The sequence below is a fragment of the Microlunatus capsulatus genome (assembly GCF_017876495.1).
Taxonomy (GTDB): domain Bacteria; phylum Actinomycetota; class Actinomycetes; order Propionibacteriales; family Propionibacteriaceae; genus Microlunatus; species Microlunatus capsulatus.
This window is the reverse complement of record NZ_JAGIOB010000001.1, coordinates 743,703-968,036: the sequence shown is the minus strand read 5'-3', so window position 1 is coordinate 968,036 and position 224,334 is coordinate 743,703. Positions and strand designations below refer to the sequence as shown.

Here is a 224,334-nt window from a genome sequence, read left to right as displayed (position 1 = left end):
GGGCCGCCTCGATGTCGCGCACCAGGTCGGCGTCGAACACCTCCCGCTCCCAGGTGAGGTCACCCATGGGGGCGTCGTTGATCGACTCCGCGACGGTGGCGATCTCGGCCAGCATCGCCTCCGGCAGCGGCGGGGTGAGCCGGACCAGCGCGTAGTCCGACGCCGCGGCCTCGGCCGCGGCCCGCAGCCGGGCGACCTCGGCCCGGTCGACGTCGGCCAGCTGCTGGCGCCGGCGCGCGTCGTGGCTGGCGTAGCGGAAGCCCGCCCGGCCCAGGAACGCCGCGGCGCCCGGGTCGTCGCCGGGGCAGCCCATCCAGACGGTGGTCCGGCCGGCCTCGTGCGTGCGCCGCAGGACCTCGGCCAGCATGGCGCTGCCGTGGCCGCGACGGCGCCGGTCCGGGTGCACGGTGACGTCGGCCCAGACCAGGTGCCGGTTGTCGCGGAACGGCAGGTCGACGGCGAGCACGCCGACGGGGTCGGCGCCGTCCTCCGGGAGGTAGAGGTGCTGCTCGTCGGGGTGCAGGTCCCAGCCGTACCGCAGCCAGCGCCGGTAGGTCTCCAGGAGCTTCGCCGGGGCGGTCGGGTCGTCGACCCGGCGGGAGGCTTCGAGGATCTCCACCGCCGCGCCGACCGCCTCCGGGTCGTCGGGCTGCACGCGTACGAAAGGCATGGGCCCAGGGTGGCCCCGGCCCCGACGGCCCGGCCACCGGTTTTCCGCCCCCTGCTTGGTGCTCGCGGCCGGGGGCGTTACTGTGACGGCATGGCTGGCACCGGGCGTCTCGTCGCGCTCCTCCTTCGTCGCCGCAGCGAGGCCCGCTAAGGGCTGGCACCCTCGCTGCGGAGTCCGAGCGCGCCTGGCCTGCTCCCGATCCTGACCCAGCGAGGAACGCATGACCACCACCCCTGACCCCACGTCCTTCGGCACCCGCACGCAGTCGGTGCCGGTGCAGCAGCCCAGCCCGATGCCGTACGGGCGCTACCGCGCCTTCCCGCCGGTCGACCTGCCGGACCGCACCTGGCCCGCGCAGCAGATCACCGCCGCACCCCGGTGGCTCTCCACCGACCTGCGGGACGGCAACCAGGCCCTGATCGACCCGATGACCCCCGCCCGCAAGCACAAGATGTTCGAGCTGCTGGTGCGGATGGGCTACAAGGAGATCGAGGTCGGGTTCCCCTCGGCCAGCCAGTTCGACTTCGACTTCGTGCGCCAGCTCGTCGAGCGGGACCTCATCCCCGACGACGTGACCATCTCGGTGCTGACCCAGGCCCGCGAGGACCTGATCGAGCGCACGGCCGAGTCCCTGGTCGGCACCCGGGCCGCGACGATCCACCTCTACAACGCCACCGCGCCGCTGTTCCGCCGGGTCGTGTTCGGGGTCGACAAGCCCGAGTGCATCGCCCTGGCCACCCGCGGGACCGAGCTGGTCATGAAGTACGCCGAGCAGCACCTGGGCGACGTCGAGTTCGGCTACCAGTACAGCCCGGAGATCTTCACCGGCACCGAGCTGGACTTCGCCGTCGAGGTCTGCGACGCCGTGATGGACGTCTGGCAGCCCTCCGCCGGCCGCGAGATCATCCTCAACCTGCCGGCCACGGTGGAGATGGCGACGCCGAACGTCTACGCCGACCAGATCGAGTGGTTCAGCCGGCACGTCCGCGACCGGGAGCACGTGGCGATCTCGCTGCACCCGCACAACGACCGCGGCACCGCGACCGCGGCCACCGAGCTGGCCCTGATGGCCGGCGCCGACCGCGTCGAGGGGTGCCTGTTCGGCCACGGCGAGCGGACCGGCAACGTCGACCTCGTCACGCTGGGCATGAACCTGTTCAGCCAGGGCGTCGACCCGATGATCGACTTCTCCGACATCGACGAGATCCGTCGCACCGTCGAGTACTGCACCAACCTGCCGGTCCACCCGCGCCACCCCTACGCGGGCGACCTGGTCTACACCGCCTTCTCCGGCTCCCACCAGGACGCCATCAAGAAGGGCCTGGAGGCGCTCGACAAGCAGGCCGCCGCCGAGGGCGTGCCGGTGTCGGAGCTGATGTGGGAGGCTCCGTACCTGCCGATCGACCCGCACGACGTCGGCCGCTCCTACGAGGCCGTCATCCGGGTCAACAGCCAGTCCGGCAAGGGCGGCGTCGCCTACATCATGAAGTCCGAGCACAACCTGGACCTGCCGCGGCGGCTGCAGATCGAGTTCAGCCGCGTCGTGCAGTCCCACACCGACAGCGACGGCGGCGAGGTCGGGGCCGCGCGGCTCTGGGAGATCTTCACCGCCGAGTACCTGGCGCCGACGGTGCCGCTGGAGCTCGTGCACGTCACCTCGGCCTCGGCCAGCGGCCGGCACGACTCGGTGGAGGCCGTCGTCGTCGACTGCGGCCGCGAGCGCCAGATCAGCGGCGAGGGCAACGGGCCCGTCTCGGCCTTCGTCGACGCGCTGTCCTCGCTGGGCTACCACGTCCGTGTCCTCGACTACGCCGAGCACGCGCTCTCCTCGGGCGGCGACGCGCTGGCCGCGGCCTACGTGGAGTGCGAGATCGGCGAGGGCGAGAACAGCGTCGTCGCCTGGGGGGTGGGCATGGACGCCAACATCGTGACCGCCTCCCTCCGGGCCGTCACCTCAGCGGTCAACCGCACCACCGCCTGAACCGATCTGACCCCGTTCGACATCGTGGTGGGTCGTGCCGCGACTACGCGGCACGACCCACCACGCTCTTCTCGTCGTCCCCAGATGTGGGGACGGGAGGGGGTGAGGGGTCAGATCTGGCCGAGGCTGGGGCGGTGCTGCCGCGCGTCGACCCCTCCGCCGAGCTCCTGGGGCTCGCGCGCGCCCAGGGCGGTGTGGTCAGCGCCGAGCAGGCCGACCTCCTGGGTCTGGGCCGGCACAGCAAGCAGCGTCTGCTCCGCACGGGGCAGTGGCAGCGCGTGGAGGGGCCGGTCTACGCGGTCCACGTCCTGCCGCTCGACTTCACCGCACGGGCCTGGACGGGCGTGCTCCTCGGCGGACCGGGCCCCCGGCTGGGTGGGGAGTCCGCCGGCTTCCTGCACGGCCTGACCACCGAGGAGCCCCGCTCCGTCGACGTCCTCGTCCCGCTGAGATCACGGCTGCAGGACCGTCCCCTGTGGACCTTCACCCGGGAGACTCCGGGCGCGCGCGACGCACGTTCTCCCGGCGACCCGCCCCGCCTGGCACTGGAGGACACCGTCCTCGACCTGTGCGAGGGAGCGGACGCGCGCGCCGTGGTCGACTGGGTCACCCGCGCCGTCCAGACCCGGCGCACGAGCGCGGTCCGCTTGCGACGGGCCCTGGACGAGCGGAGCCGTCACAGCCGCCGCCGCCTGCTGACCGAGCTGCTCGACGACGTCGGCGAGGGCGCCGACTCCCCGCTCGAGCTGCGTTACCTCCGCGACGTGGAGCGCCCGCACGGCCTTCCGCGTGGCGTCCGCCAGCACCGGTCCCGCCACCGCTACCGGCGCGACGTCGTCTACCCGGAGTACGGCGTCGTGGTCGAGCTGGACGGCAGGCTCGGCCACGAGGGCGTCGGGCGCTTCCGCGACATGGAGCGCGACAACCTGTCCGCGCTCGACGGGGAGACGACGTTCCGCTACGGCCACGCCGACGTCTCGGGAGAGGCGTGCGGAGTGGCTCGTCAGGTGGCTGGTGTGCTGACGGTGCGGGGCTGGACCGGCGTGCTCCGTCCCTGTCCCCGTTGCCTCCGGTGATCGTGGCGGTTCGTGCCGCGACTACGCGGCACGAACCGCCACGATCCTCAGCCGACGGCGGTGGGGAGGTCGGCGAGGGCGGTGAGGTGGTGGGTGGGGCGGCGGAAGACCGGGGGCCAGGGGGCGCCGGTCCGGTCGAGGTGGGCGGTCCGCCAGCCGGCGCGGGAGGCGCCGTCGAGGTCCCAGGGGTGGACGGCGACGAGCAGCAGGTCGGCGCCCGAGCGGCCGGTCGCCGCCTCGGCGTGCGAGTAGGCGGCGCGGGCCGGCTTCCAGGCGCCGGCGTCCTCGACGCTGAGCACCTGGCTCACCCGGTCGCGGACGCCGGCCTGCTCCAGCAGCGCCTCGGCGACGGAGGTGGCCCCGTTCGACAGCGTCACCACGGGGAAGCCGGCGTCGGCGAGCGCCCGCAGCCCGTCGGGCACGTCGGGGTGGACCGGCAGCGTCCGGAAGGCGTCCAGCACGGCATCGGCCGCCGCGTCGACGTCGTCGACCCGGTCCGGGTGCTGGGCCAGCAGGCCGACGAGGACGGCGCGGGCGACGTCGGCGAACGCAGCGGGCTCGCCCTGGAGGGTCAGCGCGAAGCCGTCGCGCAGGGTGCCGGCGAACCAGGTGCCCAGCAGGCTCTCCGGCGCCCCGACCTCGCGCAGGACGGGCGCCAGCGCGCCGAGGTCGGAGAGGGTCTCGTTGACGTCGAGGACGACGGTGGGCAGCGGCACCCCACCGACGCTAGGCGAAGCCCGGGAGAGAGTGCGCGGGGGGCACTCAGCGCTCGACGTGGACCAGCGAGCGGAGGTTGCGGTCCAGGTGCCAGGTCGCGAAGGCCGAGGTGATGCCGCTGGCCTCGCGCGCGGTGCTGGTGGGGACGTCGCGGGTGTCGACCCAGCGGCCCTCGAGGAGGGCGCCCAGCAGCTCCAGGGTGTCCGGCGACGGGCGGGAGGCACCGGCCGGGCGGCAGCGCTCGCAGACCACGCCGCCGGCGACGGGGGAGAAGGCGGTGTGCGGCCCGACGACGCCGCAGCGGGCGCAGTCGTGGAACGACGGCGCGTAGCCCGCGACCGCCAGGGCCCGCAGCAGGTAGGAGTCCAGCACCATCGACGCCGGCCGCGGCCCGTCGGCCGTGCCGCGGTTGAGCACCCGGAGCGCCCCGACCAGCAGCAGGTACTGCTGCAGCGACGGCTCGCCCTCCTCGACCACCAGCCGGTCGGCGGTCTCCAGCATCACCTGGCCGGCGGTGTAGGTGGGGTAGTCCTCCGTCAGCGCCGGCCCGAAGGCGTCCAGCGACTCGACCTGGGTGACGACGTCCAGCGAGCGGCCCTCCGCGAACTGCAGGTCGACGTGGGAGAAGGGCTCCAGCCGCGCGCCGAACTTCGACGACGTCCGCCGGACCCCCTTGGCGACGGCGCGGATCTTCCCGCGGCGCCGGCTCAGCAGGGTGATGATGCGGTCGGCCTCGCCGAGCTTGTGCGTGCGCAGCACCAGCGCTTCGTCACGGTAGGTCGGCACCTCGATAGTGTCCCGCACATGGCCAAGACCCCGCGGCGGACGCGCGACACCCCGCGCCCGCCGGCCCGGACGCCCGAGCCGCACCCCAGCGGGGCCCGGCCCCCGGCGCTGCCCCCGGCGAAGGTGCCCGCCCACGTCGCGGTGGTGATGGACGGCAACGGCCGCTGGGCGAAGGCCCGCGGGCTGCCCCGCACCGAGGGCCACGCGCGCGGGGAGGACGCGCTCTTCGACGTCGTCGAGGGCGCCATCGAGGCCGGCGTCCGCTACCTCTCGGCCTACGCGTTCTCGACCGAGAACTGGAACCGCTCCCCGGACGAGGTCCGCTGGCTGATGGGCTTCAACCGCGACGTCATCCGCCGTCGTCGCGACCAGATGGACGCCCTCGGCGTCCGGGTCCGCTGGGCCGGCCGGCGGCCGAGGCTGTGGCGCAGCGTCATCGCCGAGCTGGAGGAGGCCGAGCGCCGCACCGTCGACAACGACGTGCTGACCCTGCAGTTCTGCGTCAACTACGGCGGCCGGGCCGAGATCGTCGACGCCGCCCGCCGGGTGGCCGAGCTGGCGGCGCAGGGCCGGCTCGACCCGGCCAAGCTCACCGAGGAGCGCTTCCGGCGCTACCTCGACGAGCCGGAGATCCCCGACGTCGACCTGTTCGTCCGCTCCTCCGGCGAGCAGCGGACGTCGAACTTCCTGGTCTGGCAGTCCGCCTACGCCGAGATGGTCTTCCTCGACCGGCTGTGGCCGGACTTCGACCGGCGCGACCTCTGGCACGCGATCGAGCTGTACGCCGACCGCGACCGGCGCTACGGCGGGGCCGTCCCCAACGCCGTCCGCCCCGCTGACCCGGACGTCGGCCCCGACCACCCGTGAGATGATCGTCTGATTCTGGAAGGGACGATCCGCACCGACGAGCACCTCGGGGTGGCGCGGCGGCACGCGGGGTGAGGGTACGCAGATGAGCGGGAACGCAACCTATCGGCTGAGCGGCACGAGCATCCTGGCGGTGTGCGGGGTCGAGGCGCCGGTCGTGGCCACGTCGGACTCCTTCGACGAGCGGCTGGCCGCCACCTACGAGCGCGTGGGCCTGCTGCCCGGCATGCAGGAGCAGCTCGCCGGGGTCCGGGAGCGCCGCTGGTGGCCCGAGGACGTCACCTTCGCCGACGCGGCCGCGATGGCCGGCGCGAAGGCCCTCGCGGAGTCCGGCGTCGACCCGTCCCAGGTCGGCCTGGTCATCAACAGCTCCGTCTGCCGCTCCCACCTCGAGCCCTCCATCGCCGTCGAGGTGCACCACCAGCTGGGCCTGCCCACCAGCTGCCTCAACTTCGACATCGCCAACGCCTGCCTCGGCTTCGTCAACGCCATCCAGCTGGCCGGGACCATGATCGACGCCGGCCAGGTCGACTACGCGCTGGTCGTCGACGCCGAGGGCTCGCGCGAGCTGCACAACAACACCATCGCCCACCTCCAGCGCGACGACGCCACCGCCGAGGAGGTCAAGGAGGCGTTCGCCAGCCTGACCATCGGCTCCGGCGCCGCCGCCATGGTGCTGGGCCGCACCGACCGGCACCCGGAGGGCCACCGCGTCGTCGGCGGGGCCACCCGCGCCGGCAGCGAGCACCACGAGCTCTGCGTCGGCGACCTCAGCGGCATGCGCACCGACAGCCGTGCCCTGTTCCAGGCCGGCATCGCGCTGGCCGTCGACACCTGGCGCGACGCGCAGGGCGACTTCGACTGGTCCGAGGTCGACTACTACATGTGCCACCAGACGTCGGTGAAGCACATCGCCGCCATGGCGAAGGCCGTCGGCGCGACGCCGGAGCAGTTCCCCATGACCGTCACCACCTACGGCAACCTCGGCCCGGCCGCCGTGCCGTTCACGCTGGCGCAGAACGTCGACAAGCTCCAGGCCGGCATGCGCGTCATGCTGCTGGGGATCGGCTCGGGGCTGAACACCTCCTTCGCCGAGATCATCTGGTGACCTCGACGGTCCCCGGGCCCGCCCCGGCCGTCCCCGCCGACGTCCTGGCCACGCTGCCCGACGTCGACCCCCGCTGGTCGCGCACCGTCGACGTCCCCGACGCCGACGGCGCCGTCCACCGCTGGCACGTCCTTGACACCCACGCCCCCGGCGGGGCCCCCGCCGAGCCGGTCCGGGCCACCCTGCTCTGCGTGCACGGCAACCCCACCTGGTCGTTCCTGTGGCGCCGCTTCCTGGCCGCCGCCCCGGCCGGCTGGCGGGTCGTCGCCGTCGACCAGCTGGGCATGGGCTACTCCGAGCGCCCCGCCGGGCCGCGCCGGTTCGCGACCCGCGTCGCCGACCTCGGCGACCTGACCGCGGCCCTGGGCGTCGACGGCCCCGTCGTCACCCTGGCCCACGACTGGGGCGGCCCGATCTCGCTGGGCTGGGCCCAGGCGCACCGCGACCAGCTGGCCGGCGTGGTGCTCACCAACACCGGCGTCGACCTGCCCGTCGGCGACGAGCTGCCCGCGCTGATCCGGCTGGCCCGCAACCCGGCGCTGCGCCGGTGGGCCTGCCAGACCACGCCCGTCTTCGTCCGCGGCGGCGCCGTGCTGTCCCGCCCGGCCCTGGCCGCCGACGCCGTCCACGGGCTCGTCGTGCCCTACGACCACCCGGGCCGTCGCCGCGCCGTCGCCGACTTCGTCGCCGACATCCCGCTGGAGGCCGACCACCCGAGCCGGCCGGCCTGGGACGCGATGGCCGCCGGCGTCCGCAGCCTGGCCGACGTCCCCGTGCTGCTGGCCTGGGGCCCGCGCGACCCGGTGTTCAGCGAGCGGTTCCTCGAGGACCTGCTGGAGCGGCTGCCGCAGGCCGACGTCCAGCGCTACCCCCGGGCGTCGCACCTGGTCACCGAGGACGCGCCGCAGACCGCCGTCGACGTCTGGCGCTGGGTGCAGGAGCGGGTGGTCCCGACCCTGGCCGGTTCCACCCCCGCCGAGCCCGTCCCGCCGCGGCCCCCGCTGGCGCCGGAGGACCTGCCCTGGTCGGCCCTGCTGCGCCGGGCCGACGACGAGGCGACGGCCGTCGCCGAGGTGCACGACGGCGTCACCAGCCGCACGTCCTTCGCCGCGCTGAACCAGCGGATCCGCGACGTCGCCGCCGGGCTGGCGGCCTCCGGCGTCCGGCCGGGGGAGCGGGTCGCCCTGCTCGTGCCGCCCGGCCTGGAGCTCACCGTCGCCGTCTACGCCTGCTGGCGGGTGGGCGCGGCCATCGTCGTCGCCGACGCAGGGCTGGGCCTGCGCGGGATGGCGCACGCGCTGCGCAGCGCCGCCCCGGACCACGTCATCGGCATCCCCAAGGCGCTCGTCGCCCTGGCCGCGCTGGGCGTACCCGGCCGGCGGATCGCCGTGGGCGGCTCGCCGCTGGCCGCCCGCACCTTCGGCTGGGCCGGCGAGCTGGCGGCCCTCGAGGCGCTCGGCCGGGACCGCGAGCTCCCCGATCCGGGGCTGGAGGACGTCGAGGGCGCGGTGCTCTTCACCTCCGGCGCCACCGGGCCGGCCAAGGGCGTCGTCTACCGGATGTCGCAGCTGCGCGAGCAGATCCGGCAGGTCGCGACGGTGCTGCGGCTGGGCCCCGACGACCGGCTGGTCGCCGCCTTCGCCCCGTTCGCGCTCTACGGGCCGGCCATCGGGATCGGCGCGGCCGCCCCCGACATGGACGTCACCGCCCCCGGCACCCTGACCGCGACGGCGCTCGCCGACGCGGTGCTGGCCATCGACGCCACCTCGGTGTTCGCCTCGCCGGCGGCGCTGCGCAACGTCGTCGCCACGGCCGGCGCCCTGGACGACCGCCGCCGCGCCGCGCTCCGCGGGGTCCGCACCGTGCTGTCGGCCGGGGCGCCGGTCCCGCTGCCGCTGCTGCGCGAGGTGCAGGCGCTGCTGCCCGACGCCGAGCTGCACACCCCGTACGGGATGACCGAGGTGCTGCCCGCCACCGACATCTCGCTGCCCCAGATCGAGGCGGCCGGCTCCGGCGACGGCGTCTGCGTCGGCCTGCCGCTGCCCGGCGTCACCCTGCGGGTCAGCCCGCTCGACGCGCTGGGCCGGGCGGACGGCCCGCTGACCGACGAGCCGGGTGTGCGCGGGGAGATCTGCATCGGCGCCGCCCACCGCAAGGACCGCTACGACCGGCTGTGGGCGACCGAGCAGCAGAGCTCGCGCGACCCCGGCTACCACCGCAGCGGCGACGTCGGCCACCTCGACGAGCAGGGCCGGCTCTGGGTGGAGGGGCGGCTGGTGCACGTCGTCACCACCGCCGACGGCCCGGTCACGCCCGTCGGGGTCGAGCAGCAGATCGAGGCCCTGGACGTCGTCCGGGCGGCCGCGGTCGCGGGCGTCGGCCCGGTCGGCACGCAGCAGGTCGTCGCCGTCGTCGTGCCCGCGGACGGCCGCCGCCGTCGACGGCCGCTGGCCGAGCCCGCGCTGGCCGACGCGGTCCGCGCCGCCTCGCCGGTCCCGCTGGCCGCGGTGCTGGTCGTCGACGCCCTGCCGGTCGACATCCGGCATGCCTCCAAGGTCGACCGCGCCCGGCTCTCGCGCTGGGCCGGCCGGCTGCTCGCCGGCGAGCGCCCCGGGAAGGTCTGACGTGCGGGTCCTGGTGACGGGGGCCAGCGGCATGCTGGGCGGCGCGACCGCCCGGGCGCTGGCCGCTCGCGGGGACGACGTCACCGTCCTCCAGCGTCGCCCCTCGGGGCTGGGCCTGCGCGAGGTGCAGGCCGACGTCTCCGACCCCCACGCCGTCCGCGCGGCGGCCGACGGCCACGACGCCGTCGTCCACCTGGCCGCGAAGGTGAACATCACCGGGGCCTGGGCCGACTACCAGCGGATCAACGTCGAGGGCACCCGCGCCGTCGTCGAGGCCTGCCGGGCGACCGGGGTGGCCCGGCTGGTCGACGTCTCCTCGCCCTCGGTCGCCCACGCGGGGTCCTCGCTGGTGGGCGCCAGCGCCGGACCGGCCGACCCGGACGCCGCCCGCGGTCCCTACGCCCGGAGCAAGGCGGCCGCCGAGCTGCTCGCGCTGGCCGCCGACGGGCCGGAGCTGGCCGTGGTCGCGGTCCGGCCGCACCTGGTCTGGGGCCCGGGGGACACCCAGCTGGTGGCCCGCATCGTCCGGCGGGCCCGGCAGGGCCGGCTGCCGCTGATGGGCCAGGGGGCCGTCCTCGTCGACACCACCTACGTGGACAACGCGGTCGACGCCCTGGTCGCCGCGCTGGACCGCTGCACCCCCGACGGCGTGCACGGCGAGGCGCTCGTGGTCAGCAACGGCGAGCCGCGGCCCATCGCGGAGGTCCTGGGCGCTTGGGCGCAGGCGGGGGGCGCGCCGCGCCCCACCCGGCACCTGCCCGTGCCGCTGGCCCTGGCCGCCGGAGCGGTGGCCGAGGGGCTGTGGGCGCTGCGGCCGGGGGACGACGCCGACCCGCCGCTCAACCGCTTCCTCGTCGAGCAGCTGTCCACCGCGCACTGGTTCGACCAGCGGCGCACCCGCGAGGCGCTGGGCTGGCGGCCCGCCGTCAGCCTGGACGAGGGGTTCGCCCGGCTCGCCCGCTGGTACGCCGAGGGCGGGCCCGGCCGGGACTGAGCACCACCCGGCCGGCAGCCGGGCTCCGTCGGCTCAGCAGGAGCCGCAGGTCCCGAAGATCTCCAGGTCGTGGCTCACGTCGCGGAAGCCGTGCTCGTCGGCGACGGCGCTGGCCCAGGTCTCCACCGCCGGCCCCGACACCTCGACGGTGCGCCCGCAGCTGCGGCACACGAGGTGGTGGTGGTGCCCCGAGGAGCAGCGGCGGTAGGCGGTCTCGCCGTCGTCGGTGCGGAGGGCGTCCAGCTCGCCCGACTCGACCATGGCCTGCAGGGTCCGGTAGACCGTCGTCAGGCCGACGCTGTCGCCCTGGTGGCGCAGCACGTCGTGGATCTGCTGCGCGGTCTGGAACTCCTCCAGGTGGGACAGGATCTGGTCGACGGCGGCGCGCTGCCGGGTCCGGCGCGGCGCCGCCGCCGGGGTGGTGACGGTCTTCTCGTCCATGCTCACATCGCTCAGTGCTCGTCGTAGTGGTCGGCGTGGGGCGCGTGCCGGTGGCCCTCGTGCACGTAGTCGGTGTGGTCGCCGTGCCGCAGGGCCCGGTGGCCGCAGTCCTCGGCGTGCCGGTGGGGGTGCGCGTCCTCGGCCACCTGGTGCGGGGCCGTCCCCAGGGCGGCGGCCGGGTCGAGCGGCAGCTCCGGCGTCGCCCGGCGGCGGCGGACCAGCACCGAGACCGGCCAGCTCAGCGCGAACACCGCGATGGCCAGCACGACGATCAGCGCGCCCGGGGCGGCGTCGGCGTAGTAGGAGCCCGTGGCCCCGCCCACGGCGACGACGACCCCGACCGCCATCGCGCAGACCAGCGTGGCGTAGAACCCGCGGACGAGGTTCTGCGCCGCGGCCACCGGGATGACCATCAGCGCGCTCACCAGCAGCAGCCCGACGGTCCGCATGGCCATGCTGACGGTGACGGCGGCGAGCACGACGATGAGCACGTTGTAGGAGCGGACGGGCAGGCCCAGGGTGCGGGCGTGCTGCTCGTCGGTGCAGACGGCGAACAGCTGCGGCGCCAGGCCCAGGGCGGGCACCAGGACGAGGACGGCCAGCACGGCCACCAGCCGCAGGTCGGCGGCGGTCACCGTGGTCAGGGACCCGAAGAGGTACTGCGAGAGGGCGCCGGCGCCGGCGCCGGCGATGCCCGACATCAGCACGCCGGCGGCCAGGCCGCCGTAGAAGAGGATGGCCAGCCCGACGTCGCCGGTGGCCTTGCCGAGCTGGCGGAGCAGCTCGACGACGACGGCGCCGACGATGCACACCACCACCGCGATCGGGATCGGGGCGCTGCCGGTCAGCAGGGCCAGACCGACGCCGGCGATGGCCACGTGGCCCAGGCCGTCGCCCAGCAGGCTGAGCCGGCGCTGGACGACGTAGGTGCCGATGGCCGGCGCGATCAGGCCGGTGAGCAGCGCCGCCAGCAGGGCGCGCTGCATGAAGGGGAACGAGAGCAGCTCGGTCACCGGATGACCGTCCCGTCCAGCCAGTGCGGGTCGACGGGCTCCGGCTCGTGGTGCTCGTGCCCCGGCGGGTGCAGCCGCGCCTCCAGCGAGGCCAGCGGCCCGTCGAGGGCCACCCGCCCCTCCCGCAGGACGACGCCGCGGTCCACCAGGGCGCCGAGGCTGCCGACGTCGTGCAGCACGACGAGGACGGCGGTGCCGGCGGCGACGAGGTCGGCCAGCACCTGCGTCAGGACCTCCTGGTGCGCCAGGTCGACGCCGGCGGTCGGCTCGTCGAGGACCAGCAGCCGCGGCTCGGTGGCCAGCGCCCGGGCGATCAGCACCCGCTGCTGCTGGCCGCCGGACAGCACGCCGAGGTCGTCGCCGGCCCGCTCGGTGAGGTCGACGGCGGCGAGCGCGGCGGCGACGGCCGCCCGGTCGGCCGCCCGGGGCGGGACGAACGGCCGGCGGTGGGCCAGCCGGCCCGACGCGACGACCTCGCGGACCTTGGCGCCGGCGGGGGCGGCCGCAGAGCGCTGGGGCACGTAGCCCACGTCGCCCCAGGAGCGGAAGCGGCGCAGCGGGGTGCCGAACAGCTCGACCGACCCGCGGGTCAGCGGCACCAGGCCGAGCAGCGCCCGAACCAGCGTCGACTTGCCCGAGCCGTTGCCGCCGAGCAGGGCGACCACCTCGCCGGGCCGGACCGCGAGGTCGACGCCGCGCAGCACCGGCAGCCCGCCCAGCTCGACCGAGACGTCGGAGGCCCGCAGCACCGGCGCGCTCGCGTCGCCCGTCACGGGGGCGCCGTCACCTAGGAGCATCCGCCGGCCTTCTGCAGGGCGGTGAGGTTGGAACGCATGACGGCAACGTAGTCCTGCCCGCGGGAGGACTCGGTGATCCCCTCGAGCGGGTCGAGCACGTCGGTGGCCAGCCCCAGGTCGCCGGCGATGGCCTGGGCGATGGCGGGGGAGATCAGCGTCTCGTAGAAGATCGTCGTCACCCCGTGCTCGGTGGCCTCCTGCTGCACCTCGGCGATGCGGGCGGGGGAGGGCTCGGCGTCCGGGCTCAGGCCGGTGATGCCGATCTGGCTCAGCCCGTAGCGCTTCGCCAGGTACCCGAAGGCGGTGTGGGTGGTGATGAACTCCGTGCGCCGGCAGCTGGCGAGGCCGGTCCGGAAGTCCTGGTCGAGGCCACCCAGCTCGGCCTCGAGGGCGGCCGCGTTGGCCTGGTAGTCGGCGGCGTGGTCGGGGTCGAGGGTGGAGAGCTGGTCGCGGACGGCGGTGGTGATGGTGACCATCTGCGTCGGGTCGAGCCAGACGTGCGGGTCCAGCCCGCCGTGGTCGTGCTCCTCCTCGCCCTCCTCCGCGTGCTCCTCGCCCGCGTGCTCCTCGTGCTCGCCCGCCGCCAGCGGCTGCAGCGGCACGACGGCGGCGACGTCGAGCACGTGCTCGTTGCCGCTCTGGTCGACCGCCTCGTCGACGGCGGCCTGGAAGGTCCGCTCGTAGACGACGAGGTCCGCCGTCGAGACCGAGGCCACCTGGCGGGGCGTCAGCTCGAGGTCGTGCGGCTCCGCGCCCGGCTGGGTCAGGCTGGTCACGGTGGCGTGCGGACCGGCGACGCGCTCGGCGACGAACTGGAAGGGGTAGAACGCCGTCACGACGTCCAGCTGACCAGGCTGGTCCGCGGCGGCCCCCGTCCCAGCCGTCCCTCCGCCGCAGCCGGCCGCCAGGAGAAGGGCGGAGGCGGCGGCGAGGGCGCCGAGCGGTCGCACGTTCTTGTTCATGACAACCATTTTCAACAATGCGCCCGACGCGGTCAAGTCGGGCGCCGCTCCTCAGGCCGGGCCGGTCCGCCTCGGAGCCGTGTCGGGCTGCTCGGCGCCCAGCTGGAAGATGGAGTCGCGCAGCCGGCGCAGGGTGACGTCGATGTCCCCGACGACCTCGTGCAGCAGCCGCCGGACGGTCAGCTCCCGGCTCGCGCCCGCCGCGCGCTGCACGGTGAGGCTGGTGGCCAGCAGCCAGGACGCGACGTGCTCGTGCAGGTCGCGGGCGATCCGCTCGCGGTCCTCCAGCTGCGCGACCCGCTCGTGCGCCGCACGGGCCCGGATGAGCTCCAGCGCCATCGCCACGTGGCCGACGAACGTCTCGGCCATGTCGAGGTCGACGTCGCCGAACGGCGGGCGCCCCGCGTGCCGTCCCGCGACCAGCAGGCCCGTCAGCCCGGACCCGCCCGTGACCGGCAGCACCAGCACCGGTCCGACGTCGAGCCCGGCCAGCGCGGCGAGACCGGCCGAGGCCGGCTGGTCGACGGCGTCGCGTCGCGCGCCGCGGCCGGCGGCGAGGGCGTCGGCCACCAGCGGGTCGTCCCGGTGCAGCACGGCGGCCCCGAGCGCCTCCGCCCGGTCCCCGAGGGTGGCGGCCGGGACCAGCGCGCCGTCCGGGCCGCCGGGCACCCAGGCCGCGACCAGCTCGGCGTCGGCGAGCTTCTGGACGCTCCGGGCCACCAGGACGACGGCCTCGGCCTCGCTGACCACGGCGAGCGTGCCGCTGCTCAGCTCGGCGGCCTCCTGCAGCCACTCCTGCCGGCGGCGGGCCTCCTCGTACAGCCGGGCGTTCTCGAGCGCCGTGCCCGCGCTGGCGGCCAGGACCAGCAGCAGGTCCTCGTCGTCGGCGGCCAGCCCGCCGTCGGGCTCGGCCACCAGCAGGACAGCCAGCACGTCGCGGCGGTGGTGGACGGCGATCGCCGTCCCGCCGTCGGACCAGGGCGCGGGCAGGGTGCCGGCGGCCAGCCGGGCGGGGTGCCCGGGCGCGGCCGCTCCGAGCCCGGGGGCCAGCCCGGCCGCCACGGCCGGGTCGAGGGGCAGGCAGCCGACGACCTCGTCGGCGTCGCGCTGCACGAGCTGCACCACGGCGCCGTCGCCGTCGAGGACGGCGAGGGTCGCGGCCGGCAGGGCGACCAGCTGGTGGGCGGCCTCGACCACCCGGCGGTGCAGCGAGGGGAGGGAGAGCTCCTCGACGACCGCGGCGCTCTCCCGCAGCAGCAGGCGCAGGCGGCTGGTCGTGGCGGAGGCCTCGGCGTACCGGTCGACGATCTGGCCGACGACCTGCGCGTAGGCCGGGGCGGGTGCTGCGGTGGCGGCAGGGGCGGCGGGGACGGGGCCGGTCGGGCTGCTGGGGGGTGCCGTCATGGGGAGGCCTCTCGCGTGCGGTGCGGTCCCCGGGCTGATGCCAGCCTAGGCCACCGAGGACGCGCGCGCAGCGGGAGCAGGTGGGCCGGCCGCCGTGCCGGCCGTCACAGCCGGGTGAGGGCCAGCGCGACCACGAGCAGGACCATGACGACCCGCACCACCCGGCCCGTGGTGGGCACCACCGGCCAGGAGAGGTAGGAGATCCACAGCACGAACAGGGCGACGCCGGCCAGCGCCACCAGCCCGACGGCCAGCGGGGCCAGCACCCCGATCGCGACGAGGGCGACGGTCGCGAGCGGGACCAGCGGCCGGGGCAGGGCGTGCAGCCGGAGCAGCAGCGGGCGCGTCGTGCGCTCCACGGAGCTGCGCAGGGTCGGGGTGGCGGGACCGGCGGGCATGGCGACCAGTGTGCCCTGTCCCGGCCGCGGTCAGCCGCCCGCGAGAGCCGCGACGCGGGCCGGGGCCACCCGGGCCAGCAGCAGGTCGAAGACCCGCAGCCGGTCGAACTGCAGCGCGTGGTCGCGGGCCCGCAGCTCCAGCGCCTCGCGCTCGTGCTCGGGCAGCCCGAGGGCCTCGTCCAGGGCGGCGGCGATGGCCGCCGGGTCCTCGACGGGGACGACCAGCGCGTGCTCGCCGACGGCCTCGCCGATGCCGCCGGTGTCGGTGGTGATCACCGGGCCGCCGCCGGCCAGCATCTTCTCCACCAGGGCGATGCCGAAGGTCTCGACGAACTCGGGCCGCGGCTTGCTGGGCAGCACGAAGGCGGCGCAGCCCGCCATCAGGTCGGGCTTCTCGTCGTCGTCCACGTCGTCGAGGAAGCGGATCCGGTCCGCCGCCGGGCTGGCCGCCGCGACGCGGTGCAGGTGCTCGGCCTCCGGCCCGTTCCCGGCCACGACCAGGGTGAGCCCGCGGCAGCGCTCGCTGGCCGCGAACCCGGCGATGAGCTCGTCGACGCCCTTGGCGTGCGCCAGCCGGGACAGGAACAGCACGTAGCCGTTGCGGTGCAGGCCGCGCCGCTGCAGGGTCGCGGCGAACCGGTCGAGGTCGGGGTCGAGGTAGTCGGCGGTGTTGACCGCCGGGTAGGAGATCGCCACCCGTTCGCGGCACTGCGGGGCGAACCGGGTGCCGTGCGCGGCGTCGACGGCCTCGGCCGAGGCGATGACGAGGTCGCGGGTGTACGCCGAGACCGCGACCGGCACGTCGGCGGAGAGGTAGGCGGTCAGCACGTGCGCGGCCGCGCCGAAGCGGCCCTCGGCCACGCAGGAGCGGACGACGTTGGTGACGTCGGAGCCCACGGCCTCGGCGACCGTCGTCACGTCCACCGGCAGCCCGGTGGCCCGGGCCACCCGGACGGCGTCGCTGACGGCGACGGTGTGCGGGCTCAGGTACAGCGACATGGCGACGGTGGGCACCCCGTCGGTGAACAGCTCGACCAGCCGGCCGACCAGCCCGGCCAGGTAGCGGCCGTCCGGCACCTTGTAGTCCCCGACGGGCGCGGGCCGCTCCACCTCGATGCCGACGCTGTAGGGGCTGACGCCGTCCAGCGGCTTCAGCGGCAGCCCGGTCTCCACCAGCCGGTCCAGCGGCCAGGTGATGATCCGAACCTCGGTGAAGCCGCGCAGCAGGGCGGCCTCGGCGAGGTTGCGGGCCTCGCCGGAGTGCCCGCAGATCACCGGGTCGGCACGGACGACGAGCACGAGGCGGCGGCGCGGGGGGAGGTCGCGACGGGGTCGACGGTTCATGCGACGGCCTTTCTGGACGGGGGGCCGGGGACCGGGGGTGGTCAGCCGGCGGGGTCGCGCGGGACGGCGGGTCCGGCGCCGGGGGCGGAGGCGCCGGGTCCCGACACCGAGGGCGGCCGGGTGGTGGTGCCCCAGGTCGACGGCTCGGGGCCCAGCGCGACGACCAGCCGGCCGCCGCGGTGCAGCTCGCGGGCGGTCAGCCAGGTCTGCTCGACGGGGCGGCCGTCGAAGGTGACGGACTGGACGTACTGCACCGGGCCGCCGGCGACGGGCTCGACGAAGCCCGTCGTCTCGACGGCGAGCTCCTCGGCGCCCAGCTGGATCCGCGACCGGGCGAACGACGGCGGCCCCAGCAGGTACAGCGACTGGCCGGCCACGGGGAACAGCCCCAGGCTGGCCCAGACGTACCAGGAGCTGAGCCCGCCGGAGTCGTCGTTGCCGGGCAGCCCGCCCCGGCCGACGCCGAACATCTGGTGGACGGCGGCGTGCACCACCTCGGCGGTGCGGTCCGGGCGGCCGACGTAGTGGTAGGCCCAGGGCACCTCCATGTCCGGCTCGTTGTTGAGGCCCTCGAAGCGGTCGAGCGCGTAGCCGGCCAGCAGCTCCTCGACGCCCGGCCGCTCGCCGACCTGGCGGACGGGCTCGGCGCCGTAGCCGAAGAAGGCGTCGAGCAGGGCGGTGAAGGCCTCCTCGCCGCCGGCCAGCGCGACCCGGGCCGCCATGTCGTGCAGCACCCGGAAGGAGTAGTTCCAGCGGCCGCCCTCGTAGTAGGAGGAGTCGACGAGCAGCCCGGTCGCGGGGTCGAAGGCGTTGACCCACTGGCCGGCCAGCGCCTCGCACTGCTCGGCGAGGGCCATGTCGCCGACGTGGCGGGCGACCCGCGCGGTGCAGTGGTAGCCGAAGGCCAGGTCGAGGGTGTGGGTGACGGGGTGGGCCACGCCGCGGAGCAGGAACTCCTCGCCGTAGCCGCGGCGCAGGTCGGTGTCCATGTGCACCAGCGCCCAGTCCCAGTCGACGCCCTCGAGCCCCAGCTGGCTGAGGTCGGCCAGGAAGGTCTGGGCCAGCGCGCTGCCCTGCCGGGAGAACCGGTCGGTGCCCTTGGCCATCCGGTAGCCGATGGGCAGGTTCCCCTCCTCCTCGCACACGTAGAGGAGGGCGTTGGCCAGCTCGACGGCGCGCTCGGGGAACAGCGCCGTGATCAGCGGCAGCTGCGTGCGGTACATGTCCCAGAGGGTGCAGAGGTCGAAGACGAAGGGTCCGTCCGTCGGCCAGAACGGGCTCTCGTCCGGCGCGAAGCAGGGCTTGACGAGCGCGTGGTAGAGCGCTGTAGAGAAGATCCGCTGGCGGTCCGCCGACGGCGTCTCGATGCGGATCCGGCCGAGGTCGTGGCGCCAGCGGGCCGAGGTGGCGGCGTGCCGGTCGTCGAAGCTGGTGGTCGTCGCGCAGGCCGAGGGCGCGCTCGCCGGGGCGGGCGTGGTGTCGGCCAGCAGGTTCGCCTGGGCCTGCTCGACGCCCCGGAGGGAGAAGCCGAAGCGCAGCTCCAGGACCTGGCCGGGTTCGGTGTCGCCGCGCCACATCAGCCCGAACGGGCGCAGCGTCGTCGGCCGGATCCGGTCGAAGTCCAGCCGGGTGCCGCCCGGCATCAGCCGGCGGTCGTACCAGAGCAGCTGGCGCCAGTCGCCGACGTCGGCCTCCAGGTGCACGGCCAGCGGGGCGCCCTCGACGACGATCTCGGCCTGCGCGACGCCGGGGCCGAGGGCCTCCAGGTGCGCGCGGAGCGGGACGGTCGCGCCGTAGGGGATGGCCAACCCGCCGGCGGAGAGGTCGACGACGAGCCGGGCGTCCTGGTGGGCCGGGAACGTGTAGCGGTGGACGGCGCTCTTCGGCCCGACGGTGAGCTCGGCGCGGATGCCCGAGGACAGGGTCGCCGCGTAGTAGCCGGGCTCGGCCCGCTCCTCGCGCAGCTCCCACGCGGTGCCCAGCGCGTCGAGCGGCTCCAGCATCGGGGTCACCCGGAGGTAGTTGTAGTACTTGCGGATGGCGCCCGTGCCGGACTGCTGGAAGTGGGTGAAGCCCGAGGCCTGCAGACGGTCGAAGAGCTGCGGCGGCACGCCCTCGGTGTTCAGCTCGTACTGCCCGTAGCCGGTCGGGTAGGCGCCGGAGTAGGCGCACGCGGACACCATCCCGAACGGGTGCACCGCGCCCGGGTGGGTGTTGCCCACCTGCGGCTTGGGCCACCACCAGGTCGCGGCCAGGCCCGTGGGCGGGGGGAGCGCGGTCGCGGCGGAGCCCAGGAACGGGTCGACGTGCTCGATCACCTGGACCTCCTGCTGACGTGTCGCGCTGCGCCGGTGCCCAGCACCGACCACGTGGTCCACGTCGGCCGGGACTGCGACAGTAGGGACGCCAGGTTTCGCGCCCGTGTCGGTCAGGTGATAACTGGGTGAGAACTGCCGGTGTCCGTGCGGCCGGGCCGCGACGGGGCATGATCGGGCGGTGCCCCCCGCTCCCGTGCTGCCCGACCTCGCCGACCGCACCGTCCTCGTCACCGGCGCCAACGCCGGTCTCGGCTACTTCGCCACCGAGCAGCTGGCCGCCGCCGGCGCCCGCGTGCTGATGGCCTGCCGCTCCGCCGAGCGCGCGGACCGCGCCGTCGCCGCGGTCCGGGCCCGGGTGCCGGACGCCCGGCTCGACGTGCTGAGCCTCGACCTCGCCGACCTGGACAGCGTGGCCGCCTGCGCCCGCTCCGTCGACGTCGGGCTGGACGCCGTGCTGTGCAACGCCGGCCTCACCAGCACCGACGGGCGGGCGACGACGGCGCAGGGGCTGGAGCTGATGATGGGCGGCAACGCCTTCGCCCACCTGGCGCTGGTGGCGGGGCTCGCCGACCGGCTGCGGTCCGGGGCCCGGGTGGTGAGCGTCGGCTCGATCGCCTCCCGCTGGTCACCGGTGGACCTCGACGACCTGCAGGCCGAGCGCGACTTCCGCTCGTTCCGCCAGTACGGCCGCTCCAAGACCGCGACCACGGCGCTGGCCTTCACCCTGGACCGGCGGTGGCGGGCCGCCGGCCGCGACGCCGTGGCCCTGGCCGCGCACCCGGGCTTCGCCGTCGACGTCCTGACGCCCGCGCGGCCCGGCGTGGTGGAGCCCTCCCCGCGCGCGCGTTCCCTGGCCCGGCCGGCCCGGCTGCTGGTGCAGGGCAAGGACGCCGGGGCCTGGCCGCTCGTGCACGCGTGCGTGGGGGCGGGCGTCCACGGGGGCGAGTACTGGGGGCCGGGCGGGGTGCAGGAGCTGGTCGGCCCGCCCGCGCCGGCCCGCGCGCGCGACCACGTCCGCGACGTCGCCACGGGCGAGCGGCTCTGGGCGGCGGTCGAGCGCGCCACCGGGGTCTCCCTCGACGCGCTGGCCTGAGCTCAGCGCCGGTCGGCGACCAGGGCCCGGCCCAGGTCGCGCCAGCTGACCTCGGCGCCGGTCTCCACCCGGACCCCGCCCAGCTCGGCCAGGAGCGCGGCCAGCTCGTCGTCGGCCAGCCGGGTGGCGACGGTCACCCGTCGGGCCACGCCCAGCGGGGTGCCGGAGCGCCGCGCGAAGTCGACGCCGCGCCGGGTGACGACCTCGACGACCGGCACCCGCAGGGCCGCCGGCATCCAGCGGGGCGGGCGGTCGCCGACCCGGAGCGCGGCGACGTCGGACCAGGCCAGCACCTCCGTCCCGTCGGGCCCGAGCACCCGGCGACGGTCGACGCGGAGGACGGGTCGCTCGCGCACCCGGACCGCCGCGTGCGCCCGGCGGGCGCCGGGGACCAGCAGCAGCAGGCTGACCAGGGCCACCGGGGCCGGCAGGTCGGCATCAGCCAGCAGCAGCGCGGCGACCAGCAGGCCCAGCGCCAGCCGCCACAGCGCCGGCCGGAGCAGGCGGACCAGCGACGCCGGGACGTCGACGGCCTCCGGGCGGGGGATGGTGGGATCGGCGGCGAGCCGGCGGCTGAGGGTCGTCAGCGGGACCTCGGACGCGGTCAGCACCGGCGCGGACGTGCACCGTCGCACGACGGCCGCGAGCTCGTCGGCCTCCAGGCTGGTCGGGACGGCCAACGTCAGCGCCCGCGCGGCGCCGGTGCCGGCACGCCGGCCGAACTCGAGCCCGCTGCGGGTCCAGACCACCAGGGACGGCACCCGGAACACCGAAGGAGCCCGGGATCCGGCCGCCGGCCCCACCCAGACCTGGGCCGTGCCCGCCCACCGGTGCAGCAGGAGGCCGTCGCGGTCCCGGACACCGGTCTCGTCCAGGACGAGCACCGGGCGGCGCCGTTGGGAGAACCTGACGACACAGAGGACCACGCCGCCGACGAGCCAGAGCATCCCGGGCACGGCCTCGGCCCAGCCCTCGCCGGCGGTCTCCACGCCGCTCCACAGCAGGCCCCAGCCGACGACGAGGCCCGGCACCAGCAGCAGGCGGGGGAGCGACGGCGGGATGTCCACGGCACCAGGTCCCGGGGCGGGGGTGCGGGCGGGGACGACCATGGTCCGGCCATCCTCGGGCACGCGGGGATCGCCCGCTGCCGATCCGGCGCACCGGCCGTAACCTGGCGGCCATGATCGTGCTCAGCCGCTTCCGCGTCGACGCCGCCGCCGAGGCCACCTTCCTCCCGCAGGCCGAGGCGGCCATCGCCGTGCTGAGCCGTCGCGACGGCCTGCTGTCGCTGGACTTCGGCCGCAACCTCGACGAGCCGGAGCTGTGGACCATCACCACCCGCTGGGCCGACGTCGGCTCCTACCGCCGCGCCCTCAGCGGGATCGAGTCCAAGAGCGTCGTGGTGCCGCTGCTCTCGCTCGCCGTCGACGAGCCGTCGGCCTACGAGAGCCCCGAGCTGGTGGGGGAGAACTGGGCCCGCGGCGCGTCCCGGCCCGGCTGAGGCCGGGTCCCGGGGCGGCCGTTCGGTAGGCTGGGCGGTCGGTCTGCGTCTGCGGACGCGGCCGTCCACGCCATCCCAGCCGGGGGTGGTGTCCCGCACCGCACGCTTGGAGCAACGCCGTGGCCCCGTCCAGCCGTCTCGACAACGTCATCAGCCTGTGCAAGCGACGGGGGTTCGTCTTCCCGTCCGGCGAGATCTACGGCGGCACCCGCTCCGCCTGGGACTACGGGCCCCTGGGCGTCGAGCTCAAGGAGAACATCAAGAAGCAGTGGTGGCGCACCGTGGTCACCAGCCGCGACGACGTCGTCGGCCTCGACTCCTCGGTCATCCTGCCCAAGAAGGTCTGGGTCGCCTCGGGCCACGTCGGCGTCTTCACCGACCCGCTGGTGGAGTGCCTGCACTGCCACAAGCGCTTCCGCGAGGACCACCTGCAGGAGGACTTCGCCGAGCGCAAGGGCCTCGGCGACCCCGACGCCGTCGCCCTCACCGAGGTGCCGTGCCCCAACTGCGGCACCCGCGGCCAGTGGACCGAGCCGCGCGACTTCAACATGATGCTCAAGACCCACCTCGGCGTCATCGAGGACGAGTCCGGGCTGCACTACCTGCGGCCCGAGACGGCGCAGGGCATCTTCGTCAACTTCGCCAACGTCGTGCAGGTGACCCGGAAGAAGCCGCCGTTCGGCATCGGCCAGGTGGGCAAGTCGTTCCGCAACGAGATCACGCCGGGCAACTTCATCTTCCGCACCCGCGAGTTCGAGCAGATGGAGATGGAGTTCTTCGTCGCCCCGGGCAGCGATGAGGAGTGGCACCAGTACTGGATCGACGAGCGGACCCGCTGGTACACCGACCTGGGCATCGCCGCCGAGAACCTGCGGCACTTCGAGCACCCGCAGGAGAAGCTGTCGCACTACTCCAAGCGGACCGTGGACATCGAGTACAAGTTCGGCTTCACCGGCAGCGAGTGGGGCGAGCTCGAGGGCATCGCCAACCGCACCGACTTCGACCTCAGGACCCACAGCGAGCACTCCGGCACCGACCTGTCCTACTTCGACCAGGCCTCCGGCGAGCGCTACCTGCCCTACGTCATCGAGCCGGCGGCCGGCCTGACGCGCTCCCTGATGGCCTTCCTCGTCGAGGCCTACACCGAGGACGAGGCGCCCAACACCAAGGGCGGCGTCGACAAGCGGACCGTGCTCCGGCTCGACCCGCGGCTCTCCCCGGTCAAGGTCGCGGTGCTGCCGCTGTCCCGGAACGAGGCCCTCTCGCCCAAGGCGCGCGGCCTGGCCACCGCCCTGCGCAAGCACTGGAATGTCGACTTCGACGACGCCCAGGCGATCGGGCGGCGCTACCGCCGCCAGGACGAGATCGGCACGCCGTTCTGCATCACCGTCGACTTCGACACCCTCGAGGACGACGCCGTCACCATCCGCGAGCGGGACACCATGGCGCAGGAGCGCGTGGCGCTGTCCCAGGTCGAGTCCTACCTCGGGGCCCGGCTCCTCGGATGCTGACCGAGGTCCGGGACCGCTCGTCGCTGCCTGAGCCCGTCGAAGGCCCTTCGACGGGCTCAGGGCACGGCCGCTCGACGGGCTCAGGGCGCGGGGGGCTGACGATCGGCTCGATCACCGTCCCGACGCCGGTGGTGCTGGCGCCGATGGCGGGGGTCACCAACGCCGCCTACCGCCAGCTCTGCCGCGAGCAGGGTGCGGGGCTGTACGTGTGCGAGATGATCACCAGCCGCGGCGTCGTCGCGCGGGACCGGAAAACCCTGCAGATGCTGCAGTTCGACCCGGGTGAGACGGTGCGCTCGGTCCAGCTCTACGGCGTCGACCCGGTGATCATGGCCCGGGCGACGGAGATCTTGATCACCGAGCACGGCGTCGGCCACGTCGACCTCAACTTCGGCTGCCCGGTGCCCAAGGTGACCCGCAAGGGCGGCGGCGCCGCCCTGCCCTGGAAGCGGGACCGGCTGCGGATGATCTTGGACGCCACCGTCGCGGCCGCGGGGCGGCACGGGGTTCCCGTGACGATCAAGACCCGGATCGGCATCGACCGGGACCACCAGACCTACCTCGACGCCGGCCGGATCGCGGAGGAGAGCGGCGTCGCCGCCATCGCCCTGCACGGCCGCACCGCCCAGCAGGCCTACGCAGGGGAGGCGGACTGGTCGACGATCGCCGCCCTCAAGGAGCACGTCTCCATCCCGGTGCTGGGCAACGGCGACATCTGGGAGGCCTCCGACGCGCTCGCCATGGTGGAGCGCACCGGTGCCGACGGCGTCGTCATCGGCCGCGGCTGCCTCGGCCGCCCCTGGCTGTTCCGCGACCTCGCCGACGCCTTCGCCGGCCGCGCCACCCGCACCCTGCCCTCGCTCGGCGAGGTGGCGGCGATGGTCCGCCGGCACGCCGAGCTGCTGGTCGGGCTCAGCGACGAGCGCTACGGGCTGACCGAGCTGCGCAAGCACATGGCCTGGTACCTCAAGGGGTTCCCGGTGGGCAGCGACACCCGGCGCGCCCTCGGCCTGGTCAGCTCCTTCGCCGACCTCGACGACGCCCTCGCCCGCCTCGACCCCGACGCGCCCTTCCCGGTCACCGAGCTCGGCAGCCCCCGCGGCCGCCAGGGCAGCCCCCGGGACAAGGTGGCGCTGCCCGAGCACTGGCTGGACGACACCTCCGGCGTCGACCTGGACATGGCCGACGCGGAGCAGGGCGTCTCGGGTGGCTGACCCGGCCGAGCCGTCGGCCCGGGCGCAGGCCTGGGCCGAGACGATGGCCGGCCAGCGCGACGGCGACCTCGTCCGCGCGCACGCCGGCTCGCGGGCCGAGGTGGGCCCCGGGCCCGTCGTCCACCGCGAGCTGCGGGAGCAGCGCGAGCGCGAGCTGCTGCGGCCGGGGGCGACGCTCGCCGTCGGCGCGGGGCACCGGGCGGTGCCCGAGGCGCCCGACCCGGAGCGGACCTGCTTTGAGCGCGACCGCGACCGGATCGTCCACTCGGCGGCGTTCCGCCGGCTGGCCGGCAAGACCCAGGTCGTCGTGCACCCCAGCGACCACCAGCGCACCCGGCTCACGCACGCCCTGGAGGTCGCCCAGGTCGCCACCTCCATCGCCCGCGGCGCCGGGGTCAACGTCACCCTGGCCGACGCCATCGCCCTCGGCCACGACTGCGGCCACGGGCCCGGTGGGCACGCCAGCGAGGACGCCTTCGACACGTTCCTCGCCGAGGGCTACGACCACGGGCCCTGGGGCGCCGACGTCGTGCTCGCCGGCCAGAACCTCTGCGCCGAGACCCTCGACGGGATCCGGAACCACTCGTGGTCGCGGCCGGCGCCCCGCACCGTCGAGGGCGAGATCGTCAGCTGGGCCGACCGGATCGCCTACTGCGCCCACGACCTCGAGGACGCCGTGCACGCCGGCATCGTCGACCTCGCGGACCTGCCGGCGGCCGTCGCCGACGTGGCCGGGCGGACCCGTCGCGAGCAGCTCAGCACCTTCGTCCGGGCCGTCGTCCGCGGGGTCGCCGAGCACGGCGAGGTCGGGATGCCGGCGGCGGAGGCCGAGGCGCTGGCCGCGCTGCGCGCCTTCAACTACGAGCGGATCTACGTCCGGCCCGAGTCGCTGGCCCAGTCCCGCGCCGTCGTCGACGTGCTCCGGGCCCTCGTCGAGTTCTACGTCGAGCAGCCGGCGGCGCTGCCCGACACCGTCGTCCCGGTGCCGGGACCGGCGGGCGACGACGCCCTGCGGACGGCGCTCACCTACGTGGCCGGGATGACCGACCGCTACGCCTTCGCCATGGCCGAGCACCACCTGGGCTGGCCGCCCGAGCGGCTGCCGCGGGGCATCGACGACCCGCGCTGACCCGCCCGCCCCGGGTCCCGGGACGGCGGTGGCGCGCTCGGTAGCGTGTCCGTCTCCACCTCCACCGGAAGGGGCACCGTGGCCCAGCCGCACGCCTTCGTCGTCCTCCGCCGTGACGGCGCCGCCGCCGTCCTCGACGTCACCGCCGGCCGGCTGCCGGCCCTGGTCCACTGGGGCGCCGACCTCGGCCCGCTGAGCGGCGCCGACGCCGCCGCGCTGGCCCTGGGCGGGCACCAGCAGGTCGACAACAACCTCGTCGACAGACCGCTGCGGGTCTCCCTGCTGCCCGAGCACTGGACCGGCTGGACCGGTCGGCCGGGCATCAGCGGCTCCCGGGCGGGCACGGACTGGTCGCCCCGCTTCACCGTGGTGGCCCTGGCCGTCGACGGCGCCGAGGTCGTCGGGACCGCGCAGGAGCCCGCCCTGGCGGAGACCTCCTCCGGGGTCGTCGAGGTCCGGGCCGAGGACGCCGCCGCGGGGCTCGGCGTCGTCCTCCAGGTGGAGCTGACCGCGGGCGGGCTGCTCCGCAGCCGGGCGTCGCTCACCAACACCGGGGAGGGCGTCTACCAGCTCGACGACCTCGTGCTGGCCTACCCGCTGCCCGCCGTCGCGCGCGAGGTGCTCGACCTGGCCGGCCGCTGGGGCAAGGAGCGTACGGCGCAGCGCACGGCGCTGCAGGTCGGCACCCACCTCCGCGAGGGGCGCAAGGGACGCACCGGACCGGACGCGGCCACGGTCCTGCACGTCGGCACCCCCGGGTTCGGCTTCGCCGAGGGCGAGGTCTGGGGCGTGCACACGGCCTGGTCGGGCAACCACGTCCACTACGCCGAGCGGGTCTTCACCGGCCACCAGGTGGTGGGCGGCGGCGAGCTGCTGCTGCCCGGGGAGGTCCGGCTGGCCACCGGGGAGACCTACACCTCGCCCTGGGTCTACGGCTCGCACGGCACCGGGCTGGACGCCGTCGCCCGGCGCTTCCACCGCTACCTGCGCTCCCGTCCGCAGCACCCGGGGCCCGAGCGCCCCGTCACGCTCAACGTCTGGGAGGCCGTCTACTTCGACCACGACCTCGAGCGGCTGCTGGACCTGGCCGAGCGGGCGGCGGCCCTCGGCGTCGAGCGCTACGTCCTCGACGACGGCTGGTTCGGCTCGCGCCGCGACGACACCTCGGGCCTCGGCGACTGGGTCGTCTCCGCCGACGTCTGGCCGGACGGGCTGCACCCGCTGGTGGACCGGGTGCGCGAGCTCGGGATGGAGTTCGGCCTGTGGTTCGAGCCCGAGATGGTCAACCTCGACTCCGACGTCGCCCGGGCCCACCCGGAGTGGGTGCTGGCCACCGGGGACCGCACCCCGGTGCCGTCGCGGAACCAGCAGGTCCTGAACCTCGGCATCCCCGAGGCCTACGCCCACGTCCGCGACCAGATGTCGGCGCTCCTCGACGAGTACGCGATCGGCTACATCAAGTGGGACCACAACCGCGACCTCGTCGACGCCGGCACCTCGCCGAGCGGCCGGGCCGGGGTGCACGAGCAGACGCTGGCCTTCTACCGGCTGGTCGACGAGCTCAAGGCCGCGCACCCGGGCCTGGAGGTCGAGTCCTGCTCCTCCGGTGGCGCGCGGGTCGACCTCGGCGTGCTGGAGCGCACCGAGCGCGTCTGGGTCTCGGACTGCATCGACCCCCTGGAGCGGCAGGAGATGCACCGCTGGACCACGCAGCTGGTCCCGCCGGAGATGATGGGCGCCCACATCGCCTCGGGCGGCAGCCACACGACCGGCCGGGTGCACGACCTGTCGTTCCGGGCCGCGACCGCCGTCTTCGGCCACCTCGGCATCGAGTGGGACCTGGCCCGCGCCAGCGAGCAGGAGCTCGCCGAGCTGGGCGGCTGGGTGGCGTTCTTCAAGGAGCACCGCCGGCTGCTGCTGGGCGGTGACCTGGTCCGCGTCGACCACCCGGACACGAGCGTGGTCCTGCACGGCGTCGTCAGCCCCGACCGGGACGCGGCGATCTTCGGCGTGCACGCCGTCGGCCGCTCCGAGGTCGTCTCGCTGGGCCGGCTCCGCTTCCCGGGGCTGGACCCCGCCCGCCGCTACCGGGTGGTCCCGGTCGGGGTCGGCGAGCCCGGCGGGCTCGTCGCGCCGGCCTGGTGGGACGCCGACGGCCCCCGCGCGGGCACGGTGCTCAGCGGCGCCGCCCTCGGCGCGGCCGGGCTGATGGCGGCCTCGGTGCACCCCGACCACAGCGTCCTGTACCGCCTCGACGCCGTCGGCTGAGCGACGTCGGCCGGGGTGTGGAGAACTGCCCTCCGCACCCCGCCCGGCGGAGGATCCTGCACCTCTGCGCCGACCTGGCGTGTCGCCGACCGGTCGCCCGAGACTGGTCGGCACACGACCCCGGACGGCTGGAGGAGACATGCGGGCCCTGGCAGCAGCAGCAGCAGGCGTGACGGTGGCGGTGGGGGTGCTGGTGGCGACCACCGCGGTGGCAGCGCCCGGACCCTCGCCGGCCCCGCCGCCCCCGGCGCCCACCCCGGGGCCGGTGGTCACCGGCACCCTGGACGGCGGCACCCGGGCGCGGCAGGACGGCATCGCCCTGCGCACGCGCGAGGACGCCACCGTCCGCACCTTCACGCTGACCTACCCGGCGCTCGCGGAGTCGGGCTGGCACCAGCACCCGGGCGTCGTCCTGGCCACGGTGGAGAGCGGTACCGTCGTCCAGCGGGTCGGCTGCCGGTCGAACACCTGGCGGGCCGGCCAGTCCTTCACGGAGGTGGCCCCGCACCTCGTCGTGAACCCCTCGGCCACCGAGCCCGCGGTGCTGCGGATCACCCAGGTCGTGCCCGTCGGCGCGCCCCTGCGCGAGAACGTCGACCCGCCGCGTTGCCGCCGCAGCTAGCCGACGCGCCCTGAGCACACGACTCCGCTCCATGAGCTTGTCGAAGGGCCCCCGACCCCGCCCCATGAGCCCGTCGACGGGCCTCTCGGACCCCGCTCCCTGAGCCTGTCGAAGGGCGCTGAGCCCGGCCACGGGTCCTCAGGGGACCAGCCGCTCCGCGAGGTCGGGCGGCAGGAGCCGTGCGGCGCGGACCAGCTGGTGCGCGACGACGACGGTGACCGTCTGCGCGGCGAGGAGGCCGACCAGCACGAGCAGCTGGGCCGCGCCGGCCTGCAGCGGGGTGCCGCCGCCGAGCAGCACGCCGACGAAGGCGCCGGGCAGGGTGACCAGGCCGACGGTCCGGGTCTGGTCGAGGCCGGGCACCAGGGCCTCGGGCAGCCGCCGCTCGACGACCTCGCTGATCGCCTGCGGCCGACGGAGCCCGATGGACAGCCCGGCCTCGTAGGTGCCGATCTCGTCGCGCAGCGCCGCGAAGGCCCGGCGCCCGGCCAGGGAGTGCGCCGACATGGTGCCGCCGATGATGATCCCGGCCACCGGGACCAGCGAGGCGCCGTCCCAGGGCACCGCGCCCGAGGCGAACACCACGGCGAGCACCGGCACCACCCCGGCCGCGAGGGCCAGCGCCACCCACGGCCAGCAGCGGGGTGCCTCGACCCGACGGGCCGAGGTGGCCGTGGCCACGGCGAACATGGCCAGCGCGAACAGCGCCGACCAGGCCAGGTGGCTCAGCACCGCGGTGATGACCAGCGCGACCAGCCCCAGCTGCACGACGGCGCGCAGGGCGGCGGTGGCGATGGAGCGACCCGTCCGCAGGCCGCCGACGGTCGACGCGCCGACGGCCACGAGGACGAGGACGACGAGCGCCACCAGCAGCGGCGCGCCGGGCTGGGCGGGCACACCTCATCCTCCCAGCCCTGCGCAGCGGGCCCGTACGATGACCGGGTCGCGGGCCCGCCCGCGCGAGCGTCTGAGGAGTTCCCTGGTGACCAGCACCCTGGCCGGCGACGTGCGCGAGGTCGCCCTCGCCTACGGCCGCGGCCGGCTCGACGTGGCGCTGCCGCCCGTCTGCGAGCCGACCGTCGTCCGGCAGCGGCCGCTGCCCCCGCTGCCCGACCCGGCCGCCGCCGTCGCCGACGCGCTCGCCCACCCCGTCGGCTCGCCGCCGCTGGCCGAGCTGGCCCGGGACCGGCGGAGCGCCTGCATCCTCATCTGCGACATCACCCGGCCGGTGCCCAACGGGCTGTTCCTGCGGCCGCTCGTCGAGCAGGTCACCGCAGCCGGGGTGCCGCTGGAGGCCGTCACGATCCTGGTCGCCACCGGCCTGCACCGGCCCAACCTCGGCGACGAGCTGGCCGAGCTGGTCGGCGATCCGTGGGTGCTCGAGCACGTGCGGGTGGAGAACCACGACGCCCGCGACGACGCCGCCCACCGCTCCCTGGGCGTGACGGCGACGCGGGGCACGCCGGTCTCCCTGGACCGCCGCTTCACCGACGCCGACCTCAAGATCGTCACCGGCCTCGTGGAGCCGCACTTCATGGCCGGCTGGTCGGGCGGTCGCAAGGTGATCGCGCCCGGCGTGGCCCACCACACGACCATCCGCACCTTCCACTCCGCGCGGTTCATGGAGGACCCCCGGGCCGTCCAGTGCACGCTCGAGGGCAACCCGCTGCACGAGGAGCAGCTGGAGATCGTGCGCCTGCTGGGCGACGTCTACGGCCTCAGCACCGTGGTCGACGAGGAGCGCCGGCTGGTGCACGTCGGCTTCGGCGAGGTGGTCGCCAGCCACCAGGCCGTCGTCGACGTGGTCGCTGCCGCGGTCCGGGTGCCGCTGGGCCGGCGGTTCGGCACGGTGCTCACCTCCGCCGCCGGCTACCCGCTGGACAAGACCTACTACCAGACCGTCAAGGGCATGGTCACCCCGCTGGACGTGCTCGCCCCGGGCGGCACGCTGATCATCGCCTCGGAGTGCTCGGAGGGGTTCGGCTCGCCGGAGTTCCGGGCGGCCCAGCAGCGGCTGGCCACCCTCGGCCCCGACGCCTTCCTGGCCACCCTCGTCGGCAAGGAGTTCGCCGACGTCGACGAGTGGCAGAGCGAGATGCAGCTCAAGGCCGTCCGGCACGGCCGCGTCGAGCTCTACAGCACCGGGCTCGCGGCGCAGGACCACCCGCTGACGGCTGTCCGGGTCGTCGACGACCTCACCGCCGCCGTGCAGGCCAGCATGGACCGCACCGGCGACCGGGGCGTCGCCGTCATCCCCGACGGCCCCTACGTCGTCCCGGTGGTCGGGTGAGCGCGTCGGCCGTCCGTCCGATCGGCCGGACCGGCCTCGCCTGGCGGGTGGTCGTCGCGCTGCTGGGCATCGGGCTGCTCGTCAACGGCTCGCTGCGGATGAGCGACGACGTCTGGCCGTTCGGGCCGATGTCGCAGTACGCGTTCTCCCCGCCGGCCGACGACACCATCCTCATCACCCGCGTCGAGGGGCGGCTGGCCGACGGCCGCCGCGTCGAGCTGCCGCTCCGGGTCAGCACCGCCGGCATCAGCCGCGCCGAGGTGGAGGCGCGGATCCCGGCCATCACCGAGGACCCGTCGCTGCTCCGCGGCGTCGTCGAGGGCTGGAGCAGCCGGCACCCCGAGGAGCCCGCCGTCCTGCAGGTGTGGCTGGTCCAGGACGTCACCGAGCTGTCCCGCGGACGGCCGACGGGGGAGTCCCGCCGCGAGCTGGCCACCTGGACGGTGCCGCGGTGACCGGCCCGGGTCGCGTCGTCGGCTGGTTCGCCCCCGTCCTGCCCGACGCCCGGGTCGCGGTCCTCCGGACCGTCGTCTACCTCTTCGTCCTCGTCGACATCCACCTCTTCGTCGCCGACCCCGTCCCGCTCAGCCGGCAGCCCGACCTCTACGCCCCGCTGATGGTCGAGCGGCTCTTCCTGCTGCCGCCGCCCACGCCGGTGATCACGACCACGCTCTACGTCGTCCTCGTCGTCGGCTCGCTGGTGGCGGCCGCGAACCGGCTGCCCCGGCTCGCGGGCGTCGTGGTCGCCGCCGCCTTCACCTGGTGGACCGCGATCGGGATGAGCTACGGCAAGGTCGACCACGACCACCTGGCCTTCGTGGTCGCGCTCTGGCTGCTGCCCACGGCCGGGGTCGTCCGGGACCGCTGGCGGTGCTCCACGTCGTCCCGGCAGGCGGGCTGGGTGCTCAAGACCGTGCAGGTCGCGGTGATCGCGACCTACTTCCTCTCGGCGCTGACCAAGATCCGCAGCGGCGACTGGAGCCTGACCTCGTGGCCGAACAGCTTCATCCTGACCTGGGCGATCGTCCGCCGGCCGCACGGGCTGGGCCAGTTCCTGCTGCCCTTCCCGGACCTGCTGCGCGGGATGCAGTGGTTCGCCTTCCTCGCCGAGCTCACCTCGCTCGTCGTGCTCTGGCTGCGGGGACGGGCGCTGCTGGCCGCCGCGGTCTTCTGGATGGGCTTCCACGTCTTCACGGCCGCGATCCTCTACATCCACTTCGCGCCGACGCTGGTCTGCTGGCTCGCCTTCGCCCCGCTGGAGCGGCTGCCGGCGTGGTGGGACCGGCGGCGCGCCGCCCGGGCGGCCCGGACCGGGCGGGTGGTCGACGCAGCGGACGTCCGCGCGTCCTGAGGGCTCCCGGCCGGCTCAGCGCGGGGCGGGGGCGCTGCCCGGCGGGGGCAGCGCGCAGGCGGGCGTGCCGCCCGGCATCCGGCTCCGGTTCCGGGCGACCAGCCGGTAGACGGCGGCGGCCACCGGCCGGACGAGCGGGAGGCCCATCGCCCGGCCCAGCAGGGCGTAGGCACCGCCGCGGAACCGCAGCCAGGCCGCGAAGGCGGCCGCACCGCCGGCGACGGCGCCGTCGGGCTCCACCCAGAGCACCTCGGTCTGCGCGCGCTCGGCCGTCGTGCCCAGCGCGTCGAGGTCGGTGAACTGCCAGGGCACCAGGAGGGCGTCGGGCCCCGAGGGGCGGTGCAGCCGCTCCGCCACCCAGGTGGCGCTCGTCGTGCAGAACGCGCAGTCCCCGTCGAACACCAGCCACGGGCGGTCCCGCGGGGCGGTCGGGGCGGGGGATCCGGGGGCGGCGGGCACGGGCCGAGCCTACGCGGGCCGCAGCCGCGGCCCCGGCGCGTAAACTCGGGCGCGTGGCGGGCCGGATCAACGACGAGGACGTCGTCACCGTCCGGGAACGCGCCCGGATCGACGAGGTCATCGGGTCCTACGTGGCCCTGCGGAACGCGGGCGGCGGGTCCCTCAAGGGCCTGTGCCCCTTCCACGACGAGAAGACGCCCAGCTTCCAGGTCACCCCCTCCCGCGGCTTCTACTACTGCTTCGGCTGCGGCGAGGGCGGCGACGTCATCACCTTCATGCAGAAGATCGACAACCTCAGCTTCGCCGAGGCGATCGAGCGGCTGGCCGACCGCGTCGGCATCCAGCTGCGCTACACCGAGGACTCCGGCCCCCGGCCCGAGCCCGGCCTGCGCTCGCGGCTGATGGACGCCCACCGCGCGGCCGCCGAGTTCTACTCCGAGCAGCTCGCCAGCCCCGACGCCCTGGCCGGACGGCAGTTCCTGGCCCAGCGCGGCTTCGACCGCGCCGCCGCCGAGCTGTTCGGCGTCGGCTTCGCCCCGCGCGGCGGCCGGGTGCTGGCCCAGCACCTGCGCGGCCGCGGGTTCAGCGACAAGGAGCTGGTCGCCGGCGGGCTGGTGCGGGAGTCGGGCTACGACTTCTTCCAGAGCCGGCTGCTGTGGCCCATCCGCGACTCCGGCCAGCAGGTCATCGGCTTCGGGGCGCGCAAGCTGTTCGACGACGACCGGATGCCGGCCAAGTACCTCAACACGCCCGAGACCCCGCTCTACAAGAAGTCGCACGTCCTCTACGGCCTGGACCTGGCCCGCAAGCCGATCGGGCACAAGAGCCAGGCGGTCGTCGTCGAGGGCTACACCGACGTGATGGCGGCGCACCTCTCCGGCGTCGACACCGCCATCGCCTCCTGCGGGACCGCCTTCGGCGACGACCACGCGCGGCTGCTGCGCCGGCTGATGGGCGACCACGACGCCTTCCACGGCGAGGTCATCTTCACCTTCGACGGCGACGCGGCCGGCCAGGCGGCGGCGCTCAAGGTGTTCGGCGGCGACCAGAACTTCCTGGCCCAGACCTACGTGGCCATCGAGCCGACCGGCCTCGACCCCTGCGACCTGCGCCTGCAGCACGGCGAGGCCGCCGTCCGCGAGCTGGTGGCGCGGCGGGTGCCGCTGTACCGCTTCGTGATGACCAACGTGCTGTCCCGGCACGACCTCGACCGCGCCGACGGCCGGCTGTCGGCCCTGCGGGAGGCCGCGCCGCTGGTGGCGAGCATCCGCGACGCCTCCCTGGTCACCGGCTACGCCCGCGAGCTGGCCGGGCTGCTGGGGATGGATGTCGAGGAGGTCCGCGGCGAGGTGGTCCGGGCGGCCAACCGCTCCAGCCGCCGCACTTCCGAGCCGTCCCCGGCGCCCGCCCCGACGCCGGACGGGGAGCGGGCGGAGCGCCGGCCCGCCCCCGAGGCGCGGCTGCCCGACCCGCACGACCGGCTGCTGGCGCTGGAGCGGGCGACGACGAAGCTCCTCATCCAGGTGCCCGGGCTGTTCCCCGGTGTCTGGGACGGCCTCACCGTCACCGACTTCACCCACCCGGCCTACGCCGCCGTCTTCACCGCCGTCGAGGAGGCCGCGGCCGAGGGCGAGGCCGGCGGGGACTGGGTGCACCGGATGACGGCGGCCGCCGAGCACGAGCAGCTCCGCTCGCTCATCGTCTCCCTCGCCGTCGAGCCGCTGCCGGTCCAGGGCGAGGTGACGTCCCGCTTCGTCGTCGCGCACAGCGCCGGGCTGCAGCTGCTGACGGTGATGCGCGCCATCGCCGACCTCAAGTCGAAGCTGCAGCGCACCAACCCGGTCGAGGCGCAGCAGCGCTACAACCAGATGTTCTCCGAGCTCGTGGTGCTGGAGGCCCGGCGCAAGCAGCTCCAGGTCCGCAGCATCGGCGCGCTGGAGTAGCCCCGGCGTCCGCCGCCGGGAGGCTGTGGACGACCGTCCCGGGGGCGGCCCACCAGCCCAGGCTGGGGTGGTGACGAGGGGCCGGGCTGCGCTGGACGAACCGCTGCTGAGCGGCGAGGAGGTGCCGGTGCTCGCCCGCGCGATCGAGGCCGGCGTGCTGGCCGCCGAGGCGCGCCGCGGCGGGGGTTTCGCCGACGCCACCGAGGAGGAGCTCCGCGCGGTGGAGGAGCAGGGCCGCCGGGCCTGGCACCGCTTCGTCCGCGCCAACCTCCGCCTGGTGGCGCTGGTCGCGGGCCAGACCGCCGCCCGCAGCCGGCTGCCCGAGGCCGACCTGTTCCAGGAGGGCTGCCTGGGTCTGATGGCGGCCGTCCAGCGCTACGACCACACCCGCGGCACCACCTTCTCGACCTACGCGCTGTTCTGGGTCCGTTCGGCCGTCGGGGCGCTCAGCGCCGGCCACCTGGGCGCCCTGAACCTGCCCACCAGCCGGGCCGAGCAGCTCCGGGCCGCCCGGGGCGTCGAGGCCGGCCTCACCCAGGAGCTCGGCCGGCCGCCGACGGCCGACGAGCTCGCCGGCGCCCTGGGTCGCTCCGCGGGCTGGACGCGGGCGCTGCTGGCGCACGCCGTCCCGACCCCGATCGAGGAGGTCGCCGCCGTGCTGGCCGCGCCGGCGCCGACGGAGCCCGCCGACCCCCGGTCGGAGGTGCACGCCCTGCTCGCCGCCCTCGACCCGCTGACCCGGCGGGTGCTCGAGCTGCGCTGCGGGTTCGGCGGTGGCGAGCCCCTCAGCCTGGCCGCGACCGGGCGGGAGCTGGGGCTGTCGGCCGGCCGCGTCCGCCGGCTCGAGCAGCAGGGGATCGAGGCGCTGCGGGACGTCTGCCCGCAGGCGGCGGTCTGGTACCTGAGCGGCTGAGCCCTGGGCCGGCGGGGGAGGATGGGCTCCATGGCCACCTCGACGAGAACCCGCTGGTGGTCGCGCTCGCGCGGGCTGCCGGCCGACGCGCACGCCGGCTGGCTGACGTCGCTGCGCGAGGAGCCGGGCCGGCCCGCCCGCATCCTGGCCTGGGCGGGGGAGGACGACCGGTTCGTCGTCGGCAGCCCGGCCGTGCTCTCCACCGGCGGCGGCGCCGGGTGGCAGCACGTCGGCTGGCACGAGATCGAGCGGGGCGGCTGGAACGACGAGCTGCGCCGGCTCAGCTGGGTGCGGCTGGACGGCCGCCGCGGCGAGGTCGAGCTGGCCGAGCCCGGCCGGCTGCCCGAGCTGTTCCGCGAGCGGGTGGAGGCCACCATCGTCGTCCGCCAGTTCGTCGCCCTGGCCGGCGACCGCGGCGTCACCGTCAGCGCGCGGCGCCCGCTCGCCGGGGGCGGACCGCTGGTCTGGCACACCAGCCTCACCCGCGGGCTGAGCTGGCAGACGCCCGGCGTCCGGGAGGCCGTCGACGACGCGCTGGCCCAGACCCGGGCCGAGTTCGACATGCGCTGAGAGGCTGGTAATGTTCTGACTCGCGCCAGCGCGATCCCCTGTAGCTCAATTGGCAGAGCAGCCGGCTGTTAACCGGCAGGTTACTGGTTCGAGTCCAGTCGGGGGAGCTCCTCCTCCACCACGGCCGAGACCCCTCCGGGTCCCGGCCGTCGGCGTCCCCGGGGTCTTCTCCGGGCCACGGCGGCGGTCCGCCCGGGTCGGCGCGCGAGCACCGACCCGGCCGTCCCCGTCAGGCCTTCGGGCCGGTCTTGCCCAGGTCGTCGAGGAAGGCGCTGGCCCAGTGGTCGATGTCGTGCTCGGCCACCTGGCGGCGCATGACCTTCATCCGCCGCGCCTTGTTGCGCGGGGAGTCCTGCATCGCCTCGATCAGCTTGTCCTTCATCCCGTTCACGTCGTACGGGTTGACCAGGTAGGCCTGCCGCAGCTCGCGGGCGGCACCGGCGAACTCGCTGAGCACCAGGGCGCCGTCGTCGGCCTGCCGGCAGGCGACGTACTCCTTGGCCACCAGGTTCATGCCGTCGCGCAGCGGGGTGACCACCATGACGTCGGCGGCCCGGTACAGCGCGGCCATCTCGTCGCGGGGGTAGGAGGCGTGCAGGTAGGTGATGGGCGGGCGGCCGATCCGGCCGATGTCGCCGTTGATCCGGCCGACCAGCCGGTCCATCTCGTCGCGCAGCTGGCGGTACTCCTCGACGCGCTCGCGCGAGGGCGTCGCGACCTGGACGAAGGCGACCTTGTCGACGTCGAGGGTGCCGTCCTCGATGAGCTCGCCGAAGGCCTGCAGGCGCGCGAGCAGGCCCTTGGTGTAGTCGAGCCGGTCGACGCCGAGGAACAGCACGTCCGGGTCGCCGAGGTCGTGCCGGATCTCCGCCGCCCGGGCCGCCACCGGCTCCGAGGCCGAGAGCTCGTGCAGCTCGCTGGCGTCGATGGCGATGGGGTAGGAGCGGGCCAGCACGGTCCGGCCCTCGGCGGTGCGGATCTCGTCGCGGTGGGTCTCCTGGCGCAGCCGCGCCCGGACCAGGCGCAGGAAGTTCTGCGCGCCGCCGGAGACCTGGAAGCCGACGAGGTCGGCGCCCAGCAGGCCCTCGAGGATCTGGTCGCGCCACGGCAGCTGCTGGAACAGCTCGGTGGGCGGGAAGGGGATGTGCAGGAAGAAGCCGATCCGCAGGTCCGGGCGCAGCGCCCGCAGCATCGCCGGCACCAGCTGGAGCTGGTAGTCCTGCACCCAGACGACGGCGCCCTGCTCGGCGACCGCTGCCGTCCGCTCGGCGAAGCGCTGGTTGACCTTGCGGTAGGCGTCCCACCACTCGCGGTGGAACCCGGGCGTCGCGATCACGTCGTGGTAGAGCGGCCAGAGGGTGCCGTTGGAGAAGCCCTCGTAGTAGTCCTCGACCTCGGCCGCGGTCAGGTCCACGGGCACGAGCTGGATGCCGTCGTTCTCGAACGGCTCCAGCGCCTCGTCGGGGGCCCCGTGCCACCCCACCCAGGCGCCGTCCTGGCGCCGCATGACGGGCTCGAGGGCGGTGACCAGGCCGCCGGGGGAGGTGCGCCAGTCGACGCTGCCGTCCGCGTGCTCGACGCGGTCGACCGGGAGGCGGTTGGCGACGACCACGAAGGACGCGGTCGCCTTGGACTCGGCGGGCTCGGGGGTGCTCATGTCCTCAGTTCCATCGGTTCGGGCGTGCCCCGACCCTAGCGGGTGGGCCCGGGCCGACGGCTCCCGCCCGCGCGCGGGGACCAGCGGGCGGAGTGGTCCGGGGAGGGGGGTCGCGCGTCTGTCAGGCTGCACCCATGGACCTCGTCGAGCCGCTGACCGAGGCGGGCGCTGCCGCGCTGCAGGCCGTCACCACCGCGCCCCGGGGCACGCTCGTCGCCCTCGACTTCGACGGCACGCTGGCCCCGATCATCGACGACCCCGACCGGGCCGCCGCCCACCCCGCGGCCGTCGACGCCCTCGAGGAGCTGGCGACGCTGGTGGGGACGGTGGCCGTGGTCACCGGCCGGCCGGCCCGGACCGCCGTCCGGCTCGGCGGCTTCGCCGGGCGCCCGGGCCTGGGCTCGATGGTCGTGCTGGGCCAGTACGGCGTCGAGCGCTGGGACGCCGCGACGGGGGAGTTCGACCTGCCGCCCGAGCCCGCGGCCGTCACCGCCGCCGGCGAGGAGCTGCCCGGGCTGCTGGAGGACCTCGGCCTCGGCGCCGCCCGGATCGAGCACAAGGGCCGTGCCCTCGGCGTGCACACCCGCGAGCTGGATCAGCCCCAGCAGGCCTACCGGACGCTGCTCGAGCCCGTCCGCGCCCTGGCCGCCCGGCACGGCCTCACCGTCGAGCCCGGCCGCAACGTCCTCGAGATCCGCGCACCCGGCACCGACAAGGGCGACGCCGTGCGCCGGCTCGTCGCCGAGACCGGGGCGACGGCGGTCGTCTTCGGCGGGGACGACCTGGGCGACCTGCCGGCCTTCGAGGCCGTCGCGGCCCTGCGCGCGGAGGGCCTGCCGGGGCTGCTGCTGGCGTCCGCCTCGCACGAGGAGGACGCGCTCAGCCGGCTGGCCGACGTCGTGGTCGACGGCCCCGCGGGGGTCGCGGCCTGGCTCCGCGACCTGACGGCCCGGATCCGCGCCGCCCAGCAGGGCTAGCGGCTGTTCCCGGCGTCGCTCTCGTAGGCCTGCGGCAACACCTGCTGGGTGCCCTCGGGGTCGTCGGTGCGCTCGTCGGACTCGCTGAGGATCTGCTGGGCCTGGGCGGTCGGGTCGTCGCTGCCGGCCGCGATCTCCTCGGGCAGCAGGTGCGCCCGCTCGGCCACCCGCTCGTCGTCCTGGACGTCGTCGCGGGCGGGTCCGGAGGTGTCGGTCATGGCCGTCACGCTACCGGCCCGCCCCCGTCCAACGGGTGGCGACCGGGCGGCCCGCGGGCCGGTAGGCTCCGCGCGTGCTCGACGTCGTCCTGACCCGCCGGTGACGGCGGACGCGCGCCCCGACGAGGGCGAGATCCTGCAGGAGCGGGCGGACCGGCCGGTGCTGCGCATCGGCGACGTCGTCCGCCACCCCCGCCAGCCGTGGTCCGGCTCGGTGCACGCGCTGCTCGCGCACCTGGCCGAGGTCGGCTTCGCCGAGGCGCCGCGGCCCGGCCCCGTCGCCGAGGACCACGACGACGTCGGCTACATCGAGGGCGTGTCCGGCGACGCCGCCTGCCGGCTGGTGGCCGGCGACGAGGCCGTCGCCCAGGTCGCGCAGCTGCTGCGCCGCTACCACGACGCGGTCGCCGGCTGGCGCCCCGCGACGCCGCCCACCTGGTTCGACGGCCAGACCGGCACCGGCGACGGCGGGGAGCACCTGGTCTGCCACGGCGACGTGGGGCCCTGGAACCTCGTCTGGCGCGACGACCGGCTGGTCGGGCTGATCGACTGGGAGTACGCCACCATCGGCACCCGGCGCACCGACATCGCCTACGCGTTGCACTACCTGGTGCCGTTCCGGGACCGGGCGTACTGGCAGAACGTGCTCGGGATGGCGCGCAAGCCGCGCCGCCGGCACCGGATGGCGGTGTTCGCCGAGGCCTACGGGATCCCCGTCGACGACCAGCTGGTCGACGACGTGCTGGCCTCCCAGCAGGCGGGCGTCGACCTCATGCGGACGTTGGCCGAGCAGGGCCGGCCCCGCCAGCAGCAGCTGGTGGCCGACGGCGAGCTGGACCGCGAGCACCGGGCGGTGCTCTGGGGCCAGGGCCACCGGCACAAGTTCCAGGCCAAGCGGGCCCGCGAGGGACGTCGTCTGCGGACGGACGGCGACGTGCACCCCGGCGGGCTCCGCTAGGACCTCAGCGGATCCCGGTGGTGGCCAGGCCCTGCACGAAGAACCGCTGGAAGGCCAGGAACAGCACCACGAGCGGGGCGACGGCGATCAGCGTCATCGCCATCAGGGCGCCGTAGTCGGTCTGGTACTGGCCCTGCAGGAACTGCAGGCCGATCGGCAGCGTGTAGAGGTCCGGGTCCTTGAGCGCGATCAGCGGCCAGAGGAAGTCGTTCCACTGGTACATCAGCGCCAGCAGGGTGAGCACGGCCAGCAGCGGCTTGCACAGCGGCAGCACGATGCTCCAGAAGATCCGCAGGCTGCCCGCGCCGTCGAGCTTGGCGGCCTCCATCAGCTCGTTCGGGATGGCCAGCATGAACTGCCGGGCCAGGAAGATCCCGAAGGTCGCGGCCGCGCCCGGGATGATCACCGCCCAGAAGGTGCCGATCAGCCCCAGGCCGTTGACTATGCGGAACTGCGGCACGAGGATCGCCTGCGTCGGGATCATCATCGTGGCCAGCATGACCAGGAACAGCACGTTCTTGGCCGGGAAGACCAGCTTCGCGAACGCGTAGCCGGCCAGCACGCTGACGACCACGGTGAGCACCGTGGTGATGACGGTGATCACCACCGAGTTGCCGAACCAGAGCCCCACGGGCCAGGCGTCGAGCACCCGCGAGAAGTTGTCCAGCGAGAACTCCCGGGGGACGACGCTGACGGTCGCGTCGAAGGTCTGCTGGCCCGAGAAGGCCGTCGTCAGCATGATCCACAGGGGGAAGGCCATGACGACGGCGGTGACCGCGGCGAGAACGATCCGGACCACCAGCCCGACCTTCGAGCGACGACGACGGGTCGGCGGGGCGGGGCTCCGGTCGGCGTCCACGCGGGTGGGCGCCAGGGCGCGGGGTGCGGTGATGGCCATCAGGCGGTCTCGTCCCGGTTGCGGTTCGTGCGCCACTGCACGATCGTGAAGATGAGCGTGAGGAAGAAGATGACGACGCCGATCGCGGCTCCGTAGCCCTGGTCGCGGGCCGGGCCGAAGGCCGTCTTGTAGGCGTAGGTGCCGAGCACCTCGGTGGCCACGCCGGGTCCGCCGTTGGTCAGCACGAACACGGTGTCGAACACCTGGAACGAGTAGATGACGTTCATGATCAGCAGGAAGAACGTCGACGGCCCGAGCAGCGGGAAGGTGATGAACCGGAAGCTCTGCCAGCCCGAGGCGCCCTCCACCGAGGCCGACTCGTACAGCTCCTGCGGCACGGCCTGCAGCCCGGCCAGGTAGATGATCATGGTGAAGCCGACCCGGATCCACAGCGTGATCAGCACGAGCGACGCGAACGCCGGGATGCCGCTGGACTGCCAGGAGGCGTTGGGCAGGCCGAGCGAGGTGGCCAGGCCGTTGAAGACGCCGATCGTCTCGTTGAAGAGGAACGTGCCGATGAGGCCCACGGCCACGCCGGAGATGACCAGCGGCAGGTAGATGATCGTCCGGACCACCTTGCGGCCGGGCAGCACCGAGTTCATCAGCACCGCCAGCGCCAGGCCGACGGCCATGCTCAGCGGGACCGTGATCACCATGAACAGGGCCGTGTTCAGCAGCGAGCGGTAGAACACCGGGTCGTCGAACATCGTGGCGTAGTTCTCGAGGCCCAGCCAGGTGATCTTCCCGCTCAGCGGGGCGATCTTGGCCGTGGAGTACACGAAGGCCGCGACCATCGGGATGATCAGGAACCCGATGGAGAGCACCAGGGCCGGGGCCAGGAAGGCGATGGCGGACCGGTCCCAGCGCGGCCGCCGGCGCCGCGACCCGCCACCGGCGGGGGACGACGTCGCCGGCAGCGCCGAGACCGCTGTCACGGGGCGGCCTTCTCGATGGCGGCCGCGAGAGCCGCCGTGGTGTCGGCGGGGGAGGCGCCGCCGAGGAACGCCTTCTCCAGCTCGGCCTGCAGGGCGGTGTTGATCTGGGCGAACTGGGGCACCGTCACCTGACGGACCTGCTCCGGGGTGATGGTGGTGGCCTGCTCGACGAAGGTCTTCATCAGCTCGGGCTGGACGGCGAAGTCGAGCTCGGCCGTCGTCAGCGCGTTGAGCGTCGGCAGCTGGCCCGTCGCCTCGCAGAAGGTGCGCTGCTGCTCCTCGGTGACGATGAACTCCAGGAAGCGGGCGGCCGCCTCGGTGTTCTTGCCGTCCTTGGCCGCGACGATCGCGTTGCCGCCCAGGTCGCTGGCCGCGTTGACGTCGCGCGGCATCGGCATGGCGCCGTACTCGAACTTGCCCTTGACGCCGTCCTCGATGCCCGGGATGAGGAAGTCGCCGGCGAAGGCCATCGCCACGGTGCCGGCGATGAACACCGAGTCGGGGTAGGTCGCCGACTTCACCGAGCTGTTGCGCGGCACCCACTCGTTGGTGAAGAAGCTCTGGGTGAACTCGACGGCCTTGCGGCCCGCGTCGGAGTCGATGGCCGGGGTGCGCAGGTCCTCGCCGAGGGCGTTGCCGCCGGCCTGGAAGAGCCAGGACAGCCAGCGGTAGGCGCCGGCGCTCTGCCAGTCGTAGATGAACGGGCTCTGCTTGCCCTTGACGATGCCCTCGAGCTTGCGGTTCGCGTCGGCGAACTCCTCCCAGCTCCAGGCGTCGTCCAGGCCGGTCGGGATGTTGGTGATGCCGGCGGCCTCGAAGGAGTCCTTGCGGTAGAGGATCGCGGTCGTGTCGATCTGGTGCGGGACGCCGTAGGGCTTGCCGTCGTAGACGACGCCCTGCCACAGGCCGGGCACGAAGGCGTCGATCTTGGCCTGGTCGAAGGTGCCGGAGACGTCGAGCAGCACGTCCTGGCTCGTGTACTGGCCGATGTCGATGTAGGAGACGCGGAAGAGGTCCGGCGGGTTGCCCGCCTGGAAGCGGGAGTCCAGGTTGGTCTGGACGCTCGCGTAGGGGACCGTCTCGGTCTTGACGGTGATGCCGGGGTTGGCCGCCTCGAACGCCTTGATGACGGCGTCGAAGGCCTTCTTCTCGGTGTCGCCCGACCAGTTGACGAAGGTCAGCTCGGCCTGGAGGTCGCCTCCCGAGCCCGAGCTGGAGGTGCTGGGGGCGTCGCTGGACGACTTCCCGGTCAGCCCGGCGCAGGAGCTGAGCCCCGCCGCCGCGCCGAGGCCGAGGCCGCTCGTCAAGATCTGCCGACGGTTCAACGCCATGTCTGTTCCTCACTCCAGGTGCCCGAGGGGTCACCCCGCGCACGGTTCTCGCCGCTCAGCCCCGATCTCGACGCTCGCCGCTCCGTGGGTCTTCCGTGCGGGGTCCGCAGACGGATGCAGCAGCACCCCGGTGCGGGTCGACGGTCCTCGGCGACGCGCGCGAGCCCTGACGTCTCGCGTTCTGCTCGTAGTGTCGCCGACCGCACCCCTGCGCGGAAGGAGGCCCGGCTGACCGCGCGTCGGCAGGGGTGGCGCGGCCGCCGCCCGGCGCGCCGGCCGTACAGTGAGGCCCCGTGCGGCACCCGGACGGCCGGGTGCGGTGAGGACGAGGAGGACCGATGTTCGACGTGGACGACATCCGTGACTGGCGGGGCCAGAGCGTGGTGGACCAGGAGGGCTCGAAGATCGGCAACCTGGAGGCCGTCTACTTCGACACCTCCACCGACGAGGCCGTCTTCGCCACCGTCAAGGTGGGGCTCGTCGGCGGCGGCCGCCTGATCTTCGTGCCGCTGATCGGTGCGCGCGTGGCGCCCAAGCACATCCGCGTGATGACGGACAAGAAGGTCGCGAAGGACGCCCCGTCGATCGAGACCGACGGCGAGCTGGACTCAGCGGCCGAGCCGGGCATCTACGCCCACTACGGCCTGCCCTACGAGCGGGGCGCCGGCGGCGAGCGCCGCCTCGGCCGCCGCTGACTCAGGTCCGCGTCGCGGGCCCGTCCCAGCCCCAGCGGGGCATGGGCAGGTGGGCCGGGACGTCCTCGGGCCGCTCGTGCTCGAGGACGTCGGCGACCGCCCACTCCATGTAGGCGCGCAGGGTCGCCCGCAGCGCGGGGTCCTCGGGCAGCCCGGCGTCGTCCGCGGCCTCGACGAAGCAGCGGACGAAGCGCCGGCCGAGGTCGCTGACGTCGCCGTTGCCGGAGTGCATCCGCAGCACGGCGGCGTGGTCGCCGAGGTCCTCCGAGAAGGTGGGCGGTCCGCCGAGCACCTCGGCCCAGTAGGCGCCCAGCCGCTCGACGTGCTGCGGGTCCAGTCCGTCGTGGCTGAAGGGGTGGTTGAGCTCCGGGTCGGCCAGGCAGCGCGCGTGGTGCGCCCTCGCCAGGGCCAGGAAGGCCGGCATGCCGCCGGCGCGCTCGTAGATGGACGTGCTCATCTCGTCACTGTGGCACCGCAGGACCGGCGCCGCCAGGGTCGGGTCGGCGCGGTCCGGTCCGATCCGGTCAGCGCGGCTCGGCGGGCGGGTCGTCCCCGACGGCGAGGTCGCGCTGCACCCAGGTGACGTCGTGCCAGCCGCCGAGCTTCCAGCCGACCCGGCGGAAGGTGCCGACCTCGGTGAACCCCAGCGCGCGGTGCAGCGCGGCGCTGGGCTCGTTGGGCTGGGTCATCCCGGCCGCGGCCGTCCGGTACCCGCGGGCGGCCAGTCGGTCGAGCAGGGCGGTGTAGAGGACCCGGCCGCTACCGGCGCTGCGCCGGTCCTGGGCCAGGTAGACGCTCACCTCGCAGGTCCACCGGTAGGCGGGCCGGGCCTTGAACGGTCCGCCGTAGGCGTACCCGACGAGCACCCCGTCGTCCTCGAGGACGAGCCAGGCGTGCCGCTCCTGCGCGGCGGCGATCCGGTCGGCCATCTCGGCCGTCGACGGCGGCTCCAGCTCGAAGGTGGCCGTCGAGCCCAGCACGTACGGGGCGTAGACGGCCGCGCAGGCGGCGGCGTCGTCGGGGCTCGCGTCCCGGATCCTCCTGCTGTCCACGGCCGCAGCCTAGGACCCGCGGCTGGCTCCGGCCGGACGTCAGGAGGGGGCGCGAGCGGCGAGTAGGGTGGGCGGTCGCGAGGGGCGGTAGCTCAGCCGGTCAGAGCAGGGGACTCATAATCCCTGGGTCGCGGGTTCGAGCCCCGCCCGCCCCACATCACACCCTCCGCGACCGGCCGCCCGCGAGCCTTGGCTGCTCAGGCCGGCGTCGGCGCGACACCGTGTGACTTCGCGTGGTGAGTACGCCTCGCGAAGTCACACGCTGATGCGAGGTGCGCCTCCACGCCCATCGACGCGTTCCGAGAGCGGCTCGGCGCACAGAGATAGATTTCAGTCCAAGGGGTGCAACAGCCCACCGCCGACGAGGGGTCGCCCACGGCTCAGCCGGTGGGGGTGGCGAGCACGGTCCCGTAGCGCTGCCGGGTGGTAGCCCCTCCGCTGAACCCGACGGACGGCTGACGCCGCCCCGCCACCTGCAGGTCGTAGGCCCCGGCCCCCGTCCCGCTGGCCGTGGCGACCACCAGGCCGGCGTCGACGACGGCTCCGCGGTCCTCCCCGGGCACGGCGACGTAGGCGCGGTCGCCGGTCTCGTCGTCGTGGTCGTCGCGGACCCGGCCCAGGCCCAGGACGGCGCCCAACCGGTCGCCGGCCTCGACCGAGCCCTCGAGCCGGCCGGCCTGGTCGTCGTAGCGCGCCTGGCACTCCCGCTGCGCGGTGAGCGGCACGACCAGGATGGTCCCGGCGTCGGCCCGTGTCCGGCCCCCGACGCGGATGTCCTCGCCCGGCGCGCCCACCACCGCCTGGATGACGCCCTCCCCGCAGCCCACGTTGGCGCCGACGAGGACGGCGGCACCGAGCTGGTCGCCGGCTTCGGCGGTGCCGGGGATGCCCGCGGCGTCCTGCGTCAGGCCCCGGCGGGGGACGAGCGCACCGCGGTCGGAGGCGTCGAACACCTGCACCATGCCCGCGTCCTGCCGGGTGCCGACGTCCTCGCCCGGGACCCCGACGACGACGTGCCCGGGACGCGCTGCGAGCGCGGCGCCGAAACGGTCCCCGGCCTCCGCGGTGCCCGCCACCCCGGGGCTGTCCTGCGTCCAGCCGACGGCCCGGTCGACGCCGGCCCCGAGCCCGCCGAGCCGCAGGACCGTGACCGCACCCGCGTCGCGGCGAGCGCCGACGTCCTCGCCGGGCACCCCGACCAGGACGCCGTAGCGGGTGGCCGCGAGCACGGACCCGAACCGGTCGTCGACCTCGCCGGCCCCGGGCACGCCCGGGCTCGCCTGGCTCAGCTTCTCGACCAGCACCGGGCGGGTCCCGCCGGCGGGGACGGCGAAGTGCGCCACCGAGCCGGTGCGGCGGACGGCCGAGGGGCTGTCGTCGGGGGAGCCCACCCACAGGTCGGCGCCCGCGGTCAGCTCGGTGGGGCCCGGCCGCTCGGCCACCGCGAGCGAGGCACCGAACCGGTCCGCCGGCGAGGCGTCGGCGTCGAGGGTGACCCGGCCGGAGGCCCGGACGCCGCTGGGGGAGCCGGGGACGACGTGGACCCGACCGGCGCCGTCGAGCGTGCCCGGGGCGCCGACGACGAGCTCGTCGCAGCCGTCGGCGTCGAGGTCGCCCAGCGCGACGGCCGCGCCGAAGGCGTCCCCGGCGTCGGGCTGCAGCCCGAGGTCGGCGGGGAGCAGCAGGCGGCTCGGCGCCGACGTCAGCCTGAGGTCGACCGCGCCGGTGCCGTCCCACCCGGGGAGCCCGACCACCAGGTCGGCCAGGCCGTCGCCGTCCAGGTCGCCGGAGACGGGAACCTCGGTCTGGCACCCCGGCGGCGCGGCGTGAGCTCCCGGGAGCGGGACCAGCACCGAGGTGAGGGTCATCGTCACGATCAGGACCAGGTGCCGCTTCGCCATGCCGGTGCTCCTCGTCGTCGAGGTGGGTGCAGGCGGGCTCGCGGGCTCGGTCACGGCCCTGCGGGGCGCCAGCACCTCGACCCTACGACCGGGCGGCCGGGACGGCGCCGTTCCAGGGTAACGATCACGACGGACGTCCCGGGGCCGGACGAGGAGCAGGGGGTGGGCCCCACCCGGTCTGATGACCGGGGGTCCTGTCATCCCGGCCCCTCCTGGTCAGGAAGGTCTCGTGGGCAGCGACCGGCGTGCCCCGGGGCCGTGGGCACCGAGCGCGTCGTCGCCGCGAGCGGCGGGCCCGGGTCGGCGCCGTCATCGACCAGGTCGCCGCCGGTCCGGACCGGTGAGGTGGGGAGCATCACCTAGTCCTCGATGACGTCGCGCCCCTCCGCCCGCAGCCGGGCCAGCGCGTCGAGCATCGCCTGCAGGGTGGCGGGGTCGTGCCCCTCCCAGTCCTCGACCTCGCCGACGACCCGCAGAGGAGCGCGGGAGCGGTAGGAGTGCGTCGGGTTGCCCGGGAATCGCTTGTCGGTGACGTTCGGGTCGTCCTCGAACGGGCCCGAGGGCTCGACGACGTAGATCCGTCCCCGGTCACCCGTCCCGGCCAGTGCGGCCGCCAGCTCGGCTCCCCACGCGGCGGTCTCGAGGAGCGCGCTGAAGTAGATGTTGTTCGACACCCGGCCCTGCTGGTAGTTCGAGCCGTACCCCGCCCGCAGCTCGTCGCCGACCTGCAGAGCCGCCACCGTGCCGTGGTAGAACGGCCCGCTCACCGCCGGGGAGCCCGCGGGGGCTGCCGGTGCTGCTGCGTCCTCGACCACCTCGTCGCCCTCCACCGGCCGGAGCCTAGTCCCGGCGCTCCTCCGTGGCGAGGGTCGGACGGTCTGTCGGCTCCGTGGCACGCACCGGTGGGTCCTCGGCCCGACCGGCCGGCGTTCCGGGTGCGGCTGCAGGCCCCGCTCGCCGTCGTCGAAGCCCGCGCGGCCGGTCGGGCGCGCGGCCAGCACCTGAGCAACGCCCGCGAGCACCTGCACGCCGGGGCGGACGCGGCGGACGACCTCCGCCTCGAGGTCGCGACGGCGACGCCCGCGGAGGTGGCCCGGGCCGCCCTCCCCTCCTGACCGCAGACCACCGGCTAGCCCCGCGGCAGCCCGCTCCGGCAGAAGGCGGCGATCTCGGCCAGCCCCGGCCGCCACCCGTCGGAGGTGTCGACGTCGAGGGTGGGAACGTCGAGGTGGAGGGGGTCGAAGGGCGCGGCGTCCGCCAGGTGCTGGGCGTCGGCGTGCGCCGCCCGCGTGGCCTGGGTCGCCAGCCGGTGCTCCTGGCGCTGCCGGGCCACGGCGTCGGGGACGACGCAGCGGACCACGCTCAGCGCGGCCAGCCCGTCCAAGGGCGGCAGCCCCTGCACCCAGAGGCGGTGCTGGAACGCCGCCTCCGCCACGACGGTGACCTCCGACCGGAGGAACGCCGTGATCGTCGCGAAGAACAGCGCGTAGGTGCGCAGCGTGAGCGGGTCGCTGGTGGCGGGCACGAAGCCCGGCGTGGAGAGCACCATGCCCTCCTTGATGGCGTCCCGGCTCAGCACGGGGCAGCCGAGCGCGCCGCCCAGCTGGTGCGCGAGCGTCGTCTTGCCCGACCCCGCGGGTCCGCTGACCACGATCAGCCCTGGTCGTCCCACCCGGTGAACCTACGACGCCGGACCACGCTGCGCCCGGCGGCACCCCGGCGGCGTGCCCCGCCCCGAGACCGGGTCAGCCGACCAGCAGGACGACGAGCAGCACCATCACCGCGGCCGAGACCAGGCACAGGAGCAGGCCGAGCCAGCGCAGGTCGGCACCGCCCGGGGCTGGCCGGCCGGTGGCCGGCTGCGGCTGCGTCCGGTCGCCGGTCGTCAGCCCCCCGGCCGCCGGGCGCCGCGGCCGGCTCACCCCTGCCACGTCCGGAGCACCCGCAGCCGGTGCCAGGGCACGGCGTCCATCCCGTCGTAGTCCCAGCCGAAGCCGGCCGCGCGGTAGACCGCGCCCGGGGAGCTCGCGGTCGCGTCCGGCGCCCGCTCGAAGCTCGCGCTGAGCGGGGTGCCGGCCCGGTCGATGACGTAGCCGCCGTAGACCTGCAGCGCGCGGGCCACCGTGCGCTCACCCGGGGTGAGCCCGGGGACCTCCGCCAGGTCCAGCGCGGGGTCCAGCTGCAGCCGCGCACCCTCGGGCAGGCAGTCCGTCCGGCGCGACGTGCCGTCGGTCTTGAGGGCGGGCGGCCGGACGGTGCCCGCGCAGACGTTGTCGCTCTGCAGGACGAGCGCGTGCGGGATCAGCCCGGCGCGGATCTCCCGCACCCGGACCACCCCCGCCAGCCGCGAGGCCCCGGCGCCGGTGCTCGAGCCGCCCCAGCCCGAACCCGCGAGGTCGTTGACCGCGCCGTACGAGGCGGTCCAGCCGGAGCCGCTGCGCCGGGCCTGCCAGTACTCCCCGATCGTGCCGGTGGCCGGGTCGACGACGACGAGGGCGCCGTCGTCGCCCGTGCTCGGGCGGGCGTCGAGGGGGATCGGCAGGGCCTGGCGGGTGAGCGGGCAGGGACCCCAGGCCGCCGCCATGGAGCAGGTGACGCGGTGCCGCGGCGTCGACGGGGTGGCGGTGAGGACGGGGATGCCGTAGGCGACGAGGTTGGCGTGCAGCTGCCGGGTGCGGGTGGCGCGGGCGACCATCGCGGCACTGGCGGGGTCCGTCCGGGTCCCGGCCGGGACCGCGGTGTTGAAGGGGCTGGAGGTGGCGAAGGGCCGGTCGACCGTCGCGGCTGACGGCGTCAGCGGGGGCGACGCCAGAAGCAGCCCCAGGCAGGCCAGGGCGACTCCGGCGGCACGGCGCACGGTCCTCCTCCGGGGGCGGCTGCGGGGACCGACCGGTCGCGGGACCGGCGGGACGGCGTGGGTGCTGTCCATGGGGGTTCCTCCGCGTGGTCGCCCCCGAGACCTGTGTCAGGAGCTCCGACGCCCCTGGGGGACGAGCGTACCGGTGACCGGCTCGGGCCGGTCGTCGCGGCGGCGGCCGGTCCGCACCGCCAGCGCGGCGGCCGCCACCGCCAGCAGCCCCAGCGGCGCGGCCAGCCACCGGGCCACCGGGGTGCGGGCCTCGGCCGGGGCGGGCTCCCCGCGGAGCACGTAGTCCTCCTGCAGGGCGCTGACGCGCTGGGTCGCGAGCCGGACCGCCGCGGCGGCAGCACCGTCAGCAGCCTCCGCGGAGGCGGCGCTGACCCGCACGACGACGGCCCCGCCCAGCCGCGACTGGTCGGCGTCCACGGTCAGCACGTCCGCCGGTGCGCCGGCGGCAGCGAGGTCGTCCAGGCTCGAGGAGCGCTGCACGACGGCGGTGAGGGTGGGCACGATCTGCCCCCGGGTCACCACGTCCAGCTGGTAGGAGGTGCTGGGGTCCCCGCTCCGGGCCGTCACCACGGCGAGGGCGCTCGTGCTGGTCCACACGGTGCTGCTGGCGGAGGCGGCGGTGACGCAGCCCACGGCGGCCGCCACGGCGAGGGCCGCCCAGCCGGCGACCGCGAGCCGGCGGTGCGGGACCGGGGCCACCGGCGCGGCCACGGCGGCGGCCGGCTGCTCCGCCGCCCGCAGGTCGAGCGCGGCGGCCAGCGCGGCCACGACCAGGACGGCGCGGAAGTCGGACAGGTGGAGGAAGACGCTCGCCACCGCCCAGCCGATGACGCCGGCCACCACGCCGACGGCGAGGAGGGCTTCCGCGGTCCGGCCGGCCCGCAGGGCGACGGCGCGGCTGCGCAGCGCCGCGAACAGCACCGTCCCGGCGAAGACCAGCCAGGCCAGCAGCAGCACGACCCCGCCGTCGGCGGCCTGCTCCAGGTAGAAGTTGTGCGCCGCGACGACGATGTCGACGGGGGTGTAGTAGTCGGCCAGCCGGTCGTAGCGCGGGAAGAGGGTGCCGTAGCTGCCGATGCCGTGCCCGGTGAGCGGCCGGTCGAGGAACATGTGCCAGGCGTCGATCTGCAGCCGCTGCCGGGTGACCACCGAGGGGTCGGCCGTCGCCGTCGAGCTGGAGGTCACCGCGGTCAGGGTCAGCAGCCGGCTGCCGATGCCCGACAGGGGGACCAGCACCACGAGCAGCACCGGCAGCAGCAGGACCGAGCGGCGGTAGCGCCCGCCCGCCAGCAGCAGCCAGGTCACCAGGCCCACGAAGAGCGCGATGAAGCCGCCGCGGGACTGGGTCAGGTAGACCCCGAGGAGGAGCGCGAGCACGCAGCCGGCCCACACCACCCGGGGACGCCAGCGCCCGGCGCCGGCCCACAGCGAGAGCGCCAGCGGGGTGACGAGGATGAGCAGCCGGGCCCAGAAGTTGACGTCGGAGGAGGTGCCCGCGTGCCGCGGGGTGGAGGCGCCGCCCTCCTGCACCAGCGGCACCCGGCTGAGCCCGAACAGGTCGCCGCTGTTGCCCAGCAGGTACTCGTGGACGACCGTCAGACCCGCCAGGCCGGCGAGGACGAGCACCACGACCTGGGCCAGCGTCACGACCCGGCGCAGCGACACGACCAGGCCGAGCACCACGAGGTAGTAGAGGAGGTCCCGCGCGCGGCTGACGAGCAGCTCCTGGCTGGCCGCCGGGTCGGCCGCGCCGAAGAGGCTCGCGCAGAACCCGGCGAAGAGCACCAGCAGGCCCAGGGTGACGGGCGACCAGCGCAGCACCAGCCGTCGTCGCCGCAGCAGGACGAACAGCGCGACCAGGGCCAGCAGGAGCAGCGGGCGGTACGGGCTGACGCCCACCTGGTCGGCGACCACCTGGTTGAGGTTGGAGACGTCCAGCCCCACCAGCGCCAGCAGCGCCACCTCGGGCCGGACGAGGGCCAGGACCAGCAGCGCGACCAGCACCAGCCCGCCGCCGAGGGCGACGACCGCCGTCACCGTGGCGTCCCGGGCCGGTCCGCGTCCACCGACGGCAGACCCAGCACCTCGTCGTAGGCCCGGGCGGCCACGTCGGGGGCGAAGCGCCGCCGCCAGGCCGCGCGGGCCGCGGAGGAGAGCCGGGCGTTCTCCCCGGTGGTCCGGGCGCGGGCCAGCAGCGCCGCGAGGGCGGCGGGGCCGTCGCCGACGAGGCACCCGTCGTCGGGACCGACGTCGAGGCCCAGCACGCCGTGCGGGGTGGCCACCACCGGGAGCCCTCGGGACAGGGCCTCCAGCACCTTGATCTTGATGCCGCTGCCGATCCGGAGCGGGGAGAGCAGGCCCGCGGCCCCGGCGAGGACGGCGTCGAGGTCGTCGACCCAGCCGAGGGGCTGCACCCGGTCGCCCCAGGCGGCCGCCTCCTCCGGCAGCTGCTCGGACCCCCGCCCGACCACCAGCAGCCGGAAGTCGGGGACCTGCGCCAGCACCGACTCCCGGCAGGTGCCGAGGAACCAGCGCAGGCCGTCGCGGTTGGGCGGGAAGTCCAGCCCGCCGAGGAAGACGAACGTCGCGGTGCCGTCGTGGTGGCGCTCGGCGGCCCGCGGCTCGCGCAGCAGGGGGAGCAGCGTGCGCACGTGCGGGTCGCCGCTGCGCCGGGTCAGCTCCTCGGCCTCGGCGGCGTTGACCAGGACCGTGGCGTCGAAGTGACCCGGGGCCGCGGCCTCGGAGCGGGCGGTGAGCCGGCGCTCGAGGCGCAGCAGGGGGACGTGGACGGCCTGGTGGGCGGCCAGCCGCCCGGCCACGCCCGGCAGCACCTTGGCGAACTCCCCGAGCGGGTTGTCCAGCCGCGAGGAGTCGGCCCGGATCCGGCGCAGCATGGTGGCGTAGCGCTCGGAGAAGAGGTCGTCGGCGTAGAGCACCCGGCGTCGGCGGGGCAGCCGGCGCGCGTACTGCCCGGTGCGCATGGTGTCCCACACCTCCAGGTCGGCGTCGACCCGGGCGAGGGCCTCCCGGAGCTGGCGCAGCACCCGGGGCGACCAGAGCGCGGCCTCCTGCAGCGAGGAGTGCGGGGGCGGGACCACCCGGGTGGCGCCCGCCAGCAGCTGCTCGCGGGCACGAGGGCGGGGGACCACCTCGAGGCGGTAGGGCGTGGCGGGGCGCGGCACGTCGGGCCGGCCCACCAGCAGCACGTGCACCCGGTCCGGGCCCAGCCGGGCGCAGAGGTGGTCGAGCAGCCCCCCGAGCACCACCTGCTTGCCGAAGCTGCGCGGCTCGGGCTCGCTGGCCGTGACCACGACGGCCGAGCGGGCCGCGGCAGCCGGTGACGAGCTGGTCACGACGTCGCCTCCGGGCTCGGCCCGGCGGGCGCGGCGCGGGCCGGCAGCACCGCGTGCAGGGCCTCGAGCACCGAGCTCCGCGCGACCAGCCAGGACACGGAGACCACCACCACCGCGCAGACGAGGCCCAGCACCACGAGGGAGAGCAGCTCGCCGGCCGGCAGCAGGTGCTGGATGCCGAAGCCGACCGCCGCCGTGGGCACGGCGACCGCGAAGCCGGGGGCCACGGCGCCGAGCAGACGCCGCCCGCCGACGCGCGTGACGCGTTGCAGCAGGACCAGCCGGGCGAGGCAGTAGACCGCGTTGAAGACCAGGTGGACGGCGGCCACGCCAACCAGGCCGTACCGCGGGGCCAGCAGGAACAGCCCCGCCATCAGCGCGGTGGCCGGCAGGTCCAGCAGGACCAGCGTGCCCGGCCGGCCGAGCGCGGTGAACACGTCGCCGCTGGCCCAGCCGACCGACATCAGGCCGAGGCTGAGGGAGATGAGCACCATCGGCAGCACGGCCGGCTCCCACGTGGGCGAGAACAGGACGGGGACCGCGTCGCGGGCCAGCACGGCGAGGGTGACCCCGACGGCGAGCCCGTACAGCGAGAGCAGCCGGGTGGCGCGCAGCATCGCCGAGAAGAGGGCCTCCTCGCCCTCGAGCCGCGCCCGGGCGTAGGCCGACAGGGCCACGGCCGAGAAGATCCAGAGGACGTTCTCGATCCCCAGCTCCGGCAGCTTGTAGGCCATCCCGTAGTAGCCGAGCGCGGTGGCGCTGATCGCCGCGCCGACGACCAGGTAGTCGAAGGTGCTGCGGAACGAGCCCAGCACCCGGATGACCGTCACCTGGCCGCCGAAGCCGAGCAGCTCGCGGACGTCGGCGCGGGTCATGGAGCGGACGGGCCGGATGGGCACCAGCGACCAGAGCAGGACCATGGCCACCAGCTCGCTGGCCACGATGCCGGCGGCGATGCTGACCGGGCCGCCGACGGTCAGCGCCAGGCTGAGGGAGACCACGACGCGGACGCCGGCGCGGGTGAGGTCGACGACCGTGCGGCGCCGGAAGAGCAGGTCGCGCTTCAGCACCGCGTCGTTGACCTGTCCCGCACCCCGGAACAGCGGGTACAGGAAGATCAGGGCGAAGAGCCAGGTGTGGTCGCGGGCGTCGAAGAGCGCGGCGACCAGGGGGGACAGGGCGGCGCCGACGCCGGCGATCAGCGCCGACAGCCCGATGTTGAGGGTCAGGGCGGTGCGGGTCCGCCGCGAGACGCCGCGCTCCTGGGCGGCGACGACGGCCGCGCCGACGCCGAGGTCGAGGGCCGCGTCGAACATCGCGATGATGGTGAGCGCGGCCGTCACCAGCCCGAAGTCCTCGGGCGTGAGCAGCCGGGCCAGCAGCAGCGTCAGGGCCAGGACGACGACGCGGTTGCTGCCCCAGGCCAGCGTCGTCCACAAGAACCCGCGCGCCGAGCTGCGCCCGACGCTCTCCGTCGGCGTCCCCGTGACCGGGGGGAGGGGCGGGACCGGCGGCTCGGAGGCCGGCTCGAGGTCGGGATGTCGGGCGGGTTGGATCGCGGGCTCCTCGCCTGGAAGTCGTGACGGCGCGCCGACGAGACGGCGCCGAACCCCCCGGGGCACCACATGCTAACGCCGGGCCGCCCCCCGCTGCGTCCGCCGACGCGCCCGCCGGACGCGGACGCTCGCGTGACCTCGACCCGTCCTCGGAGTGGTTACGATGCGCCTGCACTGTCCGGGGTTGTCGCCGCACGGGGGAGGCCTGCCCGACACGAGAACCGGAGTCCCACTCTTGCGCGTGCTCACCGTCCTCGACGCCTTCCGCCTGGGAGGCGCCGAGACCCTCATCGCCCAGCTCGGGCGGGTCGCCCCCGAGATGGGGCTGGAGCTCGACGTCCTCAGCCTGCACGGCCCCTCGGAGGAGCGCTCCAAGCTGGCCCCGCTGCTCGAGGAGGCGGGCCTGCGCCCCCGCTACCTCGGCGTGGACCGGACGCTGGACCCGCGCTCCTTCGTCCGGCTCGTCCAGGACGTCCGCCGGCGCCGGCCCGACGTCGTGCACGCCCACCTCGAGATGGCCATGACCCTCGCGCTGCCCGCCGCGCGGCTGGCCGGCGTGCCGGCGGTGGGGACGTTCCACCACGTGCACCGGCCGCTGACCGGCCGCGCCTCCGCCCGCGAGCGGCTCGCGCTGGAGGTCGCGACCCGCAGCCAGGCGGCGGTGTTCGTCTCCCAGGCCTCGCTGGTCTCGTTCCGCGACCGCTACCGTGCCGGCCGCGCCGTGCCGCGCAGCTGGCAGGTGGTGCACAACGGCGTCGACCTGGCCTACTTCAGCCCGCCGCCCGACGACGTCGCCGCCCTGCCCGCCGACCTCGGGCTGGCCGGGCGCCGGGTGGTGACGGTGCTGGCGGCGCTCCGCGACTTCAAGGGCATCGTGCACGTCGTGCGGGCCTGGCCGCGCGTCGTCGAGCGGCACCCCGAGGTCCGGCTGCTGCTGGTCGGCTCCGGGACCGAGGAGGCCTCCCTGCGGGCGGAGGTCGACCGGCTGGGGCTGGCGGGCTCCGTCGTCTTCGCGGGCATGCGCAGCGACGTCCCCGACGTCCTGCGCGGCTCCGAGCTCGTCGTGCTCCCCTCGATCTACGGCGAGAACCTGCCGACGGTGCTGATGGAGGCGGGCGGCTGCGCCCGGCCCGTCGTCGCCAGCGACGTCGGCGGCATCAGCGACATCGTGGCCGACGGGGAGACCGGGCTGCTGGTCCCGCCTGGCCAGCCCGACGCGCTCGGCGCCGCGGTCCTGCGGGTGCTGGACGACCCGGCCCTCGGCCGCCGCCTCGGCGAGGCGGGCCGGCTGCGGATGGAGGAGCGCTTCGACGCCCACCTGTGGGCGCGCAACCTCTGCGGGCTCTACGCGCGGGCCGCTGCGGCGGGCCCGCGGGGGACCGCCGCGTGACCGCCCGACCGCGGGTGGTCGTGGTGGCCGAGGCCGCCCCGATGCGTGGCGGCATCGCCACCTTCGCCGAGACCATCACCGCCGACCCGGGCCTGCGCGCCGAGTTCGACGTCGAGCTGCTGAACACCGCCCGGAGCGCGACCCGGGAGGGCGGCCGGGTCAGCCTGGAGAACGCCCGGGCCGCCCTCGTCGACGCCTGGCGCACCTACCGGGCCGCGCGGCACGCCGACGTCGTCCACCTCCAGCTGGTGGCCGACCCGGGTGCGCCGTCCCTCCGCGCCGCCGCCCTCCTCCTGGCCGGCTCCGCGGGCCGTGCGCGGCTGGTGGCGCACGTGCACTCGGCGGTCGGCAATGCCGGACGGCCCGAGCACGCCGCCTACGGGCGCCTCGACCGGTGGGCGCTGAGCGCGCTGCGCCGCGCCCAGCTGGTCTGCACCGTCTCCGACGTCGGCACCGCCCGGATGCGGCAGCTGGCCGGTCGGACCCCGGTGGTCACGGTCGACAACGCCGTGGCCGTGGACACCTTCGTCCCCACGCGGCCGGACCGGGTGCCGGCCACCGTGCTGTTCGTGGGGGTGGTCTGCCGGCGCAAGGGCACCCTCGAGCTCGCCCGGGCGTGCCGCGCGCTGCGCGAGCGGGGCGTGGAGGGCTGGCGCCTCGTCGTCGTCGGCGGGCAGGGCCCCACCCCCGAGCCCGAGTACCGCGAGATCGTCGAGGAGTTCGCCGCCGCCGGCCTGGCGGAGTCCCTGGTCGGCCCCGAGCACGGCGAGCAGGTGAAGCGGCGGCTGCAGGAGGCCGACGTGTTCGTGCTCCCCTCCTACCTGGAAGGACAACCCATCGCCATCATCGAGGCCATGGCCACCGGCGTGCCGGTGGTGGGCACCACCATCGGGGCCGTCCCCGACCTCATCCGGGACGGCGTCGACGGCCTCGTCGTCGAGCCGGGGGACGTGGACGCGCTGAGCGCCGCCCTCGAGTCCCTGGTCACCGACCCGGGGCGCCGCGTCGCGATGGGCGCCTCCGTGCGCCGGCGCGCCGAGGAGCGGCACGACCTCACCCAGCTGTCCGCCCGTCTCGCCGGCCTCTACCGGCAGGTGCTGGAGGACGGGCCGCGACCGGTCGGGGCCGGGACGGGGGCCGCCGCGTGAGCGCGACCGCGCGCCCGGGCTCGGCGCTGCGTCCCAGCGTCGTCGCCGGAGCGGTCCTCGCCCTGCTCGCCCTGGTGGTCGGCGTGCTGCTGGCGCTCGCCCAGGAGCGGGTCTGGACGGCGGAGTCGGTGGTGGTCGTGCTGCCGGCGGCCAGCCTGGACGACGCCACCTCGGCCGCCTACTACGAGACGATGAGCCGGGGCCAGATCGTGGCCACCTTCGCCGAGGTCGCCGACAACCTCCGCTTCGAGCAGCAGGCCGAGGACCGGCTGCAGCTCTCCGCCGCGCAGCGCGAGGCCGTCAGCACCGAGGTCACGGTGGTGCCCGACACGTCGGTGCTGCTGGTGCGGACCACCGCCGACGACGCCGGCACCGCCGAGCAGGTCGCCGACGCCACCACCACCCTGGCCTCGGAGTACCTCGCCGGTCTGTCGCGGCCCTACCGGACCGCGGTCGTGCACACGGCCGACGGCTCGGCCTACGCCTCGGGCACCTCGCCCCTCGTGCTCGTCGGCGCCGCCGTCGTGGTGGCCCTGGTCGGCGGGCTCGCCGTGCAGCAGGCGCTGTACCACCTGCTGGTGGCCGTCCGGGGACCCGGCGCGGCGGTCCGCCGTCGCGGCGCGGCGGCCACCGCCGTCGGCGACGGGACCGACCCGGACCCCGGTGACGCCGCGGCCCGGCGCCAGGCGTGAGCGCCCCGGACGCGGGGACCGGCGCCGGTGAGCCGCTGGTGGTCACCGTGGTGGAGTTCCTGCCCAGCGGCGGCATGTTCCAGTTCTCCTTCCAGTTCGCCGAGGCGCTGGCGAGGGCCGGTCACCGGGTCACGCTGCTGACCGGGCCCGACCCCGAGCTGCGCTCCGACCAGCCGGGGCTCACGGTGCGGGAGCTGCTGCCCACCTGGCACCCCAACGCCGTCGTCCCCGGCCCGCGCTGGCGGTCCCGGCTGCGCCGGGTCTGGCGGGCGGTGCTGCTGCTGGAGTCCTGGCGACGCGTGCTCGTCCACCTCCGGCGGGAGCGCCCGGACGTCGTCCAGTTCGGCGAGCTGCGCTACGCCCTGGACACCGCGGCCCTGCTGGTGGTCGCCCGCCTCGGCCGGGCCCGGGCCGTCGTCGACGTCGCCCACAACCCGCTGCCCTACGACGTGACCAGCGCCGACCAGGCCGTCGAGAAGCGCGGGCGGCTGACCGGGGCGCTGCTGGGCCGCGCGTACCGGGCCTGCGACCTGGTGCTGGTGCTGGGCGAGGGCCCGCGCAGCACCCTGCTGGAGCACTTCCCGGGCGTCCGCCGGACCGCGGTCTGCGGGCACGGCGACTACTCGTCGGTGATGACGGGCACCGACGACGTGCCGGCCCCCTCGACGGCGGGCCCGCGCGCCCTCTTCTTCGGCGCCTGGACCCGGTACAAGGACCTCCCGCTGCTGCTCGAGGCGTTCGGCCTGGTCCGGCGGGAGCTCCCCGCGGCCCGGCTCACGCTGGCCGGACCGGTGATGCCCGACGTCGACCTGGAGGCGGTGCGGTCGCAGGCCGAGCGGATCGGCCACGTCGACCTGCGGCCCGGCTACGTGCCCGTGGCCGACGTGCCCGGGCTCTTCGCCGAGCACCGGGTGGTGCTGTTCACCTACGCCACGGTCAACATCAGCGGCAGCATCCACATGGCCTACACCTTCGGCCGCCCCGTGGTCGCCACGGCCGTCGGCTCGATGGCCGACGCCGTCGAGGACGGCGTCACCGGTCTGCTGGCGGCGCCCGACGCGCCGTCGGTGGCCCGGGCGGTCGCGGCGGTGCTGGGCGACGACGAGCTCGCCGACCGGCTGGGCGCCGCCGCCGCGCGGCGCGGGGCCACCGGCGCGTCGTGGGACGCGGTGGTGGAGCGGGCGGAGGCCGGCTACCGGGCGGCCCTGGCCGCTCCGTAGGGACCGTGCCGCACGTCACCACCGTTCGCACGAGGTTCATCTCCGTTTCCTAGTTGAGCCGTCAACTGACTGATACCGTTGTCAGCGCTCGGGTGAGGGGACGACGGGGAGTCGTGCAGCCGGGCGAGAACGTGAGCCTTCGGGGGATGGCAGACATGGTTCGTGTGCTGGACGACGTCCGCACGTCGGGGACGACCTGGCGGTCGGCGGCCCTGGTGGCCGCCGACGTGGTCGCGCTGTACGCCGCCTCGGTGGCCGCGTACGAGCTGCGCGCGCTCGAGGACAAGCCGCTGCTGGAGTACGCGAGCATCGGCTCCTTCGCGGAGACGATGCTCGCGCTCGTCCCGGCCTGGGTGGTGCTGTTCGCCGCCTGCGGCCTCTACACCACGCGGCAGAGCTACGGCCGGGCCAGCGAGGTCGGGCGGCTGCTCGTCGCCGTCGGCCTCGGGGTCACCTCGCTGGTGCTCGTCGACTACTTCACCCTGGGCGCCCCGCTGTTCCCGGGCCGGAAGGTGCCGGTCTACGCGTTCCTGCTCGGCGTGGCCGCGGTGCTGCTGGGCCGCAGCCTGGTGCGGCTGGTCCTGCAGCAGGTCTACGCCCGCGACCGGGGGCTGCACAACGTCGCGGTCGTCGGCAGCGGACCGCTGGCCGAGCGGATCGTCGCCGAGCTGGGTCGGCCGGGCCGCGGGACCCGGGTGATCGCCGCCGTGTCGGTGCGCGACGCCGGCTCCCTGCTCCTCGGCCGGGTCCCGGTCTACTCCACCGTCGAGCAGGTGCTGCAGAGCCACCGGGTGCCCGTGCACGAGATCGTGCACGTGGACCCCGACGCCAGCCGGGACGAGGCCGCCCGGCTGATGGCGCTGGCCACCGCCCGGGGCATGGGGTACCGCTTCGTCCCGGACATGTACGGCGTCTTCGCCGCCGGCTCGGTGATGTCGACCGTCGCCGGGATCCCGCTGATGGAGGTGCGGCTCACGACCCTCGACGGCTGGGGTGCCGTGGGCAAGCGGCTGGTCGACGCGGTGGGCGCGGCCGTGGGGCTGTTCCTGCTCGCCCCCCTGTTCCTGGCCGTCGGGCTGGCGGTCAAGCTGACCGACCCGACCGGGCCGGTGTTCTACCGCCAGGAGCGGCTCGGCCGCGGCGGCCGGCCCATCGGGGTCCTCAAGTTCCGCACCATGCGCTGGGAGTACTCGACCGGCCCGGACCGGCCCTACCGGACCGCGGTCGAGGCCTTCGAGGCCATGGGCCGCGCGGACCTGGTCCCGGAGTTCCTCGTGGCGCAGAAGGTGGCCGACGACCCCCGGGTCTCCGGGCTCGGCGCCTTCCTGCGCCGCACCAGCCTCGACGAGCTGCCGCAGCTGGTGAACGCGCTCCGCGGCGACCTGAGCCTGGTGGGGCCGCGACCGATCACGGTCGGGGAGCTGGAGCGGTACGGCCCGCGGCGCGACAGCTTCCTCGCCCTGAAGCCCGGCATCACCGGCCTGTGGCAGGTGTCGGGCCGCAGCGACACCGGCTACGACGAGCGGGTGGCGCTCGACGTCTTCTACGTCGAGAACTGGAGCCACTGGCTCGACCTGTCGATCCTGGCCCGGACCGTGGTCACCGTCGCCGCGCGCCGCGGCGCCTACTGACCCGGCCGCGCGCCGCGGCGCCTACTGACCCGGCCGCGCGCCGCGGCGCCTACTGACCCGGCCGCGCGCCGCGGCGCCTACTGACCCGGCCGCGCGCCGCGGCGTTTACTGACCCGGGCGCGCGCCGCGGCGCCTACTGACCCGGGCGCGCGCCGCGGCGCCTACTGACCCGGGCGCGCGCCGCGGCGCCTACTGACCCGGCCGCCCGCCTGAGCCCGACCTCCGCGGGGACCCCGTCCGGAGGGGTGCGACGGGGGTGATCCTGAGCGCCCGCGAAGGCTCAGGGCGGGCTCAGGCCCGGGCGGGCCCAGCCTGGGCGAAGGCTTGGACGGCCCTGCTCGCGCGCCCAGGTGGCCCCGAGGTCGTCCGCCGAGGCTGATCGAGCCGGTCCGGAGGGACCGGCTCGATCCCCCTGGAGCAGACCATGAGCCTCGTCACCGCCCCGTCGGTCGTCACCGCCGTCGCCGCCCTCCCGTCCGTCCCCGGCCCGTCCGCCGTCCCCGCCCCGTCCGTCGCCGCCGGCCGGCGCGGGCTGGCCGCGCCGGCGCACCGCGTCCTCAAGCGCACGGTCGACCTGCTCGGCGCGGCGGCCGCGCTGCTCGTGCTGGGGCCCGTGCTGCTGGTCGTCGCCCTCGCGGTGAAGCTGGGCGACCCGGCCGGCCCCGTGCTCTACCGCCAGGCCCGCGTGGGCCGGGGCGGTCGTGCGGTCGGGGTGTGGAAGTTCCGCTCCATGACGTGGGCCTACTCGACCGGGCCCGACCGTCCCCACCAGACCGCCGCCGCCGCCTTCACGGCGATGGGCCGGGCGGACCTGGTCGAGGAGTTCGAGCGCGAGCAGAAGGTGGCCGACGACCCCCGCATCTCCCGGCTGGGCCGCGCCCTGCGCGCGAGCAGCCTGGACGAGCTGCCGCAGCTGGTGAACGTGCTGGTCGGCCAGCTGAGCCTGGTGGGTCCCCGGCCGGTCGTGCCGGCCGAGCTCGAGCGCTACGGCGACGCGGCCCGCCACTACCTCGCCGTCAAGCCCGGCATCACGGGGCTGTGGCAGGTCTCGGGTCGCAGCAACACCGGCTACGAGGAGCGCGTCCAGCTCGACGTCCGCTACGTGACGCAGTGGAACCCGCTGCTCGACCTCGTCATCGCGCTGCGGACGGTCCGGACGGTCCTCGCCCGCGAGGGGGCCGTCTGACCGGGCGGTCCCGCTGCGGGCGGCGAGGAGCGACGAGGGGTGCTCGTCGACCGGTGACGGACCGGTCGCGACCTGCGAGCATGACGTCGTCGGCACGACCCCGCGGGCTGCGGCCCCCAGCGCGAAGGACACCGTCATGACCACGAAGATCACCCTCGTCGTCGACAACCCGGCCGACCCCGACGCCTTCGAGCGGGCCTGGCCGGAGCTGGTCGCGGTCGCCCGCACCCTCCCCGCGCTGCAGCGCCTCGAGTCGGCGAAGGTGTGGCCGAAGGAGGACGGCACCCCGACCCCGGCGCACCGGACGCTGGACCTGTACTTCGACTCCTACGACGACGCCTCGGCGGCCGTCGCGACCGCCGCCGCCGGGGACTTCTTCGGCCGGCTCGGCGCCACCCGCACAGGCTTCACCGGGCTGTTCTCCGACGTCGAGGCCTAGCGGCCGCTCCTGACGGGCCGGAGACCCCGCGCGCGCGGCCGGGCCCGCCGGACGCCGTCGACCACGACGAGGACGACCGCGCTCAGCACCGCCCCGAGGAGGGCGCCGAGGCTGTTGGCCACGACGTCGGCGAAGGCACCCACCCGGGTGCCCGTGGCCGCCTGGTAGGACTCGACCAGCACCGTCAGGGCCACTCCGGCCAGGAACGCCGCGGACGGCCGGCGCAGCAGCAGCCCGAGGCACAGCCCGAACGGGACGAAGAGGGCCACGTTCGCCGGGCCGTCGGCCACCGCCCACGCGCCGAGGTCGGCGAGCGAGGGCGCGAGCGCCGTCCGCACCGCCGCCAGCGGGTCCGGCAGCAGGGTCAGCGTCGTCCAGCCCCGGGCCGGGGCCAGGGTCAGCCCGCCGATGCCGGCCACGGCGAGACCGGTCGCGAGCACCAGCAGCCGGCGTCGCGGCGCCGCGAGCGCGACGACGACGGCCAGCAGGCCGAGCGCGGCGACGGTCGCGACCGTTGAGGGGCTGGCCAGGAAGTGCTGCAGGTATCGATCGGGCAGCAGGTCGTCGAGGAGCACGCGCGGTTCCTTCGGGGAGGGTCGGTCGGGGTGGTGGGTCGTCCTCCACCGTGCCAGGCGGGGTGTGAAGGCGGCGTCAGGACGCCGGACCGGCCTCCGGCCGGTGCACGGGGAACGTCACCCGGATGCGGAGCCCGCCGTCGAGGCCGCGGCCCGCGCTGGTGGTCGCGTGGTGGGCGGCGGCGATCGCCCGGGTGATGGTGAGGCCCAGCCCGGCGCCGTCGGACTGGTCCAGCCGCTGCCCGCGCCCGCGCCGGAACGGCTCGAACAGCGCGTCGACGTCCTCGGCGGGCACCTGGGGACCGGTGTTGGCCACCGTCACCGCCCCGTCGCCGACGTGCACCTCCACCCGGCCGTCCTGCGGCAGGTTGTAGAGGACGGCGTTCTGGACGAGGTTGGTGACGAGCCGCTCGACGAGCACCCGCTCGCCGTCGACGGTGGTCGGCGCCGCGCTCAGCGTCAGCGTCACGCCGTGGGCGGCCGCCCGCTCGCCGAAGGCCTCGACGACCGAGGCCGCGACCTCGTCCAGCCGCAGCGGGGCGTGGCCGATCGGCACCTGCTCGGCCTCGGCGAGCACCAGCAGGCCCTCGACGAGGCGCTCGTTGCGCTCGTTGGTGGCGAGCAGCTGGCGGGTGAGGAGGTCGAGCTGGTCGCCGGTCAGCGGCTCGGCCAGGCTGACCTCGATGAGGGTGCGCTGGACGGCCAGCGGCGTCCGCAGCTCGTGCGAGGCGTTCGCGGCGAAGCGGCGCTGGTTGTCGTAGCCGGTGCTGATCCGGTCCATCAGCGCGTCCAGGGCCCGGCCCAGCCGGCCGAGGCTGTCGCGCCGACGTCCCCAGTCCAGCCGGTGCCCGAGGTTGGCCGGCCCCAGCCGCTGGACGACGCCGACCAGCTCCCCGACGGGGCGCAGGCACCAGCGGGCGACCAGCAGGCCCAGCGCGGCGACGGCGGCGAGCACGGCCAGCAGCACGAGGACGGGCAGCCGGTTCGGGTAGCGCACCAGCGTCGAGCACCAGCCGCCCGGCACCCCGCCGCCGGCGTCGGCCAGGCACGCCTCCCGCAGCTGCCCGAGCGTCGCGTCCAGTGGTCCGTACCCGGCCGCCACCAGGGCGCCGACCAGCACGGCGCCGGCCAGGCTCGCGCTGACCCGGGTCGTCGGGTTCACGTCGCCGGGCCGGCGGGGGAGCCGGCGGTCGTCGCGTCGACCACCGGCCCCAGCCGGTAGCCGCGGCGCAGCACGGTGTGCAGGACCGGGGGCTCGCCCAGCTTGCGGCGCAGCGTCATCACCGTGACCCGGACGGTGCCGGTGAAGGGGTCGGCGTTCTCGTCCCACGCCTTCTCGAGCAGCTCCTCGGTGCTGACGACCGCGCCGCGGGCGCGCAGCAGCACGTGCAGCACCTGGTACTCCTTCGGCGTCAGGCTCAGCAGCCGGCCGTCGCGCTGCACCGACGCCCGGCCGGGGTCCAGCACGATCCCGTCCTGGTCGAGCACGGCGGGACGGCCGCCGTCGACCGGCGGCCCAGGGCCTGCACCCGGGCGACCAGCTCGGCGAACGCGAACGGCTTGGTGAGGTAGTCGTCGGCGCCCAGGCTCAGCCCGTCCACCCGGTCGCGGATGCTCGCCGCCGCGGTGAGCATGAGCACCCGTGTCGGCAGCCCGTGCGCGTGCACGGCCCGGCACACCTCGTCCCCGCCGAGGCCGGGCAGGTCGCGGTCCAGGACGGCGACGTCGTAGGCGTTGACCGTCAGCCGCTCGAGCGCGTCGGTGCCGTCGTAGCAGACGTCGACCGCCATCTCGCGGCGGCGCAGCCCGACGGCGACGGTGTCGGCGAGCAGCCGCTCGTCGTCGACCACCAGGACCCGCACGGCGCTCCTCCCGTTCCCCGGCCCGCGACCCGGCAGCACGCGGGACGTCTCGGCAGGCTCTGAGTATCGCCGCCCGGACGTGAAGGCCACGTCAAGGACCGCGAGACGTCCGCCCGACACCGGTCACCCGACGGTGGTGCCGTGCCCCTCTCCCGTCGTGCCCGCCGGCTGCTGCCGGTCGCCTTCCTCCTCGCCGTCCTCCTGCTCTGCGCCGCCGCCCTCGTGGTGGGGACGCGGGCGCGGCTGCCCGTCCCCGGCACCGCCGACGACCCCGCCGCAGGCGCCCGCTGGCCGGCCGAGGGCCAGGCCGCCGTCGTGGTCGGCGACGGCCTGGTGCACGGGTCCGGGCACCAGCGGCCGGTCCCCGTGGCCAGCGTCACCAAGGTGATGACGGCCCTCGTCGTGCTGGAGCGGGAGCCGCTCGCCGTCGGCGAGGAGGGCCCGGTCCTCACGGTGACCGCCGCCGACGTGGCCGACGCCGACCGCCGCCGCGCGCGCTCGGAGTCGGTCGTCGGCCTCGGGGCCGGGGACCGGCTGACGCTGCGGAAGGCGCTGCTCGCCCTGCTGCTGCCCTCGGCCGGCGACGTCGCCCACCTGCTGGCCGTCCGCACTGCGGGCAGCGAGGAGGCGTTCGTCGAGCTGATGAACGCCCGCGCCCGCGAGCTGGGGCTGGGCTCGACCCGCTACGTCGACGCCAGCGGCTACGACCCGGGCTCGCGCAGCACGGCCCGCGACCAGGCGGTGCTGGCCCGGACCGCGCTGCAGGACCCGGCCTTCGCCTGGCTGGTGCGGCAGCGGGCGGTCACCCTGCCCACCGTCGGCCGGGTGGTGACGACCAACCGGCTGCTGGGCCGGTCCGGCTTCGTCGGGGTCAAGACGGGGTCGACGACGCCCGCCGGGGGCTGCGTCGTCGTCGCCGCGCACCGGCGGGTCGACGGCCGCGAGGTGCTGGTCGTCGGCGCGGTGCTGGGCCAGCGCGGCCCGGACCCGCTGGGCGTCGCCTTCGGCGAGGCCGAGCGGCTGGTCGACGCCGTCGCCGGTCCGGGGTCGTGAGCCCGGTGCCGGTCAGCGGCCGGTCGGGAAGGCGGTCCGCCGGGCGCCGGCGGCCACCGCGAGCGCGACGAGCGGCAGCGCGACCATGACCAGCGGCAGGGTGACGCCCGGGTCGCCGGTGATGAGCAGCGCGCCCAGCACCCCGCCGCCGAAGATGGCGAGGTTGAAGGCCACGCCGAGCATCGAGTTCGCGACGTCGGCGTTCTCCCCGCTCGCCTCGCTGACGGCCGTCTGCAGCTGGGTGGCGGCCCCGCCGTAGCCCAGCCCCCAGCAGACGAGGGCGGCCACGACGGCCGCCGTCGAGTGCTGGCCGACCAGCAGCACCACGCCGGCGGCGGTGAACAGGGCGATGCTGGCCAGCACGAGACGGCGGAGGACCCGGTCGACCAGCGCGGCCGTCACCGCGATCCCGCCCAGCGCGGCCACCCCGAAGACGACGAGGGCGACGTCGACGGGCAGCCCGACGTCGGCGGCGCGGAGGTAGGCCGACACGTAGGTGTAGACGGTGTTGTGGGCGACCATCCAGGTGAGGATCACGACGAGCACCAGCGCGACGCCGGGCAGCAGCAGCACCCGCCCGACGGGCAGGTGGGAGGCGGCCGGCTGGCCCGGGGCGTCGGGGACGAGGGTGACGGCCAGCACCAGGGTGAGCGCCATCAGCACCGAGAGCGTGCCGAACGACCAGCGCCAGTCGACGGTGCGGCCCAGCCAGGAGCCGAACGGGGTGCCGACGGCGAGGCCGACCGGGGTGCCGAGCGAGGCGACCGCCAGCGCCCGGCCGGCCAGCGTCGGCGGGGTGATCCGGCGCGCGTAGCCGGCGAGCATCCCCCAGAGCAGCCCGGAGAAGGCGCCGGCGAGGAGCCGCACGACCAGGGCGGAGCCGATGCCGCCCGCCAGGGCGGTGGCCGTGTTCACCACGAGGAAGCCGGCGATGCCGACCAGCAGCACCGGCTTGCGGCGGAGTCCCCGGGTGGCGGCGACCAGCGGGATCGTCGCGACGACGGTGCCGAGCGCGTAGGCGCTGACGAGCTGCCCCGCGGCGCCCTCGGTGGTGCCCAGCCCGGCCGCGACCTGCGGCAGGAGCCCGGCGGGCATCGTCTCGGTGGTGATGAGCAGGAACCCCATCAGCGCCATCACCAGCAGCGCGGCCCAGGGGAGCCGCTCGGTGCTGGCGGGCGCGTGGCCGGGTGACGGGCTGGTGGTGCTGCTCACGGGGGGTCCTCAGGTCGTCGGCTAGGTGGGCGCCCGGTCAGGGGGACGGGTCAGGGGTGCGCCCCGGACGCCCGGTGTCCACCTCACCCCGTCGGACGCCGTCGGGGAAGGCCCTGCCGTGAGGTGTCCTGGCAGGGCGTCCCCGGGAACCCAGCGCTCGATCCCCGTTCGGGGCCCGGGGAGGCGCTGCCGGGTCATCGAGCGCTGGTTTCCCGGGGCGCGACCACCGTGCCGCCTCCCGGGGTCGCCGCCGACGAGGGCGTGTGAGGAGATGGACCCCCGACCCGCAGCCCGCGGTGGCCGCCGGACGCCGACCGGACGGACCGCGGACGCCCTGAGCCCGAGACGACGGAGACCCCATGCAGCCCGTGCCGCACCTCGACCACCTCGACCACGCAACGGCCTGGCGGCTCGGCTCGGCCCTCGTCGAGCGCGCCCAGCAGGAGCGGCTCGGCGTCACCGTCGCGATCTGGCTGGGGGAGCAGCGGGTCTTCCACGCGGCCCTGCCCGGCACCAGCGCCGACAACGACCGGTGGGTCGAGCGCAAGGCCCGCGTCGTCCGGCACTTCGGCGTCTCCTCGGCCGAGGTGCACGCCACCTACGCCGGTGACGACCCGGAGCGCTTCCTCCGCCTGTTCGCCCTGCCCGTCGAGCTGTACTTCCCGGCCGCGGGAGCGGTCCCGCTGGTCGTGGGCGGCGCGGTGGCGGGGGTCCTGGCGGTCTCCGGCCTGTCGGGGGAGGAGGACCACGACCTGGCCGTCGACGCTCTCCGCGGGCTCGGCGCCACCGATCGTGGTGCTCCGGAAGGTCATTCCGCGGAATGAAGTTCGTCCGGTGCTCCTTGGGACGGGCATGGAGTTCTTCGACGCGCTGGTGCGCTACGAGGTCGGGCTGTGGGACGCGGTGGACCGCGACCTGGCCCGGCACGGACAGGTGGGTCTCGCGACGTTGCACGCGTTGCGCGTCGTGGGCCGCTACGACGGGCGGGCGCGGGTCCAGGACCTGAGCGACGACATCGGGATCACCGTCGGGGCGGCGAGCAAGTTCGTCGACCGGCTGGAGCGCGACGGGCTGGTCGCCCGCAGCGCCAACCCGGCCAACCGGCGCTCCTCCCTCGTCGGGCTCACCCCGCAGGGCCGGGCGGCGCTGGGCTCGGCGGCCGAGGTCGCCCGCACGGCGGTGGACCGGGCGCTCGGCGACGAGGACGTCGAACCGCTGACCCGGGCGCTGCACCGCTTGCAGGTACGGCTGAGCCCGGCGGGGGTGACCGCGTGAGCGCGACCATGCGGGCCGTCGTGGTGGACCGGCCCGGCCCGCCGGAGGTGCTGCAGCTCCGCGACCTGCCGGTCCCGGTCGCCGCGCCCGGGCAGGTCCTCGTCCGGGTCCGGGCCGCGGGCCTCAACCGCTCGGAGCTGCACTTCCGGCAGGGCCTGGGCAGCAGCGGCAGCTTTCCCCGGGTCCCCGGCCTCGAGGCCGTCGGCGAGGTCGTCGCGGCACCGGGCGGCGAGCTGGTGCCGGGCACCCGGGTCGCCGCCCTGATGGGCGGGATGGGCCGGGACCTCGACGGCGGCTACGCCGAGCACCTGCTGGTCCCGGTCTCCCAGGTCGTGCCCTTCACCAGCGACCTGCCGTGGGAGCAGCTGGGGGCGGTGCCCGAGATGCTGCAGACCGCCCACGGGTCGCTCGCCGTCGGCGTCCGGCCCGCGCCGGGCGACGCGCTGCTGGTCCGCGGCGCCACCTCCTCCGTCGGGCGGGCGCTGGTGGTGCTGGCGAAGCGGCAGGGCCTGACGGTCCACGCCACCACCCGGCGCCCGCAGGCCGCGGCGGAGCTGGAGGCGCTCGGGGCCGACCACGTCCTGGTCGACGACGGGGCCGTGGCGGAGCGGGTGCGCGAGCTCAGCGGCGGCGGCGTCGACGGGGCCGTCGAGCTGGTGGGCACCGACGTCCTGCGCGACACGCTCCGGGCGGTGCGGCCCGGGGGGACGGTCTGCTTCACCGGCATGCTCTCCGACCGGTGGACGATCGACCGCTTCTACCCGATGGACTGGCTGCCCAACGGGGTCCGGCTGACCGCCTACTCCGGTGAGGCGTCCGACCTGCCCGCCGCGGTCCTCCAGGAGTTCCTCGACGCGGTCGCGGCCGGCCGGGCGGCGATCCCGCTGGGGCGGGTCTACGGCCTGGACGACGTCGTGCAGGCGCACCGCGACATGGAGGCGGGCGGGGTCGGCGGCAAGGGCGTCCTGCTGACTTGAGACGGACGGCGGGCCGGGCGCTCAGGCCCGCTCGACGGTGACCTCGGTGCCGTCCGGGAGGTCGCCGACGGCGGTGATGTCGGTGGTGAAGCGGCCGAGGACGACGATGCCCGGGTGGTACCCGACGTCGCCGTGGTAGAGCACGAGGTCCTCGCCCGGCGCGTAGTAGCCCAGGGCGCCGACGTCGGGGTCGGAGCCGCGGGGAGCCCCCGCGGTCGTCAGCGCGAAGGGCAGCCGGCCGGTCTTCTCCACCCCGCCGAGGTCGTCGACGCGCAGCGTGACCGGGAGCCGCCCCGCCAGGTCCCGGGCCGTCGGGGTGTCGTCGAGCTCGGCGGCGAAGGCCGTCCCGCCGACGACCACCCGCACCGCCGTGACGCCCGGGGACCGGACCGACCCGGAGGGTGGTGGGCTCGTCGGCGCTGAGCTCGTGGATCCGGCGCTGCCGGGGGCGGGGCTGCTGGGGGTCGGGCTGCCGGGTGCGGCGCCGTCGGCGGGCGCGCCGCCGTCCGGGCCGGCCGCCGCGGAGCACGCCGCCGCGGCCACGAGCACCAGGAGGGCCAGCGGCGCCAGGATCGACGAGGCGAGGTGGGGGCGGCGGAGGGGCGGGCGTCCGGGGAGGGTCACGTCCCGACGCTAGGCCGGGCGGGACCGGGGAGGAACACCCTGCCGGGGCACGCCCCGGCAGGGTGCGGGCCCGCCGGCGCCGCTCAGAGGTCGGTCTGGGCCTCCAGCGCGTCGGGGTAGCGGGCGCCCTGGATCTCGATCCGGTCCGACGCGCCGGTGAGCCGCTCCAGCTCGTCGGCCTCGAGGACGAGGTCGGCCGCCGCGAGGTTCTCCTCGAGCCGGTGCCGCTTGGTCGTCCCGGGGATCGGGACCACCCACGGCGCCCGCGCGAGCAGCCAGGCCAGGGCGACCTGGCCGGGCGTGGCGCCCCGGTCCCCGGCGACGGCGCGGACCTCGTCGACGAGCGCGGTGTTGTGCTGCATCGCGGCGGGCGCGAACCGGGGGATGGTCGAGCGGATGTCGGCCCCGGGCTCGAAGGAGGTGCCCGGGTCGACGGTGCCGGTGAGAAATCCCTTGCCCAGCGGGCTGTAGGGGACGAAGCCGATGCCCAGCTCGGCGCAGACCTCCAGCACGCCCTCCTCGGGCCGGCGCCACCACAGCGAGTACTCGCTCTGCACGGCGGTCACGGGGTGCACGGCGTGCGCCCGGCGGATCGTCGCGGTGGCGGCCTCGGACAGCCCGAAGTGCTTCACCTTCCCGGCGGCGACGAGGTCGCCCACCGCCCCGGCGTACTCCTCGACCGGCACGTCGGGGTTGACGCGGTGCTGGTAGTAGAGGTCGACGACGTCGACCCCGAGCCGCCGGAGCGAGCCGTCCAGCGCCTGCGGCAGCTCGTCGGGGAGCAGCATCCGGCCGCGCGGGCGTCGCTCGACGGGGTCGACGTCCTGGGCGAACTTGGTCGCGATGGCGACCCGGCCGCGGAACGGCGCCAGGGCGGCGCCCACCAGCTCCTCGTTCGCGTGCGGGCCGTAGATCTCGGCCGTGTCGAAGAAGGTCACCCCGCGCTCGACGGCGGCGTGCAGCAGGTCGGTCATCGCCGCCGGGTCGGGGTGGACGCCGTAGGCGCCGGTGACCCCCATGCAGCCCAGCCCGAGGGCCGAGACCTCCAGACCGCTGGTTCCCAGGGCGCGCTGCTGCATCGGATCTCCTCCACGACGGGTCGGGCAGGGCCGGACGGCCGTCCCCGGGCCGGGCCGGGACGCACCCGGCCGGCCACCCGCGACCCTAGGACGGCCGCGGCCCGGGGTGGGATGCCCTGCGAGGGCGCCTCTCGCCCACGACCCGCGCCCGGTGGCGAACCCGGGTGGAGACACCCGGCGCCCTGTGTGGGCCGGCCCTCAGACCGCGAGGTAGTCCTCCTGCCGCTCCCGCACCAGCGAGACCACGCCCTCGTCGCAGGCGCCGTGGACCCTCAGCGCCACCTGCCACCGGGCGTTGAAGGCGAGGATCCACGCAGCGGCGCCGGCCGCGGCGCGCCGCTGGCGCCCCGACAGGACCTGCCCGCGCGCCTGCTCGTGGTCGGCCAGGAACGCCGCGACCTCCTCGGGGGTCGAGAGCCCGCCCCCGCCGGTCGCGCTGGAGGCGAAGCACGAGGCGGCGAAGCCGGCGACGACCGGCTCGGTGTCGGCGACCAGCTCCCAGTCGAACACCCCCACCAGCACGCCGTCGACGACGGCGGTGTTGCCGGCGTACCAGTCCGCGTGCCCGACGACGACGGCGTCGTCCCCGCGGTGGTCGAGCACCTGCTGCGCGGCCCGCCGTCCGAAGGCGTCCAGCCAGGCCTCGCCGGGCTCGGTGGTGCGGAGGTCGACCAGCGTGTCGTGCGGGACCGGCCACGGCCCTCCCCGGTAGCGGCACCAGGAGGGGCCGTCGCCGGCCGGTGCGACGAGGTCGGGCCGGGACCGCAGGACCGCGACGTGCCGGGCCAGGCCCTCGGCGAGCAGCCGGCGGACGACGGGGTCCCGGCCATCCGGCCGCGGCCCGACGACGAGGGTCTCGGCGGTCAGCACCCGGCCCTCCACCGTCTCGGGTCCCGCGAGCGGCCGGGGGCACGGGAAGCCGGCGGCGGCGAGCACCCGCTGCGCCTCGACCGCAGCGCCGACGGCCGCGAGGTCGACCGGGGGCCGGTGGGCCTTGACGACCACGGCCCGCCCGTCGGCCAGCTCCAGACCCCGGACCGCGTCGATGCGCCCCGCGCGGAAGCGGACCGCGGCGATGCCGCTCCCCAGCCTGGCCCGCAGCCACCGGTCCAGCGTCGCGTGCAGCGCGGCGGGGGTGACGTCGCCGTGCACCGCGCGCTCGGTGGCCGTCAGCGGGTCCGCCGCACCGGTCGGGTCGTCGGTCTGCACGGCCTCAGCATGGACCTCGCCCCGGTTCCCTACCCTGGGCCGGTGCCGCCGCCGACCTTCGTCCTCGTCCTCAACGGCTCCTACGGCGTCGGGAAGTCGGCCGTGCTGGACCACGTCGGCGACCTGTTGGTCGAGCAGGGCCGGCCCTTCAGCCTGATGGACGTCGACTGGTTCCACCGGTCGTGGCCGCCGGCGGCGGACGACCCCGACAACGTGCGCACCGAGGCCGAGGCGCTGGCGGCGGTCTGGCAGCAGCACCGCAGGGTCGGGCCCCGTCAGCCGGTGCTGGCCGGGGTGCTCGCCTCGAGCGCCGACCGCGAGCGCTACGCGAGGGTCTTCGGGCTGCCGGTGCGCTCGGTGCGGCTGGTCGCGAGCGGCGCGGTGACGGAGGGCCGGCTCCGCGGCCGGTACCCGCCGGAGCGGGCGCGGGCGCTGGAGTGGCACCTGGAGCGGCACGCCGAGCTCACGGCGCGGCTGGCCCGGGCCGACGGCGACGAGCTGGTCCTCGTGACGGACGCCCTGACCGCCGGGCAGGTCGCCGCGGCGACGCTGGCCCACGTCGGCCTGCTGCCCGCGGGTGCCACGACGGGCGGGCCGCTCAGCGGCGGCCCTCCGCGATGAGAGCGGCGAGCTCGTAGGCCTGCCGCTCCCGCGACGTCGTCATCGGGTCGGCCCGGCCGGCCGCCCGGATCCGGGCGGCGACGCCGGCGCGGACCTCCTGCTCGGCGCGTCGACGGTCGTCGCCGACGCCGTAGTCGAAGTCGCGGGCGGCCGCTCCGGCGGCGGTGCTCCACAGGGCGGTGCTCGGTCGGGACTCCACGGCTGCTCCTCGGGGACGGTGCCGGGCTCCCCGCCCGGACCTCCTCAGGCTCGGCCGGGCCGCTCTGGCGACGCTCCGGGTCGGCGCAGCGAGGCCCGAGGACTTCCTCAGGACGCCGGGACGGCCTGCGTCGCGGCCCAGGAGGCCAGCAGCAGCAGGGCCTCCGCGGTGGCGCTGGCCGGCTCGGCCGCGTAGATCGTCAGCGTCAGGCCCGGCTCGGAGACCATGTCGACGCTCTCGTAGGCGAGGTCCAGGGTGCCCACCACTGGGTGGTGGAAGCTCTTGCTCCCCGCGCCGTGGAGCCGCACGTCGTGCCGTCCCCAGCGGCGGCGGAAGTCCTCGGACCGGGTGGAGAGCTCCCCGACCAGGTCGTGCAGGGCGCCGTCGTGCGGGTCGCGGCCCGCCTCGGTGCGCAGGATGGCCACGGCCGTGTCCGCGGCGGTGTCCCAGTCCGGGTAGAAGAGCCGCGCGTCCTCGTCGAGGAAGGTGAAGCGGGCGAAGTTCGGCGGTCCCGCGGGCGTCCGCTCGTAGAGCGGCGCGTGCATGGCACGGCCGAGGTGGTTGGTGGCGAGCAGGTCCATCCGGCCGTTGCGGACGAGGGCGGGCCCGGAGGTGATGGTGTCGAGGACCCACTGCAGGCTCGGCCGGGGCGTCCAGCGACGGGTCGGCCGTCGGCGCCGGCGCAGCGCGCTGCTGCCGTCGGCGGCATGGGCCAGGTCGAAGAGGTGGGTGCGCTCCGCGTCGTCCAGCTGCAGCGCGCGGGCGACGGCGTCCAGGACCGAGGTGGAGGCCCCCGCGAGGGCGCCGCGCTCCAGCCGGGCGTAGTACTCGACGCTGACCCCGGCCAGCGCGGCCACCTCGCCGCGACGGAGCCCGGGGACGCGGCGGGTGCCGACGTCGGGCACGCCCGCCTGCTGCGGGGAGATCTTGGCCCGGCGGGTGGTGAGGAACTCGCGGACCTCGGCGCGGTTGTCCATGCCGTCGACCCTAGGGCGGCGCGACCGGGGGTGGGAGGCCCTGCTGGTGCACCTCAGCGGGGCCGGCGCGGGGGCCGGACCGGGCCCGGACGCGACAGAAGTCCGTGACCACCTGCTCGGGGGTTCAGGTGGTCACGGACTTCAGATCGAGGTGTCGGGGACCAAGCTCGGGGGTTCATGGCCCCCGACACGTGGACAACACTAGAGGCCCCGGAGAGGCGGGGGGAGGGGTTCTGCTGTCCTCTTGCGGACATGTCCACAAGAGGACAGAACACGCCTCCCGCACGGGGTGTCCCAGCCCCCGGGGGTGGCTCTACGCTTCAGTTGAAGGTCCGACGAACAGCGGAGACAGCATGACCCAGCACACCGGTCCGGGCGATCACCTGGGCGGCGAGATGCGCGCCGCCGCCGTCGCCGGGCTCGCGCAACGCGTCGCGGAGGTCTACGGGCGGGCCGACGAGGACCTCCGCCACGCCGTCCACGACTCCCTGATGGCCGGCCTCCCCGCGTCGGTGCTCGTCGAGGCCACCGCCGCGGTGCCGGGAGACCCGGGCGCCGGCGACGACCGCCGCGACTGAGCCACCCGTCGGTCGCGGACGGAGACCAGGCTCACACCGGTGCGTGGGTGAAACCGCGCCCACAGGGTACCGGGACGCTTCCAGACAGGTGTCGAGGGGCTTCGAGGTGACCGCATGACCACGGTGCAGCGCACGGCGACGGTGCGGCCGGTCGCGGCTCCCACCCGTCAGCTGGGGACGGTGTCGTGGAAGTGGATCACGACGACTGATCACAAGGTGATCGGGAACCTGTACTTCATCACCTCGATGGCGTTCTTCTTGTTGGGTGGTGTGCTGGCGCTCGGCATTCGTGCCGAGTTGGCGTTCCCGGGGTTGCAGTACCTGTCGCGGGAGACGTACAACCAGTTCTTCACGATGCACGGCACGATCATGTTGTTGTTGTTCGCGACGCCGTTGTTCGCGGGGTTCGCGAACGCGATCATGCCGTTGCAGATCGGTGCCCCGGATGTGGCGTTCCCGCGGTTGAACATGCTGTCGTACTGGCTGTACCTGTTCGGCGGTCTGGTGACCGTCTCCGGGTTCTTGTCGCCGTCGGGTGCGGCCAGCTTCGGCTGGTTCGCCTACACCCCGCTCAGCGACTCGGTGAACTCTCCGGGTGTGGGTGGTGACCTGTGGATCATGGGCCTCTACATGGCCGGTCTGGGGACGATTCTGGGTGCGGTGAACTTCATCACGACGATCCTGTGCATGCGGGCGCCGGGGATGACGATGTTCAGGATGCCGATCTTCACCTGGAACATCCTGGTCACCTCGATCCTGGTGCTGATCGCGTTCCCGATCCTCGCGGCGGCGTTGTTGGTGCTGGAGGCGGACCGGACGTTGGGTGCGCATGTGTTCGATGCCGCGAACGGTGGCCCGATCCTGTGGCAGCACCTGTTCTGGTTCTTCGGGCACCCGGAGGTGTACATCATCGCGTTGCCGTTCTTCGGGATCATCACCGAGATCTTGCCGGTGTTCTCCCGGAAGCCGATCTTCGGTTATGTGGGTCTGGTCGGTGCGACGTTGATGATCGCCGCCCTGTCGGTGGCGGTGTGGGCGCACCACATGTATGTGACGGGTGCGGTGAACCTGCCGTTCTTCTCGTTCATGACGTTCTTGATCGCGGTGCCGACGGGGGTGAAGTTCTTCAACTGGATCGGCACCATGTGGGGTGGCAACATCGCGATGCGGACCCCGATGCTGTGGGCGATCGGGTTCTTGACCACGTTCTTGTTCGGTGGTCTGACGGGTGTGATCCTGGGTTCCCCGCCGTTGGACTTCCAGCTGTCGGACTCCTACTTCGTGGTGGCGCACTTCCACTACGTGGTGTTCGGGACGGTGGTGTTCGCGATGTTCGCCGGGTTCTACTTCTGGTGGCCGAAGTTCACCGGCCGGATGCTCGACGAGACCCTGGGCAAGGTCCACTTCTGGTTGTTGTTCATCGGCTTCCACGTCACCTTCTTGGTGCAGCACTGGCTGGGGGTGGAGGGGATGCCCCGCCGTTACGCCGACTACCTCCCCAACGAGGGGTTCACGGTGCTCAACCAGGTGTCCTCGGCGGGCGCGTTCCTGCTGGGGGCGTCGATGATCCCGTTCTTCTGGAACGTGTGGAAGTCGCGGAACGCCCCGTTGGTGAACAACGACGACCCGTGGGGTTGGGGCCGGTCGCTGGAGTGGGCCACCTCGTCGCCGCCGCCGCGGCACAACTTCACCTCGATCCCGCGGATCCGTTCGGAGTCCCCGGCCTTCGACCTGCACCACCCCGAGGTCGCCCTGTCGGAGTACGAGGGCACCGATGGCGACAAGATGTTCGACGACAGCATGGTCGACTCACCCGACGACAGCGGTCGCCGCGAGGAGCTGCAGCGGCGGACCGAGGGTCGCACCGACGACCCGACCGCCCACCACGAGGAGGGGCACCCGAGCCGCTCGCCGGAGCCGGGCGTCGGCAACTAGACGCCGCCCCGCCGTCCGCCGTCACCCCGGCGTGGCGGCGTTGCGCAGCCGGATGCCGCTGAAGCCCGCCGTGCTGGCCGTGACCGTGCGCCACCAGGGCCACAGGTCGCGGACCAGGCGCACCTCGACGCCGGCCTCGGCGTGCAGGCCGAGCAGGTCCGCGACCGGCTCCGGCGGTCCCAGCGGCACCACCGCGCGGTCGGCCACGAAGGCGTGCGGCTCGGGCTCGCCCAGCGGGCGGAACGCCGCGGCGTCGAAGCGGTAGGCGTAGAGCCGGACGGCGAGGATCCGCCGCAGCCAGCCGTGCTCGACGACGTGCACCCGGTCGGCGGCCGGTCCGAGGACGGCCAGCCGGTCCTCCGCGGTGGTGCCCGGCCGGACCCACGCCATCGCCCGCGGGCACTCCCGGGGGAACCAGTAGCTCGGCGCGTTGGCGGCGTCGACGGCCCAGACCAGCGGCTCTCGTTCTGCCGAGGTCGGCGCGACCCGGGGCTCGAAGCGCCGCAGGTGCGGGTCCTCCGAGAAGTGCAGGACCTGCCCGGGCTCAGGCCGCACGACGTCCCCGGGCGGCCACCCCGCCACCCTCGCACGCGCCGGCCGTCGAGCTCTACCCTGCTGCCGTGCACACCTGGGAGGACGAGCGCCGCGCCTTCTCCGACGCGGCCGACTGGTTCGCGGGGCTGACCGCGCGGGTCGGCGACCGGTGGGAGGAGCCCGGGCTGGGGGAGTGGGACGTGCGCTCGCTGGTCGGCCACACCGGCCGCGCGCTGCTCACCGTCGAGACCTACCTCGCCCGGCCGGCCCCGCCGGCGCTGGAGGTGCCGTCGGCGCCCGCCTACTACGCGGCGGCCCGGCGGCTGGTGGGCGGACCGGAGGTGACCGAGCGCGGGCGCGCCGCGGGCCGCGACCTGGGCGAGGACCCGGTCGCCGCAGTGGCCGCGCTCGTCGCCCGCGTGCCCGCCCTGCTGAAGGACCGCGACGGGTCCGAGCTGGTACCCACCGTCGTCGGCGCGATGCGGCTGCGCGACTACCTGCCCACCCGGGTCCTCGAGCTCGCCGTCCACGGGTCCGACCTCGCGGCCGCCCTCGGGGTGCCCGCGGAGGTCCCGCCGCGGGCGGCTGCGAGCAGCCTGCACCTCCTCGCCGACCTCGCCGTGGCCGACGGCCGGAGCGCCACCCTGCTGCGCTCGCTCACGGGGCGGACCGCGCTGCCGGCGGGCACCACGCTCCTCTGAGGGAGCCGGGGCCCACCCGTGCACTGCTCCCTGCACCCTGACGCCGACCTGCGCTTCTGAAGCCGGGTCAGGGGCAGAGCTGGCCGGCGTGGTCGCCCTCCGTGCTCCTGCGGGACGCCACCGGCGGGGTCCAGCTGGACTCCTGCGGTGGCGCGGAGACATCCTCACCCAGGTTTTCTCGGCTCGTCAAGTTCCTCGGCGCTCATGTTGCTCGACGATCAAGTGGTTGTCTGCTCAAGGGGTGTGGGAGCCGACGGGAGCGATCACGCACCTCGGCGCTCCGACGCCGGCTCCACGGGGTGCTCCCCGCATCCAGAGGGCCACCGGCCGCCGAACCCTGGTCAGCCCTGCCCGGTCCAACAGCGTGGCCTCGCAGCCAGGCGAGCCCAGCCCCCGTCAGCGCTGGCGGGGGCTGGGTACCGCCCGGCGGACCGTCTCAGGTCCCGCAGAAAGTGCGGTAGCGGCCGAACCCCTCCGGCGCCGGCTCGGCGTAGCGCTCCCGGCCCGGTCGCTCGACGAACGGGTCGGTGACGACCTCCAGCAGCCGGTGCAGCGGGTCCAGGTCGCCCAGGGTGGCCGCCGTCAGCGCCTCCTCGACGAGGTGGTTGCGCGGGACGTAGCAGGGGTTCACCCGGTCCATCGCGGCTGCGTCGGGGGCCAGGGCGCGCCAGCGCCCGAGCCAGCCGTCGAGGGCCGACGGGTCCTCCACCAGCGCCCGCACCGGCTCCTCGTCCCCGCGCGCCGCGTCGGCGAGCCGGCGGAAGAAGCCGGTGTGGTCGGCCCGGGTGGCGGCCAGCAGCGGCAGCGCCTCGGCGACCACCGCGGCGACAGCCGGCCCGTCGCCGGCCGCCTCGAGCCCCAGCTTCGCGCGGAGGCCCGCGGTCAGCTCCTCCTCGTACCGGGGCGCGAACTGCCCCAGCGACTCCACCGCCAGCGCGACCGCCTGCTCCTGGTCGTCGTCGAGGAGCGGCAGCAGGGACTCCGCGAGCCGGGCGAGGTCCCACTCCGCGACGGCGGGCTGGTTGCCGTAGGCGTAGCGGCCCCGCTCGTCGATGCTGCTGAAGACCGTCGCCGGGTCGTGGGCGTCGAGGAAGGCGCAGGGGCCGTAGTCGATGGTCTCGCCCGAGATCGTCATGTTGTCGGTGTTCATCACCCCGTGCACGAACCCGACGAGCATCCACCGCGCGACCAGGGACGCCTGCGCCGCGATGACGGCCTCCAGCAGGGCCCGGTAGCGGTCCTCCCGCTCCGCGGCGGCCGGGTGGTGCCGCGCGATCGCGTGGTCGGCCAGCCGCCGCGTCAGGTCGACGTCGCCGCTCGCCGCCGCGTACTGGAAGGTCCCGACGCGGAGGTGGCTGCTGGCCACCCGGGCCAGCACGGCCCCGCGCTGCACCGTCTCCCGCTGCACCGGGCGGCCGGTGGCGGTGACCGCCAGGGCCCGCGTCGTCGGGATGCCGAGCGCGTGCACCGCGGCGCTCACCAGGAGCTCGCGCAGCATCGGGCCGACGGCGGCCAGCCCGTCCCCGCCGCGGGAGAAGGGGGTGCGGCCCGACCCCTTGAGGTGCAGGTCGTGCAGCCCGCCCGCCGGGTCCTCGACCTCTCCGAGCAGCAGGGCCCGGCCGTCGCCGAGCCGGGGCGACCAGCCGCCGAACTGGTGGCCGGCGTAGGCCTGGGCGACCGGCGTCGCGCCCTCGGGCACCAGGGCGCCCACCAGCAGGCGGACGCCGTCCTCCCCGCGCAGCCAGTCCGGGTCCAGGCCCAGCTCCCGGGCCAGGGCGTCGTCCAGCACGAGGAGCCGCGGCTCGGGGGCCTCGGCGGCCCGCCAGGGGACGGCCAGGGCCCCCAGCTCGGAGGCGAACCGGTGCTGCAGGGTCAGGACGGGCGAGGGGCGACGCTCACCGCTCGAGCCTACGACCCGCGGCTCCGGCCGTCGGGCCGGTCGCGGCCCGCCCTACGATGAGCGCGCCGCCACCGCGGGCGGCCGTGGTCCCGCCGCGCACGCGCTCCGCGCCGCCGTCCGGGGCGCGGAGGTGATCGGCGAGGAGAACCGCGTGCACGTCCTGGTCCTGGGTGCCGCCGGCATGATCGGCCGCAAGCTCACCGCCCGGCTGGTGGCCGACGGCCACGTCGGCGGCCGTGCGCTCGACCGGCTGACCCTGGCCGACGTCGTCGCGCCCGAGCGGCCGGCGGGGACGGACGGCGACGTCGCGCTGGTGGCCGCCGACCTCGCGGCCCCGGGGGAGGCCGGGCGCCTGCTCGCCGGCCGGCCGGACGTGGTCTTCCACCTGGCCGCGGTGGTCTCGGGCGAGGCGGAGGCCGACGTCGACAAGGGGTACCGGGTCAACCTCGACGGCACCCGCGAGCTGCTCGACGCCGTCCGGGCCGCGCACGAGGCCGACGGCTACCGGCCCCGGCTGGTCTTCACCTCCTCCATCGCGGTCTACGGCGCACCGCTGCCGGACCCGATCCCCGAGGAGTTCCACGCCACCCCGCTGACCAGCTACGGGACCCAGAAGGCGATCGGCGAGCTGCTGCTCGCCGACCACACCCGGCGGGGATGGGTCGACGGGATCGGCGTCCGGCTGCCGACCATCTGCATCCGCCCCGGCCGGCCCAACCAGGCGGCGTCGGGCTTCTTCTCGAGCATCCTGCGCGAGCCGCTGGTGGGCGAGGAGGCCGTGCTGCCGGTGCCCGAGAGCGTCCGGCACTGGCACGCGTCGCCGCGCTCGGCCGTCGCGTTCCTCGTCCGGGCCGCCGCGCTGGACGGCGAGCAGGTCGGACCGCGGCGGACGCTCTCGATGCCGGGCCTCAGCGCGACCGTCGGGGAGCAGATCGAGGCGCTGCGCCGGGTGGCGGGGGAGCGGGCAGTCCGGCTGATCCGCCACGAGCCGGACCCCGCGGTGATGCGGATCGTCGAGACCTGGGCGCCGGCGCTGGAGGCGACGCGGGCCCTCGCCCTCGGCTTCACCGCCGAGGCCTCGTTCGACGAGATCATCCGGGTGCACGTCGAGGACGAGCTCGGCGGCTCGCTGCCGGCCTGAGCCGCGCGGTCCCGAGCCCCCACGCGGCCGGGCGTCGACCACCCTGGACGTCACCCGCGACCGGCTGGTAGGCATGCCGCCATGGCAGTCAGAGACGACGCTCCCGGCCGCGGTTCCGCCGCCGACAGCTTCCCCACCACGACGCTCCCGCGCCCCGAGGTGCGCGACCTGCCCGACGCCCCGGTCGCCTACCGCAAGCTGATCGGGCCGGGCATCGTCGCCGCCGGCGTCGGCCTCGCGTCGGGTGAGTTCATCCTCTTCCCCTTCATCGCCAGCCAGGTCGGCCTGATCTTCGTCTGGGCCGCGCTGGTCGGCCTGTTCACCCAGTACTTCATCAACCTGGAGATCGAGCGCTACACCCTGGCCACCGGGGAGACGGCGCTGACCGGCTTCAGCCGCTACTGGCGGCACTGGGGCCTGGTCTTCGCGATCCTCGCCTACTTCGCCAACCTCTGGCCGGGCTGGGCGACCAGCAGCGCGACGCTGGCCTCCTACGTCTTCGGCGGGACGCCGACCTACATCGCCATCGGGATGCTGCTCGCCATCGGCCTCATCCTCACCCTCGCCCCCGTCGTCTACGTGGCGCTGGAGCGCGCGCAGATGCTCAAGGTCGCCGCGGTGGTGCTGCTCTTCGTCGTCGGCGCCATCGTCGCCGTGGGGGCCGAGGCCTGGGCGGACGTGCCGCAGATCGTCACCCGGCCCGGCATCCCCGTCGAGCAGCTGGGCATCGCCACCCTGCTGGGCGCGCTCGCCTTCGCCGGGGCCGGCGGCGGGCAGAACCTCGTGCAGTCCAACTGGATGCGGGACAAGGGCTTCGGGATGGGGGAGTACGTGCCCCGGCTGGTCAGCCCGATCACCGGGCAGCCCGAGGCGAAGCCGTCCACCGGCTACATCTTCGAGCCCACGAAGGCCAACCTCGCCCGCTGGAAGGGCTGGTGGAAGTTCGCCAACGTCGAGCAGCTCTGCACCTTCGTGCTGATCACCTTCTTCACCATCCTGTTCACCTCGCTGCTGGCCTACTCCACCGTCTTCGGCCGGGAGGGCCTGGCCAACAACATCGGGTTCATCAGGACCGAGGGCGAGGTGCTGGCCGAGCGGGTCGGGTCCTGGTTCAAGTACTTCTTCTGGATCATCGGCTCGTTCTCGCTGTTCGCGGCCGCGCTGGGCATCGTCGACTACACGAGCCGGCTGGCCGCGGACGTCCTCAAGACCAGCTACGCGCGGAAGGCGAACGAGTCGAAGATGTACGCCGCCCTGGTCTGGGGCCTGGTGGGCGTCGGCATCGTCGTGCTGCTGGCGGGCTTCGACCAGCCCATCGTCCTGCTGGTCATCGCCGCCGTCGTCGGCGGCTTCATGATGTTCATCTACTCCGGGCTGCTGATCCTCATCAACCGGAAGATCCTGCCGGCGCCGATCCGGATCCGGGGCGTGCGGCTGGGCGCGATGATCTGGTCGATCCTGCTGTTCGGGACGCTCTCGTTCCTGACCTTCCGCGACCAGCTGGGCAAGCTCTTCGGCTGAGCCGGGCCGTGCCGTGCCGTGCCGGGCCGGCGGGGCTCCCGCGCCCCGTCGGCACGGCCGCGCCCGGTGCACCGGGCGCGGGAGCAGCAGCGGGGCGCGGAGAGCACCGGCGGGGCGCGGGATCAGGCCTCAGGCGGGCTTCGGGCCCCGGTGCGCGCGGTGGATGACCACCAGCAGGGCGGCGAAGCTGCCGCCGCCGACGACGAGGTGCACCCAGAGGTTGTCCAGCCCGTCCCAGGCGGCGTGCAGGAGCACGGCGGCGACGAAGACCCCGACCAGCCGGGCGACGGCGCGGCCCTTGCGCGGGTCGGACGCGACGGCCCACAGGGCGGCGACGGTGAGCCCGGTCCAGGCGACGTGGCCCGCCGGGGAGAGCAGGGCCCGCAGCAGCAGCGTCTGCTCGACGCTGACCAGGCTGCCGCTGCGCAGCAGGGCGTTGAAGCCGTAGCCCATCGTCTCCAGGGTGGCGAAGCCCATCCCGCTGGCGACGCCCACGATCACCCCGGCGCGGGGGTCGCGGTAGCGGGTGACCAGCAGCACGACGAGCGGCACCACCAGCTTGGCGCTCTCCTCGATCAGCCCGACCATGATCATCGGCAGCGCGCCCAGCCGGTGCAGGGCGTCGTACTCCAGCGTGCCGGCGGCGACCGTGCCGACGACGCCGCCGAGCACCGCCACCAGCGCGATCAGCCCCGGCGGCACCAGCACCTGGCGTCCGCTGGAGGCGGCGAAGACCAGGACCGAGGCGGGCACGACGATCGAGCCCAGAAGGATGAGCGAGGGCACGAAGTTGAGGTTCTCGGTGGCCACGAGGGTGCGCAGCACGAGCAGGTAGGCCAGGGCGCCGGCGAGCAGCACCCACAGCCAGCCGAGGCGGCGGAGGCGGCCCGGCCGGGGGGCGGCGGGCGAGGGCGCGGGCAGGGACGCGGTCGTCATGGCGGTATCTTCGCGCTCCGGCGCCACGACGTGCGCCACCGACCACGAGGAGTGCTGTGCCCGCGATGATCCCCGCCCGTTTCGAGGTCCTGGACGAGCGCTTCGCCGGCACGGGGGGCGACCGCTTCCTGGAGCAGGTCTTCGACCGCGGCCGCTGGCTGGAGGGCCCGGCCTACGCCCCGGCCGCCCGGGTGCTGCTGTTCAGCGACATCCCCAACGACCGGGTGCTGCGCTACGACGAGGTGAGCGGGCGCACCGACGTCTTCGCCACGCCCGCCGACTTCCCGAACGGCCGCACCCTCGACCCCCAGGGCCGCTTCGTCAGCTGCGAGCACGGCGCGCGCCGGGTGACCCGGGTGGAGCACGACGGCAGCACCACCGTGCTCGCCGACTCCTGGCAGGGCCGCCGGCTCAACAGCCCCAACGACGTCGTCGTCCGCTCCGACGGCTCGATCTGGTTCACCGACCCCAGCTACGGCATCCACACCGACTACGAGGGCCACCGCGGCACCTCCGAGATCGGCGCCCGGCACGTCTTCCGGCTGGGCCCCGACGGCGGCGAGCCCGAGGTGGTGGCCGACGACTTCGTGCAGCCGAACGGGCTGGCGTTCTCCCCCGACGAGCGGCACCTCTACGTCGTGGACAGCGACCAGCACACCATCCGGCTCTTCGACGTCGACGGCGCCCGGCTCCGCGGCGGGGCCGTCTGGGCGGCCGACGACCTCGGCTACGACGGGCTGCGCTTCGACGACGGCGGCCGGCTGTGGGCCGCGGCGCAGGACGGGGTGCACTGCTACCACCCCGACGGCACCCTGCTGGGCAAGCTGCTGGTGCCCGAGATCGTGGCCAACCTGGAGTTCGGCGGGCCGCAGCGCAACCAGCTCTACCTGACGGCGACGACCTCGCTCTACACCCTGCGGGTCAACTTCCGGGGCGCGCGGCCGCGCTGACCCCGGCGGGGGTGCCGGCCGGGTCCGGCGGGACCGTGCGGCCGGCGACCACGACGGCGCCGGCCAGCAGGGCGACGCCGAGCACCGCCGTCGTGGAGGCCAGGGCGTGCTGGCCCGCGCTCCACTGCAGCTCGACGTCGGCGCCGTTGGGCAGCCGGCGGAAGGGCGAGGCCACGACCCAGCCGACGAAGATCCAGCCGAGCGCGGTGAACCAGCCCGGCAGGGGGGCCAGCGGGCGGTCGGCGGCGTCGCGGCCCCGGCTGTGCTGGATCAGGCACAGGGCCAGCGGGACCACCCAGACGAAGTGGTGCAGCCACGAGACCGGGGAGGCCAGCAGGCTGGCGACGCCGCAGAGGGTGACGGCCAGGGCCACGTCGCGGCGGTACCAGCGCCAGCCGGCCCAGACGCCGAGCGCGGCGACCAGGGCGGACAGGGCCAGGCCGAGCGCGGCGGCCCCGCCGCCCAGCCCGAGGACCCGGACGACGTCGGCCATCACGGACTGGTTCGTGTAGTAGATGATGCTGCCGCCCAGGCCGGTGTCGCCGTGCGCCAGCCGGCCCCAGAAGCCCAGGGAGGCGCGTGGGGCGACGACGGCGCTGGCCAGCGTGACGACCAGGCCGGTGACGACGGCGGTCACGAAGGCCCGGGTGCGGCGGACCACCAGGAGCTGGACGACGAAGATCGCCGGCGTGAGCTTGACGGCCGCGGCGAGCGCGGTGAGGGCGCCCTCGGGGAGCAGCCGGCGCGCGGCGACCCGGGGCCCGGGGACGAGGTCCAGGACGACGAGGGCGACCAGGAAGATGCCCAGCTGGCCGAAGGCCAGCGTCTGGGTGACCGGCTCCACGAACCAGACGCAGGCCGTGCCCACCAGGCTCAGCACCCAGCCGTGCAGCCCGAAGCGGTGCAGCACGGCCAGCAGCGCGAGGACGCCTGCGACCGTCCAGCCGATCTGCACCAGGGCCGTCGGCAGCAGCGCGAGCGGCACGGCCAGCACCGCGGCGAAGGGCGGGTACAGGAACTGCAGGGAGCCGGGCAGGGTGTAGAAGTCGCCGCCCTGGAGCAGCACGAGGCCCGCGCGGCGGTAGACGTCGAGGTCGACCATCACCGGCCGCCAGGGCACGAAGCGGCCGCCGCCGAAGGTGGTGGCGGCCACGTAGAGCCCGACGAGCACGGGCAGCAGGCAGACGGCGACGCCGCGGAGCGCCCGGGTCACGACGTCAGCGTGGGCTCGGCGCCGGCGGTCGCGGCCGTCCGGGCGACCCAGTCCTGGATCGTGCGCCCGACGCCGGACTCGGCGTTGGCCGGCACGACCCGGTACGGGCCCTCGAGCAGCAGCGGGTGCGCGTTGGCGACGACGTGCGGCAGCCCGGCCCAGCTGAGCATGGCGACGTCGTTCGGCATGTCCCCGAAGGCGGCCACGTCGGCGGGGTCGACGCCCAGGCGGGCGCAGCAGCGCGCCAGCATCGACGCCTTGCTGACCCCGGGGCCGCTGACCTCCACCAGCCCGACGCCGTGGGCGGCGGAGTGGGTGACGGTCAGCCGGTCGCCGACGACGGCGAGCACGTCGGCCAGCAGCCGGTCGGCGTCCAGGGCCTGGCTCTGCACCAGCATCTTGACGAACGGCTCGGTGTGGGCGATCTGCTCCGCCGGCCCGGTGAACAGGGCCGGGTCGACGGCCGGGTCGGACCGCCACAGCCGGTAGCCGTCCTCGTGCCCGAAGCGGGTGCCGGACTCGAAGGCGAAGGCGGCGTCGGGCACGGCCGCCCGGACGGCCCGGACCGCCTCCAGAGCCACCAGCGGGTCCACGCAGACCCGGTCGAGCAGCTCACCGGAGCCGAGGTCGTACAGCACGGCCCCGTTGCTGGCGATCACCGTCGGGTGGGCGCCGGGCAGGTCGCGGATGACGTCGAGCCAGCGCACCGGCCGCCCGGTGGCGAACAGCACGAGGATGCCCGCCTCTTGCGCGGCGAGGACCGCGGCCCGGTTCTCCGCGCTGACGGTGCCGTCGGGGGAGAGGAAGGTGCCGTCCATGTCGGTGACGACGACCCGGGGCACCCGGTCGTCGAGGTCCCGGGCGCGGGGCGCGACGGGGCTCACAGCCGCGACCTCGGCGACGGGCTGCCGGGCTCGCCGGAGGGCGAGGGCCCGCCGCCACCGCCGCCGGACTCGGTGGCCGAGGGCGCCGGGGAGGGCGACTCGGCGGACTCGCTGCCCGAGGGCGACGGGCCGCCGGACTCCGAGCCGCTGGGCGAGGGGGAGCCGGAGCCCGACTCCGAGCTGGACGGCGAGGGCGAGCCGGACTGCGGCGACGGGGACCCCGACTGCGGCGACGGCGAGCCGGACTGCGGGGACGGGGAGCTGCTCGCGGGCGGCGGGCTGCCGGACTGCCCGGTGGGCGGCGGCGGAGCCTGCGGCGGCTGGTTGCGGAAGACGAGGATGGCGATGAGCACCGCGAGCGCGGCGAGCAGCAGCATGAGCAGCCAGGAGACGAGGATCGTCCGCCAGCCGGCCCGGTCGTAGCGACCCGGCCAGGGCAGCGGCCACAGCCGGGCGAGCCCGGGCCGGACGCGGTCCACCCAGTAGTGCTGGTAGTCCGGTCCCGAGGCCGCGCCCTGCGGCGGCAGGTCGGCGATCTCGACGTCGTCGAGCACGCGGCGGGCCCGCTCGGCGGCGGCGGGGGAGCCGTCGTAGGCCAGCGCGACCCACGGCGCGACGAGGGCGGCGTCGGGCGGGACCGGTCCGTCGGCGTCGGGCCGGTAGCGGCGACCCAGCCGCCCGGAGTCCTGACCGTGGCCGCCGCGGGCGAGCACGTCGTCGATGTGCAGGTGGTTGACCGCGCCGGAGAGCCGCTCGCGGGCCGCCGCGTCGGCGGTCGCTCCCTCCGACAGCAGGACGACGAGCGCCGGGGTGTCGGCGCCGTCGTGGGCGGTGTAGACGACGCCGGCCGGGGTGGCGTGCAGCCGGGCGTCGAGCCAGTACTCGCCGACGCGGGGCGGGTCCTGCTCGCGGACCGGGCTCAGCGGCACGTAGCCGTCGTCGTCGAGGGGCGCGGTGGGCCAGGGGTCGTCGTCCGGCGGGGGCGGCGGGACGGGCGGGCCGTACCCGCCGGCGGGGTCCCCCCCGGGGCCGGGCGCCGCGGCGCTGGACGAGCCGGGTGGGGGGCCGCCTGGACCGGGGCCGGGGGGCCCGGGCTGCTGCTCGGGGCCGTCGGGGGACGGCGCGGGCGGCTCGGGCGTCGACATCGGTCCCCATCAGATCACACGGGACGGTCCCGTCCGGGCCGTCGCGCCACGGGCCGTGGCGTCGCCCGAGTCTATTCGCCGCGCGGGACCGCCCCGGCGGACCGCGGACGTGGCAGCCTGGGGCCCGGCCGCACCGTCGGCGGCCGCCAGGGCCCGCCACCGCGCGGCCCGGTCGGGCCCCGGGGGCGGTTGGGCCGGTCTGAGAGGATGTCCGGGTCGTCGTCCGCGGTGCGCGCGCACCACCGGGCCCGAGATCCCCACAGGAGCAGTGAGTGAGCAGTCCGTCCTACGGCCAGCAAGGACAGGTGTCCGAGCGCCAGAACGGCCAGAGCCACCCGGCGCCGTTGGCCAACCAGCAGGCGTCGCGCCTCCTCCAGGACGCGATCGCCGGCGTCCAGCGCGTGATCGTCGGCCAGGAGTCGATGGTCGAGCAGCTGATGGTCGGGCTGCTGGCGAAGGGCCACTGCCTCCTCGAGGGCGTGCCCGGCGTGGCCAAGACGCTGGCGGTGCGCAGCTTCGCCACCGTCGTCGGCGGCGACTTCGCCCGCATCCAGTTCACCCCGGACCTGGTGCCCTCCGACATCGTCGGCACCCGGATCTACAAGGCCAGCCAGGAGACGTTCGACGTCGAGCTGGGCCCGGTCTTCGTGAACTTCGTGCTGGCCGACGAGATCAACCGCGCGCCCGCCAAGGTGCAGGCCGCGATGCTCGAGCTGATGGCCGAGAAGCAGGTCTCGATCGGCGGCACCACCTACCCGGTCCCGCAGCCGTTCATCGTCATCGCCACCCAGAACCCCGTCGAGTCCGAGGGCGTCTACCCGCTCCCGGAGGCGCAGCGCGACCGGTTCCTGCTGAAGATCGACGTGCCCTACCCGCGCGGCAACGAGGAGTTCGAGATCCTCCGCCGGATGAGCGTCGACCCGCCCAGCGCGCGGCCGGTGCTGAACCCGGAGATGATCCTCGACCTGCAGCGCCAGGCCGGCGAGGTCTTCGTGCACAACCTCGTGGCCGAGTACATCGTCCGCCTGGTGCTGGCCACCCGGACGCCCGCCGAGTTCGGCATCCCCGACCTCGAGCAGGTCATCCAGATCGGCTGCAGCCCGCGCGCCACGCTGGGCCTGGTCGCGGCCAGCCGCGCCCTGGCCCTCATCCACGGCCGCGACTACGTGCTCCCCACCGACGTCCAGGCCGTGGCCAAGAACGTCATGGCCCACCGCATCGTCCTCGGCTTCGACGCCGTCGCCGACAACATCTCCGCCGCGCAGGTGGTCGAGCGGATCGTCGCCATGGTCCCGCCGCCCACCCCGGTCTGGAACGGCCAGCAGCAGCAAGCCCCGCGCGGTGGACAGCCGCAGCAGCCCCAGCAGCCCCAGCCGCAGCAGCCCCAGGCCCAGCAGCCCCAGCCGGGCCAGCCGTACCCGCAGGGCCAGCCCTACCCGCCCCCCGCCTACCCGCCGCCCCCGGGCGACGGCCGCTGAGCGAGCGCGTGGCGACCCCCGCCCCCGGACCGGCCTACCCGCCGCCCAGCGGCCGGCCGGCCGGCGTGCCCGCGCCCGGTGGTGGACCGGCGTCCGCGCTGGAGCAGCAGCACGGGGCCGTGGCGTCGGTGCTGGGCGAGCCGACCCGGGCGACCATCCCGCTGAACAAGCTCGCGCCCGAGGCGGCGCTGCGCCGGCTGGAGCTGACGATCGTCCGGCGCCTGGAGGGCTACCTGCACGGCGACCACCTGGGCCTGCTGCCCGGGCCGGGCTCGGAGACCAACGACGCCCGCGCCTACATCGCCGGCGAGGACGACGTCCGCAAGATCGACTGGGCCGTCACCGCCCGGACGACGGTGCCCTACGTCCGCGACACCATGTCCGACCGCGAGCTCGAGGTCTGGGCGCTGCTGGACGTGACGCCGTCGATGAACTGGGGGACCGAGGGCGTCACCAAGCGCGATCTCGGCATCGCCGCCATCGCCACCATCGGCTTCCTCAGCCAGAAGATGGGTGACCGCTTCGGCGGCTACGTGATGCGCCCGGACTCGCTGCGCCGGCTGCCCGCGCGCTCGGGCCGCTCCGCGCTCTACGCCCTGCTGCGCTCGATGCTCACCGAGCCGTTCGTGCCCGACCACGCGACCGGCTCGATGTCGCTCGCCGCCGGCATCGAGCAGCTGTCGCGCACCCAGCGGCGCCGCGGCCTGCGCGTCGTCGTCTCGGACTTCCTGACCCCGGGAGACCACGAGCTCGACCCGAACGTCGAGCCCGAGTGGGAGCGCTCGATGCGCCGGCTGGGGGTGCGGAACCAGGTGCTGGCCGTCGAGGTGGTCGACCGGCGCGAGGTCGAGTTCCCCGACGTCGGCGACATGCTGATCCGCGACCCCGAGACCGACTTCGAGCGCTACGTGAACACCGCCGACCCCGACGCCCGGGCCCGGATGGACGCGGCCAGCGCCGCCCAGCGGGAACGGATCCGGATCGCCCTTCGTCGTGCTGGTGTCGGGCACATCCAGCTGCGCACCGACCAGGACTGGGTGGCCGACATCGCCCGGTTCGTGCTGGCCTACCGCCGGGTGGCCAGCATGCTGCACGCACCGCCCCAGGGAGTGACCAAGTGAACCGCCGGAGCACGACGTGACCACGACCGCCGTCGGCCTGGTGCCGCAGCTGGCGTTCCTGGACCCGGAGCGCCTGCTGATCCTGCTCGTCATCCCCCTGATGGTGGCGGCCTACGTCTTCGCCACCCGCCGCAAGAACCGGCGCGGGATGCGGTTCACCAACACCTCGATGCTCGAGGTCGTGGTGCCCAAGCAGTCCCAGTGGCGCCGCCACCTCGCCGTCGCGCTGTCCCTGCTGAGCCTCATCACCCTGACGGCGGCGTTCGCGCGGCCCAAGACCGAGGTCCAGGTCCCGCGGGAGCGGGCCACCGTCGTGCTGGTCATCGACGCGTCGCTGTCGATGCAGGCCACCGACGTGCAGCCCAGCCGGCTCGACGCGGCCAAGCAGGCGGCGACGGAGTTCGTCGCCGAGCTGCCCGAGAAGTACAACGTCGCCGTGGTCTCGATGGCCGGGGCGTCGTCGGTGCTCGTGCCGCCGACCACGGCGCACAACACCGTCGAGAACGCCATCAACAGCATCCAGCTGCAGGACTCCACCGCCATCGGCGAGGGCATCGCCACCGCGATGCGCGCGCTGTCCCAGGCGCCGAAGGACCCGGACGACCCGGAGTCGGTGGCGCCGGGCGCGATCGTCCTGCTCAGCGACGGCTCGAACACCGTCGGCCGGTCCCCGCAGCAGGCGGCGGCCGAGGCCGGCGCGGCCGAGGTGCCCGTCTACACGATCGCCTACGGCACCGAGAACGGCTACGTCGACCTGGACGGGAAGCGCGAGCCGGTGCCCGTCGACCACGAGGAGATGCAGCAGGTGGCCGACCTCAGCGGCGGCGAGTACTTCTCCGCCGCCACCGCCGACCAGCTCCGCTCGGTGTACGAGAACATCGGCTCCGAGGTGGGGTACGAGAAGGCCGACCGCGAGGTGACCGCGCGGTTCGCCGGCTACGGCCTCGCCCTCGCCGTGCTGGCCGCCCTGGGCGCCATCTCGCTGGGCGCGCGGTGGCCGTGATGACGACGACGCTGCTCGCGGCACCCGCCCTGGTGCCGATGCTGTCCTTCCTGGCGCCCGGCCGGCTCTGGCTGCTGCTGCTGATCCCCGCCCTGGTGGGGCTGTACCTCGCGCTGGTGCGCCGGGCCGGCCGGCGCCGCGCCGCGGTGGGCCGGACGATGTTCGACCTCGTCATACCCCGGGACCGGACGTGGCTGCGGCACGTCGCCGTCGGGCTCTCGATCCTCAGCCTGGCCACGCTGACGATGGCGTTCGCCAAGCCCAAGGACGAGGTGTCGGTGCCGCGCGAGCGGGCCACGGTCGTCGTGACGATCGACGTCTCGCTCTCGATGGAGGCCACCGACGTCGAGCCCAACCGGATCGAGGCGGCCAAGGCTGCGGCCGAGGACTTCGTCACCAGCCTGCCGCCCAAGTTCAACGTCTCGGTGGTGTCCTTCGCGGGGACGGCGACGACGCTGGTCCCGCCCACGCTGGACCGCGGCGCGGCCACGGCGGCGATCCAGGCCCTCCAGCCGCAGCCGTCGACGGCCATCGGCGAGGGCATCTACACCTCGCTGGCCGCCCTGGCCCAGGTGCCGCCGGACCCCGACGACCCCGAGGCCGTGGTGCCCGCCCGGATCGTGCTGCTGAGCGACGGCAAGACCCAGGTGGGCCGTTCCTCCGCCGAGGCGGCCGAGGCCTCCAAGGCCCAGGACGTGCCGATCTACACGATCGCCTACGGCACCGCCGACGGCTACATCGAGGTCAGCGGGCGCCGCGAGCCGGTGCCGGTCGACCGCTCCGAGCTGGCCCGGGTCTCCCGGGTGTCCGGCGGCGAGGCCTACACCGCGACGTCGGCCGGCCAGCTCAAGGAGGTCTACGAGGACATCGGCAGCTCGGTCGGCACCGAGAAGGTCGACCAGGAGGTCACCTCGCGCTACGCCGGCTTCGGGCTGGGTTTCGCGATCCTCGCCGCCTTCGGGATGATCTCGCTGGGCGCCCGCTGGCCCTGACGGCCCCGTCGCCCCTCCCTGCTCCTCCCGCCCTCCCCGACCCCGGAGACCCCATGCCCGCCGACCCCGGACCGACCGGGCGCCCCGTGGCGCCGCTGGTCGAGGCCACGGTCGTGGCCCGGGCGCAGGACGGGGACGTCGGGGCGTTCGAGCAGCTCGTCCGGCGCTACGAGGCCGAGATCTTCCGGCTGGCGTACCGGATGCTGTCGGACCGCGGGGAGGCCGAGGACGTCGTCCAGGACAGCTTCGTGCTGGTCTGGCGGCAGCTGCCCACGCTGCAGGACCCGCAGGCCTTCCACGCCTGGCTCTACCACCTGGCCACCCGGCGCTGCCTCGACGTGCTGCGCGCCCGCGCCCGCCGCCGCACCGACCTGGCCGCCACCGACGACGCGCTCGACGACCGGGTGGACGACAGGGCCGCGCGCGGCCGCGGGCCGGCCGAGCTGGCCGAGGTCGCCGCCCAGGTCCGCGGGCTCGACGCGGTGCTCGCCACCCTGCCGGACGAGCAGCGGGCGTGCTGGGTGCTCAAGGAGCTGCACGACCTCAGCTACCCCGAGATCGCCTACGTCGTCGGCGTCCCGGTCAGCACGGTGCGCGGCCGGCTGGCCCGCGCCCGCCGAGAGCTCGCCCGGGGGATGGCGTCGTGGCAGTGAGCGAACCGACCCGCCTCGGCTGCGGCCGCGACGCCGACGAGGTCTGGGAGGGCCTCGACGAGCCGCCCGGCCCGCACGAGCAGCAGTGCCCCTTCTGCCAGGCCGCCCGCGCCAGCCTCGACGAGCTCTCGACGGCGACGGCCGCGATGACGGCGGCCGACCGGGCCGACCCCGCGCTGCGCACCAGCAGCAGCGTGCTGGACGGCATCCTCGGCCTCGCCCGCGTCGAGGTCCGGCGCGGTCGTCGGCTGCCGCTGGAACGGCCGGCCGCCGACGAGCTGACGACGGAGCTGACCGTCAGCGAGCAGGCCGTGGTCGGCGTGGTGTGGGCGACCGGCGACGCCGTGCCGGGTGTCCAGGCCCGGCGGTGCCGGGTCGAGCTGGTGGAGCAGGACCCCGCCGACGAGGGCGACCGGGTCCGGGTGCGGGTCGTGCTCGGTCTCAGCGTGTCCGCCGCCGTGGCCATCCCGGCGGTGACCGCGGAGCTGCGGCGCCGCGTCGTCGAAGAAGTCGACCGACAGGTGGGCGTCGAGGTGGTCTCGGTCGACCTGCGGGTGGAAGATGTCCACGATGTCTGATCAGATGGCGCGCGACCTGATCGCGGACGACGGGATGTTGCTGGCCCTGGCCGACGGCGCCCCGCCGTCCGTCGACGACGACGCCCTGGCCTCGGCGCTGGTCACCGCCGTGCTCGCCACCCCGGGTGTGGTCCGGCTGGAACCCACGCTGCAGGCGGCGCTGCGCCGGCTCCGCCGCGACCGGGGAGCCGGTGCCGGCCCGCCCGGAGAGCTGCGGCTGACCCGACGGGGCGACGTCGTGGACGTCGGGGTCGACCTGGTCACCGCGCCGGACGCGCAGGCCCGGCGCACCGCCGAAGCCGTCCGGGAGCGGCTGCGCTCGCAGCTCGCCGCTTCCGGTCTCCGGGTCGGCGCGCTCAGCGTCAGCGTGCTCTCCATCGAGGCGGGCGCCGTGCTGCCCGCCGGCGCGGTCCTCACCTGAGGCCCGCGACCCCGCTGCGGCGCGCCGCCTGGCTAGGCTCGACGCCATGACGTCGGTCGCCGAGCGGGCTGCGCAGGTGCGCGAGCGGATCGACGCCGCGTGCCGGGCAGCCGACCGCGACCCGGGCTCGGTGCGGCTGATGGCCGTCACCAAGACGCACGGCCTGGACGTGCTGGAGGAGGCTTACGGCGCGGGGCTGCGGCTGTTCGGGGAGAACCGGGTGCCGGAGGCCGCGGAGAAGGCCGAGCAGCTGGCCGACCGTCCCGGACTCGCCTGGGCCCTGATCGGCCACCTGCAGACGAACAAGGTCGCCCGGGCGCTCCGCTTCACCACCGAGCTGCACACGCTGGACTCGCTCAAGCTGGCCGAGGCGCTGGACCGCCGCCTGCAGGAGCAGGGCCGCGGGCTCGACGTCTTCGTCCAGGTCAACACCTCCGGCGAGGAGGCCAAGACGGGCCTGGCGCCCGACGCCGTCGAGGCCTTCGCCCTCGACCTGCGCCCATTCAGCGCGCTCCGGGTCCGCGGCCTGATGACCCTGGCCGTCTACTCCGACGACGAGGCGGCCGTCGCTGCCTGCTTCACCCGCCTGACCGACCTGCAGCAGCGGCTCCGCCAGCTCGACGCCGCCCCGGGCTCCTGGGACGAGCTGTCGATGGGCATGTCCGGGGACTTCGAGCTGGCCATCGCGCACGGGGCCACCACCGTCCGGGTGGGCCAGACCCTCTTCGGCGCCCGCCCGCCCGTCACCTGAGCCCCCGCTCCCGCGCCCTCCGCTCCCTGAGCCTGTCGAAGGGCCTTCGACAGGCTCAGGCAGCGGGGGGACGAGCTCAGGCAGCGGGGGGACGAGCTCAGCGAGCGGGGGACGACCTCAGGCCAGGTTCTCGATCTCCACCGGCTGCACGTCGTCGGCCGGGGTGAACCCGAAGAGCCGGCCGAGGAAGTACTGCTGCGCCTCGAGCGAGCGCCGGATGTTCTCGGCCCGGCGGAAGCCGTGGCCCTCGCCCTCGAACATGATCAGCGCCACCGGCAGGCCCTTGCGGCGGGCGGCGTCGGCCATCTCCTCGGCCTGGGCCGGCGGCACCACCTTGTCCTCGGTGCCCTGCAGCAGGAGGATCGGCGCGGCCAGGGAGTCGACGTGGGTGAGCGGCGAGCGCTCGACGTAGACGTCGCGGGCCTCGGGGTAGGGACCCACCAGCCCGTCGAGGTAGCGGGACTCGAACTTGTGGGTGTCCAGGGCCAGGGCCTCCAGGCTGCCGATGCCGTAGGAGCTGATGCCGGCGGCGAAGACGTCGGTCGCGGTCAGCGCGCGCAGCGTGGTGTAGCCGCCGGCGCTGCCGCCCTTGACCACCAGCCGGTCGGGGTCGGCCCGGCCCTGGTCGCCCATGGCGCGGGCGCCGTCGGCGCAGTCGGCGACGTCCACCAGGCCCCAGGTGCCCACGAGCCGCTCGCGGTAGGCCCGGCCGTAGCCGGTGCTGCCGCCGTAGTTGACGTCGAGGACGGCGTAGCCCCGGGAGGTCCAGAACTGGTAGGACAGCGAGAACGCCGGCGAGCTGAACGACGTCGGGCCGCCGTGGGACAGCGTGACCAGCGGCGGCAGGCTGCCCTCCGGCGCCACGACGTCGGGGTTGGTCGGCGGGTAGTAGAAGCCGTGCACCGGGCCCCGCGGGCTGTCCCAGCTGACGGCCTCGGCGCGGGAGACGGCTCCGGGCGGCAGGGCGAGGTCGCTGGAGCGGCGGCGCTCGTCCCAGGCGAGCGGCTCGTCGCCGGCCGGGAGCACCGCCACGGCGAGCCCGGCCGGCCGGTCCGGGTGGTGCAGCACGGCCGCCACCCGGCCGTCGCCGACGGCGAGCGCGCTGGCCTCGGTGCCCTCGGCCGTCAGGGGGTGGAGGTCGCCGGTGCCGAGGTCGAGCAGGGCGGTCGAGAGCACGCCGCTCCGGTTCAGCGCGCAGACCAGGGTGGTGTCGTCGACGACGGCGTAGGGCGTCTGGCCCAGCACCCAGCCGGGCTCGCAGAACTCGGCCTCGGCCGGGTGCAGCGGGCGGTCCTCGCCGTCCCCGCCGGACCACGCGTAGAGGTTCCACCAGCCGCTGCGGTCGTCGACCAGGACGAGCGTGCCGCCGGGGGTCCAGCGCGGGTGCACCGCGGAGACGGACGGGCCGCCGGCGACCTGCGCGACGTCCTCCAGGCGCCAGCCCGACGCGGCGTCCCCGGCCAGCGTGCCCACGGAGAGCGCGGTGGCGTCCCAGGGCATCGCGGGGTGGTCCCAGGTGACGAAGGCCAGCCGGCCGTCCGCGGCCAGCTCGGGGGTCGAGCAGAAGTCGACGCCGTCGACCAGCACCGTGCCCGGGTCCAGGTCGGCCTCGTCGGCGGCCGGCTCCAGCGCCACGGCGACGACGGTGTTGACGCACTCCCCGGGGCCGCCGTGGTCCTCCCGCACGGCCAGCACCAGCCCGCGGTCGGGGTGCACCCGGACGTCGGCGAAGCGCAGGTCACCGGCGGGGGTGAGGGCGCGGGCGGGCCCGTCGCCGTCGACCCGGTGGAGCCGGCCGTCGGCCATCTCGGAGTAGACGACGACGCCGTCCGCCACGCCCCAGGCGCCGCCGCCGTACTCGTGCACCCGGCTGCGGACGTTGGCCCCGGGCGGGGTCACCTCGACGGCGGTCCCGCCGGCCAGCGGGGCGCGCCAGACGCTGCACCGCCCGCCCTGCTCGGCGTGGGCCTCCAGCCAGTACAGGTCCCCGCCGTCGACGTGGACCTCGGCGAGGCCGACGCTCGCGGAGGTCAGCTGGTCGACCGTCACGGGGGAGGGCCAGGAGCCGTGGGGCGCGGTGGTGGTCATGCCCTCACCCTACGGAGGCGGTGCCGCGGCCGGGCGTCCCGGCGGGCCGCGTCAGCGCTGCGCGGCGACGGCCTCGGCCCGGGTCTGCGCGGCGGAGGCCCGCCGCCAGCGCGCCTGGCTGGCCACGGCGACCACCGCGGCCAGGGCGGCCCCGGCCGCGGCGCCGCCGAAGGAGACGCCGAGGCCGTGGAAGTCGATGAGCACCCCGGCGAGGGCGGTGCCCGCCGCGGCCCCCGTGGTGTTGGCCGCGGACAGGAAGGCCTGCGCCTCGTTCAGCCGGTGCGCCGGGGCCAGGTGGTCCAGCAGGCTCTGCTGCATGATCAGCGTCGGCGCGACGGTGGCGCCGGTGACCACGAGGACGGGGAAGACCACCCACAGCGGGACGGTCGGCAGGCCCATCAGCACCGCCATCACGGCGAGCATCAGCGCGAACAGGGCGAGCAGCGTCGGGACCGCGCGGCGCTCGTCGAAGGGCCAGGCCCGGGCGCCGAAGACCAGTCCGCCGACGGCGCTGCCCCCGGCGATGGCCAGGAACAGCAGGCCGACCCGCTCGGTGCTGCCCAGCACCAGCCCGGCCGTCGCGGCGAGGGAGGTGTCGAGCTGGCCGAAGCCGATGCTCATGGCCAGCATCACCAGCAGCAGGGCGACGACGCCGGCCGCGGCCAGCGCCGAGCGGTGGTTCGGGACGGGGACGCCGTCGTCGTCCACGGCGCTCGGGCCGGGGCCGGCGGGCCGGGAACGGCGGGCGGCGTCGGTGGTGCAGTAGGCCAGGACCCCGCCGGCCATCGCGGCGGCGGTGGCCAGCAGCGGCACGACCGGCGCCGAGAGCACCAGCAGCAGCGAGAGCAGCAGGGGACCGCCGACGAACAGCAGCTCGACCGACGTGCCGTCGAGGGCGAACGCGACGCGCCGCGACTCGCGGTCGGGGAAGATCACCCGCCACGACGAGCGGAGCGCCGGGCTCATCGGCGGGTACGCGAACCCGGCCAGGGCCGCCAGCGCGACCAGCACCAGCGGGGGCGCGGAGCCCGTGGTGGCCAGGGCCAGCGCCACGACCAGCGTCGCGCTGGTCAGCGCCGTCGGCAGCAGCACCCGGACCTGGCCGAAGCGGTCCATCAGGCGTCCCCACAGGGGTGTGCCCAGGGCGCTGCCGACGGCGTAGGCGCCGGTGACGAAGCCGGCGAGGCTGTACGTGCCGCGCTCGGCCTCGACCAGCAGCAGCATGCCGAGCGGCGCCATCGAGAGCGGCAGCCGGGCCACGAAGGCGGCCAGGAAGGGGTCGCGCGCGGGGCGGTGGCGGAGCAGCCGGAGGTAGGCGCCCAGCCCGGTGCCCAGCCCGGCCGGCGTCGCAGGAGCAGGAGGGGGAGGGGGGACGCCGGGCACGTCCTCACGCTGCCACAGCCGTCGCGGAGTTGCACGTCGAAGTTCTGTGGCGCCCCCGCCCGCGTCCCGGCGCCGACCTCCGCCCCTCCTACGCTGGGCGGGGTGAGACGTCTCGCCACCACCGCCGTCCTGGGTCTGCTCCTCCTGCTCGCCGTCCCGGGGACGGCTGCCGCGGACGAGGACGACTGGGCGGTCACCCGCTACGACCTCACCGCGCGCGCCGCTTCCGACGGCACCATCGACGTCCGGGTCGCGTTCGACTTCGACTTCGCGGGCACCGCGGGCCACGGCCCCCACGTCACGCTGCCGCTGCGCCAGGAGATCGCCGGCGACCCCGACCACTACCGGGGCTTCGAGGTCACCGACGTCACCGCGGCGAGCCCCAGCGGGGCGCCCGCGCAGGTGGAGACCGACGAGGACGGCGGGGCCCTGGCCATCCGGGTCGGCGACGAGGACGTCGAGGTCGACGGCGTGCAGAGCTACGAGATCGGCTACCGGATCCGCGGCGTCGTCAACCCCGGCACCGGCGCGGGCGGCCAGGACGAGATCTTCTGGAACGTCGTCGGCGACCAGTGGGAGGTGCCGCTCAGCGCGGTCACCGTGACCCTGAGCGGCCCCGCGCCGGTGGTCGGCGCCCGCTGCGCCGTCGGCCAGGACGGGGCCGACGCCGCCTGCGCCGCCGCGGACGTGTCGGGGGACGCGGTCACCTACCGCCAGGACCGGGTCGAGCCGGGCAGCGGCCTCACCGTCGTCGCGGCCTGGCCGGCCGGCACCTTCGTCGGGGCCGAGCCGGTGCTGCTGCCGCGGCGGAACCTCGGCAACACCTTCACCGTGGCGCCGCTGACGGCGGGCCTGGCCGGCGCGGTCGCGCTGCTGGGCGCGGGGGCGGTGCTGGCCCGGGCCCGCCGGGGCGGCCGCGACCGGCAGCACGTCGGGCTGACGCCGGGCCTCGCGCCGGTCGGCGGGGCGTCCGCCCCCAGCGGCCCCCGTGACCGGCGGGCACCGGTCGCGGTCCGGTTCACCCCGCCCGACGGCGTCCGTCCGGGCGAGCTGGGCACGCTGGTCGACGAGGTCGCCCACACCCACGACGTGACGGCGACCGTCGTCGACCTCGCGGTCCGGGGGCACCTGCGGATCGTCGAGACCGGCGGACCCGGGGGGAGCGGGAAGGCCGGCGGGGCCGGGAAGGGCGCTGAGGACCGGTCGTGGCGGTTGGTCCGGACGGCGGCCGGCGACCGGCCGCGCGAACCGCTGCTGGCCTACGAGGAGCTGGTGCTCCAGCGCGTGTTCGGCTCCCGCGACGAGGTCGACCTCGACGACCTGGGCGTCTCGTTCGCCGGGGCGGTGGGGGAGGTGCAGAAGGCGCTGTACGCGGCGGTGACCGAGCAGGGCTGGTTCACCGGCAACCCGGCGACGGTCCGCGGGCGCTGGTACGGGCTCGGGGCGGGCGTGCTCGTCGCCGGCGCCGTGCTGACCCTGGTGCTGGCCCTCACCGTCGGCTGGGGCCTGGTCGGGCTGGCCGTCGTGGGAGTGGGCGTGGTCCTGCTGGTGGCCGCGCACGCGATGCCCGCCCGGACGCCGGCCGGCAGCGCCGTGCTCGACCAGGCGGTCGGCTTCCAGCTCTACCTGGAGACCGCCGAGGCCGAGCAGATCCGCTTCGAGGAAGGCGAGGACCTCTTCTCCCGCTACCTGCCGCACGCCATCGCCTTCGGCGTCGCCGAGCGGTGGGCCCGGGTCTTCGCCGAGCTCGCCGCCCGCGGCCACGCCGTGCCGCTGCCCACCTGGTATGTGGGCACCCAGCCGTTCCTCTTCGCCACGGCCGGCGGCGCGTCGTTCGCCGACACCCTCGGCGCGTTCTCCCAGGCCGCCACCACCTCGATGACGGCGGCCACCGCCGGCACCGGCGGCGCCTCCGGGATGAGCAGCGGGTCCGCCGGGGGCGGCGTCGGCGGCGGCGGTGGCGGCGGCTGGTGAGCCGTCAGCACCCGGCGCGGGCGGGCGGGGTCAGCGTCGGGCGCGCGTCCAGCCGTCGGCGGTGACGACGCCGGGGTGGTGCTCGGCGTCGACGACGGTCCGCCGGCCCTGGGTGACCGCGATGCCGTCGAGGTAGACCCCGCGGCCGGACAGGCTCGCATCCTGGGTGTAGGTCCAGCGGACCAGCGACGGCCCGGCCGGCAGCGCGGCCCTCGCCCGGTCCCAGGTCCGTCGTCCCGCGACGGCGTAGCCGCCCTCGACGACCTCGCCGCCCGCCCGGTAGGGCAGCGGGGCCCAGCTGGCGCCGTCGTCGGTGGAGACCTCGAGCGTCAGCAGGTCGCTGCTCTCGGTGTCGACCAGCTGGTCGAAGGCCAGCTCGGCCGGTCCGGTGGCGGGCACCGGCACGGTGAGCGTCGCCGTCCGGGCGTTCGCGGTGCCGGAGAACCAGGCGTCGCGACCCTCGCGAGGCTTGACCGCCAGCGCTTCCGCCATCCCCTGGGCGGCCGCGACGCGGGCTGGGTTGACGCTGCCCCAGCTCCGGCTGGGGTGCACCCGGTTCGTCAGCAGGATGACGAACGAGCGCGAGGAGAAGTCGATCACCAGTGACGTGCCGGTGTAGCCGGTGTGCCCGGCCGTGCGCTGCGAGGCGAGCCCGCCCATGTACCACCGCTGGTCCAGCTCGAAGCCCAGACCATGATCATCGCCGGGGAAGGCCGCGTTCTCGTTGGTGATCATCTGCTGCACCGACGCGGGGGACAGGATCCGGTGGCCGCCGTAGCTGCCGCCGTTGATCATGGTCTGGGCCAGCACGGACAGGTCCCGGGCGGTCGAGAACACGCCTGCGTGCCCGGCCACGCCGCCGAAGGACCAGGCGTTCTCGTCGTGCACCTGTCCCCAGACCATGCCGCGGTCCGGCGCGGTCTGGAACTCCGTCGCGGCGATCCGCGGCCGCAGCGAGGGGTCCGGGTTGTAGCCGGTGTCCCGCATCGCCAGGGGACGGGTGATCCCCTCGGCCACCAGCCGCTCCAGCGGTTCGCCGCTGACGCGGTGGACGACCTCGCCGAGGGTGATGAGGTTGAGGTCGCTGTACAGGTAGGTGGAGCCGGGCTCGTTCACCGTCTCCGCCGTCAGCGCCGCGTGCATCCGCGAGGCCGGGTCGGGGTACGCGCTCCAGAACGGCAGGAAGGCGGGGAAGCCCGAGGTGTGCGTGAGCAGCTGGCGGATGGTGATGCCCGCCTTGTCGTGGGCCGCGAACTCCGGCACGTAGCGCGCCACCGGGGCGTCGAGGTCGATCCGGCCGCGCTCCACCTGCTGCATGACCACGACGGAGGTGAACAGCTTCGAGATCGAGGCGAGGTCGTAGATCGTGTCGGTCCGCGTCGCGATCCGCTCGTCCGCCGGCAGCAGCGTCCCCGCGCCGTCGGCGTAGAGCCGGGCGTACCCGCTCGCGCGCGTCATCACCACCCGGCCCTCGTGGCCGTAGGTCAGCACGGCGCCCGGGTACAGCGGGTGGCCGTCCTCCGGGGCCTGCTCCAGGCCGGTGACGGTGTCCCAGGCCCGCTCCAGCGGCGCGGGGTCCAGGCCGGCCGACTGCGGGGTGCCGGACCGCAGCACGGTGCGCGGCGAGGGGAACCCGTCCTCGGGCTGGTCGAAGCGGCCGCCGCGTCCACCGGCCTGCGCCGGTCCGGCCGTCGCCGCCAGCGCCGCCGCGGTGAGCAGCACCGCGGCCGTCCTCAGGGTGCCGCGCATCACCGGCTCCGCGGGTAGAGCAGGTAGGCCGAGCGGGTGCGGTCGAAGGCCCGCAGCTCGTCGCGCCAGCCGGCGGTGATGGCGTCGGCGGAGGCACCCGCCTCCAGCTGGGTGCGGAACCGGTCGGAGCCGGTCAGCAGGTCCATCCAGCGGCCCCCGTCGCTGCTGCCGCCCACCAGCCGCCAGTCGAAGCCGTCGTAGAGGTCCCGCAGGGTGACGAGCATGTGGGTGACCAGGGCGACCGGGTCGACCGCGTCGGCGTCGGTGACGTGCACCTGGACGCCCCCGCAGACCTGGTTCGCGTTCTTGGAGAACGTGGGGGTGAACCAGGCCTCCCGGAAGCGGACGCCGGGCAGCCGTCGCCGGGTGAGCGCCTCGGCCCAGCGGTGGTCGACGTAGGGCGCGCCGATCAGCTCGAAGGGGAGCGTGGTCCCGCGGCCCTCGCTGAGGTTGGTCGCCTCGAACAGGCAGGTGCCCGGGTAGAGCAGCGCGGTCGTCGGGCTCGGCATGTTGGGGCTGGGCAGGATCCAGGGCAGGCCGGTGTCGGGGTACAGCATGTCCGCCCGCCAGCCCTGCAGCCGGACGACCTCGAGGTCGGCGATCCGCCGACCCGCGACCCGGGGCAGGAACTCGCCGTCGAAGAAGCGGGCGACCTCCCCGGCGGTCATGCCGTGCGCCTGGGCGATGGCGTCCAGCCCGACGCCGGAGGTGAACCCGGGCCGCAGCACGGGACCGCGCGCCCGGCCGCCGACGGGGTTGGGCCGGTCGAGGACGACGAACCGCAGACCGGTCCGGGCGGCGGCGACCATCGCCTGGTACATCGTCCAGATGTAGGTGTAGAAGCGGGCGCCGACGTCCTGGATGTCGAAGACCACGGTCTCCACGCCCGACTCGGCGTAGAGCGCGGCGAACCTCTCCGCGTCCGCGCCGTAGGCGTCGTGGACGGTGACGCCGGTCCGCTCGTCGACCGAGGTGCCCTCGGACTCCCCGGCCTGCGCCGTCCCGCGGAAGCCGTGCTCGGGCCCGAAGACGGCGCCCACCTCGACCCGGCCCGAGCCCACCATGGCGTCGACGACGCTGCCGAGGGTGTCCTGCACGACGCCGGTGGGGTTGGTGATGACGCCCACCCGCTGGCCGGCGAGGACGCGCCAGCGGTCGGCCTGCGCCACGTCGGCACCGGGCCGGACGCGGCCGGGACGGCCACCGCCGCGTCCCGTGGCAGCCGCGGTCCCCGCGGTCAGGGGCAGGGTGGCCAGCGCGCCGGCTCCGGCCGCGGCTCCTCCGAGCAGGGCCCTGCGGCCCAGGGGGTTCGACATGGGGTCGTCCTCTCGTGCGTCCGGTGCGGGTGGGGCGGTGGGCCTCAGGAGGTGAGGCCGGTGCCGAAGGGGAACAGCACCGTCGCGGGGTCGGCGGCGCTGGGGATGTCGACGGGCAGCGTGCCCTGCGGGCGGATGGCGCCGTCCAGCAGCCGGGCGACCGACTCGACGGCCACCGGGGTGGTGGAGTACGTCACCAGGTAGCTCTGCACGCCGGGCAGCACGCTGATGTCGTAGGGGTTGGCCACGGCCACCACGAGCACCCGCTTCCCGGTGGCCAGCAGGGCGGCGACCAGCTGCTGCTGGGCCGGGCTCTTCGTGGCCGAGGAGGTCATCACCACGACGGTGTCGTGCGCGTCGGCCTTCGTGACCGCCTCGGCGACGACCGCCGCGGTCGGCGTGCTGCCCGTGGTGAAGGCCTCGGCCCGGTGGCCGCGGGCGGTGAGCTTCTCGGCCAGGGCCGGCACGCCGGTGGCGCCGAACCCGGTGACCAGGGTGGAGCCGGCCGGCAGCGGGACGAGGTCCGCGTCGTCGGTGACCAGCGTCGGCGTGGCGTCGGTGATCTCCTGCGCCCGGGCCAGGTGGGCGGGCGTCCCGACGGTGCGGGCGACCTCGTGCTCCTTGACCAGCGGGTCGCGGACCACGCCGCGCTCGTACTTCATGGCCAGGATCCGGCGGACGCTCGCGTCGATGCGCCGCTCGCTCAGCCGGCCGTCACGGACGGCGTCGAGGACGGCCTGGTACTGCAGCGCGGGCTGCTGCGGGTCCAGCAGGACGTCGGCCCCGGCCTCGACGGCGCGGATGGCGATCTCCTCGTCGCTGTACTTCTTGCGCACGCCCTCCATCCGCAGGGAGTCGGTCGCGATGACGCCCTGGAAGCCCAGCTCCTCGCGGAGCATGCCCGTCAGCACCTTCTTGCTCAGCGTGGACGGGTCGCCGTTCGGCTCCAGCTCGGGGAAGGAGATGTGCGCGGTCATGATCGAGTCGACGCCGGCGGCGATCGCGGCCCGGAACGGCGGGGCGTCGATCTCCTCCCACTCCGCGCGGGTGTGGGTGATGACGGGCAGGTCGCTGTGGGAGTCCGTGCCGGTGTCGCCGTGCCCGGGGAAGTGCTTGGCCACGGCCGAGACCGAGCCGTCGGTCTGCAGCCCGCGCACCGCCGCGGTGACGTGGTCGGCCACCAGCTCGGGGCGGGAGGAGAAGGAGCGGACGCCGATGATCGGGTTCGCCGGGTTGACGTTCACGTCGGCGTCGGGGGCGTAGTCGGTGTTGATGCCGATCGCGCGCAGCTCGGTGCCGGTGATGGCGTAGGTGTCGCGGGTGGCCCGCAGGTCGCGGCCCGCGCCCAGCGCCATGGCGCCCGGGAAGACCGTGGCCGGCGGGCCGACGCGCGCGACGATGCCCGTCTCCTGGTCGGTGGCGATGGTCAGCGGGACGGCCGGTGCCTTCTTCCCGCGCCGCTCGTCGTCCGCCGGGGCCAGCGCGGCCTCCTGCAGGCCGTTGCTGAGGGCGGCGATCTGCTGCGGGTCCTGCGTGTTGTCCGACCAGGCGAAGTAGATGACGCCGCCGAGGTGCAGCTTCTGCACCGCCTCGGCCGGGGTGGCGACCCCGAAGCGGGCCAGGTTCTCCGGGGAGGCGGTGTCGGCCGTCGCGCCGGTGACGTAGGGCACGAAGAGCTGCCCCACCTTCTGCTCCAGCGTCATCTGCTGCAGCGTCTTCTGCACCCAGCGGTGCGGGCGGTCGTGGCCGCCGGGGCCGGCGGCGGCGGGGGAGGCGGTCAGCGCGGTGGCGCCCAGGACGAGGGCGGCGCCGGCGGCGACGGCGGGGACGAGGCGAGGGCGGGCCATGGAGGTCTCCGGGCTTCGGTCGACGGGTTGCGGTGCGGGGGAGTCGAACACCTGTTCTGCCGAACGTACTCAGGGCGGAGTCGTCTCGTCAACGGTTGACTTCACACCAGAATTGCGTGTCAGAAACTGACGAGGACGGTGACGGTTCGGTCACGGAGGCGCCGGATGTGCCGAACGGCCGACGGCCGGCGGGCGTCCGGGCCACGATCGGGGGATGACCACGACGCGTCTCGAGCCCGCTCCGCCGACGTCCGTGCTCGACCGGTCCTGGCTCGGCGGGACGGCCGTCCGGCTGCTGGCCTTCGTGCTGGCCGAGGTCGTCGTGCTGCTCGCGGCCCGGTCCTCGGGGCTGCCCGACCCGGCCACCGGTGCGGGGGTGCTGCTCGTGGTGCTGGCCCTGGGGCCAGTGGCGCTCGCGGCGGCGGTCGACGCCCACCGCGCACCCCGTCCGGGCCCGGTGCTGGCCCGCTGGGCCCTCGTGGCGGTGGCCGCCGGGGGGCTGCTGCTGCTCTGGGACGCCGGCACCGGGCTGCGCGGGCTGGGCGGGGTCACCGCCGTCGTCGTGCTGGTCTCGGCCGCGCTCGGCTGCCTCGCCGGCGTGCTGGCCGGCCGACGGCCGCAGGTCTAGCCCCTCGGGGTCCGCTCGTTCCGGGCCCGGTTCGCTCAGGTCTGGCCGGGGACCTCGACCGGCTCGGCGCCGCGGTCCGGCGTCGCCGGCTCGGCCGGGGTCGGCGGGCCCTCGTGGCTGAGGTGGGTGATGTGCTGCGGCACGACCACCTCGACGGCGTTGCGCTGCACCCGGAACTCGACGGGGCTGGCGGCCGAGATCTCGCCGTCGAGGTTGACCGGCAGCGGTCGGTCGCTGGTCAGCCGCACGGCCGGGGTGACGACGTGCTGCACGTGGTCGTGGTGCACGAGGTTCCCGCTGCGCAGCAGCCGGGCCAGGCTGAGGTGCTCCCGGATCCGGCCTGCGCGGACGGCGTAGACGTCGAGGCTCGCGTCGTCGATGCCGGCGTCGGGGGCGACGGTGTTGCCGCCGCCGTAGTGCCGGCCGTTCCCCACGGCGACCTGGAGCAGACCCGTCAGCTCGAGCGGCTCGCGGTCGCCGTCGGGGAACTCCAGCCGGATGTCGAAGGGCTCGTGCCGGCGGTAGGCCTGCAGCGTGGCGACGGGGTAGGCGATCGGTCCGAGCCGGCGCTTGAGACCGGGGTGCAGCGCGTGGGTGGCGCCGACGGAGAGGCCGAGCGAGGCGACGTTGAGGAAGGGTGCGCCGTTGGCGCGGCCGAGGTCGACGTCGACGACCTTGCCGGTGGCCAAGGCGGTCAGCGCGGCGACCACGCCGGGCTGCAGGTCCAGGGTCCGGGCGAAGTCGTTGGCGGTGCCCAGCGGCACGACGCCCAGCACAGGCCGGACCTCGGGCGGCAGGTCGGCCAGCAGGCCGGCGACCGCGCCGACGGTGCCGTCCCCGCCGCCGACGACGAGCAGCCGGCAGGTGGCGCCGACGGCGGCCGCCACCTCGGCCGGCAGCTGGGCCGGGTCCTCGAGCAGCACCGAGCGCATCACGGCCAGCCCGGCGGAGCGGAGCCCGCGCAGGGTGCGGCCGTAGGCGTCGGCGCCGCGCCGCGAGCTGCCGTTGACCAGCAGGGCGACGCGGTCGTGGGGGACGGGACCGGTCATCCACGAAGCGTAGGCGGCCGCCCCGTGCGCCGGCTGTGAGCCGGTGCGCCTCGGGGCCCGCGTCGTCGCCGCACCGGCGCTCCTGGTGCGGGTGAGGCCGATGGTGCAGACTAGGCAGCGCTCCACCGCGTGCAGGACCGGCTCTGAGGATGTCGGGGAAGGCAGCTCTCAGGCTGTCGGTCGATGCACGAGGAGGAACAGATGAGCACGACCCGTGGAGTCCTGTACATCCACTCCGCGCCGTCAGCCTTGTGCCCGCACATCGAGTGGGCGGTCGGCGGCGTCTTCGGCATGCCCGTGGGCGTGACCTGGACCGCGCAGCCGATCGAGCGCGCCGCCTACCGCTGCGAGTACACCTGGACCGGCCCCGTCGGCACCGCGGCGCGGCTGGCCAGCGCCCTCAAGGGCTGGCAGAAGGTGCGCTTCGAGGTGACCGAGGAGCCCACCTCGACGTCGGAGGGCGAGCGGTACTCCTACACCCCGGGCCTGGGCGTCTTCCACGCCGTCACCGGCCTGCACGGCGACATCCTCGTGCCCGAGGACCGGATCAAGCACGCCGTCAGCGCGTCCGCCGCCGGCGGCCTCGACCTCCCGACGGCCCTCGGCCAGCTGCTCGGCCAGCCCTGGGACGACGAGCTCGAGCCCTTCCGGCACGCCGGCGACGGCGGGGCCGTCCGCTGGCTGCACGAGGTCGTCTGACCGCTCCTGCACCCTGAGACCGCTCCTGCACCCCGGCGTCGGGGTGCAGCGCGGTGCTCGGGGTGCCTCACCGGCGCTGCCGCCGGAAGGCCCGGTGCAGCCGCTGTCCGAGGAGCGCCGGCTGCCACAGGTCCGCCCAGCACCAGCGCACCACCTGCCAGCCCTCGTCCCGCAGCAGGTCCTCGCGCCGCTTCTCGGCCCAGACCGCATCCTCTGGAGTCTGCCCCGGGCGCAGCAGACGGCCGTACTTCGTGCGTCCGTCGAACTCGCCGACGGTCCGGTGCTCTTCCCAGCCGAAGTCGCAGCGACCCAGCAGCCGGCCCCCGGGGTCGCGGACCTCGAGCTGCAGCTCCGGACGCGGCAGCCCGAGCCGGTGCAGCACGACGCGGCTGTGCGACTCGCCCGCGCTCTCGCTGCGGCCGTCGGCGAAGGAGACCACGCGTCGGGCGTCCGCGACGCCGGGGCGCCCGCGGGCCCGCTCGACCGCCGCGGCGAGCGCGTCCGGGTGCAGTCCCCGGTGCAGAGCGGCGTCGGCCACCGCCACGGCGTCGGCGAAGGGGAGCGTCCGGCCCAGGTCGACGACCGTGCGCGCCAGGTCGGTCACGGGCAGCCCGTCGACGGCGACGACCTCGTCGGCCAGCAGTGGCGCCGCCCAGCGGTGGACGTGCCCGCGACGGCGACCGGAGGTGGCGTCGGCGCGCGTCACGTCGACCAGGGCGGACGCGTCCGGCGGCAGCGGGAGGCCGTGCAGCACCCCCGCCGAGCGGTGGCTGACGACGCCGCCGTCGAGCAGCGGCAGCGTCGCGTGGACCATCCTTCTGTGCTGCGCGTCGGGGCCGGGATCAGCCCCGGGCAGGGCGTAGGCGCCACGGCGCAGGTGCTCCAGCTCGCCGCGGCGCACGAGCCGGCCCAGCTCGTTGTAGGCGCGGCCGTCGGCGACGAGGTCGCGGGCCAGCCGGACGTCAGGGAGGGGGTCCACGCCACCAGCGCACCAGAGCCCCGCCCCTCGGGCCACGCCCTCCGCCACATCTGTGGACAGCGGGACCTCGCCGCACCCCGAGATCGCTGCTGCACCCCGACGCCGGGGTGCAGGACGACAGCCGGGGTGCAGCGTCGCCCGACGCGCCCCGGACGCGTTACCGGAGCGCAACGCCCAGGCGGCAGACTGTCCCGGTGACGTCGGACTTCCCCCCACGCCCGCGTCCGGACACGGCCGAGCACCGGCGCCTCGCCGACTCCGCGGACGCCTCCGCGCCCTGGCGGCGCTGGGGTCCCTACGTCGCCGGGCGGCAGTGGGGCACCGTCCGCGAGGACTACTCCGCCGACGGCAACGCCTGGGACTCCTTCCCCTTCGACCACGCCTACGCGCGGGCCTACCGCTGGGGCGAGGACGGGCTGGGCGCGGTCTGCGACCGCTTCGGGTTCGTCAACCTCGGGCTGGCGCTGTGGAACACCCGTGACCCGATCCTCAAGGAGCGGCTGTTCGGCCTGACCAACGCCGAGGGCAACCACGGCGAGGACGTCAAGGAGCACTTCTGGGCGCTGGACTGCACGCCCACGCACAGCTGGATGCAGTGGCTGTACCGCTACCCGCAGGCGGAGTACCCCTACGACCAGCTCCGCCGCGAGAACGCCGCCCGGGGCCGCGACGACCGCGAGTTCGAGCTGGCCGACACCGGCGTGCTGGACGAGAACCGGTTCTTCGACGTCCTCGTCAGCTACGCGAAGGCGGGTCCGGACGACCTGCTGATGACGGTCTCGGCCACCAACCACGGCCCGGACCCGGCCCCGCTGGAGCTCATCCCGCAGCTGTGGCTGCGCAACACCTGGAGCTGGGGCCGCGACGAGCGCCGCACCTCCATCGAGCCCGTGGCCCTCGAGGACGGGCTGGGCCTGACCGCCGTGCGGCTGCCGCACGAGCACCTGGGCGAGATCCACCTGGCCGCCGAGGGCGCCCCCGAGGTGATGTTCTGCGAGAACGAGACCAACCGGCTCAAGCTCTACGGCGGCGGCATGAACGCCGCCCGCTACACCAAGGACGGGATCAACGACCACGTCGTGCACGGCGCCCGGGACGTCGTCACCCGCCGCGGTGGCACCAAGGTCGGCTTCCGCTACACGTTCGCCGCGGTGGCGCCCGGGGAGACCGTCACGGTCCGGCTGCGGATGCAGCCGACGCCGCCCGACGCGACCACCTTCGACGCCGGCTACGACGGCGTCCTGGCCGACCGCCGGGCCGAGGCCGACGCGTTCTACGCCACCGTCATCCACCCCGGGCTGGACGCCGGCGACACCCACGTCGCGCGCCGCGCCTACGCCGGCCTGCTGTGGGGCAAGCAGCTCTACCGCTACGACGTCGAGCAGTGGCTGGAGGGCGACCCGGCCGAGCCGGCCCCGGCACCGGCCCGCCGTCAGCCGGGCGCCCGGAACCTGCACTGGCAGCACCTGTCGCTGGCCGACGTCATCTCCATGCCCGACGAGTGGGAGTACCCCTGGTTCGCCGCCTGGGACACGGCCTTCCACACCATCCCGCTGGCCCACGTCGACCCGGCGTTCGCCAAGGAGCAGCTGGTGCTGATGTGCCGGGAGTGGGCCATGCACCCCAACGGCCAGCTGCCCGCCTACGAGTGGGACTTCGGCGACGTCAACCCGCCGGTGCACGCCTGGGCCGCCTGGCACGTCTACCGGATCGACGGCTACCGCGACCGCGAGTTCCTCGTCCGGATCTTCACCAAGCTGCTGCTCAACTTCTCCTGGTGGGTCAACCGGCAGGACGCCGCCGGCTCCAACCTGTTCGAGGGCGGCTTCCTGGGGATGGACAACATCGGGCTGTTCAACCGCTCGGCCCCGCTGCCGCCGGGCTTCCGGCTGGAGCAGTCCGACGCGACCAGCTGGATGGCCTTCTACTCCCAGCAGATGTTCAAGATCGCCCTCGAGCTCTCCCGCTTCGACTCGGCCTGGGACGACACGGCGACGAAGTTCCTCGAGCACTTCCTCTCCATCGCCCGGGCGATGAGCTCCTTCGGCAGCCGCAACATCTCGCTGTGGCACGAGCAGGACGGCTTCTACTACGACGTGCTGGTCGAGCCCGACGGCCGCGCGCACCCGATGCGCGTCCGCTCGATGGTCGGCCTGCTGCCCCTGCTGGGCGCGACCGAGGTGCCCTCCTGGCTGGAGGAGGAGTGCCCGGGCGTCGGGGAGCGGCTGCGCTGGCTGCAGAAGCGCCGCCCCGGGCTGGTCGGCCCGCTGCTCACCGAGCAGACCGGCGACGGCGAGGCGGGCGCGGGCCAGCGCCGGCTGCTGTCGATGGTGGACCCCGACCGGCTCCGGCGGATCCTCGAGCGGATGTTCGACCCCGAGGAGTTCCTCTCCCCGTACGGGATCCGCTCGCTGTCCAAGGCCTACACCGACCCGGTGGAGTTCGAGTTCAACGGCACCAGGACCAGCATCGAGTACGAGCCGGGGGAGAGCCGGACCGGCATGTTCGGCGGCAACTCCAACTGGCGCGGCCCCGTCTGGTTCCCGGTCAACGTGCTGCTGGCCGACAAGCTGCGCACCTACGGCCGGCACTTCGGCGACACCTTCCAGATCGAGATCCCCACCGGCTCGGGCAACCTCCGGACGCTGGTGGAGGCGGCCGACCTCGTCGACGGCGGGCTGACGGCGCTGTTCCGGCCCGTCGACGGCCGCCGGCCCAGCGACGGCGACCGCATCGAGGCCAGCGACGACCCGCTGTGGTCGGAGCACCCCACCTTCTGCGAGTTCTTCGACGGCGACACCGGCGAGGGCCTCGGCGCCACCCACCAGACCGGCTGGACGGCGCTCGTCGCCCACCTGCTCAACCCGCGGCTGCCGCCCGACCCCCGTCGGCAGGGCTGGGGCTGACCCTCCGCTCCCCGAGCCCGTCGAAGGGCCGCCCAATCCCCGCTCCCTGAGCCCGTCGGAGGGCCTGCCCGGCCGCCGCTCCCCGAGCCCGTCGAAGGGCCTGGGTTTGCCCGCCGCGGCTAGGTTGCCCGGCATGAGCTCCCGCCTGCTCCGCCGCCCCCGGACGGTCGCGGCCGCCGGGGCCCTGACCCTGGTGCTCGCCGCCTGCAGCAGCACCTCCTCGACGTCGGCCCCGCCCGCGCCGACCAGCACCGGGGCGGGGGTCGGCCTGGTCGGCTCGCCGCTCCAGGTCCCCGATGCCCTCGCCGACGGGCCGTTCGACGAGCCGCGCGAGGTGCAGGCGCCCGCGGGCTGGTCGGTGAGCCTCTGGGCCCGCGTCGACGAGGCCCGGTTGGCCGCCTGGACGCCCGACGACCGGCTGCTGGTCTCGCGTCCCGACGAGGGCGACGTCGTCCTGCTCACCCCGGGTGACGGCGAGCCCGTCAGCAGCACCCTGCTGAGCGGGCTGAACCAGCCGCACGGACTGGCCTTCGCGGGGAGCACGCTGTACGTGGCCCAGAGCGACCGCGTCGACGCCTACCCCTACGCCGACGGCGCCGTCGGCGAGCCGGAGCCGGTGGCCGACGGGCTGCCCGACGCGAAGAGCGACGACCTGCGCGGCGCCTACGCCCACGCGCTCAAGAGCGTCACCGTCGACGACGACGGCGCGGTGTACGTCTCGGTCGGCTCCACGGGCAACGTGTCCGAGGAGGACCGCAGCGCCGACCCCGAGCGTGCCACCGTCCTGCGGGTGCCGCCCGGCGGCGGCGAGCCGGCGGTGTTCGCCCGCGGCGTCCGCAACGGGACGGGGCTGTCCGTCGGTCCCGACGGCGCCGTCTGGACCGCGGTCAACAACCGCGACAACATCGCCTACCCCTACGACCGCGCGCACGACGGGGACGGCGGCTCGGACCAGGGCGAGGTGCTGGACGACTACGTCGCCGACCACCCGCTGGAGCCGCTGGCCCGGCTCACCGAGGGCCGCGACCTCGGCTGGCCCTACTGCAACCCCGACCCCGACGCCGAGCCCGGCGTCGCCGGCAGCCCGCTCGTCTACGCCGACCGGCCCTTCGTCCGCGACGTGGAGACCAACGCCGACGGCTCCCGGCTGGACTGCGACGCCCTGGCCCCGGTCGAGCAGGGGATGGGCGCGCACTCCGCGCCGCTCGGCCTCGCCTTCGCCACCGACCTGCCCGGACCACTGGGCGACGGCGCGCTGGTCGGCGTCCACGGCTCCTGGAACCGGCAGCCGCCCCGACCGCCCGAGGTCGCCTTCTTCCCCTGGCGCGACGGCGGGCTGGGCGACCAGCAGACGCTGCTCGGCGGTTTCCAGGACGAGGACGGCGACCGCTGGGGCCGGCCGGTGATGGCCGTCCAGGGTCCCGACGGCGCCGTCTACGTCACCGACGACGACGCGGGCGCGGTCTACCGGATGGAGCCGCCGGCCTCCTGAGCCCGGCTGTCGACCACGGCCGCCCCGCTGAGCGCGCCGGACAGCCCGCGGTGGCCGCGCGTGGTGAGCACCGACACGACCGCGACCACGACGACCAGCGTGGCCAGCCCGCCGACGAGGGCCAGCGGTCCCGCGCCCTGGCTGACGTCGCGGGCCGCCGTCGTCAGCGTCCAGGCGCCGCCGACCACGCCGGTCCGCAGGAGTCGGCGGCCGGGTCCGACGGGGTGCGGCCAGACGGGCTGCAGCCAGACCGCCCGCTGGCCCAGCGAGGCCGCCCGCGCGGTGAGCGCCGGGCCGAAGGTGACGACCCCGGCGACGAGGGCGGGCAGGGCCCGGGCGACGTCGTCGGTGCCGGCCGGGAGCGACCAGCCCGTCAGCTGCGCGACGACGGCGGCCAGCAGCCGCAGGGTGGCGGCCACGCCGGTGAAGACGACGCCGTCCACGACCATGCCCAGCCAGCGGCGCCGGGCGGTGACGGGTCGGGGCCGCAGCCGGTCCCGGCCGAGGTCCTCCGCCGCCGGCAGCCAGGCCAGCACCCGCCGGGCGAGCAGCGCGCCCAGCAGGGCGCCGGTGGTGTTGGCGATCAGGTCGTCGACGTCGGCCAGCCGGTAGGGGCACGGGTAGAGGCCGAACAGGGCGGTGCCCTGGGTGACCTCGACCAGCAGCGAGGTGGCCAGGCCGAGCAGCGTCGTCCGGCCCACCCCGCCGACGGCCCGGCGGACCAGCAGGCCGAAGGGGACGAACAGGACGACGTTGAAGACGACCTGCAGCGTCGCGCGGGAGGCGAGGGTGGCGGCCAGGTCGAGCCCGGCCGTCTCGCGGAGGATGTCGCCGACGAAGGCGAAGGGCACCAGCTGCGGACCCCGGCCGCCCTCGGCGGCGCACACCGTCGCGGGGTCGGGCAGCGGGAGCAGTGTGTAGGCCACCAGGGCGACCGCGTAGACGCAGGCCGCCGAGACCACGAGCACCCGGAGGGCGCTCAGCCGTCCGTAGCGCCGCTGCTGCACGACCAGCACCGGCACCAGGAGCAGCGCGAACAGCACCAGGCCGGCGGCGACCGAGAAGCCGAACTGCCAGCTCCAGCCGCCCATGCCGCCCCCGCTCAGAGCGGGATGTTGGTGTGCTCCCCGCGGCGGCCGGTGTCGGCGTCGCGGATGGCCTTCGCCAGCGCCGAGCGGGTGATGTCGGGGGTGACGATCTCGTCGACGACGCCGATCTCCACCGCCTTCTCGACCCCGCCGGCGATCCGCTCGTGCTCGGCGGCCAGCTCGGCCTCCACCTGCGGGCGGACGTCGTCGGCGACGGCGGCGAGCTTGCGCCGGTGCAGGATGCGCACCGCGGCGACCGGCCCCATCACGGCGACCTCGGCCCCCGGCCAGGCGAAGACCTTGGTGGCGCCGAGCGAGCGCGCGTTCATGGCGATGTAGGCGCCGCCGTAGGCCTTCCGGGTGACCAGGGTGACCCGCGGGACGACGGCCTCGGCGAACGCGTGCAGCAGCTTCGCGCCGCGCCGGACCACGCCGTCCCACTCCTGGCCGACGCCGGGCAGGTAGCCGGGCACGTCGACGAGGACGACGAGCGGGACGCCGAAGGTGTCGCACATCCGCACGAACCGGGCCGCCTTCTCCGCGCTGAGGGAGTCGAGGCAGCCGCCCAGCCGCAGCGGGTTGTTGGCCACCACGCCCACGGTCCGGCCGCCGAGGCGGCCCAGGGCGACGGTGACGTTCGGGGCCCAGCGGGCGTGCAGCTCGACGGTGGAGCCCTCGTCGAGGACGCCGTTGATCAGCGGGTGCACGTCGTAGGCCCGGCGCGGCGACTCGGGCAGCAGCGCGGCCAGGTCGGTGTCGGCGACCTCGGCCTCGGTGACGCCCTGGCTGGCCAGCAGCGTGGTGATGTTGCGGCCCTGCAGCAGGGCGTCGGCCTCGTCCTCGGCGACCAGGTGCACGACGCCGGAGCGACGGCCGTGGGTGTCGGGACCGCCGAGGCGGAGCATGTCGACGTCCTCGCCGGTGACGGAGCGGACGACGTCGGGTCCGGTGACGAAGATCCGGCCCTCGGGCGCGAGGATGACGACGTCGGTCAGGGCCGGGCCGTAGGCCGCGCCGCCGGCGGCGAAGCCGAGCACGACGGAGATCTGCGGGATGTGCCCCGAGGCCTGGGTCATCGCGTGGAAGATCCGCCCGACGGCGTGCAGCGAGAGCACGCCCTCGGCGAGCCGCGCGCCGCCGGAGTGCCAGATGCCCAGCACCGGGACGCGGTCGATCATCGCCCGCTCGTAGGCCTGCACGACGACCTCGCAGCCCTGGACCCCCATCGCCCCGCCCATCACCGTGGCGTCGGAGCAGAAGGCCACGACCCGGCAGCCGTTGACGGTGCCGACGGCGGCGAGCATGCCCGAGTCGTCGTCGGGGGTGATCAGCTCCACCGAGCCCTCGTCGAGCAGCTCGCGCAGCCGGAAGTTCGGGTTGCGCGGGTCCTGGTCGCGGGGGAGCTTGACCTTCGCGGGCGCGGCGGTGGGGGCCGGGGCGGTGGTGGTCATGTCAGGCTCCTGTGCTGGTGGCGTGGGCGTTGGTGAAGGCGACGGCGACGTTGTGCCCGCCGAAGCCGAACGAGTTGTTGATCGCCGCCAGGTCGCCGGCGGGCAGGTCGCGCACCTTGGTGGCGATGTCGGCCCGCAGGTCGGCCTCGGGGTTGTCGAGGTTGATGGTCGGCGGCACCTTGCGGTGGTGCAGGGCCAGCAGCGTCGCCATCGACTCCAGCGCCCCGGCCCCGCCCAGCAGGTGGCCCGTCATCGACTTGGTGCCGGTGACGATCGCCTCGGTGTGCTCGCCCAGCGCCTGCCGGATGGAGCTCAGCTCGGTCAGGTCGCCCTGGGGGGTCGAGGTGGCGTGCGCGTTGACGTGCACGATGTCCCCCGGCGCCAGGTCGGCCTCGTGCAGCGCCCGCGTCATCGCCCGGGCCTGGGTCTCCCCGGTCGGGTTGGGCTGCACCATGTCGTGGGCGTCGGCGGTGATGCCGGCGCCGGCCAGCTCGCCGTAGATCCTCGCGCCGCGGGCCTGCGCGTGCTCGAGGGTCTCCAGCACGAGGATGGCGGCGCCCTCGCCCAGCACGAAGCCGTCGCGGTCGACGTCCCAGGGGCGCGAGGCCCGCTCGGGCTCGTCGTTGCGCCGGCTCATCGCCTGCATGTTGGCGAAGCAGGCGATGGGCATCGGGTGGATGACGCTCTCGGTGCCGCCGGCGACGACGACGTCGGCGCGGCCGAGCCGGATCTGGTCCAGGGCGTGGGCGAGCGACTCGTTGCTGGAGGCGCAGGCCGAGACCGGGGTGATGGCGAACGCCTGGGCCCCCAGCCGCAGGCTGACGTTGGCCGCGGAGGCGTTGGCCATCAGCATCGGGATGGAGAGCGGGCTGACCCGACGGGCACCCTTCTCCTTCTGCACGTCCCACTGGCCCAGCAGGGTGTTGAGGCCGCCGATGCCGGTGGCGATGGCGACGCCCAGCCGGGTGCGGTCGACGGGGTTGTCCTCCTTCAGCCCGAAGCCTGCGTCGGCCCAGGCCTCCATCGCCGCGACGACCGCGAGCTGGGCGGAGCGGTCCAGGCGGCGGGCCTCGACGCGGTCGAGGACCTCGCCGGGCTCGACGGCGACGGGTGCGGCGATCTTGACGGGCAGGTCGTCGGCCCAGTCGGCCTCGATCCGGCGGACGCCGGAGGTGCCGGCCAGCAGGGCCTCCCACGTGCTGCGGGCGGTGCCGCCGAGGGGGGTCGTGGCACCGATTCCGGTGACGACCACACGGGTCTGGGGCATCTGGTCCTCCTGCGGGGTGGTGCGGGGTGCGGTGGTCGAGAGGTGGTGATCATGGTCCGCCCGGCCGGGCGGACCATGATCACCACGACGGGTTCAGGAAGCGGCGCGCTCGATGTAGGCGACGGCGTCCCCCACGGTCTTGAGGTTCTTGGCCTCCTCGTCGGGGATGCTCACGCCGAACTTCTCCTCGGCGGCGTAGATGATCTCGACCATCGAGAGCGAGTCCACGTCGAGGTCGTCCGTGAACGACTTGTCGAGCTGGACGTCGTCGGTGGGGACACCGGCGACCTCGTTGACGATCTCGGCGAGGTCGGTGCGGACTTCTTCGGTGGTGGGCATGGGTGCTTCTCCTTCGTCGTGGTGGTGCTGGTGGGTCGGGGGGTGGTTCGGTCGGGGGTGGTTCGGTCGGGGGTGGTGCGGTCGTGCGTCGGCCCGGGCCGGCCGGTCAGGGGAGCAGGATGACCTGTCCCGCGTAGACCAGTCCGGCGCCGAAGCCGATGATCAGGCAGGTCTGGCCGCTGCGGGCCTGACCCGACTCGAGCAGGGTCTCGATCGCCAGCGGGATCGAGGCGGCCGAGGTGTTGCCGTGGTGGATGATGTCGCGGCCGATGACCACGTCCGAGGGCAGCTTGAGCGCCTTGAACATGGCGTCGGTGATCCGGTTGTTGGCCTGGTGCGGCACGAAGACCTCCAGGTCCTCGGGCTTCACGCCGGCCGCGTCCATGGCCTCGGCGGCGGTCTTGGCCATGGTGAACGAGGCCCACTTGAAGACGGGGTTGCCGTTCATCCGGAGCATCGGCCAGTGCGGCTTCCCGTCCTCGTGCGCGTCGGGGTCCATCGCCGTGGGCCACGACTCGGTCTGGGCGATGAGGTCGGCCTGGTCTCCGTCGGAGCCCCACACGACCGGTCCGACGGCCGGGGTGTCGCTCGGGCCGACGACCGCCGCGCCCGCGCCGTCGGCGAAGATGAACGCCGTCGACCGGTCGTGCTTGTCCGTCAGGTCGCTGAGCCGCTCGACCCCGATGATCAGCACGTGCTTCGAGGCACCGGTCCGGATGAACGAGTCGGCCATGGCCAGCGCGTAGCAGAAGCCGGCGCAGGCCGCGGAGATGTCGAAGGCCGCCGCGTTCCTGGCCCCCAGCTCGCTGGCGATCGTGGTGGCGATCGCCGGGGTCTGGTGCAGGTGGGTGACGGTGGCCACGATGACGGTGTCGATCTGCCCGGGCTCGACGCCCGCGCGGTCCATCGCCTTGCGGGCGGCGGCCTGGCTCATCATCGAGACGGTCTCGTCCTCGGACGCCCAGCGGCGCTCGGTGATCCCCGAGCGGGTGCGGATCCACTCGTCGGAGGAGTCGATGTAGGTGATGATCTCGGCGTTGTCGACCACCCGGCGCGGGCGGTAGCCGCCGATGCCCATGATCTTGGAGAACTGGGCTCCCCTCGAGATGTTCAAGGTGCTCATCGCGTGACCTCCGTCGCGTCGGCCGACTCCACCATCGGGTGGAGTCGGAGCAGGGGCTGGCCGGGGGAGACGGGGTCGCCGTCCTCCACCAGCCACTCGACGACGATGCCGCCGTGGGGGGCGTTGACGGCGATGTCGTCGCGCCGGTTCTTCACCACGCCGACGGTGCTGTCCTGGGGCAGCACCGTGTCGGCCTCGATGTCCTCGGTCCGGGTGAACTGGCCCTTGCCCGGGGAGACGACCAGCCGCCAGGTCGGGTTGCCCGCGATCGGCGACGACGAGGCCGCCCCGCCGTGCCGGCGCACGAACTCCATCGCCCCCTCCAGCTGGTCGGGGGTGTTGAGCGCGAACAGCTCGACGCCCTTGAGGTTGCGCTTGGCGATGCCGGTCAGCGTGCCGGCCGGCGGCATCTCGAGCAGGCCGGTGACGCCCAGGTCGGCCATCGCGGCCATGCAGAGGTCCCAGCGGACGGGGGAGGCGACCTGGCCGACGAGGCGGCGGAGCACCTGGTGGCCGTCGTGGACCACCTGGCCGTCGGCGTTGGAGAGCAGCCGGGCGCGCGGGTCGTGGGTGGAGATGGCCCGGGCCAGCGTGCCCAGGCGGGCGACGGCGGGCTGCATGTGCACGGTGTGGAAGGCGCCGGCGACGCTCAGCGGGATGAGCCGGGCGCGCTTCGGCGGCGCGGCGGCGAAGGCGGCCAGCTGCTCGACGGTCCCCGCGGCGACGACCTGGCCGCTGCCGTTGTGGTTCGCGGCGGTGAGCCCGTGCGCCTCCAGCGCGGCGAGCACCTCCTCGGCGTCCCCGCCGATGACCGCGGTCATCGAGGTCGGGGTGGCGGCGCTCGCGGCCGCCATCGCCCGGCCGCGCTCGCGGACGAAGACCATCGCCTGCTCGGCCGACAGCACGCCGACACCGGCGGCCGCGGTGATCTCGCCCACCGAGTGCCCGGCGGCGACCCCGATGAAGGGGAACGCATCGGCCGGGTGCGGGAACAGCTCCAGGGCCGCGAGCAGACCGGCGGCGACGAGCAGCGGCTGGGCCACCGCGGTGTCCCGGATGGTCTCGGCGTCGGCCTGGGTCCCGTAGTGGGCCAGGTCGAGGCCGGAGACGGCCGAGAGCCACTCCAGCCGGTCGGCGAAGGACGGTTCGGAGACCCAGGGCTGCAGGAAGCCTGGCTGTTGGGCGCCCTGTCCGGGCGCGACGATCGCGAGCACGCCTTTACTCTTCCGTGACCTACGGCCCGAAGCCGTGCAGGGACACGACAGAGGTTGCGCCGCGACTTTGTCGGGTTCCTACAAGTGTGCCGACGCCGCGGTGAGCCGCGTCACGTCACCGGCGTGCCGGCTGAGGAGGTCAGCGGTTGCGCCGCCACAGGGCGGTGCTGAGGACGGTCGCGAAGGTGCACCACGCGGCGTAGGGCGCCAGCGCGGCCCCGGCCCGGCGGTCCACCCGGCCGGTGCGTCGCACCAGGTCGGCGCTGCTGGTGGCCAGGGCGCCGGCGACGAGCACCGCGGGCAGCAGCCGGTGGCCGCGGAAGAACACCCAGCTCCACGAGGCGTTGAGCACCAGGTTGACCGCCAGCGCCCGCTGGTACGCGGCGGCCTCGGTGGGGTCGTCGCGGCGCAGCCCGTCCAACGCCACCGCGGAGGTGACGGCGATGTCGGCGTAGAGCACCGTCCAGACCGGGCCGAAGACCGCTCCGGGCGGCTGGAAGGACGGCTTGTCCAGCCGGCGGTACCAGGTGCTCCGCACACCGGTGCTCGCGAGCCCGCCCAGCAGGGCGGTGCCGACGACAGCGGCGGAGGTGGCGAGGGCGGTGCGCGGGTCCATGCCTCGTCCTACCACCCGTCCGCGGCGGCCACGGTCAGCGCACCGGCCGGGCGGTGACGACGACGTTGTCGGAGTAGCCGCGGCCGCGGTCGAAGCTGCCGCCGCAGGTGATGACGACCAGGGCGGGGTCGCCGTCCCGGCGGAAGACCCGGTCGAGGGGGACCTCGGCCTTGGCGACCTTCTCGACGTCGGTGACGGCGTAGCGGCGGACCCGGTCGTCGGCGTCGGTGACGGTGAGCTCGTCGCCCTCGTCGAGGTCGCGGAGGTTGGCGAACGGCCCGAGGCCGTCGGCGACGGTGTCCACGTGGGCGGCCAGCACCGTGGTGCCGGCGCGGTCGCCGGGCCGGGCGCTGAACGCGTACCAGGCGACCTCGCGGACGGTCTCCGGCAGCAGCATGAGGCCGTCCTCGCCGACGCCGTAGGGCCGGACGGGCAGGTCGATCGCCACGTCGCCGGCGGTGAAGCGGACGGGGGCCGGGCCGGGGTCGGCGGCGGGCCGCAGGGTCGCGCGGGTGGTGGGGACCTCGGGCACCGGGGCCGCCGAGGCGGTCGGGCGCGGGGTGGGCGTGGCCGACGCGGCGGGTGCCGGGGTGGTGCTCACCGGCGGGGCGGCCGCCGGAGCGGCCGTCCCGCCGGCGCAGCCGACGAGCGGCAGGAGGAGCAGCAGGCCCGCCACCGCGGTGCGGTGCCGTGCACGGGCGTGCTGCGTCATGGTCCTCCTGCCGGTCCGTCGGGGTTCAGCGGGTGGTTCAGCGGCTGGCGCGGGCCAGGCTGTACCGGCGGCTCGCGACGCCCGCGGCCACGAGGACGAGCATGCCGCCCGCCACGAACGGCAGCGGGTTGGTGTCCGCGGCCAGGCCGGCCTCACCGGCGTTCACGCCCCCCGGACCGGAGTGCAGGCCCGAGATGGTCTGGACGGCGAGGTCGAGGTTGTCGTCCTCGAGGCTGCCCCACGCGTAGACGATCGTGTTGACACCCTCCTTGACGGCCACGTCGGCCGGCCCGATCACCGGGTCGGTCGTGCCGGCCGCGGCCACGGAGGCCGAGATCGTGCCGGCGGCCAGGTTCAGCACCTCCTCGTCGGGGTTGCTGAGGTCGCTGATGACGGCGTCGCCCCCGGCCAGGACGTCGACGGCCGGGGCGGCCGCGGTGTGCCGGACGGTCAGCCGGCCCTCACCGGCGGCGGTCTTCGAGATGTCGTTCTCGAAGAGCGTCGCGGTCGGGTCGCCGCCCTCCTCCAGGTGCGCCACGGCGGTGTAGTTGCCGCCCGCGGCGAGCTCGAGGTCGATCGGCCCGATCACCGGCTCGGAGTCGTCGTCGGCGTCGGCGGCGGTGATGGCCACCTCGTAGGTGCCGGCATCGAGGTCGAGCGGGCCGGCGAGGGTGCCGGGCTTGAAGTCGTCGAGCGTGAGCTTGCCGTCGACGTAGACGTCGACGTCGGTGTCGGGGACGGCGTGCAGGACGGACAGCTTGACGCCGTCCGCGGCGTGCGCCGGCGTGACGGCCAGGGCCGCCGTGCCGAGGGTGAGCGTGCCGGCGGCGACGAGTGCCAGGGCGCGGGTTCGGGTGCTCATGGGTTCTCCTTCATCGGATGGGACCTTGCCCCTTATGCGACCGCCGGGGCCGCTTGGATGCAGCAGGTCCCCGACGGGTCTGCGCGGAGCGGCTCGCGGCGCACCGCCGGCGCCACCCCCGCGTGACGAGGGAGGACACCGCGGGCCGGCGGCAGTAGGCTGCTCGCGGCGACGACGGGCGGTCCCTCGGGACGACGGCCGGTCGCGCCGTCTCGGGGTGGGAGTCCTCCTCGTGCTCGAGCAGAGGCGGGGGGTCGCGGGTGTCGGTGGAACCGCCAGCACGCCGCGGGGTCGACTTCGCCGACTGGGCCGCGATGGACGACGCCGACCTCGGCCGGGCGTTCCTGTCCGGCACCGAGGGCAGCCTCGAGGAGTCCTACCGGCGGTGGGGCACCCTGGTGAACACGGTCGCGTGGCGGCTGCTGGGCGACCAGGGCGAGGCCGAGGACGTGACCCAGCAGGTCTTCGTCGCGGCCTGGCGCGGTCGGCACACGTTCGACCCCGAGCGTGGCAGCCTGGCCTCCTGGCTGCTGGGCAGCGCCCGGCACCGGGTCGTCGACAAGCAGCGTGCGCGGGGGCGCGAGATCCGGCTCATCAAGGCCGCGGCCGACGACGTCGTCCAGCAGAGCAGGGAGGAGGCCCCGGAGGTGGTGACCGACCGGCTGCTGCTCGCCGACGAGATCGCCCGGCTGCCCGACCCGCGCCGCTCGATCCTGCGGCTGGCCTTCTACGACGGCTACACCCACGCCGAGATCTCCGAGCGCCTCGGCCTGCCGCTGGGCACCGTGAAGAGCCACGCCCGACGGGCCCTGCTCCACCTGCGCGACCGGTTGTCGACCTCATGAGGCACCTCGACGACGAGCTGCTCGCCGGCCTCGCCCTGGACGAGGCCGAGGAGGTGGGTGCGCGCGACCGGGCGCACCTCCTGGTCTGCCGCGCCTGCGCGGCCCGGCTGGCCGAGCTGCAGGCCCTCGTGGCCACCGGCCGGGCGGGGGAGCCCGGCCCGTCGCGACCGCCCGCCCCGACGGTGCTGGCCGCCATCCAGGCCGAGCTGGCCGCCGACGTGCCCGCCGGCCCGGGGCCGTCCCCCGTGGCCGTCCTCGACCACCACCGCAGCGTCCGCTCCCGCCCCTCCGTCGGCCGTCGGCTGGTCGCCGCCGCAGCCGTGCTCGTCGTCGCCGCGGGCGGTGCCCTCTGGTACCGCGCCGCGACGGCGGAGGTCGTGGTCGCGAGCACGACGCTGACCTCGCTGCCGGACAAGTCGGGCAGCGGGACCGCCCGGCTCGTCGAGCGCGACGGCGGCCTGCAGCTCACCGTCGACGTCACCCGGCCCGCGGCCGGCGACGCCTTCGAGGAGCTGTGGCTGATCAACACCGACGGGCAGCGGATGATCTCCCTCGGCGTCGTCCCGCCGGACGGCCACGGCACCTACCCGGTGCCGGTCACCGAGCCGGGGCTGGGCGGGTACACCGTGGTGGACATCTCGCTGGAGCCCTTCGACGGCGACGCCGCGCACAGCCGCGACAGCCTGCTGCGCGGCAGCCTCGCCTGAACCGCGCCCTGGCGACCCGCGGGGATGGGGCCGCCCCGGTCAGGCCTCGGCCGGCTCCTCGCGGCGGGAGCCCGGCAGCAGCCGACCCAGCGTCAGCGCCAGCCGCAGCGCGTAGGCGTCCCGGGGGTCCGTCGGGCTGTAGCCGGTGACCTCGTGGATGCGTCGGAGCCGGTAGCGCACGGTGTTGGCGTGCACGAACAGCACCCGCGCGGCCGCCTCGACCGACAGCCCCTGGTCGAGGAAGGTCACCAGTGTCTCCAGCAGCCCGCCGCCGGCCGCTCGCAGCGGGTCGTAGAGGTCGCGGGCCAGGGCCCGGCGGGCGTGGCCGTCGCCGGAGAGGGCGCGCTCGGGCAGCAGGTCGGCCGACGCCACCGGTCGCGGTGCCTCCGGCCAGCCCGCGGCGGCGCGGAAGGCCGAGAGCGCCTCGCGGGCGCTGGCGGCGGCCTCCATCAGGTGCTCCACCGCCGGCCCGACGACGACGGGGCCCGGCCCGAACGCGGCGGCGAAGGTCGCGGCCACCGCGGCCGCCCGGCCGGGCGTGGCCAGCTCGGCCCCGCCCAGGATGACGACCATCCGGTCGCCCTGCACGGCGCCCAGCATGTCGGTCTGGGCGATGGCGCACGCGTGCCGGATCGCCTCGAGGGCCTGCCCGCTCTCCCGGTCCGGGGCGGGCCCGACGACGACGACGGCCGCGGCCGTGGAGCGCCAGCCCAGCGTCGAGGCCCGCGACAGCACGGTCTCGTCGGTCTCCCCACGCAGCACGGCGTCGACGGTGAGCGCCTCGAGCCGGGCGTCCCACGCCCCGCGCAGCTCGGCGGCCCGGGCGTAGATCTCGGCGGCCGAGAAGGCCACCTCCCGGGAGTACTGGACGATCGCGGCGTGCAGGACCGGTCGGTCGGCCTTCGGCATCACCTCGTCGATCTGGTCCTCGACCACCTCGATGGTCGTGCGGACCAGCTCGACGGTCTGGTACAGCGAGATGCGCCGGGCCAGCTCGCGCGGCGCGGACCCAAACACGTCGGAGGTCACCGGCCCGCTGGGCTCGGGCTCGGCGAACCAGCGGACGAAGCCGTCGATGCCGGCCTGGGCGACGAGGGTGACCCAGGAGCGGTGCTCGGCGCTCAGCCGGCGGAACCAGGCGTGCCGCTGCTCCATCTCCGCGACGGTCGCCGTGGTCATCTCCCCGGTGACGCCGGAGAGCCGCTTGGCGATGGTGGCGCGCGTCTTGGCCGAGGGGAGGAGCGACTTGTGGATCCCCCGGGTCGTCGCAGCCATAGGCTGACTCTAGTGCTGGAGACCTGTCGTCCCGGCCGACGGCGGAGGGGAGCGGGCGCGGTGAGCGACCTGGAGACGAGACCGGCCGAGCAGCGGCTGGCCTGCGGCGCGGCCGGCGGGCCCGAGGAGCTGCTGCTGACCGCGCGCCGGGTGCCGCTGGGCAAGACGACCGAGGTGTCCCGGCTGCTGCCGGACCGCCAGGTCCGGATGGTCGGCGCCTGGTGCTTCCTCGACCACTACGGCCCCGAGGACCTCGGCGACTCCCCGGGCATGCGGGTGTGGGCCCACCCGCACACCGGTCTGCAGACCGTCAGCTGGCTGCTGGAGGGGGAGATCGAGCACCGCGACAGCCTCGGCTCCCTCGCCCGGGTCCGGCCCGGCGAGCTGCACGTCATGACGGCGGGCGCCGGGATCGTGCACAGCGAGCTGTCCCCGCCCGACCGGCCGCCGACGATGCACGGCCTGCAGCTGTGGGTCGCGCTGCCCGATGCCGCCCGGCACGTCGCCCCGCACTTCGACACGGTCACCGACCTGCCGCGGCTGGAGCGGCCCGGGCTCGGCGGACAGGTGCTGCTCGGCGAGGTCGACGGCGTCCGCTCGCCCGCCCCCACCTACTCCCCGCTCTGCGCCGCCGACCTGGTCCTCGAGCCCGGGGCCGACGTGGAGATCGCCCTCGACCCGGCCTTCGAGCACGGCGTCGTCGTCGTGGTGGGCGACGCGACGGCCGCGGGCACCGCGGGCGTCGTCGACCAGCTCGTCTACCTGGGCACGGACCGGACCCGCCTCCGGCTGCGCAGCACGGGCGGCGGACGGGTCATGCTGCTGGGCGGGGAGCCGTTCGGCGAGGAGGTCGTCATGTGGTGGAACTTCATCGGCCGCAGCCACGAGGAGGTCGTCGGCCACCGCGACGCCTGGGAGCGCCGCGACGACCGGTTCCCGCCGGTGGTCGCGCGCGGGGAGCGCGTCATGGAGGCGCCCCCGCTGCCCACGGTGCCGCTCAAGGCCCGGCCGAGCCGGCGGGTGGCCCCGTGAGCGGCGAGGCCGCCGTCGCCGTCGCGGCCCTCCGGGAGATCGGCTTCCTGCTGGAGCGCTCCCGCTCGGACACCTTCCGGGTCAAGGCATACCGCGGCGCCGCCGACGCGCTGGAGGCGATGGCGCCGGAGCAGGTGGCCGAGCACCAGGCGGAGCGGTCCTGGGGGAAGGTCACCGGCGTCGGCCCGAAGACGGCGACGGTGATCAGCCAGGCGCTCGCCGGCGAGGTCCCGGCCTACCTGCAGGGGCTGCGGGAGGGCAAGGAGCCGCTGGTCGAGGGCGGCACCCGGATGCGCGCGGCGATGCGCGGCGACCTGCACGTGCACTCGACGTGGTCCGACGGCGGAAGCCCGCTCGAGGAGATGATGACGACGGCGCGCGACCTCGGCCACGAGTACTGCGCCATCACCGACCACTCACCGCGGCTCAAGGTGGCGCGCGGCCTCAGCGCCGAGCGGCTGCGCGAGCAGATCGGCGTCACCCGGGCGCTGGGGGAGCGGCTGGCCCCGTTCCGGGTGCTGCAGGGCATCGAGGTCGACATCCTGGAGGACGGCGGGCTGGACCAGTCCGACGCGCTGCTGGCCGAGCTCGACGTCGTCGTGGCCAGCGTGCACTCCAAGCTGCGGTCGGACTCCGAGACCATGACCCACCGGATGGTCGGCGGCATCGCCAACCCGCGCACCAACGTCCTGGGGCACTGCACCGGGCGGCTGGTGGAGGGCGAGCGGGGTACCCGGCCGCCGTCGACCTTCGACGCCGAGGTGGTCTTCGAGGCGTGCCGGACCTTCGGCGTCGCCGTCGAGATCAACTCCCGGCCCGAGCGGCGCGACCCGCCCACCGCGCTGCTGCAGCTGGCCGTCGACATGGGCTGCCTGTTCTCCATCGACACCGACGCGCACGCCCCCGGCCAGCTCGACTTCCAGATCTACGGGTGCGCGCGGGCCGAGGCGATGGGCATCGACCCCGACCGGGTGATCAACACCTGGCCCGTCGACCGGCTGCTGGAGTTCTGCGCCCGCTGACGGGGCCGGCCGGGGCCGCTGGATAGGGTCGGGGCGTGGACGACTTCTCCCTGGCTGCCGACCTCGTCCGCGAGGCCGGGACGCTCGCCGCCCGGATGCTCGACGAGGGTCTCGAGACCCACTACAAGACGTCGGTCTCCGACGTCGTCTCGGCCGCCGACCACGCGGCCGAGGACCTGGTGGTCTCCCGGCTCGTCGACGCCCGGCCCGACGACGGCCTGGTCGGCGAGGAGGGCCACACCCGGCCCGGGGCGCGGACCTGGTACGTCGACCCCGTCGACGGCACCTACAACTTCCTCTCCGGCATCCCGTACTGGTGCTCGGCCGTCGGCCTGGTCGACGCGGACGGCCCCGTCGCCGGTGCCGTCTACTACCCGGCGCGCGACGAGCTGTGGGTCGGCGGTCGCGACCACCCGACGACCCTCAACGGGGTCCCGGTCGCGCAGCTGACGGACCGCCCGCTCGAGGGCATCTCCGTGGCCACCTACTTCCACCCCCGCCACACCGCCGACCCGGCCCGCGCCGCCTCCTGGTCGGCCGCGACCAACGCCTCCGCCGCCGTCCGGATGCTCGGCTCGGCCTCGGTCGACCTCTCCGGCGTGGCCACCGGTCGGCTGGGCCTGTTCCTCCAGGGCAACCTCTCGCCCTGGGACTGGTTCCCCGGCGCGGCCCTGGTGCTCGGCGCCGGCGGCGTGGCCGAGTCGGTCGAGATGCCCGGCACCACCTGGCAGGTGGCCGGCAACCGCCGAGCCGTCGCCGACGCCAGGGCCGCGCTCACCGGCGCGACCGTCGCCGACTGACCCACCCCGCCGCCAAGCCGTGAACGAACTCGTCGTCTAGTCGGACGTCGTTCACGGCTTCCGGAGCGCGTGAACGAACGGCTGGTCTAGGCACCACTCGTTCACGCGTTACCGGTCAGCAGACCCCAAGAACGACGAGTGCCCACGTCCCCTCAGGGACGTGGGCACTCGGCCGTCAGGACTTCGGGGTTTACGCTCCCGCGCCCTCCTGGGCGACGTGCGCGACGGCGGTGGGGTCGCCGAGCTGGTAGCCGTCGTAGGCCTTCTTCGCCGCGGCCGGGTCGTACTGGCCCTCGCGGGCCAGGGTCTCCAGCGTGGCGACGACGATCGACTCGGCGTCGACCTGGAAGTACCGGCGGGCGGCCGCACGGGTGTCGGCGAAGCCGAACCCGTCGGTCCCGAGGGAGCACCAGGGCTGGTGCACCCACGGCCGGATCTGGTCCTGCACCGCGCGCATGTAGTCGCTGACGGCGACGACCGGCCCGGGCGCCCCGTGCAGGGTCTGGGTCACGTACGGGTAGCGGCGCTCCTCGTCGGGGTGGTTGAGGTTCCACTCCTCGGTCTCGAGCCCGTCGCGGCGGAGCTCGTTCCACGAGGTCACCGACCAGACGTCGGCCGCGACGCCCCACTCGTCGGCCAGCATCTGCTGGGCCTTCACCGCGGCCGGCATCGAGACGCCCGACGCGAGCAGCTGCGCGCGGGGGCGGTCGTCGCCGTCGAGGTGGGAGGCCTTGTAGCGGTACAGGCCCTTGAGCAGTGCCGACACGTCCAGGTCGGCCGGGGCGCCGGGCTGGAAGACCGGCTCGTTGTACATCGTGATGTAGAAGATGACGTTCTCGCCCTCGGGGTGCGCCTCGTCGTCGTGGCCGTACATCCGTCGCAGGCCCTCCTTGACGATGTGGCCCATCTCGTAGGCGAACGCCGGGTCGTAGGTGACGACCGCGGGGTTGGTGCTGGCCAGCAGCGGCGAGTGGCCGTCGGCGTGCTGGAGGCCCTCGCCGGTCAGCGTCGTCCGGCCGGCGGTGGCGCCCAGCAGGAAGCCGCGGGCCATCTGGTCGGCCATCGCCCAGATGGAGTCACCAGTCCGCTGGAACCCGAACATCGAGTAGAAGATGTAGAACGGGATCATCGGCTCGCCGTGCACGCTGTAGGCCGAGCCCGCGGCGATCGTCGAGCCCATCGCGCCGGCCTCGGAGATGCCCTCGTGCAGCAGCTGGCCTGAGGTGCTCTCCTTCCAGGACAGCAGCAGCTTGCGGTCGACCGACTCGTAGGTCTGGCCGTGCGGGTTGTAGATCTTGGCCGTCGGGAACATCGAGTCCATGCCGAAGGTCCGGAACTCGTCCGGCGCGATCGGGACGATCCGGTGGCCGATCTCCTTGTCCCGCATGAGGTCGCGCAGCAGCCGGACGAAGGCCTGCGTCGTCGCGACCTTGGCCTTCTCGCCCGCCGGCTCCATCAGGGGGCCGTAGACCTCGTCGGCCGGGAGCTTGAGGGTCGCCCGCTTCACCCGTCGCTCCGGCACGTACCCGCCGAGCGCCTTGCGGCGGTCCTGCAGGTAGGTGATCTCGTCGGAGTCCGCGCCCGGGTGGAAGTAGGGCGGGTTGTACGGGTCCTCGAGCTGGCTGTCGGGGATGTCGAGGTAGAGCCGGTCGCGGAAGGCCTTGAGGTCCTTCGTCGTCAGCTTCTTCATCTGGTGGGTGGCGTTCTTGCCCTCCAGGGCGTCGATCGTCCAGCCCTTGACGGTCTGGGCCAGGATGACGGTCGGCTGGCCGACGTGGTCCTGCGCTGACCTGAACGCCGCGTAGACCTTGCGGTAGTCGTGCCCGCCGCGCGAGAGCACCTTGATCTGCTCGTCGCTCATCCCGGAGACCATCTTCTGCAGCCGGGGGTCGTCGAAGAAGTTGCCGCGGATGTAGGCGCCGTCCTCGACCAGGTAGGTCTGGAACTGCCCGTCCGGGGTGGTGTTCATCTTGTTCACCAGGACGCCGTCGCGGTCGGCCGCGAGCAGCGGGTCCCAGTCGCGGCCCCAGAGGACCTTGATCACGTTCCAGCCGGCGCCCAGGAAGTAGGACTCCAGCTCCTGCACGATCTTGCCGTTGCCGACGACGGGGCCGTCGAGCTGCTGCAGGTTGCAGTTGACCACCCAGGTGAGGTTGTCCAGGCCCTCGCGGGAGGCGACGCGGATCGCGCCGAGGGACTCGGGCTCGCCCATCTCGCCGTCGCCGAGGAAGGCCCAGACGCGCTGCTCGGTGGTGTCCTTGATCCCGCGGTTGTGCAGGTAGCGGTTGAAGCGCGCCTGGTAGATCGAGTTGATGCCCGTCAGGCCCATCGAGACCGTCGGGAACTCCCAGAACTTCGGCATCAGCCGCGGGTGCGGGTAGGACGACAGGCCCTGCCCCGTGCCGCGCGACACCTCCTGGCGGAAGCCGTCGAGGTCGTGGCTGGTCAGCCGCCCCTCGAGGAACGAGCGGGCGTAGACGCCGGGGGAGGCGTGGCCCTGGATGAAGACCTGGTCGCCGCCGCCGGGGGCGTCCTTGCCGCGGAAGAAGTGGTTGAAGCCGACCTCGTAGAGGCTCGCGGCGCTCTGGTAGGTGGCGATGTGACCGCCGACCTCGAGGCCCTTGCGGTTGGCCTTGCTGACCATGATCGCGGCGTTCCAGCGGATGTAGGCCCGCAGCCGGCGCTCGATGTGCTCGTCGCCGGGGAACCACGGCTCGGCCTCGGCCGGGATGGTGTTGACGTAGTCGCTGCTGCGCAGCGCCGGCAGGCCCACCTGGGCGGCCCGGGCGCGCTCGAGCAGCTTCAGCATGATGTAGCGGGCCCGGTTCTTGCCCTTCTCGTCCAGCAGGCCGTCCAGCGACTCCAGCCAGTCGGCGGTCTCGTCCGGGTCGATGTCCGGGATCTGGCTGAGCAGACCTTCTGCGGTGATGGCCGGACGAGTTCCGGGCTTGGCCATGCGAGCTCCTCACGATCTCCAGCGACGGTGACGCTGGCATTCTCCAGGGGCGTCTGGTGGGACGACGACACCCCATCCTGTCACCTGGCGGCAACGGGAGCACCCGCGGTGGGGGCCCGCCGGGCTCGCGCGCGGGGTGGGTGATCGCGGGGCCGCGGCGCGCCGGGGGTTCCACCGGCCCGCCACCTCTGGCAGGCTGGCCCCAGAGTTGTCCGCCACCGCGGCCGCAGCGTGCAGGAGATCTGCTCTGCGGGGCCGCACCAGATGAAGGAGCTGCGCACCGAGATGAGCGAGCTGAGCCCTCGCGTTCCGGATCCGATGCTCACGCGCTGCACGCACGCGACGTGGACCCGGGGGTCACGGTGAGCGCGTCCGAGCAGGACCAGGCCGTCGTCGGGAAGCTCGGCCTCACGCCCGGGCTGGCGGTCCAGGAGATCGGCTGGGACGACGACGTCGACGACGAGGTCCGCGTGATGATCGAGGACGCCGTCGACGGCGAGCTGGTCGAGGAGGCCGTGGAGCCCGTCGACCTCGTGCTGCTGTGGTGGCGCGACAGCGACGGCGACCTGGTCGACGGCCTGGTCGAGGCGCTGCCCGACCTCACCGACAGCGGCTACATCTGGCTGATGACGCCGAAGGTCGGCCGCGACGGCTACGTCGACGCCGTCGACCTGGCCGAGGCGGCCGAGACCGCGGGCCTGGCCCAGACGACGACGGCCTCGGTGTCGGCGGACTGGGCGGCCACCAAGCTGGTCCGGCCGAAGGGCTCGCGCCGGTGAGCGCTGGGGTGCCCCAGGCCGGCCAGACCGCCCCGGACTTCACCGCCCGCAACCAGCACGGGCAGGAGGTCACCCGGGCGAGCCTGCTCGGGGCACCCGCCGTGCTCGTCTTCTACCCCTTCGCGTTCTCCGGCATCTGCACCAGCGAGCTGTGCGCCCTGCGCGACGACCTCGCGCAGTTCACCGCCGTCGACGCGCGGGTGCTGGCCATCAGCTGCGACCCGATGTTCGCCCTGCGCGCCTTCGCCGACGCCCAGGGGCTGACGTTCGACCTGCTGGCCGACCACTGGCCGCACGGCCGGATCGCCCAGGACTACGGCGTCTTCGACGAGGAGCACGGCGTCGCCCGGCGCGGGTCCTTCGTGCTGGACGCCGAGGGCACGGTCACCTGGTCGGTCCTCACCGGCCTCGGCGAGGCGCGCAGCATCGCCGAGCACCTGCAGGCGCTGCCGGCGGCCTGACGGCGGCCGCCAGGATCAGAGCGGCGTCCACTCCGCGTTCGCGCCGCAGATGACCAGGCAGGGCAGCTCGCCCGGCACGTCGCCGGCCATCCAAGCGGCGAGCGGCACGGCCGCGGCCGGCTCGGTGGCGATCCGGCACTCCTCCCACAACCGGTCCCGGGCCTCGACGATCGCGGCCTCGCTGACCAGCACGGACCGGACGGCGCCGGATCGCGCCCGGGGGGCCAGCACGTCGAAGGGCACCTGCCCGATCCGCGTCGCGCCGAGCGCGGACGAGGCCACCGAGTCCACCGGGGCGTCGACGGGGTGGCCGGCGACGAGGGCGTCGTGCACCGCGCTGCAGCGCTCCGGCTCGGCGGCCACCAGCAGGCGGTCCCCGACGGCGAGGGCGCTGCCGGCCGAGAGGCCGCCCCCGCCCGCCGCCACCACGACGGTGTCGACGTCGGGGGCGTCGGCCACCACCTCGGCCGCGACCGTGCCGTTGCCGGCGACCACGAGCGGGTCGTCGAAGGCGGGGATGTAGCGGTGCCCCGGCCGGGCCGCCAGCTCGGCCGCGGCGGCCGCGGCCTCGGCGTAGGTGGCCCCGGTGCGGACGAGGGTGACGCCCTTGGCGGCGATCCGGCGGGCCTTGATCTCGGGCACCGACGCCGGCACGAACACCGTCGCGGTGATGCCGAGCAGCGCCGCGCCCGTCGCGACGCCCAGGCCGTGGTTCCCGCCGGAGGCGGTGACGACGTGGTCGTGCGCGTGGCCGGCCAGCACCGCGTTGAGAGCGCCGCGCAGCTTGAAGGAGCCGCTCAGCTGCAGCTGCTCGAGCTTGAGGACGACCGGTCGGCCGTCGAGGCTGAGGCGCAGCAGCGGGGTGCGCCGGACGTAGGGGCGCAGCCGGTCGGCCGCGTCCTGGACGTCCCGCGTCGTGGGTGGGAGCACCGGGGTCACCAGGGTCACGGACCCAGTGTGGTCCGCGGGCCGGTCGGGGCGAGCACCGCCTCCCCGCCGTGTCGGCGGCGGGTCCTAGGATCAGCAGCATGCCGCTCGAAGGAGAGTACGAGCCGAGCCCCGAGGACTGGGTCCGCGACCAGGTGGAGCGCTACGAGGCGACCGATGGCCGCGAGGCCGGGACGTTGGGTGACACCGGCCTGCCCGTCGTCATCTTCACCACCCGCGGGAACAAGAGCGGGAAGCTCCGCAAGACCCCGCTGATGCGGGTCGAGCACGACGGCGCCTACCTCCTGGTGGCGAGCAAGGGCGGGGCGCCGAGCCACCCCGTCTGGTACCACAACCTGCGGGCCGACCCCTCGGCGCTGGAGGTGCAGGACGGCGCGGACCGGTTCGACGCCACCGCGCGCGAGCTGGACGGCGACGAGCGCGCCGAGTGGTGGGAACGGGCCGTCGCGGCCTACCCGCCCTACGCCGAGTACCAGCGCAAGACCGACCGCCGGATCCCGGTGCTCCTCGCGGAGCGCCGGGTGCAGCCCGGCACCGACCCCGAGGAGCAGCCATGATCGAGACCACGCCGTTCGGCCGTACCGGCCACGACAGCACCCGCATCATCTTCGGGGCGGCCGCGCTGGGCGCCGTCACCCAGGACGAGGCCGACCAGACGATGGAGCTGATCCGCCGGCACGGGATCAACCACCTTGACACCGCGGCGAGCTACGGCGAGTCCGAGCTGCGGATCGGCCCGTGGATGGCCGACCACCGCGACGAGTACTTCCTCGCCACCAAGACCGGGGAGCGCACCGCCGACGCCGCCTGGGCGCAGATCAACCACTCCCTGGAGCGGCTGCAGACCGACCACGTCGACCTGCTCCAGCTCCACAACCTCGTCGACGAGGAGGAGTGGCGGACCGCCTTCGCCGCCGGCGGCGCGCTGGAGGCCGCCGTCCGCGCCCGCGACGAGGGGCTGGTCCGCCACATCGGCGTCACCGGCCACGGGGTCACGGTGGCGGCCCAGCACCTGCGCTCGCTGGGGGAGTTCGAGTTCGACTCGGTGCTGCTGCCCTACAACTTCCCGATGACCCGCAACCGGTCCTACCTCGACGACTTCGAGGCGCTGACGGCCACCTGCGACGAGCGCGGCGTCGCCGTCCAGACGATCAAGGCGATCACCCGGGCACCCTGGGGCGACCGCGAGCAGACCGCCGCCACCTGGTACGAGCCGCTGCGCGACCAGGGCGCCATCGACACCGCCGTCGCCTGGGTCCTCGGCCGCGAGGGCGTCTTCCTCAACACGGTGGGGGACATCCACGTCCTGCCGCTGGTGCTCGACGCCGCCGAGCGGGCCGACGGCCGGCCGGACGAGGCGGCCATGGAGGAGCTCGAGCGGGCCTTCGACCTGGAGCCGCTCTTCGTCTGAGGCGGGCGTGCGGGTGAGTCGGTGGGAACAGAGGGACTCGAAACCCCCGACCCCCTGCTCCCCAAGATCCGACAGCGAGACTGAGTTTTTTGGCTGGCGGCAGGCACGATGGCGCTTGACTTCCCGACTCCCACGGCTCGGCGTAGGTAGAGACGACGACACGGGCTGCGGTTGCAGGCGTCGCTGCGCCGTCAGCCCTGAACTCAGGCTCGACACCCCGTGACGCGAACTCGTTCTGAAGGGAATCTCTTGTGACCGTCCCAGGCTTCCAGCAGTTCATGCTTCCGGCTCTTCAGTTTTTGTCTGACGAGCAACCTCACCGAGGCCGCGATGTGATCCAAGAGGTTGCCGACCGCCTACATCTGACCGAGGGAGACCGCGACGAGACGATTCCCTCTGGGCAACCGGTTTATGTGAATCGGGCGCACTGGGCGATGTCGCACATGTTCCAAGCCGGGCTTATCACCCGCCCTAGTCGAGGCGTTGTGATCATCACGGAATCGGGTCGGAAGGCGTTAGCGACGAATCCAGGGCGCATCGACGTAGCATTCCTGGGCAGGTACCCTAGCTATCAGGAGTTCCGTAGCCGTAAAGGCACACGGACGATAACCCGCTCAGGTGCATCGCCGTCAGAACCTGCTGACGCGGCTGAAGAGACGACTCCAGAGGACTTGATGGAGACGGCTGAACGCGAAAACCGCGCCAACGTCGAGTCGGAGGTGCTGGCCCGCCTTCACACCCTCGACCCAGCCGCGTTCGAGCGCCTAGTGCTCAAGGTCCTCTCGGCCATGGGGTACGGCGGGAGAACAGGTGCCGTGGAACACACGGGTCGCTCGGGCGACGGGGGCATCGACGGCATCATCCGACAGGACCCGCTCGGGTTGGACAGGGTCTACCTTCAGGCGAAACGCTACTCCCCGGACAACTCGGTGGGACGGCCTGCCTTGCAGGCTTTCGTCGGTGCTCTTCACGGCCAGAAGGCTGATCGTGGCGTCATTATCACGACCAGCACATTCAGTAGAGACGCGGTGGAATACGTGCGGCTTCTTCGCGAACGTATCGTTTTGATTGATGGGCAGGCTCTAGCGACCCTCATGGTCCTGCATAACGTCGGAGTGCAGAAGCAGTCGACGTACGTCCTGAAGCGGATGGACGAGGATTATTTCGAGAGTATCTGAGGTGGTAGAGGCGCTTGAGTGCCAGCGTTGGAAAATCAACATGCGCAACTCATAAGCCTGGTGAGCGCACGAGGGGAGCCTGGCTAGGCCGGCACTGCTTCGTGCAGGGTGGGAACAGAGGGACTCGAACCCCCGACCCCCTGTTTGTAAGACAGGTGCTCTAACCAGCTGAGCTATGTTCCCGGGTCGCACCCGCGGGCCGGCCTCCGGCCCCGGGTCGGCCGCTCAGACTAGTGCCCGGCACCGGCCCCGCCAAGCGGTCCGCCGACTCCGTCCGCGGGGCTGGGTCCGGGCACCGCTCCTGCACTAGGTTGGCCCGAACGCGTGCGGGGGTGCCCGCTCCTGCGCCGTCCGCCGAGCCGAGAGGCAGTTCATGGCCACGCCGTCCGCCGCTCCGCTGACCGGGGGTCCTGCCCGGACCCCCGTCTCCCGCCAGCTGGCCCTCCTCGCCGGCACCCTGACCGGGTTGCTCAGCCTCACCGGCATGCTCCGGCTCACCGCCGGGGTGTTCTCGGGCACCCTCTCCCGCTTCGCCGTGGTCGTCGTGCTGGCGGCGATGGTGCCCTGGGTCGTCTACGTCGCGCACCGCGCCCGGCACGGCCGGCTCACCGCCCGCGCGCTGGGCGTCGTGCTCGGGCTGGTCGTCGTCGGCTTCGCCGCCGTCTGGCTCTCGGTCCTCGGACCGGTGCTGGCCCTGCTCTGCTCGCTCGCGGCCTTCGCCGTGGTCTGGGTCAGCGACTGGCCCCAGCGCCGCCCGCGCGGGGAGGACCGCTTCGTCCGCATCGAGGAGCTGCAGCGCGACGAGGAGGAGTAGTGGAGAAGGGTGCGCGAGGAGCGGTGTCCTCTGTCCTCGCTCCGCTCGGACGCGCTCCTCGCTCTAATCCGCCCACGTCGTCGTCAGGGGTGGACGGAAGAGCGTGTCCACCCCTTCCTCCTCCGAGCGGCGGCGCGAGGAGCGGTGCGGGCCGAGCCTGAGGCCGCGCCCGCGGCGCGCTCCTCCTACCCCTCGAGCGTGAAGGCGAGGGCGGCGGCGCCCAGCAGACCGGCGTTCTCCAGCACCGCGGGACGGACCTCGAGGTCGCGGACGTAGTCCAGGACGGCGAACTCGCGGAGGTGGCGGCGCAGCGGCTCGAAGATGACGTCGCCCGCCTTGGACACCCCGCCGCCGACGACGACGGTGCGGACGTCGAGCTCCGTGGCGGTGGTGGCGATCCCGGCGGCCAGCGCGCGCATGCCGATCTCGATCACCTCGCGGGCGACCGCGTCGCCGGCCCGGGCGTCGGCCGTCAGGGCCTGGGCGTCCTCGCCGACCCAGCCGCGCTCCTGCGCGGCGGCCACCATCGCCGGTCCGCGTGCGTACATCTCGGTGCAGCCGTGGCAGCCGCAGACGCAGCGCGGTCCCCAGGCGTTGACGCTGATGTGACCCAGGTGGACCGCGTTGCCGCTGGACCCGGCGAAGAGCCGGTTGTCGAGGACCGCGCCGCCGCCGACGCCGGTGGAGACCACCAGGCCGATCATCGTGTCGACGTCGCGGGCCGCGCCCAGCCAGTGCTCGCCGAGGGCGAAGCAGTGCCCGTCGCCCGCGAGCCCGACGACCGGAGCCGTCCCGGTCACCTCCTCGACGACGGCGGCCACCCGGGCGACGACGGGGAAGCCGCGCCAGGCGGCGATGTTGACGGGGGAGATCGTGCCGGCCGGGGTGTCGACGGGTCCCGCGCTGCCGATGCCCACGCGGAGCGGGCCCCGACCGGCCGGCCGGTCGGCGAGGACGGCGCGGACGGCGTCCGCGGCGGGCGCGAAGACGGTGTCGGCGTCGTCCGAGCGCGGGGTGGGCCGGACCGTCGATGCGCCCAGCCCGCCCTGGTCGTCGACCAGCGCCACGGCGATCTTCGTCCCGCCGATGTCGACGGCCAGCACCTGCTCGCTCATCCCTGTCCTCCCTGACCGGTGGTCGCGCCCGGGACGGACGCGTCGGCAGCCTAGTGCCGCGGCCCGGGCCCGGGCGGGGCGAGGACCGGCGCGGGTGGCGGCGCCATCCGCGCCGACTCAGTAGAGTGGACGATCGTGGCTGGCCCTGACTTCTCCGCAGACCTCGCAACGCTCGACATGTCGTTGAGCTCCATCGAGGCCGTCATCGACCCCGCGGGGCTCAAGGTGGAGATCGCCGAGCTCCAGGAGGCGGTCTCCGCGCCCGACCTGTGGGACGACACCGACAACGCCCAGAAGGTCACCTCGCGTCTCTCGGCGCTGCAGGCCGACGTCGACCGGGTCGAGGAGCTGCGCTCCCGGCTGGACGACCTCGCCGTCCTGGTCGAGCTGGGCCAGGAGGAGGGCGACGCGGCCAGCATGGCCGAGGCCGAGACCGAGCTCACCTCGCTGCGCCGCTCGATCGAGGCGCTGGAGGTCCGGACGCTGCTGGCGGGGGAGTACGACGAGCGCGAGGCGCTGGTCACCATCCGCTCCGAAGCCGGCGGCATCGACGCCGCGGACTTCGCGGCCATGCTGCTGCGGATGTACCTGCGCTGGGCCGAGCGGCACCGCTACCCGACCGAGACCTACGACATCTCCTACGCCGAGGAGGCGGGCATCAAGTCCGCCACCTTCGCCGTCAAGGCGCCGTTCGCCTACGGGACGCTCTCGGTCGAGCAGGGCACCCACCGGTTGGTGCGCATCTCGCCCTTCGACAACCAGGGCCGGCGCCAGACCTCGTTCGCCGGCGTCGAGGTGCTGCCGGTCACCGAGGCCACCGACCACATCGACATCCCCGAGAACGAGCTGCGGATCGACGTCTTCCGCTCGTCGGGCCCCGGCGGGCAGAGCGTCAACACCACCGACTCCGCCGTCCGGATCACTCACCTGCCGACGGGCATCGTCGTCTCCTGCCAGAACGAGAAGTCGCAGCTGCAGAACAAGGCCGCGGCCCTGCGGGTGCTGCAGTCCCGGCTGCTGGAGAAGGTCCGGCACGACCGCGAGGCCGAGATGAACGCCCTCAAGGGTGACGGCAGCAACAGCTGGGGGTCGCAGATGCGCTCCTACGTGCTGCACCCATACCAGATGGTCAAGGACCTGCGGACCGACTTCGAGGTCTCCAGCCCCGACGGGGTCTTCGACGGCGACATCGACGGGTTCATCGACTCCGGCATCCGCTGGCGCCGGACCACCGAGCTGGCCACCAGCTGACCTGACGCCCTCCGGGGCGCCCTCCGACGCGCGCCCGCGCGGAACCGGGCCCGCACGGGTCGTTCACCTACACTCGTCCGTGGCCGTCCGGCGCTGCACACGGTGCCGTCGGAGACGTCAACCGGGTTAGAGGCAGGGCAGTGATTCGTTTCGAGGGCGTGACCAAGACCTACGACGGGCAGCGGCGATCCGCGCTCGACGACGTCAGCGTCGACATCGACAAGGGGGAGTTCGTCTTCCTCGTCGGCGCCTCGGGCTCGGGCAAGTCCACCTTCCTGCGGCTGATCCTGCGCGAGCAGCGCGCGACCCGCGGCAAGGTCTTCGTCGCCGGGCGCGAGCTCAACAAGCTCCACAGCTGGAAGATCCCGGCCATGCGCCGCCAGATCGGCACCGTCTTCCAGGACTTCCGGCTGCTGCCCAACAAGACGGTCACCGAGAACGTGGCCTTCGCCCTGCAGGTGATCGGCAAGCCGGCCTCCACCATCAAGCGGGTGGTGCCGGAGGTCCTCGAGCTGGTGGGTCTGGACGGCAAGGGCGGCCGGCTCCCCGAGGAGCTGTCCGGCGGCGAGCAGCAGCGCGTCGCCATCGCGCGGGCCTTCGTCAACCGGCCGATGATCCTCATCGCCGACGAGCCCACCGGGAACCTCGACCCCGCCACGAGCGTGGGCATCATGAAGCTGCTCGACCGCATCAACCGCGCCGACACCACGGTGCTGATGGCCACGCACGACTCGACCATCGTCGACCAGATGCGCAAGCGCGTCATCGAGCTCGACGACGGTCTCGTCGTCCGCGACCAGAGCAAGGGCGTCTACGGCTACCAGTGAGCCCGACCGCCACCGCGGCCGGCGACCCCCGCGTCCGCGCCCACCGGTACCGCACCCACCCGCACGACTGAGGACTGCAGATGCGTTTCCGCCATATCTTCTCCGAGACCGCCGCCGGTCTCCGCCAGAACCTCACGATGACCCTCGCGGTCATCATGACGATGTGGGTGTCCCTCTCCCTCTTCGGCGCCGGGCTGCTGGCCAACCAGCAGGTCGACCTGATGAAGGGGGACTGGTACGACAAGATCGAGATCTCGATCTTCCTGTGCACCCCTGACGTCCAGGGCGACAACTGCGACCCGGGCCAGGGAGCGACCGACGCGCAGAAGGACCTCATCCGCCAGACGCTGGTGGCCAACCCCGAGGTGGCGCCGGAGGGGGTGTTCTTCGAGAGCAAGGAGGACGCCTACGAGGAGTTCACCAAGGCCTACGCCGGCTCCCCGATCCGGGACTCCCTGACCGTCGACCAGATGCAGGAGTCGTTCCGGGTCAAGCTCAAGGACCCCGAGCAGTACCAGGGCGTCGTCAGCTCGGTCATCGGGCTCAAGGGGGTGCAAAAGGTGCAGGACCTGCGGCAGTACCTCGACCCGTTCTTCAGCTGGCTGAACCTGCTGCAGTGGGGCACCCTCGGGGCCTCGGCGCTGCTGCTGTTCGCGGCCGCCCTGCAGATCGGGAACACGATCCGGCTGGCCACCTTCGCGCGCCGGCGGGAGATCGGGATCATGCGCCTGGTGGGGGCGAGCAACCTCTATATCACGTTGCCCTTCCTCCTGGAAGCGCTGATCTCCGCGGTCATCGGAGCCGGATTGGCCTGCGCAACACTCGCCTCAGGCGTTTACTTCGTCATCATGCGTAAAGCTGAAGTCTCACTGCAGGCTTTACCTTGGATTGGCTGGTCCCAGGCGGGATGGGCCATGGCGGGGGTTGCCGCCGTCGGTCTCGTCCTGTCTATAGTCCCCACGCTGGTCACCACGAGGAAGTACTTGAGAGTCTGAGCCTGAGGTCACCCTCAGTCTCAACTTGAGGGTCGGGGTCGAGGACGGAATCGTCCTTCGAGTCCTGGTGGTGGAGACATCGACTGGGATTGGGAGTGGCTGTGGTTCCGGATCTTCCCCACGTCCGCAAGGACGTTCCGGGCGGCAGCGGTGCGCCTCAGGGTGGTCGCCCCGCACGGCTGAGGACCGTCTTCGGACGTCTCCGCAGGAGCACGCCCACCGGCTCGGCGGTGGCCCGGCTGGCCCGTCGGCTGCGGACCCACCTGGCGGTGACGGCGCTCGCGGTCTCGGTCAGCTCCGCGCTGACGGTGGCGCTCCTCGTCCCCTCCGCCGCGGCCGACAGCCTGACCGACCGCCGCGACGCGGTGACCCAGGCGCTGTCCCGCAGCAAGAGCGACCTCAGCGAGTCCAGCCGCGCGCTGGCCGCCGCAGGGGCGGCGCTCTCGGCGGCGCAGGGCCAGCTGGACACCGCGCGGGCCGAGCTGGCCCGCACCCAGGACGAGCTCGCCGCGGCCCACGACCGGGACGTCGCCATGGCGGCGAAGCTGACCAAGGCCAAGGCCGAGCTGGCCAAGGCCAAGGCGGCCGTCGTCGCCGGCCAGAAGGCCCTCGACGCGAAGAAGCGCCTGGCCGGCGCCATCGTCCGCGACCAGTACCAGCAGCAGACGAACCTCATGCCCATCGCGCTGCTGCTCGAGAACACCTCGACGTCGGACCTGCAGACCCGTCTGCAGTGGTCGACCACCATGTTCGACACGACCGGCAACGCCATCGAGGAGCTCAAGGCGCTGCAGGTGGAGCTGGAGGCCGAGAAGGCCCGGCAGGCCGAGCTGGAGGCCCAGATCGCCGCCGACCGCCGCGAGGCGGCGGCCAACCTCGAGGCGAAGAAGCGGCTGCAGGCCCAGGCGGCGGCGCAGGAGGCGAACGTCGCCTCCCTCGTCCAGCAGCAGGCGGCCGTCCGGGCCTCGGCGGCCGACGACGTGGCCGCGGACCGGGCGCAGTACGCCCAGCTCACCCAGGAGCGCGCGACCGTCGAGAAGCGGATCGCCACCCGGATCGCGAAGGCCAAGGCCGAGGCCGCCGCCCAGAAGGCGGCCGAGCAGCGGGCCCGGCAGGCCGCGGCCCGCAAGGCCGCCGACCGCGCCGCGGCCGAGGCCCGGCGGGCGAAGGAGGAGTCCCGCAAGGCCCAGCAGGACAAGGCCTCCTCGAGGGGCTCGTCCTCGAAGGGCTCGTCCTCGGGCGGCTCGTCCTCCGGCGGCTCCAGCGCGGGTGGCAGCTCCTCGGGCGGCTCCAGCTCGGGCGGCAGCTCGTCCGGCGGCAGCTCGTCCTCGGGCGGCTCCAGTGCCTCGCACGGCTTCAGCTACCCGGTGTCGGCGCCCATCACGTCGCCCTACGGCAACCGCTTCCACCCCGTGCTGCACGTCTGGAAGCTGCACGATGGCACCGACTTCGGCGCCGGGTGCGGCACCGCCATCCGGGCGCCCTACTCCGGCCGGGTCGCCGAGCGCTACTACAACGGCGGCTACGGCAACCGGCTGATGATCGACCACGGCATGGTCGACGGCCGCTACGTGACCACCGGCTACAACCACGCCATCCGCTACACCGTCTCGGTGGGCCAGCACGTGAGCAAGGGCCAGGTGATCGGCTACGTCGGCACCACCGGCTACTCGACCGGCTGCCACCTGCACCTGATGGTCTGGCTCGACGGCGGGCTGACGAACCCGATGACCTGGTTCTGACCCTGCACGTCGACGAGAGGGTGAGAGTGTGACGCGACCAGGGGAGATGTCGCTGGGCGTGGCCGTGGTCGGCGCCGGCAGCATCGCGACGGCTCACCTGGACGCCTACCGGCGGCAGCCGGGGGCGCGGGTGGTCGCGGTGTGCGACCGGCACCCGGAGCGGGCGTCCGCGCTGGCGGCCCGCTACGGGGTGGAGCAGGTGCACACCGACGTGGCGGCCCTGCTGGCCGACGACCGGGTGCAGGCGGTCAGCCTCTGCACGGCCAACGCCTCGCACGCCGAGCTCGCGGTGGCCGTCCTCGAGGCCGGCCGGCACGTGCTGGTCGAGAAGCCGCTCGCGACGACGCTGGCCGACGCGCTGGCCGTGGAGCGCGCCGCCGCGGCGAGCGGACGGGTCGCCCAGGTCGGGTTCGTCCGGCGGTTCTCGGGCAACGTCGTCGCCCTCAAGCGCTTCGTCGACGCGGGCGAGCTGGGGGAGGTCTACTACGGCCGGGCCACCAACCTCCGGCGCGCGGGCCACCCGGGCGGCTGGTACGGCGACCGGGAGCGCTCCGGCGGCGGGCCGCTGATCGACATCGGCAGCCACGTCCTGGACCTGGCCTGGTACCTGATGGGCCGGCCCCGGCCGGTGACCGTCAGCGGCAACACCTACGCCCGGCTGGGCGAGCGACCCGGCCTCGGACCGCGCCGGTACCGGGCCACCGACACCGGCCGGCACAGCTCGGTCGAGGACCTGGCGAACGCCGTCATCCGGTTTGCCGGTGGTGCCTCGCTGCTGCTGGAGGCGAGCTACTCGCTGCACGCCCCCGAGGACCGGCTGAGCGTCTCGGTGCACGGCGACCGCGGGGGCGCCGAGGTGGAGCCCGAGCTGCGGATCGCCACCGAGCGGCACGGCACCATGCTCAACGTCACGCCGCAGATCGACCACCTCAGCTTCGACCTCGACGAGGGCTTCGGCGGCGAGATCGGCCACTTCGTCCGCTCGTGCCTCGGCCTGGAGGTCCCGCTGGCCCCGGTCGCGGACGGCGTCGCGGTCACCCGGATGGTGGAGGCGGTCTACGCCTCGGCGGCCGCGGGCCTCGAGGTCGTGCTCGACGCCGGCTGAGGCGCGGGGACGGGGAAAGCCGGGCGCGATCCTGGCGGGCCGCGGGTAGAGTGCCGGTGCCGCGGGAGCAGGGCGGCGAAGGCCTCGACCACGGGCTGGACCGCCGGTGAGGAGAGGATGGGGACATGCCGAAGGAGAAGGGCCTCAAGCCCGTCGCGCAGAACCGCAAGGCGCGCCACGACTACAACATCCTGGACACCTACGAGGCCGGGGTCGTCCTCGGCGGCACCGAGGTGAAGTCGCTGCGCGAGGGCCGGGCGAGCCTGGCCGACGCGTTCGCCACCGTCGACGACGGCGAGGTGTGGCTGCGGAACGCGCACATCCCCGAGTACAGCCACGGCACCTGGACCAACCACACCGCGCGGCGGACCCGCAAGCTGCTGCTCAACCGGCGTGAGATCACCCGGCTGGAGCGCGACCTCGCCGACGCCGGTACGACGCTCATCCCGCTGTCCATCTACTTCTCCGACGGCTACGCCAAGGTCGAGATCGCGCTGGCCACCGGCAAGCGCGAGTACGACAAGCGCCAGACCCTGGCCGAGCGGGAGGGCAAGCGCGAGGCCGAGCGCGCCCTGGCCGCCCGCAACCGGGGGGAGCGGGGTTGAGCGCCGGGGCCGCACGTCCTCGCGTCCCCGTCCTCCCCGGCCCCCTGCGCCGGCTGCTGCCGGTGCTGGCCGCCCTGGCGCTGGCCCTGGTCGGCGCCGTCGCCGTCGCGCCGTCGGCCCAGGCCGCCACCGAGGACCAGATCGACTCCTTCCGCATCGCCTACGCGCTCCAGCCGAGCGGGGTCCTGCAGGTGGAGGAGACGATCGTCTGGCGCTTCGGCAGCGACTCCGGCCGGCACGGCATCCAGCGCGACCTCGTCGAGCGCGAGCGCTACGACGACACCCAGGACGCCGTCTACGACGTGTCGGACATCCGGGTCAGCAGCCCCGACCCGGTCTCCACCCAGTTCACCTCCCGCACGACCCAGGCCAACGGCGGGCGCACCGAGCTGCTCAACGTCCGGATCGGCGACCCCGACGGGACGATCAGCCGGGCCACGGCGACCTACGTGCTCCGCTACCAGGTGACCGGGGCGGTGCGCAGCTTCTCCGGCTACGACGAGCTGTTCTGGGACGCGCCCGGCTTCGGCAACCCGCGGATCGCGGACCTCGCGATCACCGCGTCCGTCCCGGGCGGCGCCCAGGACGTCAGCTGCTTCGTCGGGCCGCCCGGCCCGCAGAGCACGACGCCGTGCCCGACGGCGGAGCGGACCGCCGACGGCGCCCGGTTCGCCGCGACCGACGTCGCGCAGGGCAGCGGGCTCTCCTTCGGCGTGAAGATCGCGCCCGGGCTGGTGGCCGACAACAAGCCGCACCTGGAGCCCGACGGCTCGAAGCTCACCGGGGGCCAGCGCGCCGCGGCCGTCGGGGCCGGCGTCGCCGGTGTGGGCCTGCTGGTCGGCTCGCCGCTGGTGGGCGTGCTGTGGTGGCGGCGGAACGGCCGCGACCAGCGCTACGAGGGCCTCGCGCCCGGAACCACGCCCTACGCGGGGCAGACGGCCCGGGTGGTGCCGAACGACCCCGACATCCCCATCCCGGTGGCCTTCGCGCCGCCGAAGATCCCCGTCGCCGAGGCCGGCCTGCTCATCGACGGGCAGGTGGACGCCCGGGAGACCGCCGCCACCATCGTCGACCTCGCCGTCCGCGGTGCCCTGCAGGTGCACAGCACCAGCGACGACGACTTCCGCGTGACCCTGCTCGACCCCGACCGCGCGACCGCCCCGCACGAGATGGTGCTGCTGACGAACGTCTTCGGCGGCCGGCCGCCGGGAGCCACCGAGGACCTGTCCACGCGGGGCAGCATGCTCAGCGCCCACCGGGCCATGACGACGTCGGTCATCAACCAGGTGACCGCGCGCGGGTGGTTCCGCAAGGTGCCCTCGGGGACGGCGACCGGCGGCATCAGCTTCGGCGTCGTCGCCCTCGTGGTGTTCCTCGCCTTCCACGCCGGGGCGTGGGCGCTCTGGGTCCTGCTGCCGCTGCTCCCGGTGGTGGTCACCTACCTCGTGGTCCGCAGCAAGCTGCGGCGCGGCCAGCGGACGGCGGACGGGCGGGCGGTCTGCGACCAGGTCGAGGGCTTCCGCACCTACCTGGCCACGGCCGAGGCGGAGCAGCTGCGCTTCGAGGAGGGGGAGGACATCTTCTCCCGCTACCTGCCCTGGGCGATCGTCTTCGAGCTCGCCGACCGCTGGGCCGAGCTCTGCGGCCAGCTGGTGGCCATGGGCCGGATCCCCGAGACGACGCCGTCCTGGTACACCGGCAGCTACTCGGGTGCGTACTTCAACACCGCGTTCCTCACCTCGAACCTCACGGCCGCGGCGACCCCGGCGCCGTCGACGTCCGGCAGCAGCGGGACCGGCTTCGGCGGGGGCAGCTCGTTCGGCGGCGGGGGCTTCTCCGGCGGCGGCGGGGGTGGCGGGGGCAGCAGCAGCTGGTGAGGTGCTGCCGCCCCGGCCGGTGGTGCGCTCCTAGCGGACGTCGACCAGGTCGACGACGAAGATCAGCGTCTCGCCGGGCTTGATGACGCCGCCGGCGCCGCGGTCGCCGTACCCCAGGTGCGGCGGGATCACGAGCTGGCGGCGGCCGCCGACTCTCATGCCCTGGACACCCTGGTCCCAGCCGGCGATGACGCGGCCGGCCCCCAGCGGGAAGTCGAGCGGGGCGCCGCGGTTGTAGGAGGCGTCGAACTCCTCCCCGGTGCTGTGGGCGACGCCGACGTAGTGCACGAGCACCTGGTCGCCGGCCCCGGCCTCGGCGCCGCTGCCCACGGTGATGTCGGTGACGACCAGGTCCTCGGGGACGGGGCCGTCGGGGAAGTCGATCTCAGGCTTCTCAGCAGTCATGACGTCCAACCTAGAGGCCGCGGTGGTCGCGCCCGCCGCGCACCCCGAGGCGGCCCGCCGACGGCGCCGCACCCCGGGGCGTTCGGGGTCGGGCCGGGGGAGTGCCGGATGGCCCGTCCTGGGCGGGCGGGGCACCCTTGAGTCATGACCGCCATGTACGAGCACCCCAGCCTGAAGATGAACGTGACGCCGGAGCAGCGCGACCGCGCCGAGTCCTGGTTGAAGGACGCCTACGCCGACGGCCGCGTCTCCGAGCTGGAGTTCGACACCCGGATGGGGCAGATCCTCTCCGCGGACACTCGCAAGGAGCTCAACGAGGCGTTCTACGGGCTCGTGCACGTGCCCACCCCGTCGCAGGCCCTCGGCGTGCACCCGGCCTACCAGCCGATGGTGCGGCCCGAGACCCGGGACAAGGCCGGCCGCGGTGTCGCGGCGGCCGCCCACTTCTCGGCGCTGCCCGTCGGCATCCTCGGGCCTGGTCTGGTCTACGCGGTCTCGACGCCCGGCAGCCTCGCCCGGCGGGAGGCGGCCAAGTCGTTCAACTTCACGCTGACGATGTTCCTGGCCTTCGTCGCCGCTGGCACGCTGAGCGCCATCACCGACGCCGGCATCTTCGGCCTCCTCGCGATGCTGGTGGCCGTGGCCTGGGTGGTGCTGACCATCGTCGGCGGCGCGAAGGCCGCCCAGGGCGAGGTCTGGAAGAACCCGGTGAAGCAGGTGCTCAAGCTCCAGGTCCTCTCGGAGAAGTAGCTCCCCGTCTCCCGCCCCGGCGCCTGGCAGGCGCCGGGGCGGTGTCGTGCCCGGGGACCGGCCCGACGTGGGAACAACCGGGGTGCTCCTGCGTTGTACCTGACGTAGACTGGGCGAGCAGCCCAGGCTGCTCCGCAGGCAGGTCGAGCACGTGGACCGGTCGGCGGGACAACTTCACAGGGGGTGATCGGTTTCGACTTGGGTCGGTAGTCCCAGGAGAAGCGGGCCGAGAATCCAGGGTCAACTCGTTAATGTTCCCTGGAAACCAATAAGTGCCAATTCTAAGCGCACTCAGTTCGCTCTCGCTGCCTGAGCAGTGATCGAACGGTCAGACCGGGCGTGCCTCCGTCCCGGATCCTGGCCTCATCAAGGAGGCTCACCTGCTAAGAGTCGTCTGAGGACTTAGCGGGGACATCAACTGAGACTGGGCTTGTCTGCAACGTGCTGGTGCGAGTGCAGGAGCCGAGAGAACGCCTAGCCAGCTGCGCCCGGAGAAGTCCTGGTTCGTCGTCCGAGGACGCGGGTTCGATTCCCGCCACCTCCACCCCTTTGAAGACATCAGCCTCCCCGGCCTGGCCGGGGAGGCTTTTGTGCGTCTTCTCGCGGGGTCGGCCGGCGTCTCAGGCCGAGGGCGGCGGCGTCGTCTGGGCGACGCGGAGGTGGTTGCCGAAGGGGTCGCGGAAGCCGAAGTCGATGCCGTAGGGCTGCACCGTCGGCGCCTCAGGGAGCTCCACGCCGCGCGCGGCGAGCTCGGCGTGGGTCCGGTGGGCGTCGTCGGTGGTGAGGAAGAGGTGGCCGCCCGCCGCGCCCTTGGCGACGAGCTCGCGCACCTGGGCGGCGGTCTCCTCGCTGTGGCCGGGAGGTCCGGGCTTCTCGAGCAGCACCGCGTGGCCCGGGTCGGTCGGCAGGGCGACGGTCAGGAAGCGCATCGGACCGAACTGCACGTCGGCCTGCACCGCGAAGCCGAGCTGGTCGACGTAGAAGGCGAGCGCGGCGTCCTGGTCGGGGACGAAGATCTGGGAGATGGAGATGGAGGTCAGCATGCGGGGAACGCTAGGGGGCGGTGGGCTCTCCGGGCTTCTCCGATCCTGCGGTCTCCACGCCCGGTCGTAGCCAGGCCATGGCGAAGCAGCCGGGCACCGGGGCGAGCGGGCCGCGGCGCCGGTAGACGCTGGGCGCCTCGCCGACGACGGCGGAGAAGACCCGGCTGAACGTCCCGAGGCTGGAGAAGCCGACCCTCATGCAGACGTCGGTCACCGTCGCGTCGCTGGTGCGGAGCAGGAACATCGCCCGCTCGATGCGCCGGCGCTGCAGGTACCGGTTCGGCGTCTCCCCGAAGGTCGCCCGGAAGGTCCGGATGAAGTGCGCCGGCGAGACGTGGGCCAGCCGGGCGAGAGCGGGGACGTCGAGCGGCTCCGCGTAGCGGCGGTCCACGGCGTCGCGGGCACGCAGCATCCGCCGGTGGGAGTCCTCGGTCGATCGGCTCACCGGACCATCGTCGCCGGTGGGACGGCTCGTCGCGGGTCGTCCCGGTTCCCGGAGCGCCGTCCGCGAGCCCCGGCCGCGCGGTCGTGGTCGCGCGGTGGCAGGGTCGGTCTCCTCATCCGACGAGCACAGGAGCTGAGTCCCCGACATGCGTGGTGTCTTCCTGCCCGGCAACTCGACCACCGAGATCCGCGAGCTGCCCGACCCCGAGCCCGGCCCGGGCCAGGTCCTGCTCGCGATGAAGGCCTCCACCATCTGCGGGTCCGACATCCGCGCCATCTACCGCGAGCACCTGCAGGGCGACCCGGCCGAGATGTACCAGGGCGTCGTCGCCGGTCACGAGCCCGCGGGCCAGGTCGTCGCGGTCGGCCCCGGCACCACCCGGCTGCAGGTGGGCGACCGGGTCTGCGTCTACCACATCAGCGGCTGCGGCCAGTGCGACGACTGCGTCCGCGGCTACCAGATCAGCTGCTCCTCACCGCTCCGGGCCGCCTACGGCTGGCAGCGCGACGGCGGGCACGGGGACCTGATCCTGGCGCAGGAGCGCGACTGCATCGTGCTGCCCGACTTCGTCACCTACCTCGACGGCGCCTGCGTCGCGTGCGGCTTCGGCACCGCCTACGAGGGCCTGCTGCGCGCCGGCGTCAGCGGCCGGGACGCGCTGGCCGTCGTCGGGCTCGGGCCCGTCGGGCTGGCGGCGGGACTGCTCGGCGGCAAGCTCGGCGCGACGCCGCGGGTCGGCTTCGACCCCAGCCCCGAGCGGCGGGCGCTGGCCGTCCAGCTCGGCGCCGTCGACGCCGCCTACGCCCCCGACCAGCTGGACGAGGCGCGGGCGACCCTGGGCGGCGGGGCCCACGTCGCCGTCGACTGCTCCGGCAGCGAGCCCGGCCGGGGGACCGCCATCGCGGTGGTCCGCGCCCGGGGCCGCGTCGTCCTGGTCGGGGAGGGCAACGGGCTGCGCGTGCCCGAGGTCAGCCCGACGCTGATCCACCCCTCGATCACCCTCATCGGCTCCTGGGTCACCAGCCTCGAGCACATGCGCGAGCTGGTCGAGCGGCTGCCGCACTGGGGCCTGCACCCCGAGGTCGTCGTGTCCGACGTCTTCCCGATCGCCGAGGCCGGGGCCGCCTACCAGGTGGCCGACGCCGCCCGCTCCGGGAAGGTGGCGCTCGTCCCCTGACCACGGCAGGGTGGGCGTCATGAGCGCCGTCCCGCAGGTCTACGTCAGCTTTCCCGGCACCGCCCGGGCCGCCCTCGAGCTCTACGCCGACATCTTCGGCGGCACCCTGAGCCTGCACACCTACGCCGACTTCGGGCGCTCCGACGGCCCGCCCGACGCCATCGCGCACGGGGTGCTGGACGGGCCCGTCAGCCTCGGCGGCTCCGACGCCCCGGCGGGCGAGCCGGCCGTCCGCGTCGAGGGGCTGCTGCTCTCCCTGCTCGGCGCCGCCGAGCCGGCGGTCCTGCACGCCTGGTTCGACCGCCTCGCCGCCGACGGCGGGGAGGTGCTCGACCCGCTGGCGGCCAAGCCCTGGGGTGCCTCCGACGGCCAGGTGCAGGACCGGCACGGCCTGCGCTGGCTCGTCGGCTACGAGCCGCAGGCCTGAGCCCGCCCGGGACGAAGGTCCCGGTCGCCTCGGGCAGCCGTTACGCAACCGTGGCGCGCTCGAGGCGGGGGAGAGGGCGTGCAACCCCTAGGTTGGGCCGTCGCAGACGCCCCTCCCGGGCGTCGTGGTCGAGGGGTAGTGCGATGGGTGTGGTCGTAGGTCGCCGGGTGGCGGCAGCCGGGGTGGCGCTGGCGCTGGCGTGGGGCCTGGTCCCCAGCGGCGTCACGACGCCGGAGCCGGCGCAGGCGGCGGTGACGAAGACGTCCTCGGTGACGGCCGAGGCGCGCAGGATGGCCGCCGTGCCGACGCCGAAGCTGTCCTGGTCGAGGTGCGTGACCGGTGCCGAGTGCGCGACCGTCAAGGTGCCGCTGGACTACGACAAGCCGAAGGGCGCGAAGGTCGAGCTGGCCCTGCTGCGCGTGAAGGCGCGGGACCGCAAGAACCGCATCGGCACCCTCTTCGTCAACCCCGGCGGGCCGGGCGGGTCATCGGTCGACCTCGCGCTCGCCTCGCCGGACGTGCTCTCGGCGAAGGTGCGGGACCGGTTCGACGTCGTCGGCGTCGACCCGCGCGGCATCGGCTACGGCACGCCCGTGTCCTGCTTCTCCTCGACCCGGGCGCAGAACGCGGCCACCGCCGGCTACACCACGGGCTTCCCCCTCGGGGCCAAGCAGGAGAAGGCCTGGGTCGCGGCGGACAAGAAGCTGGGCAAGGCCTGCAGCGGCGACACCATGGCGCGGTCCATGTCCACGGCGCAGGTGGCCCGCGACATGGAGCTGATGCGGCGTGCGGTCGGGGACAAGAAGCTCAGCTACCTCGGCTTCTCCTACGGCACCTACCTGGGCCAGGTCTACGCCAACATGTTCCCGAGCAAGGTGCGGGCGGTCGCCGTCGACGGCGTCATCGACCCCGTCGCCTGGGCCGGCAGCAAGGCCAACGCCGCCCAGCCGCTCGAGTGGCGGCTCAACTCCTCGGGCGGGGCCTGGAAGGCGCTGCGCGAGGTCCTCGTCCGCTGCGACAAGGCCGGGACGAGCCGCTGCAGCTTCGCGGCCGGCGACCCCGTCGCGAAGACGGCCACGATCGCCGCCCGGCTCAAGGCGCGCCCGCTCGTCGTCGAGGACCAGGACGGCGACGAGGTCACCGTGACCTACGCCTACCTCGTCAGCGCGCTGCTCGGCGAGCTCTACGACCCGGCCGGCTACGAGTCCGTGACCGACCTGCTGAGCTACGTCGACGCGCTGACCACCCCGGTCCGCTCGACCACCGCGAGGTCCCGCACCAGCGGAGCCGAGCGAGCCCGGACCTCGGCCGCCCTGGTCGGCGCCCTGCGCGACGCCGAGGCCGACCGGCCGCGCTGGGGGTACGACAACAGCCTCGACGCGTTCACCGCCGTCACCTGCACCGACTCCCGCGAGACCACGAAGGGGAGCCAGTACGCGGGCTGGGCCACCAAGGCCGACCGGCGCGCGCCCTACTTCGGCCGGGCCTGGCTGTGGGGCTCCTCGACCTGCGCCGCTGACGCCTTCACCGGCAACGACGAGGACGCCTACACCGGTCCGTTCACCGCGCGCACCGCGGCCCCGCTGCTGTTCGTCGGCAACGACTACGACCCGGCCACCAACTACGCCGGGGCGGTCAGCGCGGCCAAGCGGATGCCCGGCGCCCGGCTGCTGCGCAGCCGCTCCTTCGGCCACACCGCCTACGGCACCTCGCGCTGCGCCACCGGCGCCGTCGACGCCTACCTGCTCAAGGGGACGCTGCCGAAGGCGGGCACCGTCTGCGTCGGCGACGTGCAGCCGTTCGCGTCCAGCGCGGCGGCCCTGCGCACCAACAGCGCCCGGCAGGTGGCGCTGCAGGAGCAGTCGAGCGCGCTGCTGAGCCGGCGCTGACGTCGGCGACCGCGCGGTGCGGGGCGACCGTACCGCCCGGTCAGCCGCGCTCGAGGGCGGCGGCCGACGCCCCCGCGGGCACCGTGCGGCGGACGAGCCAGGCCCACTTGCCCAGCTGGCGGACCCGCTCGAACCCGTGGTCCTCGAACAGCTCGACGGAGGCCACGAAGAGGAACCGGCCGGCGGCCACCCGGCCGTCGGTCACCTCGGGGATGGCCTCGACCGTCCCGCCGCCCTCGGCGGCGATGAGGTCCAGCGCCCCGCCGAGCGCCGCCCGGGCGATCCCCTCGCGACGGTGCCGGGTGTCGGTGTAGAAGCACGCGACCCGCCAGTCGGGCCGGCGCGGCTCGTCCTTCTCGTAGGCCCGGCGGTGCTGGTGCAGGATCGGCAGCTCCTCGGTGCGGCCGAACTTCGCCCAGCCCTGGGCGACGCCGGCGTCGTCGAGCACGAGGGCGGCGTGCGCGCGTCCCGTGCGCACCAGGTCCTCCTTCGCCGCCCGCTTGTCCAGGCCGCGAATCCCCTGGTAGGAGGTGCCGTCCTCGGTCGCGTGGTGGCCCATGCACCAGCAGCCGCCGAAGACGCCGCCGTTGCGCTCGACCAGCTCGGCGAAGGGCTCCCACGTCGACGCGTCGAGGGGTCGGACGGTGTAGGACGTGCGCTCGTCGGCCATGGGCCCGACCGTAGCGACCAACCCGGACGATCGACGTCCGGGACGCCGACGGCCACTCCGACGCCGCCGGCCGCGGCGTGGTTCGCGCGTATCGCGCACCCGGCGAGCCACCTCCTCCGGGGTGACGCCGACCGGCGTCAGGACCTGAGGAGCGAGCATGGCCGAGCAACCCGTCCCCTTCGAGGCGCTGGAGCAGGTGGTCGGGGTCCGGGAGGCCCTGGCCCCCGTCCCGGACGCCGTCATCACCACCACCCTGTTCCTGGCGGGCCGCGAGCCCGCCTCGGAGCGCACCGGCGTGGCCGAGATAAGCCCGACGTTCGTGGCCGCCGACGACACCCGGGTGTTCCGGGTGGACCTGGACACGCCCCGGACGGCGATCGGCGTGCACGCGTTCGGGCAGGGCGTGGAGGGTCGCGAGCTCCCGGCGCGACGCCGGCTGCTGCAGGAGGACGACCACGGCGAGGCGCTGAGCGGGTTCCTGCCCGACCACCTCGCCCGCCGGCTGCGGCCCGAGGACCTCCCGCGGCCGCTCCGCACGCGGGTCAAGGTCGACGCGCTGGCCCCGGTCGACGACACCAAGTGGGCCACCACGGTGTTCGCGCCCGACGAGCGGGCCTCCTTCGCCGACACGGCCTTCCCGTGGTGCACCACCGGCCGGGTGGAGACCTCCGCCGGCGGCTGGGCCTCCGGCGCCATGGTGGGGCCGCGGCACCTGCTGACCTGCAGCCACGCCATCGGCTGGATCGCCCGGCCCGACCCCTTCGTCGCCGGTTGGATCCGCTTCATGCCGTCCTCCTTCGACGGCAGCACCCCGTTCGGCACGGCCTGGGGCACCCACATCTACTGGGAGGAGCAGGTCGAGGGGCCGACCATCGAGGGCACCGAGGAGCGCAACGACTACGTGGTCGTCGTGCTGGACCGCCCCCTCGGCGAGCTCACCGGCTGGATGGGCTCGCGCACCTACGACGACGCCTGGGACGGCGGCACCTACTGGAGCCACGTCGGCTACCCGCAGGACGTCAGCGGCGGCAGCCGGCCGACCTTCCAGGGCGGCTTCGCCCTCGACGGCGACGACGACCAGGCCGCCACGCACCAGGTGCTGCGCCACCGGGCCGACGTCATCCCCGGCCAGTCCGGCGGGCCGGTGTTCGGGTGGTGGGCCGACGAGCCCTGGCCGCGCGTCGTCGCCGACCAGAGCTGGCAGAACGTCGACAGCAACGGGGCCTCGGGGGGCTCGCGGATGGTCGACCTGGTCATCCGCGCGCGGACCGACCACCCCTGAGAGGACGAGCACCGCCCGGAAAAGGGGTCGCCGACCGGCCGGTGGGCTCGTAGGGTCCGGCCGTGGGTCGGAGGAACTACCTCGTCGAGGGGCTCTCGGGCACGGGCAAGACGACGGTGGCCGAGGAGCTGGAGCGCCGCGGCTTCGCCGTCGTCCACGGCGACCGCACGCTGGCCTACGTCGGTGACCCGGAGACCGGGGAGCCGCTGGCGGTGGGCGGGCACGAGAACCACCTGTGGGACGTAGCGGCGGTCCGGGCCCTGGCCGCCGACCGGACCGTGCCCGCCACCTTCTTCTGCGGCGGCTCGCGGAACGCCGCTCGCTTCCTCGACCTCTTCGACGTCGTCTTCGTCCTGCACGTCGACCTGGGCACCCTGCACCGCCGCCTCGACGCGCGACCGGACGAGGAGTGGGGAGGCGGGCAGCCGACGGAGCGGGCGCGGATCGAGCGCTGGCACCAGACCGGGGAGGACGTCCCGCCGGGCGTCGCCGTCGACTCGACCGCACCGGTCGAGCAGGTCGTGGACACGGTCCTGCGGCACTGCGGTCTCCCGCTCCGGACGCCCGCGGCCGGGTCCGCTCCTGGCGACGAGCCGGGCTGAGCCGGCCGCGGCTGACCGGGGAGGTCAGGCCGGCAGGCGGTGCAGCGTCCAGGGCTCGCCGGGGGCGAGGACGACGATCCGGCCCGGGTTCACGACCCGGTCGAGGAGGTCGGCCGGGTCAGCGTTGAAGGGCGGGAAGTCGGGGGCGTCGACGCAGCCCCAGTGGTGGAGCAGGAGCGGAGTGCCGGGGTAGGCGTTGGCCATGGCGACGGCGCCGTCGAGCCCGAAGTGCCACTCGCTGTCGGAGAAGTCGAACAGCAGGGCGTCGGGCGCCGGCCGGGTCAGGTGGTGCTCGGCGATGAGCCGGGAGTCCCCGGGGGCCCAGACGCTGCCGTCCGGCGTCTCCAGCCAGAACCCGCAGCAGTCCTCGGGGAGGAAGACGCGGTCCGCGGCGCCGGGGGACTCGTTCTGCCAGGCGTGGTCGGCCGGGGTGACCTCCACCTCCACCCCGCCCACCCGGAAGCGGTCGCCGATGGCGTGGCCGACGGAGGGGAACCCCTCGCCGCGGAACAGGGTGTCGACGTAGCGGGTGGAGTGGAAGACGTCGGTCACCGGGGCCAGGGCACGGCAGGTCGGCACGCTGTAGTGGTCGTTGTCGCTGTGGGTGACGAGCACCGCGTCCAGGTGCGGGACCGACGCCGCGTCGAGCGGGAGATCGACGAGCAGCGGCATGTCGAAGTCCCCGAGCAGCGGGTCGACCATCAGCGTCGTCCCGCGGGAGCTGATCAGGAAACCGGCCATCCCCAGCCAGCGGAGCACCGTCTGGCCGGTGGGGGCGAAGGCCTCGGGGCCGAAGGGTTGGGTCTGGGGAGCGCGCGCCTGCTGCATGGCCGGACGCTACCGGTCGACGGCCGGACAGGGGGCGCGCCGGGCTCAGCCCCGCCGCTGCTCGGCGGCCAGCCGGACCAGCTCGCCGCCCCAGGGGAAGTCCGTCGCGGCGCGCCGGACCGCCTCGTCGAGCGGGAAGGTCGCCACCTCGGTGACCTGCTCGCCGTCGGCGGGGTTGGTGGGCGGCCCGACGACCTCGACGTCGGCCCAGCCCCAGAGCCAGGCCTTCGCCGGGTGCGGGAGGTGCGGCCGGTAGGGCTCGGCGGCGTCGGAGACGCCGACGTGGGCGCCGAGCCGGTGGAACGGCCCGCGCAGCCGGGCGCCGGCCTCCTCCCCGAGCTCGCGGGCCAGCGAGGCGTCCACCGCCTCGCCGGGCTCACGGGTGCCGCCGGGCAGGAACCACACGTCGACGCGGTCGTCGCGGCACAGCAGCACCTCCTCGCCGACGAAGCCGACGACGTGGGTGCTCGCGACGAGCGCGTCGGGCGGGAGCCGGGTGCTGAAGGTCATGGTGATCGACGCCCACGCCCACCGGTCCGGCCGGTGCAGGAGGGGGTACCGGACGGCCAGGTCGGTCACCGGCGGTCCCGGGCAGCGCGCACGTCGGCACCCTAGCCGCCCGTCGCCGTGGGGTCTGCGCCCGTCGGGCACGACGGGCTCCCTCGCGCACGCACGGTGCAGGGTGCGTGCGGGAGCTCGGCGTGCGACGTCAGCCCGGGCGGACCAGCGACGGCGTGTCGTCGTCGAGGACCTCCTCGACGCCGAGGTGGGCGAGGTCGGCGACGAAGCGGGCGCGGGAGACCGGGGCGTCGCCGGTCGAGCGCAGGTAGCTGCCGTGCACCTCGTCGGTGCTCAGGCTGCCCGACCACCCGGGGTCGGTGCGGAACCAGCGCACGACGGAGGGGTCGGGCGCGCGCTCGGGCGTCGGGTCGGCGGGGAGGAAGGTGTGGCCGCAGGACGGGCAGGTCTGGGTCGTCATGGCCTCAGCCTCGGCGCCGCGGGCCCGTCGGCGCATCGGTCCCGGGCCCGACGCCCGACCCCCCGGTCTCCGACCACGGACCCAACCACTGCGTCCCGGACGCCGGCGCCCGGGACGCGGGACGCGCGTCCACCCGCACGACGGGCTCCCTGCCGCACACACAGCAGCAGGTGCGGGAGGGAGCCCTGGTGCGGGAGCGCCTCAGCGGACCCGGGAGCGGGCCCTCAGCTGTAGCGGTGGCTCTTCTCGGCGTGACCGGCCTCGCGGGTGCAGCTCCGCCCGTTCATCGAGGTGTGCCCGCAGAGCGCGCCGGCGGCCGTCGGGGCGGCGGCCGGCGCAGCGCTCGCGGCGGCCGCGGCCTTGCGCGCGGGCTTGGCCGGGGCCGCCGGCGCCGGGGAGGGCGCGGCGGAGGCCGCGCGCGGGCGCGGTCCGTCGGGGTTGTTCTGGGCGTACCTGGCTTCACGCATCGCCCGCTGGGCGTCGACCTTGCTCATCGTCGGCTCACGGCGGGAAGCCTACGGGCCGCCACCGACAGAACTCCCCGCTGCGCCGGGCGCCCGGCGCAGCGGTGGTCCGGGCGAGCCGTCAGGGCGCGAGGTTCTCGAGGTCCTCGAGCAGGCCCGGCTGCGTGGGGCGCCACCCCAGGCCCTCGCGCGTCGCCGCGCTGGAAGCCGGCTGGTCGAGGGCGTAGATCGGCCCGAAGGGGCCGAAGTGCTCCACCGGGCGCGACGCGACCGGCAGCCCGAGACGTCGTCCGATGACGGCGGCGATGTCGCGGACCTGGTCGCCCTCGTCGGCGACCGCGTGCCACGCCGTGCCGGCCGGCGCCGACTCCAGCGCCAGCCGGAAGAGGACGGCGGCGTCGAGGGCGTGCACCGCCGGCCAGCGCTGGGTGCCGTCGCCCGGGTAGGCCGACACCCCGGTCCGGCGGGCCAGGTCGGTGAGCAGGCCGGCGAACCCGCCCTGACCCCGGTGGTGCACGGTGCGCGGCATCCGGACGGCCGAGCCGCGCACGCCCTGCGACGCCAGGGCCAGCAGGGCGGCGACGGTGCGGCCGCGGCCGCCCACGGGCCCGTCGGTGGGGGCGGGGTCGGCCTCGGTCGACAGGCGACCCGGCACCCACGGGGTGCCCGAGACCGTGACGAGGGGTCGGTCGCTGCCCTGGAGCTCCTCGGAGAGCGCCGCGAGGGCGGCGCCCTCCTCCTCGACCGAGCGGGCGACGGCCTCGCCGCTGCTGTAGTCGCTGCCGAACGCGAGGCTGATCACGCCCTCGCTGCGCGCCGCGCCGTCCCGGAGGACGTCGAGGTCGGCGGTCGAGCCCCGCAGCGGCTCGGCGCCGACGGACTCGAGGGCGCGGGCCGAGGCGTCGGAGCGGGCCAGGGCGAGGACGGTGTGGCCGTGGGCGAGCAGCTCGGCGACCACGGGAGAGCCGATGGTGCCGGTGGCACCGGTGACGAAGACGTGCACGAGGACTCCTCGAGTGATGGGACTGGTGTTGCATCACCGTAGCACCGTGACGGGACAATAGTCCCATCAGCCTAGGATGGGGGGCATGGGTCGATGGGAGCCGGGAGCGCGCGAGCGGCTGGTCGTCGCGGCGGTCGACCTCTTCACCGAGCAGGGCTACGACGCGACCACCGTCGCGCAGATCGCCGAGCGGGCGGGCCTGACCCGGAGCACCTTCTTCCGCCACTTCTCCGACAAGCGCGAGCTGCTGGTGGCGGGGCAGGAGACACTCAGCCGGCTGCTGGCCGACGGGGTCGCCGAGGCCCCCGCTAGCGCGACGCCGCTGGAGGCGGTCGCCGTCGGGCTCGAGCGCGCCTCGGCCGCGATGGGTCCGGCCAACCGCGAGCTGGGGCCGCGGATCAAGGCGGCCGTGGCCGCGAGCACCGAGCTGCAGGAGCGCGACGCCCTCAAGAGCGTCGGGATGGCGGCCGCCATGACCGCCGCCCTCGTCGCCCGCGGCGTCCCCGACCCCACCGCGCACCTCGCGAGCGAGCTCGGAGTCCTCGCGTTCAAGCGCGGCTACGCGCGGTGGTCGGAGACCGACGGCGACACCGGCGGGCTCGCCGCCTGCTCGCTCGCGGCGCTGGAGGACCTCCGCGCCGCGACGGCCACGCTGGGCTGAGCTACCCCCGCCGGGCCGGCGCGCCGGGTCGTGGGTGCGGCAACGGTGGTGAGACAGCAGGTGCGGACGGGCTCTGGGTGTCGTCGTCCCGCAGTTCCCCGTCGCAGCACCTGTCTGCGCACGCCTCCCCGGTGTCCGGGCCGAGCGCCGCGGCGGGGCTGCAGCAGGCGTCCCCGCGCCAGGCCTCACGGCCCTCCCGGACGGCGACGGCGGCGATGACCAGGGCGGCGACCGGGTCGGCCCAGGACCAGCCGAACAGGCTGTTGAGCGCCAGCCCGACCAGCAGGACGGCGGACAGGTAGGTGCACAGCAGCGTCTGCCGGGAGTCCGCGACCGCTGAGCGGGAGCCCAGCTCGCGCCCCGCCCGGCGCTGCCCGGCGGACAGGAGCGGCATGACGGCGAGGCTCAAGCCGGCCAGCACCAGGCCGGTCGTCGAGTGCTCGGCGTCCCCGGCGCCCAGCAGCGAGCGCACCGCGTCGGCGGTGACCACGGTGGCCAGGCCGAAGAAGCAGAGCGCGACGACCCGGAGCGCGGTCCGCTCGCGCGCCTCCGGGTCGCGGCCGGCGAACTGCCAGGCGACGGCGGCCGCCGAGCCGACCTCGACGACGGAGTCGAGGCCGAAACCCACCAGCGCCGACGACGAGGCCCGGGCCCCGGCGGTGAGGGCGACCACGGCCTCGACCACGTTGTACGTGATCGTCGCGGCCACGAACCAGCGCACCCGGCGCGCGAGCAGCGCTCGGCGGGCGGGAGCCGGTCCCAGCCGGAGCGGTGCTGCCGTCACGACCGGACCCCGGCGTCGGCTCGCCCAGATCTCGCCCGCGGGTCGGCGGTCCGGGCCTCCGAGCTCGGCGGGCAGGCCGGGTCGACGACGAGGACGACCGCCAGCAGCTCCTGCAGGGCGTGCCCGATGCGCGGGTCGGTGAGCTCGTAGCGGGTGCGCCGGCCCTCGGGGACCCCGACGACCAGCCCGCAGCCGCGCAGGCAGCCGAGGTGGTTGGACAACGCCTGCCGCGAGACGCCGACCAGCGCGGCCAGCTCGGCCGGGTAGGCCGGGCCGTCGCTCAGCGCGAGCAGCGTCCGGGTCCGGGTGGTGTCGGACAGCGCGTGCCCGAAGCGGGCCAGCGCGTCGGTGGCGGTGGAGAGCACGGGCCGACGGTACAGCGAACGCTGTACCGAGCAGGCTCCCGTCGCCCCGAGGAGCCGGAGGGTCAGCGCGTCCCGGCGGTGGCGGTGGGCTGCGGGCCGTAGAGCGCGGCGACGCGCTCGCGGAGCCGGGCCCGGGCGGCCGCGGAGGCGCTGGCGGCGGAGCAGAGGGCCGGGGCGGTGGGGGAGGTGGTGGTCACGGGAGCTCCTCGGGGTGGGTCGGTGGGCCGGTGGCGGCCGTCGCGCCGGGCGACGTCGAGGACTCTGCCGGGCCCACCTCCAGCGACCACCGGCGTGGGCCCCGGCCCGGCTCAGGAGCTGCTCAGGATCGGCCCGCCGGACCGTTCCGGCCGCCCGCCGTCCGGCCCCGCGCCGTCGTCGGGAAGGCGGGTGCCGGTCCCGCTACGCTCCTCCCGGCCCGCGGCACCCCCGGGCGGACGAGGCGGAAGCAGGCAGACATGGCCCGACAGATCTGGACCCTCCACGGCGACGGGAGGAACGTCGAGGCGAGCGCCGTCGTCGGCCCCGCCGAGCGGCTGAGCTGGGGCCGGACCGTCGGGCTGGGGATGCAGCACGTCGTCGCCATGTTCGGGGCCACCTTCCTGGTGCCGGTGCTCACCGGCTTCTCGCCCACCACCACCCTCTTCTTCTCGGGCGTGGGCACGATCCTCTTCCTCCTGCTGACGAAGAACCGGCTGCCCAGCTACCTCGGGTCCTCCTTCGCCTTCATCGCCCCGATCACCGCCGCGACCGCCTCCGACGGCCGGGGCGGCGCACTCGCCGGCATCGTCGCCGTCGGCCTGCTGCTGGCCCTGGTGGGGCTGGTGGTCCAGGTGACCGGCACCGGCTGGATCGACGCGCTGCTGCCCCCGGTCGTCGCGGGCGCGATCGTCGCCCTCATCGGCTTCAACCTGGCCTCGGCGGCGCGCGACAACTTCGTCAAGGCTCCGGTGACGGCGGTGATCACGCTCGCGGCGGTCATCCTCGCGACCGTGGTGTTCCGCGGCATCCTCGGCCGGCTCTCGATCGTGCTCGGGGTGGTCGTCGGCTACGTCGTCGCCGTGCTGCGCGGCGAGGTCGACTACGCCCCGGTCGCCGCGGCCGGCTGGGTCGGACTGCCGGAGTTCACCGCGCCGCAGCTGACGCCCGGGTTCTGGTCGCTGCTCCCGGCGTTCCTGCCCGTCGTCCTGGTGCTGGTGGCCGAGAACGTCGGCCACATCCGCGGCGTCGCCCAGATGACCGACCCTGCTGTCAACAAACTGACCGGTCGGGCGCTCCTCGCCGACGGCCTGGCCACCACGCTGGCCGGGCTCGGCGGCGGCTCGGGCACCACGACCTACGGGGAGAACATCGGCGTGATGGCGGCGACGCGGGTCTACTCGACGGCGGCCTACTGGGTGGCCGGGGCGTTCGCGGTGCTGCTCGGCCTCTCCCCGAAGGTCGGCGCGGTCATCAACACCATCCCCGCTGGCGTGCTGGGCGGGGTGACGACGGCCCTCTACGGGCTGATCGGCATCATCGGCGTCAAGATCTGGATGGACAACCGGGTCGACTTCGCCAAGCCGACCAACCAGCTGACGGCGGCGACTGCGCTGGTCGTGGCCATCGCCCCGTTCACCTTCACCGTGGGCACCGTGTCGTTCAACGGCATCGCGCTGGGCACCGTCGCGGCGATCGTGGTCTACCACGTGATGAACGCCGTCGCGCGGGCCCGCGGCACCGCCTGACCCGCGGGGAGCCCGCGGGCCGGGCGGTCTGGCTCAGCTGGTCTGCACGCCGGGACGCCCGTCCTGGACGACGAGGCTGGCCCGGGTGCTGACCGGCGCACCCTTCCGCAGCACGTAGGGCACCACCCGGAAGTCGCTCCGCCAGCGCTCCCGGTCGACGTGCACGCGGACGTAGCCCCGCTGGGAGTTGGCGAACCGGAAGTGCGGGTTGGCGGCCAGCAGGTTCGCGATCTCGGGCGTCCGGTCGCCGCCGTCGCCCCCGCTGGTGATCGAGGTGCCGACGAACTCGGTCCCGACGACGGCGGAGCGGGCGTCGTCGTAGTCCCGCTTGAGGTCCAGGGCGTAGTTCTGGTGCCGGTCGCCGGTGATGACGACGAGGTTGCGCACCCCGCGGTCCTGCGCCTCGCCGAGGACCTGGTTGCGCTCGGCGACGTACCCGTCCCAGGGGTCGAGGTACACCCGCGTCTCGTCGCCGCCGGGGGTGAGGTCGGTCTGGCCCATCGGCGCCTGGTTGCCCAGCACCTGCCACTGCGCGCGCGAGCTGGAGAAGCCGTCGAGCAGCCAGCGCTTCTGCTTGCCGCCCAGCATGGTCTGGTCGGGGTCGTAGCGCTCGTCGCAGCTCGCGGACTCGCCGTCGCCGCACGGCTGGTCGCTGCGGTACTGCCGGGTGTCGAGCATGGTGAAGTCGGCGAGGGTGCCGTAGGGGAGCCGGCGATGGAGCCGCACGTCCGGGCCGTCGGGCAGCTGGCTGCGGCGCAGCGGCATGTTCTCGTACATCGCCTGGAAGGCCCGGGCCCGACGGCGGCGGAAGACGGCGGGGTCCTGGTCGGAGCCCGTGTCGGCCTGGGAGCGGTCGTCGGCGAAGTTGTTCTCGACCTCGTGGTCGTCGATGGTTTGGATCCAGGGGAAGGCCGCGTGCGCCCGCTGCAGCGGCCGCTCGGCCTTGTACAGCGCGTACTGCAGCCGGTAGCGGGCCAGGCTGAAGGTCTCGGGGTCGAAGTGCGCGGGCAGGTCCACCCCGCGCTTGTTCGACTTCAGCCCCTTCTCGTAGAGGTAGTCGCCCAGGTGCACGACGAGGTCGAGGTCCTCCTCGGCCATGTGGTCGTAGGCCGTGTAGTAGCCGTCGTGCCAGGCCTGGCAGGAGGCGAAGGCGAAGCGCAGGTCCTTCGGCGCGCTGCCGCGGCGGGGGAAGGTGCGGGTGCGGCCGACGGGGGAGAGGTGGTCGCCGACGCGGAAGCGGTACCAGTAGCGCCGGTCCGGCTCCAGGCCGTCGACCTCGGGGTGCACCGAGTGGCCGAGCTCCGCGCTGGCCACGGCGCTGCCGCGCCGGACCACCCGGCGGAACCGCTCGTCGGCCGCGACCTCCCAGCGGACGCGGACGGACTTCTTCCCCATGCCGCCGCGGCCGTCGGGCTCGAAGGGCTCGGGCGCCAGCCGCGTCCAGAGGACGACGCCGTCGGGGCGTGGGTCCCCGGAGGCGACGCCGAGGGTGAAGGGGTTGCGGCGCAGGCGGACTGCGGCGCCGGCGTCGCCGACGTCGACCAGGCCGGTGCCGAGCAGCAGCGCGCCGGCTCCGGCGCCGCCCAGCAGCCGGCGGCGGGACAGGGTGGGGGTGGGGGCCATCGGGATCTCCGTCTCGGGGGGAACGGGGCCCGCGGGTGCGGGCGGGGGCACCCCCTTCCTCCCAGCCGCAGACCGCGCCCCGACGGCGCTCGGGTGAACGCGGCGCGGAGGCTCGGCGACCGTCGGTGGACCGGGTGAACGGTCAAGGCGACGGCGTCGACCGCTCGCCGACCATCGGTCGGCGGGGGCCTGACGCGGGGCTCCCGGGGCGTCGGCGGACGGGGTCGGGGTGACCCGCTGCCGTGGTTGCGTGGGCGCACCCGATCCCCTCAGGAGGAACCATGCAGAACCCCTCGCTCTCCCGTCGTCAGGCTCTCGGCCTCGGCGTCGGCCTCGGTGCCGGCACCCTCGTCGGCGTGCTGCCGGCCACGACGGCGCAGGCCGGTGCGCAGCGCACCGTGGCCTACGAGTACGTCCGCCAGCAGACCCAGTCGTGGTGCTCGGCGGCCAGCAGCTTCATCGCCCTGAGCTCGCGGCGGAACCCGACGCAGGCCGGCCTCGCGCGCGACCTCGGCCTGTCGGGCGGGTCCGGGCTGCAGGACCCGCTGCGGATCGCGGCCGTGCTGAACCAGCGGCTCGGCCTGACCGGAGCGGCGCACCGCTACGTGTTCCGCCAGCCGCCCGCCGGCACGCTGAAGGAGCGCCTCCGGATGCGGGTGGTCGCGAGCATCGACGCGGGCCACGCGGTGGTGATCAACATGGACCGGGTCGCCGGTGACACCTACTCGGCCGGCCACTACGTGGCGATCGTCGGCTACCGCGACGGCGCGTACAAGATCGCCGACCCCGACGAGCCGACGCGCAAGGGCGTCTGGTTCGGCGCTGACGACGTCGTGGCCTGGAACAAGCTCAACCGGTTCACCGCCTTCAGCTGAGCCGCGACCCGGCCCGGCACCTCTTGCCGGGTCGGGCCCGTCCGGCCAGGGTGAGCGCATGGGCCTCTACCGCCGCCACCTGCAGCCGCGGCTGCTGGCCGCCGCGCTGGGCGACGCCCAGACCGCGGCGATCCGGCGGCGGGTGTGCGCCGGCCTGGTGGGGGAGGTCCTCGAGGTGGGCTACGGCTCGGGCCTCAACCAGCCCCACCTGCCGGCGGCCGTGACAGCGGTGGCGGCCGTCGAGCCCTCCGCCGTGGCGCTGGAGCTGGCCGCGGGACGGCGTGCCGCGTCCGCCGTGCCGGTCGCCGTGGTCGGCGACGACGCCCAGCGGCTCCCGCTGCCCGACGACCGCTTCGACGCCGCCCTCTGCACGTGGAGCCTCTGCGCGGTGCCCGACCCGCTGGCCGCGCTCCGCGAGGTCCGGCGCGTCCTCCGGCCGGGGGCGGTCCTGCACCTCGTCGAGCACGGTCTGGCCCCCGACGGGGGCGTCGCCCGGGCCCAGCGCCGCTGGAGCGGGCTCAACCGCGCCGTCGCCGGCTGCGTCCTCGACCGCGACGTGGCCGACCTCGTCGAGCGGGCGGGCCTCACCTGGACCGTCCTCGACCGCTCCTACGAGCCCGGGCTGCCGCGCGCGGCGCGCTACTTCTACGAGGGCCGGGCCACGGCCTGAGGCCGCGCGCCCTCGCTCCCGCACCCCGGGGTCGCTCCTGCACCCCGGCGTCGGGGTGCGGCGAGCACCTCGGGGTGCAGCAGCGCTACCCGGCCGGGGTGCAGGCCAGCGTCGGGGAGAAGCGGCCGACCTGGTGCGCCTCGGCCTGCTCCTGGGCGTCGCGCACCTGCGCGTAGAAGCGGCGGTTGGGCTCGTGGACGACGGCGACGCCGAGCCCGGCGCGGGCGATCTCGGCGTTGACCAGCACGTCGTCGGCGTCGAACACACCGGCCAGCTCGCGGTCGTAGCGGTCCAGACGGTCCTCGTCGAAACGCAGGACGACCGGCGCGCCGACGGGCAGCCGGGTCTCCAGGAAGGCCGTGGCCTCGGGCCCGAGGCACTGCACGGGCTGGCCCGGGGCGACCGTCTCCGGGGTGTCGACGTTGAGCAGCCGGACCCGGTGCTGCGCGTCGTCGTAGTCGACGACGAGGGTGTCGCCGTCGACGACCCGCACGACGGTGGCCCGCTGGCGGTCGTCGTCGGAGCCCGTGAACGCCACGACCGCGCCGAGGACGACGGCCGCCGCCGTCACCACCCCGACGACCGGGACCAGGGCCGACCTCACCACGCGCTCCGTCCTCGCCGACGCCACGTCGCAGGACGGCGGCCGTCGGATCGTAGGCGCTCGGACGTGGCGGACGGCGCGGTCACCGCGCGTCGTGCCCCGCTCGTGACCTCAGCCGCGGCGGTCGAACCGGACGCCGCGCGGGTCGGGGCCGAGGATGAGGAACACGAGCACCGCGATGGAGCCGACGAGCCCGACCAGGCTCAGCACCCCGCCGCCGATCAGCGGTCCCAGCGCGAGCCCGCCCAGGTCGCCGGCCGCCAGCCGCTGCTCGTCCATCGAGCTGACCGCCACCAGCTGCAGGACGCTGCCGGCCAGGCTGGGCAGGACCGCGAGGTACCACCAGCCCGAGCGGTTGCCGTCGTGCAGCCGGCGGACGGTCAGGGCGATGCCGGGGACGAGCACGGCCAGGGACCAGACCAGGCTGGGGATGAGCGGCACCAGGAACGTGCGGAGGTCGGGCAGCGTCCCGTCCAGGCCCGGGAGCAGGGTGCCGCCCAGGGCGAGGGTGCCGCCCACCTGCAGGACCGCGGAGATCACGGAGGCGATCAGCGTCCACCACCAGTACTCGCTGCGGGTGGCCCGGCCGGAGAAGTCGGCGTACTTGCGGAAGAACCGCTCGGCGGCCTGACGGGGCGTGGCGTCGTGCTGCGGCAGGTGCAGCGGGGCCGGGCCGGGCGGCGGGGGCGCGGTCCGGGCGCCGGGCGGCGGACCGGGAGGGGGGAAGGACACGGGGGCTCCTGGGGAGGTCGGGGCTGCCATCGTCGCCGACGGCCGGGTCGGGGCGGCGGACCGGCGGACCGGCGCGGCGGCACCGTCAGAGCGGCAGCCGGTCACCCCGCTCGGCGACCACGGAGGCCGGCGCCGTCAGCCGCCAGGCCTCGTACGTCAGCTCGGCGAGCTCACCGCGCTCGACGCCGGCGAGGTGGACGACGACCCAGCCGAAAGCGCCGGTCGTGAACTGGACCTCGAACACGTCCGGCCTCTCGGCCACCAGGGCGATCTGCTCGCTGAGCTCCTGCTTGAGCCCCACCGTCTGGGTGGGCAGCCACAGGTAGCCGAAGCCGTGGCCGTGCGTGAGGACGTGCACGTAGCGGCCGTGGTCGACCTGCTCGACGCCGTCGAGCTGCCGGGCCAGGTCCCAGAAGTCGTCGCTGCTCGCCCCCACCCGCTCATCGAACCACCGACCGCCGACAGCCCGCAGCCGTCGCCCGCGGTCCGCCCCCGCTCGCCGCACGGGCCGACCTGAACCGGTTCGGTAGGGTCAGGGCCCGTGACCGCGCCCGCCCCCTCCCGGCCCGCCCGACGGCGCTCGGCGACCCTCAACCGGCCGCTCGCGCTGCTGGTGGCGGGCACGTTCTTCATGGAGAACCTGGACGGCACGATCATCGCCACGGCCGCGCCCGCGATCGCCGGGGACCTCGGCGTCGCCCCCGTCGACGTCAACCTCGCCATGACCGCCTACCTGGTCACCATCGCCGTCGGCATCCCGATCAGCGGCTGGCTGACCGACCGCTACGGCGGCCGGCGCGTGCTGATGAGCGCCATCGCGATCTTCACCGTCGCCTCGCTGCTGTGCGCGCTCAGCGTCAACCTGCCGATGCTCGTCGGGATGCGCGTCCTGCAGGGCGTCGGCGGCGCGCTGATGGTCCCCGTCGGCCGGCTGGTGGTGCTGCGGGCCACCACGAAGAAGGACCTGCTGGACGCCGTCGCCTACCTCACCTGGCCGGCGCTGGTCGCCCCGGTGATCGCGCCGGCGCTGGGCGGCTGGATCGTCGGCGTGGCCAGCTGGCACTGGATCTTCCTCATCAACCTGCCCCTGGGGGTGGTGGCCCTCGTGGTCGCGGCCCGGGTCGTCCCGGCCGTGGACACCGCGCCCGCCGTGCCCCCGCTGGACCTCGTCGGCTTCTCGCTCTGCGCCGGCACGCTGGCCGCCCTGCTCGTCGGGCTGGAGCTGCTGGGGCCCCAGCACGGGGGCGGCCCGCTCGCCCCGCTCGGCACCCTCGTCGGCGCCGTCCTGCTGGGGGTGCTCACCGCGGTCTGGCTGCGGCGCGCCGCGCACCCGCTGCTGCGGTTCGGGGCTCTGCGGCTGCAGTCCTTCCGGGTGAGCAACGTCGGCGGCGGCGTCTACCGGATGGTGATCAGCGCGGTGCCGTTCCTGCTGCCGCTGATGTTCCAGGTGGGCTTCGGGTGGTCACCGGTGCAGGCCGGCCTGCTCGTCCTGCTGCTGTTCCTCGGCAACGTCGGCATCAAGCCCGCGACCAGCCCGCTGATCCGGCGGTTCGGCTTCCGCAGCGTGCTCATCGCCAGCGTCGCCGGCGGCCTGCTCGTCTTCCTGGCCATCGCCGCGCTCCGGCCCGGCACCCCGCTCGTGGTCATCGGCGCGGTCCTGCTGCTCAGCGGCGTCTTCCGCTCCGTCGGCTTCAGCGCCTACAACTCCCTCCAGTTCGCCGACCTCGAGCCCGCCGACATGACCGACGCCAACACCCTCGCCTCGACGCTGCAGCAGGTGGCCGTCGGGCTGGGCGTGGCTGTCGGCGCCGTCATCCTGCGCGTCGTCGACCTGACGGCGGGTCCGGGCGCGACCGGACCGGTGACGCCCTACGCCGTCGCCTTCGTGGTCCTGGCCGTCCTCATGCTGGCGCCCCTGGTCGAGGCCGTCGTGCTGCACCGCAGCGCCGGCGACGAGGTCGCCGGACGCTGACGGCAGTGCCAGGGGGAACACTGGCCCGGTGAGCGCCCCGCCCTACCTGCCGCCGCTGCGGCACCCCGTCCGCACGATCGGCCGCCGGACCTTCGACTTCTCGGCCGAGATCGTCGTCATGGGCATCGTCAACCGGACCCCGGACTCCTTCTACGACCAGGGCCGCACCTACGCGCTGGACCGGGCCGTGCAGGCAGCCCTCGCCGCCGCGGCGGCCGGGGCCGGCTGGGTGGACGTCGGCGGCGTGCCGTTCTCCCCGGACACGCCCGAGGTGACCGAGGCCGAGGAGCTGGACCGGGTGCTGCCGGTGGTGGAGGCCGTCGCCGCCGCGACCGACGTCGTCATCTCCGTCGACACCTTCCGCCCCGAGGTGGCGGCCCGCAGCATCGCCGCCGGGGCGGCCGTCGTCAACGACACGACCGGTCTGCACCACCCGGAGATGGCCGACGTCGTCGCCGGCACGGACGCCACCGTGGTCGTCGCGCACAGCCTCGCCGAGCCCCGCCAGCACCTGCGCCGGCCCCGCTACGACGACGTGGTGGCGGAGGTGAAGCACTTCCTGGAGACGCGGGTGCAGCGGGCACTGGACCACGGCGTCCGCGAGGAGCAGGTCGTCATCGACCCCGGCCACGACCTCAACAAGACGACCCTGCACACCCTGGAGCTCACCCGCCGGCTCTCCGAGATCGCCGACCTCGGCCTGCCGCTGCTGGCGGCGGTGTCCAACAAGGACTTCGTGGGGGAGTCGACGGGGCTGGCGAAGCCCGAGCGGCTCGCCCCGTCGCTGGCTGCGGCCACCGCCTGCGCCCTGGGCGGGGCGCGTCTGTGGCGGATGCACGAGGTCGGCCCCGCCGTCGCGGCCGCCCGGATGACGGAGGCGCTGCTCGGGCTGCGGGTGCCGACCGGGCTCCGGCACAACGTCGACTGAGCCCGGACGGTCCGCCGGCGGAGGAGGCGAGGGCGCTGTCAGCCCTCCGAACTACGCTCCTGGCCATGGTGAGCGGCCCGACGGAGGCGGCGGTGGCGTGGGACCGCCCCCGCGTGCTCCGGCTCGCCGCCGACACCGCGGCCCGGCAGGCGGCGCTCCGGCTCGCCGGCTCCGGCTGGGTCGGCACCGGTCGCGGCGGCACCCGGCTGTGGGGCCGCTACCAGGGCAGCGGGGCGACGCCCTACGACGTCGCCCTGGACGTGGCCACCGAGGCCTGGACGTGCACCTGCCCCAGCCGGAAGTCGCCCTGCAAGCACGCCCTGGCGCTGCTGCTGGCCTGGAGCGACGGGCTGCTCGACGAGCACGAGCCGCCGGCGTTCGTGGAGCGGCGGCTGGTGGGACGGACGGCGACCACCCGGGCCACCCGACCGGCCGGGGAGGTGGCCGACCCGGCCGCGGCCGCCGCCCGGGTCGCCGCCCGGGCCGAGCGGGTCGCCGGTGGGCTGGAGGAGCTGAGCACCTGGATCGAGGACCAGGTCCGCACCGGCCTGGCCGGCCTCGAGCGCGGGGGCTGGGGCGCGGTCGACGCCGTCGCCGCCCGGATGGTCGACGCCCAGGCTCCCGGCGTCGCCACCCTGCTGCGCCGCGTCCCGGCCGAGCTGGGCCGCGAGGGCTGGCCCGAGCGGGTGCTCGAGCAGCTCGCCGGGCTGCACCTGCTGGTCCAGGCGCACCGCCGGCTGGACGCCCTGCCCGCCGACCTCGCGGCGACGGTCCGCAGCCACGTCGGCTACCCGGTGAGCCGCGCTGACGTGCTGGCCCGGCCCGGCGTCGAGGACGACTGGTGGGCGGTCGGCCAGGTCGACACCGTCGAGTCCCGGCTGGAGAGCCGCCGGGTCTGGCTCTGGGGCCGGCACAGCCGGCGGTGGGCGCTGTGGCTGACCTTCGTGCCGCCGGGTGGGGCCCCGGACACCACCGTCGTCCTCGGCGACCGGTTCGCCGGCTCCCTGCACTTCTACCCGGGCGCCGGGCAGCTGCGGGCCGTCGTCGGTGAGCCCGCGAGCGGACCGGCGGGCGCCCGCGACCACCTCGGAGAGCCGTGGCCGCCCGAGGACGACCTGGCGACCGCCCGCCGCCGCTTCGCCGACCTGCTCGCCGCCGACCCCTGGGCCACCCGGCTGCCGGTGCTGCTGCGGGCCGCGCCCGTCCCGCCCGCCGAGGACGCGGGCTGGCGTCTCCGCGACGTCGACGGGCGGTGCTGCCCCGTCACCGGCGGCGGCGGCGAGCCCTGGCCGCTGGTGGCGCAGGCGCGCGGCCGCGAGGTCCCCGTCGTCGCCGAGTGGTCGACCGACGGCGTCCGTCCGCTGGCCGTGCTGGGGGCCGCGGGCACCGGCGCCGACGTGCTGCAGGCCGCGTGAGGAGCCGGCCGTGGTGAGCGCCCCCTGGGACGAGGTGGTGACGACGGCGCTGCTGGGCACCGACCGGCGGCCGCTGCCCGCGGACCTGACCGCCGCCGACCCCGACGCCCCCGCCCCCACCGCGCTGCTGGAGCACGCCGTCCGGCAGCGGGCCCGGCACCGCGCAGCCCGGCCGCTCGGCCGGTGCGACGCGCCAGCGGCCGCCCCCGACGACCCGGCGCCCTGGGCGCCACCGGCGGCCCAGGAGCTGCTCGGCCGCCTGCTCGCCCGCCCCGTGCCCGAGCTGCTCAACGCCTGGCTGGCCGCGGCCGCCGCCCGCGGCGTGCGACCGGCGCCGGAGCACTGGACCGACCTCGCGGCCCTGGCCGCCACCCGACCCGACCTCGACCGCGGGGTGCTGGCCCAGGCCCTCGGCCCCCAGGGCGTCTGGTTCGTGGCCCAGAACCTGGCCTGGTCCCGGCTGGCGGACGTGCTGGCCCGTCCCGTCCCCGGGCGTCCGGCCGCCCCCGCCGGACCCGTCCCGGACGAGACGGCCGTCCGCGCCCGGCCCGAGCTGGCCCTGGACGTCCCGGCGCCGTGGCCGCGCGAGCTGGCCGTCGCCGCCCTGCGGGTGCTGCTGGGCGGCCAGCTGGGCTGGCGCGCCAGCCGCTACGGGGCCGCCGTCGGCGCCCGGCTCTCCGCCGACGACCTCGACCTGCTGGACCAGGCCGCCGCCGCCCTGCCCGAGGGGGCGGGCCGCGGCCAGCCGGGGCTCCGGCTGCTGCAGGAGGCCGTGGCCGTCGCCGCCGCGGCCGCCGCGGACCGCGCCTCGGTCGACCAGGCCTTCGACGACGACGACGACGCCCCCACCCCCGCAGCACCTCCCCAGGAGCAGGCATGACCAGCACGCCCGAGACCGTCCTCACCCCGACGGCGCCCGGCGAGCCGCTGCGCCCGCACGCCGAGCAGGTCTACGCCGCCGAGCTGGCCGCCCTCGAGGCGGCGGACGACCGGCCCCGCCCCCCGCACTGGCGGCTGTCGCCCTGGGCCGTCGTCACCTACCTGCTGGGCGGCGTGCTGCCCGACGGGACGCCGGTGAGCGCGAAGTACGTGGGCTCGCGCCGCCTCGTCGAGGTCGCCGTGGCCACCCTCGCCACCGACCGCGCGCTGCTGCTGCTCGGCGTCCCGGGCACGGCCAAGTCGTGGGTCTCGGAGCACCTGGCCGCCGCCGTCTCCGGCCGCTCGACGCTGCTGGTCCAGGGCACCTCCGGCACCACCGAGGACGCCATCCGCTACGGCTGGAACTACGCCCGGCTGCTGGCCGAGGGCCCGAGCGCCGCGGCGCTGGTGGCCTCCCCGGTGATGGTGGCCATGCGGACCGGGGCGATCGCCCGCATCGAGGAGCTCACCCGCATCCCCGCCGACGTGCAGGACGCGCTCATCACCGTGCTCTCGGAGAAGACGCTGCCGGTGCCCGAGCTGGGCGAGGAGGTGCAGGCGCTCAAGGGGTTCAACGTCATCGCGACCGCCAACGACCGCGACAAGGGGATCAACGACCTCTCCTCGGCGCTGCGCCGCCGCTTCAACACCGTCGTGCTCCCGCTGCCGGCGCGCGAGGAGGACGAGGTCGCCATCGTCGCCACCCGGGTGGCCGAGCTCGCGTCGTCGCTGGAGCTGCCCGCCGTGCCCGCGGCGCTGGAGGAGATCCGCCGGGTGGTGACGGTGTTCCGCGAGCTGCGCTCCGGGCTGACCGCCGACGGCCGCACCCGGGTGAAGAGCCCGTCGGCCACCCTGTCGACGGCGGAGGCGATCTCGGTCGTGACCAGCGGGATGGCGCTCTCGGCGCACTTCGGCGACGGCCGGCTGCGGCCCGCCGACGTCGCCGCCGGCCTGGTCGGCGCCGTCGTCAAGGACCCGGTCTCGGACCAGGTGGCCTGGGACGAGTACCTCGAGGTCGTCGTCCGGCCGCGGGAGGACTGGGCCGAGTTCTACCGCGCCTGCCGGGAGGTCGGGTGACCACGGCCCCGCCGGAGCCCGCCGCGCCGGTGGCGGAGGAGACGGGCGTCGCGGCGGCGGCCGTCGAGGAGCTAGCCGTCGAGGAGCTGGCCGCGCCCGTCGAGCCGCAGGTCGAGGTCTACGGCATCCGCCACCACGGCCCGGGCTCGGCTCGCTCGCTGCTGGCCGCGCTCGAGGCGTTCCGGCCCGACGTCGTGCTGATCGAGGGACCCGCCGACGCGGACCCGCTGCTGCACTTCGCCGCCGCGGCCGGGACGGTGCCGCCGGTCGCGCTGCTGGCCTACGCCGCCGACGACCCGGCCGTCTCGGCCTTCTGGCCCTTCGCCGTCTTCTCCCCGGAGTGGCAGGCCCTGCGCTGGGCCCTCGCCGCGGACGTCGAGGTGGGGATGTGCGACCTGCCCGCCGCCCAGGTGCTGGCCCCGCCGAAGCCCGACCTCTTCGACACCGCCGACGAGGACGAGCCCGACGGGGGCCGCGTGGACGAGGGTGCCGGGCCGGGAGCGGCCGACGAGCCGGAGCCGGCGGAGGGCGTCGTCGCCGCGGAGCCCGTCGACCCCGACGCCCCGCTGGACCCGCGCCGCTGGGCCCGGGTCGACCCGCTGCGCGCGCTGGCCGAGGCCGCGGGCTACGACGACCCCGAGCGGTGGTGGGACGACGTCGTCGAGTCCCGGCTGGACGGGTCCTCGCCCTTCCCCCTGCTGACCGAGGCGATGGCGGAGCTGCGCCGCGACCCCGGCCGCCCGGCCGGCCGGGACGCCCTCCGCGAGGAGCGGCGGGAGGCGCACATGCGCCAGACGATCCGCGCCGCGGTGAAGCGCGGCCGGCGCCGGGTCGCCGTCGTCTGCGGGGCCTGGCACGCCCCCGCGCTCACCTGGCCGCTGCCGCCCGCCGTCGCCGACACCCGGGTGCTGCGCGGCGCACCCAAGCGGAAGGTGACGCTGACCTGGGTGCCGTGGACGCACGGCCACCTCGCGAGCACCAGCGGCTACGGCGCCGGCATCGCCTCGCCCGGCTGGTACGAGCACCTGTGGACCGCCCCCGACGCCCCGGTGGTGCGCTGGCTCACGAAGGTCGCGCGGACCCTGCGCGCGCACGACCTCGTCGTCTCCAGCGCGCACGTCATCGAGGCCGTCCGGCTGGCCGAGACCCTGGCGGCGCTGCGGCTGCGACCGCTGGCCGGGCTGGCCGAGGTGCAGGAGGCCACCCGGGCCGTGCTCTGCGACGGCGACGACCGGGCCGCGCGGATGGTCACCGCCGACCTCGTCGTGGGGGAGGCCCTGGGAGCGGTCGACCCGTCGGTGCCGATGGTGCCGCTGGAGGCCGACCTGGTCGCCACCTGCCGCCGGCTGCGGGTCCGCCGCGAGCCGAAGGCCCGGGTGCTGGACCTCGACCTGCGGCGGCGCATCGACCAGGAGCGATCCCAGCTGTTCCACCGCCTGCGGCTGCTGGGGATCGACTGGGTGACCCCGGCCGAGAGCGGGGTGCAGAGCCAGGGCACCTTCCGCGAGACCTGGTCGGCGACGTGGCGGCCGGCGCTCGCCGTCGCGCTGGTCCGCGCGGCGGTGTGGGGCACGACCGTCGAGTCGGCGGCGACCGCGCGGGTGCAGGACCGGCTCGCCGGCGGCAGCCTCGTCGAGCTGACCCGCACCGTGGAGCACTGCCTGCTCGCCGGGCTGCCGGACGCCCTGCAGCGGCTGCTCGAGGTGCTGGCCGACCGGGCCGCGCTCGACGCCGACGTCGTCCACCTGATGGAGGCCCTGCCGCCGCTGGCCCGCGCCCAGCGCTACGGCGACGTCCGCGGCACCGACACCCGCGCGCTGCGCCAGGTGGCCGAGGTCCTCGTGCTGCGGATCTGCGCCGGGCTGCCGCAGGCGGTCGGCGGCCTCGACGACGACAGCGCCGCCACCCTGCGCGGGCTGGTCGACCAGGTCGGGAGCGCGGTCGGGCTGCTCGCCGAGGCGACCGAGCCCGCCGAGGACGCCCCCGTGCCGGCCGGGTCGGGGCTGCGCGAGCGCTGGTTCGCCGCCCTGGCCGCCGTCGTCGACCGGCGCGACGTGCACGGGCTGCTGGTGGGCCGGACCGTCCGGCTGCTGGTGGACGCCGACCGGATCGACGACGCCCCCGCCCGCGTCGAGCGCGCGCTCTCCCACGGCGTCGACGCCGCCGCGAAGGCGGCGTGGGTCGAGGGCTTCTTCTCCGACGGGGCGCTGCTGCTCCTGCACGACACCCAGCTGCGCGACCTGCTCGACGGCTGGGTCACCACCCTCGACGAGCGGGAGTTCACCGACCTGCTGCCGCTGGTCCGGCGCACCTTCGGCACCTTCACCCCGGCCGAGCGGCGCGCGCTGGCCGGGCGGCTGGCCGCGCGGGGTGGGGAGCCGGCGGCCGTGGAGCCCGTCGACCTCGACGACGAGCTGGCCCGGGCGGCCCTGGGCACCGTCGACCTGATCCTGGGCGGCTCCCGGTGAGCGGGGACCGCCCCGCGGGCACCCCGGGCGACGACGAGGCCCGGCGCCGCTGGCGGCTGCTGCTCGGCGGGGCGGCCGAGGAGGAGCTGGACGCAACGCTGACGACCGACGAGCTGGCGATGGACCGCACCCTCGCCGCGCTCTACGACGGCGACGACGCGGGCGACGGCGGCACCCGGGCACGCCGGGCCGGGGGACTGGGCTCCTCGGCCCCCGGCGTCGCGCGCTGGTTGGGCGACATCCGCACCTACTTCCCGACGAGCGTCGTCCAGGTCATGCAGCGCGACGCCATCGACCGGCTCCAGCTCACGTCGATGCTGCTGGAGCCGGAGCTGCTGGACTCGGTGCAGCCCGACGTCCACCTGGCCAGCACCCTGCTGGGCCTCAACCGGGTGATGCCCGAGACGACGCGGCGGACCGCCCGGCTGGTGGTCGGGAAGGTGGTCGCCGAGATCGAGCGACGGATCGCCACCCGGACCACGGCGGCGGTGAACGGCGCGGTGAGCCGGGCCGACCGCACCCGCCGCCCCCGCCCGGCGGACATCGACTGGCCGGCGACGATCAGCGCCAACCTGCGGAACTACCTGCCCGAGCACCAGACGGTGGTGCCCGAGCGGCTGGTCGGCTACCGGCGGGCGTCGCGGACGGTCTCCCGCGACGTCGTCGTGGCGCTCGACCAGTCGGGGTCGATGGCCGAGTCCGTGGTCTACGCGGCCGTCTTCGCCGCCACCCTCGCCTCGATCCGCACGGTGCGGACCTCGCTGGTGGTCTTCGACACCGAGGTCGTCGACCTCACCGAGCAGCTCGCCGACCCCGTCGACGTCCTCTTCGGCTGCCAGCTGGGCGGCGGCACCGACATCAACCGGGCGCTGGCCTACTGCCAGGGCCTCGTCACCCGGCCGGAGGAGACGGTGCTCGTCCTCATCTCCGACCTGTTCGAGGGCGGGATCGCCGAGGAGATGCTGCGCCGCGTCCACCAGCTGCTGGCCGACGGCGTCACCGTCGTCGTGCTGCTCGCCCTGTCCGACTCCGGGGCGCCCGCCTACGACCACGAGCACGCCGCCGCGCTCGCCGCCCTCGGCGTCCCGGCCTTCGCCTGCACGCCGGACCAGTTCCCCGACCTGCTCGCCGTCGCCCTCGGCCGCGGCGACATCGGCCGGTGGGCCGAGACCGCCGCCCGCGAGCAGGCGGCACCAGCCTGAGCAGGTTCTGATGGGCCTCGCTCCGCTCGGCCGCGGACCGCGCTCCGGCCCGCCGGCTTCGTAGTCGCCGGTGGACGAAGAGCGTGTCCACCGGCTCCTCCTCACTCCGGCGGCGCGCGGTCCGGGCGCCGGGTCGGGCTGTTCGTCGCGTCAGGACCGGCCCACCGCAGGTACGGGGCGGCCACGCCGGTCCCGTGCTGTCACGGGGGGTGCGTCCGGGGAGGACCGTGAGAGGATGCGGGGCGTGAGCGCCCTCCCGTCCGTCTCGTACTCGATCACGGTGCGGCTGGAGGTCCCCGCCGGCGGCGGCTCGGTCTCCGCCCTGACCTCGGCCGTCGAAGGCGCGGGTGGCAGCGTCACAGCCCTCGACGTCACCGCGTCCGGCCATGAGCGCCTGCAGATCGACGTGACCTGCGCGGCGCGGGACACCGACCACGCCGACGAGCTCGTCGAGATCATGCGCGCCGTGCCCGGCGTCACCATCGGCAAGGTCTCCGACCGCACCTTCCTCATGCACCTCGGCGGCAAGATCGAGATGCGCTCCAAGCACCCGATCCGCAACCGCGACGACCTCTCGATGGTCTACACCCCGGGTGTCGCGCGGGTGTGCCTGGCGATCGCCAAGAACAAGGAGGACGCCCGCCGGCTGACCTCCAAGCGGAACTCGATCGCCGTCGTCACCGACGGGTCGGCCGTCCTCGGGCTGGGCAACATCGGCCCGGAGGCCGCGCTGCCGGTGATGGAGGGCAAGGCCGCGCTGTTCAAGCGGTTCGGCGACATCGACGCCTGGCCGCTGTGCCTGGACACCCAGGACGTCGACGAGATCGTCGCCGTGGTCAAGGCCGTCGCGCCCGGCTTCGCCGGCATCAACCTCGAGGACATCTCGGCGCCCCGCTGCTTCGAGGTGGAGGCCCGGCTGCGCGAGCAGCTGGACATCCCCGTCTTCCACGACGACCAGCACGGCACCGCCATCGTCGTGCTCGCCGCGCTCTACAACGCGCTCCGGGTCGTCGACAAGAGCATCGCCGAGGTCCGCGTCGTGATGTCCGGGGCCGGCGCGGCCGGCACCGCGATCATCAAGCTGCTGCTGGCCGCCGGCGTGCAGCACATCGTCGTCTCCGACATCGACGGCGTCGTCCACCGCGGCCGCGCCGGGCTCAGCGGCGAGCTGGCCTGGCTGGCCGAGCACACCAACGCCCTCGATGTCACCGGCTCGCTGACCGAGGCCGTCGTCGGCGCCGACGTCTTCATCGGGGTGTCGGCGCCCAACCTGCTGACCGGCGACGACATCGCCGGGATGGCCGACGACGCGATCGTCTTCGCCCTGGCCAACCCCGAGCCCGAGGTCGACCCCATGGAGGCGATGAAGCACGCCGCCGTGGTCGCCACCGGCCGCTCGGACTTCCCGAACCAGATCAACAACGTGCTCGCCTTCCCGGGGGTGTTCCGCGGCCTCATCGACGCCCGGTCGAAGGAGATCACCACGACGATGCTGCTGGCCGCCGCCCGCGCGCTGGCCGGCGTCGTCACCGACGACCAGCTGAACGCCGCCTACATCACCCCCAGCGTCTTCAACGCCGACGTGCACACCGCCGTCGCCACCGCCGTCCGGCGGGCCGCCGGCGGCCCCGCCGAGCTGCCCGTCGACCCCGACGTCGCCGTCCAGGACGATGTCTGACCGTTGGACGGGGGCCGGCTCCCGGGTGGGGGCCGACCGGGGGACGCGGGCCGGGTCGAGCTGGCGGGTGGTGGCCGTGCTGGCCGGGCTCGCGGTCGCGGCGCAGCTGTGGGGTCTCTACCGGGTGACCGGCCCGCCCACCCCGGGCTGGTTCCCGAACGCCGACAAGCTGGAGCACGCCGCCGGGTTCGCGCTGCCGGTCGGGCTGCTCGTGCTGGCGCTGGGGCTGCGACGCCTGGCGCAGGGCCGGTCGCCGTCGCGGCCGACGCTGGTGGTGGTCGTGGCGGTGTTCGGCGCGCACGCCGTGCTCAGCGAGGTCGTGCAGCACCTCTTCTACACCGGCCGCAGCGGCGACCCGCGGGACGTGCTGGCCGACGCCGTCGGGATCGCCCTCGGCGTGGTGGTCGCGACGGCGCTGCTCCGCCGCGCGGTGCGCCGGTCCCGCGCGGGGCACGGCGACGGGCGACGCCCGACCCCGGCGGAGGCGACGTGACGCGGCCCCCGGGCAGCCCGAGCCCCGGCAGCCTGCTGGTCTCCAGCGTGCTGATCTCCGACGGCGTCTTCGACCAGACCGTGGTGCTGGTCCTGGACTGCGACGAGGACGGCGCGCTCGGCGTCATCCTCAACGAGATCTCCCAGACCCCCTTGGCCTCGGTGCTGCCCGACTGGGTCGGCTCGGTGTCGGAGCCCCGGCTGCTGTTCCACGGCGGCCCCGTCTCGCCCAACGGGGCCATCTGCCTGGCCAGCGTCGACGAGCCCGGCGAGGAGCCCCCGGGCTGGCGGCCGCTCTTCGACACCGTGGGGCTGCTGCACCTCGACACGCCGATCGAGATCGTCTCCGGCGCCTACCGCGACCTGCGGATCTTCGCGGGCTACGCGGGCTGGTCCGCCGGGCAGCTGCAGACCGAGATCGCCCAGGGCCGCTGGCACCTCGCCGAGGCCCGCTACGACGACGTCTTCGGCCGTCGGCCGCTGGATCTGTGGCGCACGGTGCTGCGCCGTCAGCCGGGGGAGACGGCCTTCTTCTCGACCTGGGTGGAGGACCCGGACCTGAACTGAGCGGGTCTCCCGCTCGTCCTCACGGGGGTGGGGAGCAGCCGCCGCGCCGCCCGATCCGTGACCCGGTGAACAGCCATTGCATAAGATCAGGGCGCGCGGGGAAAGCACCGGCCGCGGCCGGTAAGACGGAGGGCAGGAAATCGTGTCGGAAACGGCCAGGAATACGGGCACGCGGAGCCGGGTGCTCGTGGTGGACGACGACGCGGCGCTCGCCGAGATGCTGTCCATCGTCCTGCGCAACGAGGGCTACGAGCCCATCTGGTGCGCCTACGGGGACAAGGCTCTCGCCATCTTCCGCGAGTCCCGGCCCGACCTCGTGCTGCTCGACCTCATGCTGCCGGGCCGCGACGGCGTCGACGTGTGCCGCGACATCCGCCAGGACTCCGGCGTCCCGATCATCATGCTGACGGCCAAGACCGACACCATCGACGTCGTCGAGGGCCTCGAGGCCGGGGCCGACGACTACGTGGCCAAGCCCTTCAAGGCCAAGGAGCTCGTCGCCCGGATCAAGACGCGGCTGCGCCGGGTGCCCACGCCCGAGGAGACCGAGACCGAGACGCTGCAGATCGGCGACCTCTCGATCAGCGTTGACGGCCACTCGGTCAAGCGTGACGGGACGCCGATCCAGCTGACGCCGCTGGAGTTCGACCTCCTGCTGGCGCTGGCCCGCCGGCCCTGGCAGGTCTTCAGCCGCGAGGTGCTGCTGGAGCAGGTCTGGGGCTACCGGCACGCCGCCGACACCCGCTTGGTCAACGTCCACGTGCAGCGGCTGCGCTCCAAGATCGAGCGCGACCCGGAGCACCCGGAGATCGTCGTCACCGTGCGCGGCATCGGCTACAAGGCCGGCGAGACCGTCCGGGCCTGAGATGACCCACGTCCCGAGGGCGGCCTGACGGCGTGAGCGCGCCGGGTCCGTCCGCCGTCCCCAGCCGTCAGCCCGCCGAGGCCTGGTGGAGGCTGCCGGCCGCCCTGTGGTGGCGTTCTCTGCCGTTCCGGGTGATCGCCTCGGTGCTGGTCGCCTCGCTCGTGGTGCTGGTGCTCAGCGGGTTCCTGCTCATGCAGCAGGCCACCTCCGGGGTGATGCGCAGCAAGCAGGAGGTGGCGGAGAACGAGGCTCGGCAGGCGGTGGACCGCGCGCAGCAGACGCTGAACAACGCCAACCTCAGCGGTGACGAGGCGGACGTCTACAAGCTGCTGTACGACCTGGCCGACGGCTTCGCCAACCGCACGGGCGGGACGAACCAGTACGAGGTGGTGATCCTCGGCCGAGGGCTCACCTTCTCGGCCGACACCGTCGCCCGGGAGAGCATCCCGGCCGCCCTGCAGCGCCAGGTGGAGCGGAGCAGCGACCTGCTGATCACCCCGACCGAGGTGGTCTACCTCGACGACGAGGCTCCCGAGCCCGGGCTCGCAGCCGGAGCGACGCTCACCCTGCCGGGCGCCGGTCGTTACCAGATGTACCTGGTCTTCCCGCTCACCCAGGAGGTGCAGACGCTCCAGGTGCTGCGGAACGCGGTCGTCACCACGGGGGCGATCCTCATCGTGCTGCTCACCCTCATCGCCGCGCTGGTCAGCCGGCAGGTGGTGACGCCGGTGCGGGCGGCCCGGCGGGCGGCGGAGAGCCTGGCGTCGGGCAACCTGCACGACCGGATGCAGGTCCGCGGCACCGACGACCTGGCCCGGCTGGCCGTCTCGATGAACTACATGGCCAGCGAGCTGCAGAAGCAGATCAACACCCTCGAGGAGCTGTCCGCTGTCCAGCAGCGCTTCGTCTCCGACGTCTCGCACGAGCTGCGCACCCCGCTGACCACCGTGCGGATGGCCGCCGAGGTGCTGCACGACGCACGCGAGGACTTCGACCCCATCGCCGCCCGCTCCACCGAGCTGCTGCAGAACGAGCTGGACCGCTTCGAGGCCCTGCTGACTGACCTGCTGGAGATCTCCCGCTTCGACGCCGGTGCCGCCGAGCTGGCGCTCAGCGCGGTCGACCTGCGCGACGTCGTCGCCCGGGTCGTCGAGGCGAACGCCCCGCTGGCCACCGCGAACCGGACGACGGTCGTGATCCTCGCGCCCGCGGAGGCCACTGCGGAGGTGGACGTCCGGCGGATCGAGCGCATCCTGCGGAACCTGCTCGTCAACGCCATCGAGCACGCGGAGACGCAGCCGATCGAGATCCTGGTCGCCAGCGACGACGACGCTGTCGCGGTGGCCGTCCGCGACCACGGCGTCGGGTTCGAGGCCAGCCAGGCCAAGCAGGTGTTCCACCGCTTCTGGCGCGCCGACCCGGCGCGGGCCCGCACCGTCGGCGGGACCGGGCTCGGGCTGTCGATCTCGATGGAGGACGCCAACCTGCACGGCGGCTGGCTGACGGCCTGGGGCCGGCCGGGCCAGGGCGCGCAGTTCCGGCTCACCCTGCCCCGGAAGGCCGGCACCATCCTGCAGAGCTCCCCGCTGCCCATGGTGCCCCGCGACTACCTCGGGCCCAGCGACCCGGCCCGCGCCGAGGCTGAGGCGGTGTCGGCTGACACCACCGGTGCCCTCGAGGTCGGGGACAGCAGCACCGTCGAGACCCTCGTGCTGGGCGGCCCGCTCGCCTCCACCGGCGCCGACCAGGGCCGGAGCGGTTCGTGAGCACCCGCCGCGGGCCGGCCGCGCTCCTCCTGGTCCTGCTGCTGGCCGCCCTGACCGGCTGCGTCAGCATCCCGACCTCGGGTCCGGTCGACAAGGTGGAGGGCCAGCAGCCCACCTGCCAGAGCTGCGTGAACGTCGAGGTCGCCCCGCCGTACCCCGGGGACACCGGCCGCGAGGTGGTCGAGGGGTTCCTCCGGGCCAACGCCAACTACCAGTCCGGCTATGCCGTCGCGCGGCAGTTCCTGACCCGCGACGCCGCCAGCACGTGGACCACCGACCAGGGCGTCGTCATCTACTCCGTGAAGCCGAACAAGCGCCCCGACGTCGAGGGCTCGGTCCGCCTGCAGGGGCAGCGCGTCGGCAGTCTCGACAAGAGGAACACCTTCAAGGCTGCCAAGCTCCCGCTGGACTACACCTTCGAGCTGGTGCGCGAGGGCGGTGAGTGGCGGATCTCGAACCCGCTGCCCGGTCTGCTCGTCCGGGACAGCTCCTTCGAGCGGCTCTACCGGAGCTACAACCTCTACTACCCGGGCGGGACCGGGGCCCTGGTGCCCGAGCCCATCTACCTCCCTGACCTGCGGGCGCCGGGCAACATCGCCTCGGCCCTCGTGCAGGCACTGCTGGCGGGTCCGTCCGACTGGCTCTCCCCGGCGGTCCAGACCGCCGTGCCCTCGGGCACCAAGCTGAGCGTCGACTCGGTGACCATCGTCAACGGGGTCGCGCAGGTGCCGCTGAGCGACGAGGTCCAGCGCACCACCGACCCGGAGCGGGCCAGCCTCGCCGCCCAGCTGGTCTACACGCTGCAGCAGGTGACCGGGGTCAAGAAGGTGCTCCTGCAGGTGGGAGGTCAGCCCTTCCGCGTCCCGCAGAGCGACTCCACCGACCTGGCCGTACCCCTGGAGAGCATCAGCAGCGAGCTCAACCCCGTGCCCTTCGTGCCGTCCGAGCAGCTCTACGCCGTGCGCGGCCCGAAGAGCGTCCTGCAGAAGGTCACCGTCAACACCGACGTGCCCGCGATGGACCCCTTCCCGGGTCCGCTGGGCGAGGGCCGTTACTCCATCTCCTCCTTGGCCGCCACCGTGACCAACACCGAGGTCGCCGTGGTCACCGACGAGGACACGGTGCTGCGCCGCACCGCGGTGACGGGCGGGAGGCTGACCACCGTCCTGGACGGGGTGACCAGCCTGCTCCGGCCGCAGTTCACGCGGGCCGGCGAGCTGTTCGCGGTGGGCGTGCAGAACGGTCAGCAGCGGATGTGGGTGACGAACCCGGACGGCGAGACCCGGGCGATCAGCGCCTCGGACGTCTTCTCCCACGGCCGCGTCGTGGCCTTCCGCATCTCCCCCGACGGGGCCCGGATGGCCCTCATCATGAAGTCCGCCGGCAAGACGCAGCTGGCGACGGCGCGCGTCGTCCGCTCGCCGAAGCTGGTGGTCGACGGCTGGCGGCTGCTCGAGACGGACTCCCCGCTGACCGACGCGGCGGTGATCGACGCCCGCGACCTGGCGTGGACGAGCGCGACCGAGCTCGTGGTGCTCGGCGCGGACCGGGCGGACGGCTCGTACGGCCAGACCGCGGTCAGCGTGGACGCCTCGACGGTGCAGACCCAGCTTAAGACCAGCGACTGGGAGGCGGTCGAGCTCGCGGTGCTGCTGCGGACCCAGACGGCGATCACGCTCGTCCTGGCCCGCGACGGGGCGGCGTACCGCGACGAGGGCAACCGGTGGCTGGAGATCCTCGACGACACCCAGGCGATCGCCTACCCGGGCTGACCGCCGTCCACAGATCGCCCGCCGGTCCACCCGGCCACCCGCCCGGCGCCGGAGACTGGTCCGGTGGGCACGAACGCGTGGCGGGCCGGTCGGTCGGCCGCCGGTGACCTGCTGCTGGGTGCGGTCTGCCCGGGCTGCCGTGAGCCGGGCTGGGGTCTGTGCCCGGGTTGCCGGGCTGCGCTCACCGTTTCCCGACCGGCGCTCGCGCCGACCGGCACCGGGCCGGTGACGGTGGCCTGCTGCCCCTACGACGCGCTGCTCAGCCACCTCGTCACCGCGCACAAGGACCACGGGGCGCTCGGCCTGGCGCCGGTGCTGGCCGGGCGGCTCGCCGTCGCCGTGCACGTGCTGCTCCGCGGCTGCGCCTGGACGGGTCCGGTCGTGCTGGTGCCGGTGCCCTCCGCGGCCGCCGCTGTTCGACGCCGCGGTTACGACGCCACCGCCACGCTCGCCCGGGGCGCCGCCCGCCGGCTGCGGCCGGCGCACCGGGTGGTCGTCCGGCGGCTGCTCGCCCAGCGGCGCGGCGTGCAGGACCAGGCCGGGCTCGGGGCGGCCGCCCGCAGCGCCAACCTCGACGGCGCGCTCCGGCTGCGGCACGGCCCTCGGAGGGCGCTGCCGCCCGGTGCCGTCGTCGTGCTCGTCGACGACGTGGTGACCACCGGGGCGACGCTGGCCGAGGCCGCCCGGGCGGTCGAGGCGGCGGGCCTGGTGCTCCTCGGCGCGGCCACCGTGGCGGCCGCGGCCGACCCGCGCGGCCCGGCGCGCCGACGTCCGGACGGGTCCGCCGGCGGCGTCGGCGGCTCGGTGCGGCCGGCTCCCTGATAAGTCCGTGAAGGTCCGACCCCCGCCCTTCCGGCCGCCGGGAGGCAGGACTAACGTCACGTCATGGCGCCACCGCGAGCACCCTCGGACCCGGGAACACCGGGTCCGGGCGCGGCCGGCGCCGTTGTCGTCTCCGCTCCGCCCGACCGCTGCCGATCGGGGCGGCAGCCGGTCGGAGGTCCCGGGCCTGGTGCACCGGCCCGGTCCCTGAGTTCCGCGGGGCGGGCCCACCACCACCGATGGAGGATCTGATGGATGTTGTCGTCAAAGGCCGGCACTGCACGGTGTCCGACCAGTTCCGGACGTACGTCGACGAGAAGATCAACCGCCTCGAGAAGCTCGACGACCGGGTCATCCGGGTCGAGGTCGAGGTGTCGGCGGAGCGGAACAAGCGACAGCACGACCAGGCCGCCCGCGTCGAGATCACCCTGCGCACCAAGGGTCCCGTCGTCCGGGCCGAGGCCGCGGCCGAGGAGAAGGGGGCGGCCTTCGACGTCGCCCTGGACCGGCTGATGGCCCAGCTGCGCCGGGCTGCGGACCGCAAGCGCGTCCACCACGGCCAGCGGGCGCCGCAGTCGCTCAAGAGCGGCGTGGACGTCGGCGAGCCGCAGGCGGTCGACGCGGACGCCGAGACCAACGGCAGCCACACCGTCGCCGGCATGGAGGTGCAGGGGGACGGACCCCTGGTGGTCCGCGAGAAGAGCCACGCGGCCGTCCCGATGACGCTGGACCAGGCGCTGATGGAGATGGAGCTCGTGGGCCACGACTTCTTCCTCTACATCGACTCCGAGCACCAGACGCCGAGCGTCGTCTACCGGCGGCGCGCCTACGACTACGGCGTCATCCGGCTCACCGCCGCCGAGGAGCTGGCGGACGCCCGCAGCTGATCCCGACCTGACCGCCAGGGCCCGTCGAGCACCGCTCGGCGGGTCCTGGCGCGTCCGGGGACCGGCTCAGGCCTCCGCGGGCAGCTGCAGCTTGGCGTACAGGTCCTCGAGCATCAGCCGCACGTCGAGGTCGGTGAACACCCGCAGCGGCCGACCGTCGGGGCGCTCGACGTACTGCCCCCGCCCGTCGATCCGCGGGGTCGGCCGGGTGGCGCTCCGGCTGGACGACGGGTCGGGCTGGAAGGCCGACTGCAGCGCCGTCAGCAGGACCAGCGGGCTGTCGCCGAGGGCGTAGGTCTCCCCGAGCAGCACCCCGCGGGAGGCCGCCTGCTCCCCGACGCCGAGCACGGCCGCGGCCAGGTGGGCGCCGAGCGCCCCGTGCGGCGCGACCCGGGTGAGCAGCTCGGCGGCCGAGGCCAGCGTCTGCCGGTAGCGGTCCCGGGGCACCTGCCAGACCGGGACCGCCGACGCGCCGAAGACCACCTGCGCCGCCCGCAGGTCGATGGCCAGGTTGTACTCGACCTCCGACGCCCCGGGCGGCGCCTCGGCCAGATCCGGGTGCTCGGGACCGCCGATCCAGACCAGCGTCGCCCGCTCCAGGGCCGCCGGGTCCGTCAGCCAGGCCGACGCGACCTCGGTGAGCCCGGCCCCGCAGGCCAGGTAGAGCGGCAGGTCGGTGTCCGTGCGCCGCGCCTCGGCCAGCAGCAGCTCGACCCCCGCCGACGGCCGCGGCGTCCGCTCGTCGACCAGTGCCCGGTTGCTGCCGGCCACCACGGGCACGTCCTCCCGCCCGGCCAGCGCCAGCACCTCCCGGGCCGCCGCGGCCGCGTGGTCGGCCGTCGCGTCGGAGGGGTCGAACGGGTCGCCCGGGCTGAGGTGCGACCCGATCACCCCGCGCAGGTCCACCGACGGCGACAGCGCGTGGTGCGCCAGCTGCACCAGCCCGTCCGGGTCGCCGGAGAAGTCGTTGTCGACCACGACGCGCATCCGCGGGACGACCGGGAGCTGGAGAGGAGGGGGCACCACCTCAGCATCCCGCGCGACGCGCCCTGCGGGGAACGGGAGCCGGGGACGGGGGAGCCGGTGGGAGGGGGCGCTCCATCTCGAGGGGCACCCGGACCGCGCGCCGCCGTGATGAGGAGGAGCGGGCAGACACGCTTCTCCGTCTGCCCGCGACGACGAACACGGCGGGCTAGAGCGCGGTCCGCAGCCCGAGCGGAGCGAGGGCCATCAGAACGGACCGCGCGCCGCCGCGTTGAGGAGGAGCCCGCGAACACGTTCTTTCGTTCGCGGGCGACGACGAAAGCGGCGGGCCAGCGCGCGGTCCGCGTCCGAGCGGAGCGAGGGCAGACAAACCTGTCAGTCCCTCCCGCTACCGTCGCGTCATGGCCGTCCGCGAGACCCTCACCGCCGCCGAGGCCCGCCGTGTCGCCGTGGCGGCGCAGGGGCTGGCGGTCCCGCGCCCGGAGCGGCCGGTGGGGGTGCGCGACGTCCAGGCCGTCACCACCCGGCTGGGCCAGTTCCAGATCGACTCCGTCAACGTCGTCACCCGGGCGCACTTCGTGCCGCTGTACTCCCGGCTGGGCGGCTACGACACGACGCTGCTGGAACGGGCGGCGCACCGCGCCCCGCGCCGGCTCTACGAGTACTGGGGGCACGCGGCGAGCCTGCTCGACGTGAACCTCCAGCCGCTGCTCCGGTTCCGGGCGCAGGCGGCCTACCGCGACGTCTGGTCGAACGTGGAGCGCGCGGCGCGGGAGCAGCCCGGCCTCGTCGAGCACGTCCGGCAGCAGGTCGCCGACCGGGGGCCGGTCAGCGCGCGCCAGCTGGAGGTGGCCGAGGAGCGGGACCGCAGCCAGTGGGGGTGGAACTGGTCCTCGGTGAAGACGGTGCTGGAGTGGTTGTTCTACTGCGGCGAGGTCACCTCGGCGTGGCGCAACAGCCAGTTCGAGCGGGTCTACGACCTGCCCGAGCGGGTGCTGCCAGCTGCCGTGCTGGCCCGGCCGACGCCCACGCCCGAGGAGTCGGTGCGCGGCCTGGTCGCCCGGGCGGCGCAGGCCCTCGGCGTGGCCAGCGAGCTGAGCCTGCGCGACTACTTCCGCACCCGGCCGGAGATGACGCGGCAAGCGGTGGCCGAGCTGGTCGAGGAGGGCCGGCTGCTGCCGGTGACGGTGCGCGGCGGGACCGGTCGTCCGCTGTACCTGTGGCACGAGGCTCGGGTGCCCCGCCGGGTCCGGGCCCGGGCGCTGCTCAGCCCGTTCGACTCGATGGTCTTCGAGCGGGCCCGGCTGGAGGAGCTGTTCGGCTTCCGCTACCGCATCGAGATCTACGTGCCGCAGGCGAAGCGGGTGCACGGCTACTACGTCTACCCGTTCCTCCTCGACGACGCCTTCGTCGCCCGGGTGGACCTCAAGGCCGACCGGGCCGCCGGGGTGCTCCGCGTCCACGGGGCCTGGGCCGAGCCGGGGCAGGGCACGCCGGAGGTGGCCGAGGAGCTGGCCGCCGAGCTGGTGGCGCTGGCCGGCTGGCTCGGTCTGGGCGGCGTCGCCGCGCCTGCGGTCGGGGACCTCGCGGACCTGCTGGGTCCGGCCCTGCGGCAGGCGGGCTGAGCACGGCGCGGCGGCCGCGGCGCTCGCGGTCGGGGTGGCCGCCGTGGCTCTGGCCTACGATGGGTCGGTGCGTCTGCTCCCCAGGGGTCCTGCCCCGGAGCGGTCGAGGGGGAGACCGCGGGCGAGCGGGTCCGGGAACGACCGGACGGCGCTGAGCGTGCATGTGGGTGACGACGAGGTGAGGGAGCCAGTTCCGTGGCTTTGATGGACAGGATGCTGCGCTTCGGCGAGGGCAAGACCCTCAAGAGGCTGAAGGGCATTGCCGAGCAGGTCAACGCGATCGAGGACGACTTCGTCGCGATGAGCGACGACGAGCTCCGCGGTCAGACCGCGGAGTTCAAGGAGCGGCTGGAGAAGGGCGAGACGCTCGAGCAGCTGATGCCCGAGGCCTTCGCGACCGTGCGGGAGGCCGGCAAGCGGGTGCTGGGCAAGCGGCACTTCGACGTGCAGCTGATGGGTGGCGCGGCGCTGCACCTCGGCAACATCGCCGAGATGAAGACCGGTGAGGGCAAGACGCTGGTGGCGACGCTGCCGTCCTACCTCAACGCGCTGACCGGCCGCGGCGTGCACGTCATCACCGTGAACGACTACCTGGCCAAGTTCCAGTCGGAGCAGATGGGCCGCATCCACCACTTCCTGGGTCTGGAGGTCGGCGCGATCCTGTCGCAGATGACCCCGGCCGAGCGGCGGGTGGCCTACGCGGCCGACATCACCTACGGCACGAACAACGAGTTCGGCTTCGACTACCTGCGCGACAACATGGCGCTGACCCTGGACGACTGCGTCCAGCGCGAGCACCACTTCGCGATCGTCGACGAGGTCGACTCGATCCTCATCGACGAGGCCCGGACGCCGCTGATCATCTCCGGCCCGGCCGAGGACTCGCACCGCTGGTACCCGGAGTTCGCCAAGCTCGTCGGCCGCCTGCGCCGCGACGAGCACTACGAGGTGGACGAGAAGAAGCGCACCGTCGCGATCAACGAGAACGGCATCGACGTCGTCGAGGACCGGCTGGGCATCGACAACCTCTACGAGTCGGCCAACACCCCGCTGATCTCCTACCTGAACAACGCGATCAAGGCCAAGGAGCTCTTCAAGAACGACCGCGACTACGTCGTCGTGGACGGCGAGGTGCTGATCGTCGACGAGCACACCGGGCGCAGCCTCGTCGGCCGGCGGTACAACGAGGGACTGCACCAGGCGATCGAGGCCAAGGAGCGGGTGCAGATCCGCGACGAGTACCAGACGCTCGCCACCATCACCCTGCAGAACTACTTCCGCATGTACGAGAAGCTCTCGGGCATGACCGGCACGGCGATGACCGAGGCCAGTGAGTTCCAGAAGATCTACGGCCTCGGCGTGGTGCCGATCCCCACCAACCGGGACATGGTCCGCATCGACCAGCGCGACCTGATCTACCGCACCGAGGAGGCCAAGTTCGACGCGGTCGTCGCCGACGTGGCCGAGCGGCACGAGCAGGGCCAGCCGGTCCTCATCGGCACCGCCTCGGTGGCGAAGTCGGAGATCCTCTCCACGCTGCTGAAGAAGGCCGGCGTCCCGCACGAGGTGCTGAACGCGAAGCAGCACGAGCGCGAGGCGGCGATCATCGCGATGGCGGGCCGCAAGGGCGCCGTCACCGTGGCGACCAACATGGCGGGTCGCGGTACCGACATCATCCTGGGCGGCAACCCCGAGTTCCAGGCCGACCACCAGCTGCGGTCGCAGGGCGTCGACCCGGTCGAGCACGCCGAGGAGTACGAGGCGCGCTACCCCGAGGTGCTGGCCGAGTTCGAGCAGTCGAGCGCGGACGAGCACGAGGAGGTCGTGGCCGCCGGCGGCCTGTACGTCGTCGGCTCCGAGCGGCACGAGTCGCGCCGCATCGACAACCAGCTGCGCGGCCGCTCCGGCCGTCAGGGCGACCCGGGCGAGAGCCGCTTCTACCTCTCCCTCGGCGACGACCTGATGCGGCTGTTCAAGTCCGACATCGTCGAGTGGGTGCTGCAGGCGCTCAAGATGCCCGACGACCAGCCGATCGAGAACAAGCGCGTCTCGGCCTCCATCGCCAGCGCGCAGGGCCAGGTCGAGTCGCAGAACTTCGAGATCCGCAAGAACATCCTCAAGTACGACGACGTGATGAACCGCCAGCGGCACGCCGTCTACGGCGACCGCCGCAAGGTGCTCGAGGGCGCCGACGTCGAGGGCCGGCTTCGCGCCACCGTCGACACCGTCGTGGAGCAGTACGTCAACGCCGCCACCGAGGGCTTCGCCGAGGACTGGGACCTCGAGCAGCTCTGGACCAACATGAGCACGCTCTACCCGGTCACCCTGTCGCGGGAGGAGTACGAGGAGCGCGACGACCTCGACCGCGCCACCCTGGCGGAGGACTTCAAGGCCGACGCCCAGGCCGCGTACGACCGGCGCGAGGAGACCCTCGGCGCCGACGTCATGCGCGAGCTGGAGCGCCGCGTGCTGCTCACCGTGCTGGACCGCAAGTGGCGCGAGCACCTCTACGAGATGGACTACCTGCGCGAGGGCATCGGGCTGCGGGCCATGGCCCAGCGCGACCCGCTCGTGGAGTACCAGCGCGAGGGCGGTGACATGTTCAACACGATGATGGCCGCCTTCATGGAGGAGGTCGTCGGCTTCGTGTTCCACCTCGAGGTGGAGGTCGAGCAGGCTCCCGCCGTCGGTGTCGTCACCGGTGGCGACGGCCGCGCGGTCCAGGTCGGCGCCCGCGGGAACGGGTCCGGCAACGGCGCGTCGCGCAACGGCGCGGCCGAGGACTACGACGAGCACGGGCCGCTCGTCGAGTCGGGCCCCGACCCGGACGACTTCGGCGTGGCGGTGCACGCCGTCGACGGCGAGGAGGTGCCGGAGGAGGCCGAGGAGCTCGTGGCCGTGGAGTCCGAGCCCGTGTCCCGGCCGCAGGTCCGGGCGAAGGGCCTGGACGGCGGCGCCCGCCGGCTCAGCTACTCCGCCCCGGACGAGGACGGCTCGGTCAAGACCGTGGACCAGACGGCCGCGGCGACCGACGAGTACGCCGGCGTCGGCCGCAACGCCCCGTGCCCCTGCGGCTCGGGCAAGAAGTTCAAGCTCTGCCACGGCCGCTCGGCCTGATCCTCACCCGCTGAGCCGGCCGACACCTCGCCGCCGGTCCTGACGTCGCCACCCGCGCGCCAGGGCCGGCGGCGTCGTCGTCCCCAGGGTCGGCGGCTCCGTCAGGCCGGGGGCAGCCGGACGCCGAAGCCGGCCACCGCGAGCCGGGGGAGCACCAGGCCCGGGGTGAGGACGTCGACCACCTTCGCCGACGCCAGCACCTCCAGCTCGGCCAGCCGGCGCCGGTAGGTCTCGGGGCCCGAGGAACGGGCGGCCTGCAGCGCGAGGACGTTGTCCCACACCTTGCGGCGCGACTCGGCCAGGAAGCTCCGCGACGCCCACCGGTTGGCAGGGGTCAGCACCCGGTCGACGACCCGCCGGGCGCCGCCCAGGGCCGCGTCCTCCGCCGCCACCCGTGCGGCCAGCACGTCGTCGACCCGGTCGTGGTCGCGCACCCGGGCCGCCAGCACCTCGGCGTCGGCGAAGTCCTCGTCGGAGATGACGTCCAGCATCGCCTGCGGCAGGTCGTAGTTGATGTGCGTGCTGATCCCCACCAGCAGGTGGCCCAGCGGGTGCACCTCCGGGGCGACGGCGAACGCCAGCCGCCACGGTCGGGGCACGACGCCGCCGGCCAGGTGGGCGTCGACGGCGTCGGTGCAGTAGCGGGCCGAAGACGTCGGTCCAGTGCAGCACCCAGTCCGGGTCCTCGAACAGCCCGCGGCCGACGGCGGCCCCGACCGCCGCCGTCGTGCGCCGGTACGTGCCGAGGAAGGTCGCGAGGTGCGCCTGGTCGGCGGGCAGCCGGGCGAGCCGGGCGTCGAGCGCGGCCAGCAGGTCCTCGGTGGTGGCGGTGCTCACCGCGCCAGTCTTCCCCCGGGCCCAAGCCCGCGGACGGCAGCGGACCCGGGCCGTCGTCCACAGATGTGCTCCGCACCCGGTCCGGACGCCCGCCTGGGCGTCAGGCTGGACCCCTCGTCGTCCCGACCAGCCGAGGAGCTCTCGTGCCGCTCACCCTGACCCGCCCCCTCGTCACCGCCGTCCCGGAGAGCCGGCCCGCGCCCCGGCCCTGGCCGGCGCCCCTGCTGGGGGCTCCGCACGCCCAGCCGGCGCTGGACCTCCGCCCGCTCGTCGCGGTGGTCGTCGGCGGTCCGGAGCCCCCGGCGCTCCCGTCCGGCCTGCCCGACCCGCACGCCTGGAGCGCGGCGCTCGCCGTCACCGTGCTGGAGGTGCTGGCGGGCCGGCGGTCCGTGGCCCAGCTCAGCCGGTGGCTGGAGGCCGACGTGCTGGCCGTCCTGACCGGCCGGGCCCCGCGCCGGCGGGCCGGTCAGACCGCCCCCACCCCGGCGCTCCGCTCGGTGCGCGTGCAGCAGCCGGCGCCGGGGGTGGCCGAGGTGACGGTGCACGGCCGCCTGGACGACCGCCCGGTGCCGGTCGCCCTGCGGCTGGAGTCCCGGCAGGGCCGCTGGCTGGGGACGGCGCTGGAGCTGGCCCCACTCCGCTGAGGGCCGTCCGCCGGTGTCCGCGGGCGGGGGTGGGGGCGAGCGGGCGGCGCCCGGACCGCGATGATGAGGCCGTCGGCGCAACGGCTCCGTCGACCACGGGACACGAGGGGGCGGCATGACGACGCGGGAGATCTTGACCTACGAGCTGTTCGGCCAGGGCATCCGGGAGCTCGCCCAGCAGGTCGCCGACAGCGACTTCGAGCCCGACATCCTGCTGGGCATCGCCCGCGGGGGCCTGGTGCCGGCCGGCGCGCTGGCCTACGCCCTCGACTGCAAGAACCTCTTCACCATCAGCGTGGAGTTCTACACCGGCGTCGACGCCCGGCTGGACGTCCCGGTGATGCTGCCGCCGTTCCTCGACGCCCGCGACCTCGACCAGGCCAAGGTGCTCGTCGTCGACGACGTGGCCGACACCGGCAAGACCCTCGAGCTGGTCAACGACTTCTGCGGCGGGCACGTCGCCGAGGCGCGGACGGCGGTCCTCTACGAGAAGCCGCACTCGATCATCAAGGCCGACTTCGCGTGGCGGCGCACCGACCGGTGGATCAACTTCCCCTGGTCGACCGAGGAGCCGGTGGTCCGGCGCAGCGGCGTCCGCGACGCCTGACCCGTCCCCGCCGACCGGGCGCGGGGGCGCGGGGCGCGCTCAGACGACGAGCGAGCTCTGGATCGAGTAGTGCGCGGCGTGGTAGACGTGCCGCCCGAACTCGACGAACTGGCCGACGTCGTCGTAGGCCAGCCGGTCCACCGTGAGGCAGGCCGCCGGCGTCTCGACGTCCAGCAGCTCGGCCTCCTCCTCGGTCATCAGCCGGGCTGAGATGCGCTGGTGGGCGATCTTGAGGTTGATGCCGAGCCCGCGCAGGCAGGCGTAGAGGCCGCGGCGCTGCAGCTCGGCCTCGTCGATCTGCAGGTGCGCCGGCAGGTAGTTGGTGAGGATGGCCAGCGGGACGTCGTCGGCCAGCCGCAGGCGGCGGATCTTGGTGAACGGCCGGTCGGTGACCTCCACGGCGTCGATGGCGGCGTGCACGTCGGCGTCCAGCTCCCCGACGCTGAGCTCGAGCAGCCGGGTGCCGGGCCGACGACCCGCCTGGGCCAGGTCCTCGTTGAGGCTGCTGAGCCGCTCGTCACGGCGGAACTGGGAGCGGACGACCTGGGTGCCGACGCCGCGCTTGCGGACCAGCAGGCCCTTCTTCACGAGCTCCTGGATCGCCTGCCGCGCCGTCGGCCGGGACAGCCCCAGCCGGTGCGTCAGCGACAGCTCGTTCTCCAACCGGTCGCCCGGGGCGAGCAGGCCCGTGCTGATCGCGTGCTCGATGGCCTGGGACAGCTGGTGGTAGAGCGGCACCGGGGAGTTGCGGTCCAGCGTGATGTCGAGCTCGCGCATGACGGGGGCCTCGCTCATCCCCGCAGCATAGGTCCCGGCCCGGGGCTGGTCCGGTTGTCCGCACATGCCTCCCGGCGACGGGCTCAGGGCGAGAAGAGCAGCAGCAGGCCGGCGCAGGTGTAGCCCACCATCATCACGAGCATCGGCCACTGGCCGCGCAGCGCCGCCCGCTCGGGCAGCAGGGCCACCGCCTTCTCGTGCGCGCAGACGATGCCGACGACGTGGCCGAGGACGATCGCTCCGGCCTGGACGACGGCGATGGCCGTCGGGTGGGCGAAGATCGCGTTGTTCACGCCCATCCCGGCCGAGCCGAAGACGTCCCAGCCGCGGCCCAGCGGGTCGGACCACAGGATCGCCGTCCGCTGGCCCTCGCTGACCAGCAGCGTCAGGTAGTGGGCGACGGCGTAGCCGATGACGATGGGCACCACGGAGCCGGCCATCAGCCGGGGGTACTCGCGGGCGGGCCGGTCGCCGTAGCGGCCCATCCAGGCGGCCGCGAGGGCGAAGGTGACGAGCACGACGAGGATCATCACGGCGAGCCCCCCGGTCGCCCAGACCACCGTCACGACGTCGGAGCTCTGCACCGTCGAGATCCACCAGGACGTGTTGGCGAAGCTGTCGAAGGCCGTGCTGCCCAGCAGGGCGGCGACCACCCCCACCGCACCGGGCGGCGGCCGCCACGCCGTCAGCCCGGCGAGCGGGTTGACCAGCCGCAGCGTGTCGCCGACCCGCCGCCACGGCGAGAGCTGAGCGACGCTGCGGGCGTAGGCCTCGAAGGGGTCGGCGGCGCCGATCCACCGGGCGCCGAACAGGATCGCGCCGAGGACCAGCAGGACGAACCAGGCCAGCGCCCAGACCCGCAGGACGGCCAGCGTGGTGCGGTCGGGCTGCACCAGCTCCAGCCAGGTGAAGGCGAAGAGCCCGAGCGCCGCGGGCCACACCCCCAGCCGCCGGGGCAGCGGGAGCAGGCCGACCTCGGGGTCGACCCGGGCGAGCGCGCACAGCAGCCGGTGCACGGTCCGCAGCGGGTTGGTCGCCCGCCAGAACTGGCCCAGCAGCAGCGAGACAGGGATCAGGCCCACCCACACCCAGACGTAGACGAACCCGAACACGGGGTTGGTCAGCAGGTCCTGCCCGGCCATCAGGGCCAGCGCGGCCCAGGCGTACGCCGCCAGCACGACGACCTGGGCCACCACCCGGGTGACCGGGGCGTCGACGACGCGGGTCAGCCGGGGCAGCTCGACGCCGCCCACCCGGGTGAACCGGGGGCGCCGCCAGGCCAGCAGGAGCACCACGAACGAGACGGCCAGGGCCAGCGCCGCCCCCGTCACCACGTAGGAGAACGGCAGCGGCAGGTCGTGCCGGGACGCGATGCCGTGGAGGGGGATGAGCACGGCGCGGCTCAGCGCGCGTTGAGGACGACGATGACCTTCTCGAGGTGGTGCGACTCGACCTCGAAGCTGCCGGCGCTGCCCAGGGTGAAGCTGCCGGTGGCCGGCTGCCCGGCCTCCACCTCGAGCTCGTAGCCGTCGCCGCCGGTGTGCGCGTGGATCTCGTCGTCCTCGTCGGAGGTGACGTTGAGGACGACCTCCTGGCCCACCGCGACGTCCAGCTTCTGACCGTTCGGCGTCACGTCGCCGCCGGCGATGGTGATGTCGACCGTCAGCGCGTCCGCGGCCGGCGCGGCCGGGGTCGACGCCGCGCTGCTGGCGCCGCCCGCCGGGGCCGAGGTCGCCGGGCCGGCCGGCTCCGCGCTGCTGGTGCAGGCGCTCAGGCCCAGGCCGAGCAGGGCCGCGGCCAGCAGGGCCGCCGCCCGGTGGGAGGGCCGTCGGGCCGAGGTCGGGGCGCCGGGACGGCGGTTCGGCTGGGTGCTGCTCACGTGCTGCTCTCGCTCTCGGGTGGGGGAGTCGTCCCTCCCACCGTACGTGCGGGAGCCGGCGCGGCCGTCCCTCGCGGGCCGTCGGCGGGCCGCGCCACGCTACGGTGAGCACCGGATCCGCCGAGGAGCCCGACGGAGGAGAGGGGCGACGCGTGCCGCAGCGCCTGACACCGCTCGAGGTCTCGGTGCTGGCCCTGGACACCGCGCGGACGCCGGGGCACGTCGGCGGTGTCGACGTCCTGGAACCCGGGTCGGCCGGGTTCGACCACGAGCGGCTGCTCGCCCTCGTCGGCCAGCGGATCGCCCTCGCCCCCCGCTACCGGCAGCGCGTCCGGTCGGTGCCCGCCCGGCTGGCCGGCCCCGTCTGGGTCGACGACGAGGACTTCGACCTCGCCTTCCACGTCCGCCGCGCCGCCCTGCCGCGGCCGGGCACCGAGGAGCAGCTGCGCGAGCTCGCCGGCCGGGTGCTGGCCCGACGGCTCGACCGCTCCCGCCCGCTGTGGGAGCTCTACCTGGTGGAGGGCCTGGCGGACGGCCGGGTGGCCCTGGTGACCAAGACCTCGCTGGCCCTGGTCGACGGCGTCGACACCGTCGCCCTCGACCAGCTGCTCTTCGACCCGGTGGCCGGCGCCGGCGGGACGGACGACCGGCTGCCGGCGCTGCGCTCCGGCGCCGGCGGGAGCAGTTGGCACCCCGAGCCCGCGCCGACGCCGGCCGAGCTGGCCGTCGGGGCGATCTGGGAGAACGTCACCGATCCCGTGCAGGCGGTCGACAACCTCCGCGGGGCGCTCGCCGACGCCCTCGGGGTGGCGCTGGCCGTCGGCGAGACCGTCGGCGGCGTCCCGGGGCTGGTGGGCGGCATCGCCGGCGACGCGCTGCGGGGGCGGCGGCCCGACCCGTCCGGACTCCTCGCGGGCGAGGTGTCGGAGCAGCGCCGGGTGGCCACCGTCGCGCTGCCGCTCGCCGACCTGCGCGCGGTCCGCGACGAGCACGGGCACACCGTCAACGACGTCGTCCTGGCCGTGCTCACCGGCGCGCTGCGGGCCTGGCTGCTGACCCGTGGGGAGTCGCTGAGCGGCAGCAGCGGGCTGACGGCGCTGGTGCCGATGAGCGTCACCGACGACGGCGGCGAGCCGAGCGCCCTCGGCAGCGGCGTCGCCCCGCACCGCCAGCGGCTGCCGATCGGCGAGGCCAACCCGCTGGTCCGGCTGCACCAGGTCGCCTACGGCACCCGTGCCCACAAGGACACGGGCCGCTCCGTGGCCGCCCGCTCGCTCGCCGACCTGGCGGGCTTCGCCCCCAGCACGCTGCACGCGCTGGGGGTCCGGGCGTCGCTGACCGCCGGTCGCCGGCCCAGCGACCTGCTGGTCACCAACGGGCCCGGGCCGCAGCACGCGCTGGCCGCAGACGGGGCGCGGCTGGTCGCCAGCTACCCGCTGCTGCCGCTGGCGGCGGGCCACCTGCTGAGCATCGGCGTCACCTCCTACGACGGCGAGGTGTTCGTCGGCCTGCTCGCCGACCGGGACGCCGTCCGCGACCTCGACGTGCTCGCCGGCTGCGTCGCCGACAGCCTCGACGAGCTGCTGGACACCACCGCCGGCCGGGGCTCGGTGGTGCGGCAGCCGACCCGCAAGGCTTCCGCGGCCGCGCAGCGGGCCGCCGCGCGCAAGGCCGCCCAGCGCCAGGAGGCCTCCCGCCGGGTCGCCGGCCAGCGCCGGGCCGCCGTCCGGCTGCTGGCCGCCCGCGCCGCCGAGCTGGGTGCCGCCGGGCGCGCCGAGCGGCCCGCCGGCGGCCCCGGACCCCGTCCACCCCGGCCCCGCCCGACAGCCCCGCCGCCCGTGCTCCCCGACGACCCGGAGGTCACCCCGTGATGGTCTACGTCCCGCTCCCGCACACCCGCGCGGCGGCCCTGCGCGACGGCGACACGCCGTCGGCCCTGGCCGGGCACGCCGCCACCGCGTCGCTGCGCCGGGCCCTGGACCTGACGCCCGACGACGAGGAGGGCGACTACGCCGCCCTGAACGCCGCCGGCGTGGCCGCGCTCGACGGCCTGGTGGGGGAGCGGCGGCTCGTCCTCGCCGCCGAGGTGGCCGACGCGCAGGTGGCCGACCACCGCGGGCCGTCCGGCGAGGTCGAGGTGACGGGCCTGACCTGGGCCCAGGTCCGGTCCCTGTTCGCCGACGAGGAGGTCGCCGGTCCGGCCGTCCGCGCCGCCGCCGGGGCCGCCTCCGGCGTCGCCCTGGAGCAGGCCTATGACCTGCCCGCCGTCGCCGCGCTCGCCGACGCGCACGACCTGCTGTGGTTCGCCCCGGAAGAGCTGGACGCTCTCGGCTGAGCCCTCCGGCTGAGTCCTCCGGCGGCCCCGGAGCGGCCCGGGCGCCGTCCCGCCGCAACTCCCCTGGCCAGGGGCGGTTCCCCCGGCGGCGGGATCGGGCAGACTGAGCCCATGCCACGTTCCATCTGGAAGGGAGCCATCTCCTTCGGGCTCGTCACCATCCCGGTGAAGCTGTACTCCGCCACGGAGGAGAAGGACATCAGCTTCCGGCAGGTGCACGCCGAGGACGGCGGACGGATCAAGTACAAGCGCGTCTGCGAGCTGGACGGCGAGGAGGTGCCCTACGGCGACATCGCCAAGGGGTACGAGATGGCCGACGGCCGGATGGTCGTCCTGGACAAGGACGACATGGACCAGCTGCCGCTGGCCACCACCAAGTCGGTGGAGGTCGTGCAGTTCGTCGACGAGGACGAGGTCGACCCGGCCTACTTCAACAAGAGCTACTTCCTGCAGGCCGACGGCCCCGGCGTCAAGCCGTACGTGCTGCTGCGCGACGCGCTGAGCAAGAGCCAGCAGTGCGCGGTGGTCAAGGTCGCGCTGCGCTCGCGGGAGGCCCTGGCGCTGATCCGGCCCAAGGACGGCGTCCTCGTCATGCACACGATGCTCTGGCCCGACGAGCTGCGCGACGGCTCCTTCGCCGCGCCGCCGGACAGCGTCACCGTCTCCGACGCCGAGGTGACGATGGCCCAGTCCTTCATCGACGCCCTCTCCGGCGACTTCGCCCCCGAGGACTTCACCGACTCCTACCGCGAGGCCGTCGAGGCCCTGGTGCAGAGCAAGGCCGAGGGCGTCGCCCCGCCCGAGGAGACCGAGGCGCCCAAGGAGGCCGAGGTCGTCGACCTGGTCGCCGCCCTGCGCGCGTCGGTCGACGCGGCCAAGAAGCGTCGCGAGGCCGCCGCCCAGGCCAAGACCGGCTGACGCCTGAGCGGCGAGTGCTGAGAACCCGTCGTCCCGGGAGCCCCGGACGTGCGGTTCCTCAGCACTCGCGCGCTCACCGCGGCTAGAGCCAGCGCTTGCGCTTGAAGACGAGGTAGAGGGTCAGGCCCATGGCCAGCATGGCCAGCAGCGCCAGCGGGTAGCCGTAGCGCCAGTGCAGCTCGGGCATGTGGTCGAAGTTCATCCCGTAGATGCCGCCGACCAGGGTGGGGGCGAAGAGGATCGCCGCCCAGCCGGAGATGCGCTTGACCTCCTCGTTCTGGTTGAGGCTGGTCTGGGTGAGGGCCCGCATCTCCTCGTTCTGCTGCTGGCCGACCAGCGTGCTGTGCACGGTCAGCGCGTTCTGCAGCAGCGTGCGGAAGCCGTCGGCGCGCTCGGCGATCCGGATGACGTGGTCGGCGACGTCGCGCAGCAGGCGCTGCAGCTCGACGTCGACCTCGCGGTGGGCGAAGCCGCCCTTGAGCGAGGTCAGCATCTCCAGCAGCGGCCGGGTGGCGCGCTGGAAGGCGATGACCTCCCGGCTCAGCTCGTAGATGCGGCGCGACACCGACGGGTCGTTGTTGAAGAGCTGGTCCTCGATCTCGTCGACGTCGTTCTCCAGGCCGGCGACGACGGGGGCGTACTCGTCGACGACCTGGTCGAGGATCGCGTAGAGCACGGCCTCGGGCCCCAGCGCCAGCAGCTCCGGGCTGGCCTCCAGCCGGTGCCGCACCGTGGCGAGGTCGGGGGACTCGGCGTGTCGGATGGTGACGACGAAGTCGGCCCCGAGGAAGACGTGCAGCTCGCCGAACTCCACCTTCTCGACGGCGTCGAGGTAGCGGGCGGGCCGGAGCACGGCGAACAGCAGGTCCCCGTAGCGCTCCAGCTTCGGGCGCTGGTGCGCGGCGATGGCGTCCTCGACGGCCAGCGGGTGCACGTCGAACTCGGCGGCGACGGAGCGGATGTCCTCGGCCGAAGGCCGGTAGAGCCCGATCCAGGCCATCCCCTGCCGCTCCCGCATCAGCGCGAAGGTCGACTCCAGGTCGACGGGGGTGTCGGTGCGCCGGCCCCCGACGTAGACGGCGTTGTCCACCACCCCGTGCAGGGGGCCGTCGGCCTGGACCGCGCTCACGCCAGCGGTCCCGTCATCGGGCCAGCCAGCGGCTGCCGACCTCCTGCTGCTTGCCGAAACCGGCCAGCACGGCGGGCGCGGACGACTGCTCCAGCTTCTTGCCCAGCAGCGGGATGGAGACCTTGAGGTCCCCGGTCAGCTGGACGACGGTGCCGGCGCCGCTGGGGGCCAGCGACAGCCGGCCCTTCATGCTCACGGGCTGGCCCTTGACCGTCATCTCGAGGTCCCCGGTGCGGGCGCCGTCGGGTCCGGCCGCGCCCCAGACCGTCTGCTCGCTCACCGTCAGCGTGCCGCCCACGAAGCGGGCCACCGCGTCCGGCGCCGGGAAGGAGCGGGTGGTGCGGGTGGTGGAGCCCTCGACGTCGACGTCGTAGCTGGTCGACTCCGTGGCCCGGCACACCTCGTCGAGGTACTGGGCGTCGGTCAGCATGGCGTAGACCTCGGGCGGGGCGGCCGCGAACTCGAGGCGCGTGGTGATGTCCATGCGCCCCATGATGGCAGCGACCCCCGCGCTGCCCCGCTGCGCCGCCCGCCGACCCGCGCCGAGGGGCCCCGCGCGCACCGCGCGGTACTAGGGTCGGCAGGGCCGGCGCACAGCGGCGTGCGCCGCCCGACGAGGATGGTGGACGTGACGGTGGCGGACGTGGAGCTCGAGCAGGACAAGAACGACAAGATCGCCTCGGTGGCCTCCCGCGGGGCGGCCCTGGCCGCCGAGCTGGGGCAGGACCCGGAGCAGGTCGAGGTGTTCCTGCACCACTACTTCCGGCACGTGGATGCCGTCGACGTCGACTCCCGCAGCGTCGAGGACCTGCTGGGGCTGGTCGCCAGCCACTACCGGGCGGCCCTGCAGCGCCGCCCCGGCGAGCCGGTCGTCACCATCCGCACCCCCCGGCAGGGCGACGACGGCTGGACCGCGGGCGGCGCCACCGTCGTCCAGGTCGTCACCGACGACCAGCCCTTCCTCGTCGACTCCCTGACCATGGAGGTGCTCCGGCAGGGCTGGAGCGTCCGCGAGGTGTTCCACCCCCAGTACCTGGTCCGCCGCGACGCCGACGGGGGGCTGGTCGCCGTCGAGCGGGGCGAGGCCGCCGCCCAGCCCGGCGTGCTGGCCGAGTCCTGGATGCACCTGGAGATCCTGCCGCCCGCCCGGCCCGAGGACCCCGATGGCCTCGTCCCGGCCCTCGACCGCGGCCTGCGGGAGGTGCTCGCGCTGGTCCGGGCCGCCGTCGAGGACTGGCGGCCGATGATCGAGCGCTCCGCCGAGACCGCCGAGCTGCTCGGCGACCCGGCGCTGACCGGCGGCCGCACCGAGGAGGCGGCGCTGGCCCAGGAGCTGATCGGCTGGCTCAACGCCAACCACTTCACCTTCCTCGGCTACCGCGAGCACGTGGCCGTGGGCGAGGGCGACGACCTGCGCTACGCCGTCGTGCCCGGCACCGGGCTGGGGATCCTGCGCGGGGACGAGGACGCGCCCGACACCTTCCACGCGCTCCCGCAGCCCGGCACCCACCACCTGCTGATGATCATCACCAAGGACAACGCGCGCTCCCGGGTGCACCGGCCGGCCTACCTGGACTACCTGGGCCTGCGGACCTTCGACGCCCAGGGCCGGGTGGTCGGCGAGCGCCGGTTCCTCGGGCTGTTCGCCTCCAGCGCCTACTCCGAGAGCATCGCGCGGGTGCCGGTGCTGCGGCAGAAGACCGAGGCCGTCCTCCGGCTGACCGGCTACGACGAGCAGAGCCACGGCGGGAAGGCCGTCGTCGACGTGCTGGAGACCTACCCCCGCGACGAGCTGTTCCAGACCCCGCTGGACGAGCTGGCCAGCACGGTGGAGAAGATCGCGCACCTCAAGGAGCGCCGCCAGGTCCGGATGTTCGTCCGGCCCGACCCCTACGGCCGCTACCTCTCCTGCCTCGTCTTCCTGCCCCGCGACCGCTACACCACCGCGGTCCGCCGGCGGATGGAGGACCTGCTGCTGGCCCGGCTCGGCGGCGGCACCGTCGACTACACCGCGCGCGTCACCGAGTCGGTGCTGGCCCGGCTGCACTTCGTGCTGCGGATGCCGGTCGGCCAGCCGCTCGGCGCGATCGACGTCCGGGGCCTGGAGAAGGAGCTGACGCTGGCCACCCGCTCCTGGGACGACGCCTTCGCCGACCTCGTCGGGGCCTCGGAGCAGGCGGAGCGGCTGAGCCTGCTGGCCAGCGCGCTGCCGGAGTCCTACAAGGAGGACTACGCCCCCGGGCAGGCCCTCGACGACCTCACCGCGCTGGGCGCCCTCGGCGAGCGCGACGGCATGTCCATGGCGGTGCACCGGCCGGTCCGCACCGACGACGAGGCCGACCTGCGGCTCAAGATCTTCCGCCGCGACGCCTCCATGTCGCTGTCGAAGATCCTGCCGCACCTCACCCGGCTGGGCGTCGACGTCATCGACGAGCGGCCCTACGAGCTGAGCCTGCGCGGGGACCGGGCCTTCGTCTACGACTTCGGCCTCAGCGTGCCGGGCGGCCGCGACGCCGTCCGCCGGGACTGGACGCTGGAGGCCCGCGAGCGCTTCACCGACGCCTTCGCCGCCTCCTACGCCGGGCGGAGCGAGTCCGACGGCTTCAACGCCCTCGTCCTCGGCGCGGGGCTGGACTGGCGGCAGGTGAGCATCCTGCGCGCGGTCGGGCGCTACCTGCAGCAGGCCGGCAGCCCCTACAGCCAGGCCTACCTGGCGCAGGCGCTGTCGGCCAACACCGACCTGGCCCGCCGGCTGGTGGCGCTGTTCGAGGCCCGCTTCGACCCGCGGCTGGAGCTCTCCGACGAGCGCCGCGCCGCCCGCGTCGAGGCCGTCACGGCCGAGGTCACCGCGGCCCTGGACGACGTGGCCAGCCTCGACCACGACCGGATCGTCCGCTCCTACCTCGCCGTCCTCGCCGCGGCGCTGCGGACCAACCACTACGTCCCCGGCCGGCAGGCGCTGGCGGTCAAGCTGGCCCCGCGGCAGATCCCCGACCTGCCCGAGCCCCGCCCGCAGTTCGAGATCTTCGTCTACTCCCCCCGGGTCGAGGGCGTTCACCTGCGCTTCGGCGCCGTCGCCCGCGGCGGGCTGCGCTGGTCCGACCGCGCCGAGGACTTCCGCACCGAGGTGCTCGGCCTGGTCAAGGCGCAGATGGTCAAGAACACCGTGATCGTCCCCGTCGGGGCGAAGGGCGGCTTCTACCCCAAGCAGCTGCCCGACCCGGGCAGCGACCGCGACGCCTGGCTGGCCGAGGGGATCGCCTGCTACCAGCTGTTCATCACCAGCCTGCTGGACCTCACCGACAACCTCGTCGACGGCGCCGTCGTGCACCCGGAGCACGTGGTCCGCTACGACGGCGACGACCCCTACCTCGTCGTAGCCGCCGACAAGGGCACGGCGACGTTCTCCGACATCGCCAACGCCATCTCGGTCGAGTCGGGCTTCTGGCTGGGTGACGCCTTCGCCTCCGGCGGCTCGGCCGGCTATGACCACAAGGCGATGGGCATCACCGCGCGGGGCGCCTGGGAGTCGGTCACTCGGCACTTCCGCGAGCTGGGCCTCGACCCGGCCGTCGACGACTTCACCTGCGTCGGCATCGGCGACATGAGCGGCGACGTCTTCGGCAACGGCATGCTGCTGAGCCGGCACACCCGGCTGGTCGCCGCCTTCGACCACCGGCACGTCTTCCTCGACCCGCAGCCGGACCCCGAGCGCGGCTTCGCCGAGCGGGAGCGGCTGTTCGCCCTGCCGCGCTCCAGCTGGGCCGACTACGACGCAGGCCTGCTCAGCGAGGGCGGCGGGATCTACCCGCGGACGCTGAAGTCGATCCCGGTCAGCCCCCAGGTCCGGGAGGTGCTGGGGCTGGCCGACGACGTCACCGCGCTGCCCCCGCAGGAGCTGATCAGCGCCTGCCTCAAGGCGCCGGTCGACCTGCTCTGGAACGGCGGCATCGGCACCTACGTGAAGTCGGCGCAGGAGACCCACGCCCAGGTGGGGGACAAGGCCAACGACGGCCTGCGCGTCGACGGCGGGGAGCTGCGGGCCCGCTGCGTCGGCGAGGGCGGCAACCTGGGGCTCACCCAGCGCGGCCGGATCGAGTACGCCGCGGCGGGCGGCCGGATCAACACCGACTTCATCGACAACTCCGCCGGCGTCGACACCTCCGACCACGAGGTCAACATCAAGGTCCTGCTGGCCGCCGACGTCGCCGCCGGTCGGCTGAGCCTGCCCGACCGGGACGCGCTGCTGGCGTCCATGACCGACGAGGTCGCCCGGCTGGTGCTGGCCCACAACCGCACCCAGAACCTCGCGCTGGCCAACAGCGTGCAGCAGGCCCACTCGATGGCCGGCGTGCACGAGGACTGGATCGAGCGGCTGGAGGACCAGGGGCTGCTGGACCGCGCGCTGGAGGCGCTGCCCGGGGAGGAGGAGCTGGAGCAGCGGCGGCAGAACAAGGCCGGGCTGACCGCGCCGGAGCTCGCGACCCTGCTGGCCTACACCAAGATCGTGCTGGAGAGCGAGGTCGAGCGCTCCGACCTGCCCGACGACCCCTACCTCGCCCGCGACCTCGTCGGCTACTTCCCCCGCCCCCTGCGCGAGAGGTACGCCGAGCAGATGCGGAGCCACCGGCTGCACCGCGAGATCATCACCACCGTCGCGGTCAACCGCTTCGTCGACACCGCCGGCATCACCTGCTTCCACCGGCTGTCCGGGGAGAACGGCGCGACGGCGGCGGAGGTGATCCTGGCCCACGCCGCGGCCCGGGCGGTCTTCGGCGCCGCCGAGCTGGACGAGGCCGTCGCCGGCCTGGACCACCAGGTCGACGCCGCGGTCCAGACGACGCTGCGGCTGGAGGTCCGGACCCTCGTCGAGCGGGCCACCCGCTGGCTGCTCAACCGGCGCCGCCGCGTCGACGTCCAGGCGGCCGTCGACGAGCTGGCGGCCGGGGTCACCGAGGTCCGCGCCGTCCTCCCGCAGGTGCTGGCGGGCCGGGAGCGGGAGGCCTTCGAGAAGCGGCTGCGGCGCTACCGCGACGCCGGCGTGCCCGAGGAGCTGGCGCTGCGGATCGCGGTGCTGCCCCCGGCCTACGCCGCGCTGTCGGTGGTGCAGACGACCGCGCGCACCGGGCAGGACCTGCTGGAGGTGGCCGCGGTGCACTTCACCCTCGGCCAGCGGCTCGGCCTCGACCGGCTGCTGGGCCGGGTGCTGGAGCTGCCCCGCGCCGACCGCTGGCAGACGATGGCCCGCGCCGCCCTGCGCGACGACCTGCACGCCGTGCACGCCGGGCTGACCGCCGAGGCGCTCGGCCACGCCGGGCCGCGCGGCGAGGGCCCGGCCCGCGACCCGGAGCAGGTCGTCCGGGACTGGGAGCGCTCGGTGCCCGGGGTCGCCACCTCGGTCACCACGCTGCGGCAGATCTGCAGCGGGCGGGCCGACCTGGCCCGGGTCTCCGTCGGGCTGAGGGTGGCGCGGGCTCTCTTGCCGGCTGTGTGACGGTCCTCGCTGCTGTGTTGTTGGTCCTCGCTCCGCTCGGACGCGGACCGCGCTCGGGTCCGCCGTGTTCGTCGTCGCGCGCCTTGTCTGTCCTCGCTCCGCTCGGACGCGGACCGCGCTCTGACCCGCCGGCTTCGTCGTCGCCGGTGGAGGAAGAGCGTGTCCACCGGCTCCTCCTCACTCCGGCGGCGCGCGGTCCGGGTGCCGGGTCGGGAAATGCTGAGGGGTGGGCTGGGACTCAGCTGGCGCCCGTCAGCGTTTCCGACGCGAGACTGGTGAGGGCTGGGCTTGTCAGCGCGCCATGGTAGGTCTGGGGGCATGCGGATCGACCTCCACACCCACTCCTCGACGTCCGACGGCACCGACACCCCTGAGCAGCTCGTCGAGCAGGCGGTGCGGGCGCGGCTCGACGTCGTCGCGCTGACCGACCACGACACCTTCGACGGGCTCGACGTGGCGGTGGCGACGGGGGAGCGGGTCGGCATCCAGGTGGTCCGCGGGCTCGAGCTGTCGTGCGCGCAGTCGGGCAGCAGCGTGCACCTGCTCGGGTACGGCGTCGACCCGGCGGACCCGGAGCTGGCGCGGGAGATGGAGCGGGTCCGGGAGGGCCGCACCGGGCGGCTGGCGGGGGTGCTGGCCAAGCTCGACGCGCTGGGGGTCGGCGTCAGCGAGGAGGCGGTGATGCGCTTCGTCGGGGACAGCCCCTCGGTCGGGCGCCCGCACATCGCCGACGCGCTCGTCGAGGCGGGGCACGTGCACGACCGCACCGAGGCCTTCGACCGCTACCTCTACGACGGCGGCCCGGCGCACGTCCACCGCTACGCCATCGACCTGGCGCGGGGCATCGACCTCGTCCGCGGCGCGGGTGGCGTCGCCGTCATCGCCCACCCGTGGGGCCGGGGGCGCGAGCACGTGCTGCCCCCCGCGCTCCTCGCCGACCTGGCGGCCGAGCACCACCTCGACGGGCTCGAGGTCGAGCACCAGGACCACGACCGGGCCACCCGGCACCGGCTGCGGGTGCTGGCCCGCGAGCTCGACCTGCTGGCCACCGGCTCCAGCGACTACCACGGCACCGGCAAGGTCGACCACGACCTCGGCGTCAACACGACCGACCCGTCGGTGTTCGCCGAGATCAGCGCCCGGATGGCCGCCCGGGTGGCCTGAGGCCGTGACCGAGCCCGGGCCCGAGCCGTCGCCCGCCGAGCGGCTGGAGCAGCGCCGGCGGCAGGCGGAGGAGCAGCGCGACGCCCTGGAGGCGGCGATCGACCAGATGCGCACCGCCCGCAGCCTCACCTCCGCCGACGACGAGCACGACCCGGAGGGCTCCACCGTCTCCCTCGACCAGGCCCGCGACGACGCCCTGCTGGTCCGGGTCGAGGAGACGCTGGCCGAGCTCGCCGCCGCCGGGGAGCGGCTGGCGGCCGGCCGCTACGGCGTCTGCGAGCGGTGCGGCCGGCCGATTCCCGACGAGCGGCTGAGCGCCCGGCCCGAGGCGCGGCTCTGCGTGGCGTGCGCCGCGCTCAGACGGCCTTCTCCAGGTCGGCGACCTGGTCCTCGGTGAGCGGCAGCGTCAGCGTCGCCATGTTCTCCTCCAGGTGCGCCAGCGACTTGGTGCCGGGGATCAGCAGGATGACCGGGCTGTGGTGCAGCAGCCAGGACAGCCCGACCTGGGCCTCGGTGGCGCCCAGCTGGTCGGCCAGCTCGACCACGGCGGCGTTCTCGGTCACCTTCGGCGTGCCGGGGAAGGCCGAGCCGAGGGGGAAGAACGGCACGAAGGCGATGCCCTCGGCCTCGCAGCGCTGCAGCACCGGCTCGGAGCTGCGGTCCAGCAGGCTGTAGGCGTTCTGCACGCAGACGACGCCGGCCAGCCGGATCGCGGTGTCGAGCTGGTCGAGGTCGACGTTGGAGACGCCGATGCCGGCGATCTTGCCCTCGTCGCGCAGCGCCACCATCTCGGCCAGCTGGTCCTCGAACGGGGGCGGGGTGTAGCCGCGCATCGGGTCCAGCACCCGCAGGTTGACCGCGGCCAGCTGCTCGACGCCGAGGCTCCGCAGGTTGTCCTCGACGCCGGCCCGCAGCTCGGCCGGCTGCTGCGCGGGCGGCCAGCCGCCCTTGGCGTCGCGGACGGCGCCGACCTTGGAGACCAGGGCCAGGCCCTCGGGGTAGGGGTGCAGCGCCTCGCGGATCAGCTCGTTGGCGACGTCGGGGCCGTAGTACTGCGCCGTGTCGATGTGGTCGACGCCCAGCTCGACGGCGCGCCGCAGGACGGCCACCGCCTCGTCGTGGTCGCGCGGCGGGCCCATCACACCCGGGCCGGGCAGCTGCATCGCGCCGAAGCCCAGCCGGTGCACCGCGAACGGGCCCAGGGCGACGGTGGCGTCGGGGAAAGAGGTCTCGGTCATGCCGCCGAACCTAGCGCCCGCCCCCAGCCCCGGGTCTACGGTGGTCGGGTGGCCAGTCTCGACGACCTGCGGCGGCTCGTGCTCGCCCTGCCCGGCACCACCGAGGGCACCTGGTACGGCACCCCCGGCTTCCTCGTGGCCGGCAAGGGGTTCCTGCGGGTGCGCACCGAGGACGACGACGGGCGGCTCGTGCTGCCGGTGGCCGACCTCGGCGAGAAGGAGGCCCTGCTCACCGCCCGGCCGGAAGTCTTCTCCACGACCCCGCACTACGACGGGTACGCCGCCGTGCTGCTGAGCCTGGAGGCGGTCGACGTCGACGAGCTGGCCGAGCTGGTCACCGAGGCGTGGCGGACCAAGGCGCCGGCCCGGCTGCGCCGCGAGCTCGACGGCGGCTGACGCCGGCCCGGCCACGGGTTCCGCGTCCGCCCGGTGGCCGCCCGGGGACCGGGGTAGTCTGCTCCTGCCTCTCGGGGGAGGGGCAGCTCGGATCGGGGGATCTCGTGGACACTGCCGTTGCCCGTCGCTGGACCGCGCTCGTGCTGCTGGTCAGCGCGGCCCTCACCCTGGCCGGCCTGACCGCCGCCCCGGTGGCCGCCGCCGACGACGCCAAGATCTACGTCGTGCAGGGCCTGCCCGGCCGCACCGTCGACGTGGCCGTGGACGGCAAGACCGTCGCCGAGGGCGTCAAGACCGCCGCGGTGACGAAGGCCTTCCCCGTGAAGGCCGGCTCCCGCAAGGTGACCTTCAGCGACGACGGCGACGTGCTGCTCGAGCGGATGTTCAAGGTCGGCGCCGGTTCCAGCTGGGACGTCGTGCTGCACCTGCCCGCCGACGGCGGCGCGGACGCCGAGCCGGCCGTCACCGTCTTCCGCAACGACCTCTCCGACGTCCCCCGCGGCAAGGCCTCGCTGACCGTCGCGCACACCGCCCGGGTGGGTGACGCCGACGTCCGGGTCGACGGCAAGGTCCTCTTCGCCGACATCGAGAACGGGGAGTCGCTCAACCTCGTCGTCCCCGTCGCCACCTACGAGGTCGCGATCGTGCCCGCCGGCAAGTCGTCGCCCGTGGTGCTCGGCCCCGTCGACCTCACCGTGCAGGGCGGCGCCCTGAACCGGGTCTACGCCATCGGCGACCCGGCCAAGAAGACGATGAACGTCGCGGTGCACGTGATCGAGACCGGCAGCACCGGCTCGGAGAAGCCCTCGCGGGTCGACACGGGGACGGGCGGGCAGGCCGTCGGCCTGCAGCGCCCCGAGACCGCGCTCTGGTCCTGACCGGGGGTCCGCGGCCCCGCCGCGCGCCGCTCCTGCTGGGGCTGCTGCTGCCGCTGGTCCTGACCGGCTGCGGGTCCGCACCGGTCGCCGCGCCGGCCGCACCGCCCGCCCCGGCGGCGACCGCCGCGTCCACCCGCCCGGCCGCGCCGGCGGAGCCCGTGCCCAGCGCCCGGGTGGGGGAGCCCGCTCCCAGCAGCCGGGTGCACTTCGTGCCGACGGCGGTCGAGCTGCCCGGCGGCGCGCGCGCCCGGGTCGAGCCCGCGTCGACGGTCGACGGCGAGCTGGTCGTGCCCGAGGAGGTCCGCCACGTCGGCTGGTGGGACGGCAGCGCCTGGGCCGGCGACCCCTTCGGCACCACCGTCGTCGCCGGTCACGTCGACTCCGCGACCGAGGGCCTGGGCTTCTTCGCCCGGCTGCTGCGCGTCGAGCGCGGCGACGTCGTGACGCTCCGCGACGACGAGCACCGGCAGCGCTACCGGGTGGTGTCGGTGCGCACGGTGGCCAAGCAGGCGCTGGCCACCGGGAGCGCGGCGTTCGACCAGACCGGCGACCACCGGCTGGTGCTGATCACCTGCACCGGCGCCTACCGCCCCGAGCGCGGCGGCTACGAGAGCAACCTCGTCGTGACGGCGGAAGCAGTCGGGCTCGCCCGCTGACGCGGACGAGCCCGGGGTGCTGCTGGGTGGAGAGCGGTCAGCCGGCGGTGCCGGTGCTGGCCGCGCTGCCCGAACGACGACGGCGACGACGACGGCGCGGGGCGTCGCCCGTGCTGCCCTCGGCCGCGCCGTCACCGACCGCAGCCTCGTGCACGACGGGCTCGCTGATCCGGGTCGGCGCCGGGGCCGGGGCCCCGCCCTCGGTCGTCGCGCCGTTGCGGGTGCGGCGACGCTCCCGCGGAGCGCTGCTCTTGCGCTTGCTGCGACGCTCCTCCCACGACGGGCCGTCCACCTTCTCCTCGGCCTTCGGCTCGACGATCCGGCCCTTGGCGGCCGGGTCGATCCCGAGGTCGTGGAACAGGTGCTCCGAGGTCGAGTAGGTCTCCTGGGGCTCCGGGAACGGCAGACCCAGGGTGTTGTTGATGACCTTCCAGCGCGTCTGGTCGGCCCAGTCGACGAAGGTGATCGCGATGCCCGAGGCGCCGGCCCGGCCGGTGCGGCCGATCCGGTGGACGTAGGTCTTGTCGTCCTCGGGGCACTCGTAGTTGATGACGTGGGTGACGTCGGTGACGTCGATCCCGCGGGCGGCGACGTCGGTGGCGACGAGGACGTCGGCCTCCCCGCCGCGGAACCGCTTGAGCGCCTTCTCCCGCAGCACCTGCGACAGGTCGCCGTGGATGGAGGTGGCGTTGAAGCCCCGCTCCACCAGGTCGTCCGACACCCGCTGCGCGGAGCGCTTGGTGCGGCAGAAGATCATCACCCGGTTGCGGTTCTCCGCCTGCAGGATGCGGGCGACGATCTCGGGCTTGTCCAGGTCGTGCGCCTGGTAGACGAACTGCGCCGTGGCGGGCACCGTCGTGGAGTCCTCGGCGGACTCGGCGCGGATGTTGACCGGGTGGCGCAGGTGCCGGCGGGCCAGGGTGACGATGGCCGAGGGCATAGTGGCCGAGAACAGCATCGTCTGGCGCAGCTCGGGGGTCTTGGCCAGGATCCGCTCGACGTCGGGCAGGAAGCCCAGGTCGAGCATCTCGTCGGCCTCGTCCAGGACGAGGACCTTGATGTGGCTGAGGTCCAGCGCCCGGCGGTCGGCCAGGTCGAGGAGCCGGCCGGGGGTGCCGACGACGACCTCGACGCCGGCGGCCAGGGCGTCCAGCTGCGGCTCGTAGCCCATGCCGCCGTAGAGGGTGACGACGCGGGCACCGCGCTGGGCGGCGGCGACGCTGAGGTCCTTGCTGACCTGGCTGGCCAGCTCACGGGTGGGGGCGACCACGAGGGCCTGCGGGGCGCCGGGCTTGGCCTGGGCCTCGAAGTCGCGGTCCTCGCGGACGACGACCCGCTGCAGCAGCGGGATGCCGAAGGCCAGCGTCTTGCCGGTGCCGGTGCGCGCCTGGCCGATCATGTCGGTCCCGGTCAGCGCGATCGGGATGGCCATCGCCTGGATGGGGAACGGGTGGCTGATGCCGACCGCGTCGAGCGCGTCGGCGATGGTGTCGAGCACGCCGAGGTCGCGGAAGGTCTGGGGGACCGGGGCCGGGAGCTCCTCGGCCGCCTCGTCCTCGCTGACGCCGTCGCCGGCGGCGGTGGTGGGGCCGGTGCCCTCGAGGACGACGTCCTCGAGCGCGGCCGCGGCCGCCCTGGTCTCGTCGGTGGGGGTGGTCTCGGGAGCGGTGGACGCCGTGGGCGTCTCGGTGCTGTCGCTGGTCAGGATGGTCGCCTTCGCTGAGCAAAACTGGGGATGACCCGGTGCGCGCGTCCTGCGAGGAGCGGGGTCCGCGTCGCGCGACCCGACCCGTCAAGGTCGCTGCGCGCTGGAGCGGCGCTCCACGCCGAGGCCTCTCGCGCCGCTTCCGAGCGGTGCGCCGAGGAGCACGGACGACATACCAGGGACGCATCACCTGATGCGTACGCGGCCATCCTAGACCCGCGGGGCCCCCAGACCGAATGAGCGGCGCGCGGGCCGTCGGGCTTCGCCCGCGCGCTGCACGGGCTCCGTCCGCGCGCCGGACCGTGTCGCGCCCGCCGGCCGGGCCCGCTGGCTAGGCTGCCGACGTGGACGAGCAGAGCGCGGCGGGGCTGGGGACGGGTCCGTCGGCGGACGGGCCGGACGCGGCGTACCGGGCGGGTGCGCTCGACCTCCTGGGCCTGCTGGCCTACGGCGCGCTGACGGCTTTCGACCGCCTGGCCGAGGACTCCCGGATGGCGCCGGGGCTGGCCGACAAGGTGCAGCTGGCGGTGATGGCCGGCCAGCAGGTGGAGCACTTCGGCCGGCTGCGCAGCCGGCTCGCCGACTCCGGGATCGACGTGATGGCGGCCATGCGGCCCTTCCACGAGCCCTTCAACGGCTTCCACGACCACACCCGGCCGAAGGACTGGCTCGAGGGGCTGGTCAAGGCCTACGTCGGCGACGGCATCGCCGCCGACTTCTACCGGGAGGTCGCGGCCTTCGTCGACGCCGACACCCGCGCGCTGGTGCACGAGGTGCTGGCCGACAGCGGGCACGTCGACTTCGTCGTCGGCCGGGTGCGGCAGGCGATCGAGAGCGACCCGAAGGTGGGGGGCCGGCTGGCGCTGTGGGGCCGCCGGCTGGTGGGTGAGGCGCTGAGCCAGGCCCAGCGGGTCGCCGCGGACCGCGACGCGCTGACGAGCCTGCTCACCGGCACCGTCGACCGGCCGGGGCTGGACCTCGCCGCCGTCAGCCGGATGTTCTCGCGGCTGGTGGAGAACCACACCCGCCGGATGGCCGCGCTGGGGCTGCAGTCCTGAGCCGGGATCCTGCGGTCCTGGCCCGACCCGCGGCCTGAGCCCGACCCGCGGCCTGAGCCTGTCGAAGGCCCTTCGACGGGCTCAGGGCGCGAGGACAGGCTCAGGGCGCTGTGCGGGCGCGAGGCCTCAGAGGGTGCCGAAGCCCACCTTGCGCGCGTGCTCCTCGCCGAGGTCGACGTAGGCGATCTTCGTCGAGGGGATGAGCACCCGGCGGCCGCGCTCGTCGGAGAGCGTGAAGACGCCCTGGTTCTCGACGGCCTCGCTGAAGGCGCGCTCGACGTCGGCGGCCGTCTCGGTGGTCTCCACCACGACCTCGCGGTTGACGTGCTGGATACCGACCTTGATCTCCACAGATCCTCCTGGTTGTCCTGCTGCCTCCCCGCCCCGGACGTGCCCGGGACGCGGGGTCAGCGCGTGCGCCTCCACCGTGCCACACGACACCGCGCCAGCCGCGCCGTGTTCGCCGACAGCGTGGACGCGGCGGTGCCGTGACCGCTCAGCCGAGGGAGACGAGCTCCTCGTCGGTGGCCGGCCGGAGCACCAGCCGGGTCCAGGCGCCGACGTAGACCCGGTCGTCGGGCCGCAGCTCCTGGCGGGCGCCGACGGGGACGGGGTCCTCGGGCAGCGCGCCGCTGGCCGGGCCGACGAAGGTGCCGTTGGCCGAGTCGAGGTCCTCGACCCACCAGCGGCTGCCGTCGGTGGTCAGCTGGCACTGGCGCCGGCTGACGCCGGAGTCGGTGCCGCAGTCGACGTCAGGGTGGATGTTGCGGCTCTTCGACACCCGGCCGACGAGCAGCGAGCGGCCGCGCAGCGGGCGCACCACCGGCAGCCCCGCGGACGGCAGCGGGTCGGGGCTCTCCTGCGCCTGGTACCAGGACGGGTCGACCCAGATCTCCACCACCCAGGCGAACTCCGAGCCGCCGCCGGCGGTGTCTGGCAGGTGGGCGGGAGCGGCCGTCGGGGCCACGTCGGCCCCGGCCTCGGGCGCCGCGGCGACGGGCGGGGCGCCGGGCGGCGGGGCGGCCGGCCGGCCGGCGTCGGCCTGGTCCGCGCCGGGAGCCGGCGGGACCTCACCGAGGGCGGCGGCGGGCGGGGTCAGCGGCCGCGGCGCGGCGCCGGTCGTGAAGTCGTAGCCGCACGCCTCGCAGAACAGCGCGTCCTCGGGGTTGGGGGCGTTGCAGTGCGGGCACGCCTGTGCGGCGCCGGGGGCCGAGCTGGAGACGGGCACCCGGGAACCGGTCGGGGCGTCGCGGACCCAGGCCGGGCCCGTCCCCGCGGGAGCCGGCGCGCCGCCGACGGGGAGCCCGCAGACGTCGCAGTAGTCCTGGGAGACCGTCTGGTGCCCGGCCGGGCAGACCGCGCTCATCCCTGCGTCCGGACGCGGGTGGTCTTGGTCGAGGCGGTGTCCAGGGCCATCTCGTCGGCCTTGTCCACGGCCCGCCGGAGCCGGACGGTCCCGGTGTCGGGGTCGTCGATGTCGACGACCTTGCGCAGCTTGCTGGTCGCCTCGTCGTTGCCCGTGGCGGCCGCGAGCTGGACGGCGCGGCCGAGCTTGGTCGTCGCCGTCTCCTCGTCGCCGACCGCCTTGGCGGCAAGCCCGTCCTGGATGGCCTCGGCCAGCTCGGTCTGGCCGGTGTAGTGGGCGACCTCGGGGTTGATCCGGGTGGTGAGGCTGTCGTCGTCGGACCAGCGGGCCTTCACCAGGCCCTGGGCCACGACCTGCTCGCCGACGACCAGCTGCACGCGGGAGGCCAGCTGCTCCTGGCCCAGGCCCTTCGCGGCCAGCCGGACGCTCACGTGGAAGTCGCGGGACTCGTCGCCCCAGGAGCCGGTGGGGTAGCCCGACGTCAGCGCGTTCACCGGCGTCCGGCGGGCGGAGAGGTCCTCCACCGTGGGGGCGACCTGGCGGACGAACAGCACCTCGGCGCCCTGCGGCGCCCACACCCGCAGCTGCGCCTCGGCGACGCCGCGGCCCATCGAGCGCTGCATCAGCTCGGCGAAGACCTGCTGCATCTGCGCGGCGTCCGGGATGATGTCGACGCTGCCCAGCAGGGCCTGCGCGATCCGTCGCACCTCCGCCACCTGCCAGTCCACGCCGACGCCGCGGCAGTCGCACTGGAACCGGCCGGCGACGCCGGCGATGGCGGTGCTCAGCTGCTCGGGCGTCTCGTTGTGGTTCTCGCCGTCGGTCAGCAGGATCGCGTGCCGCTGCGCGAGCGCGGGCACCGAGTCGAACAGCCGGCCGGCCAGCGTCAGCCAGGTGCCCATGGCCGTGCCGCCGTCGGCGCGGAACTGGGCGATGGCCTGGTGCGCGCCGTGCCGGGCCGCCGCGTCCATCCGGACCAGGCCGGCGCCGCTGCGCACCGGCGGATAGGCCAGGTAGGCCTGGTGGCTGCCGGCGACGACGGCGAACCAGGTGCCGTCGATGACCTGGTCGACGGCGGCGGCCGCGGCCGTCTTGGCGGCCTCCAGCTTGGTGCGGCCCATCGAGCCGGAGGTGTCGACGATGATGATCTCGCCCGCGTCCCCGCCGCCGGTCTGACCGGCGGCCCCCGCGCCGGAGCAGGTCAGGGTGACGATCGCGTTGACGTCCGTGCCGCCGTCGGGCAGGAACTCGTTCTGGTAGACGCTGGCGCTGAACTCGGCCATCGCGTGGGGTCCTCCTCGGCTGGGTCCCGGACCGCGGTCCGGCTCGTCAGCCTCAGTATGCCGGTCGACGCGGTCGGCGGAGCCGGTGCGGGACCTCCCGCCGCGGGCGCGCCGGGCCTACGATCGCGGCCATGAGCTACGCCGACAGCCGGGCCCTGCGCCCGGGCCGGATCCGCTTCGCCGGCATCAGCCCCCGCGCCTACGAGCACCCCGCCGACCGCGGCGCGCTGGTGGCACTGCGGGCCATCCCGGGCTTCGACGCCGTCCTCAAGGCGGTGCTCGGCGCCGTCGGGGAGCGCAGCGAGCGGCTGCTCTACCTGGCCACCGCCGTCCGGGTCTCGGCGCGGCAGTACCCCGAGCTGCACGTGATGGTCACCGAGTGCGCCACCGCCCTGGACCTGCCGCGGGTGCCCGAGCTCTACGTCACCCAGGACCCGCACCCCGATGCGTTCACCGTCGGCACCGACCGGCCGGTCATCGTCACCACCACCGGGATGCTGCAGCTGCTGGACGCGGACGGCATGCGCTTCGTCATCGGCCACGAGGTCGGCCACGTGCTGTCCGGGCACGGTCTGTACCGGATGGTGCTCACCCAGCTGGTGGCGATCTCGGCCTCGGTGCAGTGGCTGCCGCTGGGCGCGTGGGGGCTGCGCGCCATCGTGCTGGCCCTGCACGAGTGGTACCGCAAGGCCGAGCTCTCGGCCGACCGGGCGGGCCTGCTCTGCACCCAGGACCCCGCCGCCGCGCTCAAGGTGCACGCCGCGCTGGCCGGGGCCCTGCACCCCGACGACATGGACGTCGCCGGCTTCCTCGACCAGGCCCGGGAGTACCAGTCCAGCGGCGACGTCCGCGACTCGGTCCTCAAGCTGCTGCAGATCTCGGGCCAGACCCACCCGATGGCCGCCCTGCGCGCGGCCGAGCTGCAGCAGTGGGCGGCGACGGGCGACTACCGCGAGATCCTGGCCGGGGACTACCTGCGCCGCGAGGACGACGCCCGGACCCCGATCAGCGACGACGTCCGGGCCGCGGCCGCGTCGTACCAGCAGATGTTCTCCAGCTCCTCCGACCCGCTGGTCGGACTCGTCGGCAAGATCGGGTCGGCCGTCGGCTCGGTGGGCGGGTTCGCCGCCCACCGCGTCCGCGACTGGTGGCAGGGCCAGCGCCCGCCGTCCTGAGCGACCCCGTTCCTGAGCCGCACGCGCCCTGAGCTCGTCGAAGGGCCTTCGACGGGCTCAGGCAGCAGCGCTCAGGCGTGCCGGGCGAGGGCGACGCTGATGTTGTCGCGGCCGCCCTGGGCGTTGGCCCAGACCACCAGGGCCCGGGCCAGGGGCAGCGGGTCGGCGCCCGTCTCCGCCTGGGTCGTCGCGACCAGGGCCTGGAGGTCGGCGGCGCTGGAGCAGTAGTTCCACAGGCCGTCGGAGCAGACCATGAGCCAGCCGGGCACGCCGAGGGCGATCGAGCCGGTGCGCGGCACGACGTCGGTGCTGTCGCGGCCCAGCCACTTGGTGATGGCGTGGGCCTGCGGGCCGTTCTCGGCCTCGACGCGGTCGACGCCCATCTCGATCCGCACCTGGGCCATCGAGTCGTCGACGCTCAGCTGGAGCGGGTCGCCGGCCCCGGCGTCGGGCAGCCAGTAGACCCGGCTGTCGCCGACGGTGCCGAAGACGACGAGGTCGCCCTCGAGGACGGCGGCGGCGAAGGTGCAGGAGGCGGCGTTGTCGCTCTCGGGGGCGGTGTTGGCGATGACGGCCTCGTTGGCCTGCGCGGAGGCCACGCCGAGCGACTGGGCCAGGGCGGCCGCCCGGCTGGCGGCGACGCCGAGCCCGGAGGCCCGCGCGGCCACGAGCACGTCGCGCGCGGTGCGGGCGCCGGCCAGGGCGGCGACGTCGGAGTCGGTGGAGGTCGAGACGCCGTCGCAGACCACCAGCACCGCGCGCGAGCCCGGCTCGGGGTCCGCGGCGACGGCGGTGGCGTCCTCGTTCTTGTGGTGCCGGATGCCGCGGTCGCAGACGGCGGCCACCCAGGTCGCGGGCTGCTCGACGTAGTGGTCGCGCGGGCTCGGGGCCTTGGTCCCGCAGGTGGTGCAGTAGCCGTCGGCGTCGACCACGCCGCCGCAGCTCGTGCAGGGCGGGCCGGCAGCCGGCGCGGGCGGGGCCGGGGCGGCGCCGACCGCGGTCGCGCCGACCCGACCGCTCAGCTCGACCGGGCTCTCGGCGCCGGCGCCGCCCGGCGCCACCGCCTCGGTGGTCGGGCTCAGCGGCGCTCCGCAGGCCTCGCAGAAGCGCTCGGCGTCGGTCACCTCCGCCCCGCAGGAGGGGCAGGTCAGCCGGGCGCCGGGGGTCGGCGCGGGGGCCGGGGGAGAGGTCTCGGTCATCGCAGGGTCCACCTTCGCACCTCGTTGGCCCGGTCCACCAGCGACCAGCGGCGCTGCTCGTCGGCCTCGGTCGACGCCCACCGCCGGTAGGCGGCCTCCAGGCCGTCGCGGAGCTCCTCGGACCGGGCGGCGTGCGGGCCGATCCGGACGTCGTCGCGGGGTCCGCCCTGGTCCACCAGCGTCAGGGCCCGGGACAGGATCTGCACGCTCAGCTGCGCCTCCTCCTGCGCGTCGATCCGGACCCCGCCGAGGCTGGCCATGGCCTGGCCCAGCGCGGGCAGGCCGTCGCCGTCCTCGGCCAGGTAGGAGGCCCGCAGCCGGCGGGCGTCGGTGAAGCCACGGCTGGTCGAGGGCACCAGGTCCAGCGCCGCCACGGCGGCGGTGACGTCGCCGCGGGCCCGGCGGATGCGGGCCAGCCCGAACGCCGCCGGGGCGACGTAGGTGGCGTCGGTGCCGGCGCAGGTCCGGTAGAGGCTCTCGGCGACGACGGCCTCCCCGCCCCGCTCGCAGGCCAGCGCCAGGGCCAGCTTGGGCGCCAGCTCGCCGGGGACCTGGCCGTAGACGGCGTTGAACGCCGCCTGCGCGGAGGGGAAGTCCTCGCGCTGCAGCGCCGACAGCCCGCTGAGCCAGACCGCACGCCACTCCCACGGGTCGGCCGCCAGCATGGCCTCGACGGCCTGCTCGACGTCGGCGGTCCGGCGCAGCTCGAGCGCGGCCCGGCCGCGCGCCAGCCACACCTCGGGGGAGTCGGCGGGCGCGGCCGCCAGCAGCGTCAGCCGCTCGGCCGGGTCCGCCGCGGCCAGGTTGGCGAGCCAGCCGTGCTGCGCGTCGCCGGTGTCGGCGCGCAGGGCCGGCAGCGCCTGCCAGTCCAGGGTGGCGCCGAGCACCGCCGGGGCCTCGAACAGCACCGAGGCGGCCGAGGTGAGCGCGGCGCCCGGCGTCTGCGCCGCGACGACCTCGCGGAGCACGCCCAGCAGCTGCACCCGGAGCTCGTCGACCGAGGCGAACCGGTCGGCGGGCTCGGGTGCGCAAGCCTTGGCCACCAGCCGGTACAGCGAGTCGTGCTCCACGAACAGCGGTGTCTCCTCCACCGGCGGGAGGGTGGCGACGTAGCGGGTCTGGTAGCCGCGGAACTCCGTCATCAGCACGACGAGGGTGCGGCCGATCGTGTAGATGTCGGAGGCGACGCTGGTGCCCAGCCGGGCCACCTCGGGCGCCTGGTAGCCGACCGTGCCGTAGATGGCGGACTCGTCGTCGTCGAGCCGCCGGACGCCGCCGAGGTCGATGAGCTTGACCGCGTCGCCCACCTGGATGAGGTTGTCGGGCTTGAAGTCGCAGTAGACCAGCCCCAGCTCGTGCAGGTAGCTGAACGCGGGCAGCACCTCGAGGACGTAGGCGAGCGCCTGGTCGACGGGCAGCGGGTCGAAGACGCCGCCGTTGTCGCGCATCCGCTGCTTGAGGATCTGCTTGAGCGAGACGCCGCCGACGTACTCCATGACGATGTAGCCGGCCTCGTCGTGCGTGACGAAGTTGTAGATCTCGACGATCAGCGGGTGCTCGACCTGGGCCAGGAACTGCTGCTCGACGATGGCCACGGCCAGCGCGTCGGCGTCGCCGGTGTTGAGCAGGCCCTTGAGCACCACCCAGCGGTTGGAGACGTTGCGGTCGCGGGCCAGGTAGATCCAGCCGAGGCCGCCGTGGGCGAGGCAGCCGGCCACCTCGTACTGGCCGGCGACGACGTCACCGGACCGGAGCTTGGGGGTGAAGGAGTAGGCGCTCCCGCAGCGGGGGCAGAAGCCCTCGGGGCGTCCCGGCCGGCCCTCCCGGGAGCGGCCGACGGCGTTGCCGCAGACCGAGCAGCTGCGCTTGTCCTCGGGGACCACGGGGTCCTGCATCACCGCGGCCGAGGCGTCGACGACGGGGGCGGGCGGCACCCGGGTCAGCCCGGCGCCCAGCCGGGCGGCGCGCATCCGGACCGAGCCGGAGCGGACGCGGGCGGTCACCACCGAGCCCGACGAGGCGGCCCGCCGCGAGCCCAGTGCCGCCGAGTCCAGACGGCTGGACCCGCGGGTGCGGCTGGAGGCGGCGCCGGCCGGGCCGGTGGCGCCGCCGTCGTCGAGGGGGTGCTCCGGGCCGGCGGCGGTCGCCGGGCGGGGGCCGGGCCCGGGGGCGCTCGCCACACCCGCGGGCGCGGGCGAGCCGCAGACGTCGCAGTAGCCGTCGGCGTAGCTGCCCGTGCAGCCCGGCTGGGTGCAGCGGCCGGGGGCCAGGCCGACGGCGACGGGTGCGGCGCCGGTCGGCGGCGCGGCCACCGGGGCCGGGTTCGCGGGGGTGGTGGCGGCGGCGGGGGAGCCGCAGACGTCGCAGTAGCCGTCGACGTAGGTGCCGGTGCAGCCGGGCTCGGTGCAGGCGCTCACGGGTGCGGCTCCTCGGGGGTGCGGGGGGCGGACGGGACGGCGCGGGGCTCCCGCGGGTCGGTGGCGGCGGCCAGGTAGCTGACGTAGAGGGCGACCAGCTGCGCGGCGATGGCGCTGGGGCAGGGCCGCCGGGCGAGCGTCTCGGCGGCCAGCGCGTGGGCGCGGCGCAGGTCCGGCTGGTCGGCGACGCCGAGGGCGGCGGCCTTGGCCCGCAGGGCGTCGAGCCGGGCGACCAGCTCCTCGTGGTCGCGCAGCGCCTGGCCGTAGGCGCCCTGGACGACGGCCATCGCCCGCGACACCTGCTCCAGCCGGCCGAGGTAGGTCTCCAGCAGCGCCGGGGTGTTCGGCACGGGACCCAGCGCCGAGACGTCGGGGACGGCGTAGCGCGGCGCCGGGTCGACGGCGTCGACGCAGTCGCGGACCAGCTGCTCCAGCGCCGCCTCGCGGGCCTCGAGCTGGCTGCGCAGGGCGCGGGCGCGCTCCAGCCGGGAGGCCGCCTCGCGGCGGCGGGCGGCGCCGACGATGAGGTCGCGCTCGACGGTCGAGGCCTCGATCTCCAGGGGTCCCAGCAGGCCGTCCACGTCGCCGCCGCGGCCGGCCTTGTCGCCGACCTCGGCGAGCCGCCGGGCCAGCCGCGCGGCGGTCGCGGAGCCCTGCTGCTGGTGCGTGCCGGGCGGCTCGGTGCCCACCTGCTCGCGGATCCGCTCGAGCTGCGCGCGCAGCGCCCGCAGCCGGGCCGTCACCTCGGCCGCGGACAGGTCCAGGCCGAGCCGGACCCGCAACGAGGCCACCAGGGCGTCGGACAGCCGGCAGGCCTCGGGCAGCGAGACGGCCAGCCCGGCCGCCGTCTCGCCCAGCCCGCCCGAGGGGCCGGGTGCGGTGACCCGGGTGTCGAGCCGTCCCCAGACCAGCGTCGAGAGCCGCTCCCGCTCCACCGGGCCCACCCGGCCGCCCGCCCAGGTGGCCCCCAGCAGAGCGGTGCGGTCGGCGACCGACTTCCACAGCGCCATCGAGAGCAGCAGGTCGTCGGTGGCGCCCGCGCCGTGCGGCGAGGCCAGCGCGGCCCGGTCCAGCGCGTCGAGCTCGGTGCGCCGCGCCGCCACCCAGCGCTCCAGCGCCGGCAGGTAGCGGGCGGCCTCCTCGACCGTGACGGCGACGCCGAGCCGGCCCGGCGCCGCGGGGGCCAGCGTCGCCGCGTCGCCCGGCACCGGCTCGCCGCGGGGTGCGGCGGCCGCCGGGAGGCTCACGGCCGCCTGCCGTAGACGGCCTTCGGCGGGGCGGGCGCCGGTCCCAGAGGCTCGGCCAGCCACCGGTCGTAGATCGCCTCCCACTCGCCGTTGCCGCGCATCTGCGCCAGCCGGGCGTTGACGAAGCGGACGAGGTCGACGTCGTCGGCGTTCATGCCCAGCCCGTAGGGCTCCTCGGTGAAGGCGTCCTGGCGGGGGACGACGGCGTAGGGGTCCTGCGCCGCCAGCCCGGCCAGCACGGTGTCGTCGCCGGTGATCGCGTCGACCTGGCCCTGCTGGAAGAGCACGAGGCAGCCGGTGTGGCTGTCGGACTCCACGGCGACGGCCTGGGGGGCCTTCTCCCGCAGGGTGGAGAGGCTGGAGGTGCCGCGCGGGGCGCAGACGCGGCTGCCGCCCAGCTGGGCCAGCGTCGTCGCCTTGGAGCCCCGCCGGACGAGGATCTTCTGCCCGGAGCGGTAGTACTCGCTGGAGAAGGCGATCTGGGTCCACCGGTCGCAGGTGATCGTCATGTTGCGGGCGACGAGGTCGACGTCGCCGCTCTCCAGCAGCGGGATCCGGTCGGCGGCGGTGATCACCCGCAGCTGGTAGCGGTCCTCGTCGCCGAAGATGGCCTTCGCCACCGCCTTGACGAGGTCGATGTCGAAGCCCTCGACGCGGCCGTTGAGGGGGTTGCGCGAGCCCAGCAGGTAGGTGTCGGCCGAGACGCCGGCCACCAGCCGGCCGCGCTCGCGGATCTTCGCCATCGTGGAGCCGGCGGGCAGGTCGTCGGGGGCGGGCAGCGGGCCGTCCGGCGCGTAGGACTGCAGCCGGTCGGTGCAGGTGGCCGGGGCGGCCGCGGGCGGCGCGGACGGGGCCGCGGTGCTCGGCGGTGCCGCGGGCAGCGGCGTCGGGTCGTCGGCCAGCACCCCGCAGGCCGGCAGCAGCGCCAGCAGGACGCCCGCCGCCAGCCCGGCGCGCAGCCGGCCCACCCGGCTCACCGGTACTCCCGCAGCCGGTCGGCCACCCCGCGGCGACCCAGCAGGGCGACGGCGACCCCGGCGAGCAGGCTGAGCAGGGCGGCGACGACCAGGCCGGGGGTCCGGCCCGCGAGCGCGTTCCCGGTGGCCTCGCCGGAGGTCTGCAGCTCCTCCGCGAGCCCGCTGTCGACGGCGGCGAACCGGCCGTTGGCCTGCTCGGCCCCGGTCCCGGTGGCCAGCGCCACCGCCTCGTCCCAGCCGCCGCCGTCGTCGAGCGCGCGGATCTCGGCGTGCGTCCGTGCGTAGCCCGACCAGGCGTCGTCCAGGGCAGGTCGGTCGAGGACGTCGAGCTGCTCGGTCACCCGGCCGGCGGAGGCGGTCCAGGCCCGCTCGAACGTCCCGCCCGAGCCGCGGGCCACGAGGGTCAGGCTCTCGTTGGCCTTGGCGTCGTTCGCGCCGATCCGGGCACCGGCGGCGGCGTTGACGTCGGCGAACGGGCCGGACCGCACGCCCTGCACCCCGTCGGCGAGCCGGGCCAGGCCGACGACCGAGGCCAGCAGCGCGACGAGCAGCACGACCGAGGCGGCCAGCACGCCGGGGTTGACCCGGCGGTGGAAGCGGCGGGCCAGCCACAGCTGGGCCAGCACCAGGGCGGCCAGCGACAGCGCGACGACCACCGGGAAGACGGCGCCCGCGCCCACCCGCATCCGGCTGCCGGCACGCGCGGCGTTGGCGGCCACCAGCTCGTCGAGCACGGGCAGCGCGGAGGCGCGCAGCTGGGCGCTGGCCCCCCGGAGGTACTGGGCGCCCACCGGGAAGCCCTGCCGGTTGTTGGCGCGCGCCTGCTCGATCGCCGCGTCGTAGTCGAGGAGCTGCCGGTTGAGCTCGGCGAGCGCCGTCGCGTCGGCCGGCTGGGCCCGGGCCGCCTCGGCGATCATGCCGCTGGTGGTGCTGAGGGCCTCGTCGTAGGTGGCCCGCTGGGCGGCCGGCTCCAGGCCGCCCACCAGGAAGGCGTTGGTGGCCGTGGCGTCGGCGCTGAGCAGGTTCGTCTGGATGGACTGCACCCGCACCAGCTGCTCGGTGTCGGACTCGGCGCGGTCCAGCACGAGCGCCAGCAGGCCGAAGGTGACGACCCCGACCAGGGCGACGAGCACCCCGACCACGACCGTCCCGGCGCTGAGCAGCTGGAGCCGACGGGGGGTGCTGAGCGACGACGTCCGGGGGGCCTCCGCCCCGGCCGTCGTCGCGGGCGCGGTGCCGGGGCCGACGGCCGGGGTGGCCGCCGGCGGGGCCGGGACGGCGGGGGCCGGGGCGGTCACGGTCCCGGCGCTGGGCTGGCTCACGGCGTCTCCTCCTGGTCGGGCCCGAGGGTGATGTCGACCGGGTGCCCCAGGTCGGGCAGCGCGTCGGCCGCGACGTCGTCGAAGTCCTCCGGCGCGAGCGTGCGCAGCTGCTCCAGCGTCGGCTCCTCGACCTCCCGCAGCCGCCAGGCGTGCCGGCCGACGGCGGCCTCCAGCAGGTTGCGGGCGAAGCGGCCGTTGCCGAAGGAGGGCCCGCGCGGGGTGGCGGCGAGCCGGGCGGTGAAGCGCTCGACGCAGCCGTCGGCCAGGTCGTAGTCGGCGCCGGCGGCCATCCCGCGCAGGATCGCGGTCAGCTCGTCGTCGCTGTAGTCGGCGAACTCGATGGTGGTCCGGAACCGGCTGGCCAGGCCGGGGTTCTGGGCGATGAAGGCGACCATCGGGTCGGGGTAGCCGGCGACGATGAGGACGAGGTCGTCGCGCCGGTCCTCCATCTCCTTGACCAGCGTGTCGACGGCCTCGCGGCCGTACTGGTCCCCGGCCAGGCTGTACGCCTCGTCGATGAACAGCACGCCGCCGGCGGCCGAGGCTACGACCTCGGCGGTCTTGGTCGCCGTCTGGCCGAGGTAGCCGGCCACCAGCTCGGAGCGGTCGACCTCGACCAGGGTCCCGGTGGACAGCAGCCCGAGCGCCCGGTAGATGCCGCCCACCAGCCGGGCGACCGTCGTCTTGCCGGTGCCCGGGTTGCCCACGAAGACCAGGTGCCGGGTGATCGTCGGGGCCCGCAGGCCCGCCTCGGCACGCAGCTTCTCGACCCGCAGCACCGCCACCTGGCGGTGGACCTCGGCCTTCACCTCGGCCAGCCCGGTCAGCGCGTCCAGCTCGGCGAGCAGCTCGGCCAGCGGGCGAGCAGGGGGTGGCTCAGGGGTGGTGGGGGTGGGGCCGGGTGCGCTCGCCGCGGTGGGCTGCGCGGAGGTCCCGCTCCCTGAGCCCGTCGACGGGCCTTCGACAGGCTCAGGCCACGGAGATCCAGGCTCAGGCCACGGAGATCCAGGCTCAGGCCGGGGGGACCCGGGCCCGGGCCGTGCCGAGGTCCCGCTCCCTGAGCCCGTCGAAGGGCCGCCGATCCCGGGGAAGGCGCCGGGGAGCAGGGGGGCGAGGGGGTCGAGGTCGAGGCTGCTGCCGCGCGGGTCGGCGGCGCGGATGCCGTCCTGCTGGGCGCGCAGGGCCGCGATCCGGTCCAGCGCCTCGGCCAGCACGGCGCGCAGCCCGCCCGGGTCGGGGCGTCCGGCGTCGCTCACGGCAGGTCCAGGCTGCTGCGCGGGCCCGGGGCGGGCGGGGCGTCGAGCGGGGCCGGGGCGTCGAGGTGGCCGAACTTCTCCTGCAGGAAGCGGCCGTGGGCGATCAGCGCGTCGGCGTCCACCCGGACGACGGCGTCGAGGACCTGGTCCATCGTCGCGGCCAGCAGGTCGAGCTGGTCGACCAGCAGCAGCAGCGAGGTCTTGCCGCCCTCGATGGGGCGGGAGTCGGCCCAGGCGCGGGGCAGCCGGGTGTAGTTGCTGAGCGCCTGCGGCAGGTAGTCGGTGGCGGTGGCGACGACGGAGTAGGCCTGCGCGCTGCCGGGACCGAGGTTGCGCAGCCGCGGCACCGTGTCGCGGACCGTGCCGACGACCCGGCGGACCCGGGACTGCACCAGCGGCGGGACGGCGCCGCCGGCGACGAGCTGCTCGACGCCGTCCAGGGCCGCCCCGATGTCCTCGGCGGTGGGGGTGCGGGGGCGCGCCGGGGCCCCGGGCGCGGGGTCGGGTCGGCCGCCGAGGCGGGCGAACCAGTCCCTCAGCCCCATGACGGCCGGCCGCCGGTCAACGACCGGCACCGGGGGCCGGGTCGAGGTCGAGGGCGCCGGAGGCCAGCTGGGCGTCCTGGCGGGAGACCCGGTCCAGGTAGGCGCGGGACTTGTCGACCTCGGACTCCAGGGTGCCGATCGTGGTGGCCATCGAGTCCAGGGCGGCGGCCTTGAAGCTGT

The 224,334-nt window shown here is 74.9% G+C and carries 211 protein-coding genes, 3 tRNA genes, 1 other RNA gene and 3 pseudogenes (2 of these 218 running past the window's edge); 116 read left to right on the top strand and 102 right to left on the bottom strand.

The window, feature by feature from the left end; all coding sequences use genetic code 11:
* Window positions 1–670: the 5' portion of a GNAT family N-acetyltransferase gene (locus tag JOF54_RS04475; RefSeq protein WP_210053380.1), read on the bottom strand. 371 nt of this gene lie to the left of the window's left edge; 670 of the gene's 1,041 nt are visible here — the first part of the coding sequence; the start codon lies at window positions 668–670; its stop codon lies off the left edge, out of view.
* 220 nt (window positions 671–890) lie between these two features.
* Here JOF54_RS04475 and leuA point away from each other — a divergent pair, with 220 nt between their 5' ends.
* Complete coding sequence (gene leuA, locus JOF54_RS04470; protein ID WP_210053378.1) at window positions 891–2,651, top strand: 2-isopropylmalate synthase; 1,761 nt, start codon at window positions 891–893, stop codon at window positions 2,649–2,651.
* Window positions 2,652–2,785: 134 nt separating this feature from the next.
* Entirely contained in the window at window positions 2,786–3,727 is a 942-nt protein-coding gene (locus JOF54_RS04465) for a putative endonuclease domain-containing protein (RefSeq protein WP_210053376.1), read from the top strand.
* Window positions 3,728–3,774: 47 nt separating this feature from the next.
* Here the strand turns inward: JOF54_RS04465 and JOF54_RS04460 are convergent, their stop codons facing one another.
* Both JOF54_RS04460 and recO read right to left on the bottom strand, forming a co-directional pair.
* The gene (locus tag JOF54_RS04460) at window positions 3,775–4,443 is read right to left on the bottom strand and encodes a haloacid dehalogenase type II (protein WP_210053373.1); all 669 of its coding nucleotides are present in this window, start codon (window positions 4,441–4,443) and stop codon (window positions 3,775–3,777) included.
* Between the two features lie 46 nt (window positions 4,444–4,489).
* Window positions 4,490–5,230: a DNA repair protein RecO gene (gene recO, locus JOF54_RS04455; RefSeq protein WP_210053371.1), complete on the bottom strand. Its 741-nt coding sequence runs from the start codon at window positions 5,228–5,230 to the stop codon at window positions 4,490–4,492.
* Window positions 5,231–5,248: 18 nt separating this feature from the next.
* Between recO and JOF54_RS04450 the strand changes: the two genes are divergently transcribed.
* The 4 genes from JOF54_RS04450 (at window position 5,249) to JOF54_RS04435 (ending at window position 10,823) form a co-directional block, all read left to right on the top strand.
* On the top strand, window positions 5,249–6,097 hold the full coding sequence (locus tag JOF54_RS04450; protein ID WP_210053369.1) for an isoprenyl transferase: 849 nt from the start codon (window positions 5,249–5,251) through the stop codon (window positions 6,095–6,097).
* Between the two features lie 85 nt (window positions 6,098–6,182).
* A complete protein-coding gene (locus tag JOF54_RS04445) occupies window positions 6,183–7,205 on the top strand; it encodes a 3-oxoacyl-ACP synthase III (protein WP_210053367.1) in 1,023 nt (340 codons plus the stop codon).
* Entirely contained in the window at window positions 7,202–9,829 is a 2,628-nt protein-coding gene (locus tag JOF54_RS04440; protein WP_210053365.1) for an alpha/beta fold hydrolase, read from the top strand. The genes JOF54_RS04445 and JOF54_RS04440 overlap by 4 nt, the downstream gene beginning before the upstream one ends.
* A 1-nt stretch (window position 9,830) precedes the next feature.
* Window positions 9,831–10,823, top strand: coding sequence for an NAD-dependent epimerase/dehydratase family protein (locus JOF54_RS04435; RefSeq protein WP_210053363.1), 993 nt, complete (start codon window positions 9,831–9,833; stop codon window positions 10,821–10,823).
* Between the two features lie 33 nt (window positions 10,824–10,856).
* On the opposite strand, the gene JOF54_RS04430 is transcribed toward JOF54_RS04435, so the two are convergent.
* The 8 genes from JOF54_RS04430 to JOF54_RS04395 form a co-directional block, all read right to left on the bottom strand.
* Window positions 10,857–11,264 (bottom strand): Fur family transcriptional regulator, encoded by a 408-nt coding sequence (locus JOF54_RS04430; RefSeq protein WP_210053361.1) that lies wholly within the window; start codon window positions 11,262–11,264, stop codon window positions 10,857–10,859.
* Between the two features lie 11 nt (window positions 11,265–11,275).
* Window positions 11,276–12,250 carry a metal ABC transporter permease gene (locus JOF54_RS04425; RefSeq protein WP_210059345.1) on the bottom strand — a complete coding sequence of 325 codons (975 nt, stop codon included), beginning with the start codon at window positions 12,248–12,250 and terminating at the stop codon, window positions 11,276–11,278.
* A 23-nt stretch (window positions 12,251–12,273) separates the two neighbouring features.
* Window positions 12,274–13,074, bottom strand: a complete 801-nt coding sequence (locus tag JOF54_RS04420) for a metal ABC transporter ATP-binding protein (protein WP_210053359.1) — start codon at window positions 13,072–13,074, stop codon at window positions 12,274–12,276.
* Window positions 13,065–14,036 (bottom strand): metal ABC transporter substrate-binding protein, encoded by a 972-nt coding sequence (locus JOF54_RS04415; protein WP_245357960.1) that lies wholly within the window; start codon window positions 14,034–14,036, stop codon window positions 13,065–13,067. The genes JOF54_RS04420 and JOF54_RS04415 overlap by 10 nt, the downstream gene beginning before the upstream one ends.
* Window positions 14,037–14,087: 51 nt before the next feature.
* Window positions 14,088–15,440 (bottom strand): GAF domain-containing protein, encoded by a 1,353-nt coding sequence (locus JOF54_RS04410; protein ID WP_210053356.1) that lies wholly within the window; start codon window positions 15,438–15,440, stop codon window positions 14,088–14,090.
* Window positions 15,441–15,544: 104 nt separating this feature from the next.
* A complete protein-coding gene (locus JOF54_RS04405) occupies window positions 15,545–15,838 on the bottom strand; it encodes a DUF6703 family protein (RefSeq protein WP_210053354.1) in 294 nt (97 codons plus the stop codon).
* A 30-nt stretch (window positions 15,839–15,868) separates the two neighbouring features.
* Window positions 15,869–17,182, bottom strand: a complete 1,314-nt coding sequence (locus tag JOF54_RS04400) for a glycosyltransferase (RefSeq protein ID WP_210053351.1) — start codon at window positions 17,180–17,182, stop codon at window positions 15,869–15,871.
* A 41-nt stretch (window positions 17,183–17,223) separates the two neighbouring features.
* Complete coding sequence (locus tag JOF54_RS04395) at window positions 17,224–19,500, bottom strand: glycoside hydrolase domain-containing protein (RefSeq protein ID WP_210053349.1); 2,277 nt, start codon at window positions 19,498–19,500, stop codon at window positions 17,224–17,226.
* 178 nt (window positions 19,501–19,678) lie between these two features.
* On the opposite strand from JOF54_RS04395, the gene JOF54_RS04390 reads away from it, so the two are divergent.
* A complete protein-coding gene (locus tag JOF54_RS04390) occupies window positions 19,679–20,593 on the top strand; it encodes an SDR family NAD(P)-dependent oxidoreductase (protein WP_210053347.1) in 915 nt (304 codons plus the stop codon).
* A 2-nt stretch (window positions 20,594–20,595) separates the two neighbouring features.
* Here JOF54_RS04390 and JOF54_RS04385 read toward each other — a convergent pair whose 3' ends face one another.
* Window positions 20,596–21,702, bottom strand: coding sequence for a hypothetical protein (locus JOF54_RS04385; RefSeq protein WP_210053345.1), 1,107 nt, complete (start codon window positions 21,700–21,702; stop codon window positions 20,596–20,598).
* A gap of 71 nt (window positions 21,703–21,773) precedes the next feature.
* Here JOF54_RS04385 and JOF54_RS04380 point away from each other — a divergent pair, with 71 nt between their 5' ends.
* The 6 genes from JOF54_RS04380 to JOF54_RS04355 all read left to right on the top strand — a co-directional run bounded on the left by JOF54_RS04380 (window position 21,774) and on the right by JOF54_RS04355 (window position 28,838).
* Entirely contained in the window at window positions 21,774–22,094 is a 321-nt protein-coding gene (locus JOF54_RS04380; RefSeq protein ID WP_210053343.1) for an antibiotic biosynthesis monooxygenase family protein, read from the top strand.
* 119 nt (window positions 22,095–22,213) lie between these two features.
* Window positions 22,214–23,605 carry a glycine--tRNA ligase gene (locus JOF54_RS04375; protein ID WP_210053340.1) on the top strand — a complete coding sequence of 464 codons (1,392 nt, stop codon included), beginning with the start codon at window positions 22,214–22,216 and terminating at the stop codon, window positions 23,603–23,605.
* Window positions 23,599–24,819 (top strand): tRNA dihydrouridine synthase DusB, encoded by a 1,221-nt coding sequence (gene dusB, locus JOF54_RS04370; protein WP_210053337.1) that lies wholly within the window; start codon window positions 23,599–23,601, stop codon window positions 24,817–24,819. Before JOF54_RS04375 ends, dusB begins: the two co-directional genes overlap by 7 nt.
* 43 nt (window positions 24,820–24,862) lie before the next feature.
* Window positions 24,863–25,948, top strand: coding sequence for an HD domain-containing protein (locus JOF54_RS04365; RefSeq protein WP_210059344.1), 1,086 nt, complete (start codon window positions 24,863–24,865; stop codon window positions 25,946–25,948).
* A 78-nt stretch (window positions 25,949–26,026) separates the two neighbouring features.
* Entirely contained in the window at window positions 26,027–28,216 is a 2,190-nt protein-coding gene (locus tag JOF54_RS04360; RefSeq protein ID WP_210053336.1) for an alpha-galactosidase, read from the top strand.
* Window positions 28,217–28,385: 169 nt separating this feature from the next.
* The gene (locus JOF54_RS04355) at window positions 28,386–28,838 is read left to right on the top strand and encodes a cupin domain-containing protein (RefSeq protein ID WP_210053334.1); all 453 of its coding nucleotides are present in this window, start codon (window positions 28,386–28,388) and stop codon (window positions 28,836–28,838) included.
* A 138-nt stretch (window positions 28,839–28,976) separates the two neighbouring features.
* Here JOF54_RS04355 and JOF54_RS04350 read toward each other — a convergent pair whose 3' ends face one another.
* Entirely contained in the window at window positions 28,977–29,735 is a 759-nt protein-coding gene (locus JOF54_RS04350) for an ABC transporter permease (RefSeq protein WP_210053332.1), read from the bottom strand.
* Between the two features lie 85 nt (window positions 29,736–29,820).
* Here JOF54_RS04350 and JOF54_RS04345 point away from each other — a divergent pair, with 85 nt between their 5' ends.
* From JOF54_RS04345 to JOF54_RS04335, 3 genes are read left to right on the top strand one after another with little or no spacing between them, the layout of a single operon-like run.
* Window positions 29,821–31,128 (top strand): nickel-dependent lactate racemase family protein, encoded by a 1,308-nt coding sequence (locus tag JOF54_RS04345; RefSeq protein ID WP_210053330.1) that lies wholly within the window; start codon window positions 29,821–29,823, stop codon window positions 31,126–31,128.
* A complete protein-coding gene (locus JOF54_RS04340) occupies window positions 31,125–31,583 on the top strand; it encodes a hypothetical protein (protein WP_210053328.1) in 459 nt (152 codons plus the stop codon). Before JOF54_RS04345 ends, JOF54_RS04340 begins: the two co-directional genes overlap by 4 nt.
* Window positions 31,580–32,479 (top strand): HTTM domain-containing protein, encoded by a 900-nt coding sequence (locus tag JOF54_RS04335; RefSeq protein ID WP_210053326.1) that lies wholly within the window; start codon window positions 31,580–31,582, stop codon window positions 32,477–32,479. Before JOF54_RS04340 ends, JOF54_RS04335 begins: the two co-directional genes overlap by 4 nt.
* A 15-nt stretch (window positions 32,480–32,494) precedes the next feature.
* On the opposite strand, the gene JOF54_RS04330 is transcribed toward JOF54_RS04335, so the two are convergent.
* Window positions 32,495–32,938, bottom strand: a complete 444-nt coding sequence (locus JOF54_RS04330) for a thiol-disulfide oxidoreductase DCC family protein (RefSeq protein WP_210053325.1) — start codon at window positions 32,936–32,938, stop codon at window positions 32,495–32,497.
* Between the two features lie 53 nt (window positions 32,939–32,991).
* Between JOF54_RS04330 and dnaG the strand changes: the two genes are divergently transcribed.
* From dnaG to JOF54_RS04310, 4 genes are all read left to right on the top strand, one after another.
* Window positions 32,992–34,881 (top strand): DNA primase, encoded by a 1,890-nt coding sequence (gene dnaG, locus JOF54_RS04325; RefSeq protein WP_210053323.1) that lies wholly within the window; start codon window positions 32,992–32,994, stop codon window positions 34,879–34,881.
* Window positions 34,882–34,951: 70 nt separating this feature from the next.
* Window positions 34,952–35,794 carry a sigma-70 family RNA polymerase sigma factor gene (locus JOF54_RS04320; RefSeq protein ID WP_210053321.1) on the top strand — a complete coding sequence of 281 codons (843 nt, stop codon included), beginning with the start codon at window positions 34,952–34,954 and terminating at the stop codon, window positions 35,792–35,794.
* 30 nt (window positions 35,795–35,824) lie between these two features.
* Window positions 35,825–36,364 carry a hypothetical protein gene (locus tag JOF54_RS04315; RefSeq protein WP_210053319.1) on the top strand — a complete coding sequence of 180 codons (540 nt, stop codon included), beginning with the start codon at window positions 35,825–35,827 and terminating at the stop codon, window positions 36,362–36,364.
* Between the two features lie 34 nt (window positions 36,365–36,398).
* Window positions 36,399–36,471: transfer RNA gene (locus tag JOF54_RS04310), tRNA-Asn, on the top strand.
* Between the two features lie 122 nt (window positions 36,472–36,593).
* Here the strand turns inward: JOF54_RS04310 and JOF54_RS04305 are convergent.
* The gene (locus JOF54_RS04305) at window positions 36,594–38,021 is read right to left on the bottom strand and encodes an alpha,alpha-trehalose-phosphate synthase (UDP-forming) (protein WP_210053317.1); all 1,428 of its coding nucleotides are present in this window, start codon (window positions 38,019–38,021) and stop codon (window positions 36,594–36,596) included.
* Between the two features lie 134 nt (window positions 38,022–38,155).
* On the opposite strand from JOF54_RS04305, the gene otsB reads away from it, so the two are divergent.
* Window positions 38,156–38,998, top strand: coding sequence for a trehalose-phosphatase (otsB, locus tag JOF54_RS04300; RefSeq protein WP_210053315.1), 843 nt, complete (start codon window positions 38,156–38,158; stop codon window positions 38,996–38,998).
* Here the strand turns inward: otsB and JOF54_RS04295 are convergent.
* Window positions 38,995–39,216, bottom strand: a complete 222-nt coding sequence (locus tag JOF54_RS04295) for a hypothetical protein (RefSeq protein ID WP_210053314.1) — start codon at window positions 39,214–39,216, stop codon at window positions 38,995–38,997. The genes otsB and JOF54_RS04295 overlap by 4 nt on opposite strands.
* Window positions 39,217–39,316: 100 nt before the next feature.
* On the opposite strand from JOF54_RS04295, the gene JOF54_RS04290 reads away from it, so the two are divergent.
* Window positions 39,317–40,174 (top strand): phosphotransferase, encoded by an 858-nt coding sequence (locus JOF54_RS04290; RefSeq protein WP_210053312.1) that lies wholly within the window; start codon window positions 39,317–39,319, stop codon window positions 40,172–40,174.
* A gap of 4 nt (window positions 40,175–40,178) precedes the next feature.
* On the opposite strand, the gene JOF54_RS04285 is transcribed toward JOF54_RS04290, so the two are convergent.
* From JOF54_RS04285 to JOF54_RS04275, 3 genes are read right to left on the bottom strand one after another with little or no spacing between them, the layout of a single operon-like run.
* Entirely contained in the window at window positions 40,179–41,072 is an 894-nt protein-coding gene (locus JOF54_RS04285; protein WP_210053310.1) for a carbohydrate ABC transporter permease, read from the bottom strand.
* Window positions 41,072–42,007: a carbohydrate ABC transporter permease gene (locus JOF54_RS20700; protein ID WP_210053308.1), complete on the bottom strand. Its 936-nt coding sequence runs from the start codon at window positions 42,005–42,007 to the stop codon at window positions 41,072–41,074. The genes JOF54_RS04285 and JOF54_RS20700 overlap by 1 nt, the downstream gene beginning before the upstream one ends.
* Window positions 42,004–43,338, bottom strand: coding sequence for an ABC transporter substrate-binding protein (locus tag JOF54_RS04275; RefSeq protein ID WP_210053306.1), 1,335 nt, complete (start codon window positions 43,336–43,338; stop codon window positions 42,004–42,006). Before JOF54_RS04275 ends, JOF54_RS20700 begins: the two co-directional genes overlap by 4 nt.
* Before the next feature lie 338 nt (window positions 43,339–43,676).
* Here JOF54_RS04275 and JOF54_RS04270 point away from each other — a divergent pair, with 338 nt between their 5' ends.
* Window positions 43,677–44,033, top strand: a complete 357-nt coding sequence (locus JOF54_RS04270) for a PRC-barrel domain-containing protein (protein ID WP_210053304.1) — start codon at window positions 43,677–43,679, stop codon at window positions 44,031–44,033.
* Window position 44,034: 1 nt separating this feature from the next.
* Here the strand turns inward: JOF54_RS04270 and JOF54_RS04265 are convergent, their stop codons facing one another.
* Together JOF54_RS04265 and JOF54_RS04260 are read right to left on the bottom strand one after the other, a co-directional pair.
* Complete coding sequence (locus JOF54_RS04265) at window positions 44,035–44,490, bottom strand: group II truncated hemoglobin (RefSeq protein WP_210053302.1); 456 nt, start codon at window positions 44,488–44,490, stop codon at window positions 44,035–44,037.
* Between the two features lie 67 nt (window positions 44,491–44,557).
* On the bottom strand, window positions 44,558–45,085 hold the full coding sequence (locus JOF54_RS04260; RefSeq protein WP_210053300.1) for a GNAT family N-acetyltransferase: 528 nt from the start codon (window positions 45,083–45,085) through the stop codon (window positions 44,558–44,560).
* Between the two features lie 81 nt (window positions 45,086–45,166).
* Between JOF54_RS04260 and JOF54_RS04255 the strand changes: the two genes are divergently transcribed.
* Window positions 45,167–45,240 (top strand) — tRNA-Ile (locus JOF54_RS04255).
* Between the two features lie 225 nt (window positions 45,241–45,465).
* Here the strand turns inward: JOF54_RS04255 and JOF54_RS04250 are convergent.
* Both JOF54_RS04250 and arr read right to left on the bottom strand, forming a co-directional pair.
* Window positions 45,466–46,986, bottom strand: a complete 1,521-nt coding sequence (locus tag JOF54_RS04250) for an FG-GAP and VCBS repeat-containing protein (RefSeq protein WP_210053298.1) — start codon at window positions 46,984–46,986, stop codon at window positions 45,466–45,468.
* A 359-nt stretch (window positions 46,987–47,345) separates the two neighbouring features.
* Entirely contained in the window at window positions 47,346–47,801 is a 456-nt protein-coding gene (gene arr / locus JOF54_RS04245) for an NAD(+)--rifampin ADP-ribosyltransferase (RefSeq protein ID WP_372443508.1), read from the bottom strand.
* Window positions 47,802–47,888: 87 nt separating this feature from the next.
* On the opposite strand from arr, the gene JOF54_RS04240 reads away from it, so the two are divergent.
* The gene (locus tag JOF54_RS04240) at window positions 47,889–48,101 is read left to right on the top strand and encodes a hypothetical protein (RefSeq protein ID WP_210053296.1); all 213 of its coding nucleotides are present in this window, start codon (window positions 47,889–47,891) and stop codon (window positions 48,099–48,101) included.
* A 14-nt stretch (window positions 48,102–48,115) separates the two neighbouring features.
* Here the strand turns inward: JOF54_RS04240 and JOF54_RS04235 are convergent, their stop codons facing one another.
* The 6 genes from JOF54_RS04235 to JOF54_RS04210 all read right to left on the bottom strand — a co-directional run bounded on the left by JOF54_RS04235 (window position 48,116) and on the right by JOF54_RS04210 (window position 54,647).
* Entirely contained in the window at window positions 48,116–48,658 is a 543-nt protein-coding gene (locus JOF54_RS04235) for a P-loop nucleotide/nucleoside kinase family protein (RefSeq protein ID WP_210053294.1), read from the bottom strand.
* Window positions 48,659–48,731: 73 nt separating this feature from the next.
* On the bottom strand, window positions 48,732–48,908 hold the full coding sequence (locus JOF54_RS04230; protein WP_210053292.1) for a hypothetical protein: 177 nt from the start codon (window positions 48,906–48,908) through the stop codon (window positions 48,732–48,734).
* On the bottom strand, window positions 48,905–49,843 hold the full coding sequence (locus JOF54_RS04225; protein ID WP_210053290.1) for a hypothetical protein: 939 nt from the start codon (window positions 49,841–49,843) through the stop codon (window positions 48,905–48,907). The genes JOF54_RS04230 and JOF54_RS04225 overlap by 4 nt, the downstream gene beginning before the upstream one ends.
* Before the next feature lie 108 nt (window positions 49,844–49,951).
* The gene (locus tag JOF54_RS20695; RefSeq protein WP_210053288.1) at window positions 49,952–51,892 is read right to left on the bottom strand and encodes an O-antigen ligase family protein; all 1,941 of its coding nucleotides are present in this window, start codon (window positions 51,890–51,892) and stop codon (window positions 49,952–49,954) included.
* Complete coding sequence (locus JOF54_RS04215; protein WP_210053286.1) at window positions 51,889–53,208, bottom strand: glycosyltransferase; 1,320 nt, start codon at window positions 53,206–53,208, stop codon at window positions 51,889–51,891. Before JOF54_RS04215 ends, JOF54_RS20695 begins: the two co-directional genes overlap by 4 nt.
* On the bottom strand, window positions 53,205–54,647 hold the full coding sequence (locus tag JOF54_RS04210; protein ID WP_210053284.1) for an oligosaccharide flippase family protein: 1,443 nt from the start codon (window positions 54,645–54,647) through the stop codon (window positions 53,205–53,207). Before JOF54_RS04210 ends, JOF54_RS04215 begins: the two co-directional genes overlap by 4 nt.
* A 358-nt stretch (window positions 54,648–55,005) precedes the next feature.
* On the opposite strand from JOF54_RS04210, the gene JOF54_RS04205 reads away from it, so the two are divergent.
* The 7 genes from JOF54_RS04205 (at window position 55,006) to JOF54_RS04175 (ending at window position 62,470) form a co-directional block, all read left to right on the top strand.
* Window positions 55,006–56,154 (top strand): glycosyltransferase, encoded by a 1,149-nt coding sequence (locus tag JOF54_RS04205; RefSeq protein WP_210053281.1) that lies wholly within the window; start codon window positions 55,006–55,008, stop codon window positions 56,152–56,154.
* On the top strand, window positions 56,151–57,302 hold the full coding sequence (locus JOF54_RS21750; RefSeq protein ID WP_210053279.1) for a glycosyltransferase family 4 protein: 1,152 nt from the start codon (window positions 56,151–56,153) through the stop codon (window positions 57,300–57,302). The genes JOF54_RS04205 and JOF54_RS21750 overlap by 4 nt, the downstream gene beginning before the upstream one ends.
* Entirely contained in the window at window positions 57,299–57,994 is a 696-nt protein-coding gene (locus JOF54_RS04195) for a YveK family protein (protein WP_210053278.1), read from the top strand. The genes JOF54_RS21750 and JOF54_RS04195 overlap by 4 nt, the downstream gene beginning before the upstream one ends.
* Entirely contained in the window at window positions 57,991–59,214 is a 1,224-nt protein-coding gene (locus JOF54_RS04190; protein ID WP_210053276.1) for a glycosyltransferase family 4 protein, read from the top strand. The genes JOF54_RS04195 and JOF54_RS04190 overlap by 4 nt, the downstream gene beginning before the upstream one ends.
* 155 nt (window positions 59,215–59,369) lie before the next feature.
* The gene (locus JOF54_RS04185; protein WP_210053274.1) at window positions 59,370–60,845 is read left to right on the top strand and encodes a sugar transferase; all 1,476 of its coding nucleotides are present in this window, start codon (window positions 59,370–59,372) and stop codon (window positions 60,843–60,845) included.
* A gap of 424 nt (window positions 60,846–61,269) precedes the next feature.
* Window positions 61,270–62,031, top strand: coding sequence for a sugar transferase (locus JOF54_RS04180; RefSeq protein ID WP_210053272.1), 762 nt, complete (start codon window positions 61,270–61,272; stop codon window positions 62,029–62,031).
* A 136-nt stretch (window positions 62,032–62,167) separates the two neighbouring features.
* The gene (locus JOF54_RS04175; protein WP_210053270.1) at window positions 62,168–62,470 is read left to right on the top strand and encodes an EthD domain-containing protein; all 303 of its coding nucleotides are present in this window, start codon (window positions 62,168–62,170) and stop codon (window positions 62,468–62,470) included.
* On the opposite strand, the gene JOF54_RS21745 is transcribed toward JOF54_RS04175, so the two are convergent.
* The 3 genes and pseudogenes from JOF54_RS21745 to JOF54_RS04160 form a co-directional block, all read right to left on the bottom strand.
* Entirely contained in the window at window positions 62,467–63,045 is a 579-nt protein-coding gene (locus tag JOF54_RS21745) for a VanZ family protein (RefSeq protein WP_210053268.1), read from the bottom strand. The two genes, JOF54_RS04175 and JOF54_RS21745, sit on opposite strands and share 4 nt — an antisense overlap.
* A 76-nt stretch (window positions 63,046–63,121) precedes the next feature.
* Complete coding sequence (locus tag JOF54_RS04165) at window positions 63,122–64,207, bottom strand: sensor histidine kinase (RefSeq protein WP_210053266.1); 1,086 nt, start codon at window positions 64,205–64,207, stop codon at window positions 63,122–63,124.
* Window positions 64,204–64,907, bottom strand: a pseudogene (locus tag JOF54_RS04160) (response regulator transcription factor). The gene JOF54_RS04165 and the pseudogene JOF54_RS04160 overlap by 4 nt, the downstream one beginning before the upstream one ends.
* Before the next feature lie 141 nt (window positions 64,908–65,048).
* On the opposite strand from JOF54_RS04160, the gene JOF54_RS04155 reads away from it, so the two are divergent.
* Window positions 65,049–65,960, top strand: coding sequence for a D-alanyl-D-alanine carboxypeptidase family protein (locus JOF54_RS04155; protein WP_210053264.1), 912 nt, complete (start codon window positions 65,049–65,051; stop codon window positions 65,958–65,960).
* Window positions 65,961–65,972: 12 nt separating this feature from the next.
* Here JOF54_RS04155 and JOF54_RS04150 read toward each other — a convergent pair whose 3' ends face one another.
* Window positions 65,973–67,172 (bottom strand): MFS transporter, encoded by a 1,200-nt coding sequence (locus JOF54_RS04150; RefSeq protein ID WP_210053262.1) that lies wholly within the window; start codon window positions 67,170–67,172, stop codon window positions 65,973–65,975.
* Between the two features lie 359 nt (window positions 67,173–67,531).
* Between JOF54_RS04150 and JOF54_RS04145 the strand changes: the two genes are divergently transcribed.
* The 3 genes from JOF54_RS04145 to JOF54_RS04135 are packed head-to-tail and all read left to right on the top strand — an operon-like array spanning window position 67,532 to window position 69,424.
* Window positions 67,532–67,996: a heme-binding protein gene (locus JOF54_RS04145; RefSeq protein WP_210053240.1), complete on the top strand. Its 465-nt coding sequence runs from the start codon at window positions 67,532–67,534 to the stop codon at window positions 67,994–67,996.
* A gap of 10 nt (window positions 67,997–68,006) precedes the next feature.
* Complete coding sequence (locus JOF54_RS04140; protein ID WP_210053238.1) at window positions 68,007–68,447, top strand: MarR family winged helix-turn-helix transcriptional regulator; 441 nt, start codon at window positions 68,007–68,009, stop codon at window positions 68,445–68,447.
* Window positions 68,444–69,424, top strand: a complete 981-nt coding sequence (locus JOF54_RS04135) for a zinc-binding dehydrogenase (protein ID WP_210053236.1) — start codon at window positions 68,444–68,446, stop codon at window positions 69,422–69,424. Before JOF54_RS04140 ends, JOF54_RS04135 begins: the two co-directional genes overlap by 4 nt.
* Before the next feature lie 21 nt (window positions 69,425–69,445).
* Here JOF54_RS04135 and JOF54_RS04130 read toward each other — a convergent pair whose 3' ends face one another.
* The 3 genes from JOF54_RS04130 to JOF54_RS04120 all read right to left on the bottom strand — a co-directional run bounded on the left by JOF54_RS04130 (window position 69,446) and on the right by JOF54_RS04120 (window position 72,336).
* Window positions 69,446–70,048: a cyclophilin-like fold protein gene (locus JOF54_RS04130; RefSeq protein WP_210053234.1), complete on the bottom strand. Its 603-nt coding sequence runs from the start codon at window positions 70,046–70,048 to the stop codon at window positions 69,446–69,448.
* A gap of 83 nt (window positions 70,049–70,131) precedes the next feature.
* Complete coding sequence (locus tag JOF54_RS04125) at window positions 70,132–71,127, bottom strand: aldo/keto reductase (protein ID WP_210053232.1); 996 nt, start codon at window positions 71,125–71,127, stop codon at window positions 70,132–70,134.
* 198 nt (window positions 71,128–71,325) lie between these two features.
* Complete coding sequence (locus JOF54_RS04120; protein WP_210053229.1) at window positions 71,326–72,336, bottom strand: aminoglycoside phosphotransferase/kinase family protein; 1,011 nt, start codon at window positions 72,334–72,336, stop codon at window positions 71,326–71,328.
* A 42-nt stretch (window positions 72,337–72,378) separates the two neighbouring features.
* Here JOF54_RS04120 and JOF54_RS04115 point away from each other — a divergent pair, with 42 nt between their 5' ends.
* Window positions 72,379–72,957 carry a hypothetical protein gene (locus tag JOF54_RS04115; RefSeq protein WP_210053227.1) on the top strand — a complete coding sequence of 193 codons (579 nt, stop codon included), beginning with the start codon at window positions 72,379–72,381 and terminating at the stop codon, window positions 72,955–72,957.
* On the opposite strand, the gene JOF54_RS04110 is transcribed toward JOF54_RS04115, so the two are convergent.
* Window positions 72,935–73,156 carry a hypothetical protein gene (locus JOF54_RS04110; RefSeq protein ID WP_210053225.1) on the bottom strand — a complete coding sequence of 74 codons (222 nt, stop codon included), beginning with the start codon at window positions 73,154–73,156 and terminating at the stop codon, window positions 72,935–72,937. The two genes, JOF54_RS04115 and JOF54_RS04110, sit on opposite strands and share 23 nt — an antisense overlap.
* A 107-nt stretch (window positions 73,157–73,263) precedes the next feature.
* Complete coding sequence (locus JOF54_RS04105; RefSeq protein WP_210053223.1) at window positions 73,264–74,133, bottom strand: helix-turn-helix transcriptional regulator; 870 nt, start codon at window positions 74,131–74,133, stop codon at window positions 73,264–73,266.
* A 353-nt stretch (window positions 74,134–74,486) separates the two neighbouring features.
* Here JOF54_RS04105 and JOF54_RS04100 point away from each other — a divergent pair, with 353 nt between their 5' ends.
* Complete coding sequence (locus tag JOF54_RS04100; protein ID WP_210053221.1) at window positions 74,487–74,711, top strand: hypothetical protein; 225 nt, start codon at window positions 74,487–74,489, stop codon at window positions 74,709–74,711.
* A gap of 114 nt (window positions 74,712–74,825) precedes the next feature.
* The gene (gene ctaD / locus JOF54_RS04095; protein WP_210053219.1) at window positions 74,826–76,646 is read left to right on the top strand and encodes an aa3-type cytochrome oxidase subunit I; all 1,821 of its coding nucleotides are present in this window, start codon (window positions 74,826–74,828) and stop codon (window positions 76,644–76,646) included.
* 21 nt (window positions 76,647–76,667) lie between these two features.
* Here the strand turns inward: ctaD and JOF54_RS04090 are convergent, their stop codons facing one another.
* Window positions 76,668–77,201: a DUF6886 family protein gene (locus JOF54_RS04090; RefSeq protein ID WP_210053217.1), complete on the bottom strand. Its 534-nt coding sequence runs from the start codon at window positions 77,199–77,201 to the stop codon at window positions 76,668–76,670.
* A gap of 65 nt (window positions 77,202–77,266) precedes the next feature.
* On the opposite strand from JOF54_RS04090, the gene JOF54_RS04085 reads away from it, so the two are divergent.
* Window positions 77,267–77,881, top strand: coding sequence for a maleylpyruvate isomerase N-terminal domain-containing protein (locus tag JOF54_RS04085; protein ID WP_210053215.1), 615 nt, complete (start codon window positions 77,267–77,269; stop codon window positions 77,879–77,881).
* A 436-nt stretch (window positions 77,882–78,317) separates the two neighbouring features.
* Here the strand turns inward: JOF54_RS04085 and JOF54_RS04080 are convergent, their stop codons facing one another.
* Complete coding sequence (locus tag JOF54_RS04080) at window positions 78,318–79,751, bottom strand: protein adenylyltransferase SelO (protein ID WP_281073561.1); 1,434 nt, start codon at window positions 79,749–79,751, stop codon at window positions 78,318–78,320.
* A gap of 181 nt (window positions 79,752–79,932) precedes the next feature.
* On the opposite strand from JOF54_RS04080, the gene denD reads away from it, so the two are divergent.
* On the top strand, window positions 79,933–80,922 hold the full coding sequence (gene denD / locus JOF54_RS04075; RefSeq protein WP_210053212.1) for a D-erythronate dehydrogenase: 990 nt from the start codon (window positions 79,933–79,935) through the stop codon (window positions 80,920–80,922).
* A gap of 81 nt (window positions 80,923–81,003) precedes the next feature.
* Window positions 81,004–82,443 (top strand): Nramp family divalent metal transporter, encoded by a 1,440-nt coding sequence (locus tag JOF54_RS04070; protein ID WP_210053210.1) that lies wholly within the window; start codon window positions 81,004–81,006, stop codon window positions 82,441–82,443.
* Between the two features lie 129 nt (window positions 82,444–82,572).
* Here JOF54_RS04070 and JOF54_RS04065 read toward each other — a convergent pair whose 3' ends face one another.
* A complete protein-coding gene (locus JOF54_RS04065) occupies window positions 82,573–83,379 on the bottom strand; it encodes a PrsW family intramembrane metalloprotease (protein WP_210053208.1) in 807 nt (268 codons plus the stop codon).
* 65 nt (window positions 83,380–83,444) lie between these two features.
* On the opposite strand from JOF54_RS04065, the gene JOF54_RS04060 reads away from it, so the two are divergent.
* Window positions 83,445–84,329, top strand: a complete 885-nt coding sequence (locus tag JOF54_RS04060; RefSeq protein WP_210059341.1) for an SMP-30/gluconolactonase/LRE family protein — start codon at window positions 83,445–83,447, stop codon at window positions 84,327–84,329.
* Here the strand turns inward: JOF54_RS04060 and JOF54_RS04055 are convergent.
* From JOF54_RS04055 to JOF54_RS04045, 3 genes are read right to left on the bottom strand one after another with little or no spacing between them, the layout of a single operon-like run.
* Window positions 84,301–85,542 carry a glycosyltransferase 87 family protein gene (locus tag JOF54_RS04055; RefSeq protein ID WP_210053206.1) on the bottom strand — a complete coding sequence of 414 codons (1,242 nt, stop codon included), beginning with the start codon at window positions 85,540–85,542 and terminating at the stop codon, window positions 84,301–84,303. The genes JOF54_RS04060 and JOF54_RS04055 overlap by 29 nt on opposite strands.
* Window positions 85,539–86,426, bottom strand: coding sequence for an HAD family hydrolase (locus tag JOF54_RS04050; protein WP_210053204.1), 888 nt, complete (start codon window positions 86,424–86,426; stop codon window positions 85,539–85,541). The genes JOF54_RS04055 and JOF54_RS04050 overlap by 4 nt, the downstream gene beginning before the upstream one ends.
* Window positions 86,423–87,571 (bottom strand): hypothetical protein, encoded by a 1,149-nt coding sequence (locus JOF54_RS04045; protein ID WP_245357954.1) that lies wholly within the window; start codon window positions 87,569–87,571, stop codon window positions 86,423–86,425. Before JOF54_RS04045 ends, JOF54_RS04050 begins: the two co-directional genes overlap by 4 nt.
* A 305-nt stretch (window positions 87,572–87,876) precedes the next feature.
* On the opposite strand from JOF54_RS04045, the gene JOF54_RS04040 reads away from it, so the two are divergent.
* From JOF54_RS04040 to JOF54_RS04005, 8 genes are all read left to right on the top strand, one after another.
* Window positions 87,877–89,049 carry an AAA family ATPase gene (locus tag JOF54_RS04040; RefSeq protein WP_372443507.1) on the top strand — a complete coding sequence of 391 codons (1,173 nt, stop codon included), beginning with the start codon at window positions 87,877–87,879 and terminating at the stop codon, window positions 89,047–89,049.
* A gap of 119 nt (window positions 89,050–89,168) precedes the next feature.
* Window positions 89,169–90,170, top strand: coding sequence for a DUF58 domain-containing protein (locus JOF54_RS04035; RefSeq protein WP_210059339.1), 1,002 nt, complete (start codon window positions 89,169–89,171; stop codon window positions 90,168–90,170).
* Between the two features lie 16 nt (window positions 90,171–90,186).
* A complete protein-coding gene (locus JOF54_RS04030; protein WP_307803825.1) occupies window positions 90,187–91,173 on the top strand; it encodes a VWA domain-containing protein in 987 nt (328 codons plus the stop codon).
* Window positions 91,173–92,165 carry a VWA domain-containing protein gene (locus JOF54_RS04025; RefSeq protein ID WP_210053200.1) on the top strand — a complete coding sequence of 331 codons (993 nt, stop codon included), beginning with the start codon at window positions 91,173–91,175 and terminating at the stop codon, window positions 92,163–92,165. The genes JOF54_RS04030 and JOF54_RS04025 overlap by 1 nt, the downstream gene beginning before the upstream one ends.
* 53 nt (window positions 92,166–92,218) lie before the next feature.
* Complete coding sequence (locus tag JOF54_RS04020) at window positions 92,219–92,818, top strand: RNA polymerase sigma factor (RefSeq protein ID WP_210053198.1); 600 nt, start codon at window positions 92,219–92,221, stop codon at window positions 92,816–92,818.
* Complete coding sequence (locus JOF54_RS04015) at window positions 92,815–93,396, top strand: Asp23/Gls24 family envelope stress response protein (RefSeq protein WP_210053195.1); 582 nt, start codon at window positions 92,815–92,817, stop codon at window positions 93,394–93,396. The genes JOF54_RS04020 and JOF54_RS04015 overlap by 4 nt, the downstream gene beginning before the upstream one ends.
* Window positions 93,389–93,817, top strand: a complete 429-nt coding sequence (locus JOF54_RS04010; protein ID WP_210053192.1) for a hypothetical protein — start codon at window positions 93,389–93,391, stop codon at window positions 93,815–93,817. The genes JOF54_RS04015 and JOF54_RS04010 overlap by 8 nt, the downstream gene beginning before the upstream one ends.
* Window positions 93,818–93,863: 46 nt before the next feature.
* On the top strand, window positions 93,864–94,568 hold the full coding sequence (locus JOF54_RS04005) for a YggS family pyridoxal phosphate-dependent enzyme (RefSeq protein WP_210053191.1): 705 nt from the start codon (window positions 93,864–93,866) through the stop codon (window positions 94,566–94,568).
* Window positions 94,569–94,685: 117 nt separating this feature from the next.
* On the opposite strand, the gene JOF54_RS04000 is transcribed toward JOF54_RS04005, so the two are convergent.
* Entirely contained in the window at window positions 94,686–96,656 is a 1,971-nt protein-coding gene (locus JOF54_RS04000) for a S9 family peptidase (RefSeq protein ID WP_210053189.1), read from the bottom strand.
* A 51-nt stretch (window positions 96,657–96,707) separates the two neighbouring features.
* Window positions 96,708–98,039: an MFS transporter gene (locus JOF54_RS03995; protein ID WP_210053187.1), complete on the bottom strand. Its 1,332-nt coding sequence runs from the start codon at window positions 98,037–98,039 to the stop codon at window positions 96,708–96,710.
* A gap of 102 nt (window positions 98,040–98,141) precedes the next feature.
* Here JOF54_RS03995 and JOF54_RS03990 point away from each other — a divergent pair, with 102 nt between their 5' ends.
* A complete protein-coding gene (locus JOF54_RS03990; protein WP_210053185.1) occupies window positions 98,142–100,013 on the top strand; it encodes a DUF2207 domain-containing protein in 1,872 nt (623 codons plus the stop codon).
* Window positions 100,014–100,043: 30 nt separating this feature from the next.
* On the opposite strand, the gene JOF54_RS03985 is transcribed toward JOF54_RS03990, so the two are convergent.
* Genes JOF54_RS03985 through JOF54_RS03975 form a run of 3 tightly spaced genes read right to left on the bottom strand, consistent with a single transcriptional unit; the run spans window position 100,044 to window position 104,925 of the window.
* On the bottom strand, window positions 100,044–101,762 hold the full coding sequence (locus tag JOF54_RS03985; RefSeq protein ID WP_210053184.1) for a serine hydrolase domain-containing protein: 1,719 nt from the start codon (window positions 101,760–101,762) through the stop codon (window positions 100,044–100,046).
* On the bottom strand, window positions 101,762–103,078 hold the full coding sequence (locus tag JOF54_RS03980; RefSeq protein WP_210053182.1) for an exo-beta-N-acetylmuramidase NamZ family protein: 1,317 nt from the start codon (window positions 103,076–103,078) through the stop codon (window positions 101,762–101,764). Before JOF54_RS03980 ends, JOF54_RS03985 begins: the two co-directional genes overlap by 1 nt.
* Window positions 103,079–103,122: 44 nt before the next feature.
* Window positions 103,123–104,925 carry a glycoside hydrolase family 3 protein gene (locus JOF54_RS03975; RefSeq protein WP_210053180.1) on the bottom strand — a complete coding sequence of 601 codons (1,803 nt, stop codon included), beginning with the start codon at window positions 104,923–104,925 and terminating at the stop codon, window positions 103,123–103,125.
* A gap of 214 nt (window positions 104,926–105,139) precedes the next feature.
* Here JOF54_RS03975 and JOF54_RS03970 point away from each other — a divergent pair, with 214 nt between their 5' ends.
* Complete coding sequence (locus tag JOF54_RS03970) at window positions 105,140–105,553, top strand: hypothetical protein (RefSeq protein ID WP_210053178.1); 414 nt, start codon at window positions 105,140–105,142, stop codon at window positions 105,551–105,553.
* Window positions 105,554–105,588: 35 nt separating this feature from the next.
* Here the strand turns inward: JOF54_RS03970 and JOF54_RS03965 are convergent, their stop codons facing one another.
* Window positions 105,589–106,602 carry a YegS/Rv2252/BmrU family lipid kinase gene (locus JOF54_RS03965; protein ID WP_210053176.1) on the bottom strand — a complete coding sequence of 338 codons (1,014 nt, stop codon included), beginning with the start codon at window positions 106,600–106,602 and terminating at the stop codon, window positions 105,589–105,591.
* A 201-nt stretch (window positions 106,603–106,803) separates the two neighbouring features.
* Here JOF54_RS03965 and JOF54_RS03960 point away from each other — a divergent pair, with 201 nt between their 5' ends.
* Entirely contained in the window at window positions 106,804–107,301 is a 498-nt protein-coding gene (locus tag JOF54_RS03960) for a DUF3145 domain-containing protein (protein ID WP_210053174.1), read from the top strand.
* Between the two features lie 67 nt (window positions 107,302–107,368).
* Here the strand turns inward: JOF54_RS03960 and JOF54_RS03955 are convergent, their stop codons facing one another.
* The gene (locus JOF54_RS03955; RefSeq protein WP_210053172.1) at window positions 107,369–108,280 is read right to left on the bottom strand and encodes a type IV toxin-antitoxin system AbiEi family antitoxin domain-containing protein; all 912 of its coding nucleotides are present in this window, start codon (window positions 108,278–108,280) and stop codon (window positions 107,369–107,371) included.
* A gap of 194 nt (window positions 108,281–108,474) precedes the next feature.
* On the opposite strand from JOF54_RS03955, the gene JOF54_RS03950 reads away from it, so the two are divergent.
* Together JOF54_RS03950 and JOF54_RS03945 are read left to right on the top strand one after the other, a co-directional pair.
* Window positions 108,475–111,186, top strand: a complete 2,712-nt coding sequence (locus JOF54_RS03950; RefSeq protein WP_210053170.1) for an MGH1-like glycoside hydrolase domain-containing protein — start codon at window positions 108,475–108,477, stop codon at window positions 111,184–111,186.
* Window positions 111,187–111,319: 133 nt separating this feature from the next.
* Window positions 111,320–112,678, top strand: a complete 1,359-nt coding sequence (locus JOF54_RS03945) for a PQQ-dependent sugar dehydrogenase (RefSeq protein WP_210053168.1) — start codon at window positions 111,320–111,322, stop codon at window positions 112,676–112,678.
* Here the strand turns inward: JOF54_RS03945 and JOF54_RS03940 are convergent.
* From JOF54_RS03940 to JOF54_RS03900, 9 genes are all read right to left on the bottom strand, one after another.
* Window positions 112,651–113,769 (bottom strand): VanZ family protein, encoded by a 1,119-nt coding sequence (locus JOF54_RS03940; RefSeq protein WP_210053166.1) that lies wholly within the window; start codon window positions 113,767–113,769, stop codon window positions 112,651–112,653. The two genes, JOF54_RS03945 and JOF54_RS03940, sit on opposite strands and share 28 nt — an antisense overlap.
* 11 nt (window positions 113,770–113,780) lie before the next feature.
* Complete coding sequence (locus JOF54_RS03935) at window positions 113,781–115,217, bottom strand: acyl-CoA carboxylase subunit beta (RefSeq protein WP_210053164.1); 1,437 nt, start codon at window positions 115,215–115,217, stop codon at window positions 113,781–113,783.
* Between the two features lies 1 nt (window position 115,218).
* Window positions 115,219–116,484, bottom strand: a complete 1,266-nt coding sequence (gene fabF / locus JOF54_RS03930) for a beta-ketoacyl-ACP synthase II (RefSeq protein WP_210053163.1) — start codon at window positions 116,482–116,484, stop codon at window positions 115,219–115,221.
* Between the two features lie 93 nt (window positions 116,485–116,577).
* On the bottom strand, window positions 116,578–116,823 hold the full coding sequence (locus JOF54_RS03925) for an acyl carrier protein (RefSeq protein WP_091413350.1): 246 nt from the start codon (window positions 116,821–116,823) through the stop codon (window positions 116,578–116,580).
* Between the two features lie 106 nt (window positions 116,824–116,929).
* A complete protein-coding gene (locus JOF54_RS03920; RefSeq protein ID WP_210053161.1) occupies window positions 116,930–117,946 on the bottom strand; it encodes a beta-ketoacyl-ACP synthase III in 1,017 nt (338 codons plus the stop codon).
* Window positions 117,943–119,160: an acyltransferase domain-containing protein gene (locus JOF54_RS03915; protein ID WP_210053159.1), complete on the bottom strand. Its 1,218-nt coding sequence runs from the start codon at window positions 119,158–119,160 to the stop codon at window positions 117,943–117,945. Before JOF54_RS03915 ends, JOF54_RS03920 begins: the two co-directional genes overlap by 4 nt.
* A 139-nt stretch (window positions 119,161–119,299) precedes the next feature.
* Window positions 119,300–119,776, bottom strand: a complete 477-nt coding sequence (locus tag JOF54_RS03910) for a TspO/MBR family protein (RefSeq protein WP_210053157.1) — start codon at window positions 119,774–119,776, stop codon at window positions 119,300–119,302.
* A 34-nt stretch (window positions 119,777–119,810) separates the two neighbouring features.
* A complete protein-coding gene (locus JOF54_RS03905) occupies window positions 119,811–120,488 on the bottom strand; it encodes a class F sortase (RefSeq protein ID WP_210053155.1) in 678 nt (225 codons plus the stop codon).
* Window positions 120,489–120,525: 37 nt separating this feature from the next.
* Entirely contained in the window at window positions 120,526–121,350 is an 825-nt protein-coding gene (locus JOF54_RS03900; RefSeq protein ID WP_210053154.1) for a DUF4397 domain-containing protein, read from the bottom strand.
* Between the two features lie 266 nt (window positions 121,351–121,616).
* Between JOF54_RS03900 and JOF54_RS03895 the strand changes: the two genes are divergently transcribed.
* A complete protein-coding gene (locus JOF54_RS03895; RefSeq protein WP_307803823.1) occupies window positions 121,617–122,195 on the top strand; it encodes an RNA polymerase sigma factor in 579 nt (192 codons plus the stop codon).
* Complete coding sequence (locus JOF54_RS03890; protein WP_210053152.1) at window positions 122,192–122,902, top strand: anti-sigma factor; 711 nt, start codon at window positions 122,192–122,194, stop codon at window positions 122,900–122,902. Before JOF54_RS03895 ends, JOF54_RS03890 begins: the two co-directional genes overlap by 4 nt.
* Before the next feature lie 39 nt (window positions 122,903–122,941).
* On the opposite strand, the gene JOF54_RS03885 is transcribed toward JOF54_RS03890, so the two are convergent.
* The gene (locus JOF54_RS03885) at window positions 122,942–124,177 is read right to left on the bottom strand and encodes a PucR family transcriptional regulator (RefSeq protein WP_210053150.1); all 1,236 of its coding nucleotides are present in this window, start codon (window positions 124,175–124,177) and stop codon (window positions 122,942–122,944) included.
* A gap of 60 nt (window positions 124,178–124,237) precedes the next feature.
* Here JOF54_RS03885 and JOF54_RS03880 point away from each other — a divergent pair, with 60 nt between their 5' ends.
* Genes JOF54_RS03880 through JOF54_RS03870 form a run of 3 tightly spaced genes read left to right on the top strand, consistent with a single transcriptional unit; the run spans window position 124,238 to window position 127,031 of the window.
* Window positions 124,238–125,209 carry a pirin family protein gene (locus JOF54_RS03880; RefSeq protein WP_210053148.1) on the top strand — a complete coding sequence of 324 codons (972 nt, stop codon included), beginning with the start codon at window positions 124,238–124,240 and terminating at the stop codon, window positions 125,207–125,209.
* Window positions 125,206–126,231 (top strand): PHP domain-containing protein, encoded by a 1,026-nt coding sequence (locus JOF54_RS03875; RefSeq protein WP_210053146.1) that lies wholly within the window; start codon window positions 125,206–125,208, stop codon window positions 126,229–126,231. The genes JOF54_RS03880 and JOF54_RS03875 overlap by 4 nt, the downstream gene beginning before the upstream one ends.
* Window positions 126,232–126,266: 35 nt before the next feature.
* Window positions 126,267–127,031, top strand: coding sequence for an inositol monophosphatase family protein (locus JOF54_RS03870; protein ID WP_307803821.1), 765 nt, complete (start codon window positions 126,267–126,269; stop codon window positions 127,029–127,031).
* A 190-nt stretch (window positions 127,032–127,221) separates the two neighbouring features.
* Here the strand turns inward: JOF54_RS03870 and aceE are convergent, their stop codons facing one another.
* A complete protein-coding gene (aceE, locus tag JOF54_RS03865; RefSeq protein WP_210053143.1) occupies window positions 127,222–129,987 on the bottom strand; it encodes a pyruvate dehydrogenase (acetyl-transferring), homodimeric type in 2,766 nt (921 codons plus the stop codon).
* Between the two features lie 344 nt (window positions 129,988–130,331).
* On the opposite strand from aceE, the gene JOF54_RS03860 reads away from it, so the two are divergent.
* Together JOF54_RS03860 and JOF54_RS03855 are read left to right on the top strand one after the other, a co-directional pair.
* Window positions 130,332–130,766: a DUF3052 domain-containing protein gene (locus JOF54_RS03860; protein WP_307803820.1), complete on the top strand. Its 435-nt coding sequence runs from the start codon at window positions 130,332–130,334 to the stop codon at window positions 130,764–130,766.
* Window positions 130,763–131,227 carry a peroxiredoxin gene (locus JOF54_RS03855; protein WP_210053141.1) on the top strand — a complete coding sequence of 155 codons (465 nt, stop codon included), beginning with the start codon at window positions 130,763–130,765 and terminating at the stop codon, window positions 131,225–131,227. Before JOF54_RS03860 ends, JOF54_RS03855 begins: the two co-directional genes overlap by 4 nt.
* A gap of 15 nt (window positions 131,228–131,242) precedes the next feature.
* Here JOF54_RS03855 and JOF54_RS03850 read toward each other — a convergent pair whose 3' ends face one another.
* On the bottom strand, window positions 131,243–132,175 hold the full coding sequence (locus JOF54_RS03850; RefSeq protein ID WP_210053139.1) for a serine/threonine dehydratase: 933 nt from the start codon (window positions 132,173–132,175) through the stop codon (window positions 131,243–131,245).
* Between the two features lie 80 nt (window positions 132,176–132,255).
* On the opposite strand from JOF54_RS03850, the gene JOF54_RS03845 reads away from it, so the two are divergent.
* The 3 genes from JOF54_RS03845 (at window position 132,256) to JOF54_RS03835 (ending at window position 134,764) form a co-directional block, all read left to right on the top strand.
* Complete coding sequence (locus JOF54_RS03845) at window positions 132,256–132,732, top strand: nitroreductase family deazaflavin-dependent oxidoreductase (protein WP_210053137.1); 477 nt, start codon at window positions 132,256–132,258, stop codon at window positions 132,730–132,732.
* Complete coding sequence (locus tag JOF54_RS03840; RefSeq protein WP_210053135.1) at window positions 132,729–133,586, top strand: aldo/keto reductase; 858 nt, start codon at window positions 132,729–132,731, stop codon at window positions 133,584–133,586. Before JOF54_RS03845 ends, JOF54_RS03840 begins: the two co-directional genes overlap by 4 nt.
* A 251-nt stretch (window positions 133,587–133,837) precedes the next feature.
* Window positions 133,838–134,764, top strand: a complete 927-nt coding sequence (locus JOF54_RS03835) for a restriction endonuclease (protein WP_307803818.1) — start codon at window positions 133,838–133,840, stop codon at window positions 134,762–134,764.
* Window positions 134,765–134,873: 109 nt separating this feature from the next.
* Here the strand turns inward: JOF54_RS03835 and JOF54_RS03830 are convergent.
* Window positions 134,874–134,947, bottom strand: a tRNA-Val gene (locus tag JOF54_RS03830).
* 190 nt (window positions 134,948–135,137) lie between these two features.
* Here JOF54_RS03830 and JOF54_RS03825 point away from each other — a divergent pair.
* Window positions 135,138–135,578: a hypothetical protein gene (locus JOF54_RS03825; protein WP_210053133.1), complete on the top strand. Its 441-nt coding sequence runs from the start codon at window positions 135,138–135,140 to the stop codon at window positions 135,576–135,578.
* Between the two features lie 185 nt (window positions 135,579–135,763).
* Here the strand turns inward: JOF54_RS03825 and JOF54_RS03820 are convergent, their stop codons facing one another.
* Window positions 135,764–136,693, bottom strand: coding sequence for an ROK family protein (locus JOF54_RS03820; RefSeq protein WP_210053132.1), 930 nt, complete (start codon window positions 136,691–136,693; stop codon window positions 135,764–135,766).
* Between the two features lie 177 nt (window positions 136,694–136,870).
* Here JOF54_RS03820 and prfB point away from each other — a divergent pair, with 177 nt between their 5' ends.
* From prfB to JOF54_RS03785, 7 genes are all read left to right on the top strand, one after another.
* Window positions 136,871–137,944 (top strand): peptide chain release factor 2, encoded by a 1,074-nt coding sequence (gene prfB / locus JOF54_RS03815; protein WP_245358854.1) that lies wholly within the window; start codon window positions 136,871–136,873, stop codon window positions 137,942–137,944.
* A 140-nt stretch (window positions 137,945–138,084) separates the two neighbouring features.
* The gene (gene ftsE, locus JOF54_RS03810; protein WP_210053128.1) at window positions 138,085–138,771 is read left to right on the top strand and encodes a cell division ATP-binding protein FtsE; all 687 of its coding nucleotides are present in this window, start codon (window positions 138,085–138,087) and stop codon (window positions 138,769–138,771) included.
* 80 nt (window positions 138,772–138,851) lie between these two features.
* Window positions 138,852–139,766, top strand: a complete 915-nt coding sequence (gene ftsX / locus JOF54_RS03805; protein ID WP_091413317.1) for a permease-like cell division protein FtsX — start codon at window positions 138,852–138,854, stop codon at window positions 139,764–139,766.
* Window positions 139,767–139,996: 230 nt separating this feature from the next.
* On the top strand, window positions 139,997–141,508 hold the full coding sequence (locus JOF54_RS03800) for a M23 family metallopeptidase (RefSeq protein WP_210053126.1): 1,512 nt from the start codon (window positions 139,997–139,999) through the stop codon (window positions 141,506–141,508).
* 28 nt (window positions 141,509–141,536) lie between these two features.
* A complete protein-coding gene (locus tag JOF54_RS03795) occupies window positions 141,537–142,613 on the top strand; it encodes a Gfo/Idh/MocA family protein (protein WP_307803817.1) in 1,077 nt (358 codons plus the stop codon).
* A gap of 125 nt (window positions 142,614–142,738) precedes the next feature.
* Window positions 142,739–143,218, top strand: a complete 480-nt coding sequence (gene smpB, locus JOF54_RS03790) for an SsrA-binding protein SmpB (RefSeq protein WP_210053124.1) — start codon at window positions 142,739–142,741, stop codon at window positions 143,216–143,218.
* Window positions 143,215–145,095: a DUF2207 domain-containing protein gene (locus tag JOF54_RS03785; RefSeq protein ID WP_210053123.1), complete on the top strand. Its 1,881-nt coding sequence runs from the start codon at window positions 143,215–143,217 to the stop codon at window positions 145,093–145,095. Before smpB ends, JOF54_RS03785 begins: the two co-directional genes overlap by 4 nt.
* Window positions 145,096–145,125: 30 nt before the next feature.
* Here JOF54_RS03785 and JOF54_RS03780 read toward each other — a convergent pair whose 3' ends face one another.
* Window positions 145,126–145,500, bottom strand: coding sequence for an FKBP-type peptidyl-prolyl cis-trans isomerase (locus JOF54_RS03780; protein WP_210053121.1), 375 nt, complete (start codon window positions 145,498–145,500; stop codon window positions 145,126–145,128).
* Between the two features lie 144 nt (window positions 145,501–145,644).
* Between JOF54_RS03780 and JOF54_RS03775 the strand changes: the two genes are divergently transcribed.
* Both JOF54_RS03775 and ssrA read left to right on the top strand, forming a co-directional pair.
* Window positions 145,645–146,250 carry a DUF1707 and DUF4870 domain-containing protein gene (locus JOF54_RS03775; RefSeq protein ID WP_210053119.1) on the top strand — a complete coding sequence of 202 codons (606 nt, stop codon included), beginning with the start codon at window positions 145,645–145,647 and terminating at the stop codon, window positions 146,248–146,250.
* Between the two features lie 179 nt (window positions 146,251–146,429).
* Window positions 146,430–146,797, top strand: a transfer-messenger RNA (tmRNA) gene (gene ssrA, locus JOF54_RS03770).
* 73 nt (window positions 146,798–146,870) lie between these two features.
* Here ssrA and JOF54_RS03765 read toward each other — a convergent pair.
* Window positions 146,871–147,293, bottom strand: coding sequence for a VOC family protein (locus tag JOF54_RS03765; RefSeq protein ID WP_210053117.1), 423 nt, complete (start codon window positions 147,291–147,293; stop codon window positions 146,871–146,873).
* Window positions 147,294–147,303: 10 nt separating this feature from the next.
* Entirely contained in the window at window positions 147,304–147,738 is a 435-nt protein-coding gene (locus JOF54_RS03760) for a helix-turn-helix domain-containing protein (protein WP_307803816.1), read from the bottom strand.
* Between the two features lie 145 nt (window positions 147,739–147,883).
* On the opposite strand from JOF54_RS03760, the gene JOF54_RS03755 reads away from it, so the two are divergent.
* The 3 genes from JOF54_RS03755 to JOF54_RS03745 all read left to right on the top strand — a co-directional run bounded on the left by JOF54_RS03755 (window position 147,884) and on the right by JOF54_RS03745 (window position 151,231).
* On the top strand, window positions 147,884–148,915 hold the full coding sequence (locus JOF54_RS03755) for a zinc-dependent alcohol dehydrogenase family protein (protein ID WP_210053115.1): 1,032 nt from the start codon (window positions 147,884–147,886) through the stop codon (window positions 148,913–148,915).
* A gap of 19 nt (window positions 148,916–148,934) precedes the next feature.
* Window positions 148,935–149,342 carry a VOC family protein gene (locus JOF54_RS03750; protein ID WP_210053113.1) on the top strand — a complete coding sequence of 136 codons (408 nt, stop codon included), beginning with the start codon at window positions 148,935–148,937 and terminating at the stop codon, window positions 149,340–149,342.
* Between the two features lie 143 nt (window positions 149,343–149,485).
* Entirely contained in the window at window positions 149,486–151,231 is a 1,746-nt protein-coding gene (locus JOF54_RS03745) for an alpha/beta fold hydrolase (RefSeq protein ID WP_210053111.1), read from the top strand.
* Between the two features lie 40 nt (window positions 151,232–151,271).
* Here JOF54_RS03745 and JOF54_RS03740 read toward each other — a convergent pair whose 3' ends face one another.
* Window positions 151,272–151,901: a GNAT family N-acetyltransferase gene (locus JOF54_RS03740; protein ID WP_210053109.1), complete on the bottom strand. Its 630-nt coding sequence runs from the start codon at window positions 151,899–151,901 to the stop codon at window positions 151,272–151,274.
* Between the two features lie 157 nt (window positions 151,902–152,058).
* On the opposite strand from JOF54_RS03740, the gene JOF54_RS03735 reads away from it, so the two are divergent.
* Entirely contained in the window at window positions 152,059–153,183 is a 1,125-nt protein-coding gene (locus JOF54_RS03735; RefSeq protein ID WP_210053107.1) for a trypsin-like serine peptidase, read from the top strand.
* 62 nt (window positions 153,184–153,245) lie between these two features.
* On the top strand, window positions 153,246–153,785 hold the full coding sequence (locus tag JOF54_RS03730) for a P-loop nucleotide/nucleoside kinase family protein (protein ID WP_210053105.1): 540 nt from the start codon (window positions 153,246–153,248) through the stop codon (window positions 153,783–153,785).
* Between the two features lie 24 nt (window positions 153,786–153,809).
* On the opposite strand, the gene JOF54_RS03725 is transcribed toward JOF54_RS03730, so the two are convergent.
* The 5 genes from JOF54_RS03725 to JOF54_RS03705 form a co-directional block, all read right to left on the bottom strand.
* Window positions 153,810–154,613 (bottom strand): MBL fold metallo-hydrolase, encoded by an 804-nt coding sequence (locus JOF54_RS03725; RefSeq protein WP_210053103.1) that lies wholly within the window; start codon window positions 154,611–154,613, stop codon window positions 153,810–153,812.
* 45 nt (window positions 154,614–154,658) lie between these two features.
* Window positions 154,659–155,192 (bottom strand): NUDIX domain-containing protein, encoded by a 534-nt coding sequence (locus tag JOF54_RS03720; RefSeq protein WP_307803814.1) that lies wholly within the window; start codon window positions 155,190–155,192, stop codon window positions 154,659–154,661.
* A 130-nt stretch (window positions 155,193–155,322) separates the two neighbouring features.
* The gene (locus JOF54_RS03715) at window positions 155,323–155,592 is read right to left on the bottom strand and encodes a hypothetical protein (RefSeq protein WP_210053101.1); all 270 of its coding nucleotides are present in this window, start codon (window positions 155,590–155,592) and stop codon (window positions 155,323–155,325) included.
* Window positions 155,593–155,816: 224 nt separating this feature from the next.
* Window positions 155,817–156,086 carry a hypothetical protein gene (locus tag JOF54_RS03710; protein ID WP_210053099.1) on the bottom strand — a complete coding sequence of 90 codons (270 nt, stop codon included), beginning with the start codon at window positions 156,084–156,086 and terminating at the stop codon, window positions 155,817–155,819.
* A 91-nt stretch (window positions 156,087–156,177) separates the two neighbouring features.
* A complete protein-coding gene (locus tag JOF54_RS03705; RefSeq protein WP_210053097.1) occupies window positions 156,178–157,059 on the bottom strand; it encodes an SDR family oxidoreductase in 882 nt (293 codons plus the stop codon).
* Between the two features lie 85 nt (window positions 157,060–157,144).
* Between JOF54_RS03705 and JOF54_RS03700 the strand changes: the two genes are divergently transcribed.
* On the top strand, window positions 157,145–157,720 hold the full coding sequence (locus JOF54_RS03700) for a TetR/AcrR family transcriptional regulator (RefSeq protein ID WP_210053095.1): 576 nt from the start codon (window positions 157,145–157,147) through the stop codon (window positions 157,718–157,720).
* A gap of 1 nt (window position 157,721) precedes the next feature.
* Here the strand turns inward: JOF54_RS03700 and JOF54_RS03695 are convergent, their stop codons facing one another.
* The 3 genes from JOF54_RS03695 to JOF54_RS21375 form a co-directional block, all read right to left on the bottom strand.
* The gene (locus tag JOF54_RS03695; protein WP_210053093.1) at window positions 157,722–158,504 is read right to left on the bottom strand and encodes a cation efflux transmembrane domain-containing protein; all 783 of its coding nucleotides are present in this window, start codon (window positions 158,502–158,504) and stop codon (window positions 157,722–157,724) included.
* Window positions 158,501–158,869 (bottom strand): ArsR/SmtB family transcription factor, encoded by a 369-nt coding sequence (locus tag JOF54_RS03690; RefSeq protein ID WP_210053091.1) that lies wholly within the window; start codon window positions 158,867–158,869, stop codon window positions 158,501–158,503. Before JOF54_RS03690 ends, JOF54_RS03695 begins: the two co-directional genes overlap by 4 nt.
* A 62-nt stretch (window positions 158,870–158,931) precedes the next feature.
* Window positions 158,932–159,066, bottom strand: a complete 135-nt coding sequence (locus tag JOF54_RS21375) for a hypothetical protein (RefSeq protein ID WP_281073314.1) — start codon at window positions 159,064–159,066, stop codon at window positions 158,932–158,934.
* Window positions 159,067–159,324: 258 nt separating this feature from the next.
* Here JOF54_RS21375 and JOF54_RS03685 point away from each other — a divergent pair, with 258 nt between their 5' ends.
* Window positions 159,325–160,593, top strand: coding sequence for a uracil-xanthine permease family protein (locus JOF54_RS03685; protein ID WP_210053089.1), 1,269 nt, complete (start codon window positions 159,325–159,327; stop codon window positions 160,591–160,593).
* Window positions 160,594–160,626: 33 nt separating this feature from the next.
* On the opposite strand, the gene JOF54_RS03680 is transcribed toward JOF54_RS03685, so the two are convergent.
* Window positions 160,627–162,216: an alkaline phosphatase D family protein gene (locus JOF54_RS03680; RefSeq protein ID WP_210053088.1), complete on the bottom strand. Its 1,590-nt coding sequence runs from the start codon at window positions 162,214–162,216 to the stop codon at window positions 160,627–160,629.
* A 281-nt stretch (window positions 162,217–162,497) separates the two neighbouring features.
* Here JOF54_RS03680 and JOF54_RS03675 point away from each other — a divergent pair, with 281 nt between their 5' ends.
* Window positions 162,498–163,091 (top strand): C39 family peptidase, encoded by a 594-nt coding sequence (locus JOF54_RS03675; RefSeq protein WP_210053086.1) that lies wholly within the window; start codon window positions 162,498–162,500, stop codon window positions 163,089–163,091.
* 58 nt (window positions 163,092–163,149) lie between these two features.
* Window positions 163,150–163,761, top strand: coding sequence for a class I SAM-dependent methyltransferase (locus JOF54_RS03670; protein ID WP_210053084.1), 612 nt, complete (start codon window positions 163,150–163,152; stop codon window positions 163,759–163,761).
* A gap of 85 nt (window positions 163,762–163,846) precedes the next feature.
* Here the strand turns inward: JOF54_RS03670 and JOF54_RS03665 are convergent, their stop codons facing one another.
* The 3 genes from JOF54_RS03665 to JOF54_RS03655 form a co-directional block, all read right to left on the bottom strand.
* Window positions 163,847–164,368: a thermonuclease family protein gene (locus tag JOF54_RS03665; protein ID WP_210053081.1), complete on the bottom strand. Its 522-nt coding sequence runs from the start codon at window positions 164,366–164,368 to the stop codon at window positions 163,847–163,849.
* 108 nt (window positions 164,369–164,476) lie between these two features.
* Window positions 164,477–165,097, bottom strand: a complete 621-nt coding sequence (locus tag JOF54_RS03660; protein WP_210053078.1) for a DUF805 domain-containing protein — start codon at window positions 165,095–165,097, stop codon at window positions 164,477–164,479.
* A gap of 85 nt (window positions 165,098–165,182) precedes the next feature.
* On the bottom strand, window positions 165,183–165,533 hold the full coding sequence (locus JOF54_RS03655) for an MmcQ/YjbR family DNA-binding protein (RefSeq protein ID WP_210053076.1): 351 nt from the start codon (window positions 165,531–165,533) through the stop codon (window positions 165,183–165,185).
* A 105-nt stretch (window positions 165,534–165,638) separates the two neighbouring features.
* On the opposite strand from JOF54_RS03655, the gene JOF54_RS03650 reads away from it, so the two are divergent.
* The 15 genes from JOF54_RS03650 (at window position 165,639) to hpf (ending at window position 183,926) form a co-directional block, all read left to right on the top strand.
* Window positions 165,639–167,069 (top strand): MFS transporter, encoded by a 1,431-nt coding sequence (locus JOF54_RS03650; RefSeq protein ID WP_307803812.1) that lies wholly within the window; start codon window positions 165,639–165,641, stop codon window positions 167,067–167,069.
* Between the two features lie 28 nt (window positions 167,070–167,097).
* Window positions 167,098–167,997, top strand: coding sequence for a dihydropteroate synthase (gene folP, locus JOF54_RS03645; protein ID WP_307803811.1), 900 nt, complete (start codon window positions 167,098–167,100; stop codon window positions 167,995–167,997).
* 68 nt (window positions 167,998–168,065) lie between these two features.
* Window positions 168,066–169,412: an SWIM zinc finger family protein gene (locus JOF54_RS03640; protein WP_210053073.1), complete on the top strand. Its 1,347-nt coding sequence runs from the start codon at window positions 168,066–168,068 to the stop codon at window positions 169,410–169,412.
* A 10-nt stretch (window positions 169,413–169,422) separates the two neighbouring features.
* Window positions 169,423–170,292, top strand: coding sequence for a DUF5691 domain-containing protein (locus JOF54_RS03635; protein WP_210053072.1), 870 nt, complete (start codon window positions 169,423–169,425; stop codon window positions 170,290–170,292).
* Window positions 170,289–171,407 carry an ATP-binding protein gene (locus JOF54_RS03630; RefSeq protein ID WP_210053070.1) on the top strand — a complete coding sequence of 373 codons (1,119 nt, stop codon included), beginning with the start codon at window positions 170,289–170,291 and terminating at the stop codon, window positions 171,405–171,407. The genes JOF54_RS03635 and JOF54_RS03630 overlap by 4 nt, the downstream gene beginning before the upstream one ends.
* Complete coding sequence (locus JOF54_RS03625; protein ID WP_307803810.1) at window positions 171,404–173,875, top strand: DUF5682 family protein; 2,472 nt, start codon at window positions 171,404–171,406, stop codon at window positions 173,873–173,875. The genes JOF54_RS03630 and JOF54_RS03625 overlap by 4 nt, the downstream gene beginning before the upstream one ends.
* The gene (locus JOF54_RS03620; RefSeq protein WP_307803808.1) at window positions 173,872–175,077 is read left to right on the top strand and encodes a VWA domain-containing protein; all 1,206 of its coding nucleotides are present in this window, start codon (window positions 173,872–173,874) and stop codon (window positions 175,075–175,077) included. The genes JOF54_RS03625 and JOF54_RS03620 overlap by 4 nt, the downstream gene beginning before the upstream one ends.
* 244 nt (window positions 175,078–175,321) lie before the next feature.
* Window positions 175,322–176,755, top strand: a complete 1,434-nt coding sequence (locus JOF54_RS03615) for an NAD-dependent malic enzyme (RefSeq protein ID WP_307803807.1) — start codon at window positions 175,322–175,324, stop codon at window positions 176,753–176,755.
* On the top strand, window positions 176,748–177,248 hold the full coding sequence (locus JOF54_RS03610; protein WP_210053068.1) for a VanZ family protein: 501 nt from the start codon (window positions 176,748–176,750) through the stop codon (window positions 177,246–177,248). The genes JOF54_RS03615 and JOF54_RS03610 overlap by 8 nt, the downstream gene beginning before the upstream one ends.
* Window positions 177,245–177,814 (top strand): YqgE/AlgH family protein, encoded by a 570-nt coding sequence (locus JOF54_RS03605; RefSeq protein ID WP_210053066.1) that lies wholly within the window; start codon window positions 177,245–177,247, stop codon window positions 177,812–177,814. Before JOF54_RS03610 ends, JOF54_RS03605 begins: the two co-directional genes overlap by 4 nt.
* 142 nt (window positions 177,815–177,956) lie before the next feature.
* Window positions 177,957–178,679 (top strand): MtrAB system response regulator MtrA, encoded by a 723-nt coding sequence (mtrA, locus tag JOF54_RS03600; protein WP_307803805.1) that lies wholly within the window; start codon window positions 177,957–177,959, stop codon window positions 178,677–178,679.
* Window positions 178,680–178,711: 32 nt separating this feature from the next.
* Window positions 178,712–180,445 (top strand): MtrAB system histidine kinase MtrB, encoded by a 1,734-nt coding sequence (gene mtrB, locus JOF54_RS03595; RefSeq protein WP_210053064.1) that lies wholly within the window; start codon window positions 178,712–178,714, stop codon window positions 180,443–180,445.
* Complete coding sequence (locus JOF54_RS03590) at window positions 180,442–182,217, top strand: LpqB family beta-propeller domain-containing protein (protein ID WP_210053062.1); 1,776 nt, start codon at window positions 180,442–180,444, stop codon at window positions 182,215–182,217. Before mtrB ends, JOF54_RS03590 begins: the two co-directional genes overlap by 4 nt.
* 63 nt (window positions 182,218–182,280) lie before the next feature.
* Entirely contained in the window at window positions 182,281–183,039 is a 759-nt protein-coding gene (locus tag JOF54_RS21740) for a ComF family protein (protein WP_210053060.1), read from the top strand.
* A 251-nt stretch (window positions 183,040–183,290) separates the two neighbouring features.
* Window positions 183,291–183,926: a ribosome hibernation-promoting factor, HPF/YfiA family gene (gene hpf / locus JOF54_RS03580; protein ID WP_210053057.1), complete on the top strand. Its 636-nt coding sequence runs from the start codon at window positions 183,291–183,293 to the stop codon at window positions 183,924–183,926.
* A gap of 66 nt (window positions 183,927–183,992) precedes the next feature.
* On the opposite strand, the gene JOF54_RS03575 is transcribed toward hpf, so the two are convergent.
* Entirely contained in the window at window positions 183,993–184,949 is a 957-nt protein-coding gene (locus JOF54_RS03575; protein ID WP_210053055.1) for a nucleoside hydrolase, read from the bottom strand.
* Window positions 184,950–185,311: 362 nt separating this feature from the next.
* On the opposite strand from JOF54_RS03575, the gene JOF54_RS03570 reads away from it, so the two are divergent.
* Both JOF54_RS03570 and secA read left to right on the top strand, forming a co-directional pair.
* The gene (locus JOF54_RS03570; RefSeq protein WP_210053053.1) at window positions 185,312–186,535 is read left to right on the top strand and encodes a winged helix-turn-helix domain-containing protein; all 1,224 of its coding nucleotides are present in this window, start codon (window positions 185,312–185,314) and stop codon (window positions 186,533–186,535) included.
* 195 nt (window positions 186,536–186,730) lie between these two features.
* Complete coding sequence (gene secA / locus JOF54_RS03565; RefSeq protein WP_210053050.1) at window positions 186,731–189,652, top strand: preprotein translocase subunit SecA; 2,922 nt, start codon at window positions 186,731–186,733, stop codon at window positions 189,650–189,652.
* A gap of 101 nt (window positions 189,653–189,753) precedes the next feature.
* On the opposite strand, the pseudogene JOF54_RS03560 reads toward secA, so the two are convergent.
* Together JOF54_RS03560 and JOF54_RS22120 are read right to left on the bottom strand one after the other, a co-directional pair.
* A pseudogene (locus JOF54_RS03560) lies at window positions 189,754–190,287 on the bottom strand (DUF5995 family protein); the annotation flags it as partial.
* Window positions 190,288–190,312: 25 nt separating this feature from the next.
* Window positions 190,313–190,489: pseudogene (locus tag JOF54_RS22120) on the bottom strand (DUF5995 family protein); the annotation flags it as partial.
* 143 nt (window positions 190,490–190,632) lie between these two features.
* Here JOF54_RS22120 and JOF54_RS03555 point away from each other — a divergent pair.
* Together JOF54_RS03555 and JOF54_RS03550 are read left to right on the top strand one after the other, a co-directional pair.
* Window positions 190,633–191,133 carry an Rv3235 family protein gene (locus tag JOF54_RS03555; RefSeq protein ID WP_210053046.1) on the top strand — a complete coding sequence of 167 codons (501 nt, stop codon included), beginning with the start codon at window positions 190,633–190,635 and terminating at the stop codon, window positions 191,131–191,133.
* Window positions 191,134–191,248: 115 nt separating this feature from the next.
* Window positions 191,249–191,740: a phosphoribosyltransferase gene (locus JOF54_RS03550; protein ID WP_210053044.1), complete on the top strand. Its 492-nt coding sequence runs from the start codon at window positions 191,249–191,251 to the stop codon at window positions 191,738–191,740.
* 39 nt (window positions 191,741–191,779) lie between these two features.
* Here JOF54_RS03550 and JOF54_RS03545 read toward each other — a convergent pair whose 3' ends face one another.
* The 3 genes from JOF54_RS03545 to JOF54_RS03535 form a co-directional block, all read right to left on the bottom strand.
* Complete coding sequence (locus tag JOF54_RS03545; protein ID WP_210053042.1) at window positions 191,780–192,535, bottom strand: GntR family transcriptional regulator; 756 nt, start codon at window positions 192,533–192,535, stop codon at window positions 191,780–191,782.
* Between the two features lie 65 nt (window positions 192,536–192,600).
* Window positions 192,601–193,911, bottom strand: coding sequence for a hypothetical protein (locus tag JOF54_RS03540; protein WP_307803802.1), 1,311 nt, complete (start codon window positions 193,909–193,911; stop codon window positions 192,601–192,603).
* An 8-nt stretch (window positions 193,912–193,919) separates the two neighbouring features.
* Window positions 193,920–194,396 (bottom strand): hypothetical protein, encoded by a 477-nt coding sequence (locus JOF54_RS03535; RefSeq protein WP_210059761.1) that lies wholly within the window; start codon window positions 194,394–194,396, stop codon window positions 193,920–193,922.
* Between the two features lie 152 nt (window positions 194,397–194,548).
* On the opposite strand from JOF54_RS03535, the gene JOF54_RS03530 reads away from it, so the two are divergent.
* From JOF54_RS03530 to ku, 3 genes are all read left to right on the top strand, one after another.
* Window positions 194,549–196,267 (top strand): wax ester/triacylglycerol synthase family O-acyltransferase, encoded by a 1,719-nt coding sequence (locus tag JOF54_RS03530; protein ID WP_210053040.1) that lies wholly within the window; start codon window positions 194,549–194,551, stop codon window positions 196,265–196,267.
* Complete coding sequence (locus JOF54_RS03525) at window positions 196,267–196,731, top strand: DUF6912 family protein (RefSeq protein WP_372443506.1); 465 nt, start codon at window positions 196,267–196,269, stop codon at window positions 196,729–196,731. The genes JOF54_RS03530 and JOF54_RS03525 overlap by 1 nt, the downstream gene beginning before the upstream one ends.
* Window positions 196,732–196,842: 111 nt before the next feature.
* Complete coding sequence (ku, locus tag JOF54_RS03520) at window positions 196,843–197,649, top strand: non-homologous end joining protein Ku (RefSeq protein ID WP_210053036.1); 807 nt, start codon at window positions 196,843–196,845, stop codon at window positions 197,647–197,649.
* Window positions 197,650–197,731: 82 nt separating this feature from the next.
* On the opposite strand, the gene JOF54_RS03515 is transcribed toward ku, so the two are convergent.
* Both JOF54_RS03515 and JOF54_RS03510 read right to left on the bottom strand, forming a co-directional pair.
* Window positions 197,732–198,778: a magnesium and cobalt transport protein CorA gene (locus tag JOF54_RS03515; RefSeq protein WP_307803800.1), complete on the bottom strand. Its 1,047-nt coding sequence runs from the start codon at window positions 198,776–198,778 to the stop codon at window positions 197,732–197,734.
* Window positions 198,779–198,791: 13 nt separating this feature from the next.
* The gene (locus JOF54_RS03510) at window positions 198,792–199,262 is read right to left on the bottom strand and encodes a DUF2505 domain-containing protein (RefSeq protein WP_210053034.1); all 471 of its coding nucleotides are present in this window, start codon (window positions 199,260–199,262) and stop codon (window positions 198,792–198,794) included.
* A 135-nt stretch (window positions 199,263–199,397) separates the two neighbouring features.
* Here JOF54_RS03510 and JOF54_RS03505 point away from each other — a divergent pair, with 135 nt between their 5' ends.
* From JOF54_RS03505 to JOF54_RS03495, 3 genes are all read left to right on the top strand, one after another.
* Window positions 199,398–204,272: an NAD-glutamate dehydrogenase gene (locus tag JOF54_RS03505; protein ID WP_281073312.1), complete on the top strand. Its 4,875-nt coding sequence runs from the start codon at window positions 199,398–199,400 to the stop codon at window positions 204,270–204,272.
* A 318-nt stretch (window positions 204,273–204,590) separates the two neighbouring features.
* Window positions 204,591–205,436: a PHP domain-containing protein gene (locus JOF54_RS03500; protein WP_210053030.1), complete on the top strand. Its 846-nt coding sequence runs from the start codon at window positions 204,591–204,593 to the stop codon at window positions 205,434–205,436.
* A gap of 4 nt (window positions 205,437–205,440) precedes the next feature.
* Window positions 205,441–205,833, top strand: coding sequence for a TraR/DksA family transcriptional regulator (locus tag JOF54_RS03495; protein ID WP_210053028.1), 393 nt, complete (start codon window positions 205,441–205,443; stop codon window positions 205,831–205,833).
* On the opposite strand, the gene JOF54_RS03490 is transcribed toward JOF54_RS03495, so the two are convergent.
* On the bottom strand, window positions 205,793–206,674 hold the full coding sequence (locus tag JOF54_RS03490; RefSeq protein ID WP_210053026.1) for an aldo/keto reductase: 882 nt from the start codon (window positions 206,672–206,674) through the stop codon (window positions 205,793–205,795). The two genes, JOF54_RS03495 and JOF54_RS03490, sit on opposite strands and share 41 nt — an antisense overlap.
* A 48-nt stretch (window positions 206,675–206,722) precedes the next feature.
* Here JOF54_RS03490 and JOF54_RS03485 point away from each other — a divergent pair, with 48 nt between their 5' ends.
* The 3 genes from JOF54_RS03485 (at window position 206,723) to JOF54_RS03475 (ending at window position 208,604) form a co-directional block, all read left to right on the top strand.
* The gene (locus JOF54_RS03485; RefSeq protein ID WP_210053023.1) at window positions 206,723–207,070 is read left to right on the top strand and encodes an MmcQ/YjbR family DNA-binding protein; all 348 of its coding nucleotides are present in this window, start codon (window positions 206,723–206,725) and stop codon (window positions 207,068–207,070) included.
* A 104-nt stretch (window positions 207,071–207,174) separates the two neighbouring features.
* On the top strand, window positions 207,175–207,948 hold the full coding sequence (locus JOF54_RS03480) for a DUF4397 domain-containing protein (RefSeq protein WP_210053021.1): 774 nt from the start codon (window positions 207,175–207,177) through the stop codon (window positions 207,946–207,948).
* Window positions 207,949–208,106: 158 nt separating this feature from the next.
* Window positions 208,107–208,604: a class F sortase gene (locus JOF54_RS03475; protein ID WP_307803798.1), complete on the top strand. Its 498-nt coding sequence runs from the start codon at window positions 208,107–208,109 to the stop codon at window positions 208,602–208,604.
* 37 nt (window positions 208,605–208,641) lie between these two features.
* On the opposite strand, the gene JOF54_RS03470 is transcribed toward JOF54_RS03475, so the two are convergent.
* The gene (locus JOF54_RS03470; RefSeq protein ID WP_210053019.1) at window positions 208,642–210,102 is read right to left on the bottom strand and encodes a DEAD/DEAH box helicase; all 1,461 of its coding nucleotides are present in this window, start codon (window positions 210,100–210,102) and stop codon (window positions 208,642–208,644) included.
* A gap of 94 nt (window positions 210,103–210,196) precedes the next feature.
* Between JOF54_RS03470 and JOF54_RS03465 the strand changes: the two genes are divergently transcribed.
* Window positions 210,197–210,343 (top strand): hypothetical protein, encoded by a 147-nt coding sequence (locus JOF54_RS03465; RefSeq protein WP_210053017.1) that lies wholly within the window; start codon window positions 210,197–210,199, stop codon window positions 210,341–210,343.
* A 310-nt stretch (window positions 210,344–210,653) separates the two neighbouring features.
* Window positions 210,654–211,367, top strand: a complete 714-nt coding sequence (locus tag JOF54_RS03460) for a ferritin-like fold-containing protein (protein ID WP_307803797.1) — start codon at window positions 210,654–210,656, stop codon at window positions 211,365–211,367.
* A gap of 126 nt (window positions 211,368–211,493) precedes the next feature.
* Here JOF54_RS03460 and JOF54_RS03455 read toward each other — a convergent pair whose 3' ends face one another.
* The 3 genes from JOF54_RS03455 to JOF54_RS03445 form a co-directional block, all read right to left on the bottom strand.
* Complete coding sequence (locus tag JOF54_RS03455; protein ID WP_210053015.1) at window positions 211,494–211,718, bottom strand: DUF3107 domain-containing protein; 225 nt, start codon at window positions 211,716–211,718, stop codon at window positions 211,494–211,496.
* Between the two features lie 145 nt (window positions 211,719–211,863).
* Window positions 211,864–212,733 (bottom strand): FHA domain-containing protein, encoded by an 870-nt coding sequence (locus tag JOF54_RS03450; protein ID WP_210053013.1) that lies wholly within the window; start codon window positions 212,731–212,733, stop codon window positions 211,864–211,866.
* Complete coding sequence (locus JOF54_RS03445; protein WP_210053011.1) at window positions 212,730–214,016, bottom strand: vWA domain-containing protein; 1,287 nt, start codon at window positions 214,014–214,016, stop codon at window positions 212,730–212,732. Before JOF54_RS03445 ends, JOF54_RS03450 begins: the two co-directional genes overlap by 4 nt.
* A 131-nt stretch (window positions 214,017–214,147) precedes the next feature.
* Between JOF54_RS03445 and JOF54_RS03440 the strand changes: the two genes are divergently transcribed.
* Window positions 214,148–215,191 carry a M48 family metallopeptidase gene (locus JOF54_RS03440; protein ID WP_210053010.1) on the top strand — a complete coding sequence of 348 codons (1,044 nt, stop codon included), beginning with the start codon at window positions 214,148–214,150 and terminating at the stop codon, window positions 215,189–215,191.
* Between the two features lie 71 nt (window positions 215,192–215,262).
* On the opposite strand, the gene JOF54_RS03435 is transcribed toward JOF54_RS03440, so the two are convergent.
* The 8 genes in view from JOF54_RS03435 to JOF54_RS03400 are tightly spaced (each overlapping or abutting the next) and all read right to left on the bottom strand, a layout consistent with a single transcriptional unit that may run on beyond the window.
* Window positions 215,263–216,390, bottom strand: a complete 1,128-nt coding sequence (locus tag JOF54_RS03435; protein WP_210053009.1) for a PP2C family protein-serine/threonine phosphatase — start codon at window positions 216,388–216,390, stop codon at window positions 215,263–215,265.
* Window positions 216,387–218,807 carry a serine/threonine-protein kinase gene (locus JOF54_RS03430; RefSeq protein ID WP_210053006.1) on the bottom strand — a complete coding sequence of 807 codons (2,421 nt, stop codon included), beginning with the start codon at window positions 218,805–218,807 and terminating at the stop codon, window positions 216,387–216,389. The genes JOF54_RS03435 and JOF54_RS03430 overlap by 4 nt, the downstream gene beginning before the upstream one ends.
* Window positions 218,804–220,054, bottom strand: coding sequence for a hypothetical protein (locus tag JOF54_RS03425; RefSeq protein WP_210053003.1), 1,251 nt, complete (start codon window positions 220,052–220,054; stop codon window positions 218,804–218,806). The genes JOF54_RS03430 and JOF54_RS03425 overlap by 4 nt, the downstream gene beginning before the upstream one ends.
* A complete protein-coding gene (locus JOF54_RS03420; protein WP_307803796.1) occupies window positions 220,051–221,031 on the bottom strand; it encodes a glutamate ABC transporter substrate-binding protein in 981 nt (326 codons plus the stop codon). Before JOF54_RS03420 ends, JOF54_RS03425 begins: the two co-directional genes overlap by 4 nt.
* On the bottom strand, window positions 221,028–222,353 hold the full coding sequence (locus JOF54_RS03415) for a GlnX family signal transduction membrane protein (protein ID WP_210053001.1): 1,326 nt from the start codon (window positions 222,351–222,353) through the stop codon (window positions 221,028–221,030). The genes JOF54_RS03420 and JOF54_RS03415 overlap by 4 nt, the downstream gene beginning before the upstream one ends.
* Window positions 222,350–223,609 carry an AAA family ATPase gene (locus tag JOF54_RS03410; protein ID WP_210052997.1) on the bottom strand — a complete coding sequence of 420 codons (1,260 nt, stop codon included), beginning with the start codon at window positions 223,607–223,609 and terminating at the stop codon, window positions 222,350–222,352. The genes JOF54_RS03415 and JOF54_RS03410 overlap by 4 nt, the downstream gene beginning before the upstream one ends.
* The gene (locus JOF54_RS03405) at window positions 223,606–224,184 is read right to left on the bottom strand and encodes a hypothetical protein (protein ID WP_307803795.1); all 579 of its coding nucleotides are present in this window, start codon (window positions 224,182–224,184) and stop codon (window positions 223,606–223,608) included. Before JOF54_RS03405 ends, JOF54_RS03410 begins: the two co-directional genes overlap by 4 nt.
* A protein-coding gene (locus JOF54_RS03400) for a toxic anion resistance protein (RefSeq protein ID WP_210052995.1) crosses the window boundary here: on the bottom strand, window positions 224,171–224,334 show its 3' portion. 1,075 nt of this gene lie beyond the right edge of the window; the window shows 164 of its 1,239 coding nt (coding positions 1,076–1,239); the start codon falls outside the window, past its right edge; it ends in the stop codon at window positions 224,171–224,173. Before JOF54_RS03400 ends, JOF54_RS03405 begins: the two co-directional genes overlap by 14 nt.

What these genes read in the sequence shown, in the direction of transcription:
- leuA (WP_210053378.1), top strand. Translation starts at nt 891, where the DNA reads ATGACCACCACCCCTGACCCCACGTCCTTCGGCACCCGCACGCAGTCG.
- JOF54_RS04450 (WP_210053369.1), top strand. Translation starts at nt 5,249, where the DNA reads ATGGCCAAGACCCCGCGGCGGACGCGCGACACCCCGCGCCCGCCGGCC.
- JOF54_RS04445 (WP_210053367.1), top strand. Translation starts at nt 6,183, where the DNA reads ATGAGCGGGAACGCAACCTATCGGCTGAGCGGCACGAGCATCCTGGCG.
- JOF54_RS04430 (WP_210053361.1), bottom strand. Translation starts at nt 11,264, where the DNA reads ATGGACGAGAAGACCGTCACCACCCCGGCGGCGGCGCCGCGCCGGACC.
- JOF54_RS04425 (WP_210059345.1), bottom strand. Translation starts at nt 12,250, where the DNA reads ATGCAGCGCGCCCTGCTGGCGGCGCTGCTCACCGGCCTGATCGCGCCG.
- JOF54_RS04420 (WP_210053359.1), bottom strand. Translation starts at nt 13,074, where the DNA reads ATGCTCCTAGGTGACGGCGCCCCCGTGACGGGCGACGCGAGCGCGCCG.
- JOF54_RS04415 (WP_245357960.1), bottom strand. Translation starts at nt 14,036, where the DNA reads ATGAACAAGAACGTGCGACCGCTCGGCGCCCTCGCCGCCGCCTCCGCC.
- JOF54_RS04410 (WP_210053356.1), bottom strand. Translation starts at nt 15,440, where the DNA reads ATGACGGCACCCCCCAGCAGCCCGACCGGCCCCGTCCCCGCCGCCCCT.
- JOF54_RS04405 (WP_210053354.1), bottom strand. Translation starts at nt 15,838, where the DNA reads ATGCCCGCCGGTCCCGCCACCCCGACCCTGCGCAGCTCCGTGGAGCGC.
- JOF54_RS04400 (WP_210053351.1), bottom strand. Translation starts at nt 17,182, where the DNA reads ATGAACCGTCGACCCCGTCGCGACCTCCCCCCGCGCCGCCGCCTCGTG.
- JOF54_RS04385 (WP_210053345.1), bottom strand. Translation starts at nt 21,702, where the DNA reads ATGGTCGTCCCCGCCCGCACCCCCGCCCCGGGACCTGGTGCCGTGGAC.
- JOF54_RS04380 (WP_210053343.1), top strand. Translation starts at nt 21,774, where the DNA reads ATGATCGTGCTCAGCCGCTTCCGCGTCGACGCCGCCGCCGAGGCCACC.
- dusB (WP_210053337.1), top strand. Translation starts at nt 23,599, where the DNA reads ATGCTGACCGAGGTCCGGGACCGCTCGTCGCTGCCTGAGCCCGTCGAA.
- JOF54_RS04365 (WP_210059344.1), top strand. Translation starts at nt 24,863, where the DNA reads ATGGCCGGCCAGCGCGACGGCGACCTCGTCCGCGCGCACGCCGGCTCG.
- JOF54_RS04315 (WP_210053319.1), top strand. Translation starts at nt 35,825, where the DNA reads ATGGCCACCTCGACGAGAACCCGCTGGTGGTCGCGCTCGCGCGGGCTG.
- JOF54_RS04305 (WP_210053317.1), bottom strand. Translation starts at nt 38,021, where the DNA reads ATGAGCACCCCCGAGCCCGCCGAGTCCAAGGCGACCGCGTCCTTCGTG.
- otsB (WP_210053315.1), top strand. Translation starts at nt 38,156, where the DNA reads ATGGACCTCGTCGAGCCGCTGACCGAGGCGGGCGCTGCCGCGCTGCAG.
- JOF54_RS04295 (WP_210053314.1), bottom strand. Translation starts at nt 39,216, where the DNA reads ATGACCGACACCTCCGGACCCGCCCGCGACGACGTCCAGGACGACGAG.
- JOF54_RS04285 (WP_210053310.1), bottom strand. Translation starts at nt 41,072, where the DNA reads ATGGCCATCACCGCACCCCGCGCCCTGGCGCCCACCCGCGTGGACGCC.
- JOF54_RS04275 (WP_210053306.1), bottom strand. Translation starts at nt 43,338, where the DNA reads ATGGCGTTGAACCGTCGGCAGATCTTGACGAGCGGCCTCGGCCTCGGC.
- JOF54_RS04270 (WP_210053304.1), top strand. Translation starts at nt 43,677, where the DNA reads ATGTTCGACGTGGACGACATCCGTGACTGGCGGGGCCAGAGCGTGGTG.
- JOF54_RS04265 (WP_210053302.1), bottom strand. Translation starts at nt 44,490, where the DNA reads ATGAGCACGTCCATCTACGAGCGCGCCGGCGGCATGCCGGCCTTCCTG.
- JOF54_RS04250 (WP_210053298.1), bottom strand. Translation starts at nt 46,986, where the DNA reads ATGGCGAAGCGGCACCTGGTCCTGATCGTGACGATGACCCTCACCTCG.
- JOF54_RS04185 (WP_210053274.1), top strand. Translation starts at nt 59,370, where the DNA reads ATGGTTCGTGTGCTGGACGACGTCCGCACGTCGGGGACGACCTGGCGG.
- JOF54_RS04180 (WP_210053272.1), top strand. Translation starts at nt 61,270, where the DNA reads ATGAGCCTCGTCACCGCCCCGTCGGTCGTCACCGCCGTCGCCGCCCTC.
- JOF54_RS04175 (WP_210053270.1), top strand. Translation starts at nt 62,168, where the DNA reads ATGACCACGAAGATCACCCTCGTCGTCGACAACCCGGCCGACCCCGAC.
- JOF54_RS04145 (WP_210053240.1), top strand. Translation starts at nt 67,532, where the DNA reads ATGCAGCCCGTGCCGCACCTCGACCACCTCGACCACGCAACGGCCTGG.
- JOF54_RS04125 (WP_210053232.1), bottom strand. Translation starts at nt 71,127, where the DNA reads ATGCAGCAGCGCGCCCTGGGAACCAGCGGTCTGGAGGTCTCGGCCCTC.
- JOF54_RS04105 (WP_210053223.1), bottom strand. Translation starts at nt 74,133, where the DNA reads ATGGACAACCGCGCCGAGGTCCGCGAGTTCCTCACCACCCGCCGGGCC.
- JOF54_RS04100 (WP_210053221.1), top strand. Translation starts at nt 74,487, where the DNA reads ATGACCCAGCACACCGGTCCGGGCGATCACCTGGGCGGCGAGATGCGC.
- ctaD (WP_210053219.1), top strand. Translation starts at nt 74,826, where the DNA reads ATGACCACGGTGCAGCGCACGGCGACGGTGCGGCCGGTCGCGGCTCCC.
- JOF54_RS04070 (WP_210053210.1), top strand. Translation starts at nt 81,004, where the DNA reads ATGGCAGTCAGAGACGACGCTCCCGGCCGCGGTTCCGCCGCCGACAGC.
- JOF54_RS04065 (WP_210053208.1), bottom strand. Translation starts at nt 83,379, where the DNA reads ATGACGACCGCGTCCCTGCCCGCGCCCTCGCCCGCCGCCCCCCGGCCG.
- JOF54_RS04060 (WP_210059341.1), top strand. Translation starts at nt 83,445, where the DNA reads ATGATCCCCGCCCGTTTCGAGGTCCTGGACGAGCGCTTCGCCGGCACG.
- JOF54_RS04045 (WP_245357954.1), bottom strand. Translation starts at nt 87,571, where the DNA reads ATGTCGACGCCCGAGCCGCCCGCGCCGTCCCCCGACGGCCCCGAGCAG.
- JOF54_RS04025 (WP_210053200.1), top strand. Translation starts at nt 91,173, where the DNA reads ATGACGACGACGCTGCTCGCGGCACCCGCCCTGGTGCCGATGCTGTCC.
- JOF54_RS04020 (WP_210053198.1), top strand. Translation starts at nt 92,219, where the DNA reads ATGCCCGCCGACCCCGGACCGACCGGGCGCCCCGTGGCGCCGCTGGTC.
- JOF54_RS04010 (WP_210053192.1), top strand. Translation starts at nt 93,389, where the DNA reads ATGTCTGATCAGATGGCGCGCGACCTGATCGCGGACGACGGGATGTTG.
- JOF54_RS04005 (WP_210053191.1), top strand. Translation starts at nt 93,864, where the DNA reads ATGACGTCGGTCGCCGAGCGGGCTGCGCAGGTGCGCGAGCGGATCGAC.
- JOF54_RS04000 (WP_210053189.1), bottom strand. Translation starts at nt 96,656, where the DNA reads ATGACCACCACCGCGCCCCACGGCTCCTGGCCCTCCCCCGTGACGGTC.
- JOF54_RS03985 (WP_210053184.1), bottom strand. Translation starts at nt 101,762, where the DNA reads ATGCGCGGCACCCTGAGGACGGCCGCGGTGCTGCTCACCGCGGCGGCG.
- JOF54_RS03980 (WP_210053182.1), bottom strand. Translation starts at nt 103,078, where the DNA reads ATGTCGAACCCCCTGGGCCGCAGGGCCCTGCTCGGAGGAGCCGCGGCC.
- JOF54_RS03975 (WP_210053180.1), bottom strand. Translation starts at nt 104,925, where the DNA reads ATGGCCCGCCCTCGCCTCGTCCCCGCCGTCGCCGCCGGCGCCGCCCTC.
- JOF54_RS03970 (WP_210053178.1), top strand. Translation starts at nt 105,140, where the DNA reads ATGACCACGACGCGTCTCGAGCCCGCTCCGCCGACGTCCGTGCTCGAC.
- JOF54_RS03965 (WP_210053176.1), bottom strand. Translation starts at nt 106,602, where the DNA reads ATGACCGGTCCCGTCCCCCACGACCGCGTCGCCCTGCTGGTCAACGGC.
- JOF54_RS03960 (WP_210053174.1), top strand. Translation starts at nt 106,804, where the DNA reads ATGAGCACGACCCGTGGAGTCCTGTACATCCACTCCGCGCCGTCAGCC.
- JOF54_RS03945 (WP_210053168.1), top strand. Translation starts at nt 111,320, where the DNA reads ATGAGCTCCCGCCTGCTCCGCCGCCCCCGGACGGTCGCGGCCGCCGGG.
- JOF54_RS03940 (WP_210053166.1), bottom strand. Translation starts at nt 113,769, where the DNA reads ATGGGCGGCTGGAGCTGGCAGTTCGGCTTCTCGGTCGCCGCCGGCCTG.
- JOF54_RS03935 (WP_210053164.1), bottom strand. Translation starts at nt 115,217, where the DNA reads ATGACCACCACCGCCCCGGCCCCCACCGCCGCGCCCGCGAAGGTCAAG.
- fabF (WP_210053163.1), bottom strand. Translation starts at nt 116,484, where the DNA reads ATGCCCCAGACCCGTGTGGTCGTCACCGGAATCGGTGCCACGACCCCC.
- JOF54_RS03925 (WP_091413350.1), bottom strand. Translation starts at nt 116,823, where the DNA reads ATGCCCACCACCGAAGAAGTCCGCACCGACCTCGCCGAGATCGTCAAC.
- JOF54_RS03920 (WP_210053161.1), bottom strand. Translation starts at nt 117,946, where the DNA reads ATGAGCACCTTGAACATCTCGAGGGGAGCCCAGTTCTCCAAGATCATG.
- JOF54_RS03910 (WP_210053157.1), bottom strand. Translation starts at nt 119,776, where the DNA reads ATGGACCCGCGCACCGCCCTCGCCACCTCCGCCGCTGTCGTCGGCACC.
- JOF54_RS03905 (WP_210053155.1), bottom strand. Translation starts at nt 120,488, where the DNA reads ATGACGCAGCACGCCCGTGCACGGCACCGCACCGCGGTGGCGGGCCTG.
- JOF54_RS03900 (WP_210053154.1), bottom strand. Translation starts at nt 121,350, where the DNA reads ATGAGCACCCGAACCCGCGCCCTGGCACTCGTCGCCGCCGGCACGCTC.
- JOF54_RS03890 (WP_210053152.1), top strand. Translation starts at nt 122,192, where the DNA reads ATGAGGCACCTCGACGACGAGCTGCTCGCCGGCCTCGCCCTGGACGAG.
- JOF54_RS03885 (WP_210053150.1), bottom strand. Translation starts at nt 124,177, where the DNA reads ATGGCTGCGACGACCCGGGGGATCCACAAGTCGCTCCTCCCCTCGGCC.
- aceE (WP_210053143.1), bottom strand. Translation starts at nt 129,987, where the DNA reads ATGGCCAAGCCCGGAACTCGTCCGGCCATCACCGCAGAAGGTCTGCTC.
- JOF54_RS03845 (WP_210053137.1), top strand. Translation starts at nt 132,256, where the DNA reads ATGCCGCTCGAAGGAGAGTACGAGCCGAGCCCCGAGGACTGGGTCCGC.
- JOF54_RS03840 (WP_210053135.1), top strand. Translation starts at nt 132,729, where the DNA reads ATGATCGAGACCACGCCGTTCGGCCGTACCGGCCACGACAGCACCCGC.
- JOF54_RS03825 (WP_210053133.1), top strand. Translation starts at nt 135,138, where the DNA reads ATGGCCACGCCGTCCGCCGCTCCGCTGACCGGGGGTCCTGCCCGGACC.
- JOF54_RS03820 (WP_210053132.1), bottom strand. Translation starts at nt 136,693, where the DNA reads ATGAGCGAGCAGGTGCTGGCCGTCGACATCGGCGGGACGAAGATCGCC.
- prfB (WP_245358854.1), top strand. Translation starts at nt 136,871, where the DNA reads ATGTCGTTGAGCTCCATCGAGGCCGTCATCGACCCCGCGGGGCTCAAG.
- ftsX (WP_091413317.1), top strand. Translation starts at nt 138,852, where the DNA reads ATGCGTTTCCGCCATATCTTCTCCGAGACCGCCGCCGGTCTCCGCCAG.
- smpB (WP_210053124.1), top strand. Translation starts at nt 142,739, where the DNA reads ATGCCGAAGGAGAAGGGCCTCAAGCCCGTCGCGCAGAACCGCAAGGCG.
- JOF54_RS03780 (WP_210053121.1), bottom strand. Translation starts at nt 145,500, where the DNA reads ATGACTGCTGAGAAGCCTGAGATCGACTTCCCCGACGGCCCCGTCCCC.
- JOF54_RS03775 (WP_210053119.1), top strand. Translation starts at nt 145,645, where the DNA reads ATGACCGCCATGTACGAGCACCCCAGCCTGAAGATGAACGTGACGCCG.
- JOF54_RS03765 (WP_210053117.1), bottom strand. Translation starts at nt 147,293, where the DNA reads ATGCTGACCTCCATCTCCATCTCCCAGATCTTCGTCCCCGACCAGGAC.
- JOF54_RS03755 (WP_210053115.1), top strand. Translation starts at nt 147,884, where the DNA reads ATGCGTGGTGTCTTCCTGCCCGGCAACTCGACCACCGAGATCCGCGAG.
- JOF54_RS03750 (WP_210053113.1), top strand. Translation starts at nt 148,935, where the DNA reads ATGAGCGCCGTCCCGCAGGTCTACGTCAGCTTTCCCGGCACCGCCCGG.
- JOF54_RS03745 (WP_210053111.1), top strand. Translation starts at nt 149,486, where the DNA reads ATGGGTGTGGTCGTAGGTCGCCGGGTGGCGGCAGCCGGGGTGGCGCTG.
- JOF54_RS03740 (WP_210053109.1), bottom strand. Translation starts at nt 151,901, where the DNA reads ATGGCCGACGAGCGCACGTCCTACACCGTCCGACCCCTCGACGCGTCG.
- JOF54_RS03735 (WP_210053107.1), top strand. Translation starts at nt 152,059, where the DNA reads ATGGCCGAGCAACCCGTCCCCTTCGAGGCGCTGGAGCAGGTGGTCGGG.
- JOF54_RS03725 (WP_210053103.1), bottom strand. Translation starts at nt 154,613, where the DNA reads ATGCAGCAGGCGCGCGCTCCCCAGACCCAACCCTTCGGCCCCGAGGCC.
- JOF54_RS03715 (WP_210053101.1), bottom strand. Translation starts at nt 155,592, where the DNA reads ATGACGACCCAGACCTGCCCGTCCTGCGGCCACACCTTCCTCCCCGCC.
- JOF54_RS03710 (WP_210053099.1), bottom strand. Translation starts at nt 156,086, where the DNA reads ATGAGCAAGGTCGACGCCCAGCGGGCGATGCGTGAAGCCAGGTACGCC.
- JOF54_RS03700 (WP_210053095.1), top strand. Translation starts at nt 157,145, where the DNA reads ATGGGTCGATGGGAGCCGGGAGCGCGCGAGCGGCTGGTCGTCGCGGCG.
- JOF54_RS03685 (WP_210053089.1), top strand. Translation starts at nt 159,325, where the DNA reads ATGGCCCGACAGATCTGGACCCTCCACGGCGACGGGAGGAACGTCGAG.
- JOF54_RS03680 (WP_210053088.1), bottom strand. Translation starts at nt 162,216, where the DNA reads ATGGCCCCCACCCCCACCCTGTCCCGCCGCCGGCTGCTGGGCGGCGCC.
- JOF54_RS03675 (WP_210053086.1), top strand. Translation starts at nt 162,498, where the DNA reads ATGCAGAACCCCTCGCTCTCCCGTCGTCAGGCTCTCGGCCTCGGCGTC.
- JOF54_RS03670 (WP_210053084.1), top strand. Translation starts at nt 163,150, where the DNA reads ATGGGCCTCTACCGCCGCCACCTGCAGCCGCGGCTGCTGGCCGCCGCG.
- JOF54_RS03630 (WP_210053070.1), top strand. Translation starts at nt 170,289, where the DNA reads ATGACCAGCACGCCCGAGACCGTCCTCACCCCGACGGCGCCCGGCGAG.
- JOF54_RS03610 (WP_210053068.1), top strand. Translation starts at nt 176,748, where the DNA reads ATGTCTGACCGTTGGACGGGGGCCGGCTCCCGGGTGGGGGCCGACCGG.
- hpf (WP_210053057.1), top strand. Translation starts at nt 183,291, where the DNA reads ATGGATGTTGTCGTCAAAGGCCGGCACTGCACGGTGTCCGACCAGTTC.
- JOF54_RS03570 (WP_210053053.1), top strand. Translation starts at nt 185,312, where the DNA reads ATGGCCGTCCGCGAGACCCTCACCGCCGCCGAGGCCCGCCGTGTCGCC.
- JOF54_RS03550 (WP_210053044.1), top strand. Translation starts at nt 191,249, where the DNA reads ATGACGACGCGGGAGATCTTGACCTACGAGCTGTTCGGCCAGGGCATC.
- JOF54_RS03545 (WP_210053042.1), bottom strand. Translation starts at nt 192,535, where the DNA reads ATGAGCGAGGCCCCCGTCATGCGCGAGCTCGACATCACGCTGGACCGC.
- JOF54_RS03525 (WP_372443506.1), top strand. Translation starts at nt 196,267, where the DNA reads ATGGTCTACGTCCCGCTCCCGCACACCCGCGCGGCGGCCCTGCGCGAC.
- ku (WP_210053036.1), top strand. Translation starts at nt 196,843, where the DNA reads ATGCCACGTTCCATCTGGAAGGGAGCCATCTCCTTCGGGCTCGTCACC.
- JOF54_RS03510 (WP_210053034.1), bottom strand. Translation starts at nt 199,262, where the DNA reads ATGGACATCACCACGCGCCTCGAGTTCGCGGCCGCCCCGCCCGAGGTC.
- JOF54_RS03505 (WP_281073312.1), top strand. Translation starts at nt 199,398, where the DNA reads ATGGTGGACGTGACGGTGGCGGACGTGGAGCTCGAGCAGGACAAGAAC.
- JOF54_RS03500 (WP_210053030.1), top strand. Translation starts at nt 204,591, where the DNA reads ATGCGGATCGACCTCCACACCCACTCCTCGACGTCCGACGGCACCGAC.
- JOF54_RS03490 (WP_210053026.1), bottom strand. Translation starts at nt 206,674, where the DNA reads ATGACCGAGACCTCTTTCCCCGACGCCACCGTCGCCCTGGGCCCGTTC.
- JOF54_RS03450 (WP_210053013.1), bottom strand. Translation starts at nt 212,733, where the DNA reads ATGAGCGCGGTCTGCCCGGCCGGGCACCAGACGGTCTCCCAGGACTAC.
- JOF54_RS03445 (WP_210053011.1), bottom strand. Translation starts at nt 214,016, where the DNA reads ATGGCCGAGTTCAGCGCCAGCGTCTACCAGAACGAGTTCCTGCCCGAC.
- JOF54_RS03440 (WP_210053010.1), top strand. Translation starts at nt 214,148, where the DNA reads ATGAGCTACGCCGACAGCCGGGCCCTGCGCCCGGGCCGGATCCGCTTC.
- JOF54_RS03435 (WP_210053009.1), bottom strand. Translation starts at nt 216,390, where the DNA reads ATGACCGAGACCTCTCCCCCGGCCCCCGCGCCGACCCCCGGCGCCCGG.